This is a genomic window from Paenibacillus zeisoli (assembly GCF_003994465.1).
GTDB classification, from domain to species: domain Bacteria; phylum Bacillota; class Bacilli; order Paenibacillales; family Paenibacillaceae; genus Fontibacillus; species Fontibacillus zeisoli.
This window is the reverse complement of the sequence record NZ_RZNX01000002.1, coordinates 115,343-346,028: the sequence shown is the minus strand read 5'-3', so window position 1 is coordinate 346,028 and position 230,686 is coordinate 115,343. Positions and strand designations below refer to the sequence as shown.

222 protein-coding genes and 2 riboswitches (1 of these 224 only partly in view) are annotated in these 230,686 nt (G+C 50.4%); of the genes, 154 read left to right on the top strand and 68 right to left on the bottom strand.

Features of this window, described 5'->3' with window-relative positions; translation table 11 throughout:
- The 6 genes from EJP77_RS07620 to EJP77_RS07595 all read left to right on the top strand — a co-directional run.
- Positions 1–6: the end of a hypothetical protein gene (locus EJP77_RS07620; RefSeq protein WP_127198621.1), read on the top strand. Its footprint begins 336 nt before the window's first position; 6 of the gene's 342 nt are visible here — the last part of the coding sequence; its start codon lies off the left edge, out of view; the stop codon is at positions 4–6.
- Positions 7–223: 217 nt separating this feature from the next.
- On the top strand, positions 224–1,828 hold the full coding sequence (locus EJP77_RS07615; RefSeq protein ID WP_127198620.1) for a phospholipase D-like domain-containing protein: 1,605 nt from the start codon (positions 224–226) through the stop codon (positions 1,826–1,828).
- A gap of 92 nt (positions 1,829–1,920) precedes the next feature.
- On the top strand, positions 1,921–2,985 hold the full coding sequence (gene desA, locus EJP77_RS07610; RefSeq protein ID WP_127198619.1) for a Delta(5) desaturase DesA: 1,065 nt from the start codon (positions 1,921–1,923) through the stop codon (positions 2,983–2,985).
- A 121-nt stretch (positions 2,986–3,106) separates the two neighbouring features.
- Positions 3,107–3,613, top strand: a complete 507-nt coding sequence (locus tag EJP77_RS07605) for a hypothetical protein (RefSeq protein WP_127198618.1) — start codon at positions 3,107–3,109, stop codon at positions 3,611–3,613.
- 274 nt (positions 3,614–3,887) lie between these two features.
- Positions 3,888–4,784: a zinc ribbon domain-containing protein gene (locus EJP77_RS07600; RefSeq protein WP_127198617.1), complete on the top strand. Its 897-nt coding sequence runs from the start codon at positions 3,888–3,890 to the stop codon at positions 4,782–4,784.
- Between the two features lie 169 nt (positions 4,785–4,953).
- Positions 4,954–6,819 (top strand): zinc ribbon domain-containing protein, encoded by a 1,866-nt coding sequence (locus EJP77_RS07595; protein WP_127198616.1) that lies wholly within the window; start codon positions 4,954–4,956, stop codon positions 6,817–6,819.
- Between the two features lie 127 nt (positions 6,820–6,946).
- On the opposite strand, the gene EJP77_RS07590 is transcribed toward EJP77_RS07595, so the two are convergent.
- Positions 6,947–7,981: a zinc-binding alcohol dehydrogenase family protein gene (locus EJP77_RS07590; RefSeq protein ID WP_127198615.1), complete on the bottom strand. Its 1,035-nt coding sequence runs from the start codon at positions 7,979–7,981 to the stop codon at positions 6,947–6,949.
- 116 nt (positions 7,982–8,097) lie between these two features.
- Between EJP77_RS07590 and EJP77_RS07585 the strand changes: the two genes are divergently transcribed.
- The 4 genes from EJP77_RS07585 to EJP77_RS07570 all read left to right on the top strand — a co-directional run bounded on the left by EJP77_RS07585 (position 8,098) and on the right by EJP77_RS07570 (position 12,097).
- Complete coding sequence (locus EJP77_RS07585; protein WP_127198614.1) at positions 8,098–8,475, top strand: winged helix-turn-helix transcriptional regulator; 378 nt, start codon at positions 8,098–8,100, stop codon at positions 8,473–8,475.
- Between the two features lie 259 nt (positions 8,476–8,734).
- Positions 8,735–9,436, top strand: coding sequence for a VanR-ABDEGLN family response regulator transcription factor (vanR, locus tag EJP77_RS07580; protein WP_127198613.1), 702 nt, complete (start codon positions 8,735–8,737; stop codon positions 9,434–9,436).
- Between the two features lies 1 nt (position 9,437).
- Positions 9,438–10,553 carry a sensor histidine kinase gene (locus EJP77_RS07575; RefSeq protein ID WP_127198902.1) on the top strand — a complete coding sequence of 372 codons (1,116 nt, stop codon included), beginning with the start codon at positions 9,438–9,440 and terminating at the stop codon, positions 10,551–10,553.
- Positions 10,554–10,672: 119 nt separating this feature from the next.
- On the top strand, positions 10,673–12,097 hold the full coding sequence (locus EJP77_RS07570) for a VanZ family protein (RefSeq protein WP_127198612.1): 1,425 nt from the start codon (positions 10,673–10,675) through the stop codon (positions 12,095–12,097).
- Between the two features lie 102 nt (positions 12,098–12,199).
- On the opposite strand, the gene EJP77_RS07565 is transcribed toward EJP77_RS07570, so the two are convergent.
- Positions 12,200–13,084, bottom strand: coding sequence for an SDR family oxidoreductase (locus tag EJP77_RS07565; protein ID WP_127198901.1), 885 nt, complete (start codon positions 13,082–13,084; stop codon positions 12,200–12,202).
- Positions 13,085–13,268: 184 nt separating this feature from the next.
- Here EJP77_RS07565 and EJP77_RS07560 point away from each other — a divergent pair, with 184 nt between their 5' ends.
- Together EJP77_RS07560 and EJP77_RS07555 are read left to right on the top strand one after the other, a co-directional pair.
- Entirely contained in the window at positions 13,269–13,910 is a 642-nt protein-coding gene (locus EJP77_RS07560; RefSeq protein ID WP_127198611.1) for a TetR/AcrR family transcriptional regulator, read from the top strand.
- A gap of 69 nt (positions 13,911–13,979) precedes the next feature.
- Positions 13,980–14,714 carry a DUF4241 domain-containing protein gene (locus EJP77_RS07555; RefSeq protein WP_127198610.1) on the top strand — a complete coding sequence of 245 codons (735 nt, stop codon included), beginning with the start codon at positions 13,980–13,982 and terminating at the stop codon, positions 14,712–14,714.
- A gap of 111 nt (positions 14,715–14,825) precedes the next feature.
- Here EJP77_RS07555 and EJP77_RS07550 read toward each other — a convergent pair whose 3' ends face one another.
- Complete coding sequence (locus EJP77_RS07550) at positions 14,826–15,872, bottom strand: LLM class flavin-dependent oxidoreductase (RefSeq protein ID WP_127198609.1); 1,047 nt, start codon at positions 15,870–15,872, stop codon at positions 14,826–14,828.
- 144 nt (positions 15,873–16,016) lie between these two features.
- Between EJP77_RS07550 and EJP77_RS07545 the strand changes: the two genes are divergently transcribed.
- The 4 genes from EJP77_RS07545 (at position 16,017) to EJP77_RS07530 (ending at position 20,238) form a co-directional block, all read left to right on the top strand.
- Positions 16,017–17,180, top strand: coding sequence for a GGDEF domain-containing protein (locus EJP77_RS07545; protein ID WP_127198608.1), 1,164 nt, complete (start codon positions 16,017–16,019; stop codon positions 17,178–17,180).
- Between the two features lie 239 nt (positions 17,181–17,419).
- Positions 17,420–18,454, top strand: coding sequence for an NADH:flavin oxidoreductase/NADH oxidase (locus EJP77_RS07540; protein WP_127198607.1), 1,035 nt, complete (start codon positions 17,420–17,422; stop codon positions 18,452–18,454).
- A gap of 199 nt (positions 18,455–18,653) precedes the next feature.
- Entirely contained in the window at positions 18,654–19,598 is a 945-nt protein-coding gene (locus EJP77_RS07535; RefSeq protein ID WP_127198606.1) for a helix-turn-helix transcriptional regulator, read from the top strand.
- Between the two features lie 100 nt (positions 19,599–19,698).
- On the top strand, positions 19,699–20,238 hold the full coding sequence (locus EJP77_RS07530) for a DinB family protein (RefSeq protein ID WP_127198605.1): 540 nt from the start codon (positions 19,699–19,701) through the stop codon (positions 20,236–20,238).
- A 118-nt stretch (positions 20,239–20,356) separates the two neighbouring features.
- On the opposite strand, the gene EJP77_RS07525 is transcribed toward EJP77_RS07530, so the two are convergent.
- The gene (locus EJP77_RS07525) at positions 20,357–20,728 is read right to left on the bottom strand and encodes a hypothetical protein (RefSeq protein WP_127198604.1); all 372 of its coding nucleotides are present in this window, start codon (positions 20,726–20,728) and stop codon (positions 20,357–20,359) included.
- Positions 20,729–20,803: 75 nt separating this feature from the next.
- Positions 20,804–22,039, bottom strand: a complete 1,236-nt coding sequence (pepT, locus tag EJP77_RS07520) for a peptidase T (protein ID WP_127198603.1) — start codon at positions 22,037–22,039, stop codon at positions 20,804–20,806.
- Positions 22,040–22,204: 165 nt separating this feature from the next.
- On the opposite strand from pepT, the gene EJP77_RS07515 reads away from it, so the two are divergent.
- On the top strand, positions 22,205–22,531 hold the full coding sequence (locus EJP77_RS07515) for an MGMT family protein (protein WP_127198602.1): 327 nt from the start codon (positions 22,205–22,207) through the stop codon (positions 22,529–22,531).
- Between the two features lie 49 nt (positions 22,532–22,580).
- Here the strand turns inward: EJP77_RS07515 and EJP77_RS07510 are convergent, their stop codons facing one another.
- A complete protein-coding gene (locus tag EJP77_RS07510; protein WP_127198601.1) occupies positions 22,581–22,937 on the bottom strand; it encodes a winged helix-turn-helix transcriptional regulator in 357 nt (118 codons plus the stop codon).
- Positions 22,938–23,133: 196 nt separating this feature from the next.
- Here EJP77_RS07510 and hxlA point away from each other — a divergent pair, with 196 nt between their 5' ends.
- The 3 genes from hxlA (at position 23,134) to EJP77_RS07495 (ending at position 24,608) form a co-directional block, all read left to right on the top strand.
- Positions 23,134–23,766 (top strand): 3-hexulose-6-phosphate synthase, encoded by a 633-nt coding sequence (gene hxlA / locus EJP77_RS07505; protein WP_127198600.1) that lies wholly within the window; start codon positions 23,134–23,136, stop codon positions 23,764–23,766.
- Between the two features lie 8 nt (positions 23,767–23,774).
- The gene (gene hxlB / locus EJP77_RS07500) at positions 23,775–24,332 is read left to right on the top strand and encodes a 6-phospho-3-hexuloisomerase (protein ID WP_127198599.1); all 558 of its coding nucleotides are present in this window, start codon (positions 23,775–23,777) and stop codon (positions 24,330–24,332) included.
- A gap of 84 nt (positions 24,333–24,416) precedes the next feature.
- Positions 24,417–24,608, top strand: a complete 192-nt coding sequence (locus EJP77_RS07495) for a 2-hydroxymuconate tautomerase (RefSeq protein WP_127198598.1) — start codon at positions 24,417–24,419, stop codon at positions 24,606–24,608.
- Positions 24,609–24,835: 227 nt separating this feature from the next.
- On the opposite strand, the gene EJP77_RS07490 is transcribed toward EJP77_RS07495, so the two are convergent.
- The 8 genes from EJP77_RS07490 to EJP77_RS07455 form a co-directional block, all read right to left on the bottom strand.
- The gene (locus tag EJP77_RS07490) at positions 24,836–25,273 is read right to left on the bottom strand and encodes an SHOCT domain-containing protein (RefSeq protein ID WP_127198597.1); all 438 of its coding nucleotides are present in this window, start codon (positions 25,271–25,273) and stop codon (positions 24,836–24,838) included.
- A gap of 306 nt (positions 25,274–25,579) precedes the next feature.
- Positions 25,580–26,854 carry an MFS transporter gene (locus EJP77_RS07485; RefSeq protein ID WP_127198596.1) on the bottom strand — a complete coding sequence of 425 codons (1,275 nt, stop codon included), beginning with the start codon at positions 26,852–26,854 and terminating at the stop codon, positions 25,580–25,582.
- A gap of 36 nt (positions 26,855–26,890) precedes the next feature.
- Positions 26,891–27,517, bottom strand: coding sequence for a TetR/AcrR family transcriptional regulator (locus tag EJP77_RS07480; RefSeq protein WP_185897233.1), 627 nt, complete (start codon positions 27,515–27,517; stop codon positions 26,891–26,893).
- Positions 27,518–27,706: 189 nt separating this feature from the next.
- Entirely contained in the window at positions 27,707–28,036 is a 330-nt protein-coding gene (locus EJP77_RS07475; protein WP_127198594.1) for a hypothetical protein, read from the bottom strand.
- Complete coding sequence (locus tag EJP77_RS07470; protein WP_127198593.1) at positions 28,029–28,262, bottom strand: helix-turn-helix transcriptional regulator; 234 nt, start codon at positions 28,260–28,262, stop codon at positions 28,029–28,031. The genes EJP77_RS07475 and EJP77_RS07470 overlap by 8 nt, the downstream gene beginning before the upstream one ends.
- A gap of 217 nt (positions 28,263–28,479) precedes the next feature.
- Entirely contained in the window at positions 28,480–29,073 is a 594-nt protein-coding gene (locus EJP77_RS07465) for a TetR/AcrR family transcriptional regulator (protein ID WP_127198592.1), read from the bottom strand.
- A 493-nt stretch (positions 29,074–29,566) separates the two neighbouring features.
- Positions 29,567–29,740, bottom strand: coding sequence for a CsbD family protein (locus EJP77_RS07460; RefSeq protein WP_127198591.1), 174 nt, complete (start codon positions 29,738–29,740; stop codon positions 29,567–29,569).
- A gap of 80 nt (positions 29,741–29,820) precedes the next feature.
- The gene (locus EJP77_RS07455) at positions 29,821–31,362 is read right to left on the bottom strand and encodes an alpha-amylase (RefSeq protein WP_127198590.1); all 1,542 of its coding nucleotides are present in this window, start codon (positions 31,360–31,362) and stop codon (positions 29,821–29,823) included.
- Positions 31,363–31,776: 414 nt separating this feature from the next.
- Here EJP77_RS07455 and EJP77_RS20785 point away from each other — a divergent pair, with 414 nt between their 5' ends.
- Positions 31,777–32,808 (top strand): HNH endonuclease, encoded by a 1,032-nt coding sequence (locus EJP77_RS20785; protein WP_246021781.1) that lies wholly within the window; start codon positions 31,777–31,779, stop codon positions 32,806–32,808.
- Between the two features lie 139 nt (positions 32,809–32,947).
- Here EJP77_RS20785 and EJP77_RS07445 read toward each other — a convergent pair whose 3' ends face one another.
- Positions 32,948–33,895, bottom strand: coding sequence for a GNAT family protein (locus EJP77_RS07445; RefSeq protein WP_127198589.1), 948 nt, complete (start codon positions 33,893–33,895; stop codon positions 32,948–32,950).
- 270 nt (positions 33,896–34,165) lie between these two features.
- On the opposite strand from EJP77_RS07445, the gene EJP77_RS07440 reads away from it, so the two are divergent.
- The 18 genes from EJP77_RS07440 to EJP77_RS07355 all read left to right on the top strand — a co-directional run bounded on the left by EJP77_RS07440 (position 34,166) and on the right by EJP77_RS07355 (position 55,555).
- Positions 34,166–35,545, top strand: a complete 1,380-nt coding sequence (locus EJP77_RS07440) for a glycosyl hydrolase family 28-related protein (protein ID WP_185897231.1) — start codon at positions 34,166–34,168, stop codon at positions 35,543–35,545.
- A 218-nt stretch (positions 35,546–35,763) separates the two neighbouring features.
- Positions 35,764–36,816 (top strand): polysaccharide deacetylase family protein, encoded by a 1,053-nt coding sequence (locus tag EJP77_RS07435; protein ID WP_127198587.1) that lies wholly within the window; start codon positions 35,764–35,766, stop codon positions 36,814–36,816.
- Positions 36,817–36,875: 59 nt separating this feature from the next.
- Positions 36,876–37,511 carry a YveK family protein gene (locus EJP77_RS07430; protein ID WP_185897229.1) on the top strand — a complete coding sequence of 212 codons (636 nt, stop codon included), beginning with the start codon at positions 36,876–36,878 and terminating at the stop codon, positions 37,509–37,511.
- Between the two features lie 112 nt (positions 37,512–37,623).
- Positions 37,624–38,637, top strand: coding sequence for a Gfo/Idh/MocA family protein (locus tag EJP77_RS07425; protein ID WP_127198585.1), 1,014 nt, complete (start codon positions 37,624–37,626; stop codon positions 38,635–38,637).
- A gap of 26 nt (positions 38,638–38,663) precedes the next feature.
- A complete protein-coding gene (locus tag EJP77_RS07420) occupies positions 38,664–40,001 on the top strand; it encodes a nucleotide sugar dehydrogenase (protein ID WP_127198584.1) in 1,338 nt (445 codons plus the stop codon).
- Between the two features lie 109 nt (positions 40,002–40,110).
- Entirely contained in the window at positions 40,111–40,749 is a 639-nt protein-coding gene (locus EJP77_RS07415) for an acyltransferase (RefSeq protein ID WP_127198583.1), read from the top strand.
- Positions 40,750–40,752: 3 nt separating this feature from the next.
- Positions 40,753–41,877 (top strand): DegT/DnrJ/EryC1/StrS family aminotransferase, encoded by a 1,125-nt coding sequence (locus tag EJP77_RS07410; protein WP_127198582.1) that lies wholly within the window; start codon positions 40,753–40,755, stop codon positions 41,875–41,877.
- A gap of 6 nt (positions 41,878–41,883) precedes the next feature.
- The gene (locus EJP77_RS07405) at positions 41,884–43,620 is read left to right on the top strand and encodes a lipopolysaccharide biosynthesis protein (RefSeq protein WP_127198581.1); all 1,737 of its coding nucleotides are present in this window, start codon (positions 41,884–41,886) and stop codon (positions 43,618–43,620) included.
- 16 nt (positions 43,621–43,636) lie between these two features.
- Positions 43,637–45,049, top strand: a complete 1,413-nt coding sequence (locus tag EJP77_RS07400; protein WP_127198580.1) for a polysaccharide deacetylase family protein — start codon at positions 43,637–43,639, stop codon at positions 45,047–45,049.
- Positions 45,046–46,623 carry a glycosyltransferase gene (locus EJP77_RS07395; RefSeq protein WP_127198579.1) on the top strand — a complete coding sequence of 526 codons (1,578 nt, stop codon included), beginning with the start codon at positions 45,046–45,048 and terminating at the stop codon, positions 46,621–46,623. The genes EJP77_RS07400 and EJP77_RS07395 overlap by 4 nt, the downstream gene beginning before the upstream one ends.
- Positions 46,620–47,897, top strand: a complete 1,278-nt coding sequence (locus EJP77_RS07390; protein WP_127198578.1) for an O-antigen ligase family protein — start codon at positions 46,620–46,622, stop codon at positions 47,895–47,897. Before EJP77_RS07395 ends, EJP77_RS07390 begins: the two co-directional genes overlap by 4 nt.
- Positions 47,863–48,984 carry a glycosyltransferase gene (locus EJP77_RS07385; RefSeq protein WP_221886003.1) on the top strand — a complete coding sequence of 374 codons (1,122 nt, stop codon included), beginning with the start codon at positions 47,863–47,865 and terminating at the stop codon, positions 48,982–48,984. Before EJP77_RS07390 ends, EJP77_RS07385 begins: the two co-directional genes overlap by 35 nt.
- On the top strand, positions 48,950–50,140 hold the full coding sequence (locus tag EJP77_RS07380) for a glycosyltransferase family 4 protein (protein ID WP_127198577.1): 1,191 nt from the start codon (positions 48,950–48,952) through the stop codon (positions 50,138–50,140). The genes EJP77_RS07385 and EJP77_RS07380 overlap by 35 nt, the downstream gene beginning before the upstream one ends.
- Positions 50,137–51,567, top strand: coding sequence for a sugar transferase (locus tag EJP77_RS07375; RefSeq protein ID WP_127198576.1), 1,431 nt, complete (start codon positions 50,137–50,139; stop codon positions 51,565–51,567). The genes EJP77_RS07380 and EJP77_RS07375 overlap by 4 nt, the downstream gene beginning before the upstream one ends.
- Positions 51,568–51,662: 95 nt before the next feature.
- Positions 51,663–52,688: an LCP family protein gene (locus EJP77_RS07370; RefSeq protein WP_127198575.1), complete on the top strand. Its 1,026-nt coding sequence runs from the start codon at positions 51,663–51,665 to the stop codon at positions 52,686–52,688.
- 114 nt (positions 52,689–52,802) lie between these two features.
- On the top strand, positions 52,803–53,732 hold the full coding sequence (locus EJP77_RS07365) for an NAD-dependent epimerase/dehydratase family protein (protein ID WP_127198574.1): 930 nt from the start codon (positions 52,803–52,805) through the stop codon (positions 53,730–53,732).
- A gap of 390 nt (positions 53,733–54,122) precedes the next feature.
- Entirely contained in the window at positions 54,123–54,827 is a 705-nt protein-coding gene (locus EJP77_RS07360; protein WP_127198573.1) for a Na-translocating system protein MpsC family protein, read from the top strand.
- A 200-nt stretch (positions 54,828–55,027) separates the two neighbouring features.
- Positions 55,028–55,555, top strand: a complete 528-nt coding sequence (locus tag EJP77_RS07355) for a hypothetical protein (protein WP_127198572.1) — start codon at positions 55,028–55,030, stop codon at positions 55,553–55,555.
- Positions 55,556–55,961: 406 nt separating this feature from the next.
- Here EJP77_RS07355 and EJP77_RS07350 read toward each other — a convergent pair whose 3' ends face one another.
- A complete protein-coding gene (locus tag EJP77_RS07350) occupies positions 55,962–56,480 on the bottom strand; it encodes a cupin domain-containing protein (RefSeq protein ID WP_127198571.1) in 519 nt (172 codons plus the stop codon).
- 115 nt (positions 56,481–56,595) lie between these two features.
- Here EJP77_RS07350 and EJP77_RS07345 point away from each other — a divergent pair, with 115 nt between their 5' ends.
- Together EJP77_RS07345 and EJP77_RS07340 are read left to right on the top strand one after the other, a co-directional pair.
- On the top strand, positions 56,596–56,805 hold the full coding sequence (locus EJP77_RS07345) for a DUF378 domain-containing protein (RefSeq protein ID WP_127198570.1): 210 nt from the start codon (positions 56,596–56,598) through the stop codon (positions 56,803–56,805).
- A 224-nt stretch (positions 56,806–57,029) separates the two neighbouring features.
- On the top strand, positions 57,030–57,623 hold the full coding sequence (locus EJP77_RS07340) for a hypothetical protein (RefSeq protein ID WP_127198569.1): 594 nt from the start codon (positions 57,030–57,032) through the stop codon (positions 57,621–57,623).
- Positions 57,624–58,105: 482 nt separating this feature from the next.
- Here EJP77_RS07340 and EJP77_RS07335 read toward each other — a convergent pair whose 3' ends face one another.
- Complete coding sequence (locus tag EJP77_RS07335; protein ID WP_127198568.1) at positions 58,106–58,825, bottom strand: 3-ketoacyl-ACP reductase; 720 nt, start codon at positions 58,823–58,825, stop codon at positions 58,106–58,108.
- A gap of 199 nt (positions 58,826–59,024) precedes the next feature.
- A riboswitch (cyclic di-GMP riboswitch) is annotated at positions 59,025–59,107 on the top strand.
- 104 nt (positions 59,108–59,211) lie between these two features.
- Here EJP77_RS07335 and EJP77_RS07330 point away from each other — a divergent pair.
- Positions 59,212–60,204, top strand: a complete 993-nt coding sequence (locus EJP77_RS07330; protein ID WP_127198567.1) for a ketoacyl-ACP synthase III — start codon at positions 59,212–59,214, stop codon at positions 60,202–60,204.
- A gap of 40 nt (positions 60,205–60,244) precedes the next feature.
- A complete protein-coding gene (locus EJP77_RS07325) occupies positions 60,245–60,601 on the top strand; it encodes a hypothetical protein (RefSeq protein WP_127198566.1) in 357 nt (118 codons plus the stop codon).
- Between the two features lie 127 nt (positions 60,602–60,728).
- Here the strand turns inward: EJP77_RS07325 and EJP77_RS20610 are convergent, their stop codons facing one another.
- The gene (locus EJP77_RS20610) at positions 60,729–60,890 is read right to left on the bottom strand and encodes a hypothetical protein (protein ID WP_185897227.1); all 162 of its coding nucleotides are present in this window, start codon (positions 60,888–60,890) and stop codon (positions 60,729–60,731) included.
- A 357-nt stretch (positions 60,891–61,247) separates the two neighbouring features.
- On the opposite strand from EJP77_RS20610, the gene EJP77_RS07320 reads away from it, so the two are divergent.
- From EJP77_RS07320 to EJP77_RS07305, 4 genes are all read left to right on the top strand, one after another.
- A complete protein-coding gene (locus EJP77_RS07320) occupies positions 61,248–61,706 on the top strand; it encodes a DUF1641 domain-containing protein (RefSeq protein WP_127198565.1) in 459 nt (152 codons plus the stop codon).
- A 34-nt stretch (positions 61,707–61,740) separates the two neighbouring features.
- Positions 61,741–62,922, top strand: a complete 1,182-nt coding sequence (locus EJP77_RS07315) for an NAD(P)/FAD-dependent oxidoreductase (protein ID WP_127198564.1) — start codon at positions 61,741–61,743, stop codon at positions 62,920–62,922.
- A gap of 275 nt (positions 62,923–63,197) precedes the next feature.
- Positions 63,198–63,674: a hypothetical protein gene (locus tag EJP77_RS07310; RefSeq protein WP_127198563.1), complete on the top strand. Its 477-nt coding sequence runs from the start codon at positions 63,198–63,200 to the stop codon at positions 63,672–63,674.
- A gap of 13 nt (positions 63,675–63,687) precedes the next feature.
- Positions 63,688–65,658 carry a GTP-binding protein gene (locus tag EJP77_RS07305; protein WP_127198562.1) on the top strand — a complete coding sequence of 657 codons (1,971 nt, stop codon included), beginning with the start codon at positions 63,688–63,690 and terminating at the stop codon, positions 65,656–65,658.
- A gap of 6 nt (positions 65,659–65,664) precedes the next feature.
- Here the strand turns inward: EJP77_RS07305 and EJP77_RS07300 are convergent, their stop codons facing one another.
- Positions 65,665–65,973: a hypothetical protein gene (locus tag EJP77_RS07300; RefSeq protein WP_127198561.1), complete on the bottom strand. Its 309-nt coding sequence runs from the start codon at positions 65,971–65,973 to the stop codon at positions 65,665–65,667.
- 63 nt (positions 65,974–66,036) lie between these two features.
- Between EJP77_RS07300 and infC the strand changes: the two genes are divergently transcribed.
- Both infC and EJP77_RS07290 read left to right on the top strand, forming a co-directional pair.
- The gene (infC, locus tag EJP77_RS07295) at positions 66,037–66,510 is read left to right on the top strand and encodes a translation initiation factor IF-3 (RefSeq protein WP_127198560.1); all 474 of its coding nucleotides are present in this window, start codon (positions 66,037–66,039) and stop codon (positions 66,508–66,510) included.
- Positions 66,511–66,701: 191 nt separating this feature from the next.
- Positions 66,702–66,905, top strand: coding sequence for a cold-shock protein (locus EJP77_RS07290; RefSeq protein WP_068620988.1), 204 nt, complete (start codon positions 66,702–66,704; stop codon positions 66,903–66,905).
- Between the two features lie 259 nt (positions 66,906–67,164).
- Here EJP77_RS07290 and EJP77_RS07285 read toward each other — a convergent pair whose 3' ends face one another.
- On the bottom strand, positions 67,165–68,376 hold the full coding sequence (locus EJP77_RS07285) for a glycosyltransferase family 39 protein (protein WP_127198559.1): 1,212 nt from the start codon (positions 68,374–68,376) through the stop codon (positions 67,165–67,167).
- Positions 68,377–68,606: 230 nt separating this feature from the next.
- Here EJP77_RS07285 and EJP77_RS07280 point away from each other — a divergent pair, with 230 nt between their 5' ends.
- Both EJP77_RS07280 and EJP77_RS07275 read left to right on the top strand, forming a co-directional pair.
- Complete coding sequence (locus EJP77_RS07280; protein ID WP_127198558.1) at positions 68,607–69,482, top strand: GNAT family N-acetyltransferase; 876 nt, start codon at positions 68,607–68,609, stop codon at positions 69,480–69,482.
- Between the two features lie 86 nt (positions 69,483–69,568).
- Positions 69,569–70,549 carry an aldo/keto reductase gene (locus EJP77_RS07275; protein WP_127198557.1) on the top strand — a complete coding sequence of 327 codons (981 nt, stop codon included), beginning with the start codon at positions 69,569–69,571 and terminating at the stop codon, positions 70,547–70,549.
- A gap of 129 nt (positions 70,550–70,678) precedes the next feature.
- Here EJP77_RS07275 and EJP77_RS07270 read toward each other — a convergent pair whose 3' ends face one another.
- Complete coding sequence (locus EJP77_RS07270) at positions 70,679–73,048, bottom strand: sensor domain-containing protein (RefSeq protein WP_127198556.1); 2,370 nt, start codon at positions 73,046–73,048, stop codon at positions 70,679–70,681.
- Between the two features lie 250 nt (positions 73,049–73,298).
- Here EJP77_RS07270 and EJP77_RS07265 point away from each other — a divergent pair, with 250 nt between their 5' ends.
- From EJP77_RS07265 to EJP77_RS07250, 5 genes are all read left to right on the top strand, one after another.
- Positions 73,299–74,219 carry a prenyltransferase gene (locus EJP77_RS07265; protein WP_127198555.1) on the top strand — a complete coding sequence of 307 codons (921 nt, stop codon included), beginning with the start codon at positions 73,299–73,301 and terminating at the stop codon, positions 74,217–74,219.
- A gap of 67 nt (positions 74,220–74,286) precedes the next feature.
- Positions 74,287–75,015 carry a DUF6081 family protein gene (locus EJP77_RS07260; RefSeq protein WP_127198554.1) on the top strand — a complete coding sequence of 243 codons (729 nt, stop codon included), beginning with the start codon at positions 74,287–74,289 and terminating at the stop codon, positions 75,013–75,015.
- Between the two features lie 71 nt (positions 75,016–75,086).
- The gene (locus tag EJP77_RS20605) at positions 75,087–75,263 is read left to right on the top strand and encodes a hypothetical protein (protein WP_185897288.1); all 177 of its coding nucleotides are present in this window, start codon (positions 75,087–75,089) and stop codon (positions 75,261–75,263) included.
- Positions 75,264–75,578: 315 nt separating this feature from the next.
- A complete protein-coding gene (locus EJP77_RS07255) occupies positions 75,579–77,432 on the top strand; it encodes a sensor histidine kinase (RefSeq protein ID WP_246021778.1) in 1,854 nt (617 codons plus the stop codon).
- Positions 77,413–79,017 carry a response regulator gene (locus EJP77_RS07250; protein WP_185897225.1) on the top strand — a complete coding sequence of 535 codons (1,605 nt, stop codon included), beginning with the start codon at positions 77,413–77,415 and terminating at the stop codon, positions 79,015–79,017. Before EJP77_RS07255 ends, EJP77_RS07250 begins: the two co-directional genes overlap by 20 nt.
- Positions 79,018–79,186: 169 nt before the next feature.
- Here the strand turns inward: EJP77_RS07250 and EJP77_RS07245 are convergent, their stop codons facing one another.
- Positions 79,187–81,562 carry a stalk domain-containing protein gene (locus EJP77_RS07245; protein ID WP_127198551.1) on the bottom strand — a complete coding sequence of 792 codons (2,376 nt, stop codon included), beginning with the start codon at positions 81,560–81,562 and terminating at the stop codon, positions 79,187–79,189.
- A 108-nt stretch (positions 81,563–81,670) separates the two neighbouring features.
- On the bottom strand, positions 81,671–82,924 hold the full coding sequence (locus tag EJP77_RS07240) for an ArnT family glycosyltransferase (RefSeq protein WP_127198550.1): 1,254 nt from the start codon (positions 82,922–82,924) through the stop codon (positions 81,671–81,673).
- Between the two features lie 295 nt (positions 82,925–83,219).
- Here EJP77_RS07240 and EJP77_RS07230 point away from each other — a divergent pair, with 295 nt between their 5' ends.
- From EJP77_RS07230 to EJP77_RS07200, 7 genes are all read left to right on the top strand, one after another.
- On the top strand, positions 83,220–84,005 hold the full coding sequence (locus EJP77_RS07230) for an ABC transporter ATP-binding protein (protein ID WP_127198549.1): 786 nt from the start codon (positions 83,220–83,222) through the stop codon (positions 84,003–84,005).
- A gap of 5 nt (positions 84,006–84,010) precedes the next feature.
- Positions 84,011–85,702, top strand: a complete 1,692-nt coding sequence (locus tag EJP77_RS07225; protein ID WP_127198548.1) for an ABC-2 transporter permease — start codon at positions 84,011–84,013, stop codon at positions 85,700–85,702.
- Between the two features lie 245 nt (positions 85,703–85,947).
- A complete protein-coding gene (locus EJP77_RS07220; protein WP_127198547.1) occupies positions 85,948–86,448 on the top strand; it encodes a nitrous oxide-stimulated promoter family protein in 501 nt (166 codons plus the stop codon).
- 585 nt (positions 86,449–87,033) lie between these two features.
- The gene (locus EJP77_RS07215; protein ID WP_127198546.1) at positions 87,034–88,437 is read left to right on the top strand and encodes a cytochrome ubiquinol oxidase subunit I; all 1,404 of its coding nucleotides are present in this window, start codon (positions 87,034–87,036) and stop codon (positions 88,435–88,437) included.
- Positions 88,424–89,440 (top strand): cytochrome d ubiquinol oxidase subunit II, encoded by a 1,017-nt coding sequence (cydB, locus tag EJP77_RS07210; protein ID WP_127198545.1) that lies wholly within the window; start codon positions 88,424–88,426, stop codon positions 89,438–89,440. The genes EJP77_RS07215 and cydB overlap by 14 nt, the downstream gene beginning before the upstream one ends.
- Entirely contained in the window at positions 89,440–91,173 is a 1,734-nt protein-coding gene (gene cydD, locus EJP77_RS07205; RefSeq protein ID WP_127198544.1) for a thiol reductant ABC exporter subunit CydD, read from the top strand. Before cydB ends, cydD begins: the two co-directional genes overlap by 1 nt.
- Positions 91,170–93,269 carry an amino acid ABC transporter ATP-binding/permease protein gene (locus EJP77_RS07200; RefSeq protein WP_127198543.1) on the top strand — a complete coding sequence of 700 codons (2,100 nt, stop codon included), beginning with the start codon at positions 91,170–91,172 and terminating at the stop codon, positions 93,267–93,269. The genes cydD and EJP77_RS07200 overlap by 4 nt, the downstream gene beginning before the upstream one ends.
- 273 nt (positions 93,270–93,542) lie before the next feature.
- On the opposite strand, the gene EJP77_RS07195 is transcribed toward EJP77_RS07200, so the two are convergent.
- The 4 genes from EJP77_RS07195 to EJP77_RS20600 form a co-directional block, all read right to left on the bottom strand.
- Positions 93,543–93,998: a nitrogen regulation protein NR(II) gene (locus tag EJP77_RS07195; RefSeq protein WP_127198542.1), complete on the bottom strand. Its 456-nt coding sequence runs from the start codon at positions 93,996–93,998 to the stop codon at positions 93,543–93,545.
- A gap of 5 nt (positions 93,999–94,003) precedes the next feature.
- Complete coding sequence (locus tag EJP77_RS07190; RefSeq protein WP_127198541.1) at positions 94,004–94,849, bottom strand: alpha/beta fold hydrolase; 846 nt, start codon at positions 94,847–94,849, stop codon at positions 94,004–94,006.
- A 397-nt stretch (positions 94,850–95,246) separates the two neighbouring features.
- On the bottom strand, positions 95,247–96,191 hold the full coding sequence (locus tag EJP77_RS07185; protein ID WP_127198540.1) for a GNAT family N-acetyltransferase: 945 nt from the start codon (positions 96,189–96,191) through the stop codon (positions 95,247–95,249).
- A gap of 151 nt (positions 96,192–96,342) precedes the next feature.
- Positions 96,343–96,498: a hypothetical protein gene (locus tag EJP77_RS20600; protein WP_185897223.1), complete on the bottom strand. Its 156-nt coding sequence runs from the start codon at positions 96,496–96,498 to the stop codon at positions 96,343–96,345.
- Positions 96,499–96,696: 198 nt separating this feature from the next.
- On the opposite strand from EJP77_RS20600, the gene EJP77_RS07180 reads away from it, so the two are divergent.
- The 4 genes from EJP77_RS07180 to EJP77_RS07165 all read left to right on the top strand — a co-directional run bounded on the left by EJP77_RS07180 (position 96,697) and on the right by EJP77_RS07165 (position 98,563).
- A complete protein-coding gene (locus EJP77_RS07180) occupies positions 96,697–97,221 on the top strand; it encodes a YfiT family bacillithiol transferase (RefSeq protein ID WP_127198539.1) in 525 nt (174 codons plus the stop codon).
- A gap of 35 nt (positions 97,222–97,256) precedes the next feature.
- Positions 97,257–97,646 carry a tautomerase family protein gene (locus EJP77_RS07175; RefSeq protein WP_127198538.1) on the top strand — a complete coding sequence of 130 codons (390 nt, stop codon included), beginning with the start codon at positions 97,257–97,259 and terminating at the stop codon, positions 97,644–97,646.
- A 31-nt stretch (positions 97,647–97,677) separates the two neighbouring features.
- A complete protein-coding gene (locus tag EJP77_RS07170; RefSeq protein ID WP_127198537.1) occupies positions 97,678–97,968 on the top strand; it encodes a YciI family protein in 291 nt (96 codons plus the stop codon).
- A gap of 136 nt (positions 97,969–98,104) precedes the next feature.
- Positions 98,105–98,563 (top strand): RidA family protein, encoded by a 459-nt coding sequence (locus tag EJP77_RS07165; protein ID WP_127198536.1) that lies wholly within the window; start codon positions 98,105–98,107, stop codon positions 98,561–98,563.
- Between the two features lie 231 nt (positions 98,564–98,794).
- Here the strand turns inward: EJP77_RS07165 and EJP77_RS07160 are convergent, their stop codons facing one another.
- Positions 98,795–99,295 carry a GNAT family N-acetyltransferase gene (locus tag EJP77_RS07160; protein ID WP_127198535.1) on the bottom strand — a complete coding sequence of 167 codons (501 nt, stop codon included), beginning with the start codon at positions 99,293–99,295 and terminating at the stop codon, positions 98,795–98,797.
- 1,201 nt (positions 99,296–100,496) lie between these two features.
- Here EJP77_RS07160 and EJP77_RS07155 point away from each other — a divergent pair.
- The 12 genes from EJP77_RS07155 (at position 100,497) to EJP77_RS07100 (ending at position 108,601) form a co-directional block, all read left to right on the top strand.
- The gene (locus EJP77_RS07155; protein WP_127198534.1) at positions 100,497–101,096 is read left to right on the top strand and encodes a hypothetical protein; all 600 of its coding nucleotides are present in this window, start codon (positions 100,497–100,499) and stop codon (positions 101,094–101,096) included.
- 42 nt (positions 101,097–101,138) lie between these two features.
- Positions 101,139–101,759, top strand: coding sequence for an HD domain-containing protein (locus EJP77_RS07150; protein ID WP_127198533.1), 621 nt, complete (start codon positions 101,139–101,141; stop codon positions 101,757–101,759).
- A 183-nt stretch (positions 101,760–101,942) separates the two neighbouring features.
- Positions 101,943–102,404, top strand: a complete 462-nt coding sequence (locus EJP77_RS07145; protein WP_127198532.1) for a hypothetical protein — start codon at positions 101,943–101,945, stop codon at positions 102,402–102,404.
- Between the two features lie 87 nt (positions 102,405–102,491).
- Entirely contained in the window at positions 102,492–103,052 is a 561-nt protein-coding gene (locus tag EJP77_RS07140) for a VanZ family protein (protein WP_127198531.1), read from the top strand.
- Entirely contained in the window at positions 103,049–103,294 is a 246-nt protein-coding gene (locus EJP77_RS07135) for a zinc ribbon domain-containing protein (RefSeq protein ID WP_127198530.1), read from the top strand. The genes EJP77_RS07140 and EJP77_RS07135 overlap by 4 nt, the downstream gene beginning before the upstream one ends.
- A gap of 45 nt (positions 103,295–103,339) precedes the next feature.
- Entirely contained in the window at positions 103,340–103,810 is a 471-nt protein-coding gene (locus EJP77_RS07130; RefSeq protein WP_246021820.1) for a YfbM family protein, read from the top strand.
- A 206-nt stretch (positions 103,811–104,016) separates the two neighbouring features.
- On the top strand, positions 104,017–104,793 hold the full coding sequence (locus tag EJP77_RS07125) for a collagen-like protein (protein WP_127198528.1): 777 nt from the start codon (positions 104,017–104,019) through the stop codon (positions 104,791–104,793).
- Between the two features lie 155 nt (positions 104,794–104,948).
- Positions 104,949–105,161 carry a hypothetical protein gene (locus EJP77_RS07120; RefSeq protein ID WP_127198527.1) on the top strand — a complete coding sequence of 71 codons (213 nt, stop codon included), beginning with the start codon at positions 104,949–104,951 and terminating at the stop codon, positions 105,159–105,161.
- On the top strand, positions 105,158–106,003 hold the full coding sequence (locus EJP77_RS07115; RefSeq protein ID WP_127198526.1) for a hypothetical protein: 846 nt from the start codon (positions 105,158–105,160) through the stop codon (positions 106,001–106,003). The genes EJP77_RS07120 and EJP77_RS07115 overlap by 4 nt, the downstream gene beginning before the upstream one ends.
- On the top strand, positions 106,000–106,587 hold the full coding sequence (locus EJP77_RS07110; RefSeq protein WP_127198525.1) for a hypothetical protein: 588 nt from the start codon (positions 106,000–106,002) through the stop codon (positions 106,585–106,587). The genes EJP77_RS07115 and EJP77_RS07110 overlap by 4 nt, the downstream gene beginning before the upstream one ends.
- Before the next feature lie 142 nt (positions 106,588–106,729).
- A complete protein-coding gene (locus EJP77_RS07105) occupies positions 106,730–107,614 on the top strand; it encodes an EAL domain-containing protein (protein ID WP_246021775.1) in 885 nt (294 codons plus the stop codon).
- 24 nt (positions 107,615–107,638) lie between these two features.
- Positions 107,639–108,601, top strand: coding sequence for a GGDEF domain-containing protein (locus EJP77_RS07100; protein WP_127198524.1), 963 nt, complete (start codon positions 107,639–107,641; stop codon positions 108,599–108,601).
- Between the two features lie 101 nt (positions 108,602–108,702).
- Here the strand turns inward: EJP77_RS07100 and EJP77_RS07095 are convergent, their stop codons facing one another.
- On the bottom strand, positions 108,703–109,467 hold the full coding sequence (locus tag EJP77_RS07095) for a DeoR/GlpR family DNA-binding transcription regulator (protein ID WP_127198523.1): 765 nt from the start codon (positions 109,465–109,467) through the stop codon (positions 108,703–108,705).
- Positions 109,468–109,655: 188 nt separating this feature from the next.
- Here EJP77_RS07095 and EJP77_RS07090 point away from each other — a divergent pair, with 188 nt between their 5' ends.
- Entirely contained in the window at positions 109,656–110,699 is a 1,044-nt protein-coding gene (locus tag EJP77_RS07090) for an oxidoreductase (RefSeq protein WP_127198522.1), read from the top strand.
- Positions 110,700–110,845: 146 nt separating this feature from the next.
- Here EJP77_RS07090 and EJP77_RS07085 read toward each other — a convergent pair whose 3' ends face one another.
- The 4 genes from EJP77_RS07085 to EJP77_RS07070 form a co-directional block, all read right to left on the bottom strand.
- A complete protein-coding gene (locus tag EJP77_RS07085) occupies positions 110,846–111,832 on the bottom strand; it encodes an anti sigma factor C-terminal domain-containing protein (RefSeq protein ID WP_127198521.1) in 987 nt (328 codons plus the stop codon).
- On the bottom strand, positions 111,825–112,322 hold the full coding sequence (locus EJP77_RS07080; RefSeq protein ID WP_185897219.1) for an RNA polymerase sigma factor: 498 nt from the start codon (positions 112,320–112,322) through the stop codon (positions 111,825–111,827). The genes EJP77_RS07085 and EJP77_RS07080 overlap by 8 nt, the downstream gene beginning before the upstream one ends.
- A gap of 300 nt (positions 112,323–112,622) precedes the next feature.
- Positions 112,623–113,408 (bottom strand): N-acetylmuramoyl-L-alanine amidase family protein, encoded by a 786-nt coding sequence (locus tag EJP77_RS07075; RefSeq protein ID WP_185897217.1) that lies wholly within the window; start codon positions 113,406–113,408, stop codon positions 112,623–112,625.
- Between the two features lie 113 nt (positions 113,409–113,521).
- Complete coding sequence (locus tag EJP77_RS07070; protein ID WP_127198518.1) at positions 113,522–114,604, bottom strand: suppressor of fused domain protein; 1,083 nt, start codon at positions 114,602–114,604, stop codon at positions 113,522–113,524.
- A gap of 252 nt (positions 114,605–114,856) precedes the next feature.
- On the opposite strand from EJP77_RS07070, the gene EJP77_RS07065 reads away from it, so the two are divergent.
- Positions 114,857–115,801: a DMT family transporter gene (locus tag EJP77_RS07065; protein WP_127198517.1), complete on the top strand. Its 945-nt coding sequence runs from the start codon at positions 114,857–114,859 to the stop codon at positions 115,799–115,801.
- Positions 115,802–116,107: 306 nt separating this feature from the next.
- On the opposite strand, the gene EJP77_RS07060 is transcribed toward EJP77_RS07065, so the two are convergent.
- On the bottom strand, positions 116,108–116,752 hold the full coding sequence (locus EJP77_RS07060; RefSeq protein ID WP_127198516.1) for a nitroreductase family protein: 645 nt from the start codon (positions 116,750–116,752) through the stop codon (positions 116,108–116,110).
- A gap of 62 nt (positions 116,753–116,814) precedes the next feature.
- Complete coding sequence (locus EJP77_RS07055) at positions 116,815–117,237, bottom strand: RrF2 family transcriptional regulator (RefSeq protein ID WP_127198515.1); 423 nt, start codon at positions 117,235–117,237, stop codon at positions 116,815–116,817.
- Between the two features lie 198 nt (positions 117,238–117,435).
- Between EJP77_RS07055 and EJP77_RS07050 the strand changes: the two genes are divergently transcribed.
- Positions 117,436–118,914, top strand: a complete 1,479-nt coding sequence (locus tag EJP77_RS07050) for a GGDEF domain-containing protein (protein ID WP_127198514.1) — start codon at positions 117,436–117,438, stop codon at positions 118,912–118,914.
- A gap of 78 nt (positions 118,915–118,992) precedes the next feature.
- Here EJP77_RS07050 and EJP77_RS07045 read toward each other — a convergent pair whose 3' ends face one another.
- On the bottom strand, positions 118,993–119,496 hold the full coding sequence (locus EJP77_RS07045) for a ferritin (protein WP_127198513.1): 504 nt from the start codon (positions 119,494–119,496) through the stop codon (positions 118,993–118,995).
- Between the two features lie 158 nt (positions 119,497–119,654).
- On the opposite strand from EJP77_RS07045, the gene EJP77_RS07040 reads away from it, so the two are divergent.
- Positions 119,655–119,984: a DUF6054 family protein gene (locus EJP77_RS07040; protein ID WP_127198512.1), complete on the top strand. Its 330-nt coding sequence runs from the start codon at positions 119,655–119,657 to the stop codon at positions 119,982–119,984.
- Positions 119,965–120,477 (top strand): GyrI-like domain-containing protein, encoded by a 513-nt coding sequence (locus EJP77_RS07035; RefSeq protein ID WP_342772992.1) that lies wholly within the window; start codon positions 119,965–119,967, stop codon positions 120,475–120,477. Before EJP77_RS07040 ends, EJP77_RS07035 begins: the two co-directional genes overlap by 20 nt.
- An 82-nt stretch (positions 120,478–120,559) precedes the next feature.
- On the opposite strand, the gene EJP77_RS07030 is transcribed toward EJP77_RS07035, so the two are convergent.
- The gene (locus EJP77_RS07030; RefSeq protein WP_127198510.1) at positions 120,560–122,107 is read right to left on the bottom strand and encodes a DHA2 family efflux MFS transporter permease subunit; all 1,548 of its coding nucleotides are present in this window, start codon (positions 122,105–122,107) and stop codon (positions 120,560–120,562) included.
- Between the two features lie 9 nt (positions 122,108–122,116).
- Positions 122,117–122,758 (bottom strand): HlyD family secretion protein, encoded by a 642-nt coding sequence (locus tag EJP77_RS07025; protein WP_185897274.1) that lies wholly within the window; start codon positions 122,756–122,758, stop codon positions 122,117–122,119.
- 151 nt (positions 122,759–122,909) lie between these two features.
- On the opposite strand from EJP77_RS07025, the gene EJP77_RS07020 reads away from it, so the two are divergent.
- From EJP77_RS07020 to EJP77_RS07010, 3 genes are read left to right on the top strand one after another with little or no spacing between them, the layout of a single operon-like run.
- The gene (locus EJP77_RS07020; protein WP_127198508.1) at positions 122,910–123,458 is read left to right on the top strand and encodes an NAD(P)H-dependent oxidoreductase; all 549 of its coding nucleotides are present in this window, start codon (positions 122,910–122,912) and stop codon (positions 123,456–123,458) included.
- 10 nt (positions 123,459–123,468) lie between these two features.
- The gene (locus EJP77_RS07015; RefSeq protein ID WP_127198507.1) at positions 123,469–124,410 is read left to right on the top strand and encodes a hypothetical protein; all 942 of its coding nucleotides are present in this window, start codon (positions 123,469–123,471) and stop codon (positions 124,408–124,410) included.
- Positions 124,403–124,600 carry a hypothetical protein gene (locus EJP77_RS07010; RefSeq protein WP_127198506.1) on the top strand — a complete coding sequence of 66 codons (198 nt, stop codon included), beginning with the start codon at positions 124,403–124,405 and terminating at the stop codon, positions 124,598–124,600. The genes EJP77_RS07015 and EJP77_RS07010 overlap by 8 nt, the downstream gene beginning before the upstream one ends.
- Positions 124,601–124,749: 149 nt before the next feature.
- Here the strand turns inward: EJP77_RS07010 and EJP77_RS07005 are convergent, their stop codons facing one another.
- Complete coding sequence (locus EJP77_RS07005) at positions 124,750–125,436, bottom strand: CidB/LrgB family autolysis modulator (RefSeq protein ID WP_127198505.1); 687 nt, start codon at positions 125,434–125,436, stop codon at positions 124,750–124,752.
- Positions 125,433–125,810 (bottom strand): CidA/LrgA family protein, encoded by a 378-nt coding sequence (locus EJP77_RS07000; RefSeq protein WP_127198504.1) that lies wholly within the window; start codon positions 125,808–125,810, stop codon positions 125,433–125,435. The genes EJP77_RS07005 and EJP77_RS07000 overlap by 4 nt, the downstream gene beginning before the upstream one ends.
- A gap of 125 nt (positions 125,811–125,935) precedes the next feature.
- Between EJP77_RS07000 and cidR the strand changes: the two genes are divergently transcribed.
- Complete coding sequence (gene cidR / locus EJP77_RS06995) at positions 125,936–126,829, top strand: cidABC operon transcriptional activator CidR (protein WP_246021773.1); 894 nt, start codon at positions 125,936–125,938, stop codon at positions 126,827–126,829.
- A gap of 320 nt (positions 126,830–127,149) precedes the next feature.
- Positions 127,150–128,550 carry a branched-chain amino acid transporter BcaP gene (gene bcaP, locus EJP77_RS06990; RefSeq protein ID WP_127198502.1) on the top strand — a complete coding sequence of 467 codons (1,401 nt, stop codon included), beginning with the start codon at positions 127,150–127,152 and terminating at the stop codon, positions 128,548–128,550.
- Between the two features lie 67 nt (positions 128,551–128,617).
- Here bcaP and EJP77_RS06985 read toward each other — a convergent pair whose 3' ends face one another.
- The gene (locus EJP77_RS06985) at positions 128,618–129,697 is read right to left on the bottom strand and encodes a site-2 protease family protein (protein ID WP_127198501.1); all 1,080 of its coding nucleotides are present in this window, start codon (positions 129,695–129,697) and stop codon (positions 128,618–128,620) included.
- Positions 129,698–129,873: 176 nt separating this feature from the next.
- Here EJP77_RS06985 and pdaA point away from each other — a divergent pair, with 176 nt between their 5' ends.
- The 4 genes from pdaA to EJP77_RS06965 all read left to right on the top strand — a co-directional run bounded on the left by pdaA (position 129,874) and on the right by EJP77_RS06965 (position 135,338).
- Positions 129,874–130,677, top strand: coding sequence for a delta-lactam-biosynthetic de-N-acetylase (gene pdaA / locus EJP77_RS06980; RefSeq protein ID WP_246021818.1), 804 nt, complete (start codon positions 129,874–129,876; stop codon positions 130,675–130,677).
- Positions 130,678–131,097: 420 nt separating this feature from the next.
- A complete protein-coding gene (locus EJP77_RS06975) occupies positions 131,098–131,574 on the top strand; it encodes a MarR family winged helix-turn-helix transcriptional regulator (protein WP_127198499.1) in 477 nt (158 codons plus the stop codon).
- Positions 131,575–131,610: 36 nt separating this feature from the next.
- On the top strand, positions 131,611–133,455 hold the full coding sequence (locus EJP77_RS06970; RefSeq protein WP_127198498.1) for an ABC transporter ATP-binding protein: 1,845 nt from the start codon (positions 131,611–131,613) through the stop codon (positions 133,453–133,455).
- Positions 133,452–135,338, top strand: coding sequence for an ABC transporter ATP-binding protein (locus EJP77_RS06965; protein ID WP_127198497.1), 1,887 nt, complete (start codon positions 133,452–133,454; stop codon positions 135,336–135,338). The genes EJP77_RS06970 and EJP77_RS06965 overlap by 4 nt, the downstream gene beginning before the upstream one ends.
- A gap of 211 nt (positions 135,339–135,549) precedes the next feature.
- Here EJP77_RS06965 and EJP77_RS06960 read toward each other — a convergent pair whose 3' ends face one another.
- Both EJP77_RS06960 and EJP77_RS06955 read right to left on the bottom strand, forming a co-directional pair.
- The gene (locus EJP77_RS06960) at positions 135,550–137,082 is read right to left on the bottom strand and encodes a DHA2 family efflux MFS transporter permease subunit (RefSeq protein ID WP_246021771.1); all 1,533 of its coding nucleotides are present in this window, start codon (positions 137,080–137,082) and stop codon (positions 135,550–135,552) included.
- Positions 137,075–137,716: a TetR/AcrR family transcriptional regulator gene (locus tag EJP77_RS06955; protein WP_127198496.1), complete on the bottom strand. Its 642-nt coding sequence runs from the start codon at positions 137,714–137,716 to the stop codon at positions 137,075–137,077. The genes EJP77_RS06960 and EJP77_RS06955 overlap by 8 nt, the downstream gene beginning before the upstream one ends.
- Before the next feature lie 285 nt (positions 137,717–138,001).
- Here EJP77_RS06955 and EJP77_RS06950 point away from each other — a divergent pair, with 285 nt between their 5' ends.
- Positions 138,002–140,233, top strand: coding sequence for an MMPL family transporter (locus EJP77_RS06950; RefSeq protein WP_127198495.1), 2,232 nt, complete (start codon positions 138,002–138,004; stop codon positions 140,231–140,233).
- Between the two features lie 324 nt (positions 140,234–140,557).
- Here the strand turns inward: EJP77_RS06950 and EJP77_RS06945 are convergent, their stop codons facing one another.
- The 5 genes from EJP77_RS06945 to EJP77_RS06925 all read right to left on the bottom strand — a co-directional run bounded on the left by EJP77_RS06945 (position 140,558) and on the right by EJP77_RS06925 (position 144,073).
- A complete protein-coding gene (locus EJP77_RS06945; RefSeq protein ID WP_127198494.1) occupies positions 140,558–140,914 on the bottom strand; it encodes an EamA family transporter in 357 nt (118 codons plus the stop codon).
- A complete protein-coding gene (locus tag EJP77_RS06940; RefSeq protein WP_127198493.1) occupies positions 140,898–141,245 on the bottom strand; it encodes a DUF2304 domain-containing protein in 348 nt (115 codons plus the stop codon). The genes EJP77_RS06945 and EJP77_RS06940 overlap by 17 nt, the downstream gene beginning before the upstream one ends.
- Positions 141,242–141,952 carry a glycosyltransferase family 2 protein gene (locus tag EJP77_RS06935; protein ID WP_127198492.1) on the bottom strand — a complete coding sequence of 237 codons (711 nt, stop codon included), beginning with the start codon at positions 141,950–141,952 and terminating at the stop codon, positions 141,242–141,244. Before EJP77_RS06935 ends, EJP77_RS06940 begins: the two co-directional genes overlap by 4 nt.
- Positions 141,949–143,241, bottom strand: a complete 1,293-nt coding sequence (locus tag EJP77_RS06930) for an ArnT family glycosyltransferase (RefSeq protein ID WP_127198491.1) — start codon at positions 143,239–143,241, stop codon at positions 141,949–141,951. Before EJP77_RS06930 ends, EJP77_RS06935 begins: the two co-directional genes overlap by 4 nt.
- A gap of 163 nt (positions 143,242–143,404) precedes the next feature.
- Positions 143,405–144,073 carry a DNA-3-methyladenine glycosylase family protein gene (locus tag EJP77_RS06925; RefSeq protein WP_127198490.1) on the bottom strand — a complete coding sequence of 223 codons (669 nt, stop codon included), beginning with the start codon at positions 144,071–144,073 and terminating at the stop codon, positions 143,405–143,407.
- Positions 144,074–144,392: 319 nt separating this feature from the next.
- On the opposite strand from EJP77_RS06925, the gene EJP77_RS06920 reads away from it, so the two are divergent.
- A complete protein-coding gene (locus EJP77_RS06920; RefSeq protein ID WP_127198489.1) occupies positions 144,393–144,845 on the top strand; it encodes a hypothetical protein in 453 nt (150 codons plus the stop codon).
- 212 nt (positions 144,846–145,057) lie between these two features.
- Here EJP77_RS06920 and EJP77_RS06915 read toward each other — a convergent pair whose 3' ends face one another.
- Genes EJP77_RS06915 through EJP77_RS06905 form a run of 3 tightly spaced genes read right to left on the bottom strand, consistent with a single transcriptional unit; the run spans position 145,058 to position 146,819 of the window.
- On the bottom strand, positions 145,058–145,900 hold the full coding sequence (locus EJP77_RS06915) for a DUF4097 family beta strand repeat-containing protein (RefSeq protein WP_127198488.1): 843 nt from the start codon (positions 145,898–145,900) through the stop codon (positions 145,058–145,060).
- Between the two features lie 2 nt (positions 145,901–145,902).
- Complete coding sequence (locus EJP77_RS06910) at positions 145,903–146,496, bottom strand: HAAS signaling domain-containing protein (protein ID WP_127198487.1); 594 nt, start codon at positions 146,494–146,496, stop codon at positions 145,903–145,905.
- A complete protein-coding gene (locus tag EJP77_RS06905) occupies positions 146,493–146,819 on the bottom strand; it encodes a PadR family transcriptional regulator (protein WP_127198486.1) in 327 nt (108 codons plus the stop codon). Before EJP77_RS06905 ends, EJP77_RS06910 begins: the two co-directional genes overlap by 4 nt.
- A 194-nt stretch (positions 146,820–147,013) precedes the next feature.
- Between EJP77_RS06905 and EJP77_RS06900 the strand changes: the two genes are divergently transcribed.
- Complete coding sequence (locus EJP77_RS06900; RefSeq protein ID WP_127198485.1) at positions 147,014–147,526, top strand: hypothetical protein; 513 nt, start codon at positions 147,014–147,016, stop codon at positions 147,524–147,526.
- A gap of 103 nt (positions 147,527–147,629) precedes the next feature.
- On the opposite strand, the gene EJP77_RS06895 is transcribed toward EJP77_RS06900, so the two are convergent.
- A complete protein-coding gene (locus EJP77_RS06895; RefSeq protein ID WP_127198484.1) occupies positions 147,630–149,186 on the bottom strand; it encodes an FAD-dependent oxidoreductase in 1,557 nt (518 codons plus the stop codon).
- Positions 149,187–149,408: 222 nt separating this feature from the next.
- Here EJP77_RS06895 and EJP77_RS06890 point away from each other — a divergent pair, with 222 nt between their 5' ends.
- From EJP77_RS06890 to EJP77_RS06880, 3 genes are read left to right on the top strand one after another with little or no spacing between them, the layout of a single operon-like run.
- Positions 149,409–151,274: a spore germination protein gene (locus EJP77_RS06890; RefSeq protein WP_127198483.1), complete on the top strand. Its 1,866-nt coding sequence runs from the start codon at positions 149,409–149,411 to the stop codon at positions 151,272–151,274.
- Positions 151,271–152,488 carry a Ger(x)C family spore germination protein gene (locus tag EJP77_RS06885; protein ID WP_127198482.1) on the top strand — a complete coding sequence of 406 codons (1,218 nt, stop codon included), beginning with the start codon at positions 151,271–151,273 and terminating at the stop codon, positions 152,486–152,488. Before EJP77_RS06890 ends, EJP77_RS06885 begins: the two co-directional genes overlap by 4 nt.
- Before the next feature lie 4 nt (positions 152,489–152,492).
- The gene (locus tag EJP77_RS06880) at positions 152,493–153,980 is read left to right on the top strand and encodes a GerAB/ArcD/ProY family transporter (protein ID WP_185897215.1); all 1,488 of its coding nucleotides are present in this window, start codon (positions 152,493–152,495) and stop codon (positions 153,978–153,980) included.
- Here EJP77_RS06880 and EJP77_RS06875 read toward each other — a convergent pair.
- Positions 153,977–154,204, bottom strand: a complete 228-nt coding sequence (locus tag EJP77_RS06875; protein ID WP_127198481.1) for a YczF family membrane protein — start codon at positions 154,202–154,204, stop codon at positions 153,977–153,979. The two genes, EJP77_RS06880 and EJP77_RS06875, sit on opposite strands and share 4 nt — an antisense overlap.
- Positions 154,205–154,389: 185 nt before the next feature.
- On the opposite strand from EJP77_RS06875, the gene EJP77_RS06870 reads away from it, so the two are divergent.
- From EJP77_RS06870 to EJP77_RS06835, 8 genes are all read left to right on the top strand, one after another.
- Positions 154,390–154,779: a Fur family transcriptional regulator gene (locus EJP77_RS06870; RefSeq protein ID WP_127198480.1), complete on the top strand. Its 390-nt coding sequence runs from the start codon at positions 154,390–154,392 to the stop codon at positions 154,777–154,779.
- Positions 154,761–155,513, top strand: a complete 753-nt coding sequence (locus EJP77_RS06865) for a winged helix-turn-helix transcriptional regulator (protein WP_127198479.1) — start codon at positions 154,761–154,763, stop codon at positions 155,511–155,513. The genes EJP77_RS06870 and EJP77_RS06865 overlap by 19 nt, the downstream gene beginning before the upstream one ends.
- Before the next feature lie 146 nt (positions 155,514–155,659).
- Positions 155,660–157,675 carry a methyl-accepting chemotaxis protein gene (locus EJP77_RS06860; RefSeq protein WP_185897213.1) on the top strand — a complete coding sequence of 672 codons (2,016 nt, stop codon included), beginning with the start codon at positions 155,660–155,662 and terminating at the stop codon, positions 157,673–157,675.
- Between the two features lie 201 nt (positions 157,676–157,876).
- Complete coding sequence (locus EJP77_RS06855; protein ID WP_127198477.1) at positions 157,877–158,722, top strand: uroporphyrinogen-III synthase; 846 nt, start codon at positions 157,877–157,879, stop codon at positions 158,720–158,722.
- Between the two features lie 50 nt (positions 158,723–158,772).
- Positions 158,773–159,411, top strand: a complete 639-nt coding sequence (locus tag EJP77_RS06850; RefSeq protein WP_127198476.1) for a ThuA domain-containing protein — start codon at positions 158,773–158,775, stop codon at positions 159,409–159,411.
- A 174-nt stretch (positions 159,412–159,585) separates the two neighbouring features.
- Positions 159,586–161,214 (top strand): DEAD/DEAH box helicase, encoded by a 1,629-nt coding sequence (locus tag EJP77_RS06845; RefSeq protein ID WP_127198475.1) that lies wholly within the window; start codon positions 159,586–159,588, stop codon positions 161,212–161,214.
- 209 nt (positions 161,215–161,423) lie between these two features.
- Positions 161,424–162,350, top strand: a complete 927-nt coding sequence (locus EJP77_RS06840; protein WP_127198474.1) for a M15 family metallopeptidase — start codon at positions 161,424–161,426, stop codon at positions 162,348–162,350.
- A 95-nt stretch (positions 162,351–162,445) separates the two neighbouring features.
- Positions 162,446–162,790 (top strand): DUF3243 domain-containing protein, encoded by a 345-nt coding sequence (locus EJP77_RS06835; RefSeq protein WP_127198473.1) that lies wholly within the window; start codon positions 162,446–162,448, stop codon positions 162,788–162,790.
- A 40-nt stretch (positions 162,791–162,830) separates the two neighbouring features.
- Here EJP77_RS06835 and EJP77_RS06830 read toward each other — a convergent pair whose 3' ends face one another.
- Positions 162,831–163,217, bottom strand: coding sequence for a MerR family transcriptional regulator (locus tag EJP77_RS06830; protein ID WP_127198472.1), 387 nt, complete (start codon positions 163,215–163,217; stop codon positions 162,831–162,833).
- Positions 163,218–163,866: 649 nt separating this feature from the next.
- Between EJP77_RS06830 and EJP77_RS06825 the strand changes: the two genes are divergently transcribed.
- From EJP77_RS06825 to EJP77_RS06815, 3 genes are all read left to right on the top strand, one after another.
- Positions 163,867–164,730, top strand: a complete 864-nt coding sequence (locus tag EJP77_RS06825; RefSeq protein WP_127198471.1) for an ABC transporter ATP-binding protein — start codon at positions 163,867–163,869, stop codon at positions 164,728–164,730.
- A gap of 42 nt (positions 164,731–164,772) precedes the next feature.
- Complete coding sequence (locus EJP77_RS06820) at positions 164,773–165,570, top strand: (2Fe-2S)-binding protein (protein ID WP_127198470.1); 798 nt, start codon at positions 164,773–164,775, stop codon at positions 165,568–165,570.
- 228 nt (positions 165,571–165,798) lie between these two features.
- On the top strand, positions 165,799–166,209 hold the full coding sequence (locus EJP77_RS06815; RefSeq protein WP_127198469.1) for a YjdF family protein: 411 nt from the start codon (positions 165,799–165,801) through the stop codon (positions 166,207–166,209).
- Positions 166,210–166,299: 90 nt separating this feature from the next.
- On the opposite strand, the gene EJP77_RS06810 is transcribed toward EJP77_RS06815, so the two are convergent.
- Positions 166,300–166,956: an SDR family oxidoreductase gene (locus EJP77_RS06810; protein WP_127198468.1), complete on the bottom strand. Its 657-nt coding sequence runs from the start codon at positions 166,954–166,956 to the stop codon at positions 166,300–166,302.
- A 414-nt stretch (positions 166,957–167,370) separates the two neighbouring features.
- On the opposite strand from EJP77_RS06810, the gene EJP77_RS06805 reads away from it, so the two are divergent.
- The 9 genes from EJP77_RS06805 to EJP77_RS06765 all read left to right on the top strand — a co-directional run bounded on the left by EJP77_RS06805 (position 167,371) and on the right by EJP77_RS06765 (position 178,883).
- The gene (locus EJP77_RS06805; RefSeq protein ID WP_127198467.1) at positions 167,371–168,732 is read left to right on the top strand and encodes an FAD-dependent oxidoreductase; all 1,362 of its coding nucleotides are present in this window, start codon (positions 167,371–167,373) and stop codon (positions 168,730–168,732) included.
- A 193-nt stretch (positions 168,733–168,925) separates the two neighbouring features.
- On the top strand, positions 168,926–169,762 hold the full coding sequence (locus tag EJP77_RS06800) for a formate/nitrite transporter family protein (protein ID WP_127198466.1): 837 nt from the start codon (positions 168,926–168,928) through the stop codon (positions 169,760–169,762).
- 234 nt (positions 169,763–169,996) lie between these two features.
- The gene (locus EJP77_RS06795; protein ID WP_127198465.1) at positions 169,997–172,069 is read left to right on the top strand and encodes a molybdopterin-containing oxidoreductase family protein; all 2,073 of its coding nucleotides are present in this window, start codon (positions 169,997–169,999) and stop codon (positions 172,067–172,069) included.
- Between the two features lie 221 nt (positions 172,070–172,290).
- Positions 172,291–173,508, top strand: coding sequence for an MFS transporter (locus EJP77_RS06790; protein WP_127198895.1), 1,218 nt, complete (start codon positions 172,291–172,293; stop codon positions 173,506–173,508).
- A 303-nt stretch (positions 173,509–173,811) separates the two neighbouring features.
- A complete protein-coding gene (locus tag EJP77_RS06785; protein WP_127198464.1) occupies positions 173,812–175,194 on the top strand; it encodes an ABC transporter substrate-binding protein in 1,383 nt (460 codons plus the stop codon).
- Positions 175,195–175,280: 86 nt separating this feature from the next.
- Positions 175,281–176,123: a carbohydrate ABC transporter permease gene (locus tag EJP77_RS06780; RefSeq protein ID WP_127198463.1), complete on the top strand. Its 843-nt coding sequence runs from the start codon at positions 175,281–175,283 to the stop codon at positions 176,121–176,123.
- On the top strand, positions 176,123–176,956 hold the full coding sequence (locus EJP77_RS06775; protein ID WP_127198462.1) for a carbohydrate ABC transporter permease: 834 nt from the start codon (positions 176,123–176,125) through the stop codon (positions 176,954–176,956). Before EJP77_RS06780 ends, EJP77_RS06775 begins: the two co-directional genes overlap by 1 nt.
- Before the next feature lie 202 nt (positions 176,957–177,158).
- Positions 177,159–178,187 (top strand): LacI family DNA-binding transcriptional regulator, encoded by a 1,029-nt coding sequence (locus EJP77_RS06770; RefSeq protein WP_127198461.1) that lies wholly within the window; start codon positions 177,159–177,161, stop codon positions 178,185–178,187.
- Between the two features lie 174 nt (positions 178,188–178,361).
- Positions 178,362–178,883, top strand: coding sequence for a GNAT family N-acetyltransferase (locus EJP77_RS06765; RefSeq protein ID WP_127198460.1), 522 nt, complete (start codon positions 178,362–178,364; stop codon positions 178,881–178,883).
- Positions 178,884–178,979: 96 nt separating this feature from the next.
- Here EJP77_RS06765 and EJP77_RS06760 read toward each other — a convergent pair whose 3' ends face one another.
- A complete protein-coding gene (locus tag EJP77_RS06760; RefSeq protein WP_127198459.1) occupies positions 178,980–179,453 on the bottom strand; it encodes a low molecular weight protein-tyrosine-phosphatase in 474 nt (157 codons plus the stop codon).
- 202 nt (positions 179,454–179,655) lie between these two features.
- On the opposite strand from EJP77_RS06760, the gene EJP77_RS06755 reads away from it, so the two are divergent.
- Complete coding sequence (locus EJP77_RS06755) at positions 179,656–181,341, top strand: glutamine--tRNA ligase/YqeY domain fusion protein (RefSeq protein WP_127198458.1); 1,686 nt, start codon at positions 179,656–179,658, stop codon at positions 181,339–181,341.
- A gap of 210 nt (positions 181,342–181,551) precedes the next feature.
- Positions 181,552–182,154 (top strand): nitroreductase family protein, encoded by a 603-nt coding sequence (locus EJP77_RS06750; RefSeq protein ID WP_127198457.1) that lies wholly within the window; start codon positions 181,552–181,554, stop codon positions 182,152–182,154.
- A gap of 96 nt (positions 182,155–182,250) precedes the next feature.
- Here EJP77_RS06750 and EJP77_RS20595 read toward each other — a convergent pair whose 3' ends face one another.
- From EJP77_RS20595 to EJP77_RS06740, 3 genes are all read right to left on the bottom strand, one after another.
- Positions 182,251–182,400 carry a hypothetical protein gene (locus EJP77_RS20595; protein WP_185897211.1) on the bottom strand — a complete coding sequence of 50 codons (150 nt, stop codon included), beginning with the start codon at positions 182,398–182,400 and terminating at the stop codon, positions 182,251–182,253.
- A gap of 135 nt (positions 182,401–182,535) precedes the next feature.
- Positions 182,536–183,513 carry a LacI family DNA-binding transcriptional regulator gene (locus EJP77_RS06745; RefSeq protein ID WP_127198456.1) on the bottom strand — a complete coding sequence of 326 codons (978 nt, stop codon included), beginning with the start codon at positions 183,511–183,513 and terminating at the stop codon, positions 182,536–182,538.
- Between the two features lie 177 nt (positions 183,514–183,690).
- The gene (locus EJP77_RS06740) at positions 183,691–184,908 is read right to left on the bottom strand and encodes an MFS transporter (RefSeq protein ID WP_127198455.1); all 1,218 of its coding nucleotides are present in this window, start codon (positions 184,906–184,908) and stop codon (positions 183,691–183,693) included.
- A 255-nt stretch (positions 184,909–185,163) separates the two neighbouring features.
- Between EJP77_RS06740 and mobA the strand changes: the two genes are divergently transcribed.
- Positions 185,164–185,808, top strand: a complete 645-nt coding sequence (gene mobA, locus EJP77_RS06735; protein ID WP_127198454.1) for a molybdenum cofactor guanylyltransferase — start codon at positions 185,164–185,166, stop codon at positions 185,806–185,808.
- A 107-nt stretch (positions 185,809–185,915) separates the two neighbouring features.
- On the opposite strand, the gene moaA is transcribed toward mobA, so the two are convergent.
- Positions 185,916–186,923 (bottom strand): GTP 3',8-cyclase MoaA, encoded by a 1,008-nt coding sequence (gene moaA, locus EJP77_RS06730; RefSeq protein ID WP_127198453.1) that lies wholly within the window; start codon positions 186,921–186,923, stop codon positions 185,916–185,918.
- Between the two features lie 292 nt (positions 186,924–187,215).
- Here moaA and EJP77_RS06725 point away from each other — a divergent pair, with 292 nt between their 5' ends.
- Positions 187,216–187,929, top strand: coding sequence for a TorD/DmsD family molecular chaperone (locus EJP77_RS06725; RefSeq protein ID WP_246021758.1), 714 nt, complete (start codon positions 187,216–187,218; stop codon positions 187,927–187,929).
- Positions 187,930–188,164: 235 nt separating this feature from the next.
- On the opposite strand, the gene EJP77_RS06720 is transcribed toward EJP77_RS06725, so the two are convergent.
- The 5 genes from EJP77_RS06720 to EJP77_RS06700 all read right to left on the bottom strand — a co-directional run bounded on the left by EJP77_RS06720 (position 188,165) and on the right by EJP77_RS06700 (position 193,845).
- On the bottom strand, positions 188,165–191,506 hold the full coding sequence (locus EJP77_RS06720) for an efflux RND transporter permease subunit (RefSeq protein ID WP_127198452.1): 3,342 nt from the start codon (positions 191,504–191,506) through the stop codon (positions 188,165–188,167).
- Between the two features lie 30 nt (positions 191,507–191,536).
- Positions 191,537–192,469 (bottom strand): TetR/AcrR family transcriptional regulator, encoded by a 933-nt coding sequence (locus EJP77_RS06715; RefSeq protein ID WP_185897209.1) that lies wholly within the window; start codon positions 192,467–192,469, stop codon positions 191,537–191,539.
- 93 nt (positions 192,470–192,562) lie between these two features.
- Positions 192,563–192,877 (bottom strand): DMT family transporter, encoded by a 315-nt coding sequence (locus tag EJP77_RS06710; RefSeq protein ID WP_127198450.1) that lies wholly within the window; start codon positions 192,875–192,877, stop codon positions 192,563–192,565.
- The gene (locus EJP77_RS06705; RefSeq protein WP_127198449.1) at positions 192,877–193,215 is read right to left on the bottom strand and encodes a DMT family transporter; all 339 of its coding nucleotides are present in this window, start codon (positions 193,213–193,215) and stop codon (positions 192,877–192,879) included. Before EJP77_RS06705 ends, EJP77_RS06710 begins: the two co-directional genes overlap by 1 nt.
- Positions 193,216–193,236: 21 nt before the next feature.
- Positions 193,237–193,845, bottom strand: coding sequence for a TetR/AcrR family transcriptional regulator (locus EJP77_RS06700; protein WP_127198448.1), 609 nt, complete (start codon positions 193,843–193,845; stop codon positions 193,237–193,239).
- Positions 193,846–194,040: 195 nt separating this feature from the next.
- Here EJP77_RS06700 and cls point away from each other — a divergent pair, with 195 nt between their 5' ends.
- Positions 194,041–195,549 carry a cardiolipin synthase gene (gene cls, locus EJP77_RS06695; RefSeq protein ID WP_127198447.1) on the top strand — a complete coding sequence of 503 codons (1,509 nt, stop codon included), beginning with the start codon at positions 194,041–194,043 and terminating at the stop codon, positions 195,547–195,549.
- Between the two features lie 202 nt (positions 195,550–195,751).
- Here cls and EJP77_RS06690 read toward each other — a convergent pair whose 3' ends face one another.
- Entirely contained in the window at positions 195,752–197,272 is a 1,521-nt protein-coding gene (locus tag EJP77_RS06690) for a phospholipase D family protein (protein ID WP_127198446.1), read from the bottom strand.
- 222 nt (positions 197,273–197,494) lie between these two features.
- Here EJP77_RS06690 and EJP77_RS06685 point away from each other — a divergent pair, with 222 nt between their 5' ends.
- The 9 genes from EJP77_RS06685 (at position 197,495) to EJP77_RS06645 (ending at position 209,508) form a co-directional block, all read left to right on the top strand.
- Positions 197,495–198,409, top strand: a complete 915-nt coding sequence (locus tag EJP77_RS06685) for a MerR family transcriptional regulator (RefSeq protein WP_127198445.1) — start codon at positions 197,495–197,497, stop codon at positions 198,407–198,409.
- Positions 198,410–199,167: 758 nt separating this feature from the next.
- Positions 199,168–200,193 carry a type 2 isopentenyl-diphosphate Delta-isomerase gene (fni, locus tag EJP77_RS06680; protein WP_246021801.1) on the top strand — a complete coding sequence of 342 codons (1,026 nt, stop codon included), beginning with the start codon at positions 199,168–199,170 and terminating at the stop codon, positions 200,191–200,193.
- 628 nt (positions 200,194–200,821) lie between these two features.
- Positions 200,822–201,922 carry a redox-regulated ATPase YchF gene (gene ychF, locus EJP77_RS06675; protein ID WP_127198444.1) on the top strand — a complete coding sequence of 367 codons (1,101 nt, stop codon included), beginning with the start codon at positions 200,822–200,824 and terminating at the stop codon, positions 201,920–201,922.
- A gap of 525 nt (positions 201,923–202,447) precedes the next feature.
- A complete protein-coding gene (prfA, locus tag EJP77_RS06670; protein ID WP_127198443.1) occupies positions 202,448–203,515 on the top strand; it encodes a peptide chain release factor 1 in 1,068 nt (355 codons plus the stop codon).
- A gap of 3 nt (positions 203,516–203,518) precedes the next feature.
- Positions 203,519–204,406, top strand: coding sequence for a peptide chain release factor N(5)-glutamine methyltransferase (prmC, locus tag EJP77_RS06665; protein WP_127198442.1), 888 nt, complete (start codon positions 203,519–203,521; stop codon positions 204,404–204,406).
- Positions 204,407–204,876: 470 nt separating this feature from the next.
- A complete protein-coding gene (locus tag EJP77_RS06660) occupies positions 204,877–206,058 on the top strand; it encodes an FtsW/RodA/SpoVE family cell cycle protein (RefSeq protein ID WP_127198441.1) in 1,182 nt (393 codons plus the stop codon).
- Between the two features lie 201 nt (positions 206,059–206,259).
- Complete coding sequence (spoIIR, locus tag EJP77_RS06655) at positions 206,260–207,015, top strand: stage II sporulation protein R (RefSeq protein WP_127198440.1); 756 nt, start codon at positions 206,260–206,262, stop codon at positions 207,013–207,015.
- Positions 207,016–207,487: 472 nt separating this feature from the next.
- A complete protein-coding gene (locus tag EJP77_RS06650) occupies positions 207,488–208,615 on the top strand; it encodes an L-threonylcarbamoyladenylate synthase (protein ID WP_127198439.1) in 1,128 nt (375 codons plus the stop codon).
- Positions 208,616–208,647: 32 nt separating this feature from the next.
- The gene (locus tag EJP77_RS06645) at positions 208,648–209,508 is read left to right on the top strand and encodes a DUF72 domain-containing protein (RefSeq protein ID WP_185897207.1); all 861 of its coding nucleotides are present in this window, start codon (positions 208,648–208,650) and stop codon (positions 209,506–209,508) included.
- Between the two features lie 42 nt (positions 209,509–209,550).
- Here the strand turns inward: EJP77_RS06645 and EJP77_RS06640 are convergent, their stop codons facing one another.
- Complete coding sequence (locus EJP77_RS06640) at positions 209,551–210,003, bottom strand: DUF2269 family protein (RefSeq protein WP_127198437.1); 453 nt, start codon at positions 210,001–210,003, stop codon at positions 209,551–209,553.
- 216 nt (positions 210,004–210,219) lie between these two features.
- On the opposite strand from EJP77_RS06640, the gene EJP77_RS06635 reads away from it, so the two are divergent.
- The 16 genes from EJP77_RS06635 (at position 210,220) to EJP77_RS06560 (ending at position 223,675) form a co-directional block, all read left to right on the top strand.
- The gene (locus EJP77_RS06635) at positions 210,220–210,780 is read left to right on the top strand and encodes a manganese efflux pump MntP (RefSeq protein WP_127198436.1); all 561 of its coding nucleotides are present in this window, start codon (positions 210,220–210,222) and stop codon (positions 210,778–210,780) included.
- Between the two features lie 59 nt (positions 210,781–210,839).
- On the top strand, positions 210,840–211,424 hold the full coding sequence (locus tag EJP77_RS06630; RefSeq protein ID WP_127198435.1) for a low molecular weight protein arginine phosphatase: 585 nt from the start codon (positions 210,840–210,842) through the stop codon (positions 211,422–211,424).
- A gap of 49 nt (positions 211,425–211,473) precedes the next feature.
- Positions 211,474–211,555: riboswitch (ZMP/ZTP riboswitch) on the top strand.
- A gap of 182 nt (positions 211,556–211,737) precedes the next feature.
- A complete protein-coding gene (locus EJP77_RS06625; protein ID WP_127198434.1) occupies positions 211,738–212,325 on the top strand; it encodes a TIGR01440 family protein in 588 nt (195 codons plus the stop codon).
- A gap of 205 nt (positions 212,326–212,530) precedes the next feature.
- Positions 212,531–213,778 carry a serine hydroxymethyltransferase gene (locus EJP77_RS06620; protein WP_127198433.1) on the top strand — a complete coding sequence of 416 codons (1,248 nt, stop codon included), beginning with the start codon at positions 212,531–212,533 and terminating at the stop codon, positions 213,776–213,778.
- A 309-nt stretch (positions 213,779–214,087) separates the two neighbouring features.
- Positions 214,088–214,717, top strand: a complete 630-nt coding sequence (gene upp, locus EJP77_RS06615; protein WP_127198432.1) for a uracil phosphoribosyltransferase — start codon at positions 214,088–214,090, stop codon at positions 214,715–214,717.
- Between the two features lie 51 nt (positions 214,718–214,768).
- Positions 214,769–215,908 (top strand): non-hydrolyzing UDP-N-acetylglucosamine 2-epimerase, encoded by a 1,140-nt coding sequence (gene wecB, locus EJP77_RS06610; RefSeq protein WP_127198892.1) that lies wholly within the window; start codon positions 214,769–214,771, stop codon positions 215,906–215,908.
- Between the two features lie 181 nt (positions 215,909–216,089).
- Positions 216,090–216,344: an AtpZ/AtpI family protein gene (locus tag EJP77_RS06605; protein WP_127198431.1), complete on the top strand. Its 255-nt coding sequence runs from the start codon at positions 216,090–216,092 to the stop codon at positions 216,342–216,344.
- Entirely contained in the window at positions 216,337–216,717 is a 381-nt protein-coding gene (locus EJP77_RS06600) for an ATP synthase subunit I (protein ID WP_127198430.1), read from the top strand. The genes EJP77_RS06605 and EJP77_RS06600 overlap by 8 nt, the downstream gene beginning before the upstream one ends.
- A 30-nt stretch (positions 216,718–216,747) precedes the next feature.
- Positions 216,748–217,566: a F0F1 ATP synthase subunit A gene (gene atpB / locus EJP77_RS06595; RefSeq protein WP_127198429.1), complete on the top strand. Its 819-nt coding sequence runs from the start codon at positions 216,748–216,750 to the stop codon at positions 217,564–217,566.
- Between the two features lie 77 nt (positions 217,567–217,643).
- Entirely contained in the window at positions 217,644–217,868 is a 225-nt protein-coding gene (gene atpE, locus EJP77_RS06590; protein WP_127198428.1) for a F0F1 ATP synthase subunit C, read from the top strand.
- Positions 217,869–217,988: 120 nt separating this feature from the next.
- The gene (gene atpF / locus EJP77_RS06585; RefSeq protein ID WP_127198427.1) at positions 217,989–218,477 is read left to right on the top strand and encodes a F0F1 ATP synthase subunit B; all 489 of its coding nucleotides are present in this window, start codon (positions 217,989–217,991) and stop codon (positions 218,475–218,477) included.
- The gene (locus EJP77_RS06580) at positions 218,474–219,013 is read left to right on the top strand and encodes a F0F1 ATP synthase subunit delta (protein WP_127198426.1); all 540 of its coding nucleotides are present in this window, start codon (positions 218,474–218,476) and stop codon (positions 219,011–219,013) included. Before atpF ends, EJP77_RS06580 begins: the two co-directional genes overlap by 4 nt.
- Before the next feature lie 24 nt (positions 219,014–219,037).
- Positions 219,038–220,552, top strand: a complete 1,515-nt coding sequence (gene atpA / locus EJP77_RS06575) for a F0F1 ATP synthase subunit alpha (RefSeq protein ID WP_127198425.1) — start codon at positions 219,038–219,040, stop codon at positions 220,550–220,552.
- Between the two features lie 174 nt (positions 220,553–220,726).
- The gene (atpG, locus tag EJP77_RS06570) at positions 220,727–221,593 is read left to right on the top strand and encodes an ATP synthase F1 subunit gamma (RefSeq protein ID WP_127198424.1); all 867 of its coding nucleotides are present in this window, start codon (positions 220,727–220,729) and stop codon (positions 221,591–221,593) included.
- A gap of 96 nt (positions 221,594–221,689) precedes the next feature.
- Complete coding sequence (gene atpD, locus EJP77_RS06565; RefSeq protein WP_127198423.1) at positions 221,690–223,090, top strand: F0F1 ATP synthase subunit beta; 1,401 nt, start codon at positions 221,690–221,692, stop codon at positions 223,088–223,090.
- Between the two features lie 171 nt (positions 223,091–223,261).
- Entirely contained in the window at positions 223,262–223,675 is a 414-nt protein-coding gene (locus EJP77_RS06560) for a F0F1 ATP synthase subunit epsilon (RefSeq protein WP_127198422.1), read from the top strand.
- 127 nt (positions 223,676–223,802) lie between these two features.
- Here EJP77_RS06560 and EJP77_RS06555 read toward each other — a convergent pair whose 3' ends face one another.
- On the bottom strand, positions 223,803–224,498 hold the full coding sequence (locus EJP77_RS06555) for a copper homeostasis protein CutC (RefSeq protein ID WP_127198421.1): 696 nt from the start codon (positions 224,496–224,498) through the stop codon (positions 223,803–223,805).
- Between the two features lie 336 nt (positions 224,499–224,834).
- Here EJP77_RS06555 and EJP77_RS06550 point away from each other — a divergent pair, with 336 nt between their 5' ends.
- The 5 genes from EJP77_RS06550 (at position 224,835) to spoIIID (ending at position 230,412) form a co-directional block, all read left to right on the top strand.
- Complete coding sequence (locus EJP77_RS06550; protein WP_127198420.1) at positions 224,835–225,092, top strand: DUF1146 family protein; 258 nt, start codon at positions 224,835–224,837, stop codon at positions 225,090–225,092.
- A 315-nt stretch (positions 225,093–225,407) separates the two neighbouring features.
- The gene (gene murA / locus EJP77_RS06545) at positions 225,408–226,754 is read left to right on the top strand and encodes a UDP-N-acetylglucosamine 1-carboxyvinyltransferase (protein ID WP_127198419.1); all 1,347 of its coding nucleotides are present in this window, start codon (positions 225,408–225,410) and stop codon (positions 226,752–226,754) included.
- Between the two features lie 340 nt (positions 226,755–227,094).
- Complete coding sequence (gene spoIID / locus EJP77_RS06540) at positions 227,095–228,807, top strand: stage II sporulation protein D (protein ID WP_246021756.1); 1,713 nt, start codon at positions 227,095–227,097, stop codon at positions 228,805–228,807.
- Positions 228,808–229,176: 369 nt separating this feature from the next.
- The gene (locus EJP77_RS06535; RefSeq protein ID WP_127198418.1) at positions 229,177–229,917 is read left to right on the top strand and encodes a M23 family metallopeptidase; all 741 of its coding nucleotides are present in this window, start codon (positions 229,177–229,179) and stop codon (positions 229,915–229,917) included.
- Positions 229,918–230,127: 210 nt separating this feature from the next.
- Positions 230,128–230,412, top strand: a complete 285-nt coding sequence (spoIIID, locus tag EJP77_RS06530) for a sporulation transcriptional regulator SpoIIID (RefSeq protein WP_127198417.1) — start codon at positions 230,128–230,130, stop codon at positions 230,410–230,412.
- Positions 230,413–230,686 lie beyond the last annotated feature (274 nt).

Below are 230,686 nucleotides of genomic sequence, written 5' to 3'. Positions count from 1 at the left end.
AAGTAGCACACCGGATTTATCCACATCTTCGCGCTGGATGGATACAGCACTTGCTCGATTGGTGAGCAAGAATACGTCTGAAATTCTAAGAGAGACTATACTCCAAAGTCACCAGACTTCAGAGCGTAGTCTCTTTGTGCTTTCTCCTGCGTACATGGTAAGCAAGCGGATGTTCTGTTTAATATACTACCAAGATGACGAATTGTACGGGAGGAGGTGCGTAATGGAGCACACGGAGATTGTATCCATGGAGGAATGGGATAAGGAGCTTCAGAACGGGATGATCAATTTCATGAACTACTATTTGTCCCGCGGCCCGGTTGAGAAGGTTGTAGAAGGAGCAGAGCTGGCCAAAGTATTCGCGGATACCCATATCCCGCTCGAAGAGGCTGTCCGCTACCGGCAGGAACTCGGCGGGTTCTTCACCTCGCCGGAGCAGCTGAAGGAGCTGCCCGGCCTGACGATCGAGCTCCTGGAACAGCTGGCGTACCTGGTACACAAGCTCGATCTAGGGAGGTTGAGCGCCCTGCTTCCAGGAACGACGGAGAACAATCAGGTGGACGCCTATGTGAACGGCCCTGACTGCCTGCAGGTTCTGCTGGAGGAGATTAACCGGGCGGAGCGGTATATTCACCTATCGGTTATGCTTTTCTTTAACGATAATTCCGGCAAAAAGGTAGTTCAAGCGCTGCTGGACGCGCGGGCTAGAGGCGTCATAGTAAGGGTTATGGTGGACTACGGCATTACGGCCGTAGGGTATAACAGCAACCTGAAGTTTGGGGACTTCGGCAGTCTGGCCGAGCAGCTGGAGGCCGCTGGCTGTCAGCTTATCAATACTTTTACAACCAGTTACAACAATGTGGATTGGAAGAGCAAGCGGGAAGAGCTTGCCGCCGCCGGGGTGCCAGAGCACGGCCTGTTCCTTCAGGATTATGTTCAGGAGCAGATTACAACGGGGCTGAATGTGATTAATCACCGGAAGTTCCTTGTGATCGACGGAGTTACCTCCATTGTGGGGAGCATTAATGTGGGGGATCAATATTTGTTCGAGAATCCGGTTACTGCCGATGGCGACCAGGAGATAGATGGCAGAAAGCTCGGTTATCCGAGCAAGGAAGACGAGTGGCACGATGGCTGCTTCCGAATTCGGGGGGCGGCGGCTTATTCACTGAACCAGATTTTTGTATTCCAGTGGACGGTGCTGGGCGGAGAAGTGTTCGATCCGGATGATGACTTCTACTATCCAGATATGGACCGCCGTTTTGGAGAAGAGCAGTGCACCTTGTTCGCCAGCTTCCCCGGCAACCCGGTGAATCTAATTCAGCAGTACTATCTGGACCTGCTCAAATATGCAGGGGATGAGACCATTATTGTGAATCCTTATCTGATTGACAATGCGTTCTGGGAGATGCTGGGGAGCCTCGGTGAGGAGCAGGCCCGGCATATCAGCATCTGCAACCCGCTGAACGTGAACGATCATCCGACCAACAAGGCCGCGGTACAAAGCCATATGTACGGACCCTTTCAGAAGGGGGTATCTTATTATGATTACAGTAAGACCGAACGCTTCTCCCATTGGAAAATCACTTATGACGCCAGGTCCGATTGCGTGTTCCATGGCTCCTATAATATCAACGAACGCAGCGCATGCCATGACTTCGAACTGGGCATTCTGGTTAAAGGCAAGTCCTTCGCGGACAAAGTCCGCAGGATGATTGGCTATGATCTGAGTGTCTCGGAGCAGGTAATGGACAATAAAGTGTTCTTCAAGCACCCCGCCCTGCACCCAAGCACCTATTTCAATAAGGCTACGGAATTTTTTACCTAAAAATATATTGGAACATATCTAATGGTCATACGTAATACGTAGAGACTATATCTATAAAATTCAGCTTACAAGAAAGAGGGATAAATATCAGCATGTTTAACAAGGAACAAGGTGGATGGCGAAAGCAGGTTGCTCCTTACGAAAAGCCTCAACTGCGACGCAGTATCCTGCAGATCATTAACACGTTCGTTCCCTTTTTTGCCCTATGGTATTTGGCATATCTGAGTCTGTCCGTCTCTTATCTAATTACACTGCCTCTTGCTATTGTAGCTGGGGGATTCCTGGTCCGCACATTCATCATTTTTCATGATTGCTGTCATAATTCATTCTTCAAAAGCCGTACGGCCAACGAAATTCTAGGCACGCTAACAGGGATTCTGACCCTCTGTCCTTATCATCAGTGGCGGCACAGCCATTCGGTCCATCATGCCACCAATGGCAATCTTGACCGACGCGGTACCGGTGATATCTGGACTATGACCGAAGAAGAATACAGGTCTTCATCTCGACTTCGCAGATTCTATTACCGGCTGTATCGCAATCCGCTAATTATGTTCACCATTGGCCCGGTATATGTATTTCTTATTGCCTACCGCTTTAACCGCAAGGGTGCGAAGCCGAAGGAACGCATGAACACCTATATCACCAATGCGGGAATTGCTGCGGCTGTTGCTCTGCTGATCTGGGCGATAGGCTGGCAGGCATTTCTCCTGGTACAGCTTCCGATCTTCTTCGTCTCCGGTGTAGCGGGTATCTGGCTGTTCTATGTCCAACATCAATTTGAGGACAGCTACTTTGAGCCGGAAGAAGATTGGGATTATGTTCAGGCAGCGATGCATGGAAGCTCCTTCTATAAGCTGCCAAGGCTGCTGCACTGGATTACCGGCAATATCGGCTTTCACCATATCCATCATCTAAGCTCCAGGGTGCCGAATTATTATTTGGAGAAGGTTCATAATCAGAACCCTCAGCTTCAGAAAGTACAGACGATTACGCTGTTAACCAGCCTGAAGTCGCTCCGCTTCCGGATTTGGAGTGAGCAGAAGAAGAAGTTCATCAGCTTCCGGGATATGAAACGTAAGGCCGTTCATGACAAGATCTCTTCCGTTGTAGAGAAGCATGAACTCAAACGGGCCCGGCAGCAAGATACAGTGTGAGGTGTCCGTTAGTCTCATTTCTTTTGTTAAATTATGGATTATTTAAATAGATATATTATATAATCATTCCGAAGGAGTGATTCTTATTCTATTAGTCCATATGAACAGAGTAACGTTCCATTTGTTAGGTGATGAAGAGCTTGGGCAGGCGTGTTTTGACCCGCTAATTCAGAGGTACAAAGAGGAGCAGACTCTGGGAAATGACTTGACTATCTTGTTCAATCAGCTTACCCGGGGGCAGCAGGCATTATTTGTATTTCAGACGCATTACGTGCATGCGAGCGAATCTTTGACGGAGTTCTATTGGTGGAGTGCGTACTTTTTGGCGACCGGGATGCGCTGGACGGGGTTGAAGTCCAGTCTTGGATACTTCGGCGAAGATGAGCTGCTGGATATTCTGGAGAGCACGGAGAAGGTGCTGGTAGAGACGGGGCATCCACGGAGTCTGGAGCAGTTCGATCTCTCCAGAGATCATCTGCATCAGCATCCAAAGCTGCTGGCCTCCATCGAGGTTCTGGAAGAAAGGTACCAGGAGGTTGTTCCAGGAGTCCGGAAGCGGATTGCTGCGTATATCCGGAGTCATCCGGAAGAGTTCATTCAATTGGAAGAGGATACTCTTACAATCTAATTAGGATCTATAGCGGTCTTTCTCGGGAATTAACCCTGAGTGAGGCCGCTTTTTTGTCAGCAATACTAGAGTGAAGATGCAAGTGTCTCCTTTAACGCGTGAAAGAGATTAGGGTTGATAAATCAAAAAAGATATATCATAATATGAAAGAGTCATAGACATAAAGACCTAAAATCGGAGAAAATACCCGAAATTTATAGGTTATAAGACTTGCTTCGACATAAGGTATAGTTGGACTTAAGTACATAATTTTACAAGACGGGGGAATAGATTCATGCATTGTACAAATTGTAATCACTACAACGAAGGGGGAAAGTTCTGCGAGAACTGCGGAGCCAAGCTTCCGGTAGAAGTCGCAGCGGCGTCAGAGACTGTTGGGCAGTCTCCAGTGCAGCCTGGGGTGCAGCCTTCGGGGCGGTCTGAAGATCAGCCCGGGTATACACAGCAGCAGGAGCCTGCTTATCAGCAGCATGCGGGATATCCCGGCAGCGGACAGCCTTCGGCTCAGCCGAATGTGTATTTGCAGAATGCCAAGAATGTATCGCGGCTGTATTTTAACTATTTCGGAGCTATTCTCAAGAGACCTTTCTCCAGTATCCACAACATTGGCGGAGAACAGCTGGTCAACGGAATTATTACAATGGTCCTGTTCAGCTTGTTGGCTCCGCTTATGCTCTACTTTTATCTTAGCTCCGTAGCTAGAAAGTATTTCTCTGATAGTCCATTTCTGGATAATGTAGCGCATCCGAGTATTTCATTCGTTGAGGTTGTCATCAAGCCGACCCTTTCGCTGGCTATTCTGATTCTGCTGATCGCTACGTTCTGCTATGGTGCAATTAAGCTGGCCAAGGTTCATGCGGGTTACCGTGATGTCATTGCCAGATTCGGCGCTCTGCTGGTTCCTTTCTTGGGCCTGATGGTCATTGCCTTTGTCCTGTCCATTCTGCAGCTCGAGATTTTCGGCATATTCCTGGTTGGAGCATTTCTCGGTCTGTTGTTCATTGCTCCGCCTCTTGTGATCACCAGCTGGGTCAAGAAGGATGCCAGAGGGCTGGATGTTGTCTATGGGGTTCTGTTAACCTACATTGCTACGTTCATCACACTAGATATCATGGGTAAGGCCATTACCAAGATCATGGACGACGTTGTTCCTAGCAGCATGTTCTGGTAAGATGTGAGCTTGGATTCTCCTAGAGGCTGCGCGGCAACGAGCCATGCAGATCTAGTCCGGAATATGAGATTATGTGAGTTCATCCATATCAACACAATAAATAATCAGATCACCTCCGTCACTCCCGTTAAGGGGTTGTGGAGGTGTTTTTGAGCGGAGGAGTACAGAGATGGCTTTTTGCAAAGAATGTGGATCAACGCTTCAAGAGAATGCAGCTTTCTGCAAGGAATGCGGTACCCGGGCCGGGCAGGTGCGGGAGACTGCGACGCCACCCCAGCTCCAGCGCAGTGCTGCGCCGGTAAGTGAATCTATTCCGTCCAAGCCGATGTCAAAGAGAACGAAATGGACCCTGATCTCGGCTGGGGCGCTGATCGTTGTGCTGATTGCCGGCTACAAGACCGGAGAATATTTGCTGTCCAAGGAGCGGCTGGTTAGCCGTTTGGAGTTAGCTCTCCAGGCGAAGGACAGCAAGAAAGTGGCCTCGCTTCTAACCTCTAATGACAAGCAGCTGGTTATCAACGAAGCTTCGGTCAAGAACTTGATGAGTTATTTGGAGAAGCACCCGGACGAGCAGAGCAGTCTGATCCAAGACCTCAAATCCCAAGCGAAGCAGTCTGATGAGGCTTATTCCTCGGGGGCCATCAGCCTGGAGAAGGAAGGCAAGAAGCTGCTCATCTACAACAATTACGAGTTGAATGTAACTCCGGTATATTTGAAGCTCGGCACGAATTATAAACATGTAAGTCTGCTTGTAGACGGGAAGGAAGTTACCAAGTCGGACAAAGAGTATTACGAGAAGACGGTAGGTCCATATGTACCGGGAACTTACAAGCTGGAAGCAAGGCTGAAGACCGACTTCGTAGATCTGGTGAAGTCCGAAGAGGTCGACCTGTTCGGATCAGGAAGTGAATACTCGGAGAATCTGGAGCTGCAAGGCGAGGATGTCACCATCTCCACAGGTCTTGGGGCAGAGACCGGCTTGAAGGGAAACCTGATCATTAATGGCAAGGACGTTGGGCTCGATCCGTTCGCACAGTCTTCATTTGGACCGGTCATGACCGATGGTTCCGTGAAGCTTGCGGTTGAGGGGGATTACCCATGGGGTAAGATGAGAACCGATGAAGTACCGATTAACGGTGGTTATGTCGAGGTCAACCTGGCGGCGAACAGTGATTTTGAGAGTGGTATCATGAAGGTTATTACCAAGCATTCGGGCGAGAAGCTCAAGGCTTATACGTCCGGGGATGTGGCGGCTTTTACCCAGGCTACGCAGAGCTATAAAGAGAATGAGCTCTCCAGAATCCTGTATAACAAAGAGTCCGGCAATTATTATAAAGGTAAATATCTGGGCACCCGCTTCGATATGAGTTCATTCAACCTGTATAACGACAATGGACAATGGCATGCTTCGGTGCTCGTTCAGGGTGAGTACAATGAGGATACGTTCTACGAAGGGGAGGTTCCGGTGCTGGAGGATGCGACCCATGATGAGCGCTTCATCCTTACGTATGACGGGGCCAAGAAAGCCTGGCTGGTGGATTCCGAGGAACAGACCTACAGCTACAGCGATGAGAATGTGAAGGAAATCAAGGAGCAGTCACCAAAGGTATACACCAGCGGATCAGCAGCTTCTTCATCCGTAAATACGACGTCCGCGGCGGGACAAGCCGACGCCTCCGCCATCCAGTCATTCATGAGCGATTATCTGACCACTTCCGTTAGTGCGATTAATGACCGCAGTTTTGAAGAGGTGGCTTATTACATTGACCCTTCAGGTCCTGCCTATAAGGAGTCTTCCAGCTATATCGACCACCTGAACGAGAAGGGGATCACGGAAGAGCTGGTCTCCCAGACCGTGATCGACTTCAAGGCCAGTGCGGACAGCAAGAGCTACGAAGTGACTACTGCCGAGGAATACAATATTTACTACAACGATGGTACGACCAAGAACAAGAAGTTCAAATCGGTGTACAAGCTGGTTGTCATTGACGGTTCGCTGAAGATGAACAAGTTAATCAGTACCAAAGAGCAGTAAGACGGCCTAAACTGAAAATTACAATTTATTTACGAATCCATACAAAAAGAAACCGTCCCTAGATGGAGTGCAGCAGCACCCGCCATCTGTGAAAGGGATGGTTTCTTTGTATATTCCGACAGGCCAATCACCAGTGCTCCAGCACGACTTTCCCAATCATACTTCCAGACTCCACAAGCTGGTGGGCTGTGCGCAGGTTGGCTGCATGGATCGGCTCGAGGCGGCGGGCCAAGGTCGTCTTGAGGCTGCCGTGATCGATAAGGTCTGCGACATCATTTAGAAGCTGGTGCTGCTGAATCATATCCGGAGTTTCATATTTCGCTCTGGTGAACATGAACTCCCACACGAAGGCGGCACTTTTATCCTTGAGAAGGTTCAGATCCAGGGGTTCATGAGTCTCGACAATAGAGCAGATAATCCCTTGGGGGGCTATCGCCTGGGCCATGTGCGCCCAATGCTGATTCGTATGGTTCAAGCAGAAAATATAATCGACTTCCTGTAGTCCCAGCTGCTGAAGCTGCTCTAGGAATGGCTCGTAGTGACTGATGACATGATGAGCTCCATGCTCGCGTACCCACTGAACGGATTCAGGCCGGGAAGCGGTGCCGATCACGGTTAATCCTGCGAGGCTCGCCAGCTGGGTTGCGATTGAGCCGACGCCTCCGGCAGCTCCAACTATCAATATAGATTTCCCGTAATTATCTTCTCTAATTGTTGAAATCCCGAGCCTGTCGTAAAGCCCCTCCCATGCCGTAATCGAAGTCAGCGGCAGGGCGGCCGCTTCGGCAAAGCTCAGAGAACTCGGCTTCCTGCCGACAATTCGTTCGTCTACAAGCTGAAATTCACTATTGCTCCCGGGGCGCGTAATACTCCCCGCATAGTAGACTTCGTCGCCAGCCTTGAACAGCTGGCAGTCCGGGCCGGCCGATACGACGACTCCGGCCGCATCCCAGCCCAGCACTCGCGGCTGTTCCTCGGTCTTGTCCTTGGGGGCGCGGACCTTGGTGTCCACCGGATTAACGGAAATGGCGTGCACCTGCACAAGCAGGTCCCTCCCTGCGGGCACGGGCTTCTCCAGCTGAAGGTCCAGCAGACTATCCGGGTGATCAATAGGCAGGTACTGGTATAGTCCAATTGCTTTCATTTGACTCATAGGGCTCATTCCTTTCCTTATGTATTGATTTTGGTACAATTATATGGGATAACAAGCATATATGAAAGTACGCACATTCATGTTATGTAGTATCAATTTGTGTACCATGAGAGGGGATGACTGGAATGAGAGCCCGCAAGACCGGATATGGGGAGACCTGTCCTAATAAGGAAGGATGTCCCGTTGAATATACACTCGATGTCATAGGCGGCAAATGGAAGGGTGTGCTGCTGTATCACATGATTGACGGGACTAAGCGCTTCAATGAATTTCGCAAAATCTGCCCCGACATCACGCAGCGTATGCTGACCCTGCAGCTTAGAGAGCTCGAACATGATGGCATTGTGCACCGCGAGGTGTACCATCAGGTTCCTCCCAAGGTGGAATATTCACTCACTGACTTTGGACGCACCTTGGAGCCTATTATTGTCAGTATGAAGCAGTGGGGCGAGACTTATATGACGAAGACGTTAGGCGAAGAAGAGCCGCGAGCTCGTGTGTAGGAGGCAGCTAGTGTAATGAGAAAACACATGTGGCTACTATTTTTATGCATACAAGGCACCCAAAGCGGGTGCCTTTCGATTTCGCTCAGGGCTTTCAACCTTTGCCAATGTGGTAAACTTTCACATAGGGCACCTCTTTCTCATCAGGATTTGTGGTGGAGTCGGCTGTACCCGAAAGGGCAATGCAAACCAATTCAAAGCTAACTTAATTTGCTAGTCAACAGGCGTAACAGAATGCAATTGGAAAGGAACATTATTTATGCCGAATAAAATACTCGTTGTTGATGACGAGCGTGAAATAGCCGACTTGATTGAGGTCTATCTTCATAATGAAAATTTTACGGTCGTAAAGTGTTATACAGGAGAAGATGCCTTAGAGTGTATTAATGCCTCCGACTTCGATCTTGCCATATTGGACATTATGCTGCCGAATATGAATGGCTTTACCTTATGCCAGCGCATAAGAGATCGTCATACTTATCCCGTTATTATGCTTACCGCCAAAGATGAGGAAACGGATAAAATTACGGGTCTTACCCTTGGGGCTGATGATTATATCACAAAACCCTTTCGTCCCTTGGAGATGGTGGCAAGAGTGAAGGCGCAGTTGCGCCGATACACAAAATACAATCCCGCTCAATCAGAGGATGTGGCGAATGAAGTCATTACCCATTCGGGCTTGATCATGAACGTGAAAACGCACGAGTGTTTATTGAACGACAAAAGCCTTGTGCTGACCCCTACCGAGTTTGCTATCCTTCGAATTCTATTAGAGAACAAGGGAAACGTTGTGAGTGCGGAGGAATTGTTCCACCGGATTTGGCAGGATGAGTATTATAGCAAACGCAATAACACGATTACCGTTCATATCCGCCATTTGCGCGAAAAGCTGAATGATACGGTCGAAAACCCCAAATACATAAAAACAATATGGGGGGTAGGGTATAAAATTGAAAAATAGAATGGATCATCGATCTGACTATTCGCGTCTGCAAGTGAAACTCTTTTTTAGGCTTATGTGCGTTATAGCCTACGTGCTTTTGGCCATCGCGTTCACCAGCACTCTATATTGGGAGGAGAAAGGCGGCAGAGCGATTACGGGACTGCTGGCGTCTTTTTTGCAAATAAATTACCTTACGGCTATAAACCTGTACCGCCCCTTTTTCTTCGTATGGATATTGGTAGTCAGCGCCCTTCTTTGGCTAATCATTCGTGGGTTTCTGCGTTATTGCGTAAAGCCGCTTACCGACATCGATCACCGACTGGACATGCTGCTGCTTGAAGATCCCGAGGAAATCAATCTGCCGGAGGAACTGACATCCATCGGGCAAAAGCTGAATGCCATGAAGCAAACCATGGACAAACGCCTATGGGATGCCCAGTCGGCGGAACAGCGCAAAAATGACCTTGTCATGTATCTTGCCCATGACATCAGAACCCCGCTCACTTCTGTAATCGGCTATTTGAGTTTGCTTCAGGAAGCTAAAGACATGCCGGCAGAACAACGAGAAAAATATACGGATATTACGCTGGACAAGGCGTACAGGCTTGAAAAGTTGATCAATGAGTTCTTTGAGACTACGCGATACTATTTGCGGCAAATCCGGCTGGACAAAGGGGACATCGATCTCCATTATATGCTGACACAGCTGACGGACGAGCTGCTGCCTGTCCTGTCGCAACGAGGAAACACAGCCATGCTGCGCGCAGACGAGAATCTTACCGTGTATGGCGACCCTGAGAAACTCGCGAGAGCATTCAATAATCTATTGAAGAATGCCGCTGCCTATAGTTATCCGAAAACAGAGATAGAGATTATAGCGGAGAGCCATACCGATGGAGTGAAGATTGTATTTCAAAACAAAGGAAAATCCATTCCAGCCGATAAGCTGTCAACGATATTTAATAAATTTTATAGGCTGGATGAGGCGAGAATGAGTAATACCGGCGGAGCTGGGCTCGGGTTGGCGATTGTCCAAGAGATCGTTACGCTGCATGGCGGTACGATTACCGTTCAAAGTGGGAATGATACTACGGCCTTCACTATCGTACTTCCTTCTCGGGAAGCCGAATCTTAGGATTTTCTTAGGATTTTATCCATGTAATCTTAAAATATAGACTCCCTGCTTTCGTTAGAATAAAAGAAACGAAAGCAGGGAGTTTGTTGTCTGCTTTCTCTTTAGGAGGTCATCGTAAGATGGATATTATTGCGGTTATTCATGCTCTGCTTCGATGGGGCGTGTTGGCTTTAGTCGGCGGAGCTTCGATTGCACTTGTTATTTGGATTGTTTATATGATTTACAAAAAGGGGTTTCACGGAGAAAAAAATATGACAAAAAAACAGGGGGTCACCGCTTTTCTACTTTCGTGCTGGCTGCTGCTGGTATTGGGGCTTACTATAGCAAGCCGTGGAGCTAACTATACCGGCAATATCAACATTGACTATTTTAGTGGATACATCAACACCTGGAATAAGTGGTCAATCAGCGAGCTGCAGCTTATCCTCTTTAATATGTTGATGTTCGTTCCGCTCGGTTTTTTACTTCCCCTCTTGTGGGACAAAGCAGAACGATTCAAGGTTACATTCCTGGCCTCCGTGGGGACAACCGCTCTTATCGAATTTGGTCAACTCCTGACGGGAAAAGGTATATTTGAAGTCGACGATCTGTTTCACAACTGTATAGGAAGCCTATTCGGTTACTTCTGTATGATGGCCATCCTTTCTATTATCCGGGAAAAACGCATCCGCTTCACTCCTATTGCCAAGGTGCTAATACTTCCTTGCTTGATCGGGATGATTATTGGAGGGGCATTCTGGGTTTATGAAAGTCAACCCTATGGCAATCTAGCATTTTTGCCTGCCGCAAAACAAGATATGAGCAAAGTCAATCTGACAATAGATTTGACCCTGCCGGCAACCCCCGCTACTGCTTCCGTATATCGAAATGTTCATGTCAAAGATAACTCGTATACTAAGAACGTTGCAGCCGCTGTTGCAGATGTGGAGGGTATAACTTTTTCCAGCACTACTCGGCGTGAGGGCGATAACAAGGTGTATCCGGGCAAGTCAGCTCAGGGCAATGCGGTTCAGCTTACTTTCTTTGTCCGAACGGGAACTTGGAGTCTTACGACATGGGAGGACGCAGCTTCGCTTACGAAGGATGACGTCAATTCTAATCGAGAACGGTATGAGGACTGGTTCAAGAAGAATGGGATGCTTCCCGATTCTGCCGTCTTCTCCGTACAGAATAACGACACTTTAAGATGGGATGCCGCTGTGAAAAAAGATTTAACTACGAATACAGGTCCATTTGCTTCCGGTTCCGTTCTCATGCAGTTTGGTGCAAAAGGTAACACAGTTTCCCTCTTGTACGATATTTATTGGAATGAATATGTAGCAACGGAAAGCATTATTTCCCCGAAGGAAGCCTTCTCAGAGGTAGAAGCGGGTAAGTTTGAGCAATACGTGCCGTTCCGGACAAATGATAAATTATATGTAGAGAATTATGAACTGGATTATACCTATGACACAAAAGGTTTTTATCAACCGATCTACCGCTTCTCAGGATATATCAACGAACGCGAAAACACATGGGAATGTGAAATCCCGGCATTAAAATAATTATTTTTATCGATTCAAGATAAAGAAGCTCGCTGTCACCGCAGCGAGCTTCTTTATTTGTCAATATAAGTCCAAGAACCGCAAATCGATTGCGGATTTATTTCAGCTGATGAAGTAGTGGCCCTGTTCTAGGTCAGGGATCAGAGCAGGGTACGCTGGCTGCCATCCTAAGCGTTCTTTTGTCAGTGTGCTTGACGTTGGATTATCAGTAGAAGCGGCGAAGGAGAGCCACCCGAAGTGAGCGTCTGCCTCTTCACGGGTTATGCTGAGCATCGGCAGGTTCAGGTGACGACCGATGACGCCGGCAATATCCCGGAAGGGAACTCCTTCGTCAGCGACCCCGTGATATATGGCTCCCGCATCGCCCTTTTCCAGCACCAGTCTGAAGAGACGTGCTGCATCCAACCGATGCACTGCCGGCCAACGGTTAAGACCATCTTCCACATAGGCCGAAACCCCTTTTTTGCGTGCGATTTCGATAAGGGTCGGAACGAAGCCCATCTCGCCTTCACCATGCACGGATGGTGCGAGACGGACGATCGATGATCGCACCCCCTGCACGGCCAGCCCAAGCGCCGCCTCCTCGGAACGTCGCGGCGTAGATTGCATCGACGCCTGTTCTTCCGTCCCAAGGATTCCCGGCAAGAGCATCAACGTGCCCGAGGTGGCCACGAGTGGTTTCCCGGTGCCCTTGAGGGCTGCTCCCATTGCCTCGATCGCCAGACTGTCGGCTGCTGCGGCTGCCTCAAAATTGGTGAAGTCGTGTTTGAAGGCCAAGTGAATGACACCGTCCGCCGAACCAGCGGCTTCTCGCAGGCTGTTAAGGTCATCGAGGTCGCCGTGGTGTACTTCGGCGCCGACTGCCGTCAACGCTGCGGCGGACTTATCGGAGCGGGCGAGTCCAACAACCTGATGCCCAGCATCGAGAAGTTCGCGTACGACGGCAGAACCGATAAACCCTGTTGCACCAGTTACAAATACACGCATAGTATTCATCCTTTCACCTCAATGGAATAATTAGGTACAGGAGAAATTATACAGCAGGGAATCAGTAAAGTAAACTAAATTAACTAAAATAGTTAAGTTATTAAAATTAGTAAATAAAATTTGTTATAACATCGATATTGTTATACTATTGTGGAGTAAGCATCAAAGGGGGCTTAAGTTAGTCGTGAGAAAACCGATGAGCGCAAATCACTATATGAATAAAATTAAGCCTATTGTTCGAAAAACCAGGTTTAGCCAAATGAGAATAGACGATATCGCAAAATATATGGATATTAGTAAAGTGACGCTATATAAGCATTTTTCATCCAAAGATGATATCATCGAACAGGTTGTCGAATATGAAATTCAGTACTTGCAGCAGGCTGATCTCGTTGTAAATGATGATTCCCTCTCTTTTGTGGATCGTTTCCAAAAAACATTTCTGCAATCGTTGCTGTGCGTTGCTTATATAACTGACCTGTTCCTGCAAGATCTTAAGGAATTCTATCCGACGCTATTTGAAAAGCTTGTTATTGCCCAACAAAATCGGAATAAGAGTTTACAGTTATTTTTTGAAACCGGGATGGACCAGAAGATTTTTAACAGAATGAATGCCATGTTGTCCTTGGTTCAAGATGACGCCACCCTGCGGCGCATCATGGAACCGACTTTTAGTATTCAGTGGTATGATCTCACTTTGAAACAAGCAATTATCGAATATTATAAGATGAAACAGTATCAAATGATTAGGCCGGAACATCTGGATACGATGGATGACTCCAATTTTGAAAGTCAGGTAGTGGAAATTTTACAAACAATCTCGTGACTGCAAACCTGTGACTACCATACTCTCTCGCGCTAAGTATACAAATCTACTTCCAGGAGATGAATACCTATGGCACCAACAAATGAATGGCTGTCCCAGTGGGAGCAGCAGCGTGACAGATTGAAATGCTCTGTAGATTTGAATGACTATTTTAATTTGTCTGAAATTGCAGGCAAGCAGCTGGCAGTTTTAGATATCGGTCCCACTTCCATTCCTACCGGCCAAATTCTTGTCCGAGATCCGCTATGTTATTTGGGAGATATTGAAGAGCAGCCTTATTTCCAAACGGCGCCTGTTGGAACCTATTCAACTGAAGTCTGTGTGGTGAGACCGGACGAGGATGGTGACTGTGCCCGCTATGCCGCGGTTCGTCTGCGATTCTCCGATGTTCCTGCCATCAGGTTCGAGGAAGCTCTGATTGGACATGAGGATATATTGGGGATGGCGGACGAGGAGTTTTTTGGCTTCAATGTAGATGCCGGGCTCGCATGTATTTGCGATAAGCAGGCGCATCAAGCTTTTTGCGACTTTGCTAGTCGGTGGCATCAAGAACATCCTAATGGTAATCTATATGACGATTATTTTGCCGCCCTGTTTGCAAAGAGTTTCCACGAGAATCCGCAGTATCAACGCAATGGAGGCGACTGGCTGAACTGGACGATTCCTGATACCGATTACCATATCCCCATGTTACAATCCGGTTTTGGCGATGGCGCTTATCCAGTTTATTGGGGATACGATCAAGACGGTGAAATTTGCCAAATGGTCGTACAGTTTATTCATATTCAATTGGCATATACGTAATCCGTTTATAGGGCTGCCTATCTTAGGTTTCATAAGCTGCGTTAAAACAAGAAATTCAGTCTAAAGGGGCGTCCCGGGTTCAAAGAACCCTTTGGGACACCCCTTTATTCATTAACCCTTCTTCAAATCCATGGCTTCGGCAACCAGCTTGTATGATCTGAGTCTTGCTTCATGATCATACACCTGGGCTGCGGCAATCAGTTCATTCGCTCCCGTCTCTTGAATAATCTTCTCCAGCCGGGTACGAACGGTCTCTTTCGTCCCCACAACGGTATAGCGGAGCATATCCTGGATAATCGACTTCTCACGGGAGTCCCACAGCTGCTCCATATCCTCTACCGGCGGGTTCAGCGGGCCTGTGCGGCCGCGAATCAGATTGAGAAATTGCTGTTGCTGCGAGGTAGCCAGGAAATGAGCCTCTCTCTCCGTATCTGCAGCTACCGCATTGAGGCCTACCATAACGTAGGGCTCGCTTAGGTGCTCGGAGGGCTGGAAGTTCGAGCGGTAAAGATCCAGTGCGGGCAGCAGATAATCCGGGGCGAAGTGGCTGGCAAAAGCGAACGGAAGACCAAGCTGCCCCGCAAGCTGTGCACTGAATCCGCTGGAGCCAAGGAGCCAGATCGGGATATTCATTCCCTCGCCGGGCACGGCCCGTACGAGAGAGGTGCCTGATCCCATGGCCGGATTAAAGTAAGCGCGAAGCTCGGCCAGACGCTCCGGGAAGTCCTGGCCATCGCTTGCCGCGCCGCGACGAAGGGCGCGGGCAGCCGGCTGGTCGGACCCCGGCGCTCTTCCGAGGCCGAGATCGATCCGGCCGGGATACAGCGACTCGAGTGTGCCGAATTGCTCGGCGATCACGAGCGGTGCGTGGTTCGGCAGCATAATGCCGCCTGATCCGACACGAATCGTCTTCGTGCCGGCGGCAACGTGGCTGATGACCAGCGATGTGGCGGAGCTGGCAATGCCCGGCATATTGTGATGTTCAGCTAGCCAGTAGCGGTGGTAGCCCCACTGCTCTGCGTGCTGAGCAAGATCTAATGAATTGCGAAAAGAATCTGCAGGTGTTCCCCCAGCGATAATGGGAGCCAGATCCAGTATCGATAAGCGGACGCCATTGTGGAATGTAGATGGCTGATGATCCGGTTGTTCTGTATGCATGTAAGTCCCTCCTCAGCTGTAAAACCACCTGAGCCCTGGGGCCTAGCCGCGGGCTCTATCTTTTATTATACAAAACTTGAGCTCATTTGCTATAATTAACCAAGTACTGCCAGATCAAGATCAAAAGATGGTGAAGAAGCTAGCATGAACGTTAGTCTGGACATGACAACTGTATTTATATCCATTGTAATTGGAAATCTTTTTACTGTGATTCTGGTAAGTGCGTATCGGCACAAACATATGAAGGATATTGCAGTGAACTGGTTCTTCGTCTCAAGATGTCTTCAGTCTATGGCATGGGGCACTTTGATTTTCCGCAGTATTCTCCCGGAGGGCGTGGCTATTCCGCTGATGAACTCCATCTTGTTCGTGGGATCTGCGTTCGAGACGATTGCGCTGATTCGGGTTCAAGATGCTTTTACTAGGAAAGTAAAGCGATTCTACCTCTGGTTAACAGTCCTTTTTATCGTGGGATTCACGGGAATCTATTACTTCTATAATTATGAGAGTATCCGCATCGTGTATGCGTCGCTCTGTACAGCAGCGCTGATAATATATCCGGCTTACGGAATGATTACGAAGCGTACAGCCTCCACGTTGATGAGAACGATGGGCTGCTTCTACGGACTTGTAGCCCTGTCGTTGGTGGGCCGGGCCGTGATGACGATCGATGCGTTCGGGATGATGAGTCTGTTCTACCCGGGCATTTATCAGAGTCTTCAGTTCGTCTCCCTGTACTTCATTATGATACTCGGAAATACCGGGTTTATTCTGCTTGCCAAGGAGCGGGCGGATGACAGTCTGATCCGTCTGGCAAGCTTCGATGATCTAACCGAAGTATTCAACCGGAGAACATTCATCCAGAAGGCGGAGGCTGAGATCAAGCAGTTAGCGGGCAAAGGGCTGCCGGTATCTTTTATCCTGTTCGATATTGATGAGTACAAGACGATTAATGATACTTATGGACATGATGTGGGCGATCAGGTGCTGAAGTATATGAGCAGACTTGTTCAGGATACCCTGGGGACGCAGGGCTTCCTCGGGCGTTATGGCGGGGATGAGTTCGCGATCCTGCTCCCGGGTCTTCAAGGGGCGGAGGCCGAGAAGCTGGCTGAGAAGCTGCGTACATGTATCAGCGGCACTCCATCGACGGTGTTCTCGCTGCGGTTCACCGTGAGTATGGGGCTGGTTACGGTGAAGGCTAGTCCGGATACCCGGGTCAGCCGATTGTATCAGCTTAGTGACCAGGCATTATATGAGGCCAAGAGAGGTGGACGCAACCGGGTTGTCCGCAGCAAATCAAGCTAGGAGCTATACGCTCCTGGCTTTTTTAGTATGCAGTTAGCTGGTGCTAAAGACCGCGTCGTGATTGATTTTAGGGCAGAAGGGTTACATTAATAAATGCGGTGGTTGATGCATTTGGTATATTAAATATACCTAGTTACAAAAATGTACGTACTTGCATAAAGTAATGTATTTAATAATAATAAATATAGTATCTGAAAAATAGATGTAATCCATTTCACTATCACATAAGGAGGTCGCTCATGACCCATTCATTATTTACTCCGTATAGTATTAAGGATTTACAGCTTAAGAATCGTATTGTTATGGCTCCGATGTGCCAGTATTCCGTTACGGCCAAAGACGGGATTCCGAATGATTGGCATTACGTTCACTATGTAACCCGTGCGGTCGGTGGAACCGGGCTGATTATTATCGAGATGACGGATGTGGAGCCAGATGGACGGATCACGGATTATGACCTTGGATTATGGTCGGATGAACACATTCCGGCATTTGCCCGCATAATTGAGGGAATCCATGCCAATGGCGCCAAGGCGGGAATCCAGATAGCCCATGCCGGCCGCAAGGCGGAGGACGCAGCTGAGCCCGTGGCTCCATCAGCTATTAAGTTCCCGGGCGATGCGTACACAATGCCTCGTGCCCTGACCACGAGTGAGGTAGAGGAGCGGGTACAGCTCTTCGCCGATGCGGCGCGCCGGGCGGTGCAGGCTGGAGTAGACACCATTGAGCTTCATGGGGCTCATGGGTACCTGATCCACCAGTTTCAATCACCACTTACGAACAAGCGGGACGATATCTACGGTCAGGAGCTATCCAGATTCGGAGTTGAAGTGATCCAGGCCGTGAAAAAGGAAATGCCTGCCGGAATGCCTCTGATCTTCCGGATCTCGGCCGTGGAGTATGCCGACGGGGGCTATGACATTGACCATGCAATTGAACTGTCCAAGGCCTATACGGCTGCTGGAGTAGATGTCATTCATGTAAGCTCAGGCGGGGAGGGCCCTGCCGGTGCAAGGAAGCCGGGTAATTTCCCCGGGTACCAGGTTGGATTTGCCCGTCAGATCCGGGAAGCGCTGAAGGTACCGGTTATTGCGGTAGGTATGCTGGAAGATCCGGCGCTGGCTGAGTATGTTGTGGGTAATGGAGACGCCGATCTTGTTGCCATTGCGCGCGGCCTGCTCCGTGATCCTTACTGGGCGACCCATGTAGCTGTAGCCAAGCAGCACGGCGATCACGATCGTCATATTCCTGAGCAGTACACACGTGCGTACTAAGCTCAGTTCCCTATATAAGGACCCTCTTTGCCGAATGGGCATGGAGGGTTCTTTTGCATGAGAAGGGACATAGATTGAGATTAAGGAGCCCTTTTGAATCGGCTTGTGGTAAAATTTAGATATATTACTAAGTGGTTGAATAGTGTACTTAGCGGATAGATGAACAGCACTGCCACACTCAAGGATAAGGGGAATCACTGTGAACAAAACCGATCGCCTGTTAGCGATTGTGCTTACACTTCAGTCCAGAAAAAGCCTGCGGGCTGAGGACCTGGCCGCTGAATTTGAGACTAGTGTCCGGACGATCTACCGGGATATGCAGGCGCTCAGTGAGGCTGGCGTTCCTATCGTAGGAGCGCCGGGTATGGGTTACTCTTTGATGGAGGGCTACTTCCTGCCCCCGGTGAGCTTTACCTCCGAGGAAGCGGTCGCCCTTCTAATTGGGACCGATTTCATCGGGCGATATTTCGATGATCTCTACGGCAGCCGGGCCGAATCCTCAAGGAGGAAGATTGAGGCCATTCTGCCGGAGGATATACGCTCGGAGACGAATCGTATAAGAGCAGCAATCCGGCTGCTGTCAGAATCCAGAGATGACACGTCCGGGGAGTATGCGCTGCTTGGGAAGCTCCGTCTCGCGGTCTTACAGCAGCGAAAGGTTCGCCTCCTGTATATTCGCATTGCCCCAGGCACTCACCGTGAACAGCGCAGCGAACGGACGGTCTCGCCCTACGGGCTTATACTGGTGCAGGGCAGATGGATACTGCTAGGGTATTGTGAGCTCCGGCAGGAGATCCGCCATTTCAGAGTCTCCCGAATTGCGAATCTGACGCTGATGGAGGAGTCGTTCTCCCTGCCTGAAGATTTTGATCTCCAGGCGTATTCGCCACCCGATGATCGGAACGAAGTGGTGATTGTTCAGGCTAGCCCCGAGATTGCCGATCATCTCAAGGAGACAGGCAATTTCTATCTGGATAACATGGAGGAGCAGAAGGATCGGCTGGTCCTGACCCTGCGTGTGCGAAGACCGGAGGATATCCTTTCATGGATTATGAGCTATGGAGCGAACATGAGCGTGCTGCAGCCGGAATCACTGAGAATCCGTATTCGTGAAGAGGCTCAGAACATGCTCAAACACTACTGACATAATGCTGTCAGGAGCGATGATTTATATTGAGAGTAGAAAGATGAGCTGTGGATCAGAAGCCATGTTCTTTTTCATAAAGAAGGGAGATAACTAACCTATGAATATAAAAAATACGTCAGCCATTGTGCAGGATTTGAAGCAGTTAACTAATCACTATCTGGAGAATGTGGAGCGCTTCAGTCTGCAGCAGCTTCAGCAGGTACCGGCCGAAGGCGAATGGTCCTTGGGACAGATGTATATGCACTTGATCGGAAGCGCCTTACATATGCAGCTGAGGAATGCGGAGCGCTGTCTATCCGGGGATGGCGATGAGGTAGAAGGGCCAGCCAAGACGGAGGCCGGAGCTAAGATATTCGAGCTTGGAGGCTTCCCGCCCGTGAGGATCCAAGTCCCGCCTTCTCCTCAATATACGCCTGCCCAGCCGGAGAGCAAGGAGCAGCTTACCGCAGGTCTGCATCAGGCAGCTGCGAAGATGGAGGAGCTTGAAGCCCGGGTGAAGGATTCCGCAGAGGACCACAGAGCACTGCATCCTAGGTTGGGTGCTCTAACCGCAACAGAGTGGTTCGCGCTCGCCGAGATGCACTACCGCCATCATCTGCTTCAAGAGGAACGACTGATTCAGGCGCTGGGGGCTTAATCATCTCCCAAGAGCTTATAATTCATGCAAAAGGGGTACAACTCATGTGGTTGTACCCCTTGCGCTTTGCTACTCTCATATTACCTTGTTAGGCCTTGGCGGTATGAGCGATTTGATGTTATTTTGGCAGTACTTTGACTTGATCAATTTCATAGGATGGACCTAGCAGGAAATGATATTGTCTGCGCATGAATACCCCCAATGAATTTCCTTTTAGGCGCGCTATATAGAAGTGAAGATTATCCCTGCCGCCCTGCGCGTCCGTATCACAAACAGCCGCATCCTTGCTTGACGTTCCTGACAAAACGGTATAACTCAAATTATCACTGGATATTCTCCTCATTTGTTCAAGATCATGGTCACGGATGATGCGATTCAGCTGGCTCTCCAGGGCATCGGCACCTTTATAACCGTCGATGTCTAAATTCAGATAAATAATCAGGAGCATCAAAAAAGTCGCTCCTATGATAATGCTCCTCTTTTTATTCATCTTACCGCCCCCACCATAAACTTTGCTAAATCGCCAGTTTTAGTCTGTTAAGGTATGCAGGCTGAACGAATCATTCTATCCCTCTTGCTGCTCAAAAAGCTGTGCGATCTCGACGATCACCTTCACGGCCTGGATCATATCGTCGACCGAGATGAACTCGAATTTGCCGTGATAATTCTCGGCGCCTGTGAAGATATTCGGGGTAGGCAGGCCCATATAGGACAGCTGGGAACCGTCGGTACCGCCCCGGATCGGCTTAACGTCCGGCTGGATGCCGAGATTCACCATAGCCTGGTAGGCAAGGTCCACAACTTCCTTGACCGGCTCGATCTTTTCTCTCATATTGTAGTACTGGTCGTGTAGATCCAGCAGAACACCATCTACTCCGTACGTCTGACGGAATTCCTCGACCAGCATCTGAATCATCGCTTTGCGTTCCTCGAAGTTGGCACGGTCAAAGTCACGAATGATGTAGGACAGGGTTGTGGATTCCACATCGCCATGTACGGACAACAGGTGATAAAAGCCTTCGTAGCCCTCCGTGAACTCGGGCGCCTCGCTGGCAGGCAGGCGGCGGTTGAACTCCATCGCAATTTTGGCGGAGTTGATCATCTTTCCTTTTGCTGAACCGGGGTGAATGTTGTTGCCTTTGAACGTGATTTTGGCAGCCGCTGCATTAAAGCTCTCATACTCCAGCTCCCCCAGGGATCCGCCATCCACAGTGTAGGCATAGGTCGCGTTAAAGGCCCCGACATCAAAGCGCTCCGGCCCCCGGCCAATCTCTTCGTCAGGGGTAAAAGCCACCCGTATTGTTCCATGCTTCACTTCCGGATGCTGGATCAGATAAGCCATCGCGGTCATAATCTCCGCAATCCCGGCTTTGTCATCGGCACCGAGCAGGGTAGTGCCATCCGTGGTAATCAGCGTATGCCCGGTATAATTGGACAGCTGAGGGTAATCCTTCGGGGAGAGCACAACGTTCAGCTGCTCGTTCAGTACGATATCTCCACCGTCATAGTTGTCCCTGATCTGAGGCTTCACTCCGGTTCCTGTAAAGTCAGTCGCGGTATCGACATGGGCCAGAAAGCCGATGACTGGCACATCCTTGTCCGTGTTGGAAGGGAGCGTGGCCATCACATAGCCGTTCTCATCCAGAGTCACCTCGGCCATTCCGATAGCCTTCAGCTCATCCACCAGCATGCGGGCAAGTGTGAGCTGTCCAGGCGTGGACGGACAAGTCCCGCTGTCCTCGTCAGATTGAGTATCTACTGTCACATAGGAAGTGAACCGCTTTATAATTTCGTCCTTCATTTCCTTCATCTCCAGTCGTAATTTGAGTTCAGGCTTATTCTAAGAATAGTTAAGGCGGCCCGAGTTATCAACCTGGGCACCGTGAGAGGTGGTAAATCTCGTGGAAATGGGCTACCATTTCAATTAGATATCCTTTATTTTAATACAGAAAACAGGTGAAATTCGATGACTCCATTCACGGCCCGGGTTGTCCAGGTGATTGCGTCCATCCCGGAGGGCAAAGTCATGACTTATGGCCAGATTGCAGGTTGTGCTGGTTCACCGAGAGCAGCCAGGCAGGTTGTGCGAATCCTTCACTCCATGAGCAGCAAGCTTCAGCTGCCCTGGCACAGGGTGGTCAACAAGGCAGGGGAGGTTGCTCTGAAGGAGGACGAGTCAAAGTCGCTGCAGATGCTGCTGCTGGAGAGCGAAGGCGTTGAGCTGCTGATGGGCAATCGGGTAAACTTAGCCTTGTATCAATGGGACGCGGAGCAGGTACAGGAAGAAGAATAGACAAGTCCAGCCAAGATGGCCGGGCTTGTCTATTTTTTCATAAAGGCAGCTACTCACGTATATTCACCTTATTATCCATTGCATCTCTAATATAATTCTTACCCCAGTCATACATCAGATCGAGGATGGGAATCAGGCTTTCTCCATACGCAGTAAGCGAATATTCTACTTTAGGCGGAACGACCGGATAGACCTTCCGGTTAATGATTTTATCCTCTTCAAGTTCCCGCAGCTGTGTAGTGAGCATGCGCTGCGTGATATCCGGAATCAAGGATTTAAGCTGATTGAACCTTTTGGTCCCTTCTTTTCCGAGATGCCACAGTATAATCATTTTCCACTTGCCACCGATTACGGACAAGGTTACTTCCTTCTCACAGTTGTATATTCTCTCATAATCTCTTGCCATTCCCATCACCTCAGGACAAGAGTATATCATAACAGTATCATTTACGACACTATATGCTTTTAATGTGCCTACTTACTTCCGTGATACTCAGGATGTTATATTGAGTTCGGCTGGAATACTTGATTCTGATCCAAGCCATAGTAAGCAATGTGATCAAGAGCCATCATACAATCATATACCCTGGGAGGAATCATTCATGAAATTACAATTAGCACTTGATCTTGTAAATATACCTGAAGCCTTGGAAGTTGTAGCAGAAGTTCAGGAACATATCGATGTGGTTGAGATCGGAACCCCTATCGTCATCAACGAAGGTCTCCACGCGGTAAAAGCCATTAAAGACGCATTCCCGCAGCTGGAAGTATTGGCTGACTTAAAAGTAATGGATGCAGGGGGTTACGAAGTCATGAAGGCTTCTGAGGCTGGTGCAGACATTATCACGATTCTGGGTGCAACAACCGATGAGACCATCAAAGGTGCAGTAGCAGAAGCTAAGAAACAAGGCAGACAAATTCTGATCGACATGATCAATGTCAGCGATATTGCCAAGAGAGCGGAGGAAGTGGACAAGCTGGGCGTAGATTATATCTGCGTGCACACGGGTTATGACCTTCAGGCGGTTGGCAAAAGCTCATTCGAGGATCTACGCACCATCAAGTCAGTAGTAAAGCAGGCCAAAACAGCTGTAGCCGGAGGCATCAAGCTGAGCACTCTACCTGAGGTCGTACAGGCAGGACCTGATCTTGTGATCGTCGGCGGCGGTATTACGGGTGAAGCTGACAAGAAGGCCACGGCTGCCGAAATGAAAAAACTCATCAGCCAAGGTTAAGACCCGCGATGACGATAGTCAATTATGCTGACAAGATCATTCGCGAGCTGGAGCAGGCAGCAGATCATCTGCCTGCTGCTGAGACTGAATCTCTTGCAAAGCGGATTCTAGCTGGAGGAAGTGTATTCGTAGCTGGTGCGGGCAGGTCTGGACTGATGACACGCGCCTTCGCCATGCGGCTGATGCACATGGGTATTCCGGCGTATGTAGTTGGAGAGACCTCCACACCTGGACTTGAGGAAGGAGATACACTCTTAATCGGGTCGGGTTCCGGAGAGACGAAGAGCCTTCTCCCTATGGCAGAGAAAGCGAAGTCACTTGGTGGTACGCTGGTTGCTATTACGATTAACCCGGAATCCACGCTGGGCGTGCTATCTGATATTACGGTGAAGCTTCCAGGTGTGGTGAAGGACAAAGCCGATGGGACAAGTCAAAGCATTCAGCCGATGGGCTCGTTATTCGAGCAGATGCTGCTAATCTTTTTTGATGCCTTGATTTTACGGTTAATGGAGATGAAGGGCCAGAGCTCGGGCAGGATGTTCGGAAGGCATGCGAACCTGGAATAGGAGCGCCGGGTGGTGTAACATGTTATGAAGAACCAGCTAGATTGAGCTTCTCCATGACTCCGTAACGGAAAGGGTGGATGAAAGGTGCCATTTATAACGGTAAAAATACTCGAAGGCAAGACCAAGGAACAGAAGCGTGAGTTCATTAAGCGGGTGACTGAGGCGGCTGGCGAGACGATGGGAATCCCGGCTGACAAGGTGTTCATCTTTTTCGAGGACCTCACGCCGGACAATTACGGCAAGCACGGTCAGTTATATGCGGATATGGAATCGTAGAATGGTATAAAAAGAATCCCCAGCCGGGTACTGGCTGGGGATTGTTGCTGTGCGAAGGCCATTGAGCGGAGCCATCCTGGTAAAGATCTGGCTCCCAAGCCGGTGACTCTGGCTGCCTTGGTCTGCCAAGCTGGCCGTATAAGAATCGGTCAGCTAAACCGCTGACCATGCATGCTGTTGGCGCAAGGCGGGAAGCACCGCCAACAAGGCCTTGAACTGCTCATCGGTCAGCTATACCGCTGACCATGTACACTGCTGGCCACAATGGCGGGAAGCTCCGCCATCTGGGCTTCGTATTGCTCTTGGGTCAGGTTACCGGCGGCAAGCCGTTCACCAAGCTGCTGTGTAAGCTCCGCAAGCTGAAGGTCGATGACCTGCTGCACGTTGCCTTGATTGGCGCTTGCAATCTGGGCCAACGATTGGCCGCTGTACACGGCTTGATACAGCTCCTCGTCAGAGGAAGTGCCGAGCGCCGCATGCAGCGGATCACCCGCAGGGAGCTCCGCCTGAGCCTGGCTCTTCTTGAGCTGGGGGTTAATCTTATCCAGGTTGATGCTAATGAGTTTGACAAGCGGACTGGCGTATATTTTCTCGCTGTGCAGACCTGTGCTGATCGTCACGACTACGGCAATGGTTCCACTAATAATAATTCGTTTCGGATGCATGTAGAAATAACCTCGTTTCGGGGTTGGTTGTATGTACAGGGCAAGATGGTTGGCTTGAGTAAGGCGACAACGTCATGGTGTATATTACGAATGACTCCGGTAAAAGTTACATTCCTTGAGCTTTCTGTTCAGGTGACCCTGTAACTTAAAGTCATTATATGCGCCGAACCTGAGTTTAAGCTGAAATGCACACAATCGACACATTAAGTGATTTTTCGTAAATTTCAGTTGAAGCTAGCCAGCTATCTCATATCCCGGCCCCGATTATTTACCACAGGCCCCTAAGGTTGAATCGCGACGTATAATTTATTCAGCAGATATCGCAGCAGCGGGTGCTTGAGGCTTCGCCGCCCGGTGCTTCCGGTCAAGTGAGGGAAGAACGAACCAATAGTACAGGCTGACGGCAAGAATACAAATTCCAAGCAGGATATAGAGCATTTCAATCGATACATATTTGGGGAAGGCTGCTGCCAGAAGCCCCAGGGACACGGATTGCCCCAGCATCATGAGAGGATCGATCCAGGCACTGACACGGCCCATACTACCTGGCTCAACCAGCTCGGGCAGCCACCCTCCGAAGACCACATTGACGGGGGCGAGTATAGCTCCTACCACAAGAACGAGTGCCAGATAGATCCATATTTCATCGATGAATCCGAGCAAAAGTGTGAATACCGCAGACAGGATGAGGCCTGCAATCAGGACAGAGACTTTGGAGAATTTCTTGATCAAAAGGGGGCCCACCGAGCTGCCGATCAGGAAGCCGATACCCAGGAACATCGTGATCAGGGCCGCATAGGTCTGATAATGCTCAGGGCTGAGCTTATATCTCATGGTGAAGATAGGTAGGACCGCAAAAACCCCATTAATCAGGCCGAATACCAGAAAACCGGAAATGATCGCCATCAGCAGCCGGTTGCTGCGGATATACGTAAAGCCCTGCCCGAACTCTCTGGCTATGCTGCGAATATGCAGGTCACCAAGCTTCGCTCTGCCGTTCGGAAGCCGAACGTTAGCCTCAAATCGGCATCTGGCGATAAGCAGCCCCGAGATAAGGAAGCTGGCTCCATCAATGATGACGGCACCCTCGATGCCGAGGTAGGTATAGAATATCGACCCGAGGCCTGTTCCGAACAGCATGAAGATCCCTGCTACCGATTGATTCAGGCCCGCGGCCTGAACATATTGATCCTCCCTCATGATGCCCTGCAGCAGACTCGTCTCGGCAGGCACGAAGAATTTGGATACCGCGCTGCGCAGGAACAGGATGCTGAAGGCTGCAACAATCCATTCCTGATGAACGGCCAGGAGCAGCACCGCTGTAAGTCCAGCGCGGATCCAGTCGCTGTTTATGGCAATCCGCTTGCGGTCCAGCTTGTCGGCGAGGACACCCACGAACAGAAAGACGGCAAGGGTGGGGAGCGAGTACATCAGCTCGGCCACCGTGGCATACGCGGGCTGGGTGCTGAAGTGATCCAGCAGGTAGAAGACAAAAGCCATATTGCCAACCACGGTACCCAGCTGGGAGGCGAAGTTCGCGAAGAACATTTTGGTGAACGTTAAATTCTTGAATAATTGCATTTGGATAGGCTCCTTCATTAACGATATGGTTTTGCTTTAACCTGCCTGTTCGTTAATGCCCAGCAGCAGCTTGAAGTAGGGAATCAGGGCATCGATCTGTGCGGCGGCCTCCGCTTGTGCTGTACCCACAGCCATGGCCAGACTCATGATGCCTTCCAGATTTGAAGTCATGATCTTGCCGATGAGCTGAGTCGGCAGAGTGGGACGAAATTCGCCTTTGGCAATCCCTGCCTCGATAAGACGGATGATGTTGCCAAGTGCCGCATCATAATGCCGAATCAGACGGATCCGCCGGTCCTTGTCGCGGTAACCCGAGAGGAAATACTCATAGTAGGCGGAAGCCAAACTGTTCTCTAGGGTGTTCATAGCTTTCTTTTGCTCGGTAAGCAGTCTATCAAGTGCTGCCCAGATGCTGGGGGAGCTGGCCAACAGCTGACTGAACATATACTCGTTCTCCTGCTCATGTTTCGCGATCAAGGCCTCAAAGATCTCCTCCTTCGTCTGAAAATACAAGTAAATCCAGCCGCGGCTCATTTCCGCTTCCTCCACAATATTCTTCATCGTCGCGAGCTCATAGCCGGTGCGGATGAAGACCTGTTCGGCCGCATCTAGAATCTGCTGTCTGCGCTGTTCTTTGACTTCGTCTGATATTTTGGGGGACATGACAATATCCTTTCTGACTGAAATAAATGAACCATGTGTCATTAATATAAATGACACATGGTTCATTTTGCAAGGGAGATTTGGAATTTTCTGAGTTGTATTCGGGTTGTATTCGGGTTGCATGTGATTGGCATGTGGATTGGCCCTGCTTGGAGGATTAGTAAATGAGTATGCTAACGCCAGAACACCTTAGCTTTTGAAGTCTCTAACGTAATAGTAAGCTGCCGATATAGCGCCCACGAGAGCGGTAATCGATATACACAGGGCAATAAGCTGTTTGTAATACACCAGACCGCTTGGTACCACAAAGATAAAAGTCATGAACAAGAGGACGAGCGATATGAACATCTTATTCGTTACGTTGAGTCTGATCTGAAGACTGTATTCATCTTTTTTGCCAATCTTGTTCAGGAAGTAAGTATAAGCGGCTATACTGGATATCCCGATGAACATGACGATCCCCACGAATAAATTGAAGTTGCTGACATTGCTAAGCCACAGATCCAGTCTGCTAATCATTCTGATGACCTCCTTTGGTATAGGCGAAGATTTCCTCAACAGGTACTCCGAAAAAATTGGCGATTCGGTATGCCAGCAGCAGAGAGGGGGAATAATTATTCTTTTCCATGACAAAAATAGTCTGTTTGGAGACGCCAACGGCTTTGGCTAGATCACTTTGGGACATCTTCTTTAACACCCTGAATTCATAAACTTTATTAACAATAGAATCCGTCGAATCTTCCATAATACCCAGCTCCTTCCAAGTAAATAGTAAACCATGCTTTTAAAAAAGTAAAGTAAAGTTATACAAAATAGGTACTCTAATTTGAGGCAAGGATTAAGTCTCACAAAGAAATTATATTCAGACAACACAAAAAACCGGCTATGCGCGGAATCGTAATCCCTGCACAGCCAGGTCTTCGGTATAACGAGTATGGCCCTATGTAGCATACATGCCGACTTTACTTAAGGCAGAACTGTTTGAGATAGCTGGAATAGCTCTCTATATTGAGCTGCATAGGACGGTTGCTTCCTTCAAGCCTGCTGAGCATGATCCCGCCTTCGAGCAGGGACAGGGTCAACATGGCGAGGGCTTCAGCATTGACATCCGCCCTGAACTCTCCGCTAGCCCGGCCCTGCTCCACGATCTCCCGGATGCCGTCCAATGTTCGCCCGGAGCTCTCCTGGGCCTTGGATCGGAGCAGCGGATGGGAGTCGTCCGATTCTACGGCTGTATTAAGCAGGGGACAGCCGCCGATAAAGGGCGGCGATTCGGCCGCATGCTCGTAGACGCGGAAATAGGCCATCAGCTTGTCGTAGGAGGTCTCGCCCTTCTGGACAGCTTCTTCAATTTTGCCACCGACGATCTGACAGGCATAGTTGAAGGCCTCGACGGCTATTTCATCCTTACTCGCAAAATGGCGGTACAATCCACCCTTCTTAATTCCAGTAGCAAGGGTAATATCTGAAAGTGAAGAACCTGCATATCCATGCTGGTTAAAGAGCTCTGCCGACTGCTTGATAATGAACCTGCGAGTCTGCTCTCCTTTGGTCATGACGCATCCCTCCGTGAATCTGAACCTTAGTTCAGTCCATCATCCCTAATTTTGGGGGAGAAGTAAAGGGGGGTGACACTACTAGCCGTAAACCCTTTTATACATCCAGGTTACAATTCCTACAGTTGCAGCAAAGGTTAGAAACATAAACCATACATAACCTTTTCTTGTCTTTGTCTCTGTGTGTTTATCGTAAAATTCCGGCCCTCGGTTGAACATGCCTGCCCATAGTTCTCCAACTAAAGTTAGTACAACAATAACGAAGTTTTTCAAAAGCCTCATGGTACACCTCGCAAATGTTAATATTATTATAATTATACCATTAAATGGGTGACATGCCACTGTGAGATGTATAGGCCACTTATAGTTTTGTATCTTTGTACATGAGTGTCTTGCACCCGCGCAAATACCCCCGCCCATATTGAGATGGACGGGGGTATTCCTAATTAGCTATGTTAGCTGCTGCGTCAGCAGCTTTACTCTTTTGACAGCCTTAGTCTTTAAGTTCGCCGACCTTTTGTTGAACAGCGCCCTTAACTTTGTCTGCTTTGCCTTCTGCCTGAAGTGAAGCGTCGCCAGTCGCATTCCCGATCTGGTCTTTCACTTCGCCTTTGGCTTTGGACACGCCGCCTTTGATTTTATCGCTTAGCCCATTATCGTGACTCATATTCAACAACTCCTTAAGGTTAGTGTATAGAGTACTTACCCGATACGGGAATAATCAATCAGCTGCCTGGCAGCCATTTCCTAGGCCTGCTCCTCAAGCCCGAAGTGTTCCCCTTCCTGCTGTCCGCAGATGAGATCGGCAGGAATTTCCTCACCCGGTTCAATATCAACGTCAGGCTGCGCCCAGACGGACACGCTGCCTCCGTTAACCGGGAATACGGCAAATCCGTCTTCTTCGATGGTAATCTGCTCTTCACGGTTCCCTGTGAGATCTACCCATACTTCACCGGCCCGATCCTCCCCGACATTCATCCGCTTCTCGCCGTTGTCCCCATTGGAGATCACTACCGCGCAGCCAGAGCGCTCAATCTCCGGAACACCGAGCCGGACCCAGCCGATCGTATTCGGATGATCGAAATAGTCCTCCTGCTCTCCATAGGCCTTGTTGTAACGGGCACAGAGCAGAGGATCAAGCTGATCTTTCTTTCCTTCAATCGGATGCTCACCGCCAATGCCGTAATAATCGCCATAGAACACAACCGGATAACCATCCTTGCGCAGCAGGATCAAGGCGTAGGCGCTTGGCTTGAACCAATCCTCCACCCAGGATTCCAGCGCTTCATTTGGCTGGGAGTCATGGTTATCTACGAAGGTCACGGCATTGAGAGGGTGGGAGCCTACTAGCGTGTCATGGAAAATGGTCGTAAGATCAAATGAATTTCCCGCATGAGACGCCTCGTACAGCTTGTAATGGAGAGAGACGTCGAACAGGTCGATCTTATAATCGACCGTATTCAGGAATTCCTGGCAGGCCTGCAGTTCATCTTTCCAGAACTCCCCGACGATATAGAAGTCTTCTCCGCGCTTCTTCTTCATCGCTGTTGCGAACTCCCGGACAAAATCGTGGTTGATATGCTTAATCGCATCAAGCCGATATCCACCGCACTGCAGCGTATCCACTAGCCACTTGCCCCATTCGAGCATCTCCTGACGTACATCCAGATGGCTGTAATCAATGTTCGCGAACATCAGGTAGTCATAGTTGCCGAATTCATCATCTACATTCTCGGCCCACTGCTTGTTCTCAGCATGGATACGGAAAATGCCGTTACGGCCTTCCTTATTGTCATAATCCGTTCCGTTGAAATGCTTCCAGTTCCATTTGAAAGGAGAGTAAGTATTTCCGCGGCCCGGGAAAGTGAACTTGGTCCAGCCCTCAATCTCGAAAGGCTCGGAGATCTCCTCAGTCCGGTTATTCGGATCGACCTCAATCACTTCAAAGCGCTCGGTCTCATCTGCGCCGGCTTTATGGTTCATAACCAGATCCACATAGACGAGAATTCCATTCTGCTGACAGGTTGCAATGGCCTTAACCAGCTCATCCTTGGTTCCGTATTTGGTGCGCACACTTCCCTTTTGGTCGAATTCACCCAAGTCGTATAGGTCATACACACCGTAGCCGGTATCATTATTTGTAATGGCTTTAGTGACAGGCGGCACCCATACGGCATCAATACCAACAGCCTTGAGTTCAGGGGCGAGCTCTGACAGCCGGTTCCAGTGCTTTCCGTCCGGCTCAACATGCCATTCAAAAAACTGCATAATCGTATGATTTCTTTTCAATTTAGGACTCCTCCTCCATCAGCACAGCCTTGTGTGCTTAAACCTGCATAATTAAGCATTACCCATTCAGCCAAAGGATTTAACCTAGCAAGCTCAAGGAAAGCAAAAGATTTCTGAAAAATTACGAAAATACATAAAAATGCCCCGAAAAGCAGGACGGAGACGGGGTTAACCTGAATGGAAGCTTCAAAAACCTGGATAAGTGGTATAAGTTTAGAGATCCTAATAGTCAATTAAGTCCAGAAGAAGTCCTCTCGCGATAACTCGGTATGCGGCCCCTAGTGGGACACTATCTTCTACACTCTAAAGTATGACGGGCAGCACAAACAGTTCACATCTAATCATGAACATACGAGGTGATGAAAGGGGCGGGATTATAATACTTATCCATCTAATCACGTGGCCCCGTATACAATGACATCAAATGAATCGACTATATATAAGCAGTGTACACATTGTGAGGAAAAGAAGCCGGTTACGGAATTTCTCCGCCGAACCGGCAGGGGGAGCAGACCGGGCGCACGCCGGGGAATGTGCCGCGATTGCCGCCGGAGGCTTAAGGCAGCCTCCTCCCAGGAGGAGAGCACGGCAGCGCCGCAGCGGGAGACTGCTCAGGCGGCGGAGCGGGAGAGTACCCGAGCGGCGGAGCAGGAGCGCGGCCGAGCAGCAGAGCGGGAGCTCGGCCGAGCGGCAGAGCGGGAGAGTGGCCGGGTGGCAGAGCGGAAGAGTGCCCGGGCAACGGAGCAGGAGCGCGCGCAGGCAGCGGTGCATAAGAGTGCCCATGCGGGGAGCCCGGAGCATCCCCCGCATGGGCCTGCTCGAGATGCAGGCGAGCCGCGGAAGCCTGCGACGGAGGCCGAGGCGGGGACCGCCCGGTCGCCGTACGCCGCCGGGCACCCCGCCGCAGGCTCTTCCGGGCCGCTGGCCGCTGCGGCTGCCGGGCCCTCTGCTGCGCTGCAGGCCTCGCACGCAGCGCAGAAGCGGCATAGCGGCAAAGGTCCTTCGAGGCCGGCGTCCGTTTCCCGGCCAGAGTCTAACCGCCAGCCGAAGGCGGCGGATCCCGCGCTGGATCCATCGGATCCATCCCGGCTGCGGCCGAATCATCTGGGCCGGATCCGCATGCGCGGGCGGACCGACCGGGGCAGAGGCTGGCAGCAGGAGATTGATCTGGAATTGGCGGTGATCCTGGTCAGGGAGCGTGCCGCCGTCGTAGTGAACCCGCATACGATCCGGAGGCTTTACACCAGCAAGGGCTTCCGCAGATATATTTTGACCCGGGATCACTATACCTGTTACTTCTGCGGAGAATATGGGGATACGATTGACCACCTGCTTCCTAGAGCCAAGGGAGGCCATACGACACCGGACAATTGTGTCTGCGCGTGTAATATGTGCAACCAGATGAAAGCGGACAAGGATGCAGATGAATTCCTCAAAGGGATCTAGCCGGACATCTGCAGAAGTGCGGAAGGAGAGAACGGATCGGGATTTGCCTTGATCAGCAGATTTCATCCGCTTGTAGGGTGTAAATTAAGAAACTGTGTCTCTCATTCGATGTACGATTACGCAGACAAAGACGCCATCCTTAACCGGATGGCGTCTTTGTCTGCGTGAAGCGGCGCTTAAATCTGCCGAATCTCCACCAGTTCCAAGTGACCCTTAGGACATCCTTGAACACCGGCTTTTTGATCAGGTAATAGGGAACGAGATAGGCTCCCCAGGGTGCCTTGGACTTGGCAACTGAAGGAATGTTGGCACCAGCGAAATCAAAGCCTTTCATGCCAAGGTCCGATAGATCCTGAAGCAGAACACTTTGAAGCAGCTGGACAACGCCTTTGCTTAAATGCTCCACTTTGCTGCCGGCAATCCACCCTTGCGGACGATCCGGGTCAAGCATCAGCACTACGCTTGCGCTGACCGGCTCCCCCTCTCTGGAATAGCATACATAACAGCGAAAGGCCTCTTCCCCAAGTAGTTCCTGGGCCAGCTCCAAATCTTCGAGCGACAGTTGGTGAGAGAATCCTTGTCTAGTCTCCGTACCTATCAGGCATGAATGCACTTCATTCATATTCGTCGTACGTTTGGCATAATAGCCTTCTGAGGCAGCCCTCTTGATCCGGCCGCGGATCTCTCCGCTGGCATTCTCCAGGCGAAAGGGGAATTCCAGATAGTAAGTGTACTTCACCCTTCCCTCGAAGCCCTGCCAGATAAATGGACGTACATCGGTGAACTCAGGCGGCAGGCAGAAGCCGGCGCTTCCCATAGACGCGCGCATCTCAAGAATCATCTGCGCTGCGACTTCATGCCACTGGGAGCTGAGACGGTGCGGTTTGGATGTGGGCGTGGGATGGAACAGAGTGGGATGATATGGGTTAAGAGGGGGGAGGTAGAGCTTCCCCCTCCGGTTGAAGAAGAACAGGCTTTCGCAGCGGCTGTTCGAGCCGGGAGCCTGGAAGCTGCGAATGACCGCACGGCAGCCCCACTTTTGGCGGTTGAATTCTGCCCAGCGTTCCAGCAGCTTCATATCGTACATGTGGTTCCTACTCTCCTATCTTACAGAAATAGTTAAGCTTGTCTTCCCGAATTGCCTATACAAGCATGTATATTCACTCTTCGTCCCTTTATGCTCCTGCCATATTCGGGCTGCTTAGACAGCTGAATTTAGGCTAATACTGATTCTTGATGAACAGGCGGGATGCTAGAATTTAACTATAGAAGACGCATCCGACCCACCTATATTTGCAGCGGCAAACGGTTACAGCCAGAAGATTAGCCAAGCTATTTTGTCATGGAGGGATGCAATGTGAAAAGGTTCTTCAAACAAGTCATGATCGCCATCCTCGCTATGGCGAATTCGGGAGATACGGTTCAACAGGCAACGATTAGCCAGCTCGGCGGTTCCGGCAGTGTGATTAATGTAAGGCAGATAGGAGCCAAAGGGAACGGGCGGGATGATGATACGCCCTATATACAGAAGGCGCTTGACCAGGCTGCCGGGAGAGGGGCCAGTGTATTTTTTCCGAAAGGTACTTATGTGATCGACCCGGCCCGCACGCTGATTATCGGCAGCAGAACCAAGCTGGTTGGGCAGGGCACCGATTCGATAATTAAGGCGTCAGGCAAGAGGTTCGGCTGGGAGCTGATGCGGGTAGCAGGCAGTGATGTAGAGATCAGCAACCTCAGTCTAGACGGGAACTTGCAGGTGAACAGGGTCCTTGTCGTAGGCGGGGGCGTCCAGCGTGTGACCCTAACCGGAGTGACAGCCGCGAATGCCTCACAGAACAGGAATCCGGAGGAAGAGGGCTTCTCGGAAGTGGTAGCCGGGATCGTAGTGTACGGAAATACGAGCCAGATCAAGATTGACAGCTCGGAAGTGAGTAATATCTATGCGATTAATCAGTCGAATGGCACCATGATCGCCCGGGGCATTTATATCACGACGACTTGGGGATCGAATGAGGGAGCCGCCAGACAGGTAACGATCACCAATTCCCATGTTCATCATATCGGTCCAGCTGACGACGGAGACGGCATTTATTATGAGGACCCGGCCATGGATGAGAATAACGGCCAGAATACGGACAGTCTGATCTCCGGGAATCTGCTTGAGTACTGTGCGAAGCGCGGGATGAAGATCTACGCCCAGGGGGTCAAGGTGAGCGGCAACCATATTGTGAATTCTTATTTGAACAACAACTACTATCAGGGAGTCAATCGGGGAGAGCTGGCACCGGATATGTTCTCAGCGATCAGTGTGTACGGAAGCAACAATATCATCTCCTCCAACGTAATTGACGGGATTGGCAGCTTCTATGCGGCGATTGAGGTTAGTGCTACAGAGACCGTGCGCAATACAGTGATTTATGGCAATAAGATTGTTATGGGCAGCAGCAGCACGATTAAAGGGACAACCGCGATCCGCCTGGGTAACATTTATAATTTCACCATCAAGAACAATACGATGGAGAACGGCGAGCGAGGAATATGGACCTGGCAGAATGCGGATTTCGGAGTGATCAAGGACAATACGATAATTATGAAAAATGGCGGGGGCATCGATCTATCTACTTATCTGGACGGATATACCCAGATTAACCTTGCCCTTCGCGGGAATATCATTGAAGCTTCAACCTTTAACATTCAACTGGCTTCAACCAACCGGAATGTTACGGTCAGAACTTGATTCTAAGCTAACTACAGAGCGGTCTTTATGCTGAATCTACTTTTTTGGCATAACGGTCGCTCTATTTGTATATCTATGAAATACAGACCCAGGCTGCGAACGAAGGGTCCAAATGACTGCCTGTAACGGACAAGTGAATGGACCCGTTCTTATTCGAGCAATGCTGCAACTAGCGTACAGGAAAGGATCCATTAAATTAAGGGGGACTTGGTAACACGATGCCTATGAACCAGGGTCAATTCGTTATATCCATGGATTTGGAATTGTACTGGGGGCTTCGGGATATTTGCCCGAGATCTCACTACCTTAAGCACTTTGCCGTAGAAAGAGAGACGATCAAGAAAGTGCTGGGGTTATTTGAGCGCGGCGGCATCCACGCGACCTGGGCAACGGTAGGGCTGATGTTCTTCGAATCCAAGGAGCAGATGCTGCGCGGGATTCCTGCGAAGCTTCCTGTGTATCAGGATGCCAATCTGTCCCCCTACCCGCACCTGGCCAGCGGTGAAGTAGGTGCGGATGAACAGACGGATTCCTCGCACTATGGCCTTTCTTTGATCAAAAGGATTGAAGAGACCCCGTATCAGCGTGTATCCACGCATACGTTCTCCCACTACTACTGCCTGGAAGCAGGACAAGACTCGGCCGAGTTCCAGGCAGACCTGCGGGCTGCAGTCCGGGCCGCGAAGCGTCAGGGCATTCAGCTTGAAAGTATCGTATTCCCGCGCAACCAGGTCAATCCCGACTATCTTAAGCTGTTATGGCCCGAAGGCATTCGTGCTTACCGGGGCAATCCGGAGCATTGGCTGTACAAGAGGGGATACAGCACGGGCGACTCCCTTCTTCGGCGGGCCCTCCGACTTATGGATACCTATCTTAATCTGTCAGGCTTTCATAGTTATACCTTGGCAGAACCGCAGTTGGGGGAACCCATCAATCTGCCGGCCAGTCATTTCCTGCGCTCTTACTCCAGGAAGCTCGCGCTTCTTGAGCCGCTTCGGCTGAGACGGATTCTGAGGGGGATGACCCATGCCGCGAGGAACAACCAAGTCTATCATTTGTGGTGCCATCCCTATAATTTAGTGGATGAACAGGGCCGCAATCTGAAGCTGCTGGAAGAAATTCTTGCCCATTATAAGAAGCTTCAATCGCTGTATGGCATGGAGAGCCGCAATATGGAGGAGCTGAGCGATCAGATCCTCGGCGCTGCGCCGATCCGTGAACCGCAATTTAGGATGAGTCCGGTGGTAAGGACCGGGGAATTGAATGCTTAAAGGTCAGACAGACCGGGAGTCTATTCCATACAGGTATAAAGGTAAAAGGTAGGGTGAGCGTGTTGAATGTACTTTTCCTAATCAAATCGGTCCAAAGGCACTTTATCATAGCAATTCTGACCCTTCTTGTCTGTGTGGGGGGCGCCTATCTGATCAATGTGTTCGTACAGCCGCAGTATCAGGCCTCCGCCAGCTTAATGGCGAATATTGCCCAGGCGAATGAATCGGGCACCTATAATGAGCTTCTGGCAAGCCAGATGCTGACCAAGACCTATGAGGATACGATCCAGAGCCGCAGCGTGGCGGGTGAAGTGAAGAAGAAGCTGTCGCTGAATGAGTCGCCAACCCTGCTGCTGCGGAAGATCAAGGTTCGCACCGATCCCGGTACCCTGGTCATTAATTTGTATGCTACAGACCGTGATCCACAGAGCGCGGTATCGATTGTGAATGCTTTTGCAGATGCTTTCATCAGCAAGTCGAAGGGGATTGTCTCCAGCGCCAAAGTGACGGTGCTCGATTATGCGGATATGGATCAGGCTTCCGAGCCGGTCAGCCCGAAGAAGATGTTCAATCTGGCGCTCGGCATCCTAATCGGCCTATTTGCCGCCTTAAGCCTTTGCCTCCTGCTGGAGAGCCGGCGTCTATCGCGCCGAAGAAGCGGTATGAAGGGCAGCAAGATGGAGAAGTCTGCGTAGCACTTATATAAGTTGAAGTCTGAGAACAACAGCGATTATAGGAACATTTCATACGGCATGTAAATCATTAGTTCAACTTATATAGTTAGAAAATGACATGGAGGGATGACTCATGATTAGGTGTGCCATTGTAGGCTGCGGACATATTGCCCTTAAGCATATGGAGGCTATTCGAGCACTTGAAGGCGCTGAGCTTGTTGCGCTGTGCGATACGGATCCAATCAAGCTCGAATCGCTTCACGCAAGATGCGGCGCTGCCGTATTCACAAGCATGCACGATATGCTGCGGCAGATGCCGGAGATTGATCTGGCTTGTATCTGCACGCCGAGCGGGACCCATGCGAGGCTCGCCGAGACGGCGGCGCGGGCGGGCAAGCATATGGTGATTGAAAAGCCAGTATCGCTGACGCCCCAGGACGGCGAAACGATCCGGGAGGCCGTTCGTCTTAGCGGAGTCAAGGCGGCTGTCGTGCACCCGAATCGTTATCGGCCGGCGATCCGTTATTTGAAATGGGCGCTTGACAGCGGCCTCCTTGGCAAGATCAGCCATGTAAATGCAACCGTCCGCTGGAATCGGTCGCAGGCCTACTATGATCAGGCCGCCTGGCGCGGCACACGAGAGATGGATGGCGGCGTGCTGATGAATCAGGCGATTCACAGTCTGGACCTGCTGCTCTGGCTGTTCGGTCCGGTGACCAAGGTGCAAGCCATGGCAGATACGAGACTGCGCCGAATCGAGACCGAGGACGTAGCGATCGCGACTTTGCGGTTTGGCAGTGGAGTGCTGGGGGTCGTGGAGGCGGCAACGACGGTATATGAGCATAATCTCGAGGAGTCGATCAGTGTGTTCGGCGAGCATGGATATGTGATTATCGGCGGAGCTACAGCGAACTGGATTAAGCAGTGGAAGTGTTCCACCATGACCCAAGGTGAGATCGATATGATCACCCAGCGTGTGGAACTGGATCCTTACGGGGTACCCGGGCATCAGCGCATTATCGAAGATTTGATCCGGGCGATTGAAGAGGACCGGAATCCGGCTGTGACGGTGGACGATGGGATCCGGGCCGTCCGCCTTGTGGATGAGATCATTACGGCCGCTGGCCGGCAGGAGATTCATACCTGATCGAATATGAGGATGGAGGATGTATCATGCTGGGGGATAGGACCAAGCCGCAGGATTACAGCGAGGGATTAATGGAGAAGCTGCTGAGCAGAGCAGCGGTCATCGGGGTGATCGGTCTTGGTTATGTCGGCCTGCCGCTGGCTGTAGAGAAGGCAAAAGCAGGCTACCGCGTAATCGGACTGGATGTGCAGATGAGCAAAATCGATATGGTGAACAGCGGAGTCAACTACATTGGGGACGTAGTTGACGAAGATTTGCGAAGTATTGTCCAACAGGGGCTGCTGCAGGCAACGCCGGATTACTCTTTTCTCCGGGAGGTCGATGCCGTAGCCATCTGTGTCCCTACTCCGCTGGATACCTACCAACAGCCGGATACCAGCTATGTAGAGAATTCCACTCGGGAAATTGCAAGGTACCTTCATCCGGGCATGCTGGTTGTGCTTGAGAGCACCACCTATCCGGGAACGACCGAAGAACTGGTGAGGCCCATCCTGGAGGCAACCGGGCTGAAATGCGGAGAGGATTTCTTCCTCGCTTATTCACCGGAACGGGTAGACCCGGGCAATAGATCGTTCAATACGAAGAATACACCCAAGGTAGTGGGCGGGATCACGGCGGCCTGTTCCAAGGTAGCGCAGACCTTGTATTCCGAAGTGCTGGACGGTCACGTGCATGTCGTCTCCAGCCCCTCTGTCGCAGAGATGGAGAAAATTTACGAGAATACGTTCCGGCACATCAATATTGCTCTGGCGAATGAGATGGCGGTGCTGTGCAGCCGGATGGGCATCAACGTATGGGAAGTGATTGATGCGGCCAAGACGAAGCCCTATGGCTTCATGGCGTTCTATCCAGGGCCGGGACTTGGCGGACACTGCATCCCGATCGACCCGTTCTACCTGACCTGGAAGGCCCGGGAGTATAACTACCATACCCGGCTCATCGAGCTTGCCGGAGAGATCAATAATGCGATGCCCGAGTTCGTCGTGCAGCGAATCAGCGAGATTCTGAACAAGTACAAGAAGCCAGTCAGCGGTTCGCGTGTCTACTTGCTTGGCGTCGCCTACAAGAAGGATATCGATGACTACAGGGAGTCGCCGGTGCTGAAGATGATTGAATTGCTCGAGGAGCGGGGCGCTGAGGTGTGGGTGAGCGATACCCATGTTCAGGCCTTCAGACATCGCGGCCGGGATTATGAATGTGTAGAGCTGACCGCAGAGCGGATGGCGGAGGCAGACATTGCTGTAATCACGACCGATCATTACGGATTTGATTACGGGCTGATTGGCAGCGCGAGTCGGTGCCTGTTCGATACCCGTAACGGGATGCGGGGGATGGAAAAGCCGGAGCATTATTATTTGCTGTAACGGTAAGAAGTCCCAGTAACGAAGTCGGATCTTAGTAACGTAGCTCGGGTCAAAGTAATGAAATTCAGGTCAAAGAAATGGAAGCCTATCCGAAGGAGCCAAGGTACTCATGACTTATTATGCTCATCCCACCGCAGTGATCGACGATGGAGCTATCGTTGGGGGGGACTCGAAGATCTGGCATTTCTCGCACGTATCCTCTACGTCGGTCATTGGGAGCAGGTGCAGCCTGGGACAGAACGTATATATCGGGAGCCATGTCACGATCGGCAGCGGAGTAAAGATCCAGAACAATGTCTCGGTCTATGAGGGCGTCGTACTTGAGGATGACGTCTTCTGCGGTCCCAGCATGGTGTTCACGAATGTACTGACGCCGCGGGCGGCATTTCCCCGCAATACCCGCGAGGATTACCGCAGAACCATCGTGAGGCGCGGGGCTTCAATCGGGGCAAATGCCACGATCGTGTGCGGGGTGACGATCGGGGAGTGGGCGCTGATCGCGGCCGGGGCTGTGGTTCACCGGGATGTCCCGCCGTACGCCCTCTATGCCGGAGTTCCAGCCCGGCGGATTGGCTGGGTGTGCCGGTGCGGAGTGACGCTTCATTTTGCGGAAGAAGGCTCGTCCTCGTCCCCGGCTTGCACAGCCTGCATGTCCTGCGCAGCATCTCCGGTCTGCACGGCCTGCACGTCCTGCGGGCGTGAATATGAATGGAGTCAGAACGAAGTTTATCTAACGAAAGAGGTGTAGAAGATGGAGCAGCCGCCTGTAACCCTAAAGCGAGTCCCGGTCCTGGATCTCGGCCCTGAGATCATGGAGCTGAAGCCCCAACTGCTGCGTTCGATTGAGGACGTATTGGACAAAGGTGCGTTTATTATGGGGGAGAATGTAAAAGAATTTGAGCGGGAAGCCGCCGAGTACCTGGATGTGAAGCATGCGATCGCGCTTAACTCAGGCACTGACGCGCTGGTTCTCGCGCTGCTGACGGCCGGGGTTGGTCCGGGGGATGAGGTTGTTACCACGCCCTTTACGTTCTTCGCAACAGCGGAAGCCATCAGCCACGTAGGCGCCGTTCCCGTCTTCTCTGATGTGGATCCCCTGACCTTCAATCTCGATGTGAATCGGATCGAAGAAGTGATTACCCCGCGAACCAAGGCGATCATTCCTGTTCATCTATTCGGTCAAGTCGTGGATATGGACCCGATTCTAGAGCTGGCTGACCGCTATGGACTCTATGTTGTGGAGGATACCGCGCAGGCCTTTGGAGCGGAGTATAAAGGGAAGAAGGCAGGTACGATCGGGGATTTTGGCTGCTATTCCTTCTTCCCTTCCAAGAACCTGGGGGCTTTTGGGGACGGCGGCATGATTACAACGAACAACACTGTGTTCGCCGAGAGAGTCTCGATGCTTAGAGCCCATGGATCGAAGAAGAAGTACATGAATGAACTGGTCGGCTATAACTCACGCTTGGATGAAATCCAGGCCGCGATTTTGAGGGTGAAGTTCCCTTACATTGAGGAATGGAATGAAGCCCGCAGGAGAGCGGCAGATATATACCGTGAGCTGCTGGGTCAAACTCCGGGTATCCTTCTTCCTGCCGAGGAGTACTATGGAAGGCATGTCTACCACCAGTTCACGATCCGTGTGCTGGGCGGGCGGCGCGATGAGGTTCAGGCGAAGCTTGCGGAGAAGGGGATCAGCTCGGTGATCTATTATCCGATTCCCGTTCATCAGCTGCCGGTCTATCACCATTTGAGAATTAGCCAGCCGATCGCGGAGCTGCTGGCCGGAGAGGTTCTGTCGCTGCCGATCGGTCCGAAGATCGAGGCTTCCGTCCAGCAGATTGTAGCTGAATCTGTGATTGAGGCTCTCCGATAGAATCACATGCGGAATTATTTCAGAAAGTTAGCGCTGGATAAATTTCTGCGCAGTGTCCTTGTGCTTGCCAGCGGCACCTTGATCAGCCAGCTGATCATCCTGGTGACACTGCCGCTAGTAACAAGACTATACACCCCTGCTGAATATGGCACCTATTCCATCTACCTATCTATTATCGGCATTCTGCTGATGCTGGTGTCCTTCTCGTATGAAAGTGCAGTCACGCTGCCGGAAGACGATAAGACAGCCTCCAGTGTTCTGGGCCTGTGCCTTCTGATCTGCAGCGGAGTGAGCGTGGCCAGCGGGGTCGCGATCTTCCTGCTGCAGCAGCCGCTCTCGGTCTGGCTGCAGGACCGTGAACTGCCCCACTACTCTCTGCTGTTTGCCATCAGCCTGTTCTTCGGGGGAAGTTACCAGATCCTGAACTACTGGCTGATTCGCAAAAAGCATTACCGTAAGCTCGCCCGAACCAAATACACGCAGAGTATCGGGCAGGTGTCCTCCCAGATTACCCTCAGCCTGTTCCACTTCGGACCGCTAGGTTTGATTGCCGGGGATATCCTTGGAAGGTTCGGGGGGCTGATTCCCCAGTGGAAGCAGTGGCGCAGTGATATGCGCCAGAACGCTATCCACCTGAAGTGGCCGGACCTGCGGGAAAGCGCCTACCGGTACCGGCGCTTTCCACAGCTGTCGCTCGCATCCAACCTGCTCAACAGCGTCGTCATCTACCTGCCGACCATTTGGCTGGCAACCTTTTACGGCGTTCATGTGGCTGGCTGGTTCGCGCTGGGACAGCGTATTCTGGGCTCACCGATGACGCTCATTATGAGCTCGGTCCGCAATGTATATCTGGCGGAGTCCTCCGAATATATGATCTCAAACCCTGGTCAGATGCGGCCGCTATTCCTCAAGACCGTGCGGCATGTGTTCGTACTGGGGCTGGCTATTATTGCGGTATTCTTCACCATTGGTCCCGCTGCTTTCTCTTTCCTGTTCGGGGATGAGTGGAGGGAGTCCGGGGATTATATCCGTATTCTATCGATTATGTATTTGAGCCAGTTCGTAGCCAATTCGGTTGGGAGCACGATTGATGTCATGGAGCGGCAGGAGCTTCATCTATACCGGGAGATCATCCGCACGCTCATCATTACTTCCGCGCTCGTCCTTGCCCTATACACGAATCAGACGCCGGAGATGGTTATTCTGTTCTTCAGCCTGGCTTCCACACTGGGTTATGTTCTTCATCTGGGATTATCCTGGTTGTCGATTAGGAAATACGAGGGCGGTCGTCCGAGCACAGGTCCGGATCTTCCCGGGGACTCCAGTCTGGAGGCGGAAGAGGGTCAGGCGAACCTCTCATCTTCGTATGCAGAGGTTCAGCCCGAGGTGCTGCAGGAGCTTGAGATCCGTGAGCAAGAGCTCCATAGAGCAAGGCTTCAGTGGCTTCGGGAACAGCGGGAGGCCTGGGACACGAGGCCCCAGGAGAGGCTCACTTATGCGGAGGCAGCCAGGCATATCGTGAGGGCGGCCAGACTGGAGAAAGAGGCCGAGAAGCAGGCTTTGCTGGAAGCGGGATCTGGCGTGGCAGTGGAAGGGTCAGCGGAGGGATCGACGGTAGGCTCAGCGGGAGGGCCAGCTGCGGGTTCGACAGGAGGCCCAATGGGAGGGTCAGCTGCAGGTTCGACAGGAGGCTCAGCGGAGCCAGGCCCCTCCAGTACCCAAAATATAAAGGAACGAGGGTAACGAGATTGCGATGCTAATGCTACGTTCTCCAATAGAGCGCAAGCCGGAAAGGGAGTATATCTACCAGGTTATATTTGAAGAGTTCCTTGGTCTGGATTATTTCGTGTCCTACGAAGAGCGGGAGGATATTGAGATCACCGGAGCCGGAATCGGGGGCTCGGCCGGAGCTCAGCTGATTATCGCCGATGTGCTTCTTCGAACGGAAGATGCAGAGTGGCTGGAGCCGGCTTCGATGCCGAAGCTGCCCCTGGATGAAGCGGTAATTCCCGGATTCGGCGCCGTTCCTGTATTGTACGGCAGGCCCAACCGAAAGGGGACTTTTATCCATACGGATGGAGACAAAATTACGTGCGGGATCGACCTGTTCGGCGCTTGCCTTTTCATGCTTGCCAGGTACGAGGAGCTGGTGGTTACAGAACGGGACCAGCATGACCGCTTCACGGCTTACAGCTCGGTGGCTTATCAGGCTGGATTTCTGGATCGTCCGATTGTCAACGAGTACGTCGAGATCCTTTACGCCTGCCTCCACCGGCTGTGGCCGGAGCTGAGAAGGAAGAACCGTGAGTTCAGGAGGCTCATCAGTCATGATGTAGACGCGCCATTCTTCGTATACGGGCGCAGTTTCCTCAGTGTAGCGAAGGAAAGTGCTGGAGATGTGCTCCGGCGTTTTGATACAGAATCGGCTCTGAAAAAGGCGGGTATGCTCCGCCGGGGTCTTCGTGATTTAAGCGCAGATCCTTTTAACACATTTGAGTCGCTCATGGATCTTAGCGAACGGCACGGAATCCGCAGCAGTTTCTATTTCATTACTCAGGAGACTGAACCGGGGATGGATGGCAATTACCAGATGGCCGACCCGAATATTCGCAGCCTGCTGAGACAAATTCATGCACGCGGGCACGAGATCGGGCTGCATCCGGCTTATCAGACCTATTTGAATCCGGAGCGAATTCGCAGACAGTATGACATCCTGCGGAGTACGGCCGAGGAATGCGGAATCTCCCAGCAGGTGTGGGGCGGCAGACAGCACTACCTCAGATGGCGGGCTCCGGATACCTGGCAGCACTGGGAGGATGCGGGTCTGCACTATGACAGCACCCTGATTTATGCCGATCTAGCTGGATTCCGGTGCGGGGTATGTTATGAATTTCCCGTGTTCAATCTGCGGACCCGGCAGCCGCTTCAGCTTCGTGAACGTCCGCTGATCGTCATGGATCAGACGATTGTACATCAGAGCTATATGGGCCTGACCGGGGAAAAGGCGCTGCGGACCATTCTTCACTACTACAAGCAGTGTGCCAAATACCAGGGGGACTTCACGCTTTTGTGGCATAACAGCCAGCTTATGAGGTCCTCTGACAGGGAACTTTACCAGGCATGTCTTGAGAAGCTCAGCATCCACAATCCGAAGAAGGTGAGTGTCCAGTGAGAATCGCATACTTAGTCCATTGGAATGAAGGTCCCCGCAGCGGCGTATTCAAAAAGGTAGCCGGCCAGATCTCGGAGTGGACGCGGCTTGGCCACCGGGTGGCGCTCTTCCTGTTCACAAGCGGAACCGGGGAGGAGTGGGGTCGTGAGCTCGGCGGTGTAGAAGTGGTTGTCCAATCCTATCAAGGAGGCTTGTCCCGTCTGCTGGATTTCCGAAAGCTGGCCCAGCGGGTCCGGCAGTGGGGGCCGGATGTACTGTATCATCGTTTCGACCATTATTATTACTCTCTTCCAGCACTTCTCAGGAAATTCTCCTCGGTACTTGAGATCAACAGCAACGATCTGACGGAAATGAGGATGGACAAGGATCTGCGCTATCATTTTCACCGGCTGACCCGTGCCCGGGTGCTGAAAGCAGCAGCGGGGACTGTATTCGTAAGCAGGGAGCTGTCCGAAGTGCCGGAGTTCAGCCGCTATACGCAGATCAGCACAATTATTGGCAATGGCATTAATCTGGATGATTTTCTGGTGAGCAAAAGCCTTGCCAGCGCGCCCCCAGCGCCTGCAGCGGTCTCTGCACAGACCGCTGCTGATGGCCTATCCAGGAGGGATGGCGGGTATGGGGAGGCTCCCGCCATTGGCGCAGCTGAAGCACCCGCCTCTAGTGCAACCGAGACCCTTGCCTTCAGCGCGTCCGAGGCACACGCTTCGGGTGCAACTGTGGCTCCCGCCTCTGGTGCACCCGGGCCTGCAGGAGTCATGGCCGGCCTGCTGGTTCTTGATGAGCCCGGGCCGTCCGGGCGGGAACCCACGCGGGAGCTTCAGGAGTCTGCGCAGCTCGGGCATCAGGAACGCGAGCGGCCCTACGAGCCTCATCAGCCCGAGCAATTCCAGCCTGTGCCACAGCCTAATGATTCTGATCTGACTCATCATCCCGAGCAATCCCAGCATCTGCAACAGTTTCATCAGATGCCTCACCCTAACCAGCCTCCGGCCCGGCAGCTAGGCGACCCGTCTGTACAACAAAGCCCGGCAGCCGCCGATGCTGTGCAGCTTGTCTTCATCGGCTCCCCAGGCCAAGCCTGGCATGGTGTCGATGCGATTGCTGAGCTCGCAAAGGCTAGACCGCAGTGGAGCTTCGACCTCATCGGGGTCGATGCGTCAGGGCTGCCTGCGCCTGTGCCCGTGAACATGACTTTCCACGGCAGACTCGCCCGCAAGGATTACCAGCCGCTGCTGGAACGGGCGGACCTTGCGATCGGTACGCTTGCGCTCTACCGGAAGCAGATGAAGGAGGCTTCGCCGCTGAAAGTCAGGGAGTACATGGCGAACGGCCTGCCTGTAATTACAGCTTATGAGGAGACGGACTTCCCGGAGCCGGTGCCGTTCATACTCCAGCTGCCCAATAGTCCCGGCAATGTAAGGGACGGTCTTGCACAGATCGATGCTTTCGCCAGCGCTTGGCGGAGGAGAAAGGTTCCAAGGAAGGCAATCAGCCACCTGGATACCCGGGTGAAGGAGTCGCAGAGGCTCAGTTATATGAAGCTGATCAGGGAAAAAGGTGAACGATCGTGAACGTCCAGCTCATTCTGATTATCCTGCTGATCTTCGTGATTCTGGTCTTCGGCGTGCAGTGCATTCTTCAGCTAGGGCTTAAGCTTGATGCGGGTTATGTGCTCGGCTTCAGCATTTTTTTCGATGCAATCGGTTATTTCTACAAGCAGTACATTCCAATTAACTCCCTGATCCTCCTGGTGGGTGCTCCCCTTCTTCTCGTGCTTATTGCTCTATTCCAACAACCCGCAATTCTCAAGGAAATGTTCAGCAATGAAGGCCTATGGCTGTGGGTTCTATTCTTCGGCTACTGCACCGTGTCCTTTGCCTGGGCCTCGATGAACTCCAGCGGCCTATCCAAGGAACTTCTGCTGATGACCAGGGCGGTTATTCCCGGCTTGTACACCTATATCGTCTACAAAAGACACGGCAAGCTCTCCTGGACCGTAGTTGCCATGTTCGGGCTTGCCTATGCGGCGACCCATCTCCTGTTCGGCGAATACAATCCGGAGTATCCCGGAAGATTAACGCTTCCCGGGGATAATCCGATCTTCAATGCCCGAATCTCGCTCATGGCGGCCGCGGTCGCCATCTGGGGGAGGAACATCCCTTGGCTGATTAGGCTGGCCACGCTCGGGACGGCCCTGACCTCTGCGTTCGCTACGCAGTCGAGGGGGCCGGTTGCCTCTTTTGTCGCTGCGAACCTGCTCATCTTGGCTTACTTCTTGTATAAAAAGTACAAGAGCGGGGAGTTCCGCAAGCTGAAGCGGTACACCGCTGTAATCGCAGGAGCAGCTCTGCTGGCTGTCAGCGCTGCGGGCCTCTATGCGGATCAGCTGGGGCAGCTCGTGGGCAGCAGTCGGTTCACGGTGCTGTTCAGCCAGAGTCAGCTGAAGGGGGATGATAATTTTCTCGGACGCATGGATTTGCAGATTAAGGCATTTGAGGTTTTTCAGGATCATCCCTTCTTCGGTTCGGGTCTTGGAGGCAATACCCCGCCTGTTCAGGATGAGTTCCCGCACAATGTCATTATAGAGATGGCCAGTGAGCTGGGCATTGCCGGGCTGTTCATGTGGGGAGTGGCCTATCTGTTCTCGTTATGGTCGGCGAGAAGCCATCCGGTGCTGATGGTGCTGCTGCTTCAGTCGCTCGGCTGTGCCCTGCTCAGCGGTGACTTTGGCTATAACTACGAATATATGCTGATCGCATTTGTGTCCCTAGTATTCGTGCCCGCGAGGCAGAGGGAGGAGACAGGACGAAGTGAAGAGGGTGCTTTATCTTATTACAGGGTTTGATTATGCCGGCGCTGAGAGCCAGCTCGTACACATGTGCAGATCGCTTAGGAGCAAGGGATACCTGGTTCAGCTGATCAGCATGGTGCGGCCTGTGGCCTATCTGGATGAACTGGCTGAGATGGGCGTCAAGGTCAACTCCTTGAACATGCGAAAAGGGATCCCCGACCTCAGAGCAATCTTCCGTCTGCGGAGACTCATTCGCTCCTTCCAGCCTGACGTGGTTCACAGTCATATGGTCCATGCCAACCTACTGGCCCGGGTAACCCGCTTATTCGTGCCGATGAAGCTGCTGATCTGTACCGCGCACAGCATTAATGAGGGGGGACGGCTGCGCAATCTGCTGTACCGACTGACGGATCCGCTCTGCGATCTGATGACCCATGTCAGCCAGGAGGCGGTAGACCGGTATATCCAAATTAAAGCCGCCCCCCGCCGCAAAATTACCTTTATCCCGAACGGCATCAATCTGGAGCATTTCAACAGGTCCGGGCAGGAGCGGCTGCTTCTGCGCCGCGAGATGAATCTGGAAGGCAAGTTCGTCTGGCTGGCCTTGGGCCGACTGGTCCCGGAGAAAGATTACGAGACAATGCTCCGTGCCTTCGCGGAGGCGCTTCGGACTTACCCGGATAGCCATCTCCTGATCGCCGGCATCGGCCCGGAGCGTTCCCGGCTTGAAGAGCTGTGCCGGACGCTTCAGCTGGAACAGTCCGTGCTGTTCCTTGGCATGCGCACAGACGTGACCCGCCTGATGAGTGCGGCAGATGGCTACTTGATGTCCTCGAAGTGGGAGGGCCTGCCGATGGTTCTGCTGGAGGCCTCTGCGAGCGGGCTGCCGATTGTGGCCACGGATGTCGGCGGGAATAAGGAAGTGGTCCATGACGGCGTCAGCGGTTATCTTGCTGAAGCATCCGATCCAGGCCAGCTGGCCGAGTGCATGATCAAGGTGATAACCAAGCCCCAAGAGATTCGGTCACAAATGGGCCGTGCCGGAAGGGAATATGTTAGCGGCCATTTTAATATAAATACGATTGTTGAACGATGGGAGAACCTTTATGGGCAAGAGGCAAGCAAGTCAACAAGTTCCTAGAAAAGCTGCTTATGTGGCAACGGTGTATTCCCACTTGGCTGCGTTTCACCTCCCTTTCATGGAGGATCTCCGGCATGAGGGCTTTGAAGTCCACGCCTATGGAAGCCCTGATCCCAGACGGGAGAAGGTCAGTAGTGGGGGCTTTGAATGCAGGGATATTCCTTTCAGCCGCAGGCCTCTGTCCTGGGGCAATGTGCGGGCCCTATTCCAGATGATCAGATGGCTCCGCAGAGAGAAATATGATCTCATCCATGTGCATACGCCGAATGCCAGCCTGATCACCCGGATTGCGGCCTGTCTGGCAGGCTGCCGGAGAGTGGTATACACCGCCCACGGGTTTCATTTCCATACCGGGGCCTCCAGGCTTGCCTGGCTGATCTATTACCCGCTGGAACGGTTCATGTCCAGATTCACAGACAGCCTGATTACGATTAACCAGGAGGATTACGACCGGGCTAGCAGCTTCCCCGTGCGTGGACAGCTCATCTACCTGCCTGGCGTCGGTGTGGATGTGAATGAGTTAAGCCCGAATCCGGATGTGAATTCGGAGGAGCTAAGGCGCGGGCTGGGCATCAGCAGCGCAGCGCTAATTGTACTCTGTGTCGCCGAACTGAACCGGAACAAGAATCAACAGCAGCTTATTCATGCCGTACATAGGCTTGCTGAGCGGGGGGTGCCTGCCAATTTGCTGCTTGCGGGCGTGGGGACCGAGGAAGAAAGCCTCATCAAGCTGTGTCAACAGCTTGGAGTAGAGGAACAGGTGAAGTTCCTTGGCTACCGCCAGGATATTCAGGAGCTGATGCAGGCGGCCGATGTGCTTGCTCTGGTGTCCAGACGGGAGGGCCTTCCCAAGGTGCTGCTGGAGGGACTTGCGGCTGAGAAGCCGATCCTCGCAACGGACGTGCGCGGCAGCAGAGACCTTGTCATTCACGGAGATAACGGTTATGTAATCCCGGTTGATGACGCCGAGGCGGCCGCCGCCGCATTGCAGGAGTTGTATGAGGACCCGCAGCTTCGATGGCGAATGGGGGAGCGCAGCGGAAAGATGGCTTCAAGGTATGATTTGAAGCTGATCCGCTCCATGATGAGAGAGATGTATGGCGGACTTTTGGCAGAAGATAGAACCAGGGAGAGAGGGGCTGCGCATTCCAGATGATCAGGCTGTTTCGCTTCAAGGGCATGAAAGTATTCATAATGCTGCTGGACTGCTTCATTGTCTATGCCAGCTACCTGCTGGCTTACAAGCTCATATTTGGCGGAGACATTCCTCAGCCCGAATGGAGCTCTTTTCTCGATTATGCCCCCTGGCTCGGTCTGTTTACCGTAGTGCCTTATTATATGTTCTACTTGTACGACTTCGCAGGGCGCCAGAAACCCGCAGCCTATCTGTATAACCTCGTGCTTGCTCATCTTGTCTTTGTTGCCGAACTTATTGTGCTGAATTATTGGCTGAAGACCTTCAGCCTGCCCCGCAGTGTGGTGATTATTGCTTTCTTCACCCAGCTTATCCTTACTTTTGGCCTGCGTCTGCTCATCTTCTTCATTCAGTCCAGGGGTATGGGTCGCAAAAGAGCCATGGTCGTGGTAAGCCGGGAGCATTCGGATATCCTCCTTCTGGAGCAAATGCTTACCAAGGGCAGCGCCTGGCTCGATATTCAATACGTCATCGCCATGGGTGAGGGCGAAGATGCGCCGCCAGGCAGCATGTGGGAAGACATTGATGCAGCCCTCCTCGCTCACGCTCTGCCTGCAGAGACCAAATCATCCCTAATTCGTACGGCCGGGACCCGGCAGATCGAGGTGCTGCTAATTCCGGACTTTTACGAGCTGTCGCTCTTCAATGCCGAACCTCAGCAGCTTGATGATCTCATGGTCTACTCCATCATGCCGCCACATCTCACCCTGCTCGAGCGCATCATGAAGCGGTCTATCGACCTCTTCATCTCGTCACTACTGCTGCTGGCCGCCTCGCCGGTGATGCTGCTCATGTTCATCCTCATTCCGGTGACCTCGAAGGGTCGAGCGCTGTTCGTTCAGGAACGGATAGGGCTCCATGAGAAGCCCTTTCATCTGCTCAAATTTCGAAGCATGATCGACAATGCGGAGCAGAGTACGGGGCCGGTCCTTGCCGGGGACGGGGATGCCAGAATCACGAGGCTGGGCCACTTCATCCGGGCCACCCGGATCGATGAGCTGCCGCAGCTGATCAATGTCCTCAAAGGCGATATGAGCCTGGTCGGCCCCCGCCCCGAACGCGCCTTCTTCATCTCGGCCTTCAAATTGGAGCTGCCGCATTATACGTACCGGCTTATGGTGAAGCCGGGTCTGACAGGTCTTGCCCAGGTCAAGGCGAACTATACGACCTCCCCTGAGGATAAGCTCCGCTATGACCTGCTGTATATCAAGAACTATTCCCCGCTGCTCGACCTGCGCATTCTGTTCCAGACCATTATGGTGGTCCTGAAGCGGGAGCAGTCCCGGGGAGTCCGGGCGGAGACGAATGCTCCGGGGCTTGGCCTGGAGCAAATGCTGAACACTGCGGCTGCTGAGCTGCCAGCCGCGTCCAAACAGCTTCATGGTTAAGGTGAGAACCACCATGGACCCATGGACGGGGCAAGGTGGCAGGCTGGCTGCCGATAATACCGCTGCTGAATAGGCTAAGGAGGTGAGGGCAGTAGATGAGAAAACGCAGAGTATACATGCTGATAGCCGGGTTCCTGCTCTGCACGGCCCTTGGGGGCTATGCCTTCTACTGGTCCCTTCAGCCCGCGCATCATTTCCGTTCTTCCGAGATTCCCGTGCTGGCTGCTCCCGACTCGGGTGCGGGAGCAGGAGCAGGTAGCCGGAGCACGGAACCTTCTGGCACCGGGTCACTGGCAGCAGCGGCCTCTGCGGGCCCTTCCCAGATGAAGGAGAAGAGCAGGTCCGGCCTGGAGCAGACGAATCTTACTATTCTGATTCTGGGCATTGATGCCAGGGGAAGTGAGGATTCCCGGACCGATGTGATGATGCTGGCCAGGGTTAACGTTGACGAGGGAAAAGTTAGTCTTGTCTCAATTCCGCGGGATACCCGGGTTCAGCTTCCGGGCGTGGGATATACGAAGATTAATCATGCCCATCTGCTCGGAGAGCTTCATGGCGGCGGCAATCATGGAGGGACGAAGGCCTCCCTTCAGGCTGTCAGCAACTTGTGCAGCTGCTCAATCAATTATTACGTGAAGACCAACTTCGAAGGGTTCGAGCATTTCATTGATACGTTGGGCGGGCTCGATGTCACGCTTCCTGCCCCGGTGAAGCTAACCTATGCTCACCTGACACTGCCCGCAGGCGAGCAGCGGCTGAATGGGGACTTGACGCTGAAGCTGGTACAGGAGCGCCATTCGCTTGCGGAAGGCGACCAGGGGCGTCAGCAGAATCAGGCCCTGGTGTTGAAGAGCGTTCTGCGGACCCTGCTGCAGCCGGCGAATCTTGCGAATCTTCCAGCTCTCATCAAGCAGGTGAGAGAGGATATTGTAGATACGAATCTGAGCGACAGCGATATGATAAGCTTATCCCTGCTGGCCAAAGAGATGAAGATGGAAGATATGAAATACTATCAAATTCCGGGACATAGTGACAAGTTCTACGATCCATTGGTCAAGAAGGACCTGTATTACTGGATACCTGATTTAACGCAGATGAAAGAAATATATGATATGAAATAAAAGTCATATTTTCACTGCCGTCTTCATACATTGAATCGACTCACATGGATGAGATATCGTCAGGTACCGTTCATTCCATGTTCATGTACTTATAAGAATGGGAGAGTAGATTCAATGAAGATCGCAGTAACTGGCGGCGCCGGGTTTATTGGTAAGCATACGGTTGAGGCATTGCTGGAACAGAACCACCAGGTTGTGGTTATCGATTATTTGGAGGACGGGACGAAGTCATACTTTGATGAGAGAGTTACTTTGTATCAGATGGATATCGGCTCGGCGAAGCTTTCGCAGATCTTCAGCACGGAGCGGCCGGATGCGGTTATTCATTTGGCTGGTCAGATCAGTGTGCAGCGCTCTCTGAATCATCCCTACCTCGATGCACAGCACAATATTCTGGGTACGGTCAATGTGCTGAGACAGTGTGTGGATTATCATGTCCGCAAAATCGTCTTCTCTTCTACGGCAGCCGTCTACGGCAATCCGCTCTGCCTCCCGATTCAGGAGGATCATGAGGTAGATCCCCTCTCCTTCTACGGACTCTCCAAGCTGACTTCGGAGAAGTATATTGAATTCTTTTCCAAGCAATACGGTCTCGATTACACCATTCTAAGATATGCCAACGTGTATGGACCCGGGCAGACGGTGAAGGGAGAAGGAGCGGTGGTTGCTTCCTTTGTGAATCGGATGCTTGCGGGCGAGCGCCCTACAATCTACGGGGATGGGCAGCATTCCAGAGATTTCGTATTTGTGCGAGATGTGGCTTCAGCCAATGCAGCCGCCCTTTGGCGAGGCTCCAGAGAAGTGATGAATATCAGCAGCGGGAAGCCGCTGACGATTCAGGAATTGTTCGATATCCTCCGGGATCTCAGCGACTTACATACAGTACCGGACTATCAGGCGGCCAGAGAGGGAGATATAGTTCACAGTCTGCTGAGTAATCATAAGGCTAGAACGCTGCTGAATTGGGAACCCGTTCATACTATCGTAGATGGTCTGAAGATGACCCTGAATGAATACTCACTTCACCAAGCGGCGGCACGCTAGCAATAGTTAGACTAAAATAATTCTAGTGGTAACTTTCTAAGTCCGTCATATAATAGACGTTTTAATTCTGAGGAAGAATGTGCTATTATAGTTGGGACTGCGTGTATATGTTAGTGATAGTTGCAGGCTAACCCCAATGCTCGCAGTTTACTGGATTGACGGATCATGTCTCATCAGCAGAATGTGAACTTTATATTGTCAGGTAAATGAATGAATCTATCTTAGGATAAAAGTCAATTTCATGGCCTAACCTCTCTATGAACAGGGATGTTAGGCCTTTTTATGTTTTGCTAAGGGAGGGATAGAATGACTCGCTGCAGCATTTAAGTACGAAAGCCCGTAATTCAGCATAGGCTTGGCTGGCCGCAGCTGTAGGCGAGTCTGTTGTTAATGGATCACATACAATCTCAGCAGCTATATCAGCTAATCGCAAGTTTTACAGGAAAAGTATTCAGAGAGCACTTCGGTAAAGGACCTGAATCCGTTGTCGTCTCGATCAGCCATAAGTTCACTACGATTTACTTGAGAAACTTCCTGATCAATTCAGAGCGTGTATTGCTGGAACAGAATCATGAATCTATTATCCGTCAAATCAGAGACCAGATTATGCAGCGGGTTGTCCCCGAGATTACAAGCTATCTCAAGCTCGTGCTCGGCTTAGAGCCGGAGAAGCTTTATTATGATTGGGATTTTGGCAGCAAGAACGGAATGCTGGTTGCTATTTTTCCAGAAGTCATAGGCGTTACCGAACCCCAACCGAAGGATTATCCTGGGAAATCAGAGACCGAACGAGAATTGATGCGGATCAGCGGGCGTGTGCAGAAGGAGCCGCTGGAGGTTTCCTCCTACGAGATTAATCCGAGAACGCTGCTCATCTTGCGTAGAGGGGTCCTCGGTGAGCTGGAGAAGGAATTGATCCGACTGAATTGTGGAGAGCTTCTGAGGGATGTGAAGAGGCGGCTCGAAAAGGGCTACATAACAGGCAGTAGTCAGATGAGCAGTGCCCTGGGCCGGACAATCGCCGATTGCTTCATGGAATGGGATGATGAGCTGGATCAAAGCATTACCGTTATACTTACAAATTCGCCGCGCTAGGGCTATAGCGCGGTTGTTTTATTTAGTCGTGTGGGTGACCTGCATTTATGACAAATCAGGCGTTTCTCTGTAACGATATTGTGATCTATTTCCAGAAATGGACATATATAATTAAAGGAGAAATCACCGATCAGGCGTTTGAAGCGCGTTAAATTGGTTATTGAATGATATACCATTATATAAACAGGCAGGGATGCATTGTGAAAAGATCATTAGCAATAATTGTTACCTTATTCAGCTTAGCCGTATTTACCGTATTTAGTACGTCAAGTGTAGCCTCAGCAACAGGAACAGCAGCCAAGAATGCAGCCAAGACGCAGACGAGAACCGTATACATTAAGCAAATGAAAAGTGTGGATGGCAAGGTGCGCATTACCGTGGACCCGATTGGCTGGTATATGGGCAAGGACGCGGATGTAAAGTTCAAGGAGCGTGAGCCCCAAGCCTATAAAGAGATCGGGGGAGCACCCGACGGCTACTACATTACCAATGACAGCAAGCGCACGGTCAGTTACTCGGTAGCAGCGAATGCCAAGGTCATGATGCAGATTTATGATCGCACTGGCAAGATGGAGGACATCGACATCAAATGGAATGAGCATGTAACGCTTAAGAAATTCCAGTCGATCTACCGCAATTCCAAGCTGATGGACGTACGGTCCTTCCCTTATCACATCACGATTAAGGATGGTCAAGTAATCAAGATCGTGCAGCAGTTTGTCCCTTAAGAAAGCGAATATGAGATTAACAATTTCAGGGCTATCCCATAAGTCATTAAAAGATGACGATGGGATAGCCCTTTGTTGTAATCTAGGTAAACGATACACTGCGCATTCGAATGTTCTCGGTTTTTGTCCTCAGAGTCCAGTTAGCGCTCGATCCGCTCCGATCAGAACGTTGCTCCCATCGCTTATTGTGTTCGGATATCCTGATGATGGGCCAGCGGAAGATATCCGAACACAAAGGCGAGCGCTGCCGCTTGTCCACAATCGTTCTTCTCTCCGCTGGCTATGGCTGAATCAATTCCTCATGTAAATACCATAACCCGCACTACTCGCCAATGGACTTGTTAGAACCGTCCTGCAGAATACGCGGTTGCTCATACCGGCCATGTATCCACAAGGCATAACCTATTTATCCACTACGTGTTCCCTTCCTCCACAGCGTGTGGACAGGCCCAACGCTGCCATAGACCGGGTCTGTATCCGGAATCGGCACCTGCGGAATCTCGGCCAGCGCTTTCTGCCGATCCTCCCGGGTTGCCCGGCGTGTGTTATATTCCATGCCGCCTGGATAAGCGCCGACGATCTGAAAGTCGGCGCTTGCGGATAACTTTTTGTGCCCGGTTCCGGCCGGAAGCAGGGCGACATCTCCTGCGCTCAGCTGGATCTTGCGCCCCTGTTCGCCGCCCAGCTGAAGCATGATGGTGCCGCGGGTAACGCCAAGCACTTCATGGCAGTTGCTGTGGTAATGGTGATAATCGAACACACCGTTCGTCCAGCTGTTCAGCCAGCCATGGGAATTGAAGACAGCCTCGGTGTCCCGGGGATTACTCTTAAGTGCTTCCGGATACACAAGAACAGGCAGGTTCGGATTGCCTGGGATGATCCCGTCATCACTGAAGTGCAAGGAGATTGCTTCTGAAGTGGTCATAGGTATGACTCCTTTCGGTAGAGGAATTGGATATGTTTAGGAAAGTCCTTGATGGGTAAAGATAATACATGAAGATACCTGATTTGCAAATCGGATAGGATGGAGGGTTAGAGATATGAAAACATTAGATACTGTTGCTCTTGTTCTGCTGATCGTTGGCGGACTCAACTGGCTTCTCGTAGGCTTATTCAAATTCGACCTGGTGGCTGCGATCTTTGGAGGAGCGGATAGCGGGTTATCCAGGCTGGTATACGTGATTGTCGGACTGTGCGCACTGTACAGCATCAAATTCCTCGCGGGAATTAACAACCGTGAAAGAGCTTAACCCATAACAGTGGATCGCTTCAAGCAGATCGTTATGAACAATAAGATTCTAGCAGCCTTAGTTCGGATTCAACCGGACTGGGGCTGTTTTATTTTGCTTGAAATAATCTCATCCCTTGTAAAAATACCAGTAGACCGCCCCATAATAAGCTGTATAATGTAATAATATCCTAATTTTGGATACAGATTCATGTTGAGCTTTCTTGATAACGAGGGAGGTTTATTTTGAGCCATAAAAGGGGAATTCTCAGTGTTACTCTGATTCTATTAGTCGTCATTATCTTTACATATTGGTTAACCAAAACCACAGTGGTAATGCATATTCATCCGGATGATATTGTGATTCAAGCTTATCTCCAAGATGTAGATCCTAACTCCATACTGCCCGGGACCGATATACCGACCAATACGTTCTACAAGCAGGCGATCCAGATGAAAATTGATAATAAAAAGAATATCCCGCTTACAGCCGATCATTACACGGTCATGGTATACCCGATCTGCGCCTATTCCGTTCTTAGATCAGGAACGCATGTATCTGGCAATCCAGATGACTTCTCTATCGGCAGCAGCTCAGCGAGTCTGGCCCTTGTTAAGAAGGAGGTTGAGAAAGCCGGATTTGCTGAACAATGGGATTTAATTAAGAATTCCATGGGCTTTGCCTACTTGAAGGCCAGCTATCCGATTACGCCCATGTATTTCACTCCGAAAGACGCGACTCTGGCGAGTCCGGACAATACTTTTATCGTAGTGACTTATATGCAGGATTCAGGAGGCCTTAGTTGGTCGAAGAGGATTCCTGTAACAGGTCAGAAATAGGCATGACCGCTTTAGAAGTCATCTATATAAGCAGAAGACACAAACGAAGACCGCACCCATAAAAAGGAACGGTCTGATATAATAGGCATGTACAACACACCTTGAGTGGGTGCGCCTTCCTCCGGAAAGGAGGTGAGGCGTATGAACTTCTCTTTTGCAGATGTTATTGGCTTTGCTGCGTTTATAGTCGCGCTGCTGACCTACATCGAACGAAAAAAGAAGTAACCTGCTCCAGGTCGGCAAACCGTGCAGGTCACTTCTTCCGCTTGTAACTTCAACCGTGGAGGAGTAACCCCACTCAAGTTGTTGTACCGGGGACTGGTCGCCACCAGTCCCTTATTTTATGTTATCTTACGCTTGTTATCTTTATACCCATATTACTACACGGTGTTACCGGTGGCAACGACTCCTGACTTCATAGCCTGTTACTTTGCAATGCATCGCCGTTCCCAGAGGGCCCCTCGTTGGGCCCAATCCGTTCTTTACTGCGGATTCGTCGTCCAAATTCCGGCAGTCTTCAGGAAGACGCGAGCAGGGAGCTTCAGTGCAGCGAGCACGAGATCCGCCACATCCTCCGGCTGCATCATGCGGTCTTCATCGCCGATCTTGAGTCCGGCGTTCGAAGCCAGGTCGGTGTTGACCGTGCTCGGCGTCAAGGCGGTGACGCGGATGTTATGCTTGCGAACCTCCTGGGCCAGCGACTCGGTCATGCCCATGAGGGCGAATTTGGATGCACAGTAGGCTGAGCCTGTGGCAAAGCCGCGCTCCCCTGCTGTAGAAGCTACGTTGATGATGTCGCCGCTGTTCTGAGCGACCAGATCAGGCAGCACCGCCCGAGTGACGTTATAAGTCCCCATCACGTTCACATCGAGAATTCTTTTCCACTCCTCGGGATCCATCTCAAGCAGGGTTCCGAACTTGGCGATTCCCGCATTGTTGATCAGGATATCCACCGATCCAAGCTCCTGCTTGATCTTAGCAGCGGAAGATTCAGCCTCAGCGGAATTGGAGATATCCGCAGGGGCGATGCTGACCTTAATGCTATATTCGTTCTGCAGCTCCTGAGCGAGGTCCTTCAGGTCCGATTCGGTTCTGGCAATCAGGCCAAGATTCACGCCTTCTTTGGCCAAGGCGATAGCTACGGCTCGCCCAATTCCCTTTCCGGCGCCCGTAATCAAGGCATTCTTCCCGGTAAGTTCCATTTTGAATCACTCCAGTCCATTCAATAGTTCACACACCTATAATAATACCCCGAACCGCTCCGCTTTTACACTTTCCTGGGTAGGAACCGGATTAGGGTTAGCAACTCTAGGGAAATTTTATGAAATATACTAGGGTTTTATTTACAAAGCAGGAAAATAGAACTATAATAGAATGGCAAAACAGGTCTAAAACTCTCTAACTTGAAAAAGGCAAACTTGCTGAAAGGCAAGGACGCAAAGCCACGGGTCTAAGGCATTTCGCTAAGACAGCCGGTTACCAGCAGGAGGATGAATACTAGGTTTTATAACCTCAGGTCTACTCTTCGGAGTAGGCCTTTTGTCTGGGTTCAATAAGGAGAGACCTACTATATTAGGAGGTTAATCACGTGCAGCAGATTCACATCAAGGGAATTGCAACCTACCATCCGTCTACGGCCTACGACAATGCTTATTTCGTTGAGCATTTTAACAAACAGGGCCTGGAATCGGAAAGTCTTATGAATCACCTTGGGAGAAAGACCAGATATCTAGTCAGTACCGAGGATGAGAATTCACTGACCATGGGGGTAGCGGCAGCGCAGAAGCTGCTCACTGAATCGAAGGTATCTGCGGAAGAGCTGGATATGGTGGTATTCGTATCTGATACGCCTGAATATACCTACCCAAGTAACGCGTTGTTGATACACAGGGAGATCGGGGCGGTGAATGCCCATATTGTCTATGATCTGAATACGAACTGTATCGGAATGCTCACGGCCATGGATCAGGTGCGTCAGTACCTGTCGGGCAATCGCTTCATCAAGCGTGCTCTCATTGTAGGCAGTGTACATGTCAGCAACATTGCCCGCAAGGACGATACCGTAGTCTATCCGAATTTCTCGGATGGGGCGGCGGCAGTCATCCTGGAGAAGCAGGACATTCCCGGAGGTTTCCTGGATGCGAACTATAAGACAGACTCCAAGCTTGGGGATACGGTGACTTTCCCGGCGGTAGGCCTGTCCAAGATATTTAGTGAAGGCGTGCAGGAATCGGACAAGAGACTCCGGTTCATTCCGCATGACGTCAGCTATTTCTCGGATGAGTGGAGAGATATGATCTCGGTCATGCTGGAGCGAAACGGAATGGATGCTGCGGGTGTGAATCACTGGTTATTCTCCCAGTTCTCCCGTCCGGAGATTGAAGAGACGCTGGTGAAGATGGATGCAGGTTTGGATAAATATACGTTTGTCGGCGAGAAGTACGGTTATACCGGGGTGACGAGCCCGATCTTCGCGCTGGAGGAAGCTATTGAATCCGGTAAAATCTCACCTGGAGATAAGGTCGTCTTTTGCTCGGTGGGAATTGGCTATACGATGTCCGCACTTTTATATCAATTTTAAGCAAGTAGACTAAAATATTATTTTGCAGAGGAGAAACATCATGTTTAAATTTGAGAAGAAGCAAGCTGAGAAAGCGTTGGTTATTACAGTAGGAGGATTCATGAAGCCTGATGAGGCCGAGGCGTTCCTGAAAGAATATGAGGAGAATGTGAATTCCATTAAGCCATCCGAGTACAATCTGATTATTGATTCGACAGACCTGTCCGTATCCAAGCAGGACATGCTGCCGGTGCTTGAAGGCTGCTTCAACTTGTACATGTCCAATGGATTCAAGAAGATCCTGATGGTTAATCCTTCTTCCGTCATTGCCAAGAGTCAAATGCAGAAGCTGGCCCAGTCCATCTCTTATACTGGAATATTCATGGACACGCTGGAAGAGGCATACGCTCATAACTAAACGACTTACGGCCCTGCTCCGAGAAGAGAGGGCCGTTTATTTTTTTGACCAAAATGAGTGCGGCACACGCATACCTTACCGGGTTCAGGGAAACCTAGAATACCGGGTAAGAAGCCAGGTGAATTTATTATTTCGGACGTTTCTTGGTGAATTTGGATGCCCCTGTAACCACGAAGTAAATGCCCATTACGGTGAATAGGGATGCAACCAGACGGTACTCATACAGAAACGGGACAAGCGTGAAGAGTACAATAGCAAAAAGAAGGCGGAGCAGGGCCTCTTGTTTCATAAAATCTAACGCCTCCTTGGATTAATTTGTCACATGTGTCACGCACATTATGACCAAATTGTAGCATGTCTAAGCTAAATTTCATTGCGATATTTGAAATATTATGAAAATTATTTTTCAGTTCTTTGACAAGTGGTGTAATATAGAGGTATAGAGTTCCGTTTCGGCCTGTTCAACTTCTCGGAGACGTTAAGAAACAGTCCCTTGCCTATGCCCGGTTATTCAGCCGGACTAGTAAGGTCTTTGCAGGTATTACGTAAATAACGGACTGCTATACAGAGTGAACTGAAGATGGGTAGCCTAACTCTTGTTCCAAAATTCACGCTGTATAATTCAATGTAAAGGAGGAAGTTCCAAATGTCACAAACTTCTAATCAACAAGAGACATCTGCTGCTGAGGAGGCAGTTGCTGCTCAAGCGGTATCTCCTGAAGCTGGTAAAGAATTGCTGGATCAGCTGATGAAGCCGGAGGTACAGCAATCCCTATTGGTGCTGGTTGACCAGCTGCCAAAGCTCACGGAAATGATGAGCAGTCTTACTACAGCTTATGACTTCGCACAAAGCATCGCCAAGGATCCGGTATTCGTTAACGATCTTAAGCACGGGTTCGCAGAATTCGCTACTCCAGTAGTAGGTAAGGTTAAGGGCGTTGCTGCTGCAGCAATCGAAGCTAACGAGCGTGCACAAGCCGACACTTCAACGATCGGCGTATTTGGCCTGCTCAAAATCCTTAAAGATCCAAATGTGCAGAAATCACTTCGTTTCGCCCAGGCTTTCCTGGACACGCTGAACGATCGTCAAAAAGGACACCGTTAATTCAAACCAACACAATTCAGAACGGAGGATGGATATGTCAAAGCAAATTTTGATTTTGGGCGGCGGCTACGGCGGATTGCTGAGCGCATTGACTGCACGTAAGTATCTTGATGCGAATGAAGCGAACATTACCGTAGTTAACCGTTACCCGACACACCAGATTATTACTGAACTTCACCGCCTTGCTGCAGGCAATCTTCATGAGAAAGCAGTTGCACTTCCGCTTGAGAAGCTGCTCAAAGGCAAGAATGTGAATTTGGTGATTGATACAGTTCAAACCATCAAGCCGGATGACAAGCAAGTCGTTCTTGGCAACGGAAATACGCTCAGATACGATGCACTTGTTATCGCACTGGGCAGTGAGACTGCATTCTTCGGAATCCCTGGACTTCAGGAGTACAGCTTCACTTTGAAATCTGTGGATGATGCGAACCGTGTCCGCGCTCATGTGGAAGAAAGACTTAATGCTTACAAGCAATCCAAGAACAAAGCGGATGCTACGTTCGTGATTGGCGGCGGCGGTCTGACTGGCGTTGAGCTTGTTGGTGAATTCGCGGATGAGCTTCCTGAGATCTGTCGTCAAAAAGGGATCGACTTCAATGAAGTATCTCTGTACTGTGTTGAGGCAGGTCCTTCGATTCTGGCAGGATTCCCGCCGGAGCTTGTGGAACGCGCAACAACCAGCCTTGAGAAGCGCGGCGTTCAGTTCGTAACTGGCGTGCCAATTACTGAAATGAAGCCGACATCGGTTATCCTGAAAGATGGACGTTCGATCGAAACTTCAACACTGGTATGGACAGGCGGCGTTCAAGGGAATTCCGTTGTTGCGAACTGCGGCATCGAAGTTAACCGCGGCCGTGCATCGGTTACCGAATCTCTTCAATCGACTTCCCACAAAGATGTATTCATCGCTGGGGACAGTGCGGTTGTCATTCCAAGCGAAGGCGCGCGTCCTTATCCTCCAACAGCTCAGCTGGCATGGCAAATGGGCGAGACCATTGGTTACAACCTGTCTGCTATGATCAAAGGTGCTCCATTTGAAGCGTTCAACCCGGTATTCTCCGGTACGCTTGGAAGCCTTGGCCGTAAAGACGGAATTGCGATGTTGGGTGCGAATCAGACCCGCTTGAAGGGAACTCCGGCGTCCCTGATGAAAGAAGCGAGTAACATTCGTTACTTGTCCCATATCCACGGCCTATTCGCCCTGGCTTACTAATTCATCGTTCATTTCTTCAAGAAGAAGAGCACTCTGCGTGTTCTTCTTTTTTTTGTTATCTTGGTGTCTGGATCACTTTTTCGGCGGCTCATACCTATATTAATAGATCTCCCAGAAAGAGAAGTATGATTTTTCCAACATAAACGGACTTTGTTTAGAACCTACTTAGTGGTACATTAATGTGTAATAGTCATATGGAATGAATCAAAGACGAGGTGCAAGAATTTGTCCAAAGGGATTGGTCCCTAATTCGGTTTTTTAGTGGAGGTATAATAATGTATTCGGGCAAACAAGAGGATAATTTACATATAATGACGTACACACTGAACAGCGGAGTAAAAGGAACTGTCCCCCTCTCTGCGGCCCAGATTGGTGAGTGGCTGGACAGTTATAGAAGCAACACTAAGTTTGTAACCGAGATTGGCAAAGAGTTTTTCGGATTGAACCCAGAGTTGGTCGCTGATTTCAAAGTGCAGAATGTCTTCTCCAGCTACCGTGAAGTGGTTCTTCCCAAGCAGCAGGAAGTGGTCTACAACAGACTTTCTGAGGAGTTCAAGAAGAATTCGGTCTGGATTCATATTGACTGTAAATGCGGCACCACGTATACGACAGAGTCCCCTTATTACCGGACTAAATGGTACTGCACCAAATGCAAGGAAATTGTCTTCCTGGACAAGAAGAAGCCGCCGGTGAAGACGAATAAAGGCGATGCCCACTACATGACGAACAAGTACCTCGTCGAAAGGGACTAAGAGGAATATTCCTATGAGCAACCCCTCCGAGAATCGGCGAAATGTAGGCATCTTCGCCCACGTGGATGCAGGCAAGACAACTACTACGGAACATATCCTGTTCGAAAGCGGACGTATCCGCAGTCTTGGCAGTGTGGATTCAGGTACAGCCGTAACCGACTGGCTGGATATCGAGAAGGAACGCGGGATTTCGGTACGAGCTGCTGCGACCTCTTATGTGTGGGGAGGCGTTCGGGTTAATCTGGTCGATACACCCGGGCATGTCGATTTCTTATCGGAAGTGGAGCGTTCCCTGCGTGTGATGGACGGTGCAGTGCTTATTATTTCCGCCGTGGAAGGGGTGGAGGCACAGACCGAATTGATCTGGAGTGCGCTCCGTAAGCTGAACATCCCAACCCTTCTGTATGTGAACAAAATGGACCGGATCGGAGCCGATGCGGGCCGTGTGCTGGAAGACATTCGCCGGTATCTCTCCCGGGATCTGCTGATTGTTCAGGCTCCGGTAGGGAGTGAGCAGGACTTCAGAGAGGTGAATGACTTGTGGCGCAGCGAGGCTGATCCAGGAGCTCAGCAGATTCTGATTGAATCGGTGGCCGACAAGGATGAGGCGCTGCTGGAATATTACCTTAACGGAGACAGCCTCCCGCTTGACCGGTGGAAGGCGGAAGCGGAGAGACTCAGCCGCAGCGGTGCTGCTTATCCGGTCTTATTCGGAGCCTCTGCCCGTGGGATGGGTATCCATGCATTAATGGATGCGATTACAGCCTATCTGCCGGGACCAGGCGGAGACCCAGAAGCTCCGGTGTCAGGTGTCGTATTCAAGATTGAGCGGGATAAGACGATGGGCCGAATGGCTTTTGTCAGATTGTACGAGGGATCTATGCGAAACCGAGACGTGATCCGCAATCATACCCGGCAGATACAGGAGAAGATTACCCAGATCCGAAGGGTTGAGGGCAGCCGCTCCGAGGATGTGGGCCTGCTTGAAGCTGGGGATATTGCCGCGGTCTGCGGCTTGGCCGGGGTCCAGATCGGTGATATCTTGGGGAGCCCTGAAGCGATTCCGGAGGAAGCGCGGCTTGCCGTGCCGCTCCTTACAGTTCAAGCCCTGTGGGAGAAGGAACAGGATTACAGAGGTGTGGTGCAGGCGCTTCAGGAGCTGTCCGATGAAGACCCGCTGCTGGATGTGCAGTGGCTGCAGGATGAGCGGGAGCTGCATGTGAAGATTATGGGGCAGATTCAGCTGGAGATGCTGACGAGCCTGCTGAGTTCTAGATACGGGCTGAACGTAACCTTCAGCCAGCCGTCCGTGATCTACAAAGAAACGCCCATACAATCGGCAGAGGGCTACATCGCTTACACGATGCCCAAGCCTTGCTGGGCGATTCTTCGGTTCCTTATTGAACCCGGAGAGCGGGGGAGCGGCGTTCAATACTCGGCCGTTGTCCGTACCGAGGATCTGCTGCCGCAGTACCAGAATGAAGTGGCCCGCCGGGTGCCTGAAGCACTCCAGCAGGGGCTGTACGGCTGGGAAGTGACGGACCTCAAGATTACGCTGGTGGAAGGTCAGCACCATGTCTGGCACACGCATCCGCTGGACTTTGCCGTAGCCACACCGATGGGACTGATGAACGGACTTGCGGCGGCAGGAACCCGGCTCCTGGAGCCTGTTCTTAAGTTCCGCATCGTCGTCCCCGAGGAATTCGGCGGGCGCGTCATGAACGACCTTGTGCAGATGCGGGCCGTATTCGGTGCGCCCGAGCTCCGCAGTGACCGGATGACGATTGAAGGCCGGGTGCCGCTGGCCGAATCGCTTGAATACCCGGTAGTCTTAGGTTCGCTCACGAAAGGCAGAGGCACGATCCTGACCTCCTTTGACGGTTATGAGGAGTGTCCGGCAGATATTAAAGCGGAGCGGCCTCGGCGAGGGGTGAATCCGCTCGATCAGGCCAAGTATATTTTGAGCGTGCGCAAGGCGTTATAGCTATTATTATTTATTCTTCCTGTGCAGCTTCTCGATCTCCTCTGTAACGACAAACGCAAGGTCCTCGTTCCCATACAGGGACAAGACGCTTAACAGGGTATCGTGCGGAATCTCGCCGGCTTCTTCCTTGGGGACTGTCAGTTCAATTCCCTGCTGCAGGGCCGTGTTGGCCGTCTGCTGCGGATAAGCCCGCCCATACAATTCTGCCGGGTCTAGTTCATGATTCACACACCATTGTGCGAATATCAGGATCATCATCTGCTCGTCACGCTGATAGTTCTGTATGATTTGTTCTTCGATCTCTTTACGGCTCATGTGGAATAACTCCTTTTAATATTGGGTAACGTATATTATAGCCAAAGGTCAGGTGGTATCACAATGATTTTGAATCATAAAATAAAGGCTTCCGAGGTCCAGCTCACCGGTGTGGACGGCGAGGACCTCGGAATTATGCCTACATCTGAAGCGCTTGCCATGGCCAAGCGGCTTAAGGTGGATCTGGTCTGTACTTCCATGATGAGCAGCCCGCCGCCATGCCGCTTGATGTCGGCAGGGGCCGCGAAGCAGGAAGCTGGACAGGAGCGCAAGAAGAATCAGCCCTCCAAGATTAAGGAGATTCGGCTGACCCCGCGCATTGAGGAGCATGATTACGAGACCAAGAAGCAGCAGGCTGAGCGCATCCTGAAAACGGGCGACTCCGTTCAGCTTGTGGTTAAGATCTCGGGCAAGGAGGGGGCAGCGGCCAAGGCGATTCTGGAAGAGCTCCTCCGCGATTTGAAGCCTCTGGGACGGCCGAATTCAGGAATTCATGTAAGCGGTAAACAAGCTGATGTACAAGTGATTCCAACCTGAGAAATTAATTCTTTGGACCGATTTGCTTTTTAAAAATGGATAAGCTATAATGAGGTTACTTGAGCGCGTTAACCTCATTTACACATTGTAAAGGGTTATCATACAAATGCATGAACCTTTTACAATGTGTGAATTTTTTATTTTAAAGAATAAAAAGAAACATGTTAAATAAATTATTGGAGGTAATACACATGGCACAACAAGGTACAGTTAAATGGTTTAACGCAGACAAAGGTTTCGGTTTCATCGAAGTTGAAGGTGGCGACGATGTATTCGTACACTTCTCCGCAATCACTGGTGAAGGCTTCAAAACTTTGGACGAAGGCCAACGCGTTGAGTTCAACGTTGTTCAAGGCAACCGTGGACCACAAGCTGAGAACGTTGTAAAACTGTAATAACTTATTACAGATACGAACAACCCTTAACCAATCGGTTAAGGGTTGTTTTTTGTTATGGCGGCATTAAGAAGGGGTAGAGGGACTGAAATCGTATCGGAGTCTCTACGAATTTGAAGTGAAATGTATAAAGTCTCCGTCCGCTAGAAGACGCGGCCGGAGACTTTTATTTGTGTAAACCAAGCTTCGCAGTAATTCGTTCCGCGATTCTTCGTTCCGCCATACTGCAGTCCCGTTATGATCGAGTCCATTGCAGCGCTTAACTCGCTGATCCAGCAGGCAGCTTGTAATTCGGCTTCCGGCTGCGGTTGATCCAGAACGTATATGCTGCTGAGCAGATCAGCAACACCATCAGGAGTATGAAAGGTGCGCCATAACGGGCAGTCGGAATAAAGAGCAACTGGAAGAGCAGCATTCCTGTGAAGGCAAATGCAAGGAAGTTCTTTTTGATAAGCAGATAAGGGACCGAGATCAGAGACAGCAGTAAGGTCAGATAGTGGAGTAGGACTCCGCCATACATATAGAGCTGCGGGAAGTTCAGCGTGCTGCTGACCCACATGGACTTGAACATATAGTATAGCTTGCCGAAGGAGAACCAGCTTAGATACTGCAGGAAATGTTCCTTAAATCCCTTCAGAATCACTCTTACTCCATACTGTGTCTGGCTCATACCGAGGCTGTACATTTCCTTATAGTCCGGGTTCTCCTGAAAGAACGGATAGGCACCGGATAATAGGGCATTACCGCTGTCGGAAGCAAGCAGGGTGAACTCGTCCAGTATAATCCAGTTTCTAAGTGTCCATGGAAGGAAGCAGACACCTACGGTTAACAGATAAGGAATGAGTAAGCGTCTTGCAGGCCTGGTGAACAGCAGGAAGAGCACAGCGATCATCAGGATCGGCAGCATTCCCGGCCGGGTTAGAATAGCCCAGCTGAGCACTGCCGCATTCAGAATGACCGACCAGACTGAAGGCTTGTTCATCATCCACTGCCAGCTGGCGAAGAATAGAGTGAGCAGGAAGATGAACAGCGTCTCAGTCAGGAAGAGGTTGGTCATATAGATAAAGGGCGGATATACAGCGACGAATAACCCGGCGAGCCAGCCCAGTAAGGGACGTGACACTGAACTTACGTACGAATATACCGGGAAAACGGTGGCTGCACCAATTAGAATATGTACCCATCTGAAGACGTTCGGGGTGAACGGGAAAATCGAATAGATGGAATAAGCGAACAAAGGAAAGCCCGGAGTTACACGGGCATTGGACTTCTCACTGCCATACCCATAAATCTGATCGGTCAGCAGCTGTTCAACCATGGTGAAGTACCGCCCGGCATCTCCCTCAAGAAAGTTCTGGGTACTGGTCACGAAGACATAGACCAGGCGCAGGCCCACAGCTAGAACGAATAGAAGAGCCGGTACTAGAAGGGGACGCGATATAAAGGCTTGTAATGAACGTTGTTGTTGCATAAGGATCGCTCCTACCAGTTAAAATATCCCAATTAGAAAAAGCCTTTCCCTACTATATAGTTACCTTACATGATTCGTCAATCTATTGGGACTGAGTCTAGGAAGGACTCTGGCAGATTGGAATTTTAAGAAGCGGTATTGTAAGCTGTTTCTAATGAGCAGATACGAATGTACGAATACGAATGAAGGTTCCTGCATGGGGAACCTATATCTTTTGAAGGGGTGAGAGCATGGTTACATTCAAGAGGCTGCATGAGGTACCGATGAAGATCGTGCTGGAGGCTTGGGAAAAAGGATTTGAGGGGTATTATGTGAATTTGTCCATGCCTTTACAGGCTTTCGTGACCAGGTTAACGAATGAAGACCTGCTGCTGGATTTATCTAACATCATGCTGGACGGAGATAAGCCGATTGGCATTAATCTCAATGGGGTTCGTTCTGCAGATGGCCAGGTAACTGGCTGGAACGGAGGCATCGGAATTGCTCCGGAGTACCGGGGCAGGGGTCTGGGCAAACTTTTGATGGAAGAGAGTATGAAGGCATACCTTGAGGCTGGAGTTCACCAGGCTACACTGGAGGCTTTTGTCCAGAACAAAGGGGCTATTAAGCTGTATGAGAAGTTCGGATATGTGATTAAGGACAAGCTTCTGCATATGAGCACGATGAACCCGGTCTATCTGGAGACGGAACCCGGCATTGATTCCTCCTTCACTACGATTATAGATATGCCGATCGCGGCATCCAGGCTTCCATTCTATAACCGTGCAGGCGCCTGGCAGACCCAGTGGCAGAGTGCGAAGGGCGGGCAATCTCTAATCGTCTATCTCGGCGGTGAGCCGGTGGGCTACGCGATATTCAGACATAACTATAATCCGCAAGGCGAGCTCGTATCCATCGCCCTCTACCAGTGCGAAGTTCATTCCGAACAGGCCAGCAGCCTGCAAATTTACAAGTATATGCTGGGTCAGGTGTTCGATCCGGGTAAAGGGAATGCCAAGAAGGTAGTCATTAACCTTAAAGAAAGTCATACCGAGCTAGTTGCGGTTCTGAGGGAAGCCGGGTTTGCCGCAGAAGTCGAGCTTGTATATATGGAGAAGACGATGTAAGCGCTATATTAAATTTTGAATATGGCTCTTAGGCTCTATATAATAGGTCATGTATAAATCTACTATCAAGAAGGAGCGTGCAGAATATGGAGTTTCGGAGTCTGGGTAGAAGTGGAATGAAGGTAAGCCGGCTATGTCTTGGGACGATGAATTTTGGCGTGGATACAGACGAGAAGGATGCTTTTCGTATTATGGATATGGCTCTGGAAGCCGGAATTAACTTCTTCGATACGGCCAATGTGTATGGCTGGGGCGAGAATGCCGGACGTACCGAGGAAATTATCGGCCGCTGGTTCAAGCAGGGTGGAGGCCGCCGGGAGAGAGTAATCCTGGGAACCAAAGTATATGGGGAGATGAGTGACAAGGCAGATGGCCCGAACGATGTGGCGGGACTGTCGGCTTACAAAATCCGCAGACATCTTGAAGGCTCGCTGCGCCGGCTTCAGACCGATCATATTGAGCTTTACCAAATGCATCACGTAGACCGCAGCGCCAGCTGGGAAGAGCTGTGGGAAGCCTTTGAGGTTGCAGCACACCAAGGGAAAATCGGGTATGTGGGCTCCAGCAATTTTGCTGGCTGGGATCTCGCGCTGGCCCAGAGTGCTGCCAAGTCTCGCCATTTCTTCGGCCTTGTATCAGAGCAGCATAAATACAGCCTGCTCTGCCGTCTGCCGGAGCTTGAGGTTCTTCCTGCCGCAGAGCACCTGGGGATCGGCGTCATAGCCTGGAGTCCGCTGGATGGCGGGATGCTCGGCGGAAGCGCACTGAAGTCCGATAGAGGGACCCGGACCTCGCATCAGAAAGAACGGATTGAATCGCTTCGCCCTCAGTTGGAAGCGTTCTCTGCTCTATGTAAGGAGCTTGGCGAATCCGAGGCCAACGTGGCATTGGCATGGACGCTTCATAATCCTGCCCTGACTGCGCCAATTATTGGGCCACGGACGACAGATCAGCTTGAAGATGCCCTGCGTGCGGTAGAGATCAAGCTGGACGGAGCCGCTCTGCAGAAGCTGGACGAAATCTTCCCGGGTCCTGGAGCCGAGGCGCCTCGTGCCTACGCCTGGTAGGACAAGCCAAGGCATACATTCTAATAATTTATGACAAAGGGACAGCCCCTAGGCCATACTTATGGCTAGTGGGGCTGTCCCTTTAATTGTCTGCTTCCAAGCCAAAGCCGGAGTGCGATCAGATCATAACTACTTGCCTTCCAGGAATCGGGTCAAATCATCTGCGGGCATTGGTCTTCCGCACAAGTAGCCTTGTGCCTCATGGCAGCCCAGCTGCTCCAGAATGCGAAGCTGTTCGGTCGTCTCAATCCCCTCCGCTACGACCTTCATGTCCAGGTTCCTGGACAGCTCGATGATGGTCCCTACGACAGCTGAATCCCGCTGACTGACTGCGATGTTCGTGACCAGTGACCGGTCGATCTTCAGATAATGGAGCGGAAGACTGTTCAGCATGCTCAGCGAGGAGTAACCTACCCCAAAGTCGTCCATCGCCAAAGTAATCCCCAGATCGGTTAATTCCCGGCACAGCCGCTGTGAAGTATCCAGGTCTAGGATCGCCGTGCTCTCTGTAATCTCCAGACACAAATTGCGAGCTGGAAGTCTGGCGGTTTGGAGCAGATCAATAACCTTCATCGCGAACTGCGGGTCTCTGAGCTGCTGGGCGGAGATATTGACAGACACCACAAAATTTTTGTAGCCCCGGTCCACCCAATATTTCGCCTGGTGAACGGCGGCGCTGAGAACCCAGTCACCAATGGCTAGAATAAGCCCGGTATCTTCTGCCACCGGGATAAATTCCCCTGGCGAGACTGGGCCCAGCTCCCGGCTGGTCCAGCGAAGCAGCGCCTCTACACCATGCACCCGCTTGGTCAGCAGATCAATCTGGGGCTGATAATGCAAGCTGAGCTCTTCATTAGCGATGGCTTTGGAGAGTCCGTTATAGACGGCAAGATACCGGTCAGCCTTCTCCTGAAGGTCCTTGTTGAACATATGTATCTGATTGCGTCCCGCTTTCTTGGCTTCATACATGGCCATGTCCGCATTCTGGAGAAGGGTGTCTATCTCGGTACCGTCCCGCGGCGCAATACTGATTCCCATACTTGCTGTAACCGTGTACAGCTTGTTCGCTACCGCAAAGGGCTCCTTGAAGACATCAATGAGTACATTGCAGTAATCCATCGCTTCTGACTCTTCTCTTAAATCCTCGATCATGATAGCAAATTCATCGCCCCCAAGCCTTGTGATGACACAGTTCTGAGGCAGACGGCTCCTGAGGCTCTTGGCAACCTGCTGCAGCATTAGGTCTCCTGAGGAATGACCCAAAGTATCATTAATCCACTTGAACTGATCGAGATCGATTAAGATAATTGCCACTTTGCTGTTCTTGAAATGAATTTCCCCCAGCGTGGTCGTCATCCGATCCTGCAGAAGTCTCCGGTTCCCGAGACCGGTCAATGTATCATGGTAGGCAAGCTCGGTCAGTTCACGCTGGGTGTTCCTCTGGGCGGTAATATCCTGAGTAACGAGAAAAGAGAGCACCTTTCCATTCGTCTCCAGAAAGTCGCAGTGAATCTCGGCGAACTTCAGCGAGCCGTCCAGGTGCTTAAGCTCACCTTCGGTGTGGAACGGCTTCAGATTCTGGAAGTAATCCGGATAGAGTGCGACTAATCGATCAGCTTCTCCCTCGGGAAACAGCGTGTGAAAGGGAAGACCTTTCAGCTTATTGGGATCATATCCGAGCAGGCTTTGAAAGGCCTGATTCGTCTCCACGATGATCCCTTTCTCATCCAGAAGGGCAATCCCGTTGTGGGATAACTCGAAGAGTAGTTCATATCGCCGGCCAGCCGAAGCCAGGAAGTCAAACCGAACCATCGAGTAACGAACCGCAATGATCCACGGAAATACACAATAGCTGGACAGGGAATCGAACAGATGAAGCCCGGTATTTTTGACTAATTGGTTGATGATCAATAAGGTCGCCAGCAGCGCTACGGTCATTGTGGAGCCGGTTAGGATGACACGTACCCGGTAGCGTTCCTGGATCAGCAGCTTGTTCTTACGATTCTTATGGTTGGCGATAAGGATAATGACAGGCAGAACGGTCAGGGCATACAAGATCAAGAGCACAAGCACGATCATAAAAAATCCGCTGAACTCCGTAGTGCGTACATGGTTAATTTCTGCAATGTGGATGGCAGGCTTGCCGTTAAAGGGAAGGATAACAAACAATATGCCTAATATGGGCAGAAGGCAGAGCGTATGCCTGATCACGGCTCTAGATCCAAGCCGGCCAATTTCACAGAAGAAGTAAAGTGAAAGCGACATGGTCAGGAACGAGAATATGAACCGAAGCGATGCATACAGATTGGCCTCGGTGCCTAAAGGGGATTGATAGGTCAAAAAATTAAAAAGAAAGATAAGCCCCAAGGAGAAGATCAGAATCATGGTCAACTGGTGAAGCGGGTTACTTCGCTGACGCAAGAAGACTTCTACGGCCATATAGAAGAGGAACAGGAACGGAATCAGGTCTGCAATGATAGAGTTTGTTAAGATGGTCATCAGTTTTCTCCAATCCCCTGTAAGTATGTAAAATTATGTTCTGGATCACTATATGAGAGAGAGTTATATCATTTTAGGCAGTTACCAATTATATCGGTAATCAGTCTTATTATTTTAATACGATATAGTTCTTTTGTCATGGTAAGTTGGTCTTTAGACGCATATTTTCTTTTTCAAAAATAATTTCATTCCTGTATAATTGGGAGTGTGAAATAAATCATATTTTGTTTTAGAAAGGGGATGACCACAGTTGGACAAGTGGACATTATTTAAGAAGGCATCCCGATTTCAGGTTATACCTGTCATGCTAGTGCCTGTTATTCTGGGGGCACTTGGGGCATTTGTATGGAAAGGAGTATTTCATCCTTTTCTCTTTGTAATTACCCTGATTGGGGCGGGTGCGGCACACCTATTCTCAAATATGGTTAATGATCTATGGGATTACCGGAGCGGAACGGATACTGTAGCCCGGGATACCCCTGATGCCATAAGCACGAATTCAGGTTTTCTATCGGGTGGAGTGATGGCCGAGCGAACCTTTGCCTCCATAACCTGGACCATGCTCGGTCTGGCTGCTGTATGCGGGATTGCACTTGCACTGTACAGCGGCTGGCCGGTTCTTGTATTTGCAGGGCTTGGCGGCCTCATCGCATACTTCTATGTAGCCCCGCCTATTCAATTCGGCTACAGGGGAAAAGGAATGAGCGAGATTGCGATTCTGCTCTCCTTCGGCATTCTGCCGGTCATGGGCGCCTATTATGTACAGACACGGGAGATGAGTGTTCACTCTGTACTGTTGTCCCTTCCCGTAGGGCTGCTGACCACGCTCGTCCTGTTCAATCATCATTTCCTGCATTGGCAGGCGGACAGACAGGCGGGGAAGAATACCCTGGTCGTAGTCTGGGGTGAGGAGCGAGCTCTGCGTTTCTCCAAAGCACTCCTCTATCTCGCCTATGCATCCGTTCTGGTATGTGTCGCGGATGGAGCACTCCCTGTGTACGGGCTGTTTGCCCTAATCACAGCGATTCCGCTGTATCAGGCCTACACGAAGCTTGGGAAGCATAATCCTTCTCCGGCATATCTGCCGCTAATGGGAGCCTCCATGAAGGCCTCCATTCGCTGCGGAGCGGTCATGAGTGCGGCGCTGCTCCTGCAAGGCCTCATTTCCTGATCCATTAGTTATAGCTGACCAGCCAGACTCCATAGGGTCAATAAACGTAAGAGGAGATATCAACAATATGGACAACCAAAAGGTTATCGGAGATTTTCATACGATCTTGTCTGAGGGCGAGGTCTGGACAACAGGCGGCTTTAAGCTGCCGGACGGCTCGTTCTGGGCCTATCGGGAGCCGGAAGCTGTAGTTATTGTGCGCAATGGCATTCTGTATGTACGTGCACCGCTCAGCCGCCAGAATAATCATATTCAGATCCTGGATAATGCCAAGCATATGTATTATTCCGTAGAACAGATTAAGGTGCCGGAAGCTGGTGAAGTCAGCTTTGAGCTGCAAATCCGCTCCCGTACACAGGGAACAGCCCCGGGTGATCTGTATGACGGATACGTATCTGTGAATCTGCTGGACTTTACAACGGGCGCTGCACTGGATTTCTTCGCAGGCAATGATAAGTATGCAAGTGTCTACGCCGTGCTTCCGTTCCCAGGGGTGCAGGTGCCGGAGAGCGATAAGACCAAATATTTCTGCATCTTCAAGGAAGATACCAACTTCAAGGCCCGTGAGTTTAATACGTACAAAATCACGTATAACCGAGGTAATGATGAGGTCATCTTCTACTTGAACGGGGAAGAAATACGTAGAGAAAGACAAGTGCCGATCAAGTTCAACCAATTCACGATTGCGCTTGGAATTATGACCGAGAAGGACCTGACGCCTGAAGGCAGCGTCTCGGTTCATGGACAGACTGTGACCGCTGAATGGTCCCCAGTCACCGTAACGATTAAGGAATAGACGCATGATTTCTGCCGGACAAGGGCATTATACAGTCATGATGCACGAATTTGTGAAGAAGGAGAGCAGACATGACACATCCGGAGCAGAACGACCCGAAGACCTTTAAGGGACTGGATAATAACGGCCAAAGCGTAAGTGATGTGCGCGGCGGTGAGCTTAGAGCAGGCCGCCTCAGCCAGTTCAAGAACCACAACGCAGAGGGCAAAGATATTCCGAATGAGTACGTAAGCAAGCAGGACGAATAGCCGGCTCTTCCGGCGTTCTCAACCGACATAAAAGCTGCAGCCTTCAACTAGAGGGCTGCAGCTTTTAGTTTGTAGAGTTATTTTTCAGCCGTTGAACTGATAACGTCCGCGTGGTATAAACCTCCTCATGCTTTATGCAGACCCATTCTTGTCTCTCCTAATAGTTCTCCTTCACTAGGCTCTGATCCTCAGGTCCAGATCATCTTACATGGAGCTACCCTCCAACCTTCCCATTCTTGGTATTAGTGGTGGAATATATTGCCGAGTTCTGATAATATGTTGGGAAAAAAAGGTGGGTGGAAGGTGTTCAAAAAGATGAGCATTCGAACCAAGCTGATGTCGCTGCTTCTGCTCGCCGTCGTTCTTCCAACAGGTATCTCACTGACCGCCTCCTATCTGTATACGAAGGAGTCGGTGACAGAGAAGTCGATTAATGAGAACACCAAGCTGCTTGCCCTTGGCGGTACGAACCTCTCCAACTATTTTGGCGGAATTAACCAGTTGGTGTTATCGATTTACAGCGGAATCAATCTACCAAGCTCCTTGTTCACAATTATTCAGAATACCAGGCCCTCCGATCCGCCGGATACGGGCCCAGAGTTAGCAGATAACCGGGATATTATTGCCAGTCAGCTCTATAACCTGTTCCAGTCGAACCAAGATATCTATCAGATTCACCTGTACATTCGGGCTAATCATGAATCCAACTCGCTGATTAAGGGGGTATTCCACAGAGAGAAGAACCCCAGCTACGTCCCTTTAAAGGATGAGTCCGGGAGAAACCGGCCATTTCTGGAACCAACCCATCTGGATCACCGATATGGGCTGAAGCACGTCATTCCGAATCTGAAATCAGAGAGCACGGAAGTATTCAGCGTCCATTATCCGATCTACCGGACTCCGAGTAACGAGGTGATGGCTAATCTGTCCATCGATTTCAAGCTGAATGAACTTCGTGAAATTGCGAAATCCATGTTCACACCGGGTACGGACAAGTTCTATCTGGTCAATGAGGATCAGAAAGTGATATATACTTCAGAGGAGGGTGGGAACATTAGCCAACTGGCTGCCGGATGGAGCGATCTCCCTGCTGACAAGAACGAAGGTTATTTTTACTGGGATGATAAGGATTTCGGCGGAATTGTATTCTTCAAGCGGATTACGGGCCCACTCTTCACGGGTGCGCTCATCAAGCTGGTGTCGTACGATAATTTGTACAGTGACGCCGGGCATATAACTGAGATTAATGCGTGGATTGGGCTGGCTTTTCTGATTATTGGCGTGCTTGCGGCAGTATGGATATCATTCCGGTTCACCACACCCATCAAACGATTAATTTCCTATACGCAAAAGGTACAGATCGGTCAGCTCGATGCCAAGATCGATATGGAAGCCGAAGATGAGTTCGGTACCTTGGCCCGGAAAATGACAGCCATGACCAAGACTATTAATGATCTGATACTAACCGAGTATCGCCTGGAACTTGCGAACAAGACGAATCAGCTCAAGGCGCTGCAGGCACAGATCAATCCACATTTCCTATACAATGCCTTGCAGTCCATTGGGTCGATGTCCCTCAGATACAATGCGCCCAAGGTGTACGATCAGATTTATTCTCTGGGAAGCATGATGCGCTATACAATGGCTACAGGCAGGACGGAGGTTACTTTGGAGGAGGAGCTTGAGCACGTGGAGAATTACCTGCTGCTTCAGAAGGGCCGCTTCGGAGAAGAGAATCTCACGGTCATGCTGGATATTGCGGAGCATACCCGGCATATTGTGGTTCCGAAGATGATTTTGCAGCCTGTTGTGGAGAATATTTTCAAGCATGGGTTCAATGAAGGCATCAAGGACGGGCGGATCATGATCAGCAGTGCAATGAGTCATTCCGGAGGCCTGATCCTTACGGTATCGGATAACGGAGCGGGGGTTCCGGCAGATCAAATACCGATAATTAAAAGCGCTATTATGAGTAAGGATAATAAGTCATCTGAGAGTATCGGGCTAAGTAATGTACTGGCCCGCTTGCAATTATATTTCGGGGAAGAAGCCAGGATTGGCATCTCGGCCAATGAATATGTTGGAACCACAGTTACTCTTGCTTTCCCTATAGTGAAGCTGCGTGAGGATCATGATGAAGGAGGGACTTATGAAGGCTTTAATCGTTGACGACGAGATGCATGTGCGGGAAACGGTCCGTTATTTCATTCCTTGGGAGAATTACGGCATTAAGGATGTCTATGAAGCTGGAAATGGGAAAGAAGCCATTGAAATTATCCAGTCCGAACGGCCGGTACTTATCTTCACGGATATGGTTATGCCATTAATGGATGGCTCGCAGCTGCTGAAATGGATCCAGGAGAATTCTCCGCGGTCCAAGACCATTGTCATTAGCGGTTATCAGGATTTCAATTATGTGAAGCCCGCTATTATGTACGGGGGTACAGATTATTTGCTGAAGCCGCTCAACAGCAAGCAGCTTGTTGCGGCCGCAGAGCGTGCGCTGAACATGTGGAGGCAGGAGGAGGAGGAATGGATCCGTTCCCTTGATCAGGAAATCCAGCTGAATGTGCTGCGCCCTGTCTATTGGGATAAGCTGCTTACCGATTTTGTCTCAGGCGCCATTCCCTACCCCAAATTGAACCCGCAGCGGCTTGAGGAGGAGCTGGGAATCAGGCGAAGCACGGAGCAGGTAAGAGTGGCGGTGCTGTCGCTGGATCCCGTGAACCGCCGGTTTCTGAACCGGCTTCATGATGATCGGGAGCTGGCTTCCTACGTAACCGTGAACGTGTGTAATGAAGTGCTTGCACAAGGCGGCTGCGGACATGCGTTCCGGTATCTGAATTCAGGAGCGGATGTGGTTCTCTTATTCTACGGTACAGACCAATTGGTTCATGAACGCCTTCGGCAGATCAATGAAGCTATGCAGCGGACCTATCAGGTTCAGTTCGATATCGGCTGGGGCAGCGCCCATGCATTTCCGGAAGAGATCCAGTTCTCATTTGAGGAGTCGAAAGAGGCGCTCAGAAGACGGAATCTTCTTCATAGGGACCAGCGGATTCATGAGTTTCGGCCCCGGCGCGGGGAGGATGAGATTCAAAGCCCTTTTATCCCATACATGGAGAAATTCAAATTCTACGTCATGTCTGGCATTCATGAGAAGATTAAAGAGGCGGTTCACGAGTGGTATCTTCATATCCGCGGAATGCAGGTGATTACGGCCGAGCAGCTGGAGAGCTGGCATGAGGAATTTGCGGATGAAGTGCTCCGCTGGCAAAAGGAACTGTTCAGCGAGCGTTTGCCATCCGAGCTGCCACTGATGCGTTTGGAACTGCCCTATGACGAAGCCGGGAATTTCTCCATGGAATACTGGAGAGACCAGATTGAGAATGCTCTATTCGGGATTTCAAGTGAGTTCGTAGGTTCGAAGAAGCTGGACAGTCAGCTGGTAAAAGACATCAAACAATATATCCATACTAATTATCATCAGGAGATTACTTTGCAGCACATTGCAGACCGGTTCTTCATCAGCCGAGAGAATGTCTCCCGCAAATTCAAGCAGGTATCCAGCGAGAATCTGTCGGACTATCTGTCAAATCTGCGAATCGATAAGGCGAAGCAGCTGCTGAAGAATTCGGACCTCAGACTGTCGCAAATCTCGACGATGGTCGGGTTCCAGGATGAGAAATATTTCAGCCGTGTATTCAAGAAGGTTACCGGAATGACGCCTCGGGCATACCGGAAGTCCGACTAATTAAGCAGACTGTTGCTTCATAAGCATAGAAGGATTCCCGCCCCGATAAGACTACACAAAACAGCCGCTCCCATTCGCAGGTCAATGCGAATGGGAGCGGCTGGTCATGTTACTTAGGAATAAGGCAATACAATGAGATCATGATATGGAGATGATTAAGATTCAGCCTTTATTGCTGCTTCGCAGGCGGCATCGGCATGAACAGCAGCGTGAACGGCATATTGCTTCCCGCTGAAGGAGTGATCCAGATCTCTACGTTCTCTTCATAATCCTTCGTTCTGTAGAGGACGCTGGTCTGGTTCGGTACGTTAACCGAACCCGAGTGGGAGAAGCTGACCACATTGCCGTTGACCATGGCGGCACCCATGTATAAGCCTCCGCGGGGATTGAATGTAATCAGGGTGTTAGGAGCCACGCGGTGCAGAATAATTTTGTACAATACCCCGTAGTTGCCGGAGTTCGTAGCTGGAGTTCCCATGATTCCATCGGTACCTGTCTGGAACGGATCTGCCGTGTTATCGGTCAGGTTAAGCCGCATATTCGTCTTGCCAACGAGCTCACCATATTCGAAGACCCGAGTGGAATCCGCGAAGGTTCCCCGAATGATGGACTCCTTGGGATCCAGCGCTGGCAGGGTCGTAAGTGCCTTGATTGGATCGTTATTGGCCTTCACAATCATGACGGTATATTGGACCTGTGAATCACTGTATAAATCCCCGAATAGGGAGATGACATCTTCCTGGCTGAGGGCGGTTGCGCTCAGGTCCTCGAAGATCACCCGGGACTCACCTGGAGCCAGGTTAACCGTCTTCTGCTTGCTGCCAGTCTGATAGTTCTCGAAATAACGCTGTACCGACAAGCGGCCTGTCAGTTCTGGGTGCTGGTTAGGTCCGGCAGTACCATAGCTGAGGTAATCAATCTTAGCGCTCTGGGAATCCATATTCTTGGCAACCAGATACACCTTGGCTTTCTCACCAAGACGGTTGCGGTGATGGATCATGAAGCGGGTTAGACCTACAATGGTGTCCTGATACAGAATGCCTTCACTTGTTACCGATTCCGGTCCGCTATCACGGAACAGGGTATACGGCTCAGTCGTGTAAGTGAATGGAATCTTGTCGTAGTTCAGTACACCTGCGCCGTTGATCTGGAAGTTCTGTCCGACCGGTGTGAACAGCTTGTAGAATTGATCCTCTGTATATAGGGTCTCACTGGTAATATTGATCGTCTTCTCGATCGTATTCGTAGCCCCGTGTTTGTCTGTAACCGTAAGCGAGATGGTCTGAGGCCCTGGAGTAAAGTAAGCAAGCTGCTTATTCGTCCATTTACGGTCGGTAATCGCGCCTTCGTCATCTGTACTTTGATCGGTAACCGTTACGAGCTCACCCATTTTGTAATCGGTCTTGTCGGTGACGAATTGGGCTACCGGAGGAAGATTAGGGTTAACTACCTTGATATTTAAAGTAAATGGCGCACTCCATTGCCCGCTGGAATCCTGTACAGAGTAAGTGATCGGATAAGTACCGGCCGATTGGAACGTATCTTGATCGGGACGGCCCACCCATTGCTCGTTCACGATCTGCAACCCTTTGGGAGAGTAGCTCTTGGTTACAAAGTTAAGCACCGTCTGGCCGGCAACAATCTCACCGGATTGTACAGAGAAGGTGGCTACTGGTTTGGTAGACAGCTGTACAATGACCTTCTTCCCGCTGACGGTATAAGGAATATTGAGTGCCTGTGTAATGGCAGTCAGTGGAACCATGAATACATTCTTGTCCTGATAGGAGGCGCCCCGCATCGTCTTGGAGACTCCATTGACCCGGTAGAGGCTGCTGCCAGTCTTGAATCTGAGTTCATTTCCTGCGTAAGTAATGATGGTCTCTTTGGTCTTCCCGTCATAAGCGATCTGGTAACCAACCCGGTCGACCAGGGAACGGATACCGACATAAGAGACGCCTTTCTTCACCGTCATCGGGTGCGTGGCCGTATAGACCCGGCCATCCTGTTCCATTCTGCTGCTGTCCATGTAAAGAATGAGCTGCCCATTACTGGTCGCTGCAGGAGCGAGAGTTGCCGGACTGGAGGCAGGGTCTGGAATCGTGAGCGTTCCGCCGGCTGGCGGCTGTGAGCTGCCGCCAGGAGTGCTGCTTCCGGAATCCGGTGTGCTGGTTCCATCCGCGGGAGTACTGCCTCCTTGATTTCCCTGGCCGTCTGCAGGTGTTGTAGTAGTGGCTGGGGAACCGGATGTCTGATCCTTCGGGGCAGCCTGTGACGATGATGGAGCGACGACGTTCTGGGAAGGCTGATTGCTTGAATTAACTGCTGGAACCTGCTTGGTTCCCTCGATAGAAGAAGAGGATCCGGTCGTGCTTGTTGTTCCAGTAGTCTCAAGTGTAACAGGTGATGTGGAGGTCAGAGATTGTACCTCGGCCGCTGCCTGGGGCTGGACCTGCGAGGAGGAGACAGCTTCAGCACTTGCCGGCATCGCCGCAGCGACTTGGGAAATGATGAGGGCAGTGACCAAGGTAGCCTTTTTAAAATTCATTAGCAAATGTACTCCTTTAAATTCTGAATTTAGACAATAGAAAAGGAGGCACACGAATAAATTCATGTGCTTGTCCGATATTGTCATAGGTTTAAAATGGGGCGTGCCTTACTCGGACAGAGCCGGAGCGGGATTCTTCCGTCCCTTGTAGCGGCTGTATATCCACCGAACGATAGCGACGCCAATTACACAGTCCAGGATGATGATAACCGGCATGGCCGTATAGTTGTATCTGAATTCAGGTACGAACAGCAGCCGGATCAAGGACATGACGACCACCGTCGAGGCGAGCAGAAATTCGGGTCTGCGGAACCGGCGGGCGGCGGTGCCGACTAAGGCGACCAGGAAGAATAAGACTAGGCACTGATGGAACAAATTCCGAATCGCATAAGGGAAGACCGAATAATAAGGCTTATGGCCGGCTCCGAAATACATTTTCCCGTAAATGTAATCCAGCTTTCCGATCGTGTACCATTTCAGGAACAGCCATGGCTTCTCGGTGAAGCCCACCTTAAGGCGTTCTTTGGCGACTTCCATCTGGGTCTTGCCGTGGCGGTCTACCATTCCGTCCAAATAGTTATTGTAAGGATAGGTTCCCGCAGCAAATGGATTCACTTGAGTCGCAACGATAATGACCTGCTTCATGGTAATGATGTTGCGGATTACCCATGGGGACAGGATAATACCGGCTCCAATCAAGGTGATCAAGAGCAGCTTGAGTGTATCCTTCCATTTCCTTGTCCAGAGGAAGTAGACTGCATGACATACAAAGATTAGCGGCAGGAACTCCGGCCGGGTCAGCACGGTAAGCCCGATCAGGGCGCCGCTGGCCAAAGCCCACTTCCATGTCTTCTTCTCGAACGTTATGATCTGCAGGTACAAGTAAGAGACCAGGAAGAAGGTACATATAACCTCGGTGAGTACCGCGCCGTTGCTCCAGATGAATGGAGGATAAATGGCGCCTGCAAAGGCAGCCAAGAGTCCGGCTGTTGTCCCGCCCAGGCGTCTAGCCAACCGGTAAATGAGAAAGAGGGTAATAAGGCTGAGCATGACCTGAATATAACGAATGTAAGGAGCTGGGTCATGGGTCTTATAATCTACTAATTTGTAGATAGCCGCCATGAAAATAGGCAGACCTGGCGATACCTGAGCATTGGATTCCGTGCTTCGGTAGCCGTAGACACCTTTCTCCAGAATCTGCTTGACCATAATGTCGTATTGCTTGGAGTCTGTGGAGACGGTATGTTGGACAGATCGGAGGTAATCGACTCTTAAATAAGCTGCAAGAATAAAGATAACAAGTAGAACAATAATTACAGCAGGTTTATTGCCCCGATAAGACTTAGACCAAAAAGATTGCATCAGGATCAGAACTCTCCCTTTCTCATCATGTAATATATTAACGCGCAAAAATGTGAAAAGTTGCTATTATTTCCAAAGCCGTTTAGTAATATGAGGTGAACTCTCTCTTTCGTTCATTCCAAAGAGTACTTGGTAGTCTTATGTTCCTATTTAATAGCAACCTAGATTAGTATAAAGGTATATAACAAAATTCGCCAACCTGGCCGGGAAAGTGCACAACTTAATGTTAAATGTTTGACATCTGTATCTAGGAAAATATGGTAAAATGTCTGAAGTAAGTGAGAGGAGTATTGTGATGGAGAATAGAGAACCGGTAATTACAATCCGTGATCTGCGGATGAAATATTCCGACAGGTATGTACTGAACGGCATCGATCTGGAAGTATTTAAAGGCCAGATTATTGGATACATAGGACCCAACGGCGCAGGCAAAAGTACGACCGTGAAAATCATGCTCGGGCTTGTTGAAGGATATACAGGGGAAGTGAAGATCCTGGGAACCGATATTTCAAGCGGAGATATCAGCTACAAACGGAGAATTGGTTACGTGCCCGAGATTGCTGAAGTCTACGATACGCTCACGGCCAAGGAGTACCTGACCTTTATCGGTGAATTATATGGAATTACACGAGAGGCGGCGGACGAGAAGGCCAGAAGATTGGTAGACTGCTTCGGATTGAAGGAAGCTTATAACTCCCGGATCAGCTCATACTCCAAGGGGATGAGGCAGAAAGTGATGATTATCTCAAGTCTGCTGCATAACCCGGATATCCTGTTCTTCGACGAGCCGCTGAGCGGCCTGGATGCGAACAGTGTAATGGTCCTGAAGGAGATTCTCACCCTGCTGGCTGAGCAGGGCAAGACGATCTTCTACTCTTCCCACATCATGGATGTGGTTGAGAAGATCAGCAGCCGGATTGTCCTGCTTGGCGGCGGCCAGATCCTCGCAGACGGAACGTTTAGCGAACTGAAGGATCGGAGCAAGGAAGGGTCGCTGGAACAGATCTTCAATCAGCTCACCGGCTTCAATGAGCACAGGCAGATCGCAGAAGCGTTCGTGGCTGCCGTACAGGAGGCCTGAGCCGTATGATAGAAAGCCGGATTTTGAAAGGGCTTGATCTATTTCGGGGGGGCTTCGAGAAAGCGGGTGTCGACTATCCCATGATGAGATCCATCCTGCAGATCAAGCTGATCATGGATGGGCGGCGAGTCCCGACCATTGTAGCTGGCGGGAACAGCCGGAAGAAGAGGCAGACCAGCCTTGGCCTCACCTATGTAGAGGAGGGCAACTCCTTCATTCGGTCGCTGTGGCTGTACGCTCTGATGGGGCTGATGCTGGTTCCGATCGTACTGTACGGAGATAATTATATTTTTCAAATGAGTATTGTGTTCGGCATTATGATGTTCCTGGTGATGACCTCGCTGATCTCGGACTTCTCCTCGGTGCTGCTGGATATTCGGGATAAGACGATTCTGTTCACCAAGCCGGTGAACCGGAAGACGATCAACATGGCCAAGCTGATCCATATCCTCATCTATATGTTCTTCGTGACCGGGACGCTGGCAGCTCCGTCGCTCATTGCCGGCCTGGTGGATCATGGGGTTCTGTTCTTCCTGATCTTCCTGGTGGAGACCATTCTGATGGATGTTCTGATCGTGGTGCTTACCGCGGTGCTCTACTTCTTCGTGCTCAAGTTCTTCGACGGGGAGAAGCTCAAGGATATGATCAACTATGTGCAGATCGCCCTGTCCATCGCAATTACAATCGGTTATCAGCTGGTCAGCCGGCTGTTCAACCTGGTGAATCTCACAGGGCATTTCCAGCCAAAGTGGTGGCATATCTTCCTGCCCCCCCTCTGGTTCGGCTCCCCGTTCGAGACGCTGCTGCACGGGACGAGGCAAAGCCACTACCTGATTTTCACAATGCTGGTTATTGTGGTCCCTGTGCTCATGCTCTTCATCTATATCAGAATGATGCCGGCCTTTGAGCGAAATCTGCAGAAGCTGTCCGATCAGAGTGTTCGGGCTGGACGCGCAGGCGGAAGGTTGACCGATCTGATAGCCAAATGGGTCAGCGGCAGCCGAGAGGAAGAGACCTTCTTCCGATTCGCCGCCAAAATGATGAGTACAGAGCGGGACTTCAAGCTGAAGGTGTATCCGACCCTGGGCTTCTCGATTATTTTCCCGTTCATCTTCTTCTTCCTGGACTTCCATGAGGGCGGACTGCAGGGGATTGCATCAAGCCGGATGTATCTGTTCATTTATTTCTGTGCGCTGCTTGTTCCAACGGTCGTCATGATGCTGAAATACTCGGGCCAGTATAAGGGTGCATGGATCTATCAGATCGCCCCAATCAGCCATACGGCTCCCATTTATAAGGGTACACTCAAGGCCTTCCTGGCCAGGCTGCTGATTCCAATGTTCATTCTGGAAAGCATCATATTCCTCGCCATCTTCGGCGTGAGAATCCTGCCAGATCTGCTGGATGTGCTGCTGATGCTGCCGCTGTATACACTAATCAGCTTCATGGTGCTGCGGAAGGCTCTGCCGTTCTCGGAGGCTTTCGAGGCGACCCAGCAGAAGGAAGCCATGCTGACGATTCCGCTGATGCTGATCCTGGGCGTTTTTGCCGGGATACATTACCTCAGTACCGAGATTCCTTACGGAGTGTATATCTACATGGGGCTTCTGCTGGTGCTGAATGTAGCCGGCTGGAAGACCGTCTTCCGACGGACTTCATCTTCGCAACTGACTAGTGGGCAAGAAGTAGACGGGTAATGGGCCAGGCCGCCTTCCTTCGGGGAGGCGGCTTTGTTATGCTGGGGCCATGCTGTAGCCATGCTGTGATCACGCCTAAGCTGTAGTCACCCCGGATCATATGCCGTGGTCACGCGGTGGTCATGTCCTGGCCTTGCCATATGACAGGCAATTGTCATAGAGGATTGTTGGCGCAATCACAGCACTCCTGCGGATAAGTAGATACAATGCGGATAAGGTTAGACTAATTTGTCCAGGAGGAGCGTATGGAGCATAGACGGAGAACAAGCGAATTAGGCGGAGCAAAGGCAACAAGTGGAAGAGGTGGAGCAAGCGGCCGGCTGGGCGAGCCTGTGCAGCAGACTGCGGTAAAGCCGAATCCAGTGCGTAAGGCTGAGAATAAGGGGCCAAGAATCCGGCGCGAGAAGCTGACCGTAAGCTTCATGATCGGACGGTACTGCTCCGGCCACCATGACCGGGCAAGCCGCATACATGATTGTGACAATGGCAGACGCACTATCCGGCTGTGCCGGGAATGTTATGTGCTGCATGAATATGCGATGAAGCGGCTGAGTCTCTGCCAGTTCGGGGAAGAGAAGTCGACTTGTGTGGAGTGCCCGGTTCATTGTTATAAGCCTAAGCAACGGCTGCAGATAAAAGAAGTGATGAGGTACTCAGGTCCCCGAATGCTGATGAGCCACCCTGTGCTGGCGATATGGCATCTGCTGGATCAGCGGGGAGATAAGCATAAGCACCCTGCTTCATAACTTAATTTATCGGGAATCACCCGGTAAAAGACTGTCCTGTAAGCAGTTCAATCTGCTGAGGACAGTCTTTTTCTTTAAATAAAGGCTAATACAAAGTGCTTCAAAATAGTGGCATACAGGGGCAGGAGTAACGGAGAGGAAGCTTGGAACTGAAGGAGCGTAAGCGGCCGCCTACAAGCTTTCTGAAAGAAAGCTGCATCGGAAGCATATGCTTTATCTCCGGATTTCAACAGTGAAATACAGTAAATCAAGAAACCTGGAGATCACAGCGGACGAAAGTCCAAGCATTCCTCGGAGTTACGGCTATTTCCCAAATGTGAACATTTTAATTGTGTTTTGTAGAGGATTATGTGATTTCTGTCACAAATCTGTCTGAATTGAGCTGATGGATGTGATAATTATCACAAGCGCAAAAGATAATTTTTGCGAAAATAGTGACCAGGATCACAACGTGATGCAATAACTGCACCAAGAACAGCTTCATTTTGCCTGGGTAAGATGAATTCAAGCCCAATGTAAGATCACAATCAAGTTCGAAAGCAACACCCAAACAACAAACAAATTCAGAAAGAGGGAAAGAGAGAAATGGATACGGTACTACTTGCACGCATCCAGTTTGCTGCAACCACAATTTTCCACTTCTTCTTCGTTCCGGTATCGATCGGGCTGGTTCTGCTGATCGCGATGATGGAGACGATGTATGTGGTCAAAGGGAAAGAAGAATACAAAAGAATGGCCAAGTTCTGGGGGAAGTTGTTCCTGATTAACTTTGCAGTCGGGGTAGTTACCGGCATTCTGCAGGAGTTCCAGTTCGGGATGAACTGGTCCGATTACTCCCGGTTCGTCGGGGATGTATTCGGTGCACCGCTTGCGGTGGAGGCGCTGTTCGCGTTCTTCCTGGAATCGACTTTCATTGGATTGTGGATCTTCGGCTGGGACAGGTTATCCCCGAAGGTGCATCTGCTCAGCATCTGGCTGGTGGCGCTTGGCACGACCATTTCTGCCTTCTGGATTCTTGCCGCCAACTCCTTCATGCAAAGACCGGTGGGTTTCGCCATCAACAACGGCCGGGCGGAAATGAACGATTTCTTTACGCTGATCGGCAATGGCCAGCTGTGGGTGGAATTCCCGCATACCGTGCTGGGCGCATTTGCAACTGGGGCTTTCCTGATAACCGGGGTGAGCGCGTATAAGCTGCTGAAGAAGCAGGACGTGGATTTTTTCAAGAAATCATTCAAAATTGCCGTGATTGTTGCGCTGGTCTCTTCCTTCCTGACCGCGATCTTTGGTCACCAGCAGGCTCAATACCTAGTTAAGACGCAGCCGATGAAGATGGCTGCCAGTGAAGGGCTGTGGGGCAAAAGCGGAGATCCGGCAGGGTGGACCGTCGTGGCCGCGATTGATCCGACTACCAAAGAGAATACATACGAGATCAAAATTCCTTACCTGCTGAGCTTTCTGTCGTACAGCAAATTCTCCGGAGAAGTGAAAGGGATGAACGAGCTGCAGGCCCAGTATGAGAAGACCTATGGCCCGGGCAACTATATTCCACCGGTTCGTACAACCTTCTGGAGCTTCCGTATCATGATTGCCGCAGGCTGTCTGATGATCGTGCTCAGTGCTTACGGGGTCTATCTGGCTGCAAGGAAACGGCTCGATCGTCTTAACAAGTGGTACTGGCGCACCATGCTGTTCAGCATTTCACTGCCTTTCATTGCAAATACATCCGGATGGGTGATGACGGAATTCGGACGACAGCCGTGGACCGTGTTCGGACTCATGCAGACGAAGGATAGTGTCTCGCCTAGCGTTACTCCGGGACAAGTGCTGTTCTCCCTGATCGCGTTCTGCCTGATCTATGCAGCGCTTGCCGCCGTGCTGGTCTATCTGTTCGTCCGCGCGATTAAGAAAGGCCCGAATGCAGAAGAACAGACGGATGCCCATACTCATGATCCGTTTGGCAAGGAGGAATATCATGCTGTCTCTTAATGAATTATGGTTCGTGCTGGTTGCGGTATTGTTCATCGGGTTCTTTTTCCTGGAGGGCTTCGATTTCGGCGTAGGCATGGCCACACAGGTGCTCGCCAAGAGTGATACGGACCGCCGGGTTCTGATTAACTCCATCGGTCCATTCTGGGATGCCAACGAAGTATGGCTGCTTACAGCGGGGGGTGCGATCTTCGCGGCCTTCCCGAACTGGTATGCCACGATGTTCAGTGGATATTATACTCCCCTGGTGGTGCTGCTTCTTGCCCTGATCGGACGCGGAGTCGCTTTCGAATTCCGCGGCAAGGTGGATTCCGAGCGCTGGAAGAAGACCTGGGACATCGCGATCTTCGCCGGCAGCTTCCTGCCGCCGTTCCTGCTCGGTGTGGTCTTCTCAGGCCTCCTGAAGGGACTGCCGATTGATCAGAACATGGAGATGAAGGCCGGTCTTTTCGATATGGTCAATCTCTATACACTGGTGGGCGGAATCGTGGTGGTGGTGCTCTGCTATGTTCACGGACTTCTGTTCACAGTGCTCAGAACAACAGGAGAACTTCGGGACCGTGCGCGCAAGCAGGCGAAGACGGCGCTGATTCCGCTGGCCGTACTCCTTGTCTTGTTCGCGATTCTTACGTATACCATGACGGATGTATTTGAAGTACGGGGAGGACTGCTCGCCATTGTCGCGGTTCTCGGGCTTGCGGCCTTCCTGCTGGCCGGATGGTTCATTTCGGGGAAAAGAGATGGCTGGGCGTTCGGTATGACCGGTACGGTTATTGCCCTGTCCATCGCCTCGGTCTTCATTGGGCTATTTCCGCGGGTCATGGTCAGCTCGCTCAGCAGCGCCTTCAGTCTGACGATTGACAATGCGGCCTCCGGACATTATTCACTTAAAGTCATGACCATTGTTGCCCTGTCCTTGCTGCCATTCGTTCTCGGCTATCAGATCTGGAGCTACTTCGTGTTCCACAAGCGGGTTCACGAGAAAGAACATCTGGAGTACTAATGGGACGCGAGCTGCTGGGGCTAAGAGGCATACGGCCGGTAATGGCAGCTATGGCCGGCCTGACCTTGATTCAGACCCTATCGATTATCCTGCAGGCCAAATGGCTGGCGGAGACGGTCTCCGCCCTGTTCGCAGGGGAACCTTTACAGGAGCAATACGGCACAGCCGTATTGTTCCTGTGTGCTTTTACCGTACGTCAGATTACGGTCTACTTCCAGCAGTCTATTGCTGCCAAATTCGCTGAGCTCACAGGGGCCCGGATGCGCAGCCAGCTGATGAATAAGCTCTTCGAGCTCGGACCAAGATATGCCGGCAAGGAGGGGACGGGCAATCTCGTTACCCTCGTGCTGGAGGGAGTCACTAAATTCCGCACCTATATCGAACTGCTTCTGCCGCGTATGCTGGCCGGAGGGTTCACTCCGGTGCTGATTCTTGGCTTCATCTACACGCTGGATACATCGTCAGGAATCATATTGACTGTGACGATGCCGATCCTAATCGTCTTCATGATTCTGGTTGGGCTCGCCGCTCGTAAGCAGACGGAAGGTCAGTTGAAGACTTATAAAGTCTTGTCGAACCACTTTGTGGACTCTTTGCGTGGTCTGGAGACCCTGAAGTTCCTGGGGCGCAGCCGCACACACAGCCAGTCCATTGAGCGAGTAAGCGGCAGCTACCGGACGGCTACGATGAAGACGCTGCGCACCGCTTTCCTATCCTCTTTCGCGCTGGACTTCTTCACCATGCTGTCGGTCGCATCCGTTGCGGTAAGCCTGGGACTGCGATTGGTTAACGGGAATATGGTGCTTTTGCCGGCTTTAACTGTACTCATTCTGGCACCGGAATACTTCCTTCCGGTAAGGATGGTAGGAGCAGACTTCCACGCTACCCTGGACGGCAAGGAGGCTGGAGAAGCCATGCAGGCGATCATTAACAGCCATTCAAGTGAGGAGCTGAATGAGAAGGGCGTGCTTGAGCCGGGTTACAGCTGGTCGGATCGGAGCAGCTTGGCCTTGTCGGGGCTCAGCGTGACCCATGAAGAAGGGGCGGGGCCCTCGCTGGAGGGTGTAGACCTCCGGTTAACCGCAGGAATGAAGATCGGCATTATCGGAGAGAGCGGCGCGGGCAAGTCCACGCTGATTGATGTGCTGGGTGGATTCCTCCGCCCGAGCGCAGGCACGGTGGAAGTGGACGGACGAATGATGCCTTCATTGTCGGAGACGGTCTGGCGGAATCAGACCATGTATATTCCGCAGCAGCCTTATATTTTCAGCAGCACGCTTGAAGATAATGTGAAGTTCTACTCGCCTGGAGCCTCACTGGATGAAGTGAAGCAGGCCGTAGAAGCGGCCGGGCTCGGTCCAGTCGTAGAGCGGCTGCCGGGTGGATACAAAGAGATGATCGGCGGCGGGGGAAGGCGGTTAAGTGGAGGTCAGGAGCAGCGGGTTGCGCTTGCCCGGGCCTTCCTTAGTGATCGCCCAGTAATCCTGCTGGATGAGCCGACAGCTCATTTGGATATAGAGACCGAGTATGAGCTGAAGGCGATGATGCTGGAGCTTTTTGAAGGAAAGACGGTTGTTCTTGCGACCCACCGGCTGCACTGGATGCCGGATATGGATGTCATCGTGGTCATGGACCACGGGAGGGTGGAAGAAGTGGGTACCCACGAGGAATTATTGATGAAGCAGGGCGCCTATTACGGGCTGGTTAAAGAACAGGAGGAGGGGGCAGCATGAGGCAAGAAGGCTGGCTGAAGCCGTATATTAAGGCCCATTTGGGGCGGTTCATCCTAATTATCTTCCTTGGTGTGCTGACGGCTGCTGCCGCCTCCATGCTGATGTTCACCTCCGGGTATCTGATCTCGAAATCGGCGCTTCGTCCCGAGAACATTCTGCTGGTGTACGTGCCCATCGTGGGAGTAAGGACATTCGGCATCAGCCGGGCTGTTCTGCACTATGTGGAACGGCTGGCCGGACATGACGCGGTGCTCCGCATTGTCTCCCGGATGCGGGTGAGGCTGTATAACACGCTGGAGCCGGATGCGCTGAGCCTTCGCTCCCAATACCGAACCGGAGACATCTTGGGCGTGCTGGCAGAGGACATCGAGCAGCTGCAGAACGTATACCTGCGCACGGCTTTTCCGGGTGCGATTGCGGTGGTTATGTACGCAGCCGTGATTGCTGCGCTTGGCCGGTTTGACGGAGCCTTTGCTCTAATGACGGCAGGCTTGCTGCTGATTCTGCTTGGTGTGCTTCCTTGCGTATCTCTGCTCATGACCGCGAGGACTCAGGAGCGGATGAAGCAGGAACGCAGCCGGCTGTATCAGAAGCTGACGGACGCCGTGATGGGGCTGGGCACCTGGGTGATCAGTGGAAGGACCAGGGACTTCCTGGCCTCCTATGAAGCAGATGAAGCCCGGATTACAAGGGCGGATCGGACGCTCAAGAGATGGGCGAGGATAAGAGCGCTGCTGGGACAGCTTGTGGTTCTGGGCGGCGTTCTTCTCATGATGTCCTGGTCAGCCGGGAAGACGGCGGACGGCAGCATGAGTGGAACGCTGATCGCCGCCTTTGTGCTGGTCGTGTTCCCGCTGATGGACGTCTTCCTCCCCGTGTCTGAGGCGGTGGAGAAGCTGCCCCGTTACCGGAACTCGCTAGACCGGCTGAATGAAATATCCTCAGCTGGGCGTGAGGAGGCGGCATGGACCGCGGGCCGGGCCGAAGCGACTGCAACGGGCCCGGGCGAAGCGGTCGTATCGGCCGAAGGCGCCGATACCTTCGGTGTCGCCGACGCGACCGAAGCCGTCGGCGGCGTCGGTGCCACCGAGGCCACCGAGGCCAGCGACGCTGCCGAAGCTGCACGGCCGGCCCATAAGCCGCCGCGAGCCGCCGAAGCTGCGCGGCAGGGCTATGAGCGGCCGGTAGCTGCCGTAGCCGCGCCGCCGGCCCATGAGCGGCCAGGAGCCGCTCGCGGGGCCAGCGCTCTTGCTGGCGCCGGCTTCGTGAAGCCGATTGCTGCGCGCCCGGGTCTTGAGCGCCCGCGAGCCGCTCGCGAGGCCAGCGCTCTTGCTGGCGCCGGCTTCGTGAAGCCGACTGCTGCGCATATTCGGCTGGATCAGGTGAGCTTCAGCTATGGGGGGAATGCCGAGGCTGCGGTGCGTGGTATCACGCTGGATATTCCACAGGGCAGGCGGATTGCCGTAATTGGACGCAGCGGAGCCGGGAAATCCACCCTTCTAGGGCTTATTCAGGGGGCTTTTACACCGGATGCCGGAGCCGTGCGGATTAATGGCGTGGCAGCAGGAGAGCTCGGAGACCATATTCCCGAGGTCATCTCCGTGCTCAATCAGCGCCCGCATCTGTTCGATACCAGTGTAGCGAACAATATCCGGCTGGGCCGGAGTGAGGCGTCGAATGAGGAGATCTGTCAGGCTGCAGAGCAGGCGCAGCTTGCCGCGTTAATCGCCAGCCTTTCTGCTGGATATGACACCCCTATGCGCGAGACCGGCCAGCGATTCTCAGGTGGAGAACGTCAGCGGGTGGCGCTTGCACGTATTCTTCTGCAGGATACACCTGTCGTCATTCTGGATGAGCCAGCTGTAGGACTTGACCCGCGGACAGAGCGGGAGCTGATGAGGACGATTATGGAAACGACCACAGGCAAGTCACTGATCTGGGTTACCCACCATCTGGCCGGAACGGAGCAGATGGATGAGATTATCTTCATGGAGGACGGCAGGATTGAAATGAGAGGAACGCATGAGGAGTTGATGGAGCGGTATCCGCGCTACCGGAAGCTGTATCAGCTGGATCGGCCGATCCCTGTGCAGTAGGGAGCAGCGACGGAATCAGGCTGGTATAAAATATCAGGAGCATGATATCAGGAAAAGAGCCAGAACCGTGGTGGTTACGGAGGTTTTGGCTGAATTCTAAAGAGATCGGCCCAGACCTATGTACCCCATAAGCTTATGGAAGTTATCAAAGCATACGTAAGAGGCGGTGTCAGACAATAAACTGTCTGACACCGCCTCTGTTTGTAGGATCGTCAAATAAGACATATCCTATATGATGCTCTATATATGTTTAGAAAAGGGCCTGTCAGTCGTTCACAGTTGGCCGCTCAGTTCATTCCGCAGCTGCGTCAGCTGTATCTGAAGGCGTTCCAGCTCCTCGCCAGCCTTCTTGGACGCTTGTTCCGCCACATAGATCTGCTCTTCGTATTCCATTCTGCGACGCATAATCATAAGGATGCAGTCGTGGACCGTAGCTCCGTTCTCTTCCCGCCGAACAGCACTCAGGAGTACCGGGACTTCAGTTCCGCTGGCCGATTGCAGGACCAGGAACATTTCCTCGATCTTCCCGTTCAGCTTGATCAGCGGCATGAAATAGAGTTGAAATAGAATCCGGCTCGACCTTGTCAGGATGGATTCGATATGGCAGTCACGCAGCCCTTGAAGATCGAAACCAAGTAATTGTAGGAGTGTCTTGTTGACAGTAAGAATCGTATGATCTTCCGACAAGGACAGGTAACCGCAGGGGGCAAGGTCTAACCGCTCGTCCATCACCCTTACACCAACCCTTGTTCTAAAGGGCGTGTAGACGCGCTGCTGCGGCTGGCCAGATACTCCTGGATCAGCCTGATTGTCTCTTCAGGATAGCTCATATGCGGACAGTGGCCCGTTGCCTCCATGATCTGGAGTGTGCTGTCAGGAATATGGTGATAGACATAAGCGCCCACCTCAAGCGGGGCGATAATGTCATCCGTACTTTGCAGGATGAGTGAGGGGGTTGTCACTTTGGGGAGATCCTCCCGGTTATCTGCAAAGAAGGTGGCCTCCGCGAACTGCCGTGCAATGTCCGGGTTCACCTTGCAAAAGCTTTCCTCTAGTTCAGCCGCAAGTTCGGGCCGTTCCAAATTCCCCATAACGACAGGGGCGAGGTAGCCGGCCCAGCCGAAATAGTTCTTGTCCATCAAATCGAACAAGCCTTCAAGATCGCTCCGCTCAAATCCTCCGATGTATTCGGGAAGATCATTAAGGTAACGGGGTGAGGGGCCAATCAGAACCAATTGGTTGAATAACTCAGGCCTCTGGATAGAGGCCAAAATGCCAATCATGGCACCGACGGAGTGGCCCACAAATACGGTATTTCTTAAACCCAGTGACTCGCAAATCTCGATCAAATCCAGGGCGTAGCCGGTCAGGTTCCCATACCGGATAGGGTTATAAGCCGATGCATCTGACTTCCCGGAGCCGACATGGTCAAATAATATCGTCTGATAGTCTTCTACAAAAGCAGGGGCAACGAACCGCCACATATTCTGATCACAACCGAACCCATGTGCGAATATCATACTGGTCGTGCCGCTGCCTTGTATTTGTACATTGTTACGTACAAGTGTATCTTCAGCCATAACGAACTCCTTTCGGTGGATCTGTCAAGCACCCATATAATTATTGTAACATGTTTAGTGAAGATGATAGACAAACAGGTCCGTACCTTTGTTCGAATATGGAATTAAATGTTGATGTATATACCCTGTTCTGCTTGAATTAAAAATGCAAATAACGTCGTCCGAGGGCTAGTCCATATTAAAAAGGCTGCTCCCCAGTTAGCTTGACTGGCTGGAGGAACAGCCTTTTTGATATAAAGGTAGACATACTATTTGGCTTCGTGATTGCATCCGAACCATTGACCTAGCGAGCAGCTTTGAAGGCTGACGGGCAAGCGGCGAGTGCCTATGATCTCCACAAACTTACAATGGTCCAGCTTGCAAGAGACCAACCCGGCGTAAGAAGAATTCGCCAGCCTTAGTTCTGTTCTTTCAAAAATTTGCTATACATGGCCATCTGGAATAAAGCCTTCATGCCAGCCCGGGCATACAGCTTGTGCGCATTCGTCAGACTGGCCGCATCCACGCTGAGCATCACCTTGGTGATGCCCTGGCTGTAGGCTTGCTGCAGCACGTGCTGCAGCAGGGCAAGGCCAATGCCTCTTTTGCGATAAGAAGGCTTCACTCCAAGGAAGTCCACATAGACATGATCGCCAAAGTTTTTACTAGTCAGGAATCCGGCTATCTCGCTGCCCTCAAAAGCGGTGAACCAAAGACGGCGGTCGTGGTGCGCTCCATTCCGCTCTTCCAGCCAAGCTTCCATCGTCTTCTCCGTATATAGTCTGCTGTCCCGAAATGACTCCCGGTAGGCTTCGAAGAGAAAGGCCTCATCCTGACTCTGCCGAAATGGAGCAATCACGATCTCCGGCACAGCCATAGGCTCGGGAGGAGCCTCAGTGAGGTCGATATTCATGCGGCTGTACAGGCGCACGAACTGGTATCCGCGCTCGGTCAGCAGTCTTGTTGCTTGCTCGTTCAAGGCCGGAATTACGTTCGACAGCGTCCATGCTCCATCGAGGCTTCCGGAAGGAGTCCTGGCCACCACAGCACTCCGCCGCTCAATATAACTGAGCAGCTCTGAGCCAATGCCACGTCCCTTATGCTGAGGATGAACATATCCGTAGGAGATCAGCTTCCCTTCGGCCTGCTGTTCGCAGAAGGCGAACCCAATGATCGCGCGAGAGGAGGCGTCATCCCGGATTACCCAGGTATCCGTCTCCAGCGTAAGTCCTTGAAGAATATCCATCGTATCTTGAAGTACAATATCGGGCACACCGTATTCATCGATGTCGCAAGCGATGATGAGATCGGTAATCTCCTGGGCATCCGTCATACTAGCCGGTGTAACTTGAAAGAAACTCATATTAATCCCCCATAAATTGAACAGATATTAATCAGCTCACGATTGGAAGGAAATGGATGAGCTGATCACTTTCAGTCTACCATGGGGGAGAGGAAAAGGATGATAATTATTAGCTATACAAGTAAATTCTTGTCAGGCTGTGCCGGCAGACTTAACTGATGAACCCCAGCTGGCGTGCCTGTTCCTCAGTCAGTATATAAGTCTCATTAGGCCAGACTTCGTCCTCTTGGGCAACTCCGAATATCTTGGCGACTTCCTTCCAGACACCCTTCTCCATCGCTTCCTGCTGAGTAATAATAATTTTCATGCGAAGCCCTCCTTTCTTTTTCAAATTCGATCTATTCTTTAACTTACCCGAAAAGTAGATACTTCTAAACGAACCTCGAGACCGCAGGCACCAGCGCATTCTCCTTATTTCCAGCCAGGAAGCGGTCTGGTACACTGTTATAGAGATTCCAGATACAGGAAGTACCCAATTAACGCGATTTCAGAAAGGGTGTTTGTAATGGACATGAGATATCCAATTGGCAAATTTACATTTGAGGGGGAAGTTTCACAGTCCCAGAGAGCAGACTGGATTCGGGACATTGAAGAGCTTCCGGCCAAGCTTAGGGAAGCAGTTCAGGGGCTGAACGAAGAGCAGCTGGAACTTCCTTACCGGGATGGAGGCTGGACGATCAGGCAGGTGGTCCATCATGTGGCGGACAGCCATATGAACAGTTATACCCGGTTCAAGCTGGCTCTTACCGAAGAGAACCCGGCGATTAAGCCTTATTACGAGGACCGCTGGGCTAATCTGCAAGACTCGCTAACAGGAGACATTGAGCTTTCATTAAATCTGCTAGAGGCATTGCATAAGAGATGGGTCATCGTTCTGAACTCCATGAGCGAATCTGACTATGAGCGGACGTTCTACCATCCTGAATCGAAGAAATCAAGCCGGCTGGACTATACGCTGGGCATGTATTCTTGGCATAGTAAGCATCATACCGCTCATATCACCGCTTTAAGAGACCGGCTGGGCATTTAAGATATATACTTTATTTTATGAAAAAGGAGGCTATCATGGCCCAAATCAAAGTATACGGAATTAAGGAACATCTAAAACCCCTACAAGGGGAGCTTTCCTCTGTTATTCATGGCTGTGTGGTTGATGCATTTCAGTATCCGGTGGGGAAAAGATTCCACCGGTTCATTCATCTGGAGCAGGAGGATTTCCTATTCTCGGAGGATCGATCAGACAAATATACGATTATTGAGATTAGTATTTTTGAGGGGAGATCGGTGGAATCCAAAAAGAAGCTGATCACGCTGCTGTTTGAACGGATATCGAGTGAGCTGTACATTGAGCCTAATGATATTGAGATTACGATATTTGAGACGCCCAAGCATAATTGGGGGATCCGGGGACTACCTGGAGACGAGCTCCAGCTGAATTATAAAGTGAATGTTTAATCTATATACTCAATATTGGAGGCAGTCATCCATGTTCATCATCAGTCTTCATTATCTGCAGCCCCTGGAGGTTGTAGATCAGTATATTGAGGAACACGTCCAGTTCCTGAACAAGCAGTATGAGGAGAAACGGTTTATATTTTCCGGCAGGAAGGTCCCCCGCACAGGGGGAGTGATACTCGCCAAGACCTCAAGCAAGGAAGAAGTGGAAGAGTTGATACAAAAAGACCCCTTTTATCAGCATAAAATCGCCGAATATGAAATTATTGAGTTCCAAATCACCAAATGTGATGAGCGGTTCGGGGATTTCATGGACAACTGAAAGGTGAGTATTATTACATGGATGGAAACGGAGACATTCAACCCTAGACTCACACCTGATCTATAGATGCATAAGAGGATTGCTCAAATCTTGTCCTGCCTGTTCGCAGGTCCGAAAATAAGGAGGTAAGCGTACTATGTCTGATTACTCCGCTGAGCAAAGGCTTCAAGAGCTGAATATCGTGCTTCCTGAGGCAAGCCAGCCTGCGGCCAAATACTCAAATTATGTTATCGTTAACGGGCTTATGTTCGTCTCGGGCAAGGGGCCGTCGGGTCATCCGAAGGGCAAGCTTGGAATTGAGTACACCACAGAGGAAGGTTATGACTTTGCAAGGCTGGCAGGTCTTGAGGTGCTTGCTGTGGTGAAGTCGGCCTTGGGATCACTTGATAAAGTTATCCGGGTGGTGAAGATTCAAGGATTTGTGAACGCAGGCGCCGAATTCGAAGAGCATCACAAAGTACTGAATGGGTGTACCGATCTGTTCCTGGACGTGTTCGGCGAACGCGGCAGTCATGCGAGGTCCGTGTTTGGAGCCGTATCGGTAAGAGAGAACCTGCCTATCATCATCGATTCGATATTTCAAGTTACGGAGTAAGAGCGGGAGAGCAGGAGCTACATAATTGGAAGTGCCGGCTATGGGAGAGCTGCACTTGGGGAGATCATCGCACTCATCAAGCAGCGGGATTCAGCCGCACATCTGAGGATCTCTCATGTGCCCGATAATTTTGTAGTTAATAAATTATACAAAGAGTTTGGCTTTATCGAGACGGGTGAGGTCTACGATGGGGAGACGGTGCTATACCTTTATCGTGGCTAGTTAGAGACTTCAGTTAGAGTTAGGATGGATGGGTTTGAGCAAGTTATACCAGCTTGCCCCACCATGTTGGGATTCCGATAAACCATGGTTAACAAAACCTGATTTCTCATAGAAAGAAATTAATTCTTGTTTGCATGTGAGTGTGATTCCTTCTCGTTCGTTCTCAACAGCAAGGTCTTCTATTGCCGCAAGTAGAAGCTTAGCAATGCCTTGGCCTCTAGCCTGGCTGAACACGGCCAATCCCAGAATGCTCTGGTATCCCCCGCGCTTCGGGTTCTCGCTTATCTCCTTAAAGAGGTCATCCGTTATATAGGGCTGGGCAATTATTGGGCCATTAATATAACCTAGAATGGAGCCGCCCACTTCTGCCACAATAAACGTATCCGGAATTATCTTAATTCTCTCAATGAATGCTTCCTTGGTAGCAGCTTCTTCCTTTGAAAAGCCCTCATTCTCAATAATTAAAAGCTGTTCCAGATCTGCAGCTTGAACATTTCGCAAAGTTATCAAGATGTCTATGCCCCCATTCTATGTAAATACCTGACGGAAATTGTCCAGTATTGGTTTATTATTATATCACTATGCGGCCATTGGAATGAATGCAGTCTGGCCCCTACAGTTTTATTTTCCCGCTCTAATACTTTTTATATTAATTATCAATTCGAATCTGGGTAGATCGGCGCGGTGAGATTCCTTATCGAAGTATAAAGTACTGATGTAGGATTTATAGGCCGGCCGATGAAGAACCCGAATGACGGATATCCAGGGCTTGGACTGCTTACCATTAAGCAGGAGTTCCAGAATCACGGGCATGCGATGTAGGATCTAGAGCAGTTCTTTGATCTCATATCATGAGGGAATAGGGGGAGCTGAGCTCAGAATCGGAGTTCTTGTTGATAATGAGCCAGCTCACCGATTTTGGCGCAGAGGGATTTGAAGACGTGAAGAGCAGCGAAATGGAGGTAAGTCGATTTTTATTTATGTGAGAAAAGATTGTGAGATGGGGCGAAATACTGTATTCTTCGGGCCCTCCTCAAGTGCTTGAAAGTGTTAATTTGATTTATTCTTGTTTAGAAGATGCTGAACAAAATTGATCAGACCATAAATTAGTAGAGCTAACACTACTCCAGAAACAAAATGAATGATTAATTTGAAGATGTTTTCAAGTGTGAACATACCTGTTTCTTTGTTATATTGGAACACATCGAGCTGTTCATAAGTAAAGTTACCAATAATGTTACCTACAAACAACGCAATTATAAATTTCCAGATATTCATTTTGAAGTTATCTCCTTTCTATTAATTATAACATAATATACCATTATACGTATTATCATAAAAAGGGTGTACTTACTGTAACTGGAAGCGAGACAGCTGCATGGTGGATATCTAAGGCTTTAATGCTCTTATTGTAAATTAAACTAATTTTAAAAGGGGAAGTTCCTGGTTGAAAGGAACTCCTCTTTTTTTAGTATGGAACATTCTTGGCCAGCCTTTGTACATTGGTAGAATAGTCCCGCAGGCGGGCAGATGGCCATGTGTTAAAGTGAATTTGAATGCAGTTCTGGCCACAACAGTTTTATTTCCTGGTCTAATAATATATATTAATCGAACACCACAACGTAGACGCGGGGCATTTAATTTTGAATTCTGATCCGTCATTTAATTCGGTCTTATATGGTAGTAAGAAAAATGGAAGGAGCCTGGAACGATGGAATCACCAAGCAGCTGGACTATAGGCCTGTCAGGGGAATATATATTGAATTTTCCTATCTATGTTGGTTGTGTGTACGGATTATTTATAGGTTCAGGTGAAGGACACCAGAGGCTCTGGCCGGCACCTAAAGCTCTAGTCATGGACGACATAGACAAGCTGGCTCTTAAGCAGCAGTGGGATCAATGGTGGAATCAAGTGGTTATGCTGCTCGCCAACAGATTTAGAAATAAATCTGATCGACCTAATCTGGGAATGGGCTTAGCCGAATACCATTTCAGTGATATTGACGGTGAGCTGTTACGGCAATGCTGCATGGATTCCTGGCCAGCCTTTGTACATTGGTGGAATAGCCCCGCAGGCGGGCAGGTGGCCATGTACTATTGGGAGGGCTTTCCCAAGGTGGAACGATATGTCGAGGAGTATGAGGAGCTCGTGGGGAGGAAGGTCAAACCTTTTGCGCTGAGTGTGAACCTGATCTACACAGGGATTCCGGCCCCAATGGAACCGGTGCCTGATTATATTATCATGCCGATTGACGGCTCCTTCCTGCTCAATAAGGACTGGTGGCTGGATAGATTCAAGCAGCGTTACTGAGTGGAACAGAATATATCAGCAGCTTAGAGGAGGCGATGAACCATGGATCAGCAAGACGTAATTCAATCCGCTGAGCAGTATGTGAGACAGGAGCTGGGCTCGGATTCAAGCGGACATGACTGGTGGCATATCGACCGGGTGAGGAGGCTTGCGCTGGAACTCGCGGAGAGGGAGCAGGCAAATGCTTTTATCTGTGAGCTTGCAGCGCTTCTTCATGACATTGCTGACGTGAAGCTGAATGAATCGAAGCAGGCAGGATTAGACAAGGTCCACTTATGGCTGACAGCCCATGTGACCGAGCGCGATATCCTGGATGAAGTGATGGAGATCATTGGAACTATGTCCTATAACGGCGGCGGTAATCCGCCCATGGGGACCCTGGAGGGGCGGGTTGTGCAGGATGCCGATCGCCTGGATGCGATAGGTGCGATTGGGATTGCCAGGACTTTTGCCTACGGAGGTTCAAGAGGGCGGATGATGTATGACCCGGAATCGAGTTCGGGGAATGCCACGATCGACCACTTCTATGATAAGCTGCTGAGGCTTAAGGATCTGATGAACACGGCGTATGGCAAGGAACTCGCACAGAGCAGGCATGAGTTCATGGAGGCGTTTTTGATACAGTTTTATCTGGAGTGGGATTTTGGCGGATGTGAAGAATAGCGCAGAAGTTAGCCCGGTACCCGGCTATAATAGAGGTACCCAAAATTTCACACACACGGCCCGGCCAGGAGCATAACGATCCATAGCCGGGCCGTGTTCTATGTATAAGAGACTGTAGCCTCTGTAAGACAATCCAATAGAGTGGGTGATGTTATCAGACATCTGTGGCTTGGAGCTATTCTGTTGTTAGCCGGATTAGTAGGGTGCAGTTCATCCGAACGAGTCGTTACCGAACCGCTTAAGCTATTCGACACCAGGGATCAGGCCATTCAGGAGTATGAGCATAGTGAGCCCATGGCCAGCTGGACGGTAATCCAGCTGGATATAGGTCAGGGCCCCAAGCTGCTGATCACCAAGCACAGCACAGAGGTCTACTCTGCGGCTCAAATTATGGAGAAGGATAAGCAGTTCTGGGCAGCAAAGCTCACAGCCGATATCGATATAGCTGATGGAGGCGGCTTCAAGTGTGAGATGAATACTGATGGTAAGATATACACGCTTTCGGTCTCCAAAGACAAAGACCCCCAGGGGACTTGGATCAAGGAGCTCGGCGCAGCCGTGACCGTTCAAGAAGGCCCTCACCTTCGCGACAATCCGGGAACGGTGCCCGTCAATCTGGTCCAGTTCTATGAGCTCGTGCCATAACCGCTTTTCCAGAATATGTGGTACAGAAGCTGGCCTACGGGTAAATGTAAAGAGGTGAAACTGTGAGATACAGGGCTGTGAACAAACATGGTTAGCCCCCGCCAGGCGATGATCCTGAGTGTTCTATTCATTGTACCTATCGTCATTGTCGTGAACCTCCTGCTCCGCAGGCCGGTTACCCGTATGCTAGGGAGCATCTTGGTGACTCTATATGGATGCGGCGTGGCAGCCGTGGCTTTTTTTCCCATTCCAATAGGTCCGAGAGCTATTCTCCACATGCATTCGCATGGACAGGGTGTCATCATTAACCTGGTTCCATTCAAGGGAATGCTGGAATTGCTCGGCAGCTCTTGGTACGAGGGACTGAAGAACATTGGAGGAAATGTGCTGCTTCTGCTCCCGCTGGGCAGTCTTATGGTATACAGAGGTTTGCTTGGGAATAAAGTGAATGTGATTCTGACCGGGCTGATCCTTTCGTTAGGCATAGAGCTTCTTCAGTGGCTGCTTACTGAGATGAACTTGATCTACCCGCGGTCTGTGGATGTAGATGATGTCATGCTGAATACGGCTGGCTTTGCTGCGGGATCACTCATTTATCATAAATGGGCTGCCCAAATACTCAAATTCAGGAGGTCTCAGCGGTTATGAATGTTGAACAGACGATTATTGATAATTACAGATGCTCCAAATGTGGCAATACCGATTGCCATGTGAGGGAAGTGGCGATGAGCGGGACGGGTTTGAGTAAAATTTTTGACATCGAACATAATCATTTCCTGTTTGTCTCATGTACGCATTGCGGAATTGTCGAGGTCTATGACCCGGATGTGCTAAGAGGGCACAAATCCGGAACGCTCGGCACGATCATGGATATTCTGTTCGGCGGCTAACAGCTAAGCTACATTTAACACAAAGGAGTGGAGCAAATCGTGGGCATGATTGGCAATCTGAAGCAAATCTCGGAGGAAACTCTGGATCTGATTATTAAGGGAGAGGTGGATCCGGAAGCGGTTGTGTTTGATGAGGAGGAAGAGAGGCTGGATCTGGATAAATCCTGGCATGCGATCCATTATCTCCTGAACGGAAGCGCCTGGGAAGGTGAGCCTCCCCTGTTCAATGTTATTTTTGGCGGGCAGGAGGTTGGTGAAGACCTCGGGTACGGGAAGACACGGTACTTGACCAAGAAAGAAGTGCAGGAGGTGGCGCTGACCTTGGTGAACATTACCGAAGAGGATCTGAAGGAGCGCTTTGACGCGGCTGCTATGAATGAGCTTGAGATCTATCCCTCTAATGATTGGTCCAGCGAAGAAGAGGTGGATTATGTTCTCTCTTACTATGCGAGTCTGAAAGAATACTATATGGAGGCGGTCCGGCAGGGCAATGCCATGCTGTTGTTCATCTCCTAGTGTCGGTACAGGGAGAGATGACTCATAGAGAGGACGGCCTTCTCCCAGGTGGCCAAGGGTTGCTTGGATGATCAGGACAAACTCCGATCCGCGATAGCCCCTTTATCAGGAAAATGGATGAATACCCGCCAGAGTGCTGGGTGAGAGCACATGCCGTACGGGGCCAATGTACGTAGGATGTACTCTAATCCTGAGGAGCTGTCCAAATGAGCATTGAGCAATCCCAAGTTAAGTCTCATGGCAAAAGACATGGCAGACCGTGCAGAGTCTGTAGAGGAAAGAGAGCACACTGTAAGAACGTTATCGTGAAAAAGAAAGTCGTTAAGGTAAGCTGCCCGCCGCCAGTTGTAGAGGTAACTCCTGTACCAGGTCCTCCAGGGCCGCAAGGGCCGCAAGGACCTATAGGGGTTCAGGGCCCAGCCGGAGCGCAGGGTCTGCCTGGACCGCAGGGGATTCCGGGTGCGGTAGGCCCAGCAGGACCAGCCGGAGCAACAGGCCCAGCGGGACCTGCTGGACCTGCCGGGCCAGCAGGCGGCATTTCCGACTTCACCTTTCTTTGCAGTGATGAGGAGCAGACCGTAGCTCCAGCTCCAACACCAGGAGGAGAGGGCGGTGCCGTAACCTTTAACCATTCGCTCATCAATTCCACGGCGCTTACCTTTAGCCCTCCGTCATCGATTGTCATCAACACAAGTGGCATCTACAAGATTACCTGGGAGGTCTTCCCGACTCCAGGCAACAGTGCTTTTGGATTGTTCTTTGATCCTGCCGGGCCAGCCCCAGCTGCATTGGTACTATGCAGTAACTATGGAACAAATGCAGGAAATAACCCATATACAGGCCAAGTAGTTACGGCTTTATCCGCTGGAGGAGTTCTGACACTGAACCGCATCGATCCTACAGGTACCGTGACACTTCAGAATACAATTGGCGGCGGTACACCAGTAGTAAGTGCCTCCATTGTTATCGAGAAATTAGCTTAAGGCTTAAGGCTTAAGGCATATAAACGGGCGGTCATGTCCTCACATGGCCGCTTTTTATTTTTTGGATAAAACAAGATATTACGCCTATTTAATGGTAAAATTATCAAGATGAACACGTCAGCTTGGCACAAATAAATCTAATCTGGAGGGCAGCTATGGGCTTTGTTATTGTGACTATTGCTTTTGGTTTTTTTGTAGGCTTCTTTGCACTGATTTTTCCCCAGAAGTTCTGGGAATGGCTGTACTTTGGCCTTAAGCCCTACAATAAGGGCCAGCTGGGCTTGAGAGGAAAGGGAATTCTGCGTCTGTGTTCAGTTATTCTGCTTGTGCTGATCGGAAAGATGTTCATGGACTGGGTGAATACATGAGTCGAGTTAGAGGGAGAACTTTATCCAAACCGAAGAGAATAACAGCCTGGACCGTTATTCTTCTGCTCATCTTCGGGAGCTGGGGCGGGAATCTGTGGTATTACCGGAGCATGCAGTTGGAGGAGCCGCTATTCCTGAAGAGTTATGTCAGCATGAGCGCTGGACATGGCCGAAGTCTGGAGCTGGTCTACTTGGAGAACAGATATGGATCCAAGAAAGTGACGGGAGTGCAGATTGATGAACTGCCCGAGCTAAGCTTCACTTTATCTAATTGGAATAACGGAACCTATCAGACTGTAATGAAGGCTTACGCAGGCTTTAACGCCCAAGGGGAGGAGCCACCCATCAAGTCACCTGTTACGGTTAAGGAGGTAACCGTCTTCTATAGCGAAGGTCCGCCGCGCAAAGTCCCGATTGGTGAGATTACAATCCTTCCGGATTCGGATGTGGAGCTGGTTGATTTCTACTCATCCATGGCCTCCTCGGATCGAACGGGATATAACTATGGAACGATGATGAAGCCGGCTGTATTGGAACGCATCGATTTCACCTATAGTGACCGCCTGAAGCCGTACCTGCATCTTTATTTGTCCGATAAGCCAATTGAATCGCTGAAATACCCGATTTCCAAACAGAAGGGGGATGGACTGTCTCTCTCCTATAAGTGGGAGATTCCTCTGGATAACCCGATGGCATATGTCGATTATCAGCCTGAGTGCAGGCTTGAATTTCGTCTTAAGGATGGCCAAAGAGTGACCCAGTCTTTCAGGATCAACGTCAATTTTAACCTAACCGATGAACAGATGAAGCGGCTTGTCCGGTCAGGAGGTGAACCACAATGATAGAAATAACTCCACCTTTATCCAGAGCCTTCCGCCAGCTTGGCTGGGGATTCGTGTTCACCCTGTTTAATATTTTTATATTCGGGGTTGATATACTGCCTGATTTCATCGGATATATTTTGATAGCGCTGGCGCTGCAGGAGATAAGCCGCCGTCTAACCTTCTTCAACAAGGCTAAATGGACATCCTACGTGCTGATTATCGTCTCACTGCCTGAGGCCTTTCAAGGGAGCGGGATTAACCTTCTACATGTTAATCAAAATTCCCTGCAGCTGAATCTCATCCCGGCAGCGCTGCTGCTCGTGCATACGCTGCTAGTATATTGGATATTTAAGGCTCTTATTGCCGTAGCATGGACCTATGAGCTGCGCGACCTTCGGCATATCACAGCTATACGCGGCACCTTTTATCTGATTGTGAATGTCAGTATGCTGATCTTACTGCCATTCCTTATGAATGTAACTTTGATTTGGGCCGCCACTCTGTTACCTATATGCGCACTGCTTTCTCTTATAGCCGAGTTCCTGTTCCTAAGATTGTTCTATCGATATGCCAAGGAGTATATTGGTGCAAGCGTAAGCTGAATTATTAAAATACAGACTGACAGGCTCTCGTAAAAATAGTACTATTTTCACAATTTTAATAATCCGTTAACACTAACCTGCATCTTCTGGATCAGACGTGTACTACTATAGGAGTATATAGCACAGAAGAAAGCAGGAGAGCATGATGACCAAGCAGCATACTTCTAGGATGCATCCCAGCAGTCTGTTCACCTATTTCCAATATCTCAATCAAGCACGCAAGAAAGAGATGATGGACTACCGAAGGTTCGTAGCCTTTCATCACATTATGAGGAATCAGGCGCTATCGACCTTTTTTCAGCCGATACTGAATTTGGATAAAGGTGAGAACGTAGGTTACGAGATATTGAACAGGCCTCCCGCGTCGGAATTGTTCCCGACAACAGAGCATTTCTACGATTTTGTAGGGCAGACCGATCAGGTCTCCCTGTTCGAGATGGGCTGCAGACAAATTTCACTCCGAAGCTTCCGGGAGAAGGCAGCAGGCCTGCCGGAACGGAATAACTCCCTGATCTTCATGAATGTTCATCCGCACGCCCTGAGCGAGGAGCATATCACAAGCGGTGAACTGCTTGAATTAGTGGAGCAGTATGGATTGTCTCCCGGCCAGATCGTATTTGAGCTGACCGAGAAGCAGGCGGTGACCGACTATGAAACTTATGAAGGGATACTTGCCTCTTACCGGGCTGCGGGCTTTCGAATTGCTATAGACGATGCGGGTTCAGGGTATAACAGCCTCAAGACACTGGTGTATCTGAAGCCGGAATACGTGAAGCTGGATCGTTCCCTTATTCAGGATATCCATCTGAATCCGGTGCAGCAGCAGATTGTGACGATTCTGGTGGAGTATGCGAATAAATCGGGAACCCAGGTTATTGCCGAAGGAATTGAGCGGATGGAGGAGCTGGCTTACCTGCGTGAACGGGGAGTGCACATGGGACAAGGCTATGCGCTGGGCAGGCCAAGCAGCGAACTAATCAGGGGCGTGGTTCCGGATTCCGGGGCACAGGCAGCCGCCGCATTCTGAATTACTGTACAAGGGGGGCTTAGAATGATTTCACAAATTGGAGAGATTGCGGAAGTGATACCCCATGTCTACGTGAATACGAAATGTGAGAAGGTAGACCAAATCTTCAAGAATAACCCTAAGCTTCAGGGTGTCGTTGTACAGAACGGCAGCCAGCCTGCTGCTTTGGTGATGAGGGCCAGATTCTATCAGCTAATTGGCACGCTGTATGGATACAATCTCTATATGGGGCGCCCGGTTGAGCTTGTGATGAATCAGAGTCCACTAATCGTGGACTACAGCGAGAATATTACCGAAGTGAGCAGGCTCGCTATGGCGCGGGAGGAAGAGGAACTCTACGACTATGTAATTGTGACGCGCGGCGGTCATTTTCACGGCGTAGTCAGTATCCGTAACCTGCTGCTGAGTTTTGCCGAGATCCAGGCGACCATAGCCAGCTTCCTTAATCCGCTCACCGGACTTCCAGGCAACCTTACCATCGATGAGAGATTGAAGCTGTCCCTGGCTCAGGAGACCTTCAGTGTCCTGTATTTCGATCTCGATCATTTCAAAGCTTACAATGATACCTACGGATTCAAGGAAGGGGACAAGCTGCTTCAGGCCACGGCTTCCATTCTGCGCAGCAGTGTGACCCAGCCCGACAGCTTTGTAGGGCATATTGGAGGAGATGACTTCATTGCGATCCTGAACGATTTTGCCTATGAAGAGATCTGTAACCATATTATCCGGCAGTTCGATGAGATGATACGAGGGTTCTATTCCGCTGAGGATCTTGAGCGCCAGTATGTAATCAGCGAGAACCGCTCAGGCCAGGTAGAGTCCATCCCCCTGGTCAGCATCTCGATCGCCGTGGTCACGAATGAGTCCCGTCAGTTTGCAAGTATTGATGAGATTGTCATTGAATCCGCCCGGATTAAGAAAATATGCAAAAAGCACAAGTTCAGCTGCTACTACACGAATGCAGAGAAGCAGACCAACTTGTGCTAGAGAGATGGAGAGCCGCAGAGAATGCGGCTTTTTTTGACTAAATAGCTCTTCGACTCTTCTTTGAATAGAAGCACTTTAAAAAACATGAATTTATGTGTTTGCTAGCTCTCCGTAGAGATAACAAGGACTTCAACTTGATGTCCCGCCATAATGCTCATCATTTCAGGATCAGGTTCTTGATCTGTAACCAGAATGTGAATCTGATCGAACCCACAGACCTTATGGAATAAGTGTCTGCCGAACTTGGCAGTATCAGCCAGAAGAATCACTTGATCCGCTCTCTTGATCATTTCTGCCTTTACATAGGCCTCATCTACGGAAGGAGCTGACAGGCCGGCAGGTGAGAGGCCGCAAGCACCCAGAATGAGCTTGTCCACTTTGATATCTGATAACATGTTAAGTGTACGGGGTCCGAATACATTACGATGCCAGGGATTTAGTTCTCCTCCTAGCAGATGTGTGGTAATATCCGGTTTCTCACTCAAGATTCCAGCTACGTCTATAGAGTTCGTAACAATAATGTTACCCTTGGTAGACAGGCTCTCAGCAGTATACTGAATCGTGGTCGAGGTATCCATGAGCAGATAATCCCCGTCTTTGATGAGGGAAGCCGCCTTCCGACCAATCGCCCGCTTGGTATTGGATGCTTCTAATCTTGCCCGGTAACTCTGGATATTCTTCGTTAGAGTAGGCAGCATGCCGCCCCCTCTTACCCGGATAATTGCCCCATCCTCCTCCAACTTCACCAAGTCACGTCTAGCCGTGTCCCGCGATACCCCGTACAGCTCGCATATGTCCTCAAGCTGAATTTTAGCGTTGTTCTTCAAATATTGAAGAATGGATTGTGTTCGTTCTTCTTGATTCATGATGTACCTCTTCTAATCATCTTTTAATCTAATTATAAGTAAATTACGAATAAATGTTAAGTGTTTTAAAGGGAAACGTGGATTTACTTGCTAAATTTAAGTTTTTAGCTTAATATGAATACGCATTTAACTTATTTACATAAGAATTAGGCTTTTTTCATATTTTTATCGCTGAAAGGATTGATGACATGCGTACAGTGAAATTAGGTATTATAGGATATGGTTTTTCTGGAAGGACGTTTCATGCTCCTGTTATTCAGACGATTCCAGGGTTGGAAATCTTAAAGGTCGTGTCCTCGAATGCCCCAAAAGTCCAAGCGGATCTCCCCGAAGTCCAGGTAGTATCGGACGTGGCTGAGGTATTTGCGGACCCTCAGATTGAACTCGTGATTATTACAACACCGAATACGACGCATTTTTCTTATGCGAAGCAGGCTTTATTATCTGGCAAGCACGTTGTCGTGGAGAAACCGTTCGTGATCCGGGCAGAAGAAGCAGAGGAGTTAATTCGTATTGCTAACCAGCAGGACAGAATTCTAAGTGTGTATCATAATCGCAGGTGGGACAATGACTTCCTGACGGTGAAGGACCTTATAGAATCGGGAGTTTTGGGTTCTGTGTATTCTTATGAAGCCCATTTTGACCGTTATCGTCCAAATACGACTAACCGGTGGAGGGAACAGAACATTGAAGGCTCGGGGATGCTCTATGATCTAGGCTCGCATCTGATTGACCAAGCGTTGCATCTGTTCGGACTTCCGAATACCGTGTATGGGGATGTGAGGGCTCAGAGAGAGAACTCCGCCGTAGATGATTACTTCCATATCATTCTAGGATATGAACACCTCAGAGTTATTCTTCATTCCGGCTCTATCGTGAAGCAATCGGGGCCCAGATTTCAAGTGCATGGAGATCGAGGCAGCTTCATTAAATCGGGACTCGATTCCCAAGAGAACGCACTCAAGCAGGGCGGCAAGCCGGGCGATGATCTGTGGGGGAGCGATCCTGAAGCCTGGCACGGAGAGCTGACGATCAGCATTGGTGATCTCTTAACGAGAGGTAGAGTAGAGACGAAGAAGGGTTCCTATGAATCTTTCTATACCGGGATGTACGAGGCAATCGTGGACAACCAGCCAGCTCCTGTCAGTGCGGAGGATGCGAGGAACACGATCAGGGTCATCGAGCTGATTAAACAGAGCAGTGAGGAACAGCGGGTGATTAAATTTCATTAGTAGAAAAGTGCGGCCGTTCCCTTTGAAAGGGACAGCCGCTTTTTAGAGATATAGATGGAATGAACTTGTTCTGCCAAATAATCAATCACGCAGTCTTTAGTTCAATCCATATAGCATGAGCATGTAAGCTCAAGTTGTAGAGTGGACTAATACATATCTACCGTCGCTCCAAGGGTCGCTGCCTTAATAAAAGGGAGCTTCTGAAGGGATTTCAGCTGATCCCTGGTTCCTGTAACAACCACGCCGATAATCATGCCCGATTGCTGGTGTGACTTCACGGCGGCGAGGACGTGGGCGGCTTGCTCTGCATAGTAAGAGTTCGTACACTCGGCAACGTCCTGGACCATCTTCATGAACTGTGCCTCGGTAGTTCTCCTTGTATCTTCTAGGCGTTCCAGGTATGATTGGAAACCGTGAAGCTCTTCAGCTCGTTCCGGTTCGGCCTTGAACTTCAAATGCTTAAGATCCTCCTCATTATAGCTGTCTGCCCAATACCAAGTGGCATGCACACCCTGAGGCAGCATCTGCTCCACTTGGCTCAGTGTATAGCCCTTATTGAAGGACAACCCCATCTCGATATATTGGTCATCGCTCATCTTATTCAGTAGAGGCAAGTCATTAAAGTAATGATCATATTTCATTGCTGGATGGTAAAAAAGCATCTCACGCTCTCCGCTGCGATCATTGTAGTAGCGATCCTTTCCATTCTCCTTGACCTGAACAATTCCCGTAGTTCTACCAGGCAGAACGGTTGCCTCGCCTTGAAAACCATTGTATTTCAGGAAATAATCGTTCCAGGGGATAACCCTGTTCTCGATCATTTTAAATTTCTGAAACTCGATCGTTCCTCCAAGAAGACCATACCGGAATTGAGGGCCGTCTATATACAAATTCGGTCCGGTAATCCTTTTATTTAACTCAATGGGAGTATATGCATTCCAGCCCGCCTTATTTGCTATTTGCTGGTTCAGAACAAACCCTCCCAGGAACAGCACAATACAGACAACAGCCGAAATACAGGTATTTCGTAATATACTCTTCCATCTGGCCTTACGAAACATCCGGTCCACGGAATCTCCGTCAAAAGCCTTCTCCGGCGATAGCTTGTCATGCTCATCTTCATGTTCACTCATGCTTACCCAACCTCCCGTATATTTTGGCGAACTGCTTCTTGGCCCGCGATAGATAGGTCTTCACGTTATTTGGCTTGAGATCCAGAGATTCGCCGATTTCTTTATAACTCATTTCATGCTTGTATCGGAGTTCCAGCACCTGCTTATGTACCGGAGATAATTTCTCCAGCACTTCCTGTACCTCCTGGCGATCCTCCTGGCTTGTGAGCCATTCCTCTGGCAAAAGCTCCGTGGAGGCCAGCTCTTCCAAGGAGGGAAGAGCGGCCTGTCTTTTGGAGCGCCTGCACAAATCATAGTAGGCGTGAATGGCTACTTTGAACAGCCAGGCGGACATCTTGTCCGGCTGGATGGAGTCCTCGTAGAGGAACGCCTTGTAGAACGTGTCCTGCACAATGTCCTTGGCATCTTCGCTTACAGCGCCCAATTTTACCAGATAGCTGTGCATCTTGTTCATTTGATTCTGGGTCCATTCCCTCTGCGCAGGGGTCATCTCTTCCCTCCTTCCGGCACTATAACGATGGTAGATCGTGAAAAGTATACAATTCTCCCGAAAATTTACTTTCCGGACTCTACGATCACTAAGGAATACGGTTAGAACCCGAGACTTTCCGGGCATACAAAGAGCCCGCGCACTGCGCGGGCCGAATGATGCATAGAAAGTAGATACGTAGAGAGGGATTCATTCGTTGCGACGCTATGACCCATTTAGCAGGCACCATAGACCAGTTACCACAGGCCGCTCACCCACCCACTTAGCACAGGACACTCACTCTCTCACTCACTTATTCACTTACTTGTGGAAATACTTGTCCACGCCACCTGCAATCCCGGCGGTCAGCTTATCCTGGTAAGCGGAGGTCGACAGCCGTTTGTCCTCAGACGGACTGGTCATGAATCCAACCTCGACCAGGGTAACCGGAACCTTCGACCAGTTGAAGCCGGTCAGGTCGCTGCGGGGAACCACACCTTTGGACTTGGCCTTGGTCGCGCTCTTCATTTCCTGCTGGATATCCTCGGACGCAAGCTTGCTTTTCGCATAGATAGCTTTGGTATACTTGTTGCCCTGAGCCGGATACAGCACACTGAAGCCTTCCGTCTTCGGCGAGGTATCCCCATCGGCGTGAATGCGAATGAACAGATCGGCCTTCGCCTTGTTGGCGATATCGGAACGATCCTTGTTACTCAGGTTCACATTGTGCTTCTCGCGGGTCATGACGACTTTGTATCCGCGCTTTTCCAGCTCCTTCTTCAGCTTCAGGGAAATCTCCAAGTTCAGTACATATTCTGGCTTCTTGGTAGCAACGCCTAGCGTTCCCGAGCTGACCTTCGGTTTCTTCTCGGAAGCACCAGGTCCAATCGGTTCCTTCTGATTGTTACCCTTGAGCTGATGCCCCGGATCAATACAAATGACATAGGTCTTCTTGGCTTGAGTACTTCCTGCTGAGCTGGAGCCTGATCCTTGTCCTGATCCCGCCGGAGCTACCGCTACAGAGGAACCTGCAGCACTGGCAGAGGAGACTAGGGCAGCCATCAAGGCCAGTATGGCCAGTAGAGAAATATAGCTTTTCTTCAACACTTGAACACTCCTAAACCTGATACCAGGTAATATTTTCATAGAATCTATTATATAACAGCAGACCCCTAATATGAGGAAAAAAAGACTGTGACTCATCGGCCGATTTAGGCCAATCAGCCAATCGTCTCCACGATCTGGCCATCCTGGTCCCGGATCAGGGTACGCACGATCTTGACGGTGAGTCCCTTGCAGGCGCTCAGCTTGAATTCCTGTGCCACCGGCTCAAGCCTCGCGCTCAACTCGCGCACCGCTTCCTCGTTCAGGATCAGGTCCATGCCGTCTTCCTGCACATCTACGCCAAAGTCTTCACCCGGGCGGAAGGTGACCCTGCACTCGGAGGAGGACAGGGTAAGTGGACTCCCTTTCAGCAGTCGGCCAGGCAGAACTTTGCTGATCACGGAAGCCTGCTTCGCCCCGATGACCAGCGTATACATAGTTCCGCGGAACAGTGCCTTCTGCTCCTGCCAATCCAGCTGATCTACGAACAGGAATCCGGTGCTTGAGCCGTCCCTGGCCGCGCCCAGCTGAATGTTCTCGCTTAGCTGTGGATCGCTTAGTAGTGAAGGTCTGGACAAGTCCGTAACATAGAGAGGGAGCTTCCCTGATTCCGCAGCCTCCCGAAGCACTCCGGTAGTGTTCCAGGCCTGCATCGACTCCAGCTCGTCATGTGTAATTCCGACCATCTGCAGGAAGCTCACTTTCCCATTCGGTGTGGTGATCTCGGGAAGATCAGGGTCATCGATGAAGGCAAGAGCCGTCAGCTGTGTGTCATGCTCAAGCGCGATCGGACTGTTCGCGTCCATATAATCCCCCGATCTAAAAACATTGCCGCTGCCGAATACATATCTGCCCATATTTTGCAGCAGGTTCAGCGCCCACGCCGGAGGCTCGCTCTCCTCCGGTCCCTTCAGCAGACGGAACGTAAGCTCAAACCCGTATCCGCTGTACGCGGTATCCTCCGATTCCTTCTCATATAACTCCGAGAATCCGTAAGTTACGAAGTGCCAATGCGGCACGGGCTCAACCTGTACATAGGCGCTAATCCCATCAAGCGGATCCTGGCCTCCCAGCATATAAGGAATCAGGGTCCCGTAGTGTTTCGGCTCCTGATCTCCATAAATTCTCTGCATCTGCGCATCGATGGCATCCCAGCCAGGCGCTTGGTCATCTTTCAGTTCGTGATCTTCATGGCTCATTGAGTAGGCCTCCTATCTTCAGTATACGACTTCGTCAATTTCTGGCTTTATCCGATAAATTCTAACATGGACAATGACAACCTGAGGGTATATTTGGTAAAAACATTACTTTAGTCCTTCATAAGCAGCCTGGTAGATAGGAGATACGTATATTTTTTCCAGAGACTGTATTGTTGCTCGCAGTTAACCCATATAGAATAAATAGTGAATACGAAACCTCAGTCTGCATGGCAGACGGTAAGGAACTTGGAAATGGTCAATAATTCAATCGTGAAGGCCTACGCGGCCGCAATTGCCAATGCTTTGATTATTGGTTTCTCTTTCATTTTTGTGAAAATCGCGCTTCAGGACGCTGCTCCGGCAGATATTCTCGCACACCGGTTCACGGTGTCCCTGATTGCTGCCGTCCTCATGCTGCTCCTGGGCCGAAAGCGGCTCAGTATCCAGTGGAGCAGCATCCTGCGGATTCTGCCACTGGCCATCTTCTACCCGGCGCTTTTCTTCGCGTTCCAGACCTTTGGTCTGGTCTATGCGTCCTCATCCGAAGCAGGGATTATTACGGCGACGATTCCCATTCTTACGATGGTTCTGGCTTCGCTGCTGCTGGGTGAACGCGCGAGTCTCCTGCAAAAGCTGTGTATGCTCCTGTCCGTCGCAGGGGTGGTGTTCATCTTCGTGATGAAAGGGTCTCAGGCCCATTCAGTTAACGCCGCAGGTCTGATCTTGATCCTGTTATCGGCGTTGTCCTCAGCCATTTACACGGTCCTTGCGAGAAAATGGATGAAGAGCCTGAAGCTTTCGGACGTATCCTTCGTAATGATTAGTATCGGATTTATCGTATTTAACGCCATATCGCTCACCGGGCATGCAGCAGAAGGGACTATAAGCACCTACTTCAGACCATTCACGGATGCAGGCTTCATCATCGCCATTCTCTATCTGGCCGTGCTGTCTTCACTCTGTACCTCATTGCTCTCGAACTATGCGATCTCCCGGATCGAAGCCTCCAAGATGAGTGTTTTTAACCAATTATCGACCATCGTGACCATTGGGGCAGGGGCGATAATACTGCATGAGACGCTGCTGTATTATCATTTCATTGGAACGGTGATGATTCTTGTGGGTGTGATCGGCGTGTGCCTGCCGAAGGGGATGCTGACCCGGAAGAAGAGAGGCGGGGACGGCGACGAAGCATAGGGAGTAGAGAATAATAGTGGGCATCATTCCTAATACGAACTCGTGAACATAGTACAACGCCTTGGGTCCTCGCAGACCTTGATAGGCGCCAACGAAGCAGCTAACAAATAAGCCCCTCCGGCCGCTGTTTACCCGGCTTGGAGGGGCTTAGAATATGGTGCTCTGAAGTTCCGAATTCCGCTCTATAGAATGTACTATATAAGTTGAACTTAAGAATTAACTTTAGACAAGGGTATGAAAAGATTCTGATGAAGCGTAGCGTTCGCCTTTATGAACAGACTTCCATCATCTGATGGCTAATTGGTATTAGTTCACAGAGTTCCAGAACGTAGTCTCATCCACGCTCAGTCTTCCGGTGAACCGGCCTGGTGCCGCAGCTTTACCAATGGCGATAAGTACCGCGGGTACCAAAGTGTCTGGAAGGCTGTAGGCTTCCTTGAATTTCTCTGCATTAAAGCCGCCCATTGGAACGGTATCATAGCCTTTGGCTCTGGCGATCAGCATAAGCTGCATGGAGACAAGACCCGCATCAAGAAGGTTGATGTTGTGAAGTTTATCTTTAGGCAGTCTGCCGTACATTTGGACAATACGCTGAACCATAGCGTTCTTGTTCTCTTCGGTCATCTGGCCAGCTTCTACGGTCTTGCTGTAGATTTGGTCTGCTTTATTATACGATTCCAGGTCTCCAAGAACGGCAATCACTGCTGCGGCTTCGGCAACATGCTTCTGGCCATTCGCGATCGTGACGAGCTCTTCCTTCAGCTTCTCGTCATCAATGACAAGGAAGCGCCAAGGCTGGATATTGGAGGAAGATGGAGCCGTAGAGGCAAGCTCCAGAATTTCGGTTAATTCTTCCCGGGAAATTCGTACGGACGGATCGTAGGAACGAACGGAATGTCTTTCCTTCAATACGGTATAAAGATCTTGCACGGTTTGAACTTGGTTACTCATCTCAATCACTCCTAATATATATTATACTGTGCACATAAATACACAGTTAAACCCAAAAAAATCTACAGCAAGTCAGCCACGGTGTATTTCTCCAACACCTGAAGCACCTGCACGTTGACTTCCTGAACGATGGCCGAGAACGATTCGTGCATGTCTCTGCCGAAGTCATGATCGCCCGTTGTCTCAAGCATTTCACTGCAGCAAGGACCTTTCTCTTCCAAGGCAAGGTAAACGTCTTTCAAAGAGATCTCCTCAGGTGTCCGCTTCAGCCGGTAACCGCCGTCGCGGCCTTCTCTTGTTTCAAGAATGCCCTCACAAGCCAGCTTGGAGAGAATCCGGCGGAGCAGAGTAGCCTCGGATTGCAGCTGACAGGCAATCTTACCGCTCGGACAGCAGGATGGCTGTTCCGAGAGGACAACCAAGGCCTGAACAGCAAGACCAAACCATTTGAAATTGGGGGAGCCTATCATTTTATCGCTGGACATGGTGTGGTCAGATCCCCTCTCTTGGTAATTCACACCAACAGTATATAATTTAACTGTTACGATTTCAAGCACAGTATATATAAATAATCTGAGATGCCCAGTGATGAATTTTTTGCAGGCTTCTTTACTTGCATTACGCTACTGTATAAGATAGGACTGCAGCTAGAAAGTGCATGAAGTGTTGGGGGTTGGAATCAGATGAATAGTTTATATGGTTACAGACACAAAATTGCAATCCTGTTTATTGTATATACTCTTGTGGAGGCCGTTCTCGTACTCGTGTGTCCAGGGGCTACGGTGATCTCCGATTGGTTAATGATTATAGCTCCATGCTTGGCAATGATGGTATTTGTGCCTATGATCCGTAAGCTTCCTGGAGAACAGAAGCTGTTCTGGTTCTTAATTTCGCTAGGATTGTTTGGTGAATTTCTGGCCCAATCCACATGGGCCTATTACGACTGGGTGCTTCATACTCCCAGTCCTGATTTGAGTGAGGCGGATATCTTTTGGATACTTCAGTCCATAGCGTTTATCGCTGCTCTAATTATCCGAAGTAAAATGACGATATACGGGCTCAGGTATTCCCTGGATATGGCGATCATTCTGGTTGGCACCTTCTCGATAAGCTGGAAATATGTCATTCTGCCCATTGTTTCCTCGACTGGCGAATTCACTACACTTATCGTAGATCTGATCTACCCGATCAGCGATTTGGTTATCCTGCTCCTGAACATCCTTTTGATATACAACAGGAGAACTAAGTTCGTGTCAGCGGTGAATAGATTTCTGACTGCCGGATTTCTGGTGTATATTGCAGGGGATACCCTTTATCTTATTTTTGGTGATCTGGCAGGATATGAAGTAGACAATTTGCTCAATCCGCTCTGGCTGGCCGCGACTTTCCTGTTGACCTTGGCCTGTATCTATTCAGCCCAGCCGTCTTCTGATCCTGTTCTGGCGGAAAGAGAGGCGGACCAACGTTTAACGAGGACCATCCTGCTCCCCTATGTTGTACTGGGCAGTCTGGTGGTTCTTATGCTGATCGAAGTGGGGCTGAATAATAGTATCGTGAGTGGAATCGTGGCCTGCGTTCTTCTCATTTCGCTCAGGCAGGTTACGGTTATGGTCGAGAATCGCAGACTGCTGGCCGAACTGAAGCGCTCCTTGGAGAAGTCCGTGTATCTGGCCAGTCATGATGGGCTGACCTCCTTACTTAATCGAAGAACATTTGAAGAGAAACTTGAAGCCTATATGCAGGGGATCCGCCGCCCTGAACGGCGTATGGCTCTTATGTTCTTTGACCTGGACGGGTTCAAGCAGATTAATGATACGTACGGTCATGATGTGGGGGATGAGCTTCTTAGAATCGTAGCGGAGCGGATGGAGCGCTTAAAGCGTGAAGATATGATCCTGGCTCGACTGGGCGGGGATGAATTCATTGCTCTGATGCCACATTGGGAGTCGGAACAAGAGATACATGAGTGTGCAAAGCGTCTGCTAACCGCTGTTACGGAGCCGCTTATTATTAAGGAGGTCCGGCTGCAGCCCAGAACAAGCATTGGAATCGCCCTGTATCCGGATCACGCTCTGACGCGCGTAGATCTCATGAAGTTATCCGATATAGCGATGTACCGCTCCAAAAAGAAGGGCAGCAACAACTATACGATATATGAATAGCAAGCATTCTATGAGACACAAAGAAAGAGGGCGATGCGCCCTCTTTCTTTGTGTTCCAGGTTTATTTCTGCCCAAATCTTAGGCCTCTGGAGAGAACGTGCGCCCACCAAATTCCTTATCCAGCTCGAAGAATGCAGTGCTGTTCACATCAATCCGCTTCAGCTTCTGAATAATGCCATCGAACAGAGCTTCCTCTTCCACCTGCTCCTCAATGAACCAGGACAGGAACTGGAGCGTAGCATGCTCCCGGTCATCCAAAGCTAGATCCGATAGACGGTAGATCCGCTGGGTGTTCACTTGCTCATGCTTGTATGCATGCTCAAAGGCATCCAGAATCGAGTCATAATCGTTCTTGGGCTCCTCAAGTGCTGAGAGAACCACACGTCTTCCGCGGTCATTCAGGAATTTGTAGATCTTGGATGCATGGAACCGTTCTTCTTCAGCCTGGACCAGGAAAAAGTTGGCGAAGCCATCCCAATTCACGGCCGAGCAGTAGCCGGCGATGGCCAGGTAGACATGTGCAGAATGGAGTTCAAAATTAAATTGTTCGTTCAGAGCTTCGTATAATGATTCTTTTACCAAGTCGCCACGCCCTTCCCATATTGGATATGTAACATCATCCTTATACTACCATACCCGATATTTGAAACGCACCCCCGGGAAGTGTTAGGCTGGGAAGTAGAGATACTACCGCTTAGTCGATGCGCCAACAACTCTTATACAGGGAGGATGCAAAGAAGGTGAGCGAAAGCAGGTTCAAAGTGAGTTTGAAGCCAAGAGACGTACGGGAACTGGTAAAAGAGGGCCTGGACGCCGATCTGATCCACGAGGAGTCTCATGATCTAGGCGATGGCAAGGAGATTGGAACGCTGATCTTCGAGAAGTATTTTTTGCGCGTGAAGAACCGGGTTGCGCTTGTGGTCATAGCCGACAACATTTATGGCACGACAGAAGTCAGGGCCATTTCGACGGGTTCGTCGGAAGGGATGATTTTTAAGTTTGACTGGGGAGCCTCAGACGATTTCGCTGGAAGTGTGGAGCGTATTTTGAGTGAATATATTGTGGATTAGAGGAGCGAAGCTGAATATGTTTCAGAGCCATGATATTACGATTGTGGAGAAGCCGGCTTTTCAGGCAGTAGGAATGGAGTGGAAGGGAACCTTTGCCGAGGCCGGAGCAGGCGGCATTCGTCAGGTTATCCAGCAGATGCATGAGCGCAAGCAAGACATTCAGCATGTATCCGATCCGGAGACTCTGCTGGGCCTCTCCTACCATGTAACCGAGGGTGGCTTCACCCATTACTCTGTCCTGCAGGTGTCGGCTGTTCATGAGATTCCAGAAGGGATGGTCAGCGTATCGGTGCCTGCTCTGTCCTATGCCCGATTAGAGCATCGCAAAAGACAGGATATCGACAAATCCTATGAGCATATTTTTGCCTGGATTGAAGAGCAGGGATACAAGAAGGCTCCGGGAGACCTGACCCACTGTGAAGAGTACCCGGTAGGCCAAGACCCGTATACGGGGGACCCTGAATTTAACATCCTTATTCCTATACTTAGATAAAATAAACTGAATTCATACAAAGAAGGACCCCGCGTTGATTACGCATTGGGGTCCTTTGCTATGTGCAGCGAGAGTGTCAAGGTCAAGGCTTCCGCATATCGATCGGCTTCAGAGCGGAAGGCTTGACCGATCTGCGCAGGAAGAGGGACAGGACCAGGCCGATAACGGCAATCCAGGTTGCAATAATGAAGGCGTCGTTAATCCCGTGAATGGCGGATTCCCTGGACGCAAGGCCGTATACAACCTGAAGTGCTGCACCTTGAGCAGTTTCAGGCGGAAGTCCACCCGCGGCAGCCAGAGTCTGGCCGAGGTTCCCGATCTGCTCGGTTACGGAAGGGTTGCTCGTCGTGACCGCATTTCCGTAATCGGCCAGATGCACGGTGGACTTCGTGGTCATGACCGTGACGAGCAGGGCAGTCCCGATGGAGCCGGCAATCTGCCTGACGGTGTTGGACATAGCGGTTCCATGGCTCCCGAGATGCCGCGGAAGCTGATTAAGCCCTTCGGTCTGCACAGACATTATCAGGAGGGACATGCCAAAGCTGCGCACGGTATAGACCATCATAATGTGACCGTAAGTAGTATCTGAGGTCAGCCTGCTGAACTCCCAGGTCGTGAGGGCGGTGATCGCAAGACCGATAATCGCCAGCGGACGTGCGCCAATCTTGTCGAAGATGCTTCCCGAGATCGGCGACATTACCCCCATTAGCAGCGCGCCCGGGAGAAGGAGCAGGCCGGAGTCCAGCGGTGTGAAGCCTCGAATATTCTGCAGATAGATCGGCAGAAGCAGCATGGCTCCGAACATGGTCATATTTACGGCAGAGCCAATAAAGGTAGAGATGGTGAAGATATCATACTTGAACACACGGAACTCCAGCATCGGACTGTCCATTCCGAGCTCCCGGAAGATGAAGAGCAGGATGAACAGGACGCCCAGCACAAGTGAAATGACAACCGTGGCGCTGTCCCACCCTTTACTGCCCGCGGAGCTGAAGCCATACAGCAGGGAGCCGAATCCAATGGTGGAGAAGATCGTGCCAAGTACATCGAACTTGGGTGAAGACAGCTTGGACACATTGCGCAGCCAGAGCCAGGATAAGATGATATCGACCAAAGTCAGCGGAATGACCATGATGAACAGAATGCGCCAGGTGTAGTGCTCCACGATCCAGCCGGACAGGGTTGGACCAATCGCAGGGGCGAACATCATGGCAATGCCCATTGTTCCCATGGCAGCACCGCGCCTTTCGGGAGGAAAGACCGTCAGAAATACATTCATCACAAGAGGCATAATGATGCCTGCGCCGCCAGCCTGAATGATTCGGCCGACCAGCATGATGGAGAAGGTCGGGGCCACCGCGCATATGACAGAGCCTGCTCCAAATATGGCCATAGCCCAGATGAACAAGGACCGTGTACCAAATGACTCAATCAGGAAGGCGGTAATCGGAATCAGGACGCCGTTGACCAGCATATAGGCGGTCGAAAGCCACTGGACCGTTGTGGCTGACACGTTAAAATCGTTCATGAGATGCGGGATCGCCACATTCAGAAGCGTCTGGTTCAGGATGGAGATGAACGCGCCCAGCATCAGAACGGTCAGGGTGCGGCCGAGCGATATATTTTCCATAGGTGCCCCCTAAATATGAATTCTTACCGATGCATTCATGCCCGGAACAATGCCAAGCCCTTTATAGCCCTCTACGGTAATCACAATCGGAATGACCTGAGCCACCTTGGTATAGTTGGCATTGGAATTCGAGGTGGGAAGCAGAGAGAAGGTACCAGCCGTAGCCAGTCCGATACTGTCTACCTTGCCCGATATGACGGTGCCTGGAAAAGCATCAATATACACATCCACGCTCTGCCCGGCTTTAATGTCGTTAATCCGGGTCTCATCAATATTGGCGGTGATCCAGAGGTTATCGAAATCATAAGCTCGCCCGAGCGGCGTGCCTGCCGCTACCAGAGCATTCTGTACTCCCGACTGCTGTACGACCGTACCGCTGACGGGAAGAGTGATATCGGCTGCTCCGGCGGTGGACTGAACAGAACCAAGGCGTTCACCCGCGTTGTAGGCCTGACCGACCTTGGCATTCCACCGGATCAGCTTGCCGGCTGCCGGCGAACTGATCGTAATAGGCTGGCCGGCCACCTGAGCGTTATCTGTTTTGACATAGTTAGCGTTCTGGTTGTAATAGTAGATTCCAGCCCCCGCTCCGGCCAGAATGACTACAATAACCAGAATATTGACCAGAATCGCACGTGAACTCATAGAAATTGCCCCTCCTTATTTTTCGAAGCTCATGCTCTCATTCCTGTGAAAGAGGATTTCCTGAAAGTTCTTCCCTTATTCAGTAATGGAAGCTAATGATTCTCTGCTGTTTCGGGCATACCTATACACGAAGGATAGAAGGTAAAGGGGATTGGATATGAATATTTATGTCGTATATGACAGTGATAATGGCCATACCGAGGCCTTGGCTCGTGCCGTAGCACAGGGGGCTGAAATTCCCGGTGCCAAGGTGCATTTGCATCATGTTAAGGACGCAAGAGTGGAGGATTTGACCGGGATGGATGCGATTCTCTGGGGCTGCCCGGGACATTTCGGGTCGATCAGCGGCGGACTGAAGAATTGGATTGATAAGCTGGGTTATTTATGGGCGCAGGGCAAGCTTGTCGGCAAAGTAGGTGCCGTGTTCTGTACAACCGCTACTGTACACGGGGGAGTTGAGGCTACTCTGCTGAATTTGATTGTTCCCATGCTGCATCAAGGCATGATCATCGTCGGGCTGCCGGGGAATATCCGTGAGAATGCACTCTATGGTTCTTATTACGGGGTTGGGGTTACCTGCCCTGTAGAGCTGTCCCCTTATGACCCGCCCAATCTGCCGTCCGAGAAAGACTTAGCGCTTGGTAGAGCTTTGGGCCAGAGGGCCGCGAACGTTGCGGCAAAATTATCGGATGCACAGATCAGGTAGGGGGCGCTCTATGGAGTACGCATTTGCAGCTTTGGTGGTCATAGGGGTAATATTCCTCGTTATATTCAATATCCGTACCAGCAGAAGGGTCAGAGAGCAGCAGGGAAGAAATTCAGCAGGACAAGACCCAATGGACGCATCAGCCTTCTCCGATAGCGCAGGCCGTCCGGCCGATGGAGACCCTGCCCGGCTCGATCCGACCGTGATGCAGATCAACGAGATCCTGGAGCCTGTAGCTGAGACCGGGCTTGAAGAAGGGCCTGAACTCCGTGCAGTGAGAACGCGTGTGGAGCCTGTGCGTGGACCGGCAGCAGAACACGCTGCGGAGGCGCACCGCAGAGCCGCAACAGATCGAATCGCCGAGTCTGATCCTAGAGCGGGGACAGATCAGGTTGCAGAGCTTGTTCGCGGAGCTTCAAATGAACACGTTATGGAGCCGAACCGGGAAGTGGGAACAGAACAAATATTGGAGCAAGACCGCAGAGAGATGACAGGACAGATTCTGGAGCCTAATCATGAAGCGACCGCAGAACCAATTGCGGCGCCTGGTCGCGGAGAAGCAACCGAGCATGCTGCTAGGCCGACGTACGAACCAGATCAGCAGCACGACCCGGTGTTGTATGTGCAGCCAGAGACGACGCGGGCGGGGAGCCATAGTCCGTACACCGTTGACCCGAGCACAGCCGCTCATAAGGAAGATCCCGGAGCGGCCGTAGATCGGCTTCTGGCTAGCAGCGGTACGACTAGCAGCACGACTACCCGTGATGAACATTACCGCCAGGCCCTAAGACAGCTTGCCGAGCCCGAGCGGGCAGTGAAGCCGGAACCGGATCACAGAGGTGAAGATATAGGCGAAGATAATGCTGGAGATAAAGCATACCGCGAAGCTCTTCGGAGCATTCTGGAGAAGAAGTCTGCAGATCATAACGAAAGGGGTAACAGGAATGAATAACGAGCAAGACATGAAGAGTGACCTTCAAATGCCAGATAAGGCATATCGTTTGGCTCTTCGGAGTTTTGCGGGACAGGGGACTGCCAGCATGAATGCTGAATTCTCCGAGGAGCTGGGCGCTGGCAGCAGCGAATCCGAAGTAGCCCAGTGGGTCAACAAAAACTTGGGAAGACAAGCTAAGCTGAAGTAAGCCTAGTTCTACATCAGAGCAAAGTCGAAGAAGAACCGCAGAGCCCCGTAAGGGCCATGCGGTTCTTCTTAATTTATATACACTTACTTCTGAACGGTTTTGTTGTAGTTGCTGATCTTCCCCGTGATATCTTTGGCTGCATCAACCAGTTATAGACGGGCTAACATGGAGATGATAAGTGGTGCTGCTCCAAGGGTGAACAAAGCGGCGACGATCATTGAAATGCTGGAGATCGTGCCTGTGAGTGAGCTCAGCTCGAAGGCTTTCGAGGTACCTGTTCCGTGAGCACCTGTGCCAAGCAGTACACCGCGTGCAACTTCGTTGTCGATCCGGAACATCTTTACGATCATCGGACCAATAATGGAACCGAGCAGTCCGGTGATAATAACGAAGACAGCCGTAATGTTCGGCACGCCGCCAATCACCTCGGAGACACTCATGGCGATTGGGGTAGTGACAGAGCGGGGTACAAGGCTGCTCACCAGCGCGTTATCCAGATGCATGCTCTGTGCGAGCAGCATGGATGATACCATGGCGACAATGGAACCGGACAGGACGCTGATCAGAATCAGGGCCGCATGTTTCTTAAGGACTTTATAATACTTGAACAGAGGCACGGCAAAAGCAATCGTGGCCGGCTGCAGCATGCTGCTGAGCCATTTCCCTCCGCTGTTATAGGCTTCATATGGAATATGTACGAGCAGAAGCCCGATAACCAGAATCAGCGGCGTGACCAGCAATGGGGATAAGTACACACGCGGCTTGAATCCGTACAATTTTTTGCATACAAAATATAGGCTTACCGTGATGAACAGACAGATTAGACCGGTAATCATACTTGCTTCTCCTTTCGCTTGGCGATCCGGGACGCGGTAAGTCCGGAGCTGGCCATGACAATAAATGTACTAAAAATAACGACAATCAGGATGCGAACTCCATCACTCTCTAGCATGGGAATGTACTTCATTACGCCTACCGCGGAAGGGATGAAGAACAGAAGCAGCTCAGCCAGCAGCCAATTGGCGCCTTTCTCGATCCACTCCAGCTTCACAACACCGGTCTTCAGCAGCGTAAAGATAACGACAATTCCGAGGATGCTTCCAGGTATATTCAAGTGGAGCAGGTCCACAATTTTATTCATAGCCATGGAAATAAAGAACAGGATGGCAATTTGCAGAACACCCATCAACAAGGACTTTAGTTTTCCCATTTGTGAAAGCCTCTTTTCATTTTCTGTGTATACTGAAATTTTACATCAATTTCTTTCATAGGTATAATGCATATATTGAATGTTTCACATTCCAAATGGTTATGATAGATAAAGAGGTGCTTTCCGTGGATATCCGTCAATTGCAGTATCTTATCGAGGTAGCCCGTTTGAAGAGCTTTACGAAAGCGGCTGAATCGCTGTATATTACGCAGCCGACCATCAGCAAGACGATCAGGCAGATGGAGGAAGAGCTCGGGATCGTGTTATTTGACAGAGTTGGCAAAAGAATCAGTCTGACGGATGCGGGGCAGATTATGGTTAATCAGGCTCAGAATATCGTCAAATCCTTCAATAATATGTCAGCGGAACTGGATGATCTGCGGAATTTGAAGAAGGGGCATATCCGAATCGGTCTTCCGCCGATGGTGGGGGCCAGCTTCTTCCCGAAGATAATCGGACAGTTCCATAAGCGGTATCCTGACATTACAATTCAGCTGTTTGAGGATGGGGCCAAGAAGGTCGAGGCGGACACGGACAGCGGAGCGCTGGATGTGGGCATCACTGTGCTGCCTGTAACCGTGGAAGGGCTAGAATGCTTCTCCTTCGTGGAGGAGAAGCTGAATCTGCTCGTGCATCCATCCCACCGGCTTGCAGGCCGGGAGGCCGCGCCGCTAACCGAGCTCGTAGAGGAGTCTTTTGTGTTGTTCCGGGAGGACTTTGTCCTGCATGACCGGATTATCACAGAATGTGTGCGCGTTGGATTTCAGCCCCGGGTCATCTATGAGAGCTCCCAATGGGACTTGATCAGTGAGATGGTCGCGGCTAATCTGGGCATTGCACTCCTGCCGGAGACGGTATGCCGCGAGGTGGACCCATCCCGGGTTACGATTCTTCCTCTAGTGGACCCGGTCATCCCTTGGAATCTGGGTATCATTTGGCGGGAGGACCGCTATTTGTCGTTCGCGGCAAGGGAATGGATCCGTTTTGCCCAGGAGGTATTATCAAGTGGAGATGGATAAGGTACGGAAGGTCTGCCTAACCCAGGGCAGAATGCCACAGAAAAAGGAACTTTCATCCATACCCATGAGGCGGATGACGCACGCATTGGGTATAGCTCAAGCCGGCCAGTTGAGTCCCTAAAGCCTTGGAATATCCGCGAATGCACCCGCTAGGGGTGCTTTTTTTGCAAACCAAAAACAAATAAAAATTTAATGTAATATATTACCTCACAGCTTATTCTTCTTTTGTTTGGTTAAATTCCTTATAATAGCGAAATATGATACGAGATGTCGTATTTCTTCCTTAGCACAATGACTAATTATAGAGTAGGGGAATCTGGATGAATCTAATGAGGAGAAAGTCCATCTCATCGATGATGGAGCTAAAAGAGAAAGGCAATACGCTAAAGAAAGAGCTGGGCGCATTCGATCTGACGATGCTGGGCATAGGCTGCGTGGTAGGCACCGGGATCTTTGTCATGACCGGGGTGGCCGCTGCGCAGCACGCAGGCCCCGCTCTGATCTTGTCGTTCATCATTGCAGGACTGGTCTGTGCCTTCTGTGCGCTCTGTTATGCCGAGCTGGCTTCTATGGTGCCTATCTCGGGCAGCGCCTATACTTACAGCTATGCGACTTTCGGAGAGATCATTGCCTGGATATTAGGCTGGGATCTTATTCTGGAATATGGCTTCGCCGCTTCAATGGTAGCCAGTGGATGGTCGGGATACTTTCAGGGGCTGATGTCCGGCTTTGGCATTCATATCCCGCATGCTCTGAGCAGTGCTCTTGATACGGGCAAAGGCACCTATATCGATCTGCCGGCCATCATTATTGCCCTGTTGCTGACCTTTGTGGTCTCACGGGGAGCCAAAGAATCAACCCGGCTGAATACGATCATGGTAGTCATTAAGATCGCAGTCATCGTGCTGTTCCTCGTCGTTGGGGTCTTCTATGTGAAGCCGTCCAACTGGACGCCATTCATGCCGTTCGGCTTCGGAGGCGTGATGACAGGCGCAGCTACCGCATTCATCGCTTATATCGGCTTTGACGTAGTGGCTACCGCAGCGGAGGAAGTTCGTAATCCGCAAAGGGATCTTCCGCGGGGGATCATAGCTTCCCTTATCGTGTGCGCTCTGCTGTACGTGCTTGTAACCGCCGTGCTAACCGGCATTGTGCCTTACCAGCTACTTGACGTGAAGAACCCGGTGGCTTTCGCCATTCAATTCATTCATCAGAACTGGATTGCCGGATTTATCTCGCTCGGAGCCATTATCGGTATCACAACCGTATTGTTCGTGCTTCTATACGGTCAGACTCGACTGCTCTACGCAATGGGACGCGACGGCCTGCTTCCGAAGAAGTTGTCCAAGCTGAATCCGAAGACCAAGGCGCCGACGGTCAGCACATGGGCAACGGGAATTCTCGTTGCGTTCTTCGCAGGCGTACTTCCTCTGGACCGGCTGTCGGACCTGGTGAGTATTGGAACGCTCTTCGCGTTCATCTCGGTGGCCATCGGGATTATTATTCTGCGGAAGGCCCGTCCTGATCTGCAGCGCTCCTTCCGGGTACCTTGGGTACCTGTGATTCCGCTGCTTGCGATCATCTTCTGCGGCTATCTGCTGTTCAGCCTGCCGCTGGTAACATGGGAAGCCTTCCTGATCTGGATGGTCATCGGATTGGTTGTATACTTTTCATTTGGAATCAGAAACAGCCGGCTTGCGAAGCCGGAGCAAGACGAATAAGAGCATAGCACAGAGGCTGGTACCTGTCGTGAAGACAGGTGACCAGCCTCTATTTGTTTGGGGCAGCTCATGTAAGATTGCTGAACTGATGAACCATATACATCATTCCAGCCAGTCCCCCTGCAAGCAGGGCATAGGTAATTCCGTAGCCTATACGGGCAGACATCGGAACATCATAATATTGGTTGTTCTCGAAGACCTCATAATCGACCTGGCATTGTATGGCCAGGTGCAGGCCGTCTTCCTTATTCACGTGGTCAATATGAACGACCTGTACTCGCTGAATCAGACCCTGCTGCGGCAGGGCGATTAATCCTTCGAAATTCAGTCCTTCCCATACCGCTTTAACATATTGCTGACCGTCAAGCTCGCTGTATGTGGTATAAGCCAGATCTCTCCGGTGTCCTGTTCCAGGGATGAGATATCCCTGTTCCCTCAGATGTTCTGCCGGTACCTCGAAGGCACCCCTTAGTGAACGGGTCGCCTTCTTCTTCTTGCGTCCGTATTTCTCATACAGCTCGTAAGCGAAGAGAGCCCAAATAATGAAGAACAAGAACGACTTCAATTCAATGATTACGTACAGTCCGCCGATCAGTCCAACCAGCCACAACCAGCGGGTGACGGCCGTAGCGATTCTTCCCCCATCCAGCGGATGAATGGGCAGCAGGTTAAGCAGGTTGAGGAAGAAGCCTGCATTAGCCAGGGCATACAGCAGAGGGCTGTCCAGATAATAAGCAGCGCCGAATGTGATTAAGGCGCCGAGACTCCCGAGAATGGGTCCGCCCAGTGCGATATAGGCCTCGGTCTGGGCATCCCGCGGATTCCGCTTCACTGCGATTAAGGCTCCGATAAAAGGAATAAATAGCGGTGCTGACACGGGCAGTCCCTTCCGCTTGGCGGCAAGCACATGACCCAGCTCGTGGATGAACAGAAGCAGGACAAGGCCTACGGCAAAGCCCCAAGGATAAAGGATGGCGTACGCGCCTATGGACACCGCCATGGAGATCAGGGCTCCGCCCAGTTTGCTGAATTTCAAGACGGCGAGCAGAGTTTTCCCTTTTGCAAGGATTAAGGCGAACAGACTGCCCAGCCGCCAGAGAGAGTTCTTCTGCTGCTGTTGGGATTTCGGATTTTGTTGTTCCTCCAATGGACTTCATGCCTTTCTGTGTTGGATTTATGAACCAAGTTGCGGTCATTCAGGTATAGAAGCGGCTTAATTTACAAAACTTAAGATTATATTGCTATGCAAACAGACAACTCACGACTATACACAAAGGGAGCACACCAATGAAACATAGAGTATGGATGGCGGCAGCCGTATGCATGTGCTTGGGAATAAGCATAGTTACATCAGGTAATACGGCCGGGGCCGATGGAGCGTTTCACTTCGGGTTCAAGAAGAGCGTAAATGGAAGTCTTCCCTCCATCAACGAGGAAGGATTCAAGGACATCATCGATAAGAATGGGGCCATCTTTACGGGAGACACCACCAAGAGGGACATTTATCTGACCTTTGATAATGGTTATGAGAACAAAGGCTACACCTCCAAGATTCTGGATACCTTGAAGGACAAAAAGGTGCCTGCGGCGTTCTTCATTACCGGCCACTATGTGAAGGATCAGCCTGAACTGGTCAAACGGATGGCTGCGGAAGGACATATTATCGGCAATCATTCCTGGAGCCATCCGGATATGACAACGGTATCCAATGAGCGAATCAAGGAAGAACTGGATAAGGTAAAGCAGGCTGTAACGGAAGTGACCGGCGTGAAGGAGATGACCTTCCTGCGTCCGCCGAGAGGGATATTTAATGACCGAACTCTGAGCGTTACGCGCCAGTATGGATACACGAATGTATTCTGGTCTGTGGCTTACAAGGATTGGGACGTGAATGATCAGAAGGGCGCAGACTACGCCTTCCGGAAGGTGACCAGCCAGCTGCATCCGGGCGCGGTGCTGCTGATTCACGCGATCTCCAAGGACAATACGGATGGCCTTGGAGCAATTATTGATGAAGCCAGAAGACAGGGCTACACGTTCAAGAGCCTGAAAGAGCTGCCTGGTCAGCAGAAGGCACCGCAAGGACCTAAGCCGTCAGCGGAGCCTGATCAGAAGGCGAAGCCGTGAGAGTGAGCGTCAGATGGGCCTCTGTGGGCGCAGCAGGGAATTGAAGCAGGATTGTAGAACAAAGAACTTAAACAGATCGCACCTAAGCGGATCGATCGTAGAGATGGGACTGTGCCGTCAGATAATCCTGATCCGTTAGCGCAGCAAGGAACTTAAACACAGATCGAGTAACCTGGGCAGTTGCTGAGAGGTTAATTTACAGCAAATCTTGAGCCAGATCAGGCAGTGTAACCGGCAAAAGTCTGAAATTTGAAATTAATTAGACTTACCAAGGCTCCCGATTCGGGGGCCTTTTCGTTATCTATATAGACAGCAATAACATAATTGACTTGGTTCAAACACAGGAATATAATTAGGTTTGCAATATAATAGGTTACCTAATTATTAAACAGTGCAAACAAATCCAAAGAGGGTGAATAAGTGGACATCAACGAGAATCCGAAGGTACAAAGGCTGTTCGAGGCTTTTAACCGTGCCCGCAGGGCGGATTGGCGCAGACCCTCAGTAGGGCAGTGTAAGCCAAGTGAGATGAAGCTGCTCTTTTATATCAAAAGAGGTATGAAGAGCCATAAGGAGGGATTGACGGTATCGGAGCTCAGCAGTGCTCTGGATGTAACTTCGCCAACGGTTACCCAGCTGATCAACAGTGTGGAGGCCGGCGGACTTGTAGAACGCAGAATGGATCCCCATGATCGAAGAGTTGTCCGGGTCAAACTGACCCCGAAGGGCGACGAGTTAACACACAAAGCGATGGAGTCTTTCTTTGGAAGATTCTATGAATTATATGAGCATTTGGGTGAGGAACAGAGCGAACAGTTGGCCGAGCTTCTGGAGAAGGTTACCCGGTTCCTGAGTGATCATTCGGGGCAGGAAGAAGAAAAGAAGCGTGATCAATAAAGATACACAGGGTTAAGCTGTGGGAGGGGAGCCTATATGATCAAAATCTTTCGTTTTTTGAAGCCATACCGTATTCCACTGATATTTGTAATTGTACTGGTGTTTCTTCAGTCTTTGTCTGAGCTGTATTTGCCGACACTAATGGCGGATATTGTGAATCACGGCGTTGTCAAAGGAGACATCAGGTATATCTGGCGAATCGGGTTATTCATGCTGCTTGTCGCCTTCGGAGGTATTATAACTTCCATCGCAGCCAGCTACTTCTCCTCACGGGTGGCTACTGGCTTCGGCAAGACCCTGCGGAGCAAAGTGTTCTCTCATGTAGAGCGATTCTCGCTGGAGGAGTTCGACAAGCTCGGCACCGCCTCACTCATTACACGGACGACGAATGATATTACACAAATTCAGCAGGTCCTCCTGATGATGATGCGCATGATGGTGAGTGCGCCGCTGCTTGCCATCGGGGGCATCATCATGGCGATGTCGAAGGATAAGACGCTTTCGCTCGTATTTGTGGTGATTATTCCGGTATTGGTGGGTGCGATACTCCTGATTGCAGGTAGAGGGATTCCGTTATTCAAGATTATTCAGAAAAGGATTGACCGCCTGAACTTAGTTCTTCGTGAAGGTCTGACCGGGATTCGAGTTATCCGCTCGTTCAACCGGACCGAGCATGAAGCGAAGCGGTTCGAGAAGGCCAATTTTGATCTTACCGAAACTTCGATCAAGGTGAATAAGGTTATGGCAGCGATGATGCCTACGATGATGCTCGTGCTGAACGTCTCTTCCATTGCGATTATATGGTACGGGGGCATTCGTATTGATAACGGCAGCATGGCTGTGGGCGATCTGATCGCATTTCTGCAGTATGCTATGCAGATTATGTTCTCCTTCATCATGGTGTCCATCATGTTCGTCATGGTCCCAAGAGCGTCGGCCTCAGCTGTCCGGATCAATGAGGTCCTGGATACGCTGCCTAAGATCAAGGATCTGGAACCTGGTCAGGCAGCCGGCAACACGGGGCTAGATTCCGCAGAGGATGCGCTCTCTAAGGAGTATGGGGAATCTGAGAGAGTTGATGAACAAGATGAATATGAGCAATATGAGAAATCCGAAGAGTATGTTGTACCCAGCTTAAAAGGATACGTTGAGTTCGATAATGTCAGCTTCAGCTATCCCGGTGCTGAGCAACCTGCGGTGGAGGGTATCACATTCAAGGCCATGCCGGGCGAAGTTACCGCTATTATTGGAGGTACCGGGTCGGGGAAAACCACGCTGATCAGCCTAATCCCGCGCTTCTATGATGTGGGCAACGGTCGTGTACTGGTTGACGGTCAGGATGTTCGTGACCTTCCCCAAGAGGAGCTTCGGGCGAAGATCGGCTTCGTGCCTCAGAAAGCCGTGCTGTTCACCGGCTCCATTGCGGATAATATCCGCTATGGGAATGAAGCAGCCACGGACGAAGAGGTGGAGCAGGCAGCGCGTATTGCGCAAGCTGAGGAGTTTATCTCAGAGATGGAGAAAGGCTATGAGGCTGCCATCTCCCAAGGCGGGAACAATGTATCCGGCGGTCAGAAGCAGCGTTTGTCTATTGCAAGGGCGCTGGTCAGAAGACCGGAGATTTATATTTTTGACGACAGCTTCTCCGCTCTGGACTTCAAGACAGATGCGAAGCTGAGAGCGGCCTTGAAGGCGGAGACGGGGGAATCCACCGTCATTATTGTGGCTCAGCGGGTAAGCACGGTTAAGGATGCCGACCGGATTATTGTGATGGATGAGAGCCGGATTGCAGGCATGGGTACTCACCGTGAACTGCTTGAGAGCAGCGGAGTTTATCGTGAGATCGTATATTCCCAGCTGTCAGAGGAGGAGATCGCATGAGTACGCCGGGCAGACAAGGGCCTCCAGGCGGGGGATTCGGCAGAGGTCATGGACCTGGGGGACCGGGAATGGTTCTGCCAGGGGAGAAGGCCAAGGACTTCAAAGGAACCCTGCGCAGATTACTGAAATACTTGAAGCCGCACCAGGCTCAGATTATTGCTGTGATATTCATGGCTGTGCTGAGTACAATATTTAGCATTATAAGCCCGAAGATTATGGGGAAGGCCACTACCGAGCTGTTTGAGGGAATTAAAGGCCGGTTTATGCATGTTGCCGGAGCGCACATCGACTTCGGGTATATCTGGAATATCATTTTACTGCTGCTAGTTCTCTATATCATTAGCTCCACATTCACTTATATTATGCAGTTATTAATGGCGGGAGTATCCCAGAAGACGGTCTATGATCTTCGGCGGGATGTGAATGACAAGCTGGGCAGACTGCCGCTGAAATACTTCGACTCCCGTACGAACGGTGAAATTCTCAGCCGTGCCGTGAATGATGTGGATAACATCAGCACCACGCTTCAGCAGAGCTTAACGCAGCTGATTACCTCGGTGCTTACGATCATTGGTGTAATTGTGATGATGCTGACGATCAGCCCTCTGCTGACATTGATCGCTCTGATTACGCTGCCTGTCAGCTTTCTGGCAATCAAGAAGATTAGCGGGAAATCACAGAAGCACTTTATAGGCCAGCAGCACAATTTAGGGGAACTGAACGGACATGTAGAGGAGATGTATACCGGTCACCGGATTATCAAGGCGTTCGGACGCGAGGAGAAATCAATCGAGAAGTTCGACCAGATCAATGAGCGGTTGTATGAATCCGGCTGGAAGGCGCAGTTCATCTCAGGTCTGATCATGCCGATCATGAGCTTCATCGGCAATATCGGCTATGTCCTAATCAGTGTCATTGGCGGGATCATGGTTACTCGCAAAGCGCTGGACATCGGGGATATTCAAGCCTTTATCCAGTACGTACGCCAGTTCACGATGCCAATAACGCAGACGGCTAACATTGCCAACATTATTCAATCTACAGTTGCTTCGGCAGAACGGGTATTTGAGCTGCTCGACGAGGAAGAAGAAGTACCAGAGGCCGCACTGCCTATGGAGCGTGCTGAAGTTCGGGGAGACGTAGCCTTCGAACATGTAAGCTTCGGATACAATGATCAGCAAATGTTGATTGAGGATATGAACATAGATGTTAAGCAAGGACAGACGATCGCGATTGTCGGACCGACTGGGGCGGGTAAGACGACCCTCATTAACCTGCTTATGCGTTTCTACGAAGTGAATGAAGGCCGAATTACTGTAGATGGCGTGAATATTACAGACTTCAAGCGGGGTGATCTACGGAACTTGTTCGGAATGGTTCTGCAAGATACCTGGCTCTTTAACGGCACAATTCGGGACAATATTGCATACGGACGTATTGGAGCTACGGAAGAGGAAGTCGTTGCGGCAGCCAAGACGGCACATGCGGATCATTTCATCCGCACGCTGCCTGATGGATACGATACGATTCTTAATGAAGAAGCATCGAATATATCCCAGGGACAGAAGCAGCTGCTGACCATCGCCCGGGCCATCCTCGCCGATCCGTCGATTCTGATTCTGGATGAAGCAACGAGCAGCGTGGACACCCGGACCGAGGTGCTGATCCAGAAAGCGATGAACGAGCTGATGAAGAACAGAACCAGCTTTGTTATCGCCCACCGTCTATCCACCATCCGGGATGCGAGTCTGATTCTGGTGATGAATCATGGGAAAGTCATCGAGAAGGGCACACATGAAGACCTCCTGCAGAAGGGCGGCTTCTATGCTGATCTGTATAACAGCCAGTTCAACAACAGAAGCGCTCAAGAAGTTGCGGGGTAACGACTTGATCGTGGTAACAGTTAATATATAACTAAGAGTCAGCTCAGTTAAAAGGGGCCGGCGCATAAATAGCCTTTGTCTCTGAATAAGACAGCCAATCTTCATCTTTCAGCTCATTCCTGAAACTAAACAAACAGCAAGTTTCCAAAGTATTGGAGACTTGCTGTTTGGCGTTTATAACCTATGTCGGCTTTTACTCGACTAGAGGCGATTAGGATGTGGAAGGGCTGGCAGTCGCATCGGGTTCCACAGTGCGAGGTGCTGCTTTGCCCTTAATCATAAGCGAAATGAAGATAGCCAGTACCGCGAACGAGAACGCTACAATATAGCCATGATTGATCGCTGTTCCCAGTGAGTCCTGGAGCGTATGGATCCAAGGTGCAGGGAGAGAACCTTTGGCATTCATAATCAGCTGCGGATTTGCGAGTGCATCTATTTTGTCAGAAGGGATGTGCGCCGAAGCCGCTTTTCCTTCAAGAATGGACTTAAATTGGTTGTTGACTACAGTAGCTGTAATGGAAGTTCCAACGACCGCGCCGATGTTGCGCCAGAAGCCGCCCAGAGACGAAGATAGGCCGATGTATTCTGGACTTACATTTTGGGCGATGCCCATTTGGGAAATGCTCATGAGCGGCCCTATGGAGCAGATGCCCATCACGATCATAATCGAGATCATGTACCAGGAGCTTGCTGTATGACTTGCTGTCATAAGGAAATATATCGCTCCGGCGCCTAGTAGAGACGATCCTCCAAGCAAAGCACGGTAAGAAAGCTTGAACATGAGTCCGCCGGCCACAATGGCACCTACCAGGAGGGAAAGCATGAGCGGTGTCAAAAGAGAGTTGGAGTTCTCTTGCCCCAAGACAGCAACAGAGAAGATAGGTATATAAGTGATCGCCGAGAACATAACCACGCCCTGAATAAAGGACAGGATACTGATTCCGCGGACCACAGAGTTTTTATAGATGGCCAGCGGCAGGATCGGTTCTTTGGCTTTCTTTTCCGTAATAATAAACAGGATGATACCTACAAGGCTTACAGCGAACAGTCCGAGAACTTGCCATGAGTTCCATGCATAGTCTTTGCCGCCCCAATTAAGAGCCAGCATCAGGGATATGGTGGAGACCACAAGCAGAAAGGTGCCGAGATAATCGATCGACGGTTTTCTGGCTGCTTTAGATTCCTTGACAGCGAACAGCAGGAGCAAGAACGAGATCAAGCCGAGTGGAACGTTGATATAGAAACACCAGCGCCAGCTAAGGTGTGTCGTAATGTAGGTGCCCAGCTGCGGTCCGAACACGGAGGAAATCCCGAATATTCCGGCGAATACCCCGGTAAGCTTAGCCGCTTGTTTTTGATCTGGAAATGAGGCGTAGATAATGGAGAAGCTGATCGGGAACAATGCGCCTGAACCAATTCCCTGAACCGCACGGAATGCAATCAGTTCACCCATCGTATGTGCTTGACCGCACAAGGCAGAGCCAATTAGGAAAAAGGCGATGCCGATCAGGTAAAATAGCTTCCTGCCTAGGATATCAGACAGCTTACCGAAGATCAGCATCGTGCTGGTCGAGGCCAGCATGTAAGCTGTAAATACCCAGCTCATCGATTCAAATCCGCTCAAATCCTGAATAACACTGCTGATACATGCCGAGACGATCGTGTTGTCCAGCGATGCCATCAAGAGTCCTAAGGCCATGGCAAATACCACAATGGAGCCTTTTGCTTTTAAAGGTTTACTCACTTCGATTCCTCCTACCAAATATTCCGTGAAATAATTGCTGCTTCATTTCTTCAATGACTTGTTCTTGATCTTTCCCGTCTGTAATGGACGGCCTGCTTGCGATGAGGTGAGAAATCGTCAGGACCCCACTGGTGAACAAGAGTGCTTGCAGCATCGGGTTCCCCTCCGGAATTTCTCCTCTGTCCATAGCGGATCTGAACCGTTCTATCATTGGCCTATTAAAACGATTGTGGAAAGCCTGCTGCATTTCCTGAGCATTGTCGGGGAATACATGGCTTAAATCCTCCGGGAGCATTTTATAGACCAATGGATATACTGGCCTCTCGAAGGCTGAGGAGAGGAAGAAATGAATGAAGGCTTCAAGCGATTGCTCCAGATTCCTTTCCTCAGAAGTGTGTGCCTGCGAGAACTGAAAGGCCTCATCCATAAGAGAGTTGAACACATACTGAAACAGCTCAATCTTGCTCTTAAAGTAGTAATACAGCAGCCCTTTCGCGAGGCCAGCCTCCTTCGCAATATCATCCATCTGGGTTCCCAAAAATCCTTTGGATGCATATACACGAATGGTTGCATGTCTAATTCCTTTGATTCGTTCTTCACGTATTTTCTGGTTGTCTTCCTTTGATCGCGGCATGGTGTCTCATTCCTTTTTTTGACTTAACTTTAAGTCAACATTAAACGGTGTGCTTAGATTTGTCAATATATCCCTTTAAATTTGTTGCCGATAAGGAGAAAAGGCTGTATTTCCGTGTAGTTACTCGAGGCATAGAAAAAATTTGTTTTTTCTGGGGTTGCGGAAACCCGACGTGGGTATATATAATATGACTTGGAAATGACCGGTGGGTCATTTGTGGTTTGGAATTGGGATCTAGTACTGTTGGAATGTAGAACTGGTTGAATTATATTGGGAGGGAATAGAGTGGATCAGCAAAAGAAAAGTTTCGGTGCCTGGGTGTCAGGTCGGCGCGGCAAATGGATCGTTCTGGCAGCATGGGTGATCCTGGCCGCGCTTCTTAGCATAATATGGCCGGGAGTGAACAAAGAGGAGATTAACAATTCTCCGAATTTATCGGACAGCAAACCGTCTGTTCAGGCGGAAGCGGTAGCTAGCCGTGAATTTCCTACAGGGGAAGGTATGCCGGCCATCATCGTATGGCACAGGGAAGGCGGCCTGAAAGATGAAGATCTGGCCCATATCCAGAAGCTTACAGAGCAGGCCGAGAAGTCGCCGCTCCCGGAGCAGACTTTCATTGTACCGCTCCATAAAGCACCGCTGCCTGCTCTAAAGGCGCAGTTGTCCAAAGACGGCAGCACGCTGGCTGCACCGATTATATTCAGTAAGTCGGCAGAGACAGATGAGCTCAAGAAGAGCCTGGATCAGTTCAAAAGTCAGGCCGCCGGGGAGTTCGGCAGCGATCCTTTTGCGGTAACAGACACTGCTGGCGGAGAGATGACGGCCAGGGTGACAGGACCCGTCGGAATCTCGGTTGATGCGACCGGCCTGTTCAAGAATGCAGACTTCTCGCTGCTCTTGTCTACTGTGGTGCTAGTACTTGTCATTCTGCTTCTGATCTATCGTTCACCTATTCTGGCGCTGATTCCGCTTATTGCGGTGGGATTTGCTTATGGCGTAGTCAGCCCCGTTCTTGGCATTATGGCCCATAAAGGATGGATCGTAGCCGACTCGCAGTCGATATCGATTATGACCGTGCTGCTGTTCGGGGCCGGAACCGATTACTGCCTGTTCCTGATCTCTCGGTTCCGCCAGCTGCTTCATGAAGAAGGCAGCAAGAGCAAGGCCCTGCTCGGAGCCATTACAAGCTCATCCGGTGCGATTGCCATGAGCGGGTTCACAGTAGTACTGTCTCTGTTCGCGCTGCTGTTGGCTGAATATGGCTCTTACCACCGTTTTGCAATTCCGTTCAGCATTTCCATTCTCATTATGGGCATAGCCAGTCTTACGCTGGTGCCGGCTCTCCTAGCCATCTTCGGACGGGTATCCTTCTGGCCGTTCATTCCGCGTACACCGGAAATGGAACAGGAACGTGCACGGGCCAAAGGCAGACCCGTTCGAGAGCGTAAGCCGGGCAAAATGCGGATTGGCAGCTTGGTCGTGCGCAGACCATGGGCCGTTATGATCATCACGGTTCTCGTACTCGGCGTTCTCGCATCATTCTCGTCACAGATTAAATTTACTTATGACATCTTATCCTCTTTTCCAAAGGACATGGCTTCCAGAGAAGGGTTCGATATCATAGGTAAGCAGTTCTCGAAGGGGGAGCTCGCTCCGGTTAAATTAATGGTGGATACGAAAGGCAAAGAGACGGATCTGGGTGAGAAGCTAAAAGCCCTGGATTATGTGGATAAGGTAGGCGAGCCGCAAAAGGGCAAGGAGAATCCGCAGATTCTTACCTATGACGTGCAGTTCAATCTGAATCCTTACTCCATGGAAGCAATGGATCGTATTCCGGACCTGCGTCTTGCGGCAGAGCAATCCCTTGAGGCAGCAGGCGTTCCGGCACCCGAACAATCCGTCTGGATCAGCGGGGCTACGGCCACGCAGTATGACACCAAGGTTACCGGGGATCGCGATACGCGCATCATTATTCCTGTTGTCATTGGTCTAATCACCCTGCTGCTGCTTCTCTATCTACGCTCTGTGGTAGCTACTGTATACCTGGTGCTTACGGTCATTCTGTCGTATTTCTCGGCTCTGGGCCTCGGGTGGATTATTCTTCACTATGGGATGGGTGCAGACGCCATTCAGGGTGCGATTCCGCTCTATTCCTTCGTCTTCCTGGTGGCATTGGGTGAAGACTACAATATCTTCATGATCTCAAGCATTTGGGAGAAAAGAAAGCATATGCCGCTCAAAGAGGCCATACGCCAAGGTGTCAGCGAGACGGGCTCCGTGATTACCTCAGCCGGCATCATACTTGCCGGCACGTTCGCGGTACTCGCGAGCCTGCCGATCCAGGTGCTCGTGCATTTCGGCATCATCACGGCCGTCGGCGTGCTGCTGGATACCTTCATCGTACGGCCGTTCCTGGTTCCGGCCATTACCGTGCTGCTCGGCCGCTGGGCCTTCTGGCCGGGCAAGCACGTGCCAGCTGAGGACCGTGCCGGCTCGCATGCTGAACGAGGTATGTAAGTAGCTAATTAGCGAAAATAGCGTCCAACAGCATTAAACAAGGCGCTCCCGGATAAGGGAGCGCCTTGTTTGTGTGTTCTTTAATATATAAGTTGAATTTATGAATTACTCATAGGCAAGAGTGTGAAATGATTCTGGAGAAGCGAAGCGTTCGCCTACAAGCTTTCTGAAAGAAAGCTGCATCGGAAGCATATTCTTTGTGACCGGACTTCTACCTAATAAATTTAATAAAAGAAATCTGGGAACAACAGCGATTGGAAGAACATTTCACATGGCTGCCTCTAATGTAATTCAATTGTTCAGTCTATATAGCATAAAAACCTATTATTTCGCCAGCAGATACACGCCCACCAGAATAACGGCCACACCCGCAATCTTGGTCACAGTGATCACTTCACCGAAGATAAAGTAAGCAGCAACCATGGCGAAGACATAAGCCAGACTCTGCATCGGGTAGGCCACCGTAAGCGGCAGCCGGTTCAGCACTGCGAACCAGAGTAATGTGGCAATGCCGTACAGGGCAAGCCCGCCGAGGATGGTCGGCGAGAAGATCAGCTTGGCCCATTGTCCCATACCGGACAGGCCGCCATTCTTCTGCAGGCCGATCTTGAATAGAATTTGCCCGGTAACCAGCAGTAGAATGTTGCCGAGCAGGTAGGCGTAACTAATCATCTTGTCCATGTCGGGACTCCTTTTCTTTGCGGATCGTCAGCTCTTGAGTCAGTCTCAGCACCTGATTGGAGAGCTTCGTCACAACCAGCGTCAAGTGAAGAATGAAGGCGAAGCAGAAGAGCAGACCGAACAGGAACAGCATGGCAGGCGCATATTTGACACCAAGCCAGGAAGCAATGGTCTCAATGAACCGCACGTTAAGCGAGATGATGAACAAGAGTACACCGAACAGAATCCAGAGCAGGGAATACTGCTCCTTCAGCTTCTGGTGACGAACCAGCTCAAGGACAATAGCAAGGAACAAGAAAGATAGAATTACAGACAGGAAATAGATAGTCACCCGATCTCACCGGCTTTCGGTTTATCATAACGGACCGCACTCATCAGCACAGAGAGCGTAACCTTAATCATATAATAGACGGATTTGATCGGGGTAATCGATGACTTCCCGGTCTCTCTGGAACGCATTTCGGTGGAGACCTCTGTAATCTTGCAGCCTCTGCGCTTCAAATATACGATCGATTCAACTTCAGGATAATCCATTGGATAATAATTGGAATACAGATTGATCACTTTGCGTCCCGCTGCGCGGAAGCCGCTGGTCGTGTCCGTGAATTTCTGACGGGTTACCAGGGTCACTAGCTTCGAGAAGAAGATGATGCCGACCCGGCGAGCACTCGACGACCGGTAGGATGTGGCTTCCACGAACCTGGAACCGATCACGAGATCGTGATCAGAGGCTTTGGCGATCAGCTTGGGCAGCTCCTCGGCAGGGTGCTGACCGTCCGCATCCATCTGGATAGCTACATCATAGCCGTTATTGCGGGCGTACATGTAGCCGGTCTGCATGCCACCTCCGATTCCCACATTAAAAGGCATAGTCAGCACATGTGCTCCCGCTTCCAATGCCAGCGCTTCGGTACGGTCTGTGGACCCGTCGTTCACAACGACAATGTCCGCTTCTGGCGCATGTTTGTTAATATCACGGATAACCCGCACAATACTTCCTTCTTCGTTATATGCCGGAATAATGATGAGTATCTTCATCGGATGCCTGTTCCTCCCTGATTTGCTTTAAGCAATGGTTCTTTGTGTCTCATAACAATCAATTGGTCAATCAGATAAGCCGCGAACAAGAACAATATGATTTCATTAGGATAACCATAACGGTTAAAAGCTACGAATGGCTGATAGATCAGTGTAAAATAAGCCAGCGTAAGCAGCAGCGGCAGCATCCGCTTCATAGGATGCTTGATCAGTGCCCAGACGAGTCCAATCATACTTACCGCCATCATAATCATTTGAAGCACGTTCATCACCGGACGGGTGATCGGCCAGAAAGGCCGGGAGTAGAACGGATGAATATACAGCTCGACCCATCTGCCTAAGGTATACCAATAAATATAATTCAACGGGTCATGGACGAAGCCGTATTTGATAATATCGAGCCCTTTGGTGACAGCGCTGCTGTCCGCGCCCTGGAAGACCGTCTTCGGATCATACTCAGGATGCTCTACGAAGAATCCGGCGGGAGGCAGTGCCCCATGAATGCGGGTTCCGAGCAGGAAGGGGCTTCCCCCCGAGTTGGTGAACAGAATGAATTTGTCGAACGTGATCATATTCCTTATCCACCAAGGCAAAAGGCATAGTATGTAGACTGCAGCCATGGCCGTTACATATTTTACAATGTCCTTCCAAGGGGTCCGCTGCTTCCACCATAGAATGAAGAAGATGGCTGGATACAAGGTCGCATGAGGCTTGAAGTAAGCAGCCACCGCAACGAGCAGACCGATAAGGATATACCAGACCGTCTTTCGCTTATCCATGGCGACAAAAGCCAGACAGATCAGCAGCAGCTGAATCGTACGGAATGTGGTTTCGGACAGGATGCTGCCTGAAGAGAAGTAATCCGGCGGATACAACACGCAGATCGCTGCAGTGATCAAGGCAATTCGGGTATTGAATACGCGGCGGCCAATAATGAAGATCAAATAGACGGAGAATGCCTGCATAACACATTGAAGAATACGGAAGGCATTAATACCAACATCATCTTGTCCAAAAATAGCCATGACGCCTGCCAGCAGAATCGGCATTCCCGGCATAATGAAAGCAGATGGCTGCTCGCCCGAATTATAGGCAAGTATACCCTGATTGAGCAGCAGCTTGGCGCTGTGGATGTACTTTACGTCATCATTGTTGCGTTTAACCAGATCACCGAGCAAAAAGTAATTGTTATAGCTCAGAACAATGATACAGGAGAGAACGAGCACCAGAGCGATGCACACCGCAAGGAACCGTTTTGCAGGACGGCTGACTTCGGATAATGAGAACAATTTAATTTCAACCCCACTCTATATTATATGGAAAATTACAGGATTTACCGTAAGTAGTCCATTGTCCATGTTATCTCAAATTTCGTGAAAGTTCCATGCTTATCTTTCAAACGTTTTATATTTGTAAAAAGTTACTACAGGCCTGACTGGGTTCCCAGGTCGGCTATTCAAGCCTGGACTGTTCGGCAGTCTGGATCCATTCCTCAAGCGTGGAGGCCGAGTCCACCGCTCCGCAGTTGATCGCCTCCCACAGATACAGGCCGGCAATGGCTCCGTAAGGCGCCCATTGATGGGACACCTGCTCCAGATACTTCTTATCCTTCCGCTCCTCCAGGCCATAGAGCCATTTGGCTGCGCGCTGTAGACCCGCATCCCCGCCGGATACGACATCATACCGACCCATGGCAAAGATCAGGAACATTTCAGCCGTCCATTTGCCAATTCCCTTCACAGCCGTCAGCGCATTCATGATTTCCTCATTGGTCATGGAAGGGAAGAGGGCGAAATCCAGCTCTCCGGACAGAACCCGGCTGCATAGATCGCGCAGGTAGATGACTTTGGAGGCGGACAGACCCGCTGCCCGCAGCGCCTGATCGTCCTGCTGCTGAATGGCTTCGGGTGTGAATTCCCCCGTCAGCTCAAGCACACGGCCGCGGATGGTTGCCGCTGCCTTAACGGAGATCTGCTGGCTAATGATCGATCTGACCAGCGATACAAAGGGATCATCTTCTACGCGGATATTGAGGGCTCCAATTCTTCGGATCAGTACCCCAAGGCGGGGGTCTGAAGTGCTTAAAGCATCGGCTCTAGGGTCAGTTACATCGAATTTCATGTCGTCCTCCTCATCAATTCAGGGTAACGGTGAATCTTGGCGCTGCCGGGCTTACACAACCTAAAGAGAGGGCTGCAGCTATTTCTGCAACCCTCTTCGTGTCAACTCGCTATTCATAAGTACCTTTAGTTTAGCGGTATTCATAAAGGTTTTCAAGCACTACAACCAAGATTTACGGGTTACACGCAAACAGGGTGTTTAATAGATGTTTTTTTGGGGTAATAGATAGTTTATAGTTCTAAATCCCTTTGATTTACATTATAATAGTCTTAATAGGTCTATTTGTAATGTTAAATTACGAAGAAATAAGGGGAGTATATTGAACAGAACTATAGCGAAGCAAATTTTTGGTGAGCTGGTGGCGAGAACGGGCAGTCTAGTCACCGTCAGCATTCGGGGTCGGTTCCCTGGCGGCCGGAATGTGGGCGGTAAATATAGCATGAACGATCACTGCATTACGATGTACCTGGATGAGATTAAGAAGCAGTGTCTGAATATTTTTGGATCGCTGGAACGATATGAAGAAGTACTGGGCATTGTGTTCGCCCATGAGCTGGGACATTCCGCAGATATTCATCTGGCTGCACTTTCCGATCGTTATGATATGTGCGAGGATGAGCTTGAGCGGAAGAAGATTGCGCTGCTAATCGAGGAGAACGCCTGGCATTATGCAGAAGAGATCCTCACCGAAGCGGACCAAAGTGTGCTGCAGACGATGATTTATGTCTCGCTTCAATCGTACCGAGAAGCTATTGCGCAAGATATCGCATAATTAGAGCAAGAAGAAGGAGGGCGCCACTGGGGCGTCCTCCTTCTTCTTGCTGGCGATCAGCGGCCCGCCTGCCGGGCACACCGGCCCGCCCGCAATGTCGCTACACGGTCGCCCGGTACAACCGTCACTGCATGGTCGCCCGCGCTATCGCTGGCGCCGCTCAATTCTTATGTATGTTCTCAGGTGTAAGATCTCAAGCATAGCGTCTAACCCTAATCGTGGATGGAAATGGTGCCCGAATCAACGCGAGCTTTGATTATATCGGTGGTTGTTCGAGGTGAATCAGGAACATCTACCATGCCCGATTCTGCTTGCGCGTCGTAGAACCCTTTGAAATCCGGGTTGGCCTCTACATCAATCGTACCGGATTCAGCTACGAGATCAAGCCGTGTGGACTTCTGATCTTGAATCCGGATACTGCCTGATTCTGTCTTCAAGCTGCCGTTCCCTTCCCAATGATCAAGCTCAAGATTACCCGATTCAGCACTGAGTTCGACGTCGGCTTGAACTGTCTCCGCTGTAATAATGCCCGATTCTACTGATGCCTGCAACTTCTTTGCTTTGATTGAACTCAGCTTGATCACGCCTGAGCTTCCTGAAATATGAATCTGTTCAGCTTGAATTCCCTTGAAATTCAAATCGGATGAGTCCATAGTAACCTGGACCTTGGCCAGTTCGGATGGGTCAGATAGGGCCACGACCATATGCTGCTTGGTAGACTGGAAATTCACGTTTAAGAACCGGAATTCGTTATCGCTAGACAGGTCAAGATCAAGTTTTCCTCCACTCACGCCTACATGGCCAAGCTTATTGATTACATTCTGATTCATGTTCCCCGAAAGTTCCACGTAATTGCTGCCATCTTGGCTCTGGATGAATTCCGCTTCAATAGAAGCAGAACTGCTATTGATCATGAGCTCTTTGAGCTCCCCGGCGCTGAAGGTCCACTTCTTATGATAAGCCGGAAGATCATCGCCGAACGCGAACTTGTTAGCAGCCATACCTCCGGCTCCAACGATCATAAGCAGGATAGCTAGTGCAATAAATTTTTTCATGATTATGCATCTCCTTTAGCAAGGTGGTAGTTCCAGCTGAGGTATTTCCGCGTAGTTAAGAGTGCCCCCTTAAGTAGACCTTTGGAACCTACGCCAAGCAGGATTCCGAAGCCGACCATAAAAATGCTCGCGAACCATTTGGCCGGTGACACGCTGTGGAATACCATATCCAGAGCTAGAAGTGCAGGACTTACGATCCCCGCCAAAGCTGCCGCCATAATGGAGATGACGACTGCCCAGAAAGCAATCATCAGCGGACCGAGTACGATATTCGCGAAGAACATTCCAATCAGAATGAATACCTGGGCAGTCATACCTCTGCCCCGCCGCTGAGCGGGAGCTGCCGAATGGGGCTGTCCCTTGCTGGAGTCATGGTACCAGTACACAGGCTCTTGTGTGATGAACCGTTCTCCAAGCGCTTCCTTGGCCAGCTCATGCGGGTCGCCAAGCTCGCTTACGATCTCTTCCTCCGACTTGCCATTTTGCCTCCCGAAGGCGAAGTGGGCTTCATAATCCTCAAGCAGTTCCAGTCTTTCTTCTGGAGGCAGCTGGGATAGCTGCGCACTTAGCTGGGTAAGAAATTCATGTTTTTTCATAATAGTGGCCCTCTCTCGATTAATCTCGATACGCTGTATACGAATTGCTTCCACTCGGTGACTAGTGTCTTCATGTGGGTTTCACCGGTTGATGTAAGCTTGTAATATTTCCGCGGAGGTCCACCGGTAGATTCCTGCAGATACGTAGTGCAGTAACCTTCGTTGACCAATCTGCGAAGCAGCGGATATAGAGCGCCCTCGGCGACTTCAATATGCTCGGAGACGGATTGGGCTAGCTCATATCCGTAGCGGTCACGTTCATGTATGAGCACGAGCACGCACAGCTCCAGAGCACCTTTCTTGAATTGGATGCTAATATCCAAGGGACATCCCCTCTTTTTCATGTGTGGTGTAATCCTTAGTACTGAACATTGATTAGTATCTGAGCTAAATAGTATCATGCACTACTGAACAATGCAACATACTGATTATAAATTAATAATTACGTAAGATTTAGCGGCTTGCAACTTTGGCGGCATTAGGGACGTTATACAGGTATGATTAAGGAGGGGGAATAGTGAGAAGGATAGGGCTGGGAATTGTGCTGATACTTGCTCTTATTTCTGAGGGATGCTCTTTCGGACATGGTGTTCATAAGCCGCATCTTTATCGTGGGGATGAGAAGGCGGCGGAGTCATTTATCAAATCGATGGGTTATCAGGTTACAGGTTATAGGGGCCAGTTGAGTACATACAGCTTGCAGAAGCCCTTGCTCCGTGAGACTTGGTGCGCACAGACCTGGTCTGTTCAGAAGCAGCCGCCGGAGAGGTATTTTGGCAGTGAAATAACTACCTACGGATTCATTGTCGATCATCATCCTCTATCGGAGAAATATGATCTTCCTACTGACATGAACATTATGATGACAGGTGGCAAAGTTGTCGGAGGATCTTCCTTCCCTCATTCCGATCAGATGAATGGCGCAGTCTATTCCCTGGAGGGCAAGACTCTTGAGGAACTGACAGGACTATCTTATGCAAACTGGAAGAATCAATGGGATCATAAATATGGAGACGGGGCTGCCAAATGAGAAGATGAGTCAATTGCAGCATAACCAGACCAAAATAAAATGACGTACAACACGGGTTCGTGTGTACGTCATTTTTGTTAGTCTTTTCTACCTCGCACTCCGTCTAATGCTGCTGTGAATCATAAGGCTTCAGCGGCTCCGTAGCCGGGCCTTCAATAACCTTACCCTTATGGTCGTACCGGGATCCGTGACATGGGCAGTCCCATGTCCGCTCACCCTCATTCCAGTTCACTTCGCAGCCCATATGGGTGCAGGTGGCATCCACGATGAACAGCTTGCCATCCTTATCCTTGTAAGCGGCAGCCTTTTTCCCGAGGTGCTGGACCAGACTTCCCTCATCCGGCTGCAGATCGTCCGCCTTGCGGTGGATAATATCTACCTTGCCGGCGATAAGCTCCTTGGCCACATTCGCGTTCTGCACCACAAAGTTCTTGATGCTGGGATCCGCCTTGAACCTAGAAGGACTGAACAGTTCTGCATACCGGTTATCCCGGTTCAGAATCAAGTCACGGATAAGGAGTGCGGACAGGGTACCGTTCGTCATTCCCCATTTGCCGAATCCAGTAGCTACGTAGATATTCGGGTGCTTGTCGTTAAGCCGTCCGATGTAAGGTACCTCATCCAGAGTGATCAGATCCTGTGCAGACCAGCGGTAAGGAATCCGCTTGGCTCCAAGCAGTTCTCCTCCGAACAGTTCCAAATTCTCATAATATTTGATCGTACACAGTCCTTGCCCTGTCTTGTGGTTCTCTCCACCGACCAGAATGACGTCGCGTCCATCCAGCTTGGCTGAACGCAGGGATCTGCTTGGAGATCCGGCATTTATATACATGCCGCCCGCATACGAAGTCTCCGGCTCGATCGCCACCACGTAGGATCTTTCTGCATGGAGACGGGAGAAGAACAGTCCGCCGCCATCATAGAAAGGGAAATGGGTAGCAGCAACCACTTGATTACATTTAAGTGTATACCCGTCCGAGGTTTTCAGATGGAGAACTCCGTCCTCCTTCTGCTCCAGCTCGCCGCTCAGCGTGGTCTGCTCATAGATCGTACCGCCGTGGTTCAAGATGTAATCCAGCATGGTGCGCAAATAATGAAGCGGGTGGAACTGGGCCTGATCCGGCATCTTGATAGCCCCTTGAACTACAAGGGGGATAGGTATCGACTCTGTCCATTCTCCAGGCAGCCCCAGCTTCTCATAAGCGGACCATTCCTTCTGAAGCTGCTTGAGGGATTCGTCCGAATCGGCGTACAGATAGGCATCCTGTTTCTCAAGATCACAATCAATACCATGTTCGCCAACGGTTCGCCAGATGAACTCCATAGCTTCATGATTGGCATCGTGATAAAGTCTGGCCTGCTCTTCACCAAAATGATGAAGCAATTTGTCATAGATCAAACCATGCTGTGTTGTAATCTTGGCAGTTGTATAACCGGTTGTGCCTTCGAGCACCCGGTTCATCTCGACCAGGGTTACCCGGACTCCTTCTTTGGCAAGAAGGTAAGCTGTGGTAATCCCTGAAATCCCCGCCCCGATTACCGCCACGTCGGTATATATTGTCTCTCTTAACTTATCGAAAGTGGGAAGGTCTGTTGTACTTCTCCAGAGTGACTCCGGGAATCGGGGGAGATCACTGTGCGGTGGAACGGAACTGTTCATGAATAGTTTAAGCCTCCTCATCAATATGGAAATAACTTGTTATCAATTATTACCATTTCTCACACATTAGAAACGGATGTCCCCCAAAGCGGGAGGCAGTTGGCAGTTCCAATTCCGATCCGTCTGCATAGGGGGACGGCCTGTGGTCCTTCTTCCTACTCGTATATTAAGGAGGCTTGAAGTAAATAATGGAATTAAAGAGTATGAAAGGAACAGGACTCCATGAATCGCAGCAGGACATCCAGACGGGGCGGACGAAGCATCCGCAGCTATACAGCGGAGCAGGCACAGCCAAAAAGTAACGATAGTTCCTCCGAGGTGAGCTTCCCTGCCTCAGGTGAACTGGATCAGGTACTGAAGCGGATAAGGCAGGATTTCGGGGACAGCTCTGATGTCCTGATCCGCAGACTGGTGGTGGGCAAGGAGACTGCCAAGCAAGCTGCATTGGTCTACATGAATGGGCTCGTTGACCACAATATGGTGAGTGAATTTGTTACCGAGTCTTTGCTGGATACTGTCGATGAGGAGCCTGATCGCAATGATGCGGAAGGGTGGATCCAGTTTCTATTACACAGGACCATCACTTCCGGAGAAGTCCAGGTCATTACGGAGTGGAAAGACATGCTCTTGTCGATTCTGTCGGGTAACTCAGTCATTGTACTGGATGGGTGTGAGAAAGTGATCTCCGTGGGTACTCAGGGAGGAGAGGCCCGCTCGGTTTCTGAGCCGACCTCTCAATTGGTCGTTCGCGGTCCCAAGGACAGCTTCGTGGAATCTGTAGTCACGAATGTATCGCTGGTCAGACGGAGAATTAAATCCCCGGATGTCCGGCTCGAGAACATGAAGATCGGGAACTTCACCAATACCCGTGTGTCGATGATGTACATTCAGAACATCGCCGAGAAGCGGCTGGTGGATGAAGTGCGCCGCAGGCTGCAGAGCATCGATACAGAATCTATCCTGGAGTCGGCCTATATTGAGGAATTTATTCAGGATCATACGTTCACTCCATTTCCGACGATCTTTAATTCAGAGCGGCCGGATGTAGCGGCCGGAAATCTGCTGGAAGGCAGAATAGTGTTATTTGTAGACGGTACACCATTTGTATTAATTATGCCTGCGGCTTTACCCCAGTTCTTCCATTCAGCTGAGGATTATTCCCAGCGTTTTGACATTAGTATCCTAATGAGATTTGTTCGCTATTTGAGTTTTATTGTGCTCATTCTCGGGCCGGCAGTCTATATTGCACTCACTACCTTTCACTATGAAATGATTCCGACACAAATGCTGATCAGCCTGATGGCCCAGCGCGAAGGGGTACCTTTTCCGGCGTTTGTAGAGGCGGTATTGATGGAGACGGCCTTTGAAATTCTTCGCGAAGCCGGCGTCCGTATGCCCAGGGCGATCGGCCAGACTGTATCCATTGTAGGTGCCCTGATTCTTGGACAGGCGGTGGTGGAGGCCGGAATTATCACACCCGTTATGGTTATCGTAGTTGCGCTCACAGGGATTGCGAGCTTTGCTATACCTGCCTACAATCTGTCCATCGCCGGGCGGCTGATCCGCTTTTTCTTCATGATTCTTGCGGGGATGTTCGGTTTCTACGGAATTACGCTGGGGCTTATTGTCCTGGTTGCTCATTTGAACAGCCTGCGTTCCTTTGGCATGCCGTATCTGACTCCGTTTAGTCCATTCGTGCTGTCGAGCCAGAAGGATACGGTTCTCATCTTTCCTTTCTGGGCGCTGCGGAAGAGCGGGTCACCTCAGAGCCCGGGTTCTCCGCAGGGCGGACAGCAGCCTGGACAAAGCTCAGATCAGAACTCAGGCCAAAGACAAAGTTCACGCCAAAGTCCGGAACAAAGCTCAGTTCAGGGTTCTCAAAATTCCGGACAAAGCTCTGTTCAATATGAGAATCAGCCGCTTACCCCAACTGAGGAGCGAAAGGCAGAGAATAAACTTCAGGTCGAGCCCCTGGGTAGTCAAATTGGCGGGAAGCCAGGCAGGTGGGGCAAGGCTTTTCATAAGCTGCCAGAGGATGAGGACTCGAATTCTTCCAAATCCAGTGAGGAAGGAAATCAGACATCATGATCAGAAGATGGGTTGGGCTTCTTATGCTGGGAGCCGTAGTGCTGTTACTCTCCGGTTGCTGGGACAGCATTGAGCTAAATAGGCGGGCAGTAGTCTCGGGGATGGCCATTGATATCCAGCAGGGAGACAAGCCGAAGTATAAGGTATCCCTTCAGGTCATTATTGCTGATGAAATCTCCGGAAAGTACAGCCGGGGCGGCGCTCCGGTGGCCGTTTACGATGGGGAGGGGAGAACTGTATTTGAAGCGGTCCGGGAAGCCTCACGTAAAGTTCCGAGATATCTCTCCCTTGGGCATATCAACGCACTTATTTTCTCTGAAGAGCTTGCGAGAGATGGAATTCAGGATGTGCTGGATTATATGGAGCGTGACGCCCAGATCAGGACAACCTCCCAGGTCTATCTGGCCAAGGGACAAATGGCCTCAGATATCGTGAAAGTCATGACGCAGATTGGGAAAATTCCGTCCAGTGACCTGGCCCAGAAATCGCAGGCATCGTCCAGGCTGCTGGGCGACAATTACCGGGTTGAAATTGACGATGTCATTCGTGCCCTGCAAATCCCGGGCGGGGGTCCAATCATTAATGGTGTCAAAGTTGAAGGTGATCTCCAGACTGCACCTACCAAATCGAACATTGAGCAGATCAATACACCTGGCATACTTCAGCTGGAGGGGGTAGGCATCTTCGCTGGAGATAAATTGGTGACCTGGATGAACCCTCACCAAAGCCGGGGACTCATCTGGATCAGTGACAAAATACAACAAACGGCCATGGTAACCGGATGCGCGGATGCCAAAGGGTTTGTAGCGTATGAAGTTATCCGTTCGCGGACCCAAGTGAAAGCTGAACTCAAAGATCCGGAGCATCCGGTAATTAAGATCTCCGTTAGGCCGCAAGCCTCCATCAAAGAACTGAATTGTGATCTGGATGTTAGAAAGAATGCTGTATTGGACCAGCTCAAACAGGAGCTAGACAAGGTGATCAAGCAAGAGATGCAATCTGCTGTAGAAGAGGCCAAGCGGATCAAAAGCGATGTGTTCGGCTTTGGCTCCGTGGTTGAACGGGCAAATCCAAAAGCCTGGAACTCCCTTAAATCCCGCTGGTCAGATGTTTTTGCTCACCTAGATGTAGAGTACAATGTCCAAACCGTGATTCGTTACTCGGGTATGAGAGACCGTTCTTACCGCAGCCAAAACACCAAGGAGGAGGAGTAGCCGAATGGAAAAGAACCGCATAACCTCCTTCCAGCTCTTCGCGCTGATGCTCCTGTTTCAGATGGGAACCTCGCTCGTGGTCAATTTGGGCATGAGGGCCGGAAGAGATGCCTGGATCTCCATCCTGCTTGGGATGGGCTATGGTCTGCTTCTCTTCGGGGTATTTGCTTTTCTATACAGATTGTTTCCGGGAATGCTCCCGACCGTATATACCCAAATATTATTTGGAAAGTATCTGGGCTGGGTCGTTGGGGTAGTATTTATCGTGTTCTTTGTCTACCAGACAGGCCGCGATCTGCGAGACGGGGGGGCCTTAATGCTATCAACAGCACTTAAGCAGACTCCGTTGATTGTTGTAAATGGATTAATGATTATGTCAGTGGCTTATGTGATCCATAAGGGGATTGAGGTGCTTGCCCGAACGGCGATTATATTTGCCGTTGTTGTCATTCTCATTGGGAGCTTCAGCTCTATACTGCTTATCTTGTCCGGGGTTATTGAAATGGAACGGATTTTTCCGATTCTGGGAAGAGGGATTGGTCCCGTACTTGAGACGTTTTATAGGCAAAGTTATGCATTTCCGTTCAGTGAGATTATTTGCTTTTCTATGCTCCTGCCCTACTTGGGGAATGCAAAGACGGGGGTGAAGGCTGGTTATATAGCCATTCTGGTGTCCGGGATTATTCTAAGCTACACCTCAATGATTAATGTGGCGGTGCTGGGAGTAGATATGGTTCAGCGTTCCCCGCTGCCCTTAATGACGACAATCAGCAAGGCTTCGATATCTGATTTCATTCAGCGTAACGATATTCTTATCGTCATGACCTTGATCATAGATGACTTTTTTAAGGTTGGAATATACTTCTATGTTGCTCTGATCGGAACGGCCGATTTATTCAAAATAGCTTATCGCAAGCTGATCTATCCGATGGCTCTATTAGTTCTGCTCATTTCTTTAGTAGTGGCGAAAAGTCTGCCTGAGCATCTGGAGGAGGGTGCTGAAATCCTGTACCGGATCGACCCGTTCTTCTTTGTAGTCATTCCTCTAATCCTATACATTGCAGGATGGATATACAAATGGCGTACAGCTTCCAAGAAGAAAGCAGCCTCCAGTGGAGGCCAACTCCAAAGCTCCGCAGAGCCGCATGGAGCGGAGGGAGCTGAAGCGAAGCAGCCGGAGGATACGCAGGGGTCTGATGCGAACCAGGCGCAGGGTACGCAGGGGTCTGATGCGAACCAGGCGCAGGGTACGCAGGGGTCTGATGCGGGACAGCCGCAGGGAGCGCAGGGGTCTGATGCGAAGCAGGCGCAGGGTACGAAGGGGTCTGATGCGGGACAGCAGGAGGATACACAGGGAGCTGAAGCGGAACAGCCGGAGGATACGCAGGATGCGCAGCTTGCGGGTTCTAAGCGGGGCTCCGGTAAGGATCAGGCAGTCCCTGACCCGGGATCGGAGGCCGAGCCCACCCGGGGCAAGACTTCGGAAGATTAGCGGGAACGTTTTTTTCGCATGTTCATAATTACTTTGATGAGATCAGGAACAAGCCAGCCTGCAAGAAGCAAGACAGCTATTAGTTTCTCTGCCCCTGTAATCAGTTGATATTTCACATTACTCAGCGTGTCCTGCCAATGCTGCCCCACAATCATATCCATCAATAGCATCATGCCAAGCGAGAGCACCCACATGACAGCAACCACAGCATACTTTCTCAACATGAGGACCAGACCTCCCGGATAATTTGCCCTGCCTGTGACTTCGGATTTGGGCCGCTAATACAGCTATATATCTGTATTATGTGAGAATAAGCTGGCGGTCATTCAGCCATGATGGATGGATCCATTGACATCCTCGCTATTTATATTTATACTTATTCTAAATACAATCAAGGGAATGAGTAAGTATGAAATCATTAAACCTGACAACACAGCGCCGTGCTGTATATGAGGTCGTCCGGAATTCAAATGACCATCCTACGGCAGCCGAGGTTATGAATCGCCTGGTAGAGCTGGGTCATAATTTTGCCTACGGTACCGTATATAATTCACTTAGATATTTGACTGACAAGGAAATGATCCGGGAGCTTAAGCTGGGGGAGGCTGCCAGCCGTTATGATGCCAAGCTGGACGATCATCAGCATATTCTTTGCGAAGTGTGCGGGCGTGTAGATGAAGTGATGACCCAAATTCCGGAGGCGTGGAGTGCTGACGTAGCTAGGGAGACCGGGTATGACGTCCATCACGCACATGTCGTATTTGGGGGGGTGTGCGGACAATGCCGACAGAAGAAGTGAAAGAAGCTGAACAAGCCTTACAGCCGGATTTCTGTCCGGTTACCCAGCGGGTCATCGTTGTCAGCCCGCTTCCAAGAGGCCTCCACGAACTGGTGCGCGATCTGTCTGAGGGCTGCTTCGACGTGATGGTATTCCATCATCTGGAGCAGGGGATCCGAAATGCCCAGTCTGCGGATCTGCTTATTCTGGACCTCACAGCCTACCGTGAACAGGAGGATGAGGCTGCCCTGAAGACCTTAATGACACAGCACACGGAGGATATTCCTACCCTTCTGCTGATCAAGGAGTCCATGCTTCCCCGCATGGATGACCGGCTTCGCCAGCAGGAGCTGCTGGTATGGCCAGCAAGAACCCAAGAGGTTCTATATCATGCGCAGCGGATTATCCGGAACAGCAGCAAGAAAGCTCCTGCTTCTCTGCTCCTGAGCGGTACATCGCCGGCAATCTACAAGGATCTGTGGATCGACCGCAAGAAGATGTCCGTCTACCGCAGCGGTGCACGAATTGAGCTCACCAAGACGGAATACGATCTGCTGGTGAAGCTTCTGCTCAGCGACGGGGCGGTCCTGTCCCGTGAGGATTTGTTAAGTGATATATGGGATACCTCATTCCTTGGCGGAAGCAACGTGGTAGACGTCCATATCAAGAGCCTGCGCCGCAAGCTGGGCGACCGGGCTTCCAACCCGACCTATATCGCCACAGTACGTGGAGTAGGGTACCGAATGGCTGACTAATGTTGCTAGAGAACCTGTCCTAATAGACGGGTTCTTATTTTGTTTGTCAAAAATATCAAGCAAGCTGCCGATAAACTATGAGGATAGAAGTTCAAGTAGTTCATAGAAATGAACTATTGAAACGAAGAGTAGGAGGGAGATTTCTCTTGAAAAAGAAAGAAAAAGAGAAAAATAAAGAAACAGAGAACAAGAGAAAGAACAGATTTACGATTCGGAAGAAGCTGATACTTGCTTTTACAGGAATACTGCTGGTTCCGAGCATTCTTATTGGCACGGTGATTTTTGTGACCTCTGCCGGTTCCATGATTGGAGAAGTTACCAATAACTCCAAAGAGACCGTCAAGCTAATCAATCAGCTGGTTGATGAGAAGATTTCCGACAAAACACTTAATGTCGAATTTCTGGGAAGGAACATTACACCGGACGACTTGACAGAAGAGGGTAAGCCGGAGCTGGTAGGCGAGCTGGATGAATATTTAGGTCTTAATACGGATGTGGAAAATGTTTTTGTGGCCACTCCGCAGGGCACTTTGATCCAGGCGACAGACGGGAAAATGACAGATACGCCTGCCGAAGTTCTGAAGAGCTCGTGGTTCAATGATCCAATGAAAACGGCGGACACCACGTTCATTAGCCCGGTATTCGTCAATAAAGAGAAGACCCCCGTTGTATACATATCCCGTCAATTAAAAGACGGAACCGGCGTGCTGAGCCTGACGTTGAATCTTCAGGTCCTCCAGAGATCCGTAGCGATGAAGCTCGGATTGACAGGGTACATTGTAATTCTCGACAGCAAGAAGCAGTATGTGGTGAATCCTTCTGGCAAGCAGGGGGCAGCCGCTAAGGAAGCTTATATCAATGAAATCTATAAGTCCGACGGCAATATGGACGAGATCAATTACGCCGGGGATGATAAGACCCTTAAAATCCTTACGGTGGAGAATGCCTCAACAGGCTGGAGAATTGCAGGAATCCGGGATCAGAGCGAAATTAATGGCTCGGCATCAACAAGTCTGATTGTCTCTATATCTGTGTTGCTGGGTTCTCTTGCGCTGGCGGGTGCTGTGATTGTCTTCATTATCCGCTCCATTATCAGACCGATTCATCGTCTCCAGAAAGAGACAGAGAGCGTGAGCCAGGGAGATCTTACGACAGATGTTGTGGTGATGCACAACGATGAAATCGGCGACCTGGCAGGGAACTTCTCTATCATGGTGCATAATTTGCGGGACATGATTCTACATGTTCAAGAGACTACCAATAACGTAAGCACATCTGCAGAGGCGCTCTCCGCCGGTGCGGAGCAGACGACGCGGGCCATTGAGCATGTGACGATTACGATTCAGGAGGTAGCTGCAGGGAGCGAGCGCCAGCTTCAAAGTGTGGAGACAGGATCCGACGGGGTAGAGGACATGACAGGCCAAGTATTTAACATGTCCGACAATCTGAAGGATGTGACCAGCAAGATGGGTCAGACGATTCAAGCTGCCGAAGACGGGAATACCTCGGTAATCCGTGTTGTCGAGAAAATCGAGAACATTAACCAGACGGTGGAGGAATTGGGCGGGGTTATTAAGACATTGAGCAGTCATACCGATCATATCGGAGGAATAGTCGGCGTAATTACGGGAATTGCCCGGCAGACGAATCTTCTGGCCTTGAATGCTTCCATTGAAGCAGCCAGAGCCGGAGAGCATGGACGTGGATTTGCTGTGGTAGCTGAAGAAGTCCGTAAGCTGGCCACCGATTCCGAGCAATCGGCGCATCAGATTGGTGACCTGATCCAAGGAATTCAAGGTGAAGTGAAGAGAGCGATCGATTCGATGGATCATGCAGTCAAGCGGGTAGAAGAGGGCATATTAGCGGTAGATTCGACAGGACGTTCGTTCTCACGGATTCGCAAAGCGGTTAAGGAAGTAGCGAGAAAAGTGGACGAAGTAAATGAGGCCGCTGTCCAGCTGGCTGACGGTGCCGGAACGGTGAATGCTTCGATCACCGAGATTCGCCGGATTTCTGAGGAATCGGCGGGGAACACGCAGACCATTTCTGCGGCAGCCGAGGAACAGCTGGCTTCTGTAGAGGAGATTGCTTCCTCGTCGGCCGATCTCAGCCGGATGGCAGATCAGCTTCAGGAGCTCGTAGGCAAGTTCAAGATTTCGTAATATTTCCAGATAAGGACAATAGGACTGTTTGCCAGGTTATCACACGCTGACCTGACAACAGTCCTTTTAGTCATTCCGGAATATGTTAAAAGTCAGGATTGAAGGAAAGAATACCTTAGAACGATTTACAACCTTTTCGGTCTCGTATAAGCTGATAGCAGTAGAAAAGCTTAAGCCAGGTTAAGCACTGGGGGGAGAACGATGGCAAGGAGACTTGAAGGGAAGAGAATCGCACTTACAGGTCCCAGGAAAGCAGAGGATCTAAGTAAATTGGTCGAAAATATGGGAGGTATCCCACTCATCCTTCCGGCGCAGGGTACCGTATTCCTCGATGATACGGATCTGCGTAACGGCTTGGTAGCCTGGGTGGAGAACCGTCCCGACTGGGCCGTATTCACGACAGGCGTAGGTCTGGATGCTCTGTTCGAGATGGCAGAAGACATGGGGATTGCCGGTGAATACTGGGATCTTCTCCGTAATACCTCGATCGCTGCGAGAGGCTACAAGACCGTGAACGGACTCAAGAAACGGCAGCTTGAGCCCTTGGTTCGGGATGACGATGGCAGTACAGAAGGGTTGATACGGGCACTTTCCGCATACGATTTCAAAGGAAAAACGGTCATGATCCAGCTTCATGGTGATCCTGCCCCTAAGCTGATCCATTGGCTGGAGGAGCAGGGAGCGAGAACACTGCAAATCCTGCCTTACCGTCACATTCCACCTGCAGACGAGAGTCTGGAGCGTCTGCTCGCTGACCTTCTCGGAGGCAGGATTGATGCGGTCACCTTCACCAGTACTCCGCAGGTCAGATTCCTGATGGATTACGCCGCCCGAAGCGGCCGATTAACCGAATTAATCGAAGCACTTAGCGGGCCAGTCGTAGCGGTAGCCGTTGGGAAGGTTACGGCGCAAGGCCTTGTGGAAGCTGGGATTCCACGGATCGTTGCTCCCCGGGAGGAACGAATGGGCAGCATGATGGTAGAGCTGGCCCGATATTACTCCGGCGAAAGCCAGCCATTTTTTAAGCTTAAGGATACATTGAATTAAATGCAGAATGAGCCATTGTCTAGAAGGCCCCCTGCGTGAGGAGATGACCTATGAATAAGAAAAAAGCGCTGTTGATCGGGGACTATACGCATCCCAAATTTCACCCTCTGCAAGGTGTGGACGCGGAAATCACCCATACTTTGCAGGATTATTTAAGCGTGCAGTGCAGTGAGAACAACCATATGTTTGAATATAACAATCTCGGTGCATTTGATCTGTGCATATCCTATCTGGACAGCTGGACGGAGAAACTGTCACTGAAGCAGACTGGGGGTCTACTGTCATTTGTCAGCGGGGGAGGCGGTCTCCTTATTCTACATAATGGGATTATCATGGATACCCGTTACGAGATCGCTCAGCTCATTGGAGCCAAGCATACCGCACACCGCTCAAGACAAACGCTGGAGCTGCGTGTTACCGAGCCTGGGCATGATATTACTCTGGGAATTGAAAGCTTCAAGATCGAAGATGAGCCTTACCGTTTTGAATTCGATCCTTTTACGGAAAAGACGATTCTGCTGGAGTACAGTGCCGATGGGGAATGGCATCCGGCAGCCTGGGCGCATGCTTATGGTCTTGGCCGTGTCGTATACTTGATGCCGGGTAATGATCAGCCAGCTTTCCAGCATCCGGTGTACCGCAAGCTGCTGCTGCAAGCCGCAAAGTGGGCGGCACGGATATCCGGATAGGCAGGCGCTAAATAAGTGTTAATTTGAAGCTTACTGACAGCTAAACCGTGTTATACTGGAAATAATGAAAAGGCCGGAACGCCTGGCAAGGGGCGTACCCGGTCTTTTGTTTGTAGCGGGAAACCTTGTTACAATGAGTGCGAAGGATGTACGACTATTTGAATTATGAGGTGAATGCATTTGACAACATTTCAAGATTGGGGCTTTCTGCCCGCCTTTTATGATATTTTGCAGGAACAGGGGATTACGAGCCCCACGCCTGTTCAGGAAGCATCGATTCCAAAGCTGCTCGCGGGGCATGATCTGATTGCCCAGGCTCAGACGGGTACGGGCAAGACGCTGGCTTTCCTTCTTCCGATCATGCACAAAATTCGTCCTGAGCTGGATAACGCTCAGGCTTTGGTAATTACACCGACCCGGGAGCTTGCGATCCAGATTACAGCTGAAGCACGCAAGCTTGCTGCCGGGCGTGAGGGTGTGTCCGTGCTTGCGGCTTATGGGGGCCAGGATGTGGAGCGCCAACTGCGCAAGCTGCAGGGAGGATGCCAGCTTGTCATTGGTACACCAGGACGACTGCTTGACCATATGAGACGCGGAGCATTGAAGCTCGATAAGGTAAGAATGCTGGTACTCGATGAAGCCGATCAAATGCTGCATATGGGATTCTTCGAGGAAGTGGAGAGCATTATGCGCTCCATCCCAAGAAGCCGGCAGACGATGCTGTTCTCGGCAACGATGCCCGAGAAGGTAAGAAATTTGGCCAAGGTGTATATGAAGGAGCCGCAGGATGTACGGATTGCGTCCAAGCAGGACCATATTCCGCGCGGCAATATCCGCCAGCTGGTTATTGAATGTACGGACCGTACCCGGGAAGATGCCCTCGTCGATATGATGGAGCGCGACCATCCTTATTTAGCCGTAGTTTTCTGCCGGACGAAGGTCCGGGCCAAGGCACTGAATCAAGCCTTGCAGGAGAGAGGCTATATCTCGGGAGAATTACACGGTGATCTCTCCCAGGCGAAGCGGGAACAGGTCATGCGTTCTTTCCGGAATGCGAAGCTGCAGTTCCTGGTAGCTACGGATGTGGCGGCCCGCGGAATCGATGTGGAAGGCGTAACCCACGTCTACAACTACGATGTTCCCCAGGATCATGAGAGCTATATTCACCGGATTGGCCGGACAGGCCGTGCAGGGGAGAAGGGGCTCGCGGTTACTTTTGTAGCGCCAAAGGATATGCCAGAGCTTCGGGATATTGAGCGCGGTATTAACCAGCGGATTGACCGAGAGCGTTACGAGCCATCAAGCCATTCCTTCACGGCGGTGAAGAAGTCCTCGGTGAGCCACGAGGAAGGAGAGGGCCGCTCCAGAAGCGGGGAGCGCGAAGGCTCCCGCCGCAGTGAGCGCAGCGGAGGCCGCAGCAGTGGCGGCCGAAGTGGCGGGCGCGAGCGCGGCCAGAGCGGCAACCGTGGGCGCAGCAGCGGTGGCGAGCGCGGTCAGAGCGGCAGCAGCGGCGGACGCGAACGCAGCAGAGGCGAGCGCAGCGATGGTGCTCGCGGAGGCGAGCGCGGCTTCGGCGGCGAGCGCAGCAGCTACAGCAGCCGCGGCGCGAGCAGCGAGGGCCGCGGACAGTCCGGCGGCCGGCGCAGCTCGGCCGGCCGTAGCGACGCGCCGCCGTTCCCTGGCGGCGGTGATTCCCGCGGGCGCGGCGGCTCGAAGCCGCGCCAGGGCGGGTCCGCCCGGCAGGCCGGCCAAGGCGGCCGTGCCGGCGGCAGTGACCGCAGCCGCAGAGGCGGCAAGCGGTAAGGCACTTGCATGCAGCCGGCTCATCCATTGAGCCGGCTTTTGCTGTGTACGCAGCGCAGGAGGCAAGCCGAGGCTCCAGCCTGGGTTTTCGCAGTATCTTTGCACTCTCAAGCTGGTGACCCAAGCCTCACATGTAACTTTTTTCCGCAGGATCAGTCTAAATTATATAGAGAACCGGCTCAGTCCGGATGACAGGAGGAACCACAAGGATGAAGAACCAACGAGAAGAGATACAGTCTCATACCGCAGAGTCTGGCAAGTCAAGCCGTATGGTCCGACTGTCCATGACAGCGGTGGCGCTCCTGCTCACAGCAGCCCTATCGGCCGGATGTGCGAAGGATAATGCTCCGTCCAGCACCAAGACCCCGGAGTCATCGTCAGCCCAGCAGACCCCAGGAACTGAGACGGGTCAAGGGAAGGTTACTGAACCGGCATCCGCTCCCTCTGAATCTTCAGGAACACAAACGGGAAATACTACTGAGGGAACGGGAGAGAAGGGTACCGTGAAGTCCGAGGGTCATAGTGAAGGCTTGAAGGAGACCGCAACCGATCCGGAAAGCGATGCGGTCCTAGTGAACAAGCAATTTGGCCTGCCGGACGATTATGAGCCGAAGGACTTGGTATACCCGAACGTCCCGTTCACCTTCAGTGAGAAGATCGACAAGCGTAAGATGCGCAAGGAAGCAGCAGCCGCTCTTGAGGAGATGTTCGCTGGTGCCGAGAAGGACGGAATTTCTCTGGCTGGAGTATCGGCATACCGTTCCAAGAAGACACAGACCAGTCTGTTCAATCGTTATGTGAAGAAGGACGGCTTGGAGAAGGCTAAGACCTACAGCGCTGTACCTGGATACAGTGAGCATCAGACGGGGCTGGCTATTGATGTATCTGGAAGCGATGGAAAGTGTGCGGCGGAATCGTGCTTTGGGGGAACCAAAGAAGCTGAGTGGCTGAAGGAACATGCTCAGGAGTATGGCTTTATCATTCGCTATCCGGAAGGCAAGGAATCTATTACAGGGTATAAATACGAGCCTTGGCACATTCGTTATGTAGGCAAGGATATTGCGCAGGATGTTACAAGCAAGGGGATTACGCTCGAAGAATATTATAATGCAGTAAAAGTATCTGGGACTCCCTGACTAGTAATAAATGATTCATCCATCATTCCTATGGGTTATGAAGGTATGTACACGCACGCACACAACTCATTCAATCAGCCAAAGGAGGCAGTACCATGTCTGAACAAGAACATGCTGTTAACAAAGAAGGCGAAGTTGCACTGAATAAGGTCGATAATGCGTTGGATCGGATGGATGATAGCCAAAAGGATAAAATTTTGAGCGATTTCCAATCCTTCAAAAAATATCTTTCTGAAAGAGTTGAACTTGCTCAAAATATCGGACTTAGCGAGGAAATGATGGCTAAGGCGGCTGAGAAAATCGCGGGTTACCTGGCGGAGAAAGAAGAGCCTCGCAACAGCGAAGAGAAGCTTCTGCAGGAGCTCTGGAAAGTCGGCGATCAGGATCAGCGCCATAAGCTTGCGCATCTGCTCGTTCGTCTTGCACAAGCAGCGGACTAAGCTAGTCCCATGTTTTTAATTATAAGGAGCAGCTCTACCCTTAGGGAGTAGGCTGCTCTTTTGCATTTTGAGCGTGTAAGCTCCTCAATTCGTGCAGCACGGCTTCGATTGCCTGCCTGGATTGTCTCAGCCTCTCTTCCTCACGAAGAAGAGCCGTGAACTGATCAGTCAGCTTGTTAATTACACCCTCGATCAAAGCCCCCGACCCGCAGCCTCTCTCGCTTTTGAGACTAACGATCATTTGGATTTCTTTTAGCTCAAGGCCCATAGATTTCATCTCCATAATAGCGTCCATATCACTTAGCTGCTTGTCTGTATAATCTCTTCTGCCTTGAACCCACTCTGGCTTGATCAAGCCTAACATTTCATAGTGACGTACGGTATCCCTCGTAGTTCCTGCATGTTTGATAAACTCACTTATTTTCAAAAGTTCTCTACTCCTCTATTCTCGTCCAGACAAACTGATTTCAACAAAAATGAAGGTTGCCATGGGGTTGACCCCACGTTATAAGCTGATCCTAAATCGTTGAAGGGACTGAGGTATTATGGTTAGTAGCCTAATATTTATCTTGTTTGGCGGGTTGAGTTTGGCTGGAGCTGGAACTGTTATCATTCGCAGAAAAAATATCACTACCCCGAACATCTTCTTAGAATTGACCTCCTCAAGAAAATGGTCTCTCACATTGTTCATGATTGCTCACGCTGCCATGCTGCTGCTCGGGCTCGTTCAATTGTGTAAGGGCATCGCTTTAGGAATATTACTGGGGAGCGCAGCATTCGTGGTGGGTTCCCGTATTTTTAATGGGATTGCTTTGTACGGAAAGAACCATGGACGGCATTATGTCTTAACTTGTGGGATCTTGCTCATTGCACTGGGATTACATCTATGGGGTATGTAGAATCAGCCTCTATTATGAACGAAAATTAGCCGCGTTGTCAGTGATGCATGAATAAAAGAGCTGCTCAAATGAAAATAATTATTGACATTGATAATCATTATCACTATCTTTAAATATATACTGATAATGATTATCAACCATATTGAGACTACAGCTTACCGGAGAGGGAGAAAAATTATGGTATCGTTACAGACCTCACACTTGGATATAGCTTACGAAGAACGATTAATTGTAGAAGATTTGAACATACAGATTCCTGACGGCCAAATAACAGCTCTTGTTGGAGCGAATGGCTCCGGCAAATCGACAATTCTTAAGACTATGGCCCGGATCATGCAGCCAAAAGGCGGCAGTGTCATCCTGAATGGCAAGTCTATTCATAAACAATCTACCCGTGAGGTAGCCAAGCAGCTGGCTATTCTCCCGCAGAATCCGACTGCTCCTGAGGGCCTGACCGTGTATGAGCTTGTCTCCTATGGCCGGTTCCCTTACCAGAAGGGTTTCGGCAGCTTGAGAATGGAGGATAAGCAGGTAATTGAGTGGGCGATTGAAGCGACAGGCATGCTGGAATTCACTGACCGGCCTCTTGATCAGCTGTCGGGCGGACAGCGTCAGCGTGCCTGGATTGCGATGGCTCTGGCCCAGGAGACGGAGATTCTATTCCTCGATGAACCTACTACATTCCTGGATATGGCCCATCAGCTTGAGGTACTCCACCTGCTTGAACGCTTGAACGCTACAGCCAATCGTACGATCGTTATGGTCGTTCATGATTTGAACCATGCGGCCCGTTATGCCGATCACGTCATAGCGATTAAGCGAGGTAAGGCGATAGCTGCAGGCACTCCTGAAGAGGTGGTAACCCAGGATGTGCTTCGCGAAGTATTTGGAATTGAAGCGGATATCGTTATAGATCCCCGCAGCGGAGTTCCGCTGTGTCTGCCGTATGATCTTGCTTACCGGACTTATGAACCCCGGCCAGCCAAGAAGTCCCTTGCTCAGCATGGCCGTGTGGGGATGCGAGCGGCATCCTCAAGATAATTAGGGGCTTATAAGCCAGGTCACAGAAGGGCAGGGACAATCTTGAAACTCAATTATGAACTTTTTGAACAATTGTTCTGCATGGTGAGAGAAGATCCTCTGGATGCGGTTCTAAGCATGCCGGCTTCTGATTTGCTTACGGAGGAGGCAGCAGCTGCTTTTCTTAAGGCCTACCAAGTCGAGATCAAGGGACAGGACCTGCAGGTCGCTGCCACTTATTTCGCTTCGGCATGGAGAGGATTAGGTGTCACTCTTCAGTATATGATCTCCTTGACTGAGAACAGGCTGGATCTCTCATTGACCAATTTGACCCTGCATATTAGCAGGAGGAATGGATATCCCTCTATATTCTTTAGACTGCTGAACGCCGCTGAGCACCCCTGGCCGGAACAGGACAGGAACATCTGGAGGTCAGAAGCTATCCAGAGTTTCTATAGAGATACCCTTCGTCCAGTAGTCGAGGTGCTTGCCAGCGTGTCGGGGCTTCCAGCAGCTCAGATCTGGGGACAGCTGCCGCTTGGAGTTGCCTATTATCTGAGGCATATTGGGGATACGCTGGAACAGGAAGCGGATCGCATCCGGCTGCAGGAGGATTATGAGTATCTGATCAAGGATGTTGATTCAGCCATCTTTGGGCTCGCCAGGAACCCTTTCGATTACAAGCCGAAATGGATTGATGATCCCTATAATCCCGGCCAGCTGTCGCAGATGAAGCCCACCTGCTGCCTGGCTTACCGTACCGATACGGGCCATGGCTATTGCTACTCCTGTCCAAAATTGACACGTCAGCAGCGTGAAGAGAAGGCGGCTTCCATCATGGCAGCCGCCCAGGCTAAATAAAGGATCGTTCTGCACGCACTGCAGCGGTCCTTTTTCTTTTGGAAATACGGATTGCAGCTGCACGTGCTTTTTCGTATCATAACCATGAAGGCGTAAAAACACAGTCCGGTTGGTAGTCCGGACCTCTCTATGGTCATAAGCGTGTCATCCGCTCAACTGTAAGGGAGCAGTAACCTTCCCCCCTCGGGATGTCCCTCGCTTTCGTAAGAACAGAGGGGGTTAACAGGTATGAAGTTAACAGTGTATTACGAAGGTCCATATTGGGTAGGTGTAGTGCAGGAGGAGGCCGGTGGCAAAGTCCGGGCCGGCCGGTATGTGTTCGGCTCCGAACCGGCAGATGCCGAGGTGCTTGAATTCATCAGTGAGCATCTGGCTGCGCTGATGGAATCGATGACGGCCGAAGTGGAAGGCAAGCAGCTCCCCACTCGCCGGGTGAATCCCAAGCGGCTGCAGAGGCTTGCAGCCGAAGAGAGCAGATCTCATGGCGTGGGGACTTATGCCGAGCAGGCGATTAAGCTGCAGATGGAGCAGCGCAAGCAGCTGAAGCGGGTGATTGGCAAGGCGCAGCGCGAAGAACTGAAGGAGCGCAAGCGGGAAATCGCACGGCAGAAGGCCAAGGACAAGCATAGAGGCCATTGATGTTGATCCAGTCTCCTTTGGCCAAGTGACAAGTAATAAGCCGCATCCCTTGAAGGGAGACGGCTTATTTGTCATGAGAGGAAACTTTACTTATTCGGAGCGATCCTTCTGTAGGGAGCTAAGCTGCATTAGTGCTTCTTCCAGAGGGACGTCCCCTTCAACGATTTCGAACTCGCAGGATTCGGTCTGGGGGAGGGACAGGGCGAGAACCGCCGCCTTGGCAACATCATCTCTGGAGATTCGTCCAGACTGTGTAACTCCAATAGTTGCCTTCACCCGCCCGGTTGAAGGTTCATTCGTGAGTCCACCCGGACGAATAATGGTGTGGTTCAGTTTGCTCTCCTCCAACACCTTCTCAGCACGCCGTTTGGCAAGCAGGAAGGGCTTCAGCAACTCCGGCATTTGCTCAGGAGCAAGGGTGCCGATCGAACTGATCAGAACGAACCGGTCCACGCCATCCAGCATGGATTGCTCAATGAGCCGTACTGTCCCCAAATGGTCGACTTCTTCCGGATTGCCTGAGGCACCAGAGCCTACCGCACAGATCACCGCATCCGCTCCCTTAAGCCCATCTGAGAACACCCCGTTCAGATCTCCGATAAAAGGTTCAGCGCCCGTCTCCCGAATAGCTGCTGCTTGTTCTTCTGTTCTTACCAATCCATGCACACGGTATCCTGCATTGATCAAATCACGAACAATCCGTCTTCCCGTTCCTCCGTGTGCCCCGGCAACAAAAATGGTTTTCATGAACCCGGCCTCCTTATCAGAATTCACGTCACATAATTCAATATTAATCTTTCCCTGTATTCATTCCATTACCCGCATAATCCCCCTTTTAAAAGAAATCAGGAAGAGGATAGGCCGCAGGCTCTGCGGAGAGACTAGGTATACAGCGGCTTCAGCTAAGAAGCAGCGACCAGGAACCTCCATATTATGCTTGGAATTGCGCAACTACAAATAAGGGCAAAAAAGCGGTGTATTGTGAACGTTATGTGAATAACGTATCAACCTATTGTAATGTGAAAAAAATCACACTATAATAGCATCATAAGGTGAATTAATTCACAAGATCACAGATTTGAAAGTGAACTTTTTCACAATAAGACGAATAACCTAACGAATTAATACATTTTGCTGATAAATATGGAGGAGGAAGAAATCATGAAAGTAGCAGTTATCGGATGTACCCATGCAGGAACCGCAGCCATTGTTAACACCGCCAAGTTGTATCCGGAGGCCGAGATCACTGTGTATGAACGCAATGACAATATTTCCTTCTTATCTTGCGGGATCGCACTCTATGTAGGTGGTATGGTCAAAGACCCGCAGGGCCTTTTCTACTCTTCGCCTGAGCAGCTTGCAGAGCTTGGTGTGAATACGAAGATGCTTCATGAGGTGGTAAGTGTAGATACGGACCGGAGCGTGCTGGTTGCACGTAACCTTCAGACCGGTGAAGAGTTTGAGGACAGCTATGACAAGCTCATCGTAACTACCGGTTCATGGCCGATTGTACCTAAATTTGAAGGAAGTGAGCTTAATAATATTGTTCTCTCGAAGAACTGGAATCATTCCAACACGATTATCGAGAAAGCTGAGAAATCGCGCAATATCGTGGTTGTGGGCGCCGGATATATCGGAGTGGAGCTGGTTGAAGCCTTTCAGTTGAATGGCAAGAAAGTCACCCTGATTGATGCTGAAGAACGCATTCTCAGCAAATACCTGGATCCGGAATTTACTGATGCCATCGAGAAGAACCTGGAGGAACATGACATCAAGCTTGCGCTTGGGGAGAAAGTAACCCGGTTCGAAGGGGAGAATGGCAATGTCACTAAAGTCGTAACTTCCAAGGGTGAATATGACGCGGATCTTGTCATCATGTGTATCGGCTTCCGCCCGAATACGGGCCTCCTGAAAGGCCAAGTGGATATGCTGGATAACGGTGCGATCATCGTGGATGAGTTCATGCAGACGAGTAAGAAGAATGTGTATGCCGCTGGCGACAGCTGCGCGGTCTTCTATAATCCAACCAAGAAGCATGCTTATATTCCGCTGGCAACTAATGCGGTTCGTATGGGTACACTTGTGGCTCGTAACCTGGTAGAGCCTACCGTTTCGTACATGGGAACTCAGGGGACTTCGGGTATTAAGATTTATGAAGATAACATTGCCGGAACTGGCCTGACCGAAGTGGCGGCAAAAGAGGCTGGGATCGATGCAGAAGCAGTCATCATCAATGAGAACTACCGCCCTGAATTCATGCCTACACATGAACCCGTTAAGCTGAAAGTGGTTTTTGAAAAGGAAACCCGGCGCATTCTCGGGGCGCAGCTCATGTCGAAGGCTGATCTTACCCAGTCGATCAATACGATCTCGGTCTGCGTTCAGAACAATATGAAGATGGAGCAGCTGGCCTTTATCGACTTCTTCTTCCAGCCGCATTATAACAAGCCATGGAATTTCTTGAACACCGCAGGACTTCAGGCGCTTCCTCCTGTGCCATCGAAAGAGCCCGCTCACGTATAATCCTGTTAACCATTGCTAACTTACACCTCAAGCTGTCTTCCCGAAAGGGAGGGCGGCTTTTTTCATACAGATATCAAGCTATTAAATATGTGAAAATATTCACTAACTATGACTTTTGTTACTTTTTACGCCGGGGGCACGCACTACAATAAGATTGGAGTGAGAGATAAATCTACTGAGGGAGGCCTTTGCGATGGCTTATTATAAACCGAACCAAATTGCAGAGATAACGGTTCAGAATGGCACACACAAAGCGCATAACAAGTTGGTTACGATGTTGATTCTTGGATTTTTGGCGGGAGCATTCATTGCCCTGGGATTTCTGCTTGATATACGTGTGATTGCGAGTGCACCGAAGGCTTGGGGCAGCTTTGCTACTTTTATTGGAGCATCCGTATTCCCCGTCGGGCTAATTCTGGTGCTGCTGGCGGGAGGAGAGCTGCTGACCGGGAATATGATGGCGGTCCCCCTTGCCAGGATGGCCAGAAAGATCACGCTTCGTGAGGGTGCCGTGAATATTATTCTAATTACGATAAGCAACTTTCTCGGTGCTCTATTCGTAGCTTATTTCTTCGGCCATGTAGCTGGGCTGACAGAGACCGGACCTTATCTGGCCAAGACTGTGGAGATGGCGGGTCACAAGCTAGATGCGACCTTTGTTGAAGCTTTTGTATCCGGGATCGGTTGTAACTGGTTGGTGGCGCTTGCGGTATGGTTATCCTACGGAGCTGATAACATGAGCGGCAAAATCCTCGCCATCTGGTTCCCGACCATGTCCTTCGTGGCCATCGGATTCCAGCACGTAGTAGCCAATATGTTCCTGATTCCGGCAGCGATCTTCGCAGGTCATTATACTTGGGCCCAATACTTCGGTAACTTCGTTCCGGTATGGCTCGGGAACCTGGTAGGAGGATCCGTCTTCGTTGCTGCGGCCTATTACATCGCCTATCTGCGGAACAACGGTGAGAAAATCGTCGTCGCCCCGCAGGAGTCCAGGGGCACAGAGCCTTTACGTAAGAGTGCGGTATAAATTTTAAGTTTTCTGAAAATACAAAAAATTCAGCATAAAGCAGGGTTAGGGGGAGTAACCTTGTTTTATGCTGAATTCAGGGAGTGTCCTTTGAATCGAGATGATCAGTTCAAAGAACAAATGCACTTTAACTTATATTACCTCCCCTGTCTGAAGTTGAAACGGATATGAATAATTTTTTTGCAGTCGGCTAGATCTCCCTTTATGATAGATTTGAGCAGGGTAAAGGGAGAGATGAGCTTGATAGAACAAGAGAATGGAATATTCCCCGCAGTGTGTCCACTGGATTGCCCGGATACCTGCGGGTTATTACTGCATAAAGAACAAGGAAGAATTGTCAAAGTAACCGGCAACCCCGACCATCCGATTACTGGGGGGGCCATATGTAATAAAGTCCGGAATATGACGGAACGGATATATCATTCCGAGCGGGTGCTCTATCCGCTGAGGCGTGTAGGTGCGAAGGGAGAGGGCAAATTCAAGCGGATCTCCTGGGAGGAAGCTGTAACGGAGATTGCGTTCAGATACAAAGCGTTGATCACTGAGCATGGACCCGAGACTATACTTCCCTACAGCTTCTATGGCAATATGGGTATTCTCAGTGTTGATGGCATGGATCGGAGGTTCTTCAACCGGATTGGGTCAACCAGGCTCCAGCAGGGAATTTGCAATGCCGCGGGCAATGCGGGGTTCAAGTACACGATGGGATTCGGCGGAGGAACAATTCCGGAGGATGCTGCGGAGGCTGAGCTCTTCATTGTATGGGGCGGCAATATTGTAAGCACCAATATGCATATGATTCCAATCATTGAGAAAGCGCGCAAGCGGGGGGCCAAGCTGGTTGTGATCGATGTGCACCGCAACCGGACTGGAGAGCGAGCCGATTGGTTCATTCCGCTGTATCCGGGAACAGACAGTGCCCTTGCTTTAGGCATGATGCATGTCCTGTTCGACCGGGGGCTGGTAAATGAGGCGTTCATGGCCCAATATACCGTAGGTCATGAGGAGCTGCGTGAGCATGTTCGGGAGTATACACCGGAGCTTGTCTCCTCTATTACAGGTGTGTCTGCGGAAGATATTGTGAAGCTTGCCTTGTTATACGGGGAGACTTCCCCGGCTTATATTCACATTGGCAATGGACTTCAGCATCATGACAATGGCGGGATGACCGTCAGAACCATCACCTGTCTGCCTGCACTGACCGGTCAATGGCTGGTTAAAGGGGGCGGAGCTTTTAAATCCAACGGGCCATATGGAACCGTGGACAGCAAGGCCCTCGAACGGCCTGATCTGCGGCCGAACCCGGACGCGAGAATCGTGAGTATGAATCAGCTGGGCGACGTTCTGCTGAAGCTGGATCCTCCGATTCATGCCTTATTCGTCTACTGTGCCAACCCGGCTGTGGTGGCCCCAGAGACAAATAAGGTTGAACAGGGGCTGCTGCGCGAAGATCTGTTCACCGTCGTTCATGACCTGTTCATCACAGATACGGCCAAATACGCAGATATAGTGCTGCCAGCCACTTCAACCTTTGAGAATACGGACCTGTATACATCGTACTGGCATACTTATGTGCAGCTTCAGGAACCGGTAATCCCCGCGATCGGGGAGAGCAAAAGCAATGTGGAGACCTTCAAGCTGCTGGCTGAGGCCATGGGCTTTGAGGAGGAGGCTTTCAAGGAGACGGAATCTGAAATGATTCAGGCTGCGCTCCAGTATGAAGATAACCCATACCTTAAAGGCGTTACTTACGAAGCGCTGAAGGATCGTAGGTTCGTACAGCTTAATATGGAGGAACGGGCGCACTATCTGGAACGGCTGACGACTCCATCCGGCAAAATTGAGCTGTTCTCCGCGCAGCTGGCCGAGGCGGGTCTGCCGCCGCTTCCGACTTATGTCCCGCTGCATGAGGGCTATGATGGACAGCGACGCCCAGACCAGGAGGCGGCCTATCCGCTGATGTTCATTTCTCCGCCGAATCACAGCTTCCTGAATTCTACCTTCGCCAATGTCCCGAAGCTAATGTCGCTCGAGAAGGAACCGACCTTGCAGATTCATCCGGAGGATGCACAGCCTAGGGGGATTGATGATGGCGATAGGGTCATGGTTTGGAATGACCGCGGCAGCTTTGTTGTCAAAGCAGTAGTCACAGCCAAAATGCTCCCGGGTATAGTAGTCAGCCCGGGGCTGTGGTGGGAAGCGGATGGCGGGAGACAGCGCGCCAATGCGCTTACCCCGAGCCGTTTGGCGGACATGGGAGGAGGAGCTACTTTCTTCTCCACAGTAGTGGATGTGAAGCGGAACTGAAGGGCTTCTCTGACACTGCATGTTAATGATGTAAAGCGTCAGCCTATGTGCTTGCAGGAGCGATGGTTATGAAGGATACTGTTAACCTGGGCAGAAGACTGACGATTGAAATAGGCGTTTGGATATTATAAATGTCCTCGAAAGGAGCCCCGCGGGGTTCCTTTTTGCTTTTGCTTAATTGCAGACTTGGCTTCAAGAGACAGATGGGAGTGTCATAGGTGATGAGATGGTTGCAGACTTATCCGGGAGAAGTGAAAGTCTTTCTGTTGGCCAGCCTGATCAATGCGGCAGGGAGTGCTTTGATGTGGCCGCTGATTACAATGTATATTTTCAAAGAGCTGGGGCATAGTATGACCGACGCAGGGCTTGCGATTCTGGTACAGTCACTCGGCGGAATTGCTGGCCAGGTGCTGGGCGGGACTCTTTATTACCGGGTGGGAGTTAAGCGGCTGATTGTGGGGTCCCTAGCACTCAATGCGCTGGCTCTTGGGCTGCTACCGCTTGCAAGTAAGCATTTTGAGATCTTTATGCTATTGATGCTGATGGTCGGTTTTTGCAATGCTTTATCGATGCCGGCCATACAAGCCTTTGTCGGTTTTCGATTTGCGGACCGGCGCGGGGAATTGTTCAATATCATCTATGTAGCCAACAATATCGGCGTAGCTTTGGGTACCTCACTTAGCGGCGTGCTTGCTCAGATTTCCTATAATTTGAGCTTTGTGATGAATGGACTGACATCACTTATATTCGCGGGTTTCTTTTATTTGTATTTGAACAAAGCAGAGAAAAATCAGGGTGGTCTTCATCTTGAAAGACGCAGGCAATCACATTCGGAGGAAAGAGTGATGAAGTTAATCCGGAGGTACCCGGTATATTTCTTCATGGGGACAGGCTCTTTCTTCTTGTGGCTTGGGAATAGCATCTGGAATAATGGCGTGGCTCCATTCACAATTTCAGCAGGACTTCCGGAATGGAATTACAGTATTCTGTGGACCCTGAACGGAATATTAATTTTTGCGGGACAGCCCTTCATCAGCTGGCTTAAGAAGATTTTAGCTGGAACCCCGCAATCGCAAATGCTTGGAAGTGCAGTATTCTACATGCTCGGTTATATCTGCATTCTCAGTGTGCAGTCTTACCCGGTTCTGATCATGGCGATGGTACTGACTACTTTCGGAGAAATGCTGATCTCTCCGGCGATTCCTGCCTTCATCTCCGATCATACGGGTAAGGCCGCTCCGTTCTACTTAGGACTGGTTGGAGGGATGGGGGTAGCCGGAAGGGTGGTCGGCCCATATGCAATGGGAGTCCTCTACGACTCAGGCGGACTTAGTCCGGTAGCCTGGTTGTCGGTGATAATTGCGGCTTTGTCTGTAGGTTCCTTTGGGGTACATTCGTGGATGAACCGCGGACATGCGGGGAAGGAAGCATCTATATGAAGCTGCATACCTATACTATTGATTGAACTAAGCAGCATCTAAGGCCCCTCAGGGAACCCGTACAAGCATTCAGAATCAAGGTATAACTGCTAGTCGAAGGGGTTAGCAGTTATACCTAAATAGTTACAATAAATTTATTGCCAAGTAAAATTTAATATGTTACTATAACACTGCAATTGAAAACGTTACCGGAATTGATGCCGATAAGGTTATCGGAAGCGTTACCATCAGTTTTCGATAATATTCACGGAAACGCATTCAATTCGCGAAATAAAATGTACTAAACAAGGGGGAAATAGAAGAATGAAGATGAAGAAATGGCTAACGCTCATGCTCTCCATGACTTTGCTCGCAGGTCTTGCTGTAGGTTGCAGCAGCAGCAAAGAAGAGCCAACTAAAAATGGAAGCGAAGGTACTAAGACGACGGCTAAAGAAGAGATCTACTTCCTGAACTTCAAGCCTGAAATTGCTGAGACTTACAACAAAATCGCTAAAGATTACGAAGCTGAGACTGGTGTTAAAGTTAAAGTTGTAACTGCAGCGAGTGGTACTTATGAGACTACGCTGAAATCGGAAATCGCGAAATCAGATGCCCCTACGATTTTCCAAATTAACGGACCTGTTGGTTACCAATCTTGGAAAGACTACACTTTGGATCTGAAAGATACCAAATTGTACAGCTACCTGACAGACAACAGCCTGGCTGTTAAAGACGGAGAAGGCGTGTACGGTATCCCTTACGTTGTAGAAGGCTACGGCATCATCTACAATGACGCGATCATGAAGAAATACTTTGCACTTGCAAATAAAGCGGTTCCATACACTTCTGTAGCTGAAGTTAACAACTTTGACAAGCTGAAAGCTGTTGTTGAAGACATGCAAGCGAAGAAAGATGAGCTTGGTATTAAAGGCGTATTCTCTTCTACTTCCCTGGGTGCAGGTGAGCAGTGGAGATGGCAGTCTCACTTGGCTAACATTCCTTTGTACTATGAATTCAAGGATAACACTTCCATTAAGGATCCAATCCAAGCTGGAATTCAATCCAACGAAATTACATTCAAGTACGGCAAGAACTTCCAAAACATTTTCGACCTGTACACTAACAACTCTGTAACTAAGAAAACATTGCTGGGAAGCAAAACTGTAGCTGACTCCATGGCTGAATTTGCTCTTGGTCAATCCGCAATGGTTCAAAACGGTAACTGGGGCTGGTCCCAAATCAATGGCGTATCCGGTAACGTAGTTAAAGCTGATGACGTTAAGTTCATGCCTATCTACACTGGCGTTCCAGGGGAAGAGAAGCAAGGTCTGGCTATCGGTACTGAGAACTACTTCGCAGTGAACAGCAAAGTATCTCCTGAGAAGCAAAAAGCATCTATTGCTTTCTTGGAATGGTTGTTCTCTAGTGACAAAGGTAAGAACTATGTAACTAAAGAACTTGGTTTCATCGCTCCTTTCAACACATTCAAAGAGAACGAAAGACCAGCAGATCCGCTTGCTAAAGAAGTTAGCAACTGGATGAGCAAAGGTCTGAACACTGTGCCTTGGACATTCGCTGCATTCCCAAGTGAAGACTTCAAGAACACCTTTGGCGATGCATTGCTGCAATATGTTCAAGGTGGCCTGCAGTGGGCTGACGTAGAGAAGATCGTTAAAGATGCTTGGAAGTCTGAAAAAGAAAAATAAAAATAAATTAGAGATCTAAATTATGCCACTGTGAACCTTCTGGCGCACAGTGGCATAACCATTAATCCTGGATAAGGAGTAGGAATATGCAAAAGTCGATAAAAAAATATTTTGCTCTTTTTGCATTACCAACCATACTAGCTTTCTTAGTTATATTTGTAATTCCATTCATACTGGGTATTTATTTGTCCTTTACAAAGTTCACCACGGTAAATGACGCCACATGGGTAGGTTTTCGAAATTACGTCAAGGCATTCTCTAACAAGGAATTCCTTAATGCTCTTTGGTTTACGGTTAAGTTCACCGTAGTGTCTGTAATCTCAATCAATGTGCTCGCCTTCTTGTTGGGTCTGCTTCTAACCCGCGGCAAAAAAGGCACCAATCTATTCAGAACGATTTTCTTCATGCCTAACTTGATAGGCGGTATCGTGCTAGGTTATATCTGGCAGCTTATTATTAACGGTGTTCTTATTCATTACGATCTTACAATGACCTCCAATGCAAATTACGGGTTCTGGGGACTGGTTATTCTCATGAACTGGCAGCTGATCGGTTACATGATGATTATCTATATCGCCGGTATTCAGAACGTACCTAAAGATTTGATGGAAGCAGCTCAAATTGATGGAGCTAACCGCTTCAGAATTTTGCGCAGTGTAACACTGCCAATGGTAATGCCTTCCATTACAATTTGTTTGTTCTTGTCCTTGTCTAACTCATTTAAGCTGTTTGACCAAAACTTGGCACTCACGGCCGGAGCTCCAGCAAAGCAAACTACGATGTTGGCTCTGGATATCTATAATACTTTCTATGGTAGAGTCGGTTGGGAAGGCGTAGGTCAGGCGAAAGCGACTGTGTTTTTCGTCCTGGTAGCACTTATTGCCTTGGTGCAGCTCGTCATAACCAGAAGAAAGGAAGTTGAGAATTAATGCAAAAGGCACGTGCGAAAGATTATATTATTTTCATTATCATGCTGATTCTGTCTATTATATTCTTATCTCCTATATTCATCGTTCTGTTGAACTCCTTCAAAGGGAAGTTCTTCATCAGTGATACACCTTTTCAATTACCGAATGGCTCAACATCTGTTGGTCTCGAGAACTATACGGGTGGGGTAGCTAAGACAGACTTCTTCAGTGCATTTGGGATGTCGGTGTTCATTACGGTATTTTCGGTAGCCGTTATCGTGTTATTGACAGCAATGACGGCCTGGTATATTACCCGTGTTAAAGGGAAATTTTCAAGTATTATCTACTATGCTTTTGTATTCTCGATGATCGTTCCGTTCCAAATGGTTATGTTCACGATGACGAAGACAGCTAACATGCTGCACCTCGACAACCCGATCGGAATTATTTTCATCTATTTGGGCTTTGGTGCAGGTCTGTCCGTCTTCCTGTTCAGCGGATTTGTGAAATCCATACCTCTTGAGGTTGAAGAGGCTGTCATGATTGATGGTTGTGGTCCGGTTCAAGCGTTCTTCAAAGTCGTGTTCCCGATCTTGAAGCCGATTGCGATTACAGTAGCGATTCTTAACGTAATGTGGATTTGGAATGACTATCTGCTTCCTAAATTGGTCATTGGTACCGAATATCAGACAATTCCGCTGGCGATTCAATACCTTAAAGGCGGATATGGTTCAATCGATATGGGCGCCATGATGGCTATGCTCGTGCTGGCTATTGTGCCAATTATCATATTCTATCTATTCTGTCAGAAGTATATTATTGAAGGTGTAGTGGCTGGAGCAGTTAAAGGTTAAAAGTCAATAAATTAGTAGGGTAGCTTTCTTGATTTGAATTAATCAAGAGTACCCTGCTTTTTATTTTGATGAGAAAATGGGCTTCGTGAAGCCCTATCGGTTTATTGTCATTTGCTTCTTTAATTGCTATATTTATGATTACAAAAAACAAAGGATGTAGTTGCATGAATCATGGAGACTACAACGTAAGGAAAGAATAAATATGGCTATTACGATTATAGATATTGCTAAAATGTGTGGAGTCGGCGTTACTACGGTCTCAAGAGCAATTAATAATCATCCTGACATTAATGAAGAGACCAAAGCAATGATTATGCAGGTGATTAAAGAGAATCATTACGTCCCGAATAACAGCGCAAGGAATTTGAAGCGCGCTGCTTCCAAGACCATTGCGGTACTTATCAAAGGGATCACCAACGCCTTTTTTAACCGCATGATACAGGTGTTCGAGAAAGAAATCCAGACCAAGAAATATTCATTCATTCTCCAGCGAGTCGATGAGAACCAGGATGAGATTGAGGTTGCGATTGAACTGGTTAAGGAGAAGCGTCTAAAGGGAATCGTATTTCTCGGCGGTAACTTCCTGCATCCTAAAGAAAAGCTGGATCAGCTGACCGTCCCTTTCGTTCTCAGCACAATAGGAATGACTGAGGAATTCGATCCGGATGAATATTCTTATGTCGCGGTGGATGATTACAAAGAAAGCTACAAGATGGTAGATTATCTGTGCGGCCTGGGCCATAAGCAAATAGCGATCATTACAGCTCCTATGGATGATGTAAGTATCGGGAAGCTAAGGTATGAGGGCTATAAGAAAGCGCTGGAGGATCATGGGGTCGAGCTGAATGATCGATTGGTACTCTGCATGAAGGAAGATATCGAGAGCTATTCAATGGAAAATGGCTATGTGGTTACAAAAGAGCTGCTACAATCCGAAGAGGAGTTCACGGCCATATATGCCGTATCCGACAGCATGGCCATTGGTGCATGCAAAGCTTTGGTCGAGGGCGGCAAGAGAGTGCCCGAGGATTATTCTGTTGCCGGATTTGACGGCGTGGATATCTCATTCTATTATAATCCATCCATTACGACCATTAGGCAGCCAGTGGAAGAGATTGCGGAAGAGACCATACGCATATTGTTCGATATGATTCATAAGAAGGTTACTCATGCTCATAAAATTTTCCCGGCAGAGCTCATTGTCAGGGAATCGACCCGGCTTTTAACATAAGAGCTGGGTTTTTTATTTATATATGGGGCCGTTCAAATGGCTGTATGATGGGCACAATCGTAATTATGGGGAAACGCTTAGACTTTCGGCCGCCACCCCTCTCCGGATTTCTTGAACCCGCTTGTGCGAGTGAAATCCAGAGACCCAGGTGGGCTGAAAAGGAGGCAATAGAGGATGGAATTAGGACAAGCGACTATTCGTTTATCCGAGCTCAGGGATGCGGCGCAGCTGATAGAAATTGATAAGCTTGTATGGAATTCAGAGACGACCCCTGCTGTCCTGCAGCCGGTCACCCGGGAAGGCTTCCTGCAGCTGAATCCCCCCGGTTCGCAGTTGGTTGCGGACATGGAGGGAATCGTATGCGGGTATCTGGGCTTTCTGTGCCCGACGCCACTTCAGAGCAACGATCATGTGTACGAGATTAATATTGCGGTGCATCCCTCCTATCAGCGGTTAGGAATCGGAAGGGCGCTGATGGACGGAATGAAGCAGTATGCTGCTCTGCAAGGAAAGCGCAAGCTCAGTCTCCGGGTTCTGGCTACGAACGAGAAGGCGCTTGAATTCTACCGCAGCTGTGGGTTTATAGAGCAGGGGCGGCTCGTGGAGGAGTTCTATCTCAATGGCAGATATGTGGATGACATTTTGCTGTGGTACCCGGTTTCTCAACTTAAGTCGGGCGAAAGGCCGGAATTCTGAGATAGAGGGTTATCCTCCATGCTGCACCTGGGCGGGGACTGACTTCACCAGGGCCTGTCTTTAAGGCGCAAGCGGAGTCCTGTTAACCAAGCTAAATTATGAAATACCCTGCTCCTGCTTGATATGTGCCAGTAAGGCCTTAAGGCCCTGGGTCAGCAGATCATAAGTCTCTTCGAAGTCTCCCGTGAAGTAAGGGTCCGGCACATCCCTGACCGGAAGCTCTTTCGTAAAGTCGAGCAGACGGAAAGTCTTAGGGTCTCCTTGCTTACCGGAGAGCTTGTACATATTCTGAACGTTGCTTTCGTCCATAGCAATGATGTAATCGAACTGCTCCATATCCTGCAGAGTAATTTGCCTTGCGAAAAGCCCGTCAGAGCTGACCTGATATTTCTTCAAAATGTCCAGAGTGCCTTGATGCGGCGGATTGCCAATGTGCCAGTCTCCTGTACCTGCACTATCGATTTGGAATTGCTTCTCCAAGCCTTCCTGCTTGATCAAATGTCTGAACATGGCTTCCGCCATTGGTGATCTGCAGATGTTGCCCAAGCAGACGAATAAAACTTTTACCATGTGCTGCAGCTCCTTTACCTGAAATTCATTCTGACGGAAATACCGTCTTTTTATTGACACTATATCGAAGTTGGCTGAGAATATCAAAGGATTCATCCGGGAATGCACACATGTAGGGTGTAGTCATTGAACTATTGGACAGTTATCGGTATATTTAAATGAAATAAACTATAGGGAAACCAGTTGGAAAGGTGGAGATACTGTGACCCATGCGAGCACACCTCCGAATTTTATAAAAAATATTATTACGGAAGATCTGAAGAACGGGAAGGTGAAGGAGATTGTCACCCGCTTTCCTCCAGAGCCTAACGGCTACCTTCATATCGGACATGCCAAAGCCATTTGGATTAATTTCACCCTGGCCGATGAATTCGGGGGCAGAACAAATCTGCGGTTCGATGACACCAATCCGGTCAAGGAAGATGTCGAATATGTTAACTCGATCAAGGAAGATGTGAAATGGCTCGGATTTGAATGGGAAGAGCTTCGCTTTGCTTCCGACTATTTCGAAGAAATGTACAACCGTGCAGTCCTGCTGATTAATAAAGGGAAAGCTTATGTGGACGACCTTAGTGCGGACGAGATCCGTGAGAAGCGCGGGACGCTTACAGAGCCTGGTGAAGACAGCCCTTACCGCAATCGTTCTATTGAAGACAATCTCGATTTGTTCACCCGTATGCGTGCAGGGGAATTCAAGAACGGGGAGAAGGTACTGCGTGCCAAGATCGATATGGCTTCCCCTAATATTAACCTAAGAGATCCTGTCATTTACCGGATCTCACATGCAGCCCACCATAACACCGGGGATACCTGGTGTATCTATCCCATGTATGCCTTCGCGCATCCGCTGGAAGACGCCATTGAAGGGGTTACCCATTCCCTTTGTACAATCGAGTTTGAAGATCAACGGCCTTTCTACGATTGGGTCATTGCGGAGACTGAGATGCCTCATGCACCGCATCAATACGAATTTGGCCGTCTGAATTTGGCCTCAGCCGTTACAAGTAAGCGCAAACTCAAAATGCTCGTGGATGAGGGAATTGTCGATGGTTGGGATGATCCGCGTCTGCCAACGATCTCGGGTCTGCGCCGCCGTGGATATACCCCGGATGCGATCAAGAGCTTTGTCTATGAAGCCGGAATCTCGAAGGCCCAAGGGATAGTCGATCCCGCGATGCTGGATCACTTTATCCGGGAGGATCTTAAGCTCAAGGCACCGCGCTCGATGGCCGTCCTGCATCCGCTTAAAGTAGTCATCACGAACTATCCGGAAGATCAGACGGAATGGCTTGAAGCTGAGAACAATACGGAGAACCCGGAAATGGGTAACCGCCAAATACCATTTTCCCGGGAGCTGTATATTGAACAAGACGACTTCATGGAGAATCCGCCGAACAAATACTTCCGGCTCTTCCCTGGCAATGAAGTCCGCTTGAAGCACGCTTATTTCATTAAGTGTAATGAAGTCATCAAGGATGAAGCCGGAAATGTAGTGGAGATTCATTGTACCTATGATCCGGAGACGAAGAGCGGTACCGGGTTTACCGGGCGCAAGGTTAAGGGAACCATCCATTGGGTGGATGCCAAATCAGCGGTTCCAGCCGAGTTCCGTCTCTATGAGCCGCTGATTCTTGAAGAGGACAGTGAGGGCGAAGCAGAGTCAGAAGGAGCGGAAGAGAAGACCTTCCTGGATCAGATCAATCCGAATTCCCTGACCCTCGTTCAGGGTTATGTGGAGCCTGAACTGAAGGATGCCAAACCGCAGGATAAATTTCAATTTTTCCGTCATGGCTACTTCAATGTGGACAGCAAGCACTCCAAGCCAGGAGAGCCAGTGTTCAACCTGGTTGTCTCCCTGAAGAGCTCATTCCAGCTGCCTAAATCATAATCATCTGCTGAACCAGTCACCTATAGGGCGTACTATTCGTATGTAGCATACGGATGTACGCTCTTTTTGCTGCATAGATATAGAAGGATCGGGTAATTCTAAATGAGGCTATTAATTTTTAGGGAGATTCAGGGAAATACTTGTGTTCAATTTAAAACGTATGCTACACTTAAAAAGTAAATAACTAACTAAAAGAAGGTAGGTATTCAAATGTCAAATACATTCTTCGATGCGGTGAAAAACAGACGTAGTATTTATGCAATCAGCAAAGAATCCCCAATCTCTGACGAAAGAATTCAAGAAATCGTGAACGAAGCTGTTAAACATACTCCTTCTGCTTTCAACTCTCAAAGTGCCCGTGTAGTTGTTCTGCTGGGTGAACAGCATGACAAGCTGTGGAACCATACCGAAGAAATCCTTCGCAAAATCGTAAATAATGATGAGAATTTCAAGTCTACAGCTGAGAAAATGGAATCTTTCCGTGCGGGCTACGGCACAGTTCTGTTCTTCGAGGATACGAATGTGGTTGCGGGCCTGCAGCAGCAGTTCGCAGCTTATGCAGATAACTTCCCGATCTGGTCTGAACAATCCTCCGGTATGCTTCAATTCGTAGTTTGGACTGCACTTGAACAGGAAGGTCTTGGCGCTTCCCTGCAGCACTACAACCCGATCATCGACGAAGCGATCGTAGCCGAATGGGGAATTCCAGAGTCTTGGAAACTGAGAGCCCAGCTTCCTTTCGGGAAAGTCGCAGCTCCAGCCGGTGAGAAACAATTCCAGCCGCTTGAAGAGCGTGTGAAGGTTTTTAAATAATAAAGTTAGCTCTTTAATGTTGCTAAAAGGAGGAAGCCTTGATCATCAAGGCTTCCTCCTTTTAGCAATTAACGTAGGTTCCACTATTGTACAAAGTCACAGGGCTTCTACTAATTTTTTTAGTTCAAGTAGAATCGGATTATCGTCATCCTCGTTAGATTCTTGAGTACTTATTTCGGGTCTATTGTCATCCTGTTCAATAATAAGCTCGGTTGAGTCTCCTTCATCCTGTAGCATGTAACTCATAATGAAATAATTCTCAGGCTTATCTTCCAATCCTGGACATGGGGCAAAAAGGCTATATTTAATTAAAGAATAGGGTGAGAAATCTAAGACCTTGCCCACTGTTCATAAACATAAGTAGAGAAACAGACACCGTGGTTATGCGGTCGATCTTTCGATCAGCTGGAACGGAATTTCTTTGGTCATAGGACTGCTGGTCGTTCCGCGAATCAATTCGTCAGCGATGCTCATGGCGCTTGCTCCCATGGTATAAATCCCGTTATCCATCGTAGTAATGCCGAGAACTTCCGAGATGGGCATGTTGTCGAAGCTAATTAAGGCCAGATCCTCAGGCACCCTGAGTCCTTGGCGTCCTGCTTCAAGCAGAATTCCGGCTGCTACCTGGCCGCTGGTAACGATAAGCGCAGATGGGCGGTCGGCTTGCTCCAGCATACGGCGTACAAGGAGTACACCGTCTTCAATATCCAGGCAGTGGTCATATATCCAGCTTGGATTGACCGGAATACCCAGCTCTTCATGCATATCACAGTATGCCTCATACCGCCTGCTGCTGCTTGGTCCCTCCATCCGGCTAATGGAGTAACCGATGGAGGAGTGACCTTTGTTCCATAAGTACCGAATCCCTTCCTGAAAGCATTGGTAATGATTCAGAAACACGGAGGACATCGGCCGAGGACCGATCTCCTCACAGAGCACAATAGGACCATAAGGATTATAGGCTTCCAAATGCTCCAGCGGGAGTGAACGTGAACAAATAATAACTCCGTCAATTTGTTTGTTCCGCATCATTTCCAGCATCCGCTGCTCTTCTTCAGGCTGGTAGCTTGTCTGTGAGACCATCAGCTGGTAACCGGATTTCAGCGCTTCTTGCGCAATTCCCTCCATCATCACCCCGAAATAGGAATGATTAATCATGGGAAGTATCACCCCGATAATCTGGGTTCTGCCCTTCAGCAGATGCAGGGCATTAATGTTACGGGAATAATTCAAGCGTTCAACCGTCTCCAGCACGGCTCTTCGTTTGTCTTCCTTGACATAAGGATGATTATTGAGAACTCGTGACACGGTGGTTACAGAGACCCCGGCTATTCTGGCGATCTCTTTGATATTGGCCATGGATCTCACCTCCCCAATAAGCCATTATATTAAATCTGAGCAAACCCCTTGCTCTGAAATGCGTTTCATAAATTATATTAAATGTGGGATATGAAGCTTGTTCAGTCCCAAACTGCAGACAATCCACCAAGACCGGCGTTACCTTGCTCAGGGCGTGACGGTATAGTGGATTGTTTGTTATTCTTTGTGATTAATTACCGGTGTGTAACCATGCCTGTATAGACGATAGCCCATGGCGGCGAACCCCAGAGCTCCACATAAAGTTAGCATGAGACATATCTTATACATGGTAACGGCTCCGAAATACTGGTACAGCCACCCTCCAAATACCCCGGCTATCATGCCGGATATTCCTCCCAGTAGAAGGGTGTATACAGCCTGTCCTGAAGATCTGTAGGGTCGTGGCAGGAACAAGGTGGTTAGCTGTGTACCCACATAGAAGAAGCCACCAAAGGTAACCGCGTGCAGGATCTGAATGAATACAATCTGTAGAGAAGTAGTCACCTCGGCCATAAGCATCCACCTTAGAGCGAGAAGCAGACTGACCATGACCATGCAGATCATGAGATGGGTGATTTTTCTTCGCATATACTTCCGCAGCAATATGAAAATGCCTGCCTCCAGGATCGTAGAGACGAATACGGCCAAACCGACGTAAAGCTTCGATCCCCCCAGATCGGTGATGAATAGTGGCATGAACATGGCATTCATGGAGCTCGGTATAGCCACAAGCATACCCAGAATAACAAAAGACACAAAATGCTTGTTCTTCAGGGAACGGGTGAATTCCCACAGATTCAACCATGGTGTATCGGGTGCCCGGTGAAGCGGCTTAAGCAGCAGGGCGGAGCTGGTGGCCAGAATAAGAACCATGGTGAACAGCAGGAACATACCGAGCGCTCCAGATTCGTCCATAACGGCTCCAGCAATTACCGCGATAATTGCCCAGCCCAAGGATCCCCACAGCCGGAAGGATGCGAACCTCCGTCCAGTGCTTTCAGTATAACAAAGGGTTAAGGTGTTACTTTGGGTAAGCATCGGCGTCTGCAGGAAATAGAATAAAATCATCGACCAATAGAGCATGCGGTAAGTATCTACCAGGAAAATAAGATAGCCAACCAGCAGGAGGCCACACATCATCAGAACAAGCACATATCTTGTATTCTGCTGACGATCATTACAGTATTTCCAGAACGGATTGGCGGCAAGTGAGATGATAGGGCCCATGGAGAGCAGGAGACCGATCTCGAGCTTGTTCATACCCGCTTCTTGCAAATATAATTGGAAAAAGGCTGCAAAAATAACCATAGCCCCATAAACGAAGAAATTAAGCAGCTTTAGAGACAATAGTGACTGTATTGGTTTGGACAAGTGATCAGATTGCAAATGCGCCATTCCTTTCTGGCCTGCACGGTTAGCAGCCTGAATTCGGGTGGAGAAGATCATGGTCGCTATATGGAATGAACTAAAGAAATGAACGTTTGAATTAAAGCGGATGCTTGTAGGGCAAGAATCGTTCACACAGTCTTTAGTTCAATCCATATAAGTAAATAAAATCGGGTAAGATCAATGTATCATGTGATGGAAAGGGATACAAACCAGGTTTTATCGGATTTTCTTAATTATGGCACGAAGGGGAGCGGTTAATTCATGAATGTCACAGGCATTGTGATTGCGGGGGGACGTTCAAGTCGCATGGGGCGGAACAAGGCACTGCTTCCGATAGGGGGTCTCCCGTTGATAGAGAGATTGGTTCGAGAGATGGAACAAATTACCGACAGGCTAATTATTATATCGAACGACGAAGCGCCATACCGCTATCTCGGCAAGGAGATTATACCGGATTTGTATAAGCAGGCCGGGCCGCTTGCGGGGATTCACGCGGGCCTGTCCGCGTCGGAAAGCTCGTGGAATCTTATTACGGCCTGTGATATGCCGTTCGTGAACAAGGCTGCCTTACACCGGCTTAGATTAGAGGCAGAAACAATATGCGCAATAGAGCAGGAGCTCTCCAGCAGTGAACCAACTGAAGCCGTGATTCCGCGTAACTTGGACGGGGTGCTGCCGCTGCTTGCCGTGTATAATCGTTCGGTGCTTCCAGATCTTGATGCGGCTCTCCGGGAGGAGCAGCTGCGTCTTATTCCTTGGACACAGACGCTTCGCGCAGCCTATATTCCGGCCTCAGAGTTGTGCAGGGAAGCGGGGCTGACCGAGGAGATGCTGTCCTACAACATGAACCGGCCCGGAGACTATGAGAAGGCCTGCCGGATTTATGAGGAACTTGGATCTCGGTAATACATACGAGGTAATAAAAGAAGCCGCTCGCTTCATGCAGAGCGGGCGGCTTGATTCTTGGGCTGTTCCCTGACCAGCAATGACGGGTCAGGGGCAGTCTGGCATGTTCATCCGCCGATCTGGGACATCCGGCGGGAGGTTGGGGTGTTGCTTTGTTCTTTCTTTTCCAGAGCGAGCGCCATTTCATGGTTCTTGGGCTTAGTACCCAGAGAATTAATGAACATGGAGCGAATGGCGTCAGGGTCATTCTTGCCTGTTACCTTGCGAATATTAAATTCTTCAGACCAGTACAGGCAGGACTTGATGTGACCGTCGGCGGTTAAGCGGAGCCGGTTACAGTTATCACAGAAGTGATCACTGACCGGATGGATCAATCCGAAGGTACCCACAGCACCCTTGACCCTCATGTTCTGGGAGGGGCCATTTCCCTTCAGCTGGCTCGCAGCTTCAGTCTCCCAGCCGGCCGCCTTACATACCTCCATAACCGCTTCCAGAGGCAGGTAAGACTTACGCCAGGAGTCGGTCGCGCTGCCGATTGGCATATATTCTATAAACCGCACATGAATAGGACGGTTCAGCGTCATGGCAATGAAGTCTTGAATTTCATCGTCATTGGAGCCTTTCATCAGCACCACGTTCAGTTTGATCGGCTCAAGTCCGGCCTCTTCTGCAGCCGTAATCCCCTCAAGTACCTTGGAGACATCGCCTCCGCGAGTGATGACGGCATATCTGTCCTTGTGAAGTGAATCAAGGCTGATATTAATCCGGTTCAGCCCAGCTTCCTTCAGGAGGCCTGCCTTCTTGGGAAGGAAAATGCCGTTCGTGGTCAGTGAGATATCTTCGATCCCCTCTATTCGAGACAGCATATGGATAAGCTGCTCCAAATCCTTGCGCACAAGCGGCTCTCCACCTGTAAGGCGGATCTTGCGCAGCCCGATCGGGGCCAAGGCGGAGACGACTTCAGCAATCTCCTCATAGGACATGATTTCCTCGTGGGGCTGAAATGCAATGCCTTCAGCAGGCATACAGTACACACAGCGCAAATTACAGCGGTCCGTTACTGAAATCCGGAGGTAATCGTGAATCCGTCCGAAAGAGTCCTGCAGCATTTCCATCCAGATTCACCCTTTCTTCGATATGGTACTGGGAGTGCAATTAATAATACTTCTTATATTATAATTCATTTTAATGAATAACGAAGCAAGTAAAAGAGAATTATGATGAAAAAATGTTGAACACTTACCGGAATAGAAAAACTGAAAGCGCGTTCACGCTAATGTCAATATTATGTGTGAATTTATTCACTTGGGAAGATCTGTATTGGCTATAATGTAAGTGAAGAGACGTCGTCAATCAGGGGAAGGAAGGCGGTATCTCTACCTATAAGTGAATTTAGGGAGCTGACTTATGATGACAACGACCATGTCCGGAAATGGGGTTACCGCAAGTGAGGAGCAGATGCTGTGGCTGGAACGAAGAGGTTGGGTATACCAGCTTCTGGTTGACTTTCTGCGGCGCGAGCCCCGTCTGTCCTTAGTCGCGCAGTACCGCCGCGAAGGGAAGCTGAAGGGGCCTGTCATATCGGGCGAGGGAGCCCGTATGCTGAAGAGTTATTTGGACAGTATTGAGGAGAGAAAACTTCGTCAGGTATGTTATGAGGAAGCGGATGAATATACGAGACTGTTTGTGGGAAGCCAGGCCGTGCTGCCTTTTACAGAAGGGGTGTTTCGGGCAAGACAGGAGGGGCTAGAAGCCTTGAGGCAAACCTCGGGACTCGGAACAGTCTATTGTGAGTGCGGTGTTGTGTTCAACAAGCTGCACAACGAGCGGGATGATCATATGGCGATTGAACTTGAGTTCATGTCTGTGCTTGCAGACCGGATGCTTGTGGCAGGCTGTGTAAGAAATAAATGTACAGAGCTAGCCGATATGCAGCTGTGGTTCCTGGAATCCCATCTGCTGCAGTGGGCGCCTGCGTTCGCTGAGGCTCTGCAAAGAGAAGCGAGAACTCCGCTGTACCAAGGCTTGTCCGTACTGATGTCGGAGTTTCTTCCACGGGATCTGGAAATGCTGCGTTCGTGGAGAACCGCACAAAGCCGTAGGACTCTGATTGGGAGTTAGGATAGTGTTAAGGGACAGTTAGATGATGGTCGTGACGACGGCATGGCTGTGGGATAAGTCGCGTGTCAGACTGCCCTCCTGTGATTCTGTTGCCATCGGCAATTCCGTGATATCAGAATAACCATCTAAATTAAAAAGGGCCGCACCTTCGTAGATTCATCTACTTAAGGTGCGGCCCTTCGTCTTCATGGTGCTGAAGCTGCGAATCAGAGACGGTATATGTTGATTACAAGTTTTATGCTTTAGCTGAGACTTTGGTGTTTGCAGCTTTAGATCTGCCGCCTCTGCGGATCTTCATCAGGAACTCATAGACAATCGGCACAATGACGAGAGTCAGCAAGGTTGAGCTGATGAGTCCGCCGATAACGGTGATTCCCAGGCCGCGGGAGATAATTCCCGCACTGTTCTCAAGACCGAATACAAGCGGCAACAGAGCGCCAATCGTGGCCAGGGCGGTCATCAGAATCGGACGAAGACGGGTTGCTCCCGCTTCCAGAAGAGCTTCACGTGTCGAAAGACCCTCGCGCTCCTTATGAATAACACGGTCGATCAAGACGATGGCATTGGTGACCACGATTCCGATCAGCATGAGTGCTCCCATAAGTGAGGAGACATTCAGCGTCTCTCCGCCGATCAGCAGAGCGATCAGTGCACCAATGACGATGAATGGCAGCGAGAACAGGATAGCGAAAGGCGCAAGTCCGCCGCCGAACGTGACTACGAGCACGAAGTATACGATCGCGATTGCGGCCGCCATGGCGAGACCCAGCTGGGTGAAGGTGTCGTTAATTTGGGCAGTGACACCGCCAAATTCTACAGTGACACCATCGGGCTTGTTGTAGGCGTTAACTTTGTCTTGAAGGCTTTTGGAGGCGCTGCTTACATCGGTAGAGATGATGTTGGCACTGACCTCGATCACCATTTTGCCGTCAATACGCATGATAGAGTTAGGTGAGATGCCTTTTTCAACTTTGGCGACATCCTTAATGGCTACTTCCTTGCCAAGTGGGGACATCAGCGTTTCGTTCTCGATGTCTTTCAGGCTCTTGTATGTTTTGTTGTCGGCTTCTATATAGACTTTGTAGTCCTTGTTGTCGATCTGCACCTCGGTCAGAACCGGGCGCTCACGCTGTGGACTGAGCTTCATAGCCAGTTGTCCGGCGGTAAGCCCAAGCGAGCTGAGCTTCTCCTGATCGGCGATGAGTGTGTATTGATCATAAGCTTTGGACAAGCTGGAATCGCCTTTGTCGAAATGAGCCTTATCCTCATTCACCCATTTCAGGATCTGATCGGATACCGGCTGAATCTGCTTCAGATTGTCGCCGTAGACTTGAACGGCAAGTTTGCTGCCGCCCATGCCCCCGCTCATGCCGGACATTTCCTTCCAGGTTCCATCAGGCACTTGGACCTTCAGATCCTCGACCAGCTTCTTCTTCACATCTTCAAATTTCTTGGTGTCTTCCTTATAGATCACATAGAACAAAGCGGAGTTGGAAGGACCCGGGCTAAGCGGATTGGTGCCCCCAACGGAATACTGCATTTTATCCAAGCCTGGCTGCTTCAAAATAAACTTCTCGGCCTTCAGCGCACGCTGCTCGACATCCTCACGCGTATCGCCTGGTGCTGGTGAATAGGTTACCATAACATACTTCTCGGACTGCTCCGGCATGAAGCTGGTACCGATGAATTTGGTCAGGAACAAGCTGCCAATCAGAAGCAGAATCGCAAATCCGAAGGTAATCAGCTTGTGGGACAAGGACCAGTTCAGAACCTTCTTGTAACCACGGGCCAGGGCCCCCGGCTTCTCTTCATGGTCATGCGTCTTCTTAAGGCCATTCCTGAACAAGGTATGAGCGAGTGCAGGCACCAGGGTAATGGCCACCAGCAGGGACGCAAGCAGCGAGAACACCATCGTAAGGGCGAATGGAGTGAACAGCTCGCCGACCATCCCGCTAACGAAGGCCAGCGGCAGGAAGACCGCAATCGTGACGATCGTTGATGAAGCGATTGGGATGAACATTTCGCGTGTCGCTTCGCGGATAAGTTCGCTTCCCTTGAGCTTCTCGCCAGTCAGAGAGAGACGCCGGTAGATGTTCTCGATTACGACGATGGAGTCATCGACAACCCGGCCAATGGCTACGGTCATGGCCCCGAGGGTCATCATGTTCAGTGTAATATTCATCTGACGCAGCGCCAGCACGGCAATGAGCAGCGACAGAGGAATGGAGATGATTGAGATAATTGTAGAACGGATATTGCGCAGGAAGATCAGAATGATCAGCACTGCGAACAAGGCACCGAACACTGCTTTGCTAAGCATGGTGTTCACGGAGTCCTCAATCGGCTTGCCTTGATCCATTAGAATGGTTAGATCAAGATCTTTGAATTCAGACTTCAGCGATTCCGCTCTATCCTTGACTTTATTGACGACATCCACCGTATTGGCGTCATTGGACTTCACAATCTGAATCCCGATGGATTCCTTACCGTTGGTCCGGGAAATGGATGCGGCCTTACCCACGACATTAATTGTGGCCACGTCCGACAGCTTAACCGTCGGAATGGACGCAGGTACAGCTGCAGCCTGGATTCCGGCTGCTCCCGCTGTGCCAGGAGCGGCATTGCCCGCGTTCGCAGCAGTGCCTTGACCGGCTGCATTCTGGGCGCTAGCTCCGCCAACGGCAGTGCCTTGGCCTGCAGCGGACTGGCCTGCTGCGTTTTGCGCTCCGGCACCGCCGGCTGCAGTGCCCTGGCCCGCAGCGGACTGACCTGCTGTGCCCTGTACCCCAGCTCCGCCCGCAGCAGCGCCTGGACCAGCGGCTCCGCTGCTTGGAGTTACGGGAATGGTTACATTCTTCAGATCTTCCACTGTGGTGATGGCTCCATCCACAACGACAGCCTTCTGGGATTTATCCATTTCGAACAAGCCGAGCGGGACACGGACAGCCGAGGCTTGAACGATCCCTTTTACCGTATCTTCGGTTAGGCCGAGTTCCTTAAGCTTGTCTTGATTGAACTTCAATTGAACTTCCTTCACATATTGACCGGCCACCTGGACGGAAGCCACACCCTCCAGCTTCTCCAGCGCAGGTTTCACATCATTCTCGGCTGTCCGGGTCAAGTTCTCCAGGTTGCTGCCGTTCTTGGCATTCATGCTGAGTGAGATGACAGGCAGTGAATTCAGGCTAAACCGGGTGATTTGCGGTTTCTGGGCACCGTCCGGAAGGGTTACACTGTTGAGTGCTTCCCGTACAGCGGCAGAAGCGTTGTCCAGATTTGCCCCATAGTTAAACTCAAGAATAATAGATGAGGCATTCTCCATGGAGGTAGACGTAATGGTCTTAATGCCTTCAACATTTCGCAGACCCTGCTCCAGAGGCTTCGTAATCTCATCCACCACATTCTCGGGCGCTGCACCTGGATACACGGCTGAGATGCTTAAATAAGGCACGTTGATATTCGGGATGGTCTCCTGCTTCATGGTTAGTCCGCTGTAAAGACCTGCGGCTACAACGATGATTGTTAGCAGCCAGACCGCGAATTTGTTTCGCAATGAGAAATTAATAATTCCTTTCATACGTAGGTAACTGCTCCTCTCCGTTTCTCTCTAATCACCCGTGTGTGACGGGCCTTGCCTTGAATGGGTATGTAGAAGCATAACGGCTTCCAATTCCTTGAACTCCTCATCAAGCCCCGGAATGCTCTCCAAATTCCTGAGCATCCCTCGCAGGATCGCGCGGCGAGGCTGGTGTTCAACAATCTCTTGTTCCAGGATATGCAGGGAGTCCAGCACGTCCTCCTTCTGGTCATCTGGCAGACTGATATTCTTCACCTTATCCTTCATGGATTTGATGATCTTAAGGGGGTGCCGATCCGAGGTCATTCCTGTAATTCCTTCATGAGCCCACTGTTCCAGCATTTCTAATGAGAAAAGAGGGAGCGGGCGCTTCTGAAGGAATCCCTCGCTTAATTGATCCAAGGCGAACATCAGGTGCTCGGACATCTGCTGAATACTTATGCTGATTCTTGGATCAAATAGCAGTCGTATATAGGAACCGAACGAGCCATGGAGGAACAAGGTAAGATCGGCAGCATAAGGAGCAATCTCGGTGCCGTAGACCCGCACAAGCTTGGACTGTGCCCAGCTCAGCAGCATGAGGTTGTTATCCTTGACACACTGCGGCTCCATGTTCTTCTTGCCATGGGTTACCCAGTCCCGAAGCTGCATCAGTAGAAACTCCCGCAGTTCCAGCACCAGGCTGAGCAGGACCTCAATCTGCTTCCGGAGGCTTTCCTTCGGGGACAGACCGGGCTCCTGTTCGACCTCAATCAGGTGCTCCTGCAGCATTTGATAACAGTGGCTGTAGATGCTGGTCTCCAGTTCCACCTTCGATTTGAAATGCAGGTATAAGCTCCCCTTGGACATTCCGCAGTGCTCGGCGATTTCCTGCATGGAGGTTGCCGAAGACCCCTTGGCCGAGAACAGCTCCATGGCTGTACGAATGATGTATTTTCTTTTCTCCGCTGCTTTCTCAGACAACTGCTTATACTCCTTTCTGACCATTGGGTTCTTGATATGACCAATTAGTCATTTACATTATATTACACTCTGAATCCAGGATACAAATTTGTTCTAGTGAATCAGCTTGAGGCCTACAGATGCGCCCAGAATGACAGCGATGCAGACCAGTCTTCTCCATTCCTTAGGTTCCTTGTACAAGAACATCCCCACCAAGGCGCTCCCCACAGTGCCTATTCCTGTCCATACCGCATAAGCTGTTCCCATAGGCAGGGTAATCATCGCAAAAGAGAGCAGGGAGAAGCTGCACAGAAACCCGATTCCGAGCAGACAATAAGAGAATAGATTCCCCCGCAGGGTAACCTGCTTGATTCCGATCACACCAAATACTTCACAGCAGCCAGCTATAATTAGAGCAATCCAGGCCATTAAGATGTCGCCTCCTCTTGCGTGCTGTCCGACATCAGCTTCAGGCCGATGACACCAGCCAGAAGCAGCGCGATCAGCATAGTCTTCGACCACCGGAAAGGCTCACCGAAGACAACCATTTCCGTAATGACCGTACCTGCCGTGCCGATACCTGTAAAAACAGCATACACGGTCCCTACCGGGAGCCGTCTGGAAGCTTCAATGATCAGCCAGAAGCTGAGCGCGATAGCCGCTGCCGTAATTAACCAATACCACCAAGTGTCCGCGTGCTTAAGCCCGCTTACCCATACTACTTCTATAATTCCGCCCAAAAGGACGTACAGCCAGTGTCTGTTCATAGGTTTGTCTCCTTCTGATCATCATTCATCATTCACCATTCCGGCTCTTCCGCCGATAATACCGGCCCAGTAGATGGGCCACGCGGCCTGAAGGCGTTTCTTGGACCTTTCGGGCTGTGAATACAGCAGTTCCACCATGATCCCGTCGGCCAAGGTCATATAGGCAATAGCTGCCTGGCGGATATCCATAACCGTGAATGTACCTCTGTGGTACTCTGACTCCATGAGCTTGATCAGCTTACTCTCCAGGGAATCCAGGAACGGATATATAATGCCAATGACCTCATCGTATATCGCATGCGGCGGGAAAAAGAGCATCCGCAGCAGGAACTTCGAATCCTTATTCTGGTCATATTCTTCCTGCAGCATCACGAATAGACCCTTCAGTCTTTCCTCCAGCGGATCGCCTTGCCGGCTCAGGAAAAAACGCACAATCCGGTGCCGTTCCTCCTTGAACACGTGGCTCAGCACACTCATGAACAAATCCTCTTTGCCCTTGAAATGGGCATAGATGGAGGGTTTCTTGATTCCGGCCGCAGCTGCGATATGCTGAAGTGAGGCGCCTTCGTAGCCGTCTCTTGCGAACAGGGCCAGGGCGGCCCCCTGAATCCTTCTTTTTCCAACAGACATAGAGTATACCCACCTTCCTAACGATCGGTAGGTTGATTTTTTCACATATCTTTATGACTGTCAAGGCATGTGAGGTTCTACTAACTTACATCAATATACATATATCGGTGAAATATGGTTAGGAAGAATAGTGTGCTTCATGTAGAATGGAAATGTGTCAGGAAAGGCGAACCAGCGTAGAAAAGGAGATCATGCATGAGACGTGGCTTGCAAATATTACTTATTGCGGCAATTTTATTTGCCTTTTATTTTTTAGGTTTTGGATTCTTCGGTAAATTCGGAGGTACGCTGGTCAGTATTTTTCAGACGCTGACTGTAATTACTGTGGGGTTGGCCATCTTTATGGAGAACCGGAATCCTTCGAGCACCCTGGCGTGGATTCTGCTGCTAGTTCTTCTGCCGGTGGTTGGCCTGGTTCTGTATTTCCTGCTTGGCCAGAATTATTTCAAGCGGAGGAAGTTCGACAAGAAGGCGATGAACGACCAGAAAGCTTATGAGATGATTGACAACAACAACCTGCATGCGGCATTTGATCTGTCTGCATTCACACCAGGACAGCAGAAGCTGCTTAAGATGTCTCACAAAATCGCCCGTACCCCGTTCTCCATGGCTACTCGTACACGCGTACTTACCAACGGGGAGGAGACGTTCTCCTCACTGCTGAAGGAGCTCAAGATGGCGAAGCATCATATTCACATGGAGTATTATATCTACCGTGCGGATGAGATTGGCCGCGAAATTCAGCGCACGCTCATTGAGAAGGCGAGGGAGGGCGTTGAGGTCCGCTTTATGTTCGATGCGGTGGGCAGCATTGGCTTGTCCAAGGTCTTCCTGAATGAAATGAGGGAGGCGGGGATCCAGATCGGCGTCTATGGCCAGGTCCGCTTTCTGGCCTTGTCGAGCCGGGTGAATTACCGCAATCACCGCAAAATCGTGGTCATTGACGGGAACACGGCCTTCATGGGCGGCCTGAATGTCGGGGATGAGTATTTAAGCCGCAGTAAGACCTACGGCTTCTGGCGGGATACCCATATGCTCGTGAAGGGAGAGGCGGTAAGGTCTCTGCAGATTATTTTCCTCCAGGACTGGAAGTACGTTACCGGTGAGAAAATCCTCGGTCTGGAGTATTTGTCGCCAGAAATGGAGCGGGGCTGCAGCGGCGCCGTCCAAATCGTACCCAGCGGGCCCGATAATCCGAACCGCTCTCTCAAGGATATTTTCTTCTCCATCATTACCTCGGCCAAAGAATCGGTATGGCTGGCCACACCTTATTTCATACCGGATGAGGATCTGCTGACCGCACTGCGCGTAGCCGCCATCTCGGGTTTGGATGTGCGTATCCTGTTCCCGGCGAAGCCCGACAAATGGCTGCCGTACCTGGCCTCCCATTCCTATTTCCCGTCCCTGCTCGAAGCCGGCGTGAAGATCTATGAGTATGAGAAGGGCTTCCTGCATGCGAAGCTGCTCATTGCGGATGGTGAAGTGGCCTCGGTCGGCACGGCCAATATGGATATGCGGAGCTTCCATCTCAACTTTGAGGTCAGTGCACTCCTGGTCCAAAGCGATAGTGTGCGCAAGATCGTCGAGGACTTCGAGCGGGATCTTCATTCCACGAATCTGATTGAGAGAAAAGCCTTCATGAAGAAGCGCGTCGTTGTACGCTTAATGGAATCAGCCGCCCGGCTGATGTCGCCGCTTCTTTAGGGAGGGGCATGGGCGGTGGGCAGCCGCGGAACTGCATAACCTAATGAAGGCCGTCCCTGGTGGGGCGGCCTTTTGTGTGTGTGATAAGAGTGGGAACTGCGGCTTGACGCTCGAAGGCCGCCCGAAAAGTACTCGTGTGGCGCCTGAACAGCATCAGAATAGTACTTGAACGAACACGAAGGCACCTCCGCCTCGCTCATCTTCAATACGTTGTGAATCCCAAGATCTTTTGAAGCCGGTACAGCACATCCTTGAACCAGACGGACCGCTCATGATACGCGCTGAAGTCGAGGCTGAACTCGGCCCCTTCGTTGTACCAGATCCGGCCAAAGTACTGGTCCAAGTCTTGGGTCAGTCTGCTGCCCTTCGGCGCAGCTATCCAGAGATCATTCTCCAGGTTGAGGTCATCCAGATTGCGGGCCGTGAAGTTGGCTGAGCCGCCCATAATGATGCTGGGACCTGTGGCTTTGGCAATATAGAGCAGCTTCGTATGGTACTGCTCTTTCGTGGTATTGTACCACCGAATCTGCATATTCTGACCAGACCGCTCCAGCAGCTCTTCAGCTACTGGGCGGTTGGGAAGGCCAATCTTCTCCTGACCGAACGCATTCTGGTTCGGATCAAGGATCAGCCGGATTTGAACACCTCGATGTCCGGCTTCGACCAGCTCCTTCATGACCTGAGTATCCGCCAGGTAGAACATCCCCATCCATAAGGTATCTCCTTTGGCTGTATCCTTGATCGAATTGAGCAAATACTTATAGATTTTGCCCTCGGTCAGATACCGAACCTTCAGGGGGGCCGACGCAGCTTCGGATGAACCAGCCGGCTTGGAGGAAGCCCTGGCCGAAGAAGATGAGGCGCTCCACTTCGGCAGGGTTCCACCGCCCGAGAAGTCCGCTACGGCTTGTTCGCTTACGAGAATATCCCGGGTAATCTGCCCGCGCACCTCAAATGCGATATTCGAATGGAAGACGCTGGCATTATGCACGTTGCCCGAGGAGATCAGCGCACTGTTCTCGGTAGCAAGAACTTTACGGTGATTGGCCTTTACATTGAGTAATTTCAGATAGGAACGTGCCGTAATGTCAGGCGCATTTGAAGCCATAAGATTCGGAATCCAGCCGGTGCCCGACTGTCCGAACCATTGAAAGAACGTTCGCCATACAGCCGAATAGGCAGGTGTCGAGTCCCTCAGGGGATTGACGTCAGTGATAATGACCTGAGCGCCAGCCTGCTTAAGCTGCTCGAGCAGGGGGTTCGGGGCAGAATCATAGTTGGTGTTGATCTCGTCTGTAACAAACACGATTTGGAGCTTGGGGTACTTCTGCTTCTGGGCCAGCAGCCTGCGGGTCATTTCCCCGCTGACATCAGGATAGCTCTGACCTTTATGTACATAATCATTGAACAGGAACAGATCGAGAACCACATACTCGCGGGCCTCGCCAATCATCTGAAGCATCCGGTCAAAGATATGCCGCTCTTGGTGAAATCCACCCTTTCCGTCCGGGTAAGTCAGATCATAGAGGAAATCAACATGGTCGACGCTGTAAAGGGGGCTCTCATAAGAAGTCCCTGCTGGAAGGGGCTTATGAGTTTGGTGGATCATCACGGCGGTAAGCCATAAGATGAGCACACAAAAAGCGATAAAGATACCCTTGAGTACGCGTCTTTTCCCTGAACGGCGGGGTGGTGTGGTGTGCTGCTTGAATAAAGACGCCATAGTCCTTTCCTCCTCCTGCTTATTATTTCCTATTAACGTAATTACAGTAGTGTTGAAGCAATCCAACAGTTGGAAAGCTAGCCTTATCCGAGGCTGGAATAATAATATGTTGTCCTGACACTCTCTGGGTGTATAATGAATGTACTTTTTTTGTACAATGTTTGGTATGCTGAATAGGAAGAAGGACCGTCACGGAAAAAGAACCAGAGTGGAGTGAAAGGGTTGTACTCGATCAAACAAGTATCAGCGATGCTGAATATTCCAACGGTTACGATTCGGGCATGGGAGAACCGCTACGAGGCCGTAACTCCCGAACGCACGGATGCCGGATACCGCTTATATACAGAAGAGAATATAGAAGATCTGAAATGGCTTAAAGCACAGGTTGAAGAGCAGGGGGCAAGTATTTCACAGGCCGTCAAAATGCTAAAAAGCCGCAAAAAAGAGCAGGATGAGGCTTCCGTGCTGCTACAGGAACATCCCAAGGTAGGCGATCAGACCGCCTACGCCAAGATGGAGGAGCAGATCTATCAGGCGCTTCACGCCTTTCAGGGAGAGAGAGCGAATGCGCTGATCGACTTCGGCTTCTCGCTATACGGCTATGATGCCATGTTCTACCACGTGCTGGTGCCTGTGCTGATCAAGGTGGGGGATGCGTGGGAGACGGGGCGGGCGAGCGTAGCCCAGGAGCACTATATGACCCAGTTAATTTCCCAGCGGTTTTTTCAATTTTTTCACCTGTTTCCAATCCATCATCTCATGCCCAAGGCATTGTCCTTCTGCCCGCCCGGTGAGCACCATCAGGTAGGCCTCCTGCTGTTTTCTCTGTTCCTCCGCAAGCATGGCGTGGAGGTGCTCTATCTGGGTGCGAATACGCCTGAGGAGGATTTGGTTCAGATTATTCGCAACCAAGACATTTCACTTGTCTGTCTGTCCCTGACTGATCCGTCCCTAATTGAAGAAACGGACGAGCTGGTTGGCCGTTTAAAGGAAGCTTGTCCCCATATCACGATGACGCTTGGGGGCAGGGCATATGAACGGGCCTCCTGCTGCAAGTATCCTGAGTCGGTCATTAAGCTGCCCACCGAGGAATGGAAGACTTGGTTAGAGTCGCTGGTGCGCAAAGCTTCTGAATAAATTGTTAAGGCCTTCATGCTAGGTTATATCGCTGTCATTGTGACAGAGGTAGACCCATCGGGGGAGGCTTTTTTGCGTCCACGACAGTTTCAGCCGCTCATCCTGGAAATATCGGTACAGCCGGTCATATACCGTCTCCGCAAGATGCAGCTTCGGTAGCGCCTTGAACACATCGGAGTCAGGCTTTCTTTCGTCCCCCTAACCGCAGCAAGGATATTCGGGGACTTTGGTTCGCCGGCGGCACGACACACCCAGGCGGGGGAACTCCGATGGTCACTTTGTCCGGCCAGCTGGTAGCCGATTATATCGCAAAAGAGACATTTTGTAGATCGTGATTATATAAGCTGGGATAGAAAGTTAGGCTAGTCCCTTATAGCTGAATTATAATAGCAATAAAACACGGATATGCTATGCTGCGAAATAGACAAGTAATGAACGGCAGCAGCCGGTAGGAGGCGCGGATGAAGGAACGTTTTGGCGTACAGGGCGAACGGAGAAGAAGGAGCTTGGCGGGCCGGCGGGCAAGCACAGCCAAGTTGAGAAATAAACCGGAGACGAACAAGCTGAACATGACAGACATGGAACACAATGCAGATATGGAAAATACGCCGGGAATGCCAAATCTGGCGGACATGTTCGACATGGTGAATAAGCCGAACATCTCAAACATGGCAAGCAACGAGTTAGGCAGGGAATTCGGTGACAGCATTCAGACGCTGCAATCAGCCTCTAATGAGAATAACTCCACTGGTGCAGCGTTGTCTTTGACATCGGGCCGCAAGACCGAGCATATACGCATATGTCTGGATGAAGAGGTCAATACCGTGGGAGTAACCAGCGGTTTTAATCAGTATGCTTTTCGGCATAACGCACTCCCGGAGATCGACTTTGAGCAGATTAATCTAAGTGCATTCTTTATGGAGCGGAAGCTGAGAACGCCGCTTTTGATAAGTTCAATGACAGGCGGGAGCGAGACAGCCGGACGCATCAATGAACGGCTGGCTGAGGCGGCGGAGCGCCGCGGATGGGCCATGGGTGTCGGCTCGGTCCGCGCGGCCGTGGAGCATGCGGAGCTGTCAGCGACGTTTGCCTTGCGGCATAAGGCACCGACGATCCCGATCATCGCCAATCTTGGCGCAGTTCAGCTGAATTATGGCTTTGGCACCGATGATTGCCGGAGGGCCGTGGAGATTGCTGAAGCCGACATGCTCGTCCTTCATCTGAATGGCCTCCAGGAAGTATTCCAGCCTGAAGGCAATACGGCCTTTGGCGGGTTGTTGCAGCGCATCGAGCATCTATGTAGTAACCTCTCTATACCTGTAGGAATAAAAGAGGTGGGCTGGGGCATTGATGCTGACACAGCTGTTCGGCTCCATAACGCCGGAGTTGCGTTCATTGATGTTGCCGGAGCAGGGGGAACCTCCTGGAGCCAGGTGGAGAAGTTCCGCAGCAGCGATCCGGTTCGCCGCCTTGCTGCAGAAGCCTTCGCCGACTGGGGAATCCCGACGACGGAGTGCATCCGGGCTGTTCGCGCAGCACTTCCGGGCGGTGCCCTTATCGGCAGCGGCGGGCTGCACACGGGCGTGGATGCAGCCAAGGCCCTGGCGCTTGGCGCTGACTTGGCCGGCTTCGGCCGGGCGCTGCTTAGCCCGGCAGTACAGTCCGAGCAGCTGCTTGACGAGGTGCTCAGCCGGGTGGAGTTCGAACTGCGCACAGCGATGTTTGGAATTGGCGCAGCAGATATTGCTGCGCTTAAGACAACGGATCGGCTGATTCGTAAGTAGGGGAAGCTAGATGGGCGTTCGGCAAACCGGATGATTCTATAGTAGGCGAAGCAAGAAGGCGGGCAGGAAGTCGCTTCTCTTTTTTACAAGTGAAGACCTGCTCCGTGTACATCTTCTGACCTTTGCGGTCTAACAGAACGCCTACCGTGGGCGGATCGAAGTTGCTGATAGAATGGGAACAATGCAGCACGCGGATTTCCTCACCAGTTGGTGAGCACAAAGACCACGCGGAAATGATCCGTCGAGGGAGCAGAAATGTCAAATTTTTAAGCAGGCCAATCCGCAGCGGATTGGTTTTTGCCATGTTGGAGCCGCTGTTCTGGCAAGATACAGAAGGAAGCAGCTAATGTGTGAAGCTGCCCGTTGAGAGCAGCAGCCATACCGAAGAAAGGGAGCCTCCCCCTGGTCTCCCGGAATTCTTCCCCTCCTAATCCTTCAAAATTCAGAAGGTAACAAGCATCTAGAAGCGTGGCGTGCGGTTAACCGAGGGCTCAGGCCGTTGATGGCTAAGAAGCAGGTTATGGCGATCTGAGGTTTTTTCACCTGCTATCCTTGAAATATTTCCGGGGTATATGTACTATGGTTGAAGAAGACTGAGCAATTACAATAATGAGGAGTTGTCATAGATATGGCTTTAAAAGCAGGAATCGTGGGTCTGCCGAATGTCGGCAAATCGACACTGTTCAATGCGATCACGCAGGCAGGTGCCGAATCCGCGAACTATCCGTTCTGCACCATCGATCCGAACGTAGGCGTAGTCGAAGTGCCTGACGAGCGGCTCGATAAGCTGACAGAGCTCGTGGTGCCGAACCGCACCGTGCCTACGGCGTTTGAATTCGTAGATATCGCCGGGCTTGTGCGCGGCGCCAGCAAAGGTGAGGGCCTTGGGAACAAGTTCCTTGCCCATATCCGTGAAGTGGATGCGATTGTGCATGTCGTGCGCTGCTTCGAGGATGAGAACATTACCCATGTTGATGGCAAAATCAACCCGATCAGCGACATCCAGACGATTAACCTGGAGCTGATTCTGGCTGATCTGGACAGCGTGGAGAAGAAGATCGAACGCTCCCGCAAAAACATGAAGGGCGGCAACAAGCAGTACGCCCAAGAGGTTGAAGTTCTGGAGCGCGTCAAAGAAGCGCTCTATAACGATATGCCAGCACGCAGCATCGAGCTGTCGGATGACGAGAAAGCGATCGTACGCGATCTGCATCTGCTGACCCTGAAGCCGGTCCTCTATGCGGCTAACGTAAGTGAAGATGGAGTTACTGAAGCGGACAGCAACCCGTTCGTACAGCAGGTAAGAGAGTTTGCCGCTGCCGAGAACGCGGAAGTGGTGCCGATCAGTGCGAAGGTAGAAGCGGAGATTGCCGAGCTTGAAGGCGAAGACAAAGCCATGTTCCTGGAGGAGCTTGGACTGGATGCTTCCGGTTTGGACCGTCTGATTCAAGCGGCCTACCGTCTGCTTGGACTCTACACTTACTTTACCGCCGGTGTTCAGGAGGTACGTGCTTGGACGATTCGCAAAGGAACCAAAGCTCCTGGAGCAGCGGGAGTTATTCACTCTGACTTCGAGCGCGGATTCATCCGGGCCGAGGTAGTCTCCTACAATGACCTGGTTGCCGCAGGCTCCATGAACGTAGCCAAAGAGCGCGGTCAGCTTCGCCTTGAAGGCAAAGAGTATGTCGTACAGGACGGCGATGTCATGCATTTCCGTTTCAACGTATAGGTCTTATTTCAATTGAGCGTATAGAGCGAACAGCCCCGCCCGTTACATGAATTTGCATCCTCTAGTAGACATTGGGAGACCCCTTGGGTAGACCGGTGAATTTGAGAGATGTGCTTCATCAGACGGACGGGGCTTTTGTATAGGCCACAGGCATGCTGCTAATATTGTGAAGCTGGAGGGAAGTCCTATTTTATAATTACAAAAGGTCAACCAAGATTACATAAGGTTACTCAAGACATGTGGGAACGTTTTAAATCATTTTAGATCACTTAAGAGAAGCGCATGCAAGGGATGAGTTACATAACATAGTAGGAGAAGTCTGTGTAGTTCTGCTTGGTTGAGTTAACTTTGAGGGCTTAACTCACATGATTAAAAACTCTCACCCCTGCACATGAATATAGGGTATATTTACCGTGGGTTGAGTATTAGCCATCTATTCAAATGGACAAAACCATGCTATAATAAAAAGTCGTTTACCTTAACATTTTAGTCATGAAATTATGTATGCGAAGAGAGGTGCTTTCCTTGTTAGATCGACTTTCATCCCTTGCTGATCGTTATGAGAAATTAAGCGAGCTGCTATGTGATCCGGATGTGGCTAGTGATCCGAAGAAACTTAGGGATTATTCCAAGGAACAATCAGACTTACAGCCTGCTTATGAGGCTTTTACCGAATATAAGAACGTCATGGAAGAACTGGATGCCGCGAAAGCGATGCAGGCCGAGAAGCTTGACGATGAGATGCGCGAAATGGTTAAGATGGAGATTGATGAACTCACCAAGCGCCAGCAGGAGCTTGAGGAGAAGATTCATATCCTTCTGCTTCCGAAGGACCCGAACGATGACAAGAACGTGATTGTGGAGATCCGCGGCGCGGCGGGCGGCGATGAAGCGGCTCTGTTCGCGGCTGACTTGTACCGCATGTACACCCGTTATGCCGATTCCCAAGGCTGGCGTGTGGATGTGATGGATGTGAACGCGAGTGATCTGGGTGGTTTTAAAGAAGTCATCTTCATGATCAACGGACGCGGAGCCTATAGCAAAATGAAATTCGAGAGCGGTGCCCACCGGGTACAGCGTATTCCTTCTACGGAATCGGGTGGACGTATTCATACCTCTACCTCCACCGTGGCGGTAATGCCTGAAGTTGAGGATTTCGATATTGAAATCCATGACAAGGATATTCGTGTGGATACGTTCTGTTCCAGCGGTGCTGGTGGACAGTCTGTTAACACCACCAAATCGGCAGTCCGGGTTACACACATCCCTACCGGGATTGTGGCTACCTGCCAGGATGGCAAATCACAGAACTCGAACAAAGAGAAGGCCCTGCAGGTACTTCGGGCCCGTATCTTTGATGTGAAGCGTCAAGAGGAAGAAGCGAAGTTCGCTGGTGAACGGAAGAGCAAGGTAGGTACGGGTGACCGCAGTGAAAGGATACGTACGTATAATTTCCCTCAAAGCCGTGTAACTGACCACCGCATCGGCCTTACTGTGCATAAGCTCGATCAAGTGATGAACGGGGAGATTGAGGAATTCGTCTCCGCACTGACCATTGCCGAGCAGGCTGAAATGATGGACAAAGGAGAATAATCCTTGAATATAGATGAGTTCAAGCTGTCTTCAGGAAGTACGTTGATAGAAGCCTTTAAGGAGGCTTCTTCTTTTTTAGCATCGGCTGGGGTGGATGAACCAGAGTCCAATGCCGAGCTGCTGCTGCGGCATGTGCTGAATGTGAGCCGGGCCGAGTATTTGATGGCCCTGCGTGACCCGTTCCCGGCGCAGCATGCGGCCGCCTGGGAAGAAGCCGTGCGCCGGAAGGCGGCGGGGGAGCCCGCGCAGTACATCACTGGGGAGCAGGAATTCTACGGCCTGACCTTCAAGGTCACCCCGGCCGTATTGATCCCGCGCCCCGAGACGGAGCTGCTCGTGGAAGCCATTGCCGCCGAAGGCGACAAGCTCTGGCCGGGCGGATCGCCGCGCACGGCCGATATCGGGACGGGCAGCAGCGCCATTGCGGCTGCCCTGAAGCATCTGCGTCCCGCGTGGCAGATGGCTGCCGGCGACCTGTCGCCGGATGCGCTTGCGCTTGCGCGGGAGAATGCGGCGCGGCTCGGGGCTGATATTACGTTCAAGCAGGGGAACCTGCTTGAACCGTTCGCCGGCGAGCCGCTTGATATCATCGTCTCCAACCCGCCTTACATTCCGGCGGAGGAGATCGAGACCCTTGAGCCCGAAGTCAGGGACTTCGAGCCCAGGCTGGCGCTCGATGGAGGCCCCGACGGGCTCACCCCCTACCGGATTATGATGGATCAGCTCCGTCTCCTGCCCGCCCCCCCGCGGCTGATCGGCTTTGAGCTGGGGATGGGTCAGGCCGCAGATGTGGCGGAGCTGTTGCGGTCGGCTGGTCACTGGGATGAGATCGTGACTATCCCGGACCTCGCCGGGATTGACCGGCATGTGCTGGGGATAGCTCGCAATTAAGAGGGCTTGAACCTGCGGGAAGAAAAGAAGCAGGGTATTCTATGGGAATGGTTCCAAGAGGGCGGTATTTTTTACTGAATGAAAGGGCTGCTTTTGGCGAGCTTCGAATCCTGGTTGGGAATAGTTCAGGCTTAGATCGCCAGGGGAATGTCTTGGATTCCACCGTTAAGCCCTAAGCAGCTGCAGCTTGTTCGTAACAGAAGTTGAATAGGCAAACTCTGCAGGTAATCCCAGTTAATTTGCGTTTCATAGACTGCCTACTCTATATTAGAATTAACGGAAGCGAGCCTGCGCTTGTTCAGAGACAGAACGATAGTGTACCATGGAATTTAAAGGCTTTTTACAAGGTTCTCTGCGTGGGTAGAGATTGGGACGAATAACCGATTGAGATAGGAAATATATAAATATAGATAGCTTCTGGAAGAACAGTGGTAATGCTGTACCCGGGGAACGCTGGAGGGAGCCGCTTCATGCTTAACAAGTGGAAGAGAGTGGATTGGTCGATTGTTTTTATTGTGTTCATTTTCGGGATATTAAGTATCGCTCTTATCCATAGCGGGGTTGCCGCATGGCCCAAGTTCAAGGGCAACGATACGAAAATGATCTTTTTCTATATTGCCGGCTTTATGGCCTTCTTTGGCATGATGCTGATTGATTTCAGGCTGCTGACGAAATACTTTCTGTATTTATTCGGAGCGGGCGCTATTCTTATGATTATTGTTATTTTCAAAGGGGAAGAGCTCAACGGGGCGCAGGGTTGGCTGAATTTGGGCTTCATTAACCTGCAGCCGGCTGAGCTGTTCAAGCTTGTGCTGATTATTACCCTCGCTGCTCTATTGATGCGTAAATACCGGATGCGTCTCTTGTTCTGGAGAGATGTGGTTCCGCTCGGTCTAGTCACCCTTATCCCTTTCGCCCTGGCGATGAAACAGAATGATATCGGGAATGGACTCAGCTATCTGGTCATTCTGCTCGGGATGCTGTGGATCGGAAAGCTGAAGTATTCTCATGCCCTGATCATCCTGGTCATTACGGCTGTAGCTGTTGTCGGGGGGATCAAAGCCTATGTGACGTTCCACGATCAGATTGCGACCACCCTGAAGCAGACCAATAAGGAGCACTGGCTGAACCGGATGGATCCTTGGCTGCTGCCGGATAAAGCGGACAAGAATGCGGCTTATCATACGAAGAATGCCAGTGTGGCCATTGCTGCCGGGGGCATGTTCGGCAACGGATATATGAAGGGACCTTATGTACAGTCCGGGCGGGTGCCTTATACGTACTCTGATTCCATCTTTGTGGTGGTGGCTGAAGAGTTTGGATTCTTTGGCTGCTCGGTCCTGCTGCTGCTCTACTTCATACTCATTCACAGGTTGATCTTGATCTCGCTCGAGTGCAAAGATAAGGTCGGACCGCTGCTGATCGTGGGTGTCGTGGCGATGTGGCTCTATCAAATCTTCGAGAACATCGGCATGTTCATGGGACTGATGCCGCTGACCGGGATTACGCTGCCATTTATCAGCTATGGGGGAACCTCGCTGCTGATCAATATGGCGAGTCTGGGTCTTGCGATGAGCGTGCGTATCCACGGGCATGAAGTGGATGATGATATTCCGCGGACGACTCGGGCCTCGCTTACCCGCTCGAGCTAACATTGGGATGAACCCGCGGGGAATAGTACAATATAGTAGTAGCCGTCTTGCCGTCCTTCAGCTTCTGCGGGGACCGAGCAGGGCGGCTTTTTTATATGCTAAGATACGAGAAATTAATAAATGATAGATTCATAGGTTTACGAATCTCTTAACCGGACATACTGATAGATATCAGCACCATACGGTTAGGGGGAAATCGAAATGACGTTGAATCGAAGCGGTGAAGATAGAGAAGCTGGGGGAACTAAAGAAACTAAGGATACTAAGGAATTCGAAAAATATAATAGGACAAGAAGCGGACTTGGCGTGCGTAGTGCGTTGCTGCTTATCCTCTGCATGGCTATCTTGCTTATGTCCTGGGAAGGGCAGAAGACCGACGCAGCCGTAGCCAAGACGGAGATTCCCAAAGATTCGATCCGGCTTCGTATTCTTGCCAATTCCGATCGTCCTGAGGATCAGATTGTGAAGCGCCATGTGCGGGACGCCGTTGTTGAGCAGATGAACGGGTGGGTGGAGAAGCTGGATCATCCGCAAAGCCTTGAGGAAGCGCGAAAGATTGTACGTACCAAGCTTCCCGAGATTGAAGAACAAGTCGGCCGGACGCTCCGGGCCAATGGCGAATCGTACAGCTACAAGGTGGAGCTTGGGGTCGTTCCTTTCCCAACCAAGCTGTATGGCGGGGAAGTCTATCCGGCGGGGAATTATGAGGCTGTTCGGGTAACGCTGGGGACCGGAGAAGGTCAAAATTGGTGGTGCGTGCTGTTCCCGCCGCTCTGCTTCATTGATGCTGGCACAGGGGATGCAGTCTCCAAGGCTGGAGATCAGGTGAAGACCGCATCTGCAGCAGAAAGTAAGGGAGCGGGAGCGAAAACAGAATCCAAGGCCCCGGAGGTTCGGTTCTTTCTGTGGGATCTGCTCAGCGGCTTTTTCAACTGGATTGGCAGTTTGTTTTCCTGAAATAGAGTGATTGAATGGCCTAATCGTTTGTTTCATACCGGAATTATGGTAAAATATTCGTTGGTATATAGACCGGACTGACTTATAAATGCTTAAAGCCGAGTGAGTAAGCTCAACTGTTATATAATATTCACGCACTTATACAATAAATGTCTACAGGCAAGAAGAGCTAAGCTAGATCATCCGCAGTAATCAGATCAAGTCGGCTGCAAATAAATTAATACGATGAATAAATTAAAGCTAGGATTATAATCTTAGGCGAGGATTACATCCACCGACCTGGCTCTGATATACATAGCAATAAAGGCCGGTATGGCTGGAATGGACAATTTTGAATTAGCTCAGATCAGCTATTTAGAGTGCTCTCACTCTGCCGCAGTCTGGTGCAACGCACTAGGTTTGGGAGAATGAGGCGCTTTTTCGTATGGGAAGAAGCTCGGCCAAAATATGATAAAGAAAGATTGGGATCTCAATGGAATCTAAGCACTGCGGCGATGAGGCCACTAAGTATTGGAACGTAAACGGCGGCGCGGATACGGAAGACTCAGAGTATACCGGCTCTCATGAAGATGAAGTGAATAAGGCCATTCGGGAAGCGGCTGATCTTCTGCGTGCTGGCAGGACGGTGGCCTTCCCGACAGAGACGGTTTATGGCCTCGGGGCTGATGCACGCAGCAATGAAGCGGTTGAGCGGATTTTCTCTGCCAAGGGCAGACCTTCGGACAACCCTCTTATTGTCCATATTGCGGACCTGTCCCAGCTGGATGAGATTGTTCTGGACGTGAACGATACAGCGCGCCGGCTTATGGAAGCTTACTGGCCCGGCCCGCTCACTTTGGTGCTGCCGGTCCGCCCCGGCGCAGTCTCCCCGCGCGTGACCGCGGGATTGTCCACTGTGGCCGTGCGCATGCCGGCCCACCCTATCGCCCTGCGGCTCATCGCCGCCGCAGGCTGCCCGGTTGCAGCGCCCAGCGCCAACCGGTCCGGGCGCCCGAGCCCCACGCTAGCGAGCCACGTGGGCGAGGACCTTGCCGGCCTGATCGGCGGCATCGTGGACGGCGGGCCCACCGGTGTGGGCCTCGAGTCCACCGTGGCCGAGGCCGGCCCGGACGGCACCGTGACCGTGCTTCGCCCCGGCTCGGTCACGTCTGAGGCGCTTGCCCGCGTGGCGGCAAGCGTGCACACCGATCCCGCCCTGCATAGCGGGCGGGAGGAGAACAGCCCGGCGCCGCGCTCGCCGGGCATGAAGTACACGCACTATGCGCCGCGCGGCAGCCTGCGCATTGTGCGTGGGCAGGACCCGGAAGCCGTGGCGGCCCGGGTCCAGGCCGAGCTCGCCGCGGCGGAGGCGCGCGGCGAAGTGACGGGGGTGCTCGCATATGACGAGCACCTGCACCGGTACCGGGCGAGCATCGTGATCTCGCTCGGCCCGATCGGTGCGCTGGAGACCGCGGCGCACCGGCTCTATGCGGGGCTGCGCCGCTTCGATGAAGAAGGCGCGACCTTCATGGTTGCGGAGGCCTGCCCCGAAGAGGGGGTTGGCGTCGCGGTGATGAACCGCCTGCTTAAAGCCGCTGGGGATGAGGTAATAGACGTATAACAATCCTTTTACCAAGAGAGGCGGGGATGGCAATGATCCAGGTAGGAGTTACCGGATGGGGAGATCATGATGATCTATATCCTGCACGTACGCCTGCAAAGGAGAAACTGCGAATCTATGGGCAGCACTTTCCTGTGGTAGAAGTGGACAGTTCTTTCTATGCCATACAATCGCAGGCCAATTTTCAGCGGTGGGTGGATCTGACTCCAGAGGATTTCACATTCTTTGTTAAGGCTTATCAAGGGATGACTGGCCACTCGCGGGGGAAGAACCAGAAGTTTGCAGGCCCTGGGGAAATGTTTGAAGCCTTTATTCGTTCTATTGATCCCGTGGTCGAAGCAGGCAAGCTCAATGCTATACTTTTTCAGTTCCCGCCCTGGTTCGATTGCACGCTGGACAGCATCCGCAGGCTCCGGGCCATCCGCAAGTGGATGGGCGAGCTTCCGCTTGCCATAGAGTTCAGGAATCCGAGTTGGTTCAAGAACGATACCCGGGAGAAAACTATCCAGTTTATGCGGGAAGAAGGGTGGTTCCACGTCATTTGCGATGAGCCCCAGATAGGTCACGGTTCGGTTCCCACAGTGCTTGAGCCCGGGGCTCCAGGCAAAACTTTTATCCGGCTCCATGGGAGAAATGCGGCGGGGTGGAAGATGAGCAGTGCTCCGAACTGGCGGGAAATCCGGACACTGTACCGCTACTCTAACGAGGAGCTCCTTGAATGGCGTGATCACCTGGATGAACTACAGAAGAAAGACGCAGGAGATATCTATATGATATTTAATAATAACTCCGGCGGCGATGCGGCAGATAACGCCAAGGAAATGATGTCTCTGCTCGGCATGAAGCCGGCAAATAACGCTCCGCGTCAGATGGATTTGTTCGGAGAAGCTTAATTAACGTACGGGGTCCAGCATTCGATGCTGGGCCTTTCTTGTTTAAGGACGAATTACCATAAGAATAATAATCAGCACGGTAAGGGTATGTACGATTCGGCTTAGCGTGTTGATTTTGCGGGCCATAGGGAGGTAGCCTTCGGGAATACCTTCTCCTTTGTGCTTCTTTATGAGCTTACCGGCTCTTTTCATAGCGGGTTCAAGGAACCCGATGATAAGAATCTCGATGAGGATAAACAATACGAGACTGACATTAAGCCACATTTTGGTGAAGCCCGTGTGATCCAGGACCATAAGAAGAATGCCGGTGACTACCAAGATAATTCCGCCGAATTTGGGGAACTTGTTGATCTTGTCATTTAGATGAAAGACGAACCTTAGCTGACTGCTTGTCTTGGCCGAATGGGTGATGATAGGCAGTACAAAAGCGGGTCCGATCCCGATAATCGCCGCCAGGACATGAATGAGCACCAGATACTTTTCAATAGATTCCATTTCGCTAACCCCCTGCAATTCTTGGATATACCCATGCTTACTATGAAGACCTTGGCTTCATGCCTGTTCGTGGACAATCTTTTTTCGCGGGCCAACTCTCTTGTCCCCGGTAATGGATAAGCTGTCATGAACCCTGCCTTGTCCGCATAATTTGGTATAAAGACGGGATTCGGCGCAAGGGATACGCCGAGAATTGCGGACATGGGGGAATGATCAATGCATGAAGCAGTCGAACGGCTTGGTGAACTGGCGACGATCGTAATGATGGCGGCAGCCTTAGGGATGGACGCTTTTTCATTGGGTATAGGTATCGGCATGAAGGGAGTGCGTCTGCGGGAAGTCCTGCGGATCAGCTTGGTCATTGCCCTGTTCCATATCCTCATGCCGTTGCTGGGCATTTTTACGGGGGAGTACTTGGGAATGCTGCTCGGACAGGTGGCCGGATATGTCTCGGGGGGACTGCTCGTGCTGCTTGGAGCGCATATGATTATAAGCTCTTGGCGGGGAAGTGGCATGCAGGCCGTGAATCCGCGTACTCTCCTTGGGGTGCTGCTGTTCGCCATGAGCGTGAGTGTCGATTCGTTCTCGGTTGGCGTATCGCTGGGGATGTTTCATAGTAATCTGGTGCTTACCGTGCTGGCCTTTGGCTTCTTTGGCGGCTTGATGTCTGTCCTGGGTCTGATGCTGGGGCGCAAGGTGAGCCATAGTCTCGGTGATTATGGAGAGGCGGCAGGTGGAGTTGTTCTTCTTGCATTTGGACTGATGTTTATCTTTTGATACAATAGTAGAAAATAGATACTTGGAGCTAGAGAGCTACCGGAGGTGAAGACACAGGTATGCGGATATTATTTGTGTGTACAGGAAATACCTGCCGCAGCCCGATGGCTGAAGGCATGCTGCGTAAGTTGGCTAAGGAACGCGGTGTAGACGTTGAGGTCCGTTCTGCCGGAGTTTCGGCAGCGGAGGGGGTACAGATCTCCTACCATGCGGAGACGGTGCTGAGAGAGAACCAGATTCACGATGAGATTACTTCCACGCCGCTGCGGGCAGAGCTTACGGAATGGGCAGATCTGATTCTTACATTAACTCAAGGACATAAGAGGCAGGTTATTCAGTATTTTCCGGGAACAGCGGGGAAGACTTATACGCTTAAGGAATATGTGGAAGATGATGAGCAGGTGCTGGCGGATATCCGGGAACTGGACGGTCTGTTTGCTGCAAGGGAACTGCAAATGTCTCTGGGACAGCAGATGAGCGCTGCCGATGGACAACGGATGATTGAACTCCGGCAGAGAATACCGGTCTACGACATATCCGATCCATTTGGCGGCTCCAAAGAGGATTATGATCGTACAGCAGCTGAAATCCGAACTGCGCTGGACAAGCTGATGGATTTGCTGAAGGAGCGCAATTCTCGTTAATTTGGCTTGCAATGCAGCTGTGATTGCTATATGATGAAGTTGAAAATTGCAGATCCGATGTGACTGGCGACGAGAGTGGGCTAACCACGATGGAGCATCGGAGTATACGGCCGGTCGCCTGGGCAAAAGAGCACACGCATTCTTTAGATGCGTACTGCTCTTTTTTTCGTTCTCTCTTTCGATTTCTTGTCGATTTTTAGGTATAATAAGGGCGTTATGTGCGGGAAGAGTTGTGTCCTGCTGAATCGGTTCATGATCCATATCGTTCTGGCACACGCTGTATACCTGTGATTGAAATGGGAGGAATGTGTGAATGAATAAAGGCAATGAAGAGCTGTCTATCCGTGAACAGGCTGCTATCGTATTGTCTGATCTCGCGGAGGCGGCAGGGCTTGGACCTGGTAAGATTGTAGTAGCCGGGATCAGTACAAGTGAAGTAGCAGGCAAGCGAATCGGCACGCATGGGGCCGAGGACATTGCAGCCGAACTGTATGAAGGACTGGAGCAGGCTCGGGCCAAATTTGGCTTTGAACTTGTGTTCCAGTGCTGTGAGCACCTTAACCGGGCGCTTGTCCTCGAACGCGGCCTGCTCGAACGTCTGCATCTAACCGAAGTTAGTGCGGTTCCGGTTCCCAAAGCAGGCGGCTCGATGGCTGCCGGTGCCTATCGTCGGTTAAAGGACCCGTGCCTTGCAGAGACGATTGAAGCGCATGCCGGAATCGACATCGGCGAGACGATGATCGGCATGCATCTGCGCCGGGTCGCTGTTCCTTTCCGTCCCTCCATTCGGTACGTGGGGGAAGCCCGGGTGAATGCAGCCTGGAGCCGTCCGAAGCTGATTGGCGGAGAAAGAGCGGTCTATGTTCTGCCACACGTGCAGGACTCCAATCTTTGTGATTAATCAACCATATAAGTTGAACTTAAGAATTACCATAGGCAAGAGTGTGAAAGGATTCTGGAGAAGCGAAGCGTTCCCCTGCAAGCTTTCTCAAAGAAAGCTGCATCGGAGGCTGATGCTTTGTGACCGGAAGAACATTTCACACGGCTGCTTTCAAGTAAATCATTTGTGCAACTTATATATTTTAAATTATGGGAGGATGAAGAACATGGAAAATTTGAGAAAGCAAGACCCAGCTGTACTTGAGGCAATGAATTTGGAGCTAAAGCGTCAACGTAACAACATTGAACTGATTGCTTCCGAGAACATTGTAAGTGAAGCGGTTATGGAAGCCCTGGGTTCCGTTCTGACGAACAAATACGCTGAAGGTTACCCTGGCAAGCGCTTCTACGGCGGATGTGAGCATGTAGATATCGTAGAAGATATCGCCCGTGACCGTGCGAAGGAGCTGTTCGGTGCTGAGCATGCGAATGTGCAGCCTCACTCCGGCGCTCAGGCTAACATGGCCGTCTACCTGGCTGCGCTTAAGCCTGGCGATACAGTACTCGGTATGAATCTGGCTCACGGCGGTCACCTTACTCACGGTAGTCCGGTTAACGCCTCAGGATTGTTGTACAACTTTGTAGCATATGGTGTTCAAGAAGATTCATTCACGATCGATTACAACGAACTGCGCAAAGCTGCATTCAAACACCGTCCGCGTATGATCGTAGCGGGTGCAAGCGCATATCCGCGTATCATTGACTTTGAAGCCATCGCTTCGATTGCCAATGATGTAGGCGCGTTGTTCTTTGTGGACATGGCACATATTGCAGGTCTAGTTGCTGCGGGTCTTCATCCAAGCCCGGTACCTCACGCTCATTTTGTAACGACTACTACGCACAAGACGCTTCGTGGACCACGTGGCGGTATGATTCTGTGTAAGAAAGCATGGGCTCAGGCTATCGACAAAGCGGTGTTCCCTGGTATTCAGGGCGGTCCTCTGATGCACGTTATTGCTTCCAAAGCTGTAGCTTTGGGTGAAGCGCTGCAGCCTTCGTTCAAGACTTATGCCGAAAATGTTGTAAAGAATGCGAAACGTTTGGCCGAAACTCTGGTTGAAGAGGGTCTGAACCTTGTATCCGGCGGAACAGATAATCACTTGATGCTGATCGATACCCGCGGCCTGAACATTACCGGACGGGATGCAGAGCATGTCCTCGACTCGATCGGGATTACTGTGAATAAGAACGCCATTCCATTCGATCCTACAAGTCCATTTGTTACCAGTGGTATTCGTGTAGGTACTCCGGCTGCGACTTCCCGCGGTATGGATGAAGAGGCTATGGTTGAAATCGGACGCATTATTGCATTGACCTTGAAAGCTCCTGAAGACTCAGCCGTGCTTGAACAAGCCCGTGCAAGAGTAGTTGCATTGACAGACCGGTATCCGCTGTATCCGGAAATGAAATATTAATCATTATTGAATCCTTGGTGGCTCCGCACTGGACAGTGCTGGAGCCACTTGCTGTATATGCGGGTAACCAGTTGAGCTGGTGTGTGCACGTATTTGATAGAGGCAGCCGGGCAATAATTGAATTGATTTTGTCCGATCTGGTAATTGTGGCTGATAATGGTGCATTTAAAGGTGAAAATGGCCCAAGGGAGTGATATAATAAACAGGATTTGGCCGCTATTATACTAGCTCGACTGTATAGAAGCTGATACATACAGGGGACAGGCCTCTTAAGAGAACACAGCAGCAACATAACCGGAGGGACTAACCATGGGAAAATTGGTGATATGTGATCACCCATTGATTCAACACAAATTAACATTTATCCGCGATATGCGCACGAACACGAAGGATTTCCGTGAACTGGTGGATGAGGTCGCTACTTTGATGGCTTACGAAATTACAAGAGATGTACCACTGGAATCGATAATTGTACAAACTCCGGTTGCAGAGACCGAGTCAAAGGTAATATCCGGCCGTATGCTGGGTCTTATTCCGATTCTGCGTGCAGGTCTGGGTATGTTGGATGGTGTTCTTAAGCTGCTTCCAGCCGCCAAGGTTGGTCATGTAGGCTTGTTCCGTGACCCTGAGACTCTTCAGCCGGTAGAATATTACGTTAAGCTTCCTACAGATGTTCAAGAACGTGAGCTGATTGTTATAGATCCTATGCTGGCTACCGGGGGTTCAGCGATTGCCGCTATTGAGTCCTTGAAGAAGCGCGGATGCACGCAGATTAAGATGATGAATCTGATTGCTGCGCCCGAAGGGGTTAAGGCGGTTCAGGAAGCTCACCCGGATGTAGACATCTACGTGGCGGCGATGGATGAACGCCTCGATGATCACGGATACATCATTCCGGGTCTCGGTGATGCCGGCGATCGTCTGTACGGAACGAAGTAGTTTTCAGGGAAATAGAGAGGGGTTACAGTTTTGAACAACAAGATTAAAGTGATGACGATTTTTGGTGTAAGACCGGAAGCGATTAAGATGGCTCCGCTCATTCTTGAGCTCCAGAAGCATCCGGACAAGATCGAATCGATTGTCTGTGTAACAGCCCAGCATCGCGAAATGCTCGATCAGGTGCTTGAGGTATTCCAGATTAATCCGGACTATGACCTGAACGTAATGAAGGAGCGCCAGACTCTGAACGAAGTCACGATTCGGGTACTGCAGGGTCTTGAGGAAGTGCTGAGTAAGGCAAAGCCGGATATCGTACTCGTTCATGGGGATACACTGACAACCTTCCTGGCCAGCTATGCAGCGTTCCTGCAGCAGATTCAGGTGGGACATGTTGAAGCCGGACTTCGGACTTGGAACAAGCTCTCTCCATATCCGGAAGAGATGAACCGTCAGCTGACTGGCGTAATTGCAGATCTTCATTTTGCGCCAACAGATTGGTCCGCCGGGAACCTTCGCAAAGAGAATAAGAATGATTCAACCATTTATGTCACAGGCAATACCGTTACAGATGTGTTTCAATATACCGTGAAGTCGGATTACAGGCACCCGGTACTGGACTGGGCTGAGGGCAAGAGACTGATTCTGATGACGGCACACCGCAGAGAGTCCCAGGGAGAACCGCACCGGAATATTTTTAACGCTGTTCGGAGAATTGCAGACGAATTCGAGGATATCGCCATTGTCTATCCAGTTCACCCTAGCCCTGCGGTACGGGAACCGGCTTACGAGATTCTCGGCAACCATCCCCGTATCAAGCTGATTGATCCGCTGGATGTTGTGGATCTGCACAACTTCTATCCGCGTACGCATCTGATTCTGACAGATTCCGGTGGTTTGCAGGAAGAAGCTCCTTCCTTTGGCGTACCGGTGCTGGTTCTGCGTGATACAACCGAGCGCCCAGAGGGGATTGAAGCCGGAACGCTTGAATTGGTGGGGACAGATGAAGAAAAGGTGTATGAGCGGACAAGAACCCTGCTGTCTGATCAAGCTGTGTATGAGTCGATGAGCCGCGCTGCCAACCCATATGGAGATGGGAAGGCTTCCGAGAGAATCGTCAAGGCAATTTGTCACCATTTCGGACTGGACGAGTCTCGTCCGGAGAAGTTTCACACAACGTTCACAAATGTATAAGTTATAGTTTGTAAAAGTGAACAGTACAGTATACAGTTGAACTGTACGGATTACGTGGGTTTGGCGAGAAAATGCTGTGACATTTTTCATATTTTCAGGCCTGTTTTCGTAATAACCCGCCAATTGACAAAGTCTCGTGACATTAAGTAAAATTAACTGGGATTATAAGGTTGGGATGATAATGAACAGGCCTGAAAAGCCAAAAAAACCCGGTAATAACAAGGGAAATCCTTTGAAAGCTATGGGGCTCGTCACTACGGTAGGAAGCAGTCTTGCTGCCTGTACATTTGGCGGATTTTATGTCGGATCTTGGCTTGATAAGATGTGGAATTTATCGGGAATTGGGACCGCTTTCGGAGTGCTGCTTGGACTCTTTGTCGGGGCTGTGAGTATCATTGCCATCATTAAAGCAGTCATGGGGGAAAGTGATGAATGAACTGACCAAATACCGCAGGGTATTAACCATGCTGACACTTTACTTTCTTGCCCTCTGCCTATTGGTCGCCGCATTCCTGCCGTCTTATCGGAGTGTTGCTCTAGGGTTGGTTCTGGGGTCGAGCGTTAGCTTCATTAACATCCTATATTTGGGCTACAAGGTGAAGAAAGTAACGGAGGCGGTAGCTTCCAACAAGGCGGGGAATCGCAGTGGTATGGGATTTGGAGTTCGTGCCGCCCTAAGCATTCTGGCCGTTATGCTTGCACTCAAAGCACCCGGTTACTTTAATGTAATCGCAGTGGCTGGAAGTTTAGTTTTGGCGCAGTTTCTTATTCTTTTTATCGGCTTTCGATTTTCTCGGAAAGAAAACTGAACGTTTTATCGGAGAAAGGGGTGAGAAAACATGCATGAAGCTCCAATTATTAAATTGGGCGGACTAAATATCGATTTGTCTATCGTCTTTATGTTAATTGTAAGCTGCGTGATTGTATTTATTATCGCACGCTTGGCCACTCGCAACCTGTCGGTTGAGAATCCTGGCAAAATGCAAAACTTTTTGGAATGGCTGGTTGAGTTCGTAAGAGGACTTTCGAACAGCACCATGGACTGGAAGAAGGGCAAACCATTCATCTCCTTGGCTATGACACTGATTATGTTTATTTTTGTAAGTAACATGCTGGGTCTGCCTTTCGGGGTTGTTACGGATGTTCACGATGCGGAGAAGGCACAGATTTTTGGCCAACCTCTAGTGTCGGTGACGGAGAAGATGGAAGCTATTCACAAGCAGCATCCTAATGAAGAGCCTGAAGTGGAAGTGGCTTGGTGGAAATCACCGACTGCGGATGCAAGCGCGAGTATGGCTTTGGCTATTATGGTGTTCCTTCTGTCTCATGGACTGGGAATGTTCAAGAATACGAGAGCTTATTTCAAACATTACGTTCATCCGTATCCGTATTTCCTTCCAATCAACTTGATCGAGACATTCTCCAAACCGTTGACGCATGGTATGCGACTATTCGGTAACATCTTCGCCGGGGAAGTTCTGATCACCGTTATCCTGAGATTGACCTCACTAGGTCCTGTAGGCGGCGTCTTCTCGGTAATCGGCTTGATTGTTTGGCAGGCGTTCAGTATCTTTATCGGTACAATTCAGGCGTTTGTATTTACAATGTTGACCCTTCTGTACATCTCACAGACCTATGCTGCTGAAGATGATCACTAAATGTAACTTGTTAAGAGCAGGATTTGATTGTTCTTAGCCGAAATATAAATTTAACAATTACTGAGGAGGACTTAGAAATGGGAGTTATGGCATATATTGCAGCCGCAATCGCGGTAGGTTTGGGCGCACTGGGCGCTGGTATTGGTAACGGTTTGATCGTAAGTAAGACAGTTGAGGGTATCGCTCGTCAACCAGAAGCGAAATCATCCCTGCAAACATTGATGTACATCGGGGTTGCCCTTGTAGAAGCACTTCCAATCATCGGGGTAGTACTAGCGTTCATTTTCTACGGAGCAGCTTAATAATTAAATGCTTAAAGGTTTGGCGGGGAAGGCCACAGTCATCCGCGCCCTTCTTTTTAGACCGGAGCATTTCGAACTATTGAAAGAGGAACCTTACGGCACCGGAAAGGAGTGACAAGTTTGAGTTTACATTGGGAGTCCTTTGTATTTACATTAATCGCGTTTTTGATCTTGTATATCTTGCTCAACAAATATGCTTTCGGCCCGCTCTTCTCCGTTATGGAGAAGCGTCGCGAGCTCGTTCAACAGCAGTTGAGTGAAGCAGCTAACACTCGTGAGCAGGCTACCGTCTACGTCGAGGAGCAGAAGCAAGCCCTCCAGGAAGCGCGTCAGCAGGCCTACGAAATTATTGAACAATCGAAGCAGACTAGTGGAAAGCAAGCCGCTCAGATCGTAGAACTGGCAAGATCGGAAGCTGCACGTCTGAAAGACGAAGCTGTTCGTGATATCCAGAACGAGAAGAACAAAGCGGTGGAGCAGCTGCGCGGAGAAGTTGGTGTGGCATCCGTGAAGATTGCTTCCAAATTGATTGGCAAGGAAGTTAAGGAAGATAGTGTTCAAGGAGAACTGGTAGATCAGTACCTTAAAGAAGTCGGTGGCAGATCATGAGCCGCGAAACGGTTGTAGCCAAACGTTATGCAAAGGCTTTATATGAAGCTGCCGCACAGGATGGCCGCACACTTGAAGTGGAACAGGAATTAACGGCCGCTGTACAAGCGCTGACTGCAGATAAGGAGATTGTAAATTTCATTGAATCTCCTAACATCTCTGAGGATGCAAAATGGCAGGTGCTTGAGAGCAGCCTGCAGGGGAAGCTTTCACAGTCTGTGATTTCTTTCCTGAAGCTGCTTATTGAGCGTGGAAGAGCAGATATTCTGCCCGAGGCGCTCGCTAGCTATACCAAGATCTCCAGCGATGCGCTTGGCCTAGCCAATGCCACAGTCTACACAACCTATTCTCTGAATGAACAGGAGCAGCTTAAAGTTGCTCAGGAATTCGGAGAAATCGTTCACAAGAAAATTCGCGTTCAAAACGTGGTTGATAAAAGTTTGCTCGGCGGTATGAAGGTGGTTATCGGTGACACGCTGTATGACGGCAGTCTTGCTGGTAAATTAGAACGCCTTGAAAAGTCTTTTCGAAGATAAGCACTGAAGATAGGGGTGAAATTCTTGAGTATCAGACCTGAAGAGATCAGTACACTGATCAAAAGTCAAATCGAACAGTATAAAACGGAAATCGAGGTAGCTGAAGTCGGTACCGTTATTCAAGTAGGTGATGGTATTGCCCGTGTTCACGGACTCGAGAATGCAATGGCAAACGAACTCCTCGAATTTGAAAATGGCGTATTCGGCCTTGCCCTCAACCTTGAGGAAAGCAATGTCGGTGTCGTAATCCTTGGACCTTACAGCGAAATTCGCGAAGGCAGCCAAGTGAAACGTACAGGACAAATCATGCAGGTTCCTGCTGGTGAAGCATTGCTGGGCCGTGTAGTGAACCCGCTTGGACAACCAATCGATGGTAAAGGTCCGATCGCTACAACTGAGTTCCGTCCGGTTGAGAACAACGCACCAGGCGTAATCGACCGTAAATCGGTACATGAGCCAATGCAAACAGGTATTAAAGCGATTGACTCGATGGTTCCAATTGGCCGTGGCCAACGGGAATTGATTATCGGTGACCGCCAAACAGGTAAGACTGCGATTGCTATTGATGCAATCATTAACCAAAAAGGTAACGGTGTTAAATGTATCTACGTCGCTATCGGACAAAAACAATCTACAGTTGTTAACGTGGTTGAAACGCTTCGTCGTCACGGTGCACTTGACTACACTATCGTAGTCAGCGCTTCTGCATCCGAACCATCACCACTTCTGTACATTGCTCCTTATGCTGGTGTAGCTATGGCTGAGTACTTCATGTACAAAGGTGAGCATGTTCTCATCATCTATGATGACTTGTCCAAGCAAGCTGCGGCATACCGCGAATTGTCCTTGCTGCTTCGTCGTCCACCGGGCCGTGAGGCATTCCCTGGTGACGTATTCTACCTGCACTCCCGTCTGTTGGAGCGCGCAGCTAAGCTTAGCGATGAGCTTGGAGGCGGTTCGATTACAGCACTTCCTTTCATCGAGACTCAAGCATCTGACGTATCTGCCTACATTCCTACGAATGTTATCTCCATCACGGATGGACAGATCTTCCTGGAGTCCGACTTGTTCTACGCGGGTCAACGTCCTGCGATTAACGTAGGTATTTCCGTATCCCGTGTTGGTAGTTCCGCACAGATCAAAGCCATGAAGAAGGTAGCCGGTTCACTCCGTCTCGACCTCGCACAATACCGCGAGCTTCAAGCCTTCTCCCAATTCGGTTCTGACCTTGATAAATCTACTCAAGCCCGTCTGAACCGTGGTGCACGTCTGATGGAAATTCTGAAGCAAGGGGTTAACCAGCCGCTTCCGGTTGAGAAGCAGGTTATCAGCTTGTATACCGCAGTAAGAGGGTATCTCGATGATATTCCAGTTACGGATATCCGCCGCTTTGAAGGCGAGTTCCACAACTTTATGGATAGCCATCATGCAGAGGTTCTGCAGTCCATTCGCGATACCAAAGATCTGACTGCAGATAATGAAACAGCACTAAAAGCCGCGATTGAGAAGTTCAAAAACGGATTTGCAGCATCGGCTTAATATACAAATGCGCTTAGCTTTGAATATCAAGTTCAAAGCTAAGGCGCATGTTTACAGAAGTTTGGCTGTTAGCCAATCCAGGGAGACACCTTGCGAAGTAACTCTGGTGTCCCAAAATGAAGTGGGCTTACGAAGCTAGTTTTGGTGCTGCCAAAACTTTGAGGTGGTGAAATCATGGCAAAAGGAATGCGCGAGATAAAGCGTCAGATTAAGAGTATTCAGAATACCCGCCAAATCACGAAAGCGATGGAGATGGTTGCAGCCGCAAAGCTCCGGAGAGCCCAAGAGAAGGCACAGTCCTCTCGTCCATATGCTGAAAAGCTGAAGGAAGTCGTAGACGGAATTGCTGCTGGTACCACAGGGATCTCACATCCCATGCTGGTTACCCGTCCGGTTAAGAAAACAGCTTATATCGTGATTACTTCCGATGCAGGACTTGCTGGCGGATACAATGCCAACATGCTCCGCGCGGTTATGGATAGAATCAAGGCTACCCATACCTCCAAGGAAGAATACGGAATATTCGTTGTAGGACGTAAGGGTCGTGACTATTTCAGACGGCGCGAGCTTCCAGTGGTTGACGAAGTAACTGAACTTTCGGATTCTCCTACGTTCGCCGATATCAAGTCTTTGGCTTATGCGGCTGTACGGAGCTTTGAAGACGAGCAGTTCGATGAGATCTACATTTGCTATAACAAATTCATTAATGCTATTACCCAGGTGCCAACCATTAACCGCCTTCTTCCATTTGAAAAGCCAGTCGCTTCCGCTTCAGGTGTGAAGGCTAGCTACGAGTATGAGCCTTCTCCAGAGAGTGTTCTCCAGGTACTTCTTCCGAAGTATGCTGAGACGATTATCTATGGAGCTCTGCTTGAAGGTAAAGCAAGTGAGCTTGGGGCCAAAATGACTGCGATGGGTAATGCAACCAAGAATGCAAGCAAAATGATCGGTGAATTGACACTGACCTATAACCGCGCTCGCCAAGCGGCAATCACTCAGGAAATTACGGAGATTGTGGCCGGAGCGAACGCTCAATCCTAATAACTAAGTATCAATGACAGTTTGCGGCTACTCGGAAGTTAAGTAGAGTATGGCTAAAGCTTAGCTGCGCAAACTTTGAGGAGGGAAACGAAAGAGATGAGCAAAGGACGCATTGTCAGCATTACGGGTCCGGTTGTCGACGTTGAATTTGACCGTGGTCAGCTTCCGGAGATTTTCAATGCCATTAAAGTTTTGAAAAAGGATCAACAGGGAAATGTCACTGATTTGATTCTTGAAGTTTCCAACCATTTGGGTGACAATCTGGTTCGTTGTATTGCCATGTCTTCAACAGACGGTCTTGTTCGTGGAACCGAAGCTGAAGATTTGGGCGCTCCAATCTCTGTTCCTGTCGGTGAAGGCACGCTTGGACGTATCTTTAACGTTCTTGGTGAGACTATTGACAACAGAGGCGCAGCAGCAACAACTGTTAAGAACCCGATCCATCGTCAGCCGCCAGCTTTCGATGAACTGTCTACACAAGCTGAAATTCTTGAAACAGGAATCAAGGTTATCGACCTGCTTGCTCCTTACGCCAAGGGTGGTAAAATCGGCCTCTTCGGCGGTGCGGGTGTAGGTAAGACGGTAACCATTCAAGAACTTATCAATAACATCGCTCAAGAGCACGGCGGTATTTCTGTATTTGCCGGTGTAGGTGAGCGTACACGTGAAGGTAACGACTTGTACCATGAGATGTCGGATTCCGGCGTTATCAACAAGACTGCGATGGTGTTCGGACAGATGAATGAACCACCGGGTGCACGTCTTCGCGTTGCGTTGACAGGTCTGACTATGGCTGAGTATTTCCGTGATGAAGAAGGACGCGATGTACTTCTGTTCATCGATAACATCTTCCGCTTTACTCAAGCAGGTTCTGAAGTATCCGCCCTTCTCGGACGTATGCCTTCAGCGGTAGGTTACCAGCCTACACTTGCTACAGAAATGGGACAATTGCAAGAGCGGATTACTTCTACCAAGAAGGGTTCCGTTACTTCGATCCAAGCGATCTACGTTCCTGCGGATGACTACACTGACCCGGCTCCTGCGACAACATTTGCGCACTTGGATGCTACAACGAACTTGGAGCGTAAAATCTCCGAGATGGGTATCTACCCTGCGGTAGATCCGCTCGCTTCCAGCTCCCGGATTCTAACTCCAGAGGTTGTCGGTGAAGAACACTATAACGTTGCTCAAGGTGTTAAACAGCTCCTGGCACGTTATAAAGAGCTTCAAGACATCATCGCGATTCTGGGTATGGATGAGCTTAGTGAAGAAGATAAGCTGATCGTTGGACGTGCTCGTAGAATTCAGCGCTTCCTTTCTCAACCGTTCCACGTAGCGGAAGCATTTAACGGATTCCCGGGTAAATATGTTCCAATTGCAGATACCGTTCGTAGTTTCAGAGAGATTCTTGACGGTAAGCACGATGAACTTCCAGAGGCTGCCTTCCTGTACGTTGGAGCCATCGAAGAAGCTGTGGAGAAAGCTAAGTCCCTATAAGCTAACGCCTGTTTCATAGGCTTATCAACTAGTGACATTAGAATTAATCCGAGTACGAGACTTTCTCTTGGCTAGCTGAGGGATGGTTAACGATATAGTTTTCCCTGCAGGAAAACTAAGTAGTGCTTACGAAGATAGCTATCATCTGGGTAGCTTTTAGGAGGGTTGCAAGTGAGCACCTTTTTATTAGAAATTGTCACTCCTGAGCGCATCGTGTTCTCCCAGCAGGTGGATAGTGTATCTGTTCGTGGTGATGAAGGGGAACTGGGGATTATGGCCGGTCACCTTCCGTTGGTTACACCACTGAAAGTGGCACCGATCACCATCAAAACGGGAAATACGGCTACAACTCTAGCTGTCCATGGCGGCTTTGTTGAAGTGCAAAAGGAAAAAGTGATTATTCTGGCCGAAAGTGCAGAAATGTCGAATGACATTGACGTAGAACGTGCCAGAGCGGCGAGAGAGCGCGCTGAACGACGTCTAAGCTCAGGTGGTAACCGGGATCTTGTTGATCACCGCCGTGCGGAACTGGCATTGCAAAGAGCGATTACTCGTATCAACGTCTCTTCAAAAGGTAAGGAATAGGAAGAAAGGGCATTTCCAAGGTCATGTGACCGAGAGAAATGCCCTTTTTTAATTTACAATAATTAGACTAATAACCTTTTCCCTACATATTATATAGCTCAAGCTTTCAATTAATTTAGAGATAATATTATAGAGGCTGATTAATCAGATTTTTAGCTTCTGAGATTAAGCTGGCATCAAGCGGCTGAAGAAGATCATTGTTCACCCGGACGCCAGATCCCAGATGAACCTCAGATAAACCGGTATCCCGCACAAAACCAGCAAGTGCATGCACTTTAAGCCCGGCACCGGCAATGAGCTCAATCTGCCCAGCTTCAGCTGCCACGTGCCTAAGCCGATGTAGGGTATCTACTGCTTGGGAAGCTGAAGGCTTAGCGCCGGAGGTTAGAATATGGGTTACCTCGGGAATCCGGCTTAACGTTAGAAGCGCCTTTACTTGATCCGCAACCTCATCGAAAGCACGGTGGAAGGTGATTGGAAGGCCTCCGGCCGCTTCAATGAACCTGAGCAGAAGCTCCTCATCTACCTTGTGATCATGTGTAAGAGCGCCAAAAACAAGTCCATCAATTCCTATTCGGTTAAAGAGCCTTGCGTCTCTAATTATAGTCTGAGCGTCATCGGCATCGTAGCAGAAATGGCGGCTGTGAGGTCGAACCATAATACGCATATCAATACTGCTGTGTTCCCTGATCTCTTCAACAAGCCCGAGACTCGGGGTTAAGCCTCCCTCTGCAGGGGCTGTAATGACTTCAATTCGGTCGGCTCCTGCGGCATGGGCAATTTTGGCGTCAGCAAGGGTATAAGTGATAATTTCAAGTTTCATAAAGGCCCCCCCGTAGATTACAGTGTGGTAAATTGTTGTTCTCTACTTAGATTGTAATAGCGCTCAAAGTTATTCTTTGTAAAATAAATCGCTTTCATGTGACAAAATTTGAAAAAGCATGAAAAAAGCTGGATTATTACAAGCTTGGCAAGTATGATATAGAAGGTCTTTGTTTTTGTAAAATGTAAATTAAAAAAATACGCAAATCCTGTGGATAAAAGTGGAGGAAATACAGTCTTCAGTTTATCTCACAAATAACCGATATAATTTATGGTGTGATTAACCGTTTTTGGGTTGCCCGCATAAATTATAAGCGTGACCGAGGAGGAATCCGGAGTGGATTCAAATACGGTGAGCCAATTGCCGTCGAGTATAGCTGTGGGTGGTCTGACAGCTATCATCGTATCGCTGGTTAGCATTGCAGTAGCCTTCTGGGCGCTGCAGAATTTAAAGCTGGATTTGATCGTACGCAACCCCAAGGGACCACAAGGCAAGCTGTTACAACTATTGCTGGCCGTTATTTTGGGGCATTTCGTTGCTTCTTTTGTGCTGGATTACTGGGGTTACACTCGGATGCTTCGATACATGTTTTAATATTCCTGCGTTTGGTTATATCTCTCATAGGAAATATTCAGTGAGTGTCAAACGTCGAATAACATCGAAACATTGTGTTAACAATGGAAATATGGATCTTATGCTCCGTAATTTTATCCCCTGTATGGTAAGAGAATATTGTTCCTAAAGTCGCAGCTGGGCTTTTTTGAGACACAGCGCTAAACGATATTCTTATGTTAACAAACTCTTGAGCCATGTAAATAAACCATGTTATTATGAAACTTAGTGAATTAGCGGGATACTCTTTTCAAATGTTTATTAAAAAGAGAAAATGAACGCGCGGAGGGAAACAAGATGAGCAAATTTATCGTCCGCGGTGGCAATGTGTTGACCGGGAACGTCAAAGTCAGCGGAGCTAAGAACTCGGTGCTGCCCATTATCGCAGCCTCTTTGTTGGGTGAAGAAGGGGTCAGCATCATAAGAGATGCACCACCACTTGATGATGTGATGACGATTAATAAAGTATTGGAACATCTAGGAGCTGCTGTTACATACGAGCAGGAAGTGATCACAGTCGATGCGCAGAAACTCGTATCCTGTGAGGCTCCCTATGAGTGGGTACGCAAAATGCGGGCATCTTTCCTGGTCATGGGACCCCTGCTTACACGCATGGGACATACAAGAATTTCACTCCCCGGCGGCTGCGCAATAGGGACTAGACCGATTGATCAACACCTTAAAGGCTTTGAAGCTATGGGTGCAGAGATCAACCTGGGTCAAGGTTACATTGAAGCCAAGTCTGAAGGTAGACTCCGCGGTGCGAAGATCTATCTGGATGTAGCCAGCGTTGGAGCTACTGAGAATATTATGATGGCGGCAACGCTTGCCGAAGGTACGACTATTATCGAAAATGCGGCGAAAGAGCCGGAAATTGTCGATCTTGCGAATTACCTCACCAGCATGGGCGCCATTATTCGCGGTGCGGGAACAGGCATGATCCGCATTGAGGGCGTTGAGAAGCTGCACGGTGTAGATCATACGGTTATTCCTGACCGAGTAGAGGCAGGAACCTTTATGATCGCGGCAGCCATTACTGGCGGCGATGTTTTCGTAGAAGGTGCAATCGCGGACCATCTCGGGCCTGTCATTTCCAAGCTTGAAGAGATGGGCGTGGCTATAGATATTCAGGAGAACGGAGTTCGCGTAACGGCGAACAAACCGCTGCGCTCTGTAGATGTGAAGACCCTTCCTTATCCGGGCTTCCCGACAGATATGCAGTCTCAGATGATGGCTCTCCTGCTTAAATCAGAAGGAACGAGCGTAGTAGCGGAGACGGTATTTGAGAATCGCTTCATGCATGTGGAGCAATTCAGCTTGATGAATGCCGAGATTAAGGTGGAAGGCCGCACGGCCATTGTTACCGGCGGTTCCAATCTGAGAGGCGCCAAAGTGTGCGCAACAGATCTTCGCGCGGGTGCCGCTCTTATCATTGCGGGTCTTGTAGCCGAGGGAACGACTGAAGTCAGTGGTACCCACCACATCGATCGCGGATATGTGAATCTGGCGGAGAAGCTGCAAGGACTTGGAGCCAACATTTGGCGTGTATCCATGGACGAAGAAGTAGATGCGTCAGGCTTAGAGAAGGCCTCAACCGTTCAAGAAGAACTGGGGATTTTCAAAGTACAGCCTACACTGGCTTAAATTACATTTTAATTAATAAGGGAGGACCTCTGCCTAAGGGCAGGGGTCCTTTTGTCATTGTTGCAGGGTAATAAAGCTTCCTAGTGAACCGATTCTTTTTGATATAAGTTGAACTATAGGCTCTTCCTAAAGGTTCTACCTCCTGACCAAAACTCATATCTATAAGTATATTGATTAAAAGATATAACGAGTAAAAGCTAGAATGACCTGACAGCAATTCGGTGCAGGGCGCTAATTTATCCGTTAGATGATGGAGGTCACGAACAGCATGAAGGAGAAGAGAGCTTCTATAAAAGTAACATTAACCCCTGGTTTTCAATCAGGTTTAGAGGAAACTTGCATGAATGATATCCAAGCAGGTGAGGAGGGTTATGAGCTACTGGAACATCTCCCTGCTGCTGCCGGAGAAGAGAGGCGCACTATTCGCGCGGCCACTCAGCGACCAAGGGCAGCAGATACCTCCGGCCAAACGGGAGCAACTAGAGATGAGCTGGTCCGGCGAAATGGCATGGAGGGCAAACCAGCCGCGAAGGATATAGTGGGGAATGAATCAGTAAGCCCAAGAGCGGCTAAAGCCGAACCGCTAGAACGAAGTAAGATAGAGCAACAACAAGCGCAGTGGAGTGAGTCAAAAAGTGAGCGGGTGCCGCATAGTTCACTGCAGCATGAACGGGTACGGCGAAGTGAGGCGGAAAGTCAGGGCGCTTGGCCAAGCGGCATAGAGAGCGGACTGCCCGGGCAAATAACGCGGGGAAATGAGACGCCGCAGCACGCTATGGCGGGGACGCCCAGCGCTTCACTAGCTGGGCGAACGGGCGGCACCGCGGCTGCGCCAGCGGTGCCTGCGGCCCCACCGCGGGCCCCGCAGGACGCGGGCCCGCTGCAGCAACGGCCGCCGGGCGCGCTTACGCCGCCGCCCGGCGCAGACGAGCCGCCCCGCACTCGCATTCGCGTGCGGGGCAGGGCCCGCGGTCCTTTCTTCCGCAGATTCGGAAGAAAGGACCGCCAGATCTTGGCCGCCGCGGCTGTGCTGACAGCGGCGGCCCTGGTGCTGCCCGCGCTGGTTATGCTCCTGCGCGGGGGGCCTTCCCCGGGCGCGGTGCCCCAGCCCGCGCCCGTCCGGGTTCCGGCGAAGCCGGTGCCTGCGCCAGCCGCCCGGGCGCAGGCGGACCAGACGCCGGTCCGAGTCTATCTCTCGAAGACCGGCATGGTGGAGACACTCCCGCTCGAGGATTACGTGGCCGGCGTGCTTGCAGCCGAAATGCCAGCAACCTTCGAGCTGGAGGCGCTTAAGGCCCAGGCTATCGCTGCGCGCACCTTCATCGTGCACAGGCTGGCGGATGGCGATGTCAGCGGTGTACCAGGCGGGGCCGCCAATGTAACGGATACCGTCGCACATCAAGCCTATCTATCGCAGGCCTCACTAGCCAAATGGAAGAAGGATGGCGAGGCTGACAAGCTGGCCAAGATCAGAAAGGCTGTACAGGATACAGCCGGCACCATTATGACCTATCAAGGCAAGCCTATCACAGCTTCCTTCTTCTCCGCGAGCAGCGGATATACCGAGAACTCGGAAGAATACTGGAATCAGAGAATTCCCTATCTTCGCAGTGTGGCAAGTCCGTGGGATGCGAAGCTGGACCCTACCTATAAGGAGACGGTTACCTTAAAGCTGAGCAGCGTGTTCCAGAAGCTAGGCCTTAACCAGCCCAGCGTCCCTGCAGCAGCAGGTCTGAATCAGAAGGGCGGAAATCTGTTTAAGATCTTGTCAAGTACAACGGGACATAGAGTTAAGGAAGCCGAAATAGCCGGGAGCAAGTTTAGCGGAAGAGAGATCCGGGAGAAGCTGGGTCTGCGCTCCAGCCAATTCCGTTTTGATATAACAGGAGATCAGGTCAAGATTACAACCTACGGGTATGGTCATGGGGTAGGAATGAGCCAGTGGGGAGCCAACGGAATGGCCCAGGAAGGATATACGGTAACCCAGATTCTCAGACACTATTATACTGGAATCTCCTTCGATCAAGCCTCCAGGCTGCTGCCTAAGAGTTAAGACAGACCCTACGTAAGTGTTGGTTTTATATAAGACACAGTTAAAAAGTGACTTGAGGGTAAGGAGTAACAGAGGGGGAAGCTTGGAACTGAAGGAGCGAAAGCGATCGCCTACAAGCTTTCTGAAAATTCGGAAGCCTTTGCTTTGTCTCCTGATTTCACCCGCCCTGAGGTATTAATCAAGAAATCTGGAGGTGGGCAGCGGCCGGAAGCCCAAGCATACCCCGTAATTACGACTGTGCCCACAAATGAGAACATTTTAACTGCGTCTTATATATTCATACCACTCTGAAATATTTTCCAAAAAAATAGTATAGCTGAAGTATAAAAGAGTTGTCCCCGGTAACACTTGTTACTGAGGTGATAAACTATGAATGATCAAAATCAGAAGAATCAAAAGAATGAGGAATCTCCTAAAATTGGATTGGGAGAGCCTGTAGTACAGGCGTCCTCATGGAAAAGGCTGTTGTCAAGAAAGTGGGTATACCCAGCAGCATACATGGCCACCGCGGCAATCATACTAACCTTAGTGTGGGTCTACCAGGATGCCAGCCATAAGCCGCAGGTCAAAGAAACCGCTGGGGTAGCCGCAAATGTGGACAACACACCGGTAGTGGATTCAAGCAAGACCCAAGAAAGTCAATCCGTATCTACTGTTGCAACGCCGGAAGATCTTGTATGGCCGGTGGCGAATGCCGCCGATGTTACTGTCGTCAAGCCTTTTTATGACAAAGATGCTTCAGCCGAAGACCATGTTGCTGCGATCGTGAAGTACAACGATACATTTATCCCTAACACAGGTATTGACCTGGCGCGCGGGGACAACAAGGCTTTTGAAGTCAAAGCAGCGCTGAGTGGCAAAGTTACTCGTGTGGAGCAGACTCCATTGTCGGGTTATGTGGTGGAGATCACGAATGCCAATAACTTGAAGACCGTATACGAAAGCTTGGCTGACGTCAAAGTGAAGAAAGATGCTGAAGTGAAGCAAGGCGATACACTGGCCAGCGCTGGACGTAGTGAGCTTGAGAAGGATCTTGGCAATCATGTTCACTTTGCTGTATATGAGAACGGTACCCCGGTCAACCCGGCAGCCCTGCTTCCGCAAAAATAATTGCCTTATCCTAATGGACCTGTCCATAAGAGAAAAACCCTTATTGTATAAGGTCCGCACCCGGGCGGGGAATCGTGAGATTCCCCGTCTTTTTCCTGTGTTAGGCACAAAAAATTGCTCTCCCATGGCTTGTCACGCTTGGAAACAAAGAATATATGGGCACGCCCCTCATATACTGTACCAAACTATCTCGAGTTGGGAGGCGGGAGCGTGCATGATTACATCAAGGAACGTACCATTAAGATAGGCCGCTGCATCGTGGAGACGAGGCATACAGTAAGAACGATCGCCAAGGAATTTGGCGTGTCCAAGAGCACGGTGCATAAGGACCTGACCGAACGGCTTCCGGAGATCAACCCGGATCTGGCTGACCAGGTGAAGCATATTTTGGAGTACCACAAATCGATTCGGCATCTGCGCGGAGGAGAGGCGACCAAAATTAAGTATAAGAAAACTACACCCTCCAAACGGGAAGTCATTTCAGCAGTAAATTAGTCCTAATTTAATATTCCAAATGTCACGGATTGTTTCAGGCATTATTTTCATTGAATCGACAAGATCATAGCGTTTTTCCTTCTAAAAAAGACAGGATTGTGATTGAATACGTCCCCCAAAGTATGATATTTTTAAATATGGTACGAGAATGCGGGTAATTTATCCATTCATCCCGAAATTTAGCTATACAGAACGGACTTAAGATGTATTTTTTTCTGGTCTTTTTTGTAAAACTAACGGATTTTCTGTCGAATACGGGTAACCATAGATGAGG

Excerpts from the sequence above, each read along its gene's own strand:
- EJP77_RS07615 (WP_127198620.1), top strand. The coding sequence starts at position 224 with ATGGAGCACACGGAGATTGTATCCATGGAGGAATGGGATAAGGAGCTT.
- desA (WP_127198619.1), top strand. The coding sequence starts at position 1,921 with ATGTTTAACAAGGAACAAGGTGGATGGCGAAAGCAGGTTGCTCCTTAC.
- EJP77_RS07600 (WP_127198617.1), top strand. The coding sequence starts at position 3,888 with ATGCATTGTACAAATTGTAATCACTACAACGAAGGGGGAAAGTTCTGC.
- EJP77_RS07595 (WP_127198616.1), top strand. The coding sequence starts at position 4,954 with ATGGCTTTTTGCAAAGAATGTGGATCAACGCTTCAAGAGAATGCAGCT.
- EJP77_RS07590 (WP_127198615.1), bottom strand. The coding sequence starts at position 7,981 with ATGAGCCCTATGAGTCAAATGAAAGCAATTGGACTATACCAGTACCTG.
- EJP77_RS07585 (WP_127198614.1), top strand. The coding sequence starts at position 8,098 with ATGAGAGCCCGCAAGACCGGATATGGGGAGACCTGTCCTAATAAGGAA.
- vanR (WP_127198613.1), top strand. The coding sequence starts at position 8,735 with ATGCCGAATAAAATACTCGTTGTTGATGACGAGCGTGAAATAGCCGAC.
- EJP77_RS07575 (WP_127198902.1), top strand. The coding sequence starts at position 9,438 with ATGGATCATCGATCTGACTATTCGCGTCTGCAAGTGAAACTCTTTTTT.
- EJP77_RS07570 (WP_127198612.1), top strand. The coding sequence starts at position 10,673 with ATGGATATTATTGCGGTTATTCATGCTCTGCTTCGATGGGGCGTGTTG.
- EJP77_RS07565 (WP_127198901.1), bottom strand. The coding sequence starts at position 13,084 with ATGCGTGTATTTGTAACTGGTGCAACAGGGTTTATCGGTTCTGCCGTC.
- EJP77_RS07555 (WP_127198610.1), top strand. The coding sequence starts at position 13,980 with ATGGCACCAACAAATGAATGGCTGTCCCAGTGGGAGCAGCAGCGTGAC.
- EJP77_RS07550 (WP_127198609.1), bottom strand. The coding sequence starts at position 15,872 with ATGCATACAGAACAACCGGATCATCAGCCATCTACATTCCACAATGGC.
- EJP77_RS07545 (WP_127198608.1), top strand. The coding sequence starts at position 16,017 with ATGAACGTTAGTCTGGACATGACAACTGTATTTATATCCATTGTAATT.
- EJP77_RS07540 (WP_127198607.1), top strand. The coding sequence starts at position 17,420 with ATGACCCATTCATTATTTACTCCGTATAGTATTAAGGATTTACAGCTT.
- EJP77_RS07530 (WP_127198605.1), top strand. The coding sequence starts at position 19,699 with ATGAATATAAAAAATACGTCAGCCATTGTGCAGGATTTGAAGCAGTTA.
- EJP77_RS07525 (WP_127198604.1), bottom strand. The coding sequence starts at position 20,728 with ATGAATAAAAAGAGGAGCATTATCATAGGAGCGACTTTTTTGATGCTC.
- pepT (WP_127198603.1), bottom strand. The coding sequence starts at position 22,039 with ATGAAGGACGAAATTATAAAGCGGTTCACTTCCTATGTGACAGTAGAT.
- EJP77_RS07515 (WP_127198602.1), top strand. The coding sequence starts at position 22,205 with ATGACTCCATTCACGGCCCGGGTTGTCCAGGTGATTGCGTCCATCCCG.
- EJP77_RS07510 (WP_127198601.1), bottom strand. The coding sequence starts at position 22,937 with ATGGCAAGAGATTATGAGAGAATATACAACTGTGAGAAGGAAGTAACC.
- hxlA (WP_127198600.1), top strand. The coding sequence starts at position 23,134 with ATGAAATTACAATTAGCACTTGATCTTGTAAATATACCTGAAGCCTTG.
- hxlB (WP_127198599.1), top strand. The coding sequence starts at position 23,775 with ATGACGATAGTCAATTATGCTGACAAGATCATTCGCGAGCTGGAGCAG.
- EJP77_RS07490 (WP_127198597.1), bottom strand. The coding sequence starts at position 25,273 with ATGCATCCGAAACGAATTATTATTAGTGGAACCATTGCCGTAGTCGTG.
- EJP77_RS07485 (WP_127198596.1), bottom strand. The coding sequence starts at position 26,854 with ATGCAATTATTCAAGAATTTAACGTTCACCAAAATGTTCTTCGCGAAC.
- EJP77_RS07480 (WP_185897233.1), bottom strand. The coding sequence starts at position 27,517 with ATGTCCCCCAAAATATCAGACGAAGTCAAAGAACAGCGCAGACAGCAG.
- EJP77_RS07475 (WP_127198594.1), bottom strand. The coding sequence starts at position 28,036 with ATGATTAGCAGACTGGATCTGTGGCTTAGCAATGTCAGCAACTTCAAT.
- EJP77_RS07470 (WP_127198593.1), bottom strand. The coding sequence starts at position 28,262 with ATGGAAGATTCGACGGATTCTATTGTTAATAAAGTTTATGAATTCAGG.
- EJP77_RS07465 (WP_127198592.1), bottom strand. The coding sequence starts at position 29,073 with ATGACCAAAGGAGAGCAGACTCGCAGGTTCATTATCAAGCAGTCGGCA.
- EJP77_RS07460 (WP_127198591.1), bottom strand. The coding sequence starts at position 29,740 with ATGAGTCACGATAATGGGCTAAGCGATAAAATCAAAGGCGGCGTGTCC.
- EJP77_RS20785 (WP_246021781.1), top strand. The coding sequence starts at position 31,777 with ATGACATCAAATGAATCGACTATATATAAGCAGTGTACACATTGTGAG.
- EJP77_RS07445 (WP_127198589.1), bottom strand. The coding sequence starts at position 33,895 with ATGTACGATATGAAGCTGCTGGAACGCTGGGCAGAATTCAACCGCCAA.
- EJP77_RS07435 (WP_127198587.1), top strand. The coding sequence starts at position 35,764 with ATGCCTATGAACCAGGGTCAATTCGTTATATCCATGGATTTGGAATTG.
- EJP77_RS07425 (WP_127198585.1), top strand. The coding sequence starts at position 37,624 with ATGATTAGGTGTGCCATTGTAGGCTGCGGACATATTGCCCTTAAGCAT.
- EJP77_RS07420 (WP_127198584.1), top strand. The coding sequence starts at position 38,664 with ATGCTGGGGGATAGGACCAAGCCGCAGGATTACAGCGAGGGATTAATG.
- EJP77_RS07415 (WP_127198583.1), top strand. The coding sequence starts at position 40,111 with ATGACTTATTATGCTCATCCCACCGCAGTGATCGACGATGGAGCTATC.
- EJP77_RS07410 (WP_127198582.1), top strand. The coding sequence starts at position 40,753 with ATGGAGCAGCCGCCTGTAACCCTAAAGCGAGTCCCGGTCCTGGATCTC.
- EJP77_RS07405 (WP_127198581.1), top strand. The coding sequence starts at position 41,884 with ATGCGGAATTATTTCAGAAAGTTAGCGCTGGATAAATTTCTGCGCAGT.
- EJP77_RS07400 (WP_127198580.1), top strand. The coding sequence starts at position 43,637 with ATGCTACGTTCTCCAATAGAGCGCAAGCCGGAAAGGGAGTATATCTAC.
- EJP77_RS07380 (WP_127198577.1), top strand. The coding sequence starts at position 48,950 with ATGGGCAAGAGGCAAGCAAGTCAACAAGTTCCTAGAAAAGCTGCTTAT.
- EJP77_RS07375 (WP_127198576.1), top strand. The coding sequence starts at position 50,137 with ATGATCAGGCTGTTTCGCTTCAAGGGCATGAAAGTATTCATAATGCTG.
- EJP77_RS07370 (WP_127198575.1), top strand. The coding sequence starts at position 51,663 with ATGAGAAAACGCAGAGTATACATGCTGATAGCCGGGTTCCTGCTCTGC.
- EJP77_RS07365 (WP_127198574.1), top strand. The coding sequence starts at position 52,803 with ATGAAGATCGCAGTAACTGGCGGCGCCGGGTTTATTGGTAAGCATACG.
- EJP77_RS07360 (WP_127198573.1), top strand. The coding sequence starts at position 54,123 with ATGGATCACATACAATCTCAGCAGCTATATCAGCTAATCGCAAGTTTT.
- EJP77_RS07350 (WP_127198571.1), bottom strand. The coding sequence starts at position 56,480 with ATGACCACTTCAGAAGCAATCTCCTTGCACTTCAGTGATGACGGGATC.
- EJP77_RS07345 (WP_127198570.1), top strand. The coding sequence starts at position 56,596 with ATGAAAACATTAGATACTGTTGCTCTTGTTCTGCTGATCGTTGGCGGA.
- EJP77_RS07335 (WP_127198568.1), bottom strand. The coding sequence starts at position 58,825 with ATGGAACTTACCGGGAAGAATGCCTTGATTACGGGCGCCGGAAAGGGA.
- EJP77_RS07325 (WP_127198566.1), top strand. The coding sequence starts at position 60,245 with ATGTTTAAATTTGAGAAGAAGCAAGCTGAGAAAGCGTTGGTTATTACA.
- EJP77_RS20610 (WP_185897227.1), bottom strand. The coding sequence starts at position 60,890 with ATGAAACAAGAGGCCCTGCTCCGCCTTCTTTTTGCTATTGTACTCTTC.
- EJP77_RS07320 (WP_127198565.1), top strand. The coding sequence starts at position 61,248 with ATGTCACAAACTTCTAATCAACAAGAGACATCTGCTGCTGAGGAGGCA.
- EJP77_RS07315 (WP_127198564.1), top strand. The coding sequence starts at position 61,741 with ATGTCAAAGCAAATTTTGATTTTGGGCGGCGGCTACGGCGGATTGCTG.
- EJP77_RS07310 (WP_127198563.1), top strand. The coding sequence starts at position 63,198 with ATGTATTCGGGCAAACAAGAGGATAATTTACATATAATGACGTACACA.
- EJP77_RS07305 (WP_127198562.1), top strand. The coding sequence starts at position 63,688 with ATGAGCAACCCCTCCGAGAATCGGCGAAATGTAGGCATCTTCGCCCAC.
- EJP77_RS07300 (WP_127198561.1), bottom strand. The coding sequence starts at position 65,973 with ATGAGCCGTAAAGAGATCGAAGAACAAATCATACAGAACTATCAGCGT.
- infC (WP_127198560.1), top strand. The coding sequence starts at position 66,037 with ATGATTTTGAATCATAAAATAAAGGCTTCCGAGGTCCAGCTCACCGGT.
- EJP77_RS07290 (WP_068620988.1), top strand. The coding sequence starts at position 66,702 with ATGGCACAACAAGGTACAGTTAAATGGTTTAACGCAGACAAAGGTTTC.
- EJP77_RS07285 (WP_127198559.1), bottom strand. The coding sequence starts at position 68,376 with ATGCAACAACAACGTTCATTACAAGCCTTTATATCGCGTCCCCTTCTA.
- EJP77_RS07280 (WP_127198558.1), top strand. The coding sequence starts at position 68,607 with ATGGTTACATTCAAGAGGCTGCATGAGGTACCGATGAAGATCGTGCTG.
- EJP77_RS07275 (WP_127198557.1), top strand. The coding sequence starts at position 69,569 with ATGGAGTTTCGGAGTCTGGGTAGAAGTGGAATGAAGGTAAGCCGGCTA.
- EJP77_RS07270 (WP_127198556.1), bottom strand. The coding sequence starts at position 73,048 with ATGACCATCTTAACAAACTCTATCATTGCAGACCTGATTCCGTTCCTG.
- EJP77_RS07260 (WP_127198554.1), top strand. The coding sequence starts at position 74,287 with ATGGACAACCAAAAGGTTATCGGAGATTTTCATACGATCTTGTCTGAG.
- EJP77_RS20605 (WP_185897288.1), top strand. The coding sequence starts at position 75,087 with ATGACACATCCGGAGCAGAACGACCCGAAGACCTTTAAGGGACTGGAT.
- EJP77_RS07255 (WP_246021778.1), top strand. The coding sequence starts at position 75,579 with ATGAGCATTCGAACCAAGCTGATGTCGCTGCTTCTGCTCGCCGTCGTT.
- EJP77_RS07250 (WP_185897225.1), top strand. The coding sequence starts at position 77,413 with ATGAAGGCTTTAATCGTTGACGACGAGATGCATGTGCGGGAAACGGTC.
- EJP77_RS07245 (WP_127198551.1), bottom strand. The coding sequence starts at position 81,562 with ATGAATTTTAAAAAGGCTACCTTGGTCACTGCCCTCATCATTTCCCAA.
- EJP77_RS07240 (WP_127198550.1), bottom strand. The coding sequence starts at position 82,924 with ATGCAATCTTTTTGGTCTAAGTCTTATCGGGGCAATAAACCTGCTGTA.
- EJP77_RS07230 (WP_127198549.1), top strand. The coding sequence starts at position 83,220 with ATGGAGAATAGAGAACCGGTAATTACAATCCGTGATCTGCGGATGAAA.
- EJP77_RS07225 (WP_127198548.1), top strand. The coding sequence starts at position 84,011 with ATGATAGAAAGCCGGATTTTGAAAGGGCTTGATCTATTTCGGGGGGGC.
- EJP77_RS07220 (WP_127198547.1), top strand. The coding sequence starts at position 85,948 with ATGGAGCATAGACGGAGAACAAGCGAATTAGGCGGAGCAAAGGCAACA.
- EJP77_RS07215 (WP_127198546.1), top strand. The coding sequence starts at position 87,034 with ATGGATACGGTACTACTTGCACGCATCCAGTTTGCTGCAACCACAATT.
- cydB (WP_127198545.1), top strand. The coding sequence starts at position 88,424 with ATGCTGTCTCTTAATGAATTATGGTTCGTGCTGGTTGCGGTATTGTTC.
- cydD (WP_127198544.1), top strand. The coding sequence starts at position 89,440 with ATGGGACGCGAGCTGCTGGGGCTAAGAGGCATACGGCCGGTAATGGCA.
- EJP77_RS07200 (WP_127198543.1), top strand. The coding sequence starts at position 91,170 with ATGAGGCAAGAAGGCTGGCTGAAGCCGTATATTAAGGCCCATTTGGGG.
- EJP77_RS07195 (WP_127198542.1), bottom strand. The coding sequence starts at position 93,998 with ATGGACGAGCGGTTAGACCTTGCCCCCTGCGGTTACCTGTCCTTGTCG.
- EJP77_RS07190 (WP_127198541.1), bottom strand. The coding sequence starts at position 94,849 with ATGGCTGAAGATACACTTGTACGTAACAATGTACAAATACAAGGCAGC.
- EJP77_RS07185 (WP_127198540.1), bottom strand. The coding sequence starts at position 96,191 with ATGAGTTTCTTTCAAGTTACACCGGCTAGTATGACGGATGCCCAGGAG.
- EJP77_RS20600 (WP_185897223.1), bottom strand. The coding sequence starts at position 96,498 with ATGAAAATTATTATTACTCAGCAGGAAGCGATGGAGAAGGGTGTCTGG.
- EJP77_RS07180 (WP_127198539.1), top strand. The coding sequence starts at position 96,697 with ATGGACATGAGATATCCAATTGGCAAATTTACATTTGAGGGGGAAGTT.
- EJP77_RS07175 (WP_127198538.1), top strand. The coding sequence starts at position 97,257 with ATGGCCCAAATCAAAGTATACGGAATTAAGGAACATCTAAAACCCCTA.
- EJP77_RS07170 (WP_127198537.1), top strand. The coding sequence starts at position 97,678 with ATGTTCATCATCAGTCTTCATTATCTGCAGCCCCTGGAGGTTGTAGAT.
- EJP77_RS07165 (WP_127198536.1), top strand. The coding sequence starts at position 98,105 with ATGTCTGATTACTCCGCTGAGCAAAGGCTTCAAGAGCTGAATATCGTG.
- EJP77_RS07155 (WP_127198534.1), top strand. The coding sequence starts at position 100,497 with ATGGAATCACCAAGCAGCTGGACTATAGGCCTGTCAGGGGAATATATA.
- EJP77_RS07150 (WP_127198533.1), top strand. The coding sequence starts at position 101,139 with ATGGATCAGCAAGACGTAATTCAATCCGCTGAGCAGTATGTGAGACAG.
- EJP77_RS07140 (WP_127198531.1), top strand. The coding sequence starts at position 102,492 with ATGGTTAGCCCCCGCCAGGCGATGATCCTGAGTGTTCTATTCATTGTA.
- EJP77_RS07135 (WP_127198530.1), top strand. The coding sequence starts at position 103,049 with ATGAATGTTGAACAGACGATTATTGATAATTACAGATGCTCCAAATGT.
- EJP77_RS07130 (WP_246021820.1), top strand. The coding sequence starts at position 103,340 with ATGATTGGCAATCTGAAGCAAATCTCGGAGGAAACTCTGGATCTGATT.
- EJP77_RS07125 (WP_127198528.1), top strand. The coding sequence starts at position 104,017 with ATGAGCATTGAGCAATCCCAAGTTAAGTCTCATGGCAAAAGACATGGC.
- EJP77_RS07120 (WP_127198527.1), top strand. The coding sequence starts at position 104,949 with ATGGGCTTTGTTATTGTGACTATTGCTTTTGGTTTTTTTGTAGGCTTC.
- EJP77_RS07115 (WP_127198526.1), top strand. The coding sequence starts at position 105,158 with ATGAGTCGAGTTAGAGGGAGAACTTTATCCAAACCGAAGAGAATAACA.
- EJP77_RS07110 (WP_127198525.1), top strand. The coding sequence starts at position 106,000 with ATGATAGAAATAACTCCACCTTTATCCAGAGCCTTCCGCCAGCTTGGC.
- EJP77_RS07105 (WP_246021775.1), top strand. The coding sequence starts at position 106,730 with ATGATGACCAAGCAGCATACTTCTAGGATGCATCCCAGCAGTCTGTTC.
- EJP77_RS07100 (WP_127198524.1), top strand. The coding sequence starts at position 107,639 with ATGATTTCACAAATTGGAGAGATTGCGGAAGTGATACCCCATGTCTAC.
- EJP77_RS07095 (WP_127198523.1), bottom strand. The coding sequence starts at position 109,467 with ATGAATCAAGAAGAACGAACACAATCCATTCTTCAATATTTGAAGAAC.
- EJP77_RS07090 (WP_127198522.1), top strand. The coding sequence starts at position 109,656 with ATGCGTACAGTGAAATTAGGTATTATAGGATATGGTTTTTCTGGAAGG.
- EJP77_RS07085 (WP_127198521.1), bottom strand. The coding sequence starts at position 111,832 with ATGAGTGAACATGAAGATGAGCATGACAAGCTATCGCCGGAGAAGGCT.
- EJP77_RS07080 (WP_185897219.1), bottom strand. The coding sequence starts at position 112,322 with ATGACCCCTGCGCAGAGGGAATGGACCCAGAATCAAATGAACAAGATG.
- EJP77_RS07070 (WP_127198518.1), bottom strand. The coding sequence starts at position 114,604 with ATGAGCCATGAAGATCACGAACTGAAAGATGACCAAGCGCCTGGCTGG.
- EJP77_RS07065 (WP_127198517.1), top strand. The coding sequence starts at position 114,857 with ATGGTCAATAATTCAATCGTGAAGGCCTACGCGGCCGCAATTGCCAAT.
- EJP77_RS07060 (WP_127198516.1), bottom strand. The coding sequence starts at position 116,752 with ATGAGTAACCAAGTTCAAACCGTGCAAGATCTTTATACCGTATTGAAG.
- EJP77_RS07055 (WP_127198515.1), bottom strand. The coding sequence starts at position 117,237 with ATGTCCAGCGATAAAATGATAGGCTCCCCCAATTTCAAATGGTTTGGT.
- EJP77_RS07050 (WP_127198514.1), top strand. The coding sequence starts at position 117,436 with ATGAATAGTTTATATGGTTACAGACACAAAATTGCAATCCTGTTTATT.
- EJP77_RS07030 (WP_127198510.1), bottom strand. The coding sequence starts at position 122,107 with ATGGAAAATATATCGCTCGGCCGCACCCTGACCGTTCTGATGCTGGGC.
- EJP77_RS07020 (WP_127198508.1), top strand. The coding sequence starts at position 122,910 with ATGAATATTTATGTCGTATATGACAGTGATAATGGCCATACCGAGGCC.
- EJP77_RS07015 (WP_127198507.1), top strand. The coding sequence starts at position 123,469 with ATGGAGTACGCATTTGCAGCTTTGGTGGTCATAGGGGTAATATTCCTC.
- EJP77_RS07010 (WP_127198506.1), top strand. The coding sequence starts at position 124,403 with ATGAATAACGAGCAAGACATGAAGAGTGACCTTCAAATGCCAGATAAG.
- EJP77_RS07005 (WP_127198505.1), bottom strand. The coding sequence starts at position 125,436 with ATGATTACCGGTCTAATCTGTCTGTTCATCACGGTAAGCCTATATTTT.
- EJP77_RS07000 (WP_127198504.1), bottom strand. The coding sequence starts at position 125,810 with ATGGGAAAACTAAAGTCCTTGTTGATGGGTGTTCTGCAAATTGCCATC.
- bcaP (WP_127198502.1), top strand. The coding sequence starts at position 127,150 with ATGAATCTAATGAGGAGAAAGTCCATCTCATCGATGATGGAGCTAAAA.
- pdaA (WP_246021818.1), top strand. The coding sequence starts at position 129,874 with ATGTGCTTGGGAATAAGCATAGTTACATCAGGTAATACGGCCGGGGCC.
- EJP77_RS06970 (WP_127198498.1), top strand. The coding sequence starts at position 131,611 with ATGATCAAAATCTTTCGTTTTTTGAAGCCATACCGTATTCCACTGATA.
- EJP77_RS06965 (WP_127198497.1), top strand. The coding sequence starts at position 133,452 with ATGAGTACGCCGGGCAGACAAGGGCCTCCAGGCGGGGGATTCGGCAGA.
- EJP77_RS06955 (WP_127198496.1), bottom strand. The coding sequence starts at position 137,716 with ATGCCGCGATCAAAGGAAGACAACCAGAAAATACGTGAAGAACGAATC.
- EJP77_RS06945 (WP_127198494.1), bottom strand. The coding sequence starts at position 140,914 with ATGGACAAGATGATTAGTTACGCCTACCTGCTCGGCAACATTCTACTG.
- EJP77_RS06935 (WP_127198492.1), bottom strand. The coding sequence starts at position 141,952 with ATGAAGATACTCATCATTATTCCGGCATATAACGAAGAAGGAAGTATT.
- EJP77_RS06925 (WP_127198490.1), bottom strand. The coding sequence starts at position 144,073 with ATGAAATTCGATGTAACTGACCCTAGAGCCGATGCTTTAAGCACTTCA.
- EJP77_RS06915 (WP_127198488.1), bottom strand. The coding sequence starts at position 145,900 with ATGAAAAAATTTATTGCACTAGCTATCCTGCTTATGATCGTTGGAGCC.
- EJP77_RS06910 (WP_127198487.1), bottom strand. The coding sequence starts at position 146,496 with ATGAAAAAACATGAATTTCTTACCCAGCTAAGTGCGCAGCTATCCCAG.
- EJP77_RS06895 (WP_127198484.1), bottom strand. The coding sequence starts at position 149,186 with ATGAACAGTTCCGTTCCACCGCACAGTGATCTCCCCCGATTCCCGGAG.
- EJP77_RS06890 (WP_127198483.1), top strand. The coding sequence starts at position 149,409 with ATGAATCGCAGCAGGACATCCAGACGGGGCGGACGAAGCATCCGCAGC.
- EJP77_RS06885 (WP_127198482.1), top strand. The coding sequence starts at position 151,271 with ATGATCAGAAGATGGGTTGGGCTTCTTATGCTGGGAGCCGTAGTGCTG.
- EJP77_RS06880 (WP_185897215.1), top strand. The coding sequence starts at position 152,493 with ATGGAAAAGAACCGCATAACCTCCTTCCAGCTCTTCGCGCTGATGCTC.
- EJP77_RS06875 (WP_127198481.1), bottom strand. The coding sequence starts at position 154,204 with ATGTTGAGAAAGTATGCTGTGGTTGCTGTCATGTGGGTGCTCTCGCTT.
- EJP77_RS06870 (WP_127198480.1), top strand. The coding sequence starts at position 154,390 with ATGAAATCATTAAACCTGACAACACAGCGCCGTGCTGTATATGAGGTC.
- EJP77_RS06865 (WP_127198479.1), top strand. The coding sequence starts at position 154,761 with ATGCCGACAGAAGAAGTGAAAGAAGCTGAACAAGCCTTACAGCCGGAT.
- EJP77_RS06855 (WP_127198477.1), top strand. The coding sequence starts at position 157,877 with ATGGCAAGGAGACTTGAAGGGAAGAGAATCGCACTTACAGGTCCCAGG.
- EJP77_RS06850 (WP_127198476.1), top strand. The coding sequence starts at position 158,773 with ATGAATAAGAAAAAAGCGCTGTTGATCGGGGACTATACGCATCCCAAA.
- EJP77_RS06845 (WP_127198475.1), top strand. The coding sequence starts at position 159,586 with ATGCATTTGACAACATTTCAAGATTGGGGCTTTCTGCCCGCCTTTTAT.
- EJP77_RS06840 (WP_127198474.1), top strand. The coding sequence starts at position 161,424 with ATGAAGAACCAACGAGAAGAGATACAGTCTCATACCGCAGAGTCTGGC.
- EJP77_RS06835 (WP_127198473.1), top strand. The coding sequence starts at position 162,446 with ATGTCTGAACAAGAACATGCTGTTAACAAAGAAGGCGAAGTTGCACTG.
- EJP77_RS06825 (WP_127198471.1), top strand. The coding sequence starts at position 163,867 with ATGGTATCGTTACAGACCTCACACTTGGATATAGCTTACGAAGAACGA.
- EJP77_RS06815 (WP_127198469.1), top strand. The coding sequence starts at position 165,799 with ATGAAGTTAACAGTGTATTACGAAGGTCCATATTGGGTAGGTGTAGTG.
- EJP77_RS06810 (WP_127198468.1), bottom strand. The coding sequence starts at position 166,956 with ATGAAAACCATTTTTGTTGCCGGGGCACACGGAGGAACGGGAAGACGG.
- EJP77_RS06805 (WP_127198467.1), top strand. The coding sequence starts at position 167,371 with ATGAAAGTAGCAGTTATCGGATGTACCCATGCAGGAACCGCAGCCATT.
- EJP77_RS06800 (WP_127198466.1), top strand. The coding sequence starts at position 168,926 with ATGGCTTATTATAAACCGAACCAAATTGCAGAGATAACGGTTCAGAAT.
- EJP77_RS06795 (WP_127198465.1), top strand. The coding sequence starts at position 169,997 with ATGAGCTTGATAGAACAAGAGAATGGAATATTCCCCGCAGTGTGTCCA.
- EJP77_RS06790 (WP_127198895.1), top strand. The coding sequence starts at position 172,291 with ATGAGATGGTTGCAGACTTATCCGGGAGAAGTGAAAGTCTTTCTGTTG.
- EJP77_RS06785 (WP_127198464.1), top strand. The coding sequence starts at position 173,812 with ATGAAGATGAAGAAATGGCTAACGCTCATGCTCTCCATGACTTTGCTC.
- EJP77_RS06780 (WP_127198463.1), top strand. The coding sequence starts at position 175,281 with ATGCAAAAGTCGATAAAAAAATATTTTGCTCTTTTTGCATTACCAACC.
- EJP77_RS06775 (WP_127198462.1), top strand. The coding sequence starts at position 176,123 with ATGCAAAAGGCACGTGCGAAAGATTATATTATTTTCATTATCATGCTG.
- EJP77_RS06770 (WP_127198461.1), top strand. The coding sequence starts at position 177,159 with ATGGCTATTACGATTATAGATATTGCTAAAATGTGTGGAGTCGGCGTT.
- EJP77_RS06765 (WP_127198460.1), top strand. The coding sequence starts at position 178,362 with ATGGAATTAGGACAAGCGACTATTCGTTTATCCGAGCTCAGGGATGCG.
- EJP77_RS06760 (WP_127198459.1), bottom strand. The coding sequence starts at position 179,453 with ATGGTAAAAGTTTTATTCGTCTGCTTGGGCAACATCTGCAGATCACCA.
- EJP77_RS06750 (WP_127198457.1), top strand. The coding sequence starts at position 181,552 with ATGTCAAATACATTCTTCGATGCGGTGAAAAACAGACGTAGTATTTAT.
- EJP77_RS20595 (WP_185897211.1), bottom strand. The coding sequence starts at position 182,400 with ATGAGTTACATGCTACAGGATGAAGGAGACTCAACCGAGCTTATTATT.
- EJP77_RS06745 (WP_127198456.1), bottom strand. The coding sequence starts at position 183,513 with ATGGCCAATATCAAAGAGATCGCCAGAATAGCCGGGGTCTCTGTAACC.
- EJP77_RS06740 (WP_127198455.1), bottom strand. The coding sequence starts at position 184,908 with ATGGCGCATTTGCAATCTGATCACTTGTCCAAACCAATACAGTCACTA.
- mobA (WP_127198454.1), top strand. The coding sequence starts at position 185,164 with ATGAATGTCACAGGCATTGTGATTGCGGGGGGACGTTCAAGTCGCATG.
- moaA (WP_127198453.1), bottom strand. The coding sequence starts at position 186,923 with ATGGAAATGCTGCAGGACTCTTTCGGACGGATTCACGATTACCTCCGG.
- EJP77_RS06725 (WP_246021758.1), top strand. The coding sequence starts at position 187,216 with ATGATGACAACGACCATGTCCGGAAATGGGGTTACCGCAAGTGAGGAG.
- EJP77_RS06720 (WP_127198452.1), bottom strand. The coding sequence starts at position 191,506 with ATGAAAGGAATTATTAATTTCTCATTGCGAAACAAATTCGCGGTCTGG.
- EJP77_RS06710 (WP_127198450.1), bottom strand. The coding sequence starts at position 192,877 with ATGGCCTGGATTGCTCTAATTATAGCTGGCTGCTGTGAAGTATTTGGT.
- EJP77_RS06705 (WP_127198449.1), bottom strand. The coding sequence starts at position 193,215 with ATGAACAGACACTGGCTGTACGTCCTTTTGGGCGGAATTATAGAAGTA.
- EJP77_RS06700 (WP_127198448.1), bottom strand. The coding sequence starts at position 193,845 with ATGTCTGTTGGAAAAAGAAGGATTCAGGGGGCCGCCCTGGCCCTGTTC.
- cls (WP_127198447.1), top strand. The coding sequence starts at position 194,041 with ATGAGACGTGGCTTGCAAATATTACTTATTGCGGCAATTTTATTTGCC.
- EJP77_RS06690 (WP_127198446.1), bottom strand. The coding sequence starts at position 197,272 with ATGGCGTCTTTATTCAAGCAGCACACCACACCACCCCGCCGTTCAGGG.
- ychF (WP_127198444.1), top strand. The coding sequence starts at position 200,822 with ATGGCTTTAAAAGCAGGAATCGTGGGTCTGCCGAATGTCGGCAAATCG.
- EJP77_RS06660 (WP_127198441.1), top strand. The coding sequence starts at position 204,877 with ATGCTTAACAAGTGGAAGAGAGTGGATTGGTCGATTGTTTTTATTGTG.
- spoIIR (WP_127198440.1), top strand. The coding sequence starts at position 206,260 with ATGACGTTGAATCGAAGCGGTGAAGATAGAGAAGCTGGGGGAACTAAA.
- EJP77_RS06650 (WP_127198439.1), top strand. The coding sequence starts at position 207,488 with ATGGAATCTAAGCACTGCGGCGATGAGGCCACTAAGTATTGGAACGTA.
- EJP77_RS06645 (WP_185897207.1), top strand. The coding sequence starts at position 208,648 with ATGATCCAGGTAGGAGTTACCGGATGGGGAGATCATGATGATCTATAT.
- EJP77_RS06640 (WP_127198437.1), bottom strand. The coding sequence starts at position 210,003 with ATGGAATCTATTGAAAAGTATCTGGTGCTCATTCATGTCCTGGCGGCG.
- EJP77_RS06635 (WP_127198436.1), top strand. The coding sequence starts at position 210,220 with ATGCATGAAGCAGTCGAACGGCTTGGTGAACTGGCGACGATCGTAATG.
- EJP77_RS06630 (WP_127198435.1), top strand. The coding sequence starts at position 210,840 with ATGCGGATATTATTTGTGTGTACAGGAAATACCTGCCGCAGCCCGATG.
- EJP77_RS06625 (WP_127198434.1), top strand. The coding sequence starts at position 211,738 with ATGAATAAAGGCAATGAAGAGCTGTCTATCCGTGAACAGGCTGCTATC.
- EJP77_RS06620 (WP_127198433.1), top strand. The coding sequence starts at position 212,531 with ATGGAAAATTTGAGAAAGCAAGACCCAGCTGTACTTGAGGCAATGAAT.
- upp (WP_127198432.1), top strand. The coding sequence starts at position 214,088 with ATGGGAAAATTGGTGATATGTGATCACCCATTGATTCAACACAAATTA.
- wecB (WP_127198892.1), top strand. The coding sequence starts at position 214,769 with ATGACGATTTTTGGTGTAAGACCGGAAGCGATTAAGATGGCTCCGCTC.
- EJP77_RS06605 (WP_127198431.1), top strand. The coding sequence starts at position 216,090 with ATGAACAGGCCTGAAAAGCCAAAAAAACCCGGTAATAACAAGGGAAAT.
- EJP77_RS06600 (WP_127198430.1), top strand. The coding sequence starts at position 216,337 with ATGAATGAACTGACCAAATACCGCAGGGTATTAACCATGCTGACACTT.
- atpB (WP_127198429.1), top strand. The coding sequence starts at position 216,748 with ATGCATGAAGCTCCAATTATTAAATTGGGCGGACTAAATATCGATTTG.
- atpE (WP_127198428.1), top strand. The coding sequence starts at position 217,644 with ATGGGAGTTATGGCATATATTGCAGCCGCAATCGCGGTAGGTTTGGGC.
- EJP77_RS06580 (WP_127198426.1), top strand. The coding sequence starts at position 218,474 with ATGAGCCGCGAAACGGTTGTAGCCAAACGTTATGCAAAGGCTTTATAT.
- atpG (WP_127198424.1), top strand. The coding sequence starts at position 220,727 with ATGGCAAAAGGAATGCGCGAGATAAAGCGTCAGATTAAGAGTATTCAG.
- atpD (WP_127198423.1), top strand. The coding sequence starts at position 221,690 with ATGAGCAAAGGACGCATTGTCAGCATTACGGGTCCGGTTGTCGACGTT.
- EJP77_RS06555 (WP_127198421.1), bottom strand. The coding sequence starts at position 224,498 with ATGAAACTTGAAATTATCACTTATACCCTTGCTGACGCCAAAATTGCC.
- murA (WP_127198419.1), top strand. The coding sequence starts at position 225,408 with ATGAGCAAATTTATCGTCCGCGGTGGCAATGTGTTGACCGGGAACGTC.
- spoIID (WP_246021756.1), top strand. The coding sequence starts at position 227,095 with ATGAATGATATCCAAGCAGGTGAGGAGGGTTATGAGCTACTGGAACAT.
- EJP77_RS06535 (WP_127198418.1), top strand. The coding sequence starts at position 229,177 with ATGAATGATCAAAATCAGAAGAATCAAAAGAATGAGGAATCTCCTAAA.